Origin of the sequence: Erwinia persicina NBRC 102418 (genome assembly GCF_001571305.1) — a bacterium.
GTDB classification, from domain to species: domain Bacteria; phylum Pseudomonadota; class Gammaproteobacteria; order Enterobacterales; family Enterobacteriaceae; genus Erwinia; species Erwinia persicina.
The window spans coordinates 1-230686 of the sequence record NZ_BCTN01000007.1; the positions used below are offsets into that span (position 1 = coordinate 1).

197 protein-coding genes, 3 tRNA genes, 6 pseudogenes and 1 riboswitch (1 of these 207 cut by a window edge) are annotated in these 230686 nt (G+C 53.8%); of the genes and pseudogenes, 104 read left to right on the forward strand and 102 right to left on the reverse strand.

The window, feature by feature from the left end; translation table 11 throughout:
• Nucleotides 1–141: 141 nt before the first annotated feature.
• The gene (gene ribB / locus EPE01S_RS09230) at nucleotides 142–798 is read right to left on the reverse strand and encodes a 3,4-dihydroxy-2-butanone-4-phosphate synthase (RefSeq protein ID WP_062744351.1); all 657 of its coding nucleotides are present in this window, start codon (nucleotides 796–798) and stop codon (nucleotides 142–144) included.
• Nucleotides 799–906: 108 nt separating this feature from the next.
• A riboswitch (FMN riboswitch) is annotated at nucleotides 907–1056 on the reverse strand.
• A 147-nt stretch (nucleotides 1057–1203) separates the two neighbouring features.
• On the opposite strand from ribB, the gene ubiK reads away from it, so the two are divergent.
• Complete coding sequence (ubiK, locus tag EPE01S_RS09235; protein ID WP_062744352.1) at nucleotides 1204–1491, forward strand: ubiquinone biosynthesis accessory factor UbiK; 288 nt, start codon at nucleotides 1204–1206, stop codon at nucleotides 1489–1491.
• A gap of 46 nt (nucleotides 1492–1537) precedes the next feature.
• Here ubiK and hldE read toward each other — a convergent pair whose 3' ends face one another.
• The 3 genes from hldE to EPE01S_RS09250 form a co-directional block, all read right to left on the reverse strand.
• Complete coding sequence (hldE, locus tag EPE01S_RS09240) at nucleotides 1538–2974, reverse strand: bifunctional D-glycero-beta-D-manno-heptose-7-phosphate kinase/D-glycero-beta-D-manno-heptose 1-phosphate adenylyltransferase HldE (protein ID WP_062744353.1); 1437 nt, start codon at nucleotides 2972–2974, stop codon at nucleotides 1538–1540.
• A gap of 88 nt (nucleotides 2975–3062) precedes the next feature.
• Nucleotides 3063–5897 (reverse strand): bifunctional [glutamate--ammonia ligase]-adenylyl-L-tyrosine phosphorylase/[glutamate--ammonia-ligase] adenylyltransferase, encoded by a 2835-nt coding sequence (gene glnE, locus EPE01S_RS09245; RefSeq protein ID WP_062744354.1) that lies wholly within the window; start codon nucleotides 5895–5897, stop codon nucleotides 3063–3065.
• 42 nt (nucleotides 5898–5939) lie between these two features.
• Complete coding sequence (locus EPE01S_RS09250) at nucleotides 5940–7244, reverse strand: CYTH domain-containing protein (RefSeq protein ID WP_062744355.1); 1305 nt, start codon at nucleotides 7242–7244, stop codon at nucleotides 5940–5942.
• A 255-nt stretch (nucleotides 7245–7499) separates the two neighbouring features.
• Here EPE01S_RS09250 and EPE01S_RS09255 point away from each other — a divergent pair, with 255 nt between their 5' ends.
• Entirely contained in the window at nucleotides 7500–8120 is a 621-nt protein-coding gene (locus EPE01S_RS09255; protein WP_062744356.1) for a TIGR04211 family SH3 domain-containing protein, read from the forward strand.
• 138 nt (nucleotides 8121–8258) lie between these two features.
• Nucleotides 8259–9479, forward strand: a complete 1221-nt coding sequence (locus EPE01S_RS09260; RefSeq protein WP_062744357.1) for a multifunctional CCA addition/repair protein — start codon at nucleotides 8259–8261, stop codon at nucleotides 9477–9479.
• A gap of 78 nt (nucleotides 9480–9557) precedes the next feature.
• Here the strand turns inward: EPE01S_RS09260 and bacA are convergent, their stop codons facing one another.
• A complete protein-coding gene (gene bacA / locus EPE01S_RS09265) occupies nucleotides 9558–10379 on the reverse strand; it encodes an undecaprenyl-diphosphate phosphatase (protein ID WP_062744358.1) in 822 nt (273 codons plus the stop codon).
• 142 nt (nucleotides 10380–10521) lie between these two features.
• Nucleotides 10522–10881, reverse strand: a complete 360-nt coding sequence (gene folB / locus EPE01S_RS09270) for a bifunctional dihydroneopterin aldolase/7,8-dihydroneopterin epimerase (RefSeq protein WP_062744359.1) — start codon at nucleotides 10879–10881, stop codon at nucleotides 10522–10524.
• Nucleotides 10882–10988: 107 nt separating this feature from the next.
• Here folB and plsY point away from each other — a divergent pair, with 107 nt between their 5' ends.
• The gene (gene plsY, locus EPE01S_RS09275; protein ID WP_062744360.1) at nucleotides 10989–11609 is read left to right on the forward strand and encodes a glycerol-3-phosphate 1-O-acyltransferase PlsY; all 621 of its coding nucleotides are present in this window, start codon (nucleotides 10989–10991) and stop codon (nucleotides 11607–11609) included.
• A gap of 12 nt (nucleotides 11610–11621) precedes the next feature.
• On the opposite strand, the gene tsaD is transcribed toward plsY, so the two are convergent.
• Complete coding sequence (gene tsaD, locus EPE01S_RS09280) at nucleotides 11622–12635, reverse strand: tRNA (adenosine(37)-N6)-threonylcarbamoyltransferase complex transferase subunit TsaD (RefSeq protein ID WP_062744361.1); 1014 nt, start codon at nucleotides 12633–12635, stop codon at nucleotides 11622–11624.
• A gap of 304 nt (nucleotides 12636–12939) precedes the next feature.
• On the opposite strand from tsaD, the gene rpsU reads away from it, so the two are divergent.
• From rpsU to rpoD, 3 genes are all read left to right on the forward strand, one after another.
• Entirely contained in the window at nucleotides 12940–13155 is a 216-nt protein-coding gene (rpsU, locus tag EPE01S_RS09285) for a 30S ribosomal protein S21 (protein ID WP_001144069.1), read from the forward strand.
• 313 nt (nucleotides 13156–13468) lie between these two features.
• Nucleotides 13469–15214 (forward strand): DNA primase, encoded by a 1746-nt coding sequence (gene dnaG, locus EPE01S_RS09290; RefSeq protein WP_062744362.1) that lies wholly within the window; start codon nucleotides 13469–13471, stop codon nucleotides 15212–15214.
• A 312-nt stretch (nucleotides 15215–15526) separates the two neighbouring features.
• Nucleotides 15527–17368, forward strand: coding sequence for an RNA polymerase sigma factor RpoD (gene rpoD, locus EPE01S_RS09295; protein ID WP_062744363.1), 1842 nt, complete (start codon nucleotides 15527–15529; stop codon nucleotides 17366–17368).
• A 57-nt stretch (nucleotides 17369–17425) separates the two neighbouring features.
• Here rpoD and mug read toward each other — a convergent pair whose 3' ends face one another.
• From mug to EPE01S_RS09315, 4 genes are all read right to left on the reverse strand, one after another.
• Entirely contained in the window at nucleotides 17426–17944 is a 519-nt protein-coding gene (gene mug / locus EPE01S_RS09300; protein ID WP_062744364.1) for a G/U mismatch-specific DNA glycosylase, read from the reverse strand.
• 52 nt (nucleotides 17945–17996) lie between these two features.
• Nucleotides 17997–19031: a tartrate dehydrogenase gene (locus EPE01S_RS09305; protein ID WP_062744365.1), complete on the reverse strand. Its 1035-nt coding sequence runs from the start codon at nucleotides 19029–19031 to the stop codon at nucleotides 17997–17999.
• A gap of 150 nt (nucleotides 19032–19181) precedes the next feature.
• Nucleotides 19182–20726, reverse strand: a complete 1545-nt coding sequence (locus tag EPE01S_RS09310; protein WP_062744366.1) for a methyl-accepting chemotaxis protein — start codon at nucleotides 20724–20726, stop codon at nucleotides 19182–19184.
• Between the two features lie 123 nt (nucleotides 20727–20849).
• Nucleotides 20850–21770, reverse strand: coding sequence for a LysR substrate-binding domain-containing protein (locus tag EPE01S_RS09315; protein ID WP_062744367.1), 921 nt, complete (start codon nucleotides 21768–21770; stop codon nucleotides 20850–20852).
• Between the two features lie 150 nt (nucleotides 21771–21920).
• Between EPE01S_RS09315 and EPE01S_RS09320 the strand changes: the two genes are divergently transcribed.
• Complete coding sequence (locus EPE01S_RS09320; protein WP_062744368.1) at nucleotides 21921–22310, forward strand: tautomerase family protein; 390 nt, start codon at nucleotides 21921–21923, stop codon at nucleotides 22308–22310.
• 47 nt (nucleotides 22311–22357) lie between these two features.
• Here the strand turns inward: EPE01S_RS09320 and EPE01S_RS09325 are convergent, their stop codons facing one another.
• Nucleotides 22358–23509, reverse strand: coding sequence for a porin (locus EPE01S_RS09325; protein ID WP_062744369.1), 1152 nt, complete (start codon nucleotides 23507–23509; stop codon nucleotides 22358–22360).
• A 129-nt stretch (nucleotides 23510–23638) separates the two neighbouring features.
• Between EPE01S_RS09325 and EPE01S_RS09330 the strand changes: the two genes are divergently transcribed.
• The 3 genes from EPE01S_RS09330 (at nucleotide 23639) to ampH (ending at nucleotide 27964) form a co-directional block, all read left to right on the forward strand.
• Nucleotides 23639–23902: a hypothetical protein gene (locus tag EPE01S_RS09330; protein ID WP_062744370.1), complete on the forward strand. Its 264-nt coding sequence runs from the start codon at nucleotides 23639–23641 to the stop codon at nucleotides 23900–23902.
• Nucleotides 23903–24267: 365 nt separating this feature from the next.
• The gene (gene opgB / locus EPE01S_RS09335; protein WP_062744371.1) at nucleotides 24268–26568 is read left to right on the forward strand and encodes a phosphatidylglycerol--membrane-oligosaccharide glycerophosphotransferase; all 2301 of its coding nucleotides are present in this window, start codon (nucleotides 24268–24270) and stop codon (nucleotides 26566–26568) included.
• A gap of 220 nt (nucleotides 26569–26788) precedes the next feature.
• A complete protein-coding gene (gene ampH, locus EPE01S_RS09340; protein WP_062744372.1) occupies nucleotides 26789–27964 on the forward strand; it encodes a D-alanyl-D-alanine-carboxypeptidase/endopeptidase AmpH in 1176 nt (391 codons plus the stop codon).
• Nucleotides 27965–28100: 136 nt separating this feature from the next.
• Here ampH and EPE01S_RS09345 read toward each other — a convergent pair whose 3' ends face one another.
• Nucleotides 28101–28415, reverse strand: coding sequence for a helix-turn-helix domain-containing protein (locus EPE01S_RS09345; RefSeq protein ID WP_062744373.1), 315 nt, complete (start codon nucleotides 28413–28415; stop codon nucleotides 28101–28103).
• 120 nt (nucleotides 28416–28535) lie between these two features.
• On the opposite strand from EPE01S_RS09345, the gene EPE01S_RS09350 reads away from it, so the two are divergent.
• Together EPE01S_RS09350 and nlpA are read left to right on the forward strand one after the other, a co-directional pair.
• On the forward strand, nucleotides 28536–28793 hold the full coding sequence (locus EPE01S_RS09350; protein WP_062744374.1) for a helix-turn-helix transcriptional regulator: 258 nt from the start codon (nucleotides 28536–28538) through the stop codon (nucleotides 28791–28793).
• A 145-nt stretch (nucleotides 28794–28938) separates the two neighbouring features.
• Complete coding sequence (gene nlpA / locus EPE01S_RS09355) at nucleotides 28939–29742, forward strand: lipoprotein NlpA (RefSeq protein WP_255210141.1); 804 nt, start codon at nucleotides 28939–28941, stop codon at nucleotides 29740–29742.
• 46 nt (nucleotides 29743–29788) lie between these two features.
• Here the strand turns inward: nlpA and EPE01S_RS09360 are convergent, their stop codons facing one another.
• On the reverse strand, nucleotides 29789–30346 hold the full coding sequence (locus tag EPE01S_RS09360; protein WP_062744375.1) for a YecA/YgfB family protein: 558 nt from the start codon (nucleotides 30344–30346) through the stop codon (nucleotides 29789–29791).
• 206 nt (nucleotides 30347–30552) lie between these two features.
• Here EPE01S_RS09360 and EPE01S_RS09365 point away from each other — a divergent pair, with 206 nt between their 5' ends.
• Nucleotides 30553–31365 (forward strand): GNAT family N-acetyltransferase, encoded by an 813-nt coding sequence (locus tag EPE01S_RS09365; protein WP_062744376.1) that lies wholly within the window; start codon nucleotides 30553–30555, stop codon nucleotides 31363–31365.
• Between the two features lie 55 nt (nucleotides 31366–31420).
• Here the strand turns inward: EPE01S_RS09365 and malM are convergent, their stop codons facing one another.
• The 3 genes from malM to malK all read right to left on the reverse strand — a co-directional run bounded on the left by malM (nucleotide 31421) and on the right by malK (nucleotide 34962).
• Nucleotides 31421–32311 (reverse strand): maltose operon protein MalM, encoded by an 891-nt coding sequence (gene malM, locus EPE01S_RS09370; protein WP_062744377.1) that lies wholly within the window; start codon nucleotides 32309–32311, stop codon nucleotides 31421–31423.
• Between the two features lie 216 nt (nucleotides 32312–32527).
• Nucleotides 32528–33826, reverse strand: a complete 1299-nt coding sequence (locus EPE01S_RS09375; protein ID WP_162901007.1) for a maltoporin — start codon at nucleotides 33824–33826, stop codon at nucleotides 32528–32530.
• Between the two features lie 26 nt (nucleotides 33827–33852).
• Nucleotides 33853–34962 carry a maltose/maltodextrin ABC transporter ATP-binding protein MalK gene (gene malK / locus EPE01S_RS09380; RefSeq protein WP_062744379.1) on the reverse strand — a complete coding sequence of 370 codons (1110 nt, stop codon included), beginning with the start codon at nucleotides 34960–34962 and terminating at the stop codon, nucleotides 33853–33855.
• A 376-nt stretch (nucleotides 34963–35338) separates the two neighbouring features.
• On the opposite strand from malK, the gene malE reads away from it, so the two are divergent.
• The 3 genes from malE to malG all read left to right on the forward strand — a co-directional run bounded on the left by malE (nucleotide 35339) and on the right by malG (nucleotide 39110).
• Complete coding sequence (gene malE, locus EPE01S_RS09385; protein WP_062744380.1) at nucleotides 35339–36553, forward strand: maltose/maltodextrin ABC transporter substrate-binding protein MalE; 1215 nt, start codon at nucleotides 35339–35341, stop codon at nucleotides 36551–36553.
• An 88-nt stretch (nucleotides 36554–36641) separates the two neighbouring features.
• Nucleotides 36642–38207: a maltose ABC transporter permease MalF gene (gene malF / locus EPE01S_RS09390; protein ID WP_062744381.1), complete on the forward strand. Its 1566-nt coding sequence runs from the start codon at nucleotides 36642–36644 to the stop codon at nucleotides 38205–38207.
• 12 nt (nucleotides 38208–38219) lie between these two features.
• Entirely contained in the window at nucleotides 38220–39110 is an 891-nt protein-coding gene (gene malG, locus EPE01S_RS09395; protein ID WP_062744382.1) for a maltose ABC transporter permease MalG, read from the forward strand.
• A gap of 802 nt (nucleotides 39111–39912) precedes the next feature.
• Here the strand turns inward: malG and malQ are convergent.
• Both malQ and malP read right to left on the reverse strand, forming a co-directional pair.
• A complete protein-coding gene (gene malQ, locus EPE01S_RS09400; RefSeq protein WP_062744383.1) occupies nucleotides 39913–42000 on the reverse strand; it encodes a 4-alpha-glucanotransferase in 2088 nt (695 codons plus the stop codon).
• Between the two features lie 9 nt (nucleotides 42001–42009).
• Complete coding sequence (gene malP, locus EPE01S_RS09405; protein WP_062744384.1) at nucleotides 42010–44412, reverse strand: maltodextrin phosphorylase; 2403 nt, start codon at nucleotides 44410–44412, stop codon at nucleotides 42010–42012.
• A gap of 323 nt (nucleotides 44413–44735) precedes the next feature.
• Between malP and malT the strand changes: the two genes are divergently transcribed.
• On the forward strand, nucleotides 44736–47462 hold the full coding sequence (gene malT / locus EPE01S_RS09410) for an HTH-type transcriptional regulator MalT (RefSeq protein ID WP_062744385.1): 2727 nt from the start codon (nucleotides 44736–44738) through the stop codon (nucleotides 47460–47462).
• A 335-nt stretch (nucleotides 47463–47797) separates the two neighbouring features.
• Here malT and EPE01S_RS09415 read toward each other — a convergent pair whose 3' ends face one another.
• Genes EPE01S_RS09415 through EPE01S_RS22855 form a run of 4 tightly spaced genes read right to left on the reverse strand, consistent with a single transcriptional unit; the run spans nucleotide 47798 to nucleotide 49725 of the window.
• On the reverse strand, nucleotides 47798–48316 hold the full coding sequence (locus EPE01S_RS09415; protein ID WP_062744386.1) for a hypothetical protein: 519 nt from the start codon (nucleotides 48314–48316) through the stop codon (nucleotides 47798–47800).
• Between the two features lie 36 nt (nucleotides 48317–48352).
• Nucleotides 48353–48844: a type VI secretion system tube protein TssD gene (gene tssD, locus EPE01S_RS09420; RefSeq protein ID WP_062744387.1), complete on the reverse strand. Its 492-nt coding sequence runs from the start codon at nucleotides 48842–48844 to the stop codon at nucleotides 48353–48355.
• On the reverse strand, nucleotides 48845–49345 hold the full coding sequence (locus EPE01S_RS09425) for a hypothetical protein (protein ID WP_157076002.1): 501 nt from the start codon (nucleotides 49343–49345) through the stop codon (nucleotides 48845–48847).
• Nucleotides 49346–49365: 20 nt separating this feature from the next.
• On the reverse strand, nucleotides 49366–49725 hold the full coding sequence (locus EPE01S_RS22855; protein WP_072277435.1) for a tlde1 domain-containing protein: 360 nt from the start codon (nucleotides 49723–49725) through the stop codon (nucleotides 49366–49368).
• 476 nt (nucleotides 49726–50201) lie between these two features.
• Between EPE01S_RS22855 and symE the strand changes: the two genes are divergently transcribed.
• Together symE and EPE01S_RS09435 are read left to right on the forward strand one after the other, a co-directional pair.
• Nucleotides 50202–50543: an endoribonuclease SymE gene (symE, locus tag EPE01S_RS09430; protein ID WP_062744389.1), complete on the forward strand. Its 342-nt coding sequence runs from the start codon at nucleotides 50202–50204 to the stop codon at nucleotides 50541–50543.
• A 296-nt stretch (nucleotides 50544–50839) separates the two neighbouring features.
• Nucleotides 50840–52213, forward strand: a complete 1374-nt coding sequence (locus tag EPE01S_RS09435; protein ID WP_062744390.1) for a DNA cytosine methyltransferase — start codon at nucleotides 50840–50842, stop codon at nucleotides 52211–52213.
• A 36-nt stretch (nucleotides 52214–52249) separates the two neighbouring features.
• On the opposite strand, the gene EPE01S_RS22860 is transcribed toward EPE01S_RS09435, so the two are convergent.
• The 6 genes from EPE01S_RS22860 to EPE01S_RS09465 all read right to left on the reverse strand — a co-directional run bounded on the left by EPE01S_RS22860 (nucleotide 52250) and on the right by EPE01S_RS09465 (nucleotide 62802).
• Nucleotides 52250–52942 (reverse strand): SinI family restriction endonuclease, encoded by a 693-nt coding sequence (locus EPE01S_RS22860; RefSeq protein ID WP_072277436.1) that lies wholly within the window; start codon nucleotides 52940–52942, stop codon nucleotides 52250–52252.
• Between the two features lie 733 nt (nucleotides 52943–53675).
• Nucleotides 53676–54167, reverse strand: a complete 492-nt coding sequence (cueR, locus tag EPE01S_RS22865) for a Cu(I)-responsive transcriptional regulator (RefSeq protein ID WP_072277437.1) — start codon at nucleotides 54165–54167, stop codon at nucleotides 53676–53678.
• Between the two features lie 187 nt (nucleotides 54168–54354).
• Entirely contained in the window at nucleotides 54355–56886 is a 2532-nt protein-coding gene (locus EPE01S_RS09450) for a heavy metal translocating P-type ATPase (protein ID WP_062744393.1), read from the reverse strand.
• Nucleotides 56887–56972: 86 nt separating this feature from the next.
• Entirely contained in the window at nucleotides 56973–58454 is a 1482-nt protein-coding gene (locus tag EPE01S_RS09455) for an efflux transporter outer membrane subunit (RefSeq protein ID WP_062744394.1), read from the reverse strand.
• Entirely contained in the window at nucleotides 58451–61627 is a 3177-nt protein-coding gene (locus tag EPE01S_RS09460; protein WP_062744395.1) for an efflux RND transporter permease subunit, read from the reverse strand. Before EPE01S_RS09460 ends, EPE01S_RS09455 begins: the two co-directional genes overlap by 4 nt.
• Complete coding sequence (locus EPE01S_RS09465; RefSeq protein WP_303621211.1) at nucleotides 61624–62802, reverse strand: efflux RND transporter periplasmic adaptor subunit; 1179 nt, start codon at nucleotides 62800–62802, stop codon at nucleotides 61624–61626. The genes EPE01S_RS09460 and EPE01S_RS09465 overlap by 4 nt, the downstream gene beginning before the upstream one ends.
• 543 nt (nucleotides 62803–63345) lie before the next feature.
• Here EPE01S_RS09465 and EPE01S_RS09470 point away from each other — a divergent pair.
• The 7 genes and pseudogenes from EPE01S_RS09470 to EPE01S_RS09500 all read left to right on the forward strand — a co-directional run bounded on the left by EPE01S_RS09470 (nucleotide 63346) and on the right by EPE01S_RS09500 (nucleotide 70113).
• Complete coding sequence (locus EPE01S_RS09470) at nucleotides 63346–63702, forward strand: DUF1294 domain-containing protein (RefSeq protein ID WP_062744396.1); 357 nt, start codon at nucleotides 63346–63348, stop codon at nucleotides 63700–63702.
• A gap of 364 nt (nucleotides 63703–64066) precedes the next feature.
• On the forward strand, nucleotides 64067–64858 hold the full coding sequence (locus EPE01S_RS09475; RefSeq protein ID WP_062744397.1) for a class I fructose-bisphosphate aldolase: 792 nt from the start codon (nucleotides 64067–64069) through the stop codon (nucleotides 64856–64858).
• 14 nt (nucleotides 64859–64872) lie between these two features.
• A pseudogene (locus tag EPE01S_RS09480) lies at nucleotides 64873–65360 on the forward strand (glycerol-3-phosphate responsive antiterminator); the annotation flags it as partial.
• A gap of 83 nt (nucleotides 65361–65443) precedes the next feature.
• Complete coding sequence (locus tag EPE01S_RS09485) at nucleotides 65444–66982, forward strand: FGGY-family carbohydrate kinase (RefSeq protein WP_062744398.1); 1539 nt, start codon at nucleotides 65444–65446, stop codon at nucleotides 66980–66982.
• 11 nt (nucleotides 66983–66993) lie between these two features.
• Nucleotides 66994–67755, forward strand: coding sequence for an SDR family NAD(P)-dependent oxidoreductase (locus tag EPE01S_RS09490; RefSeq protein ID WP_062744399.1), 762 nt, complete (start codon nucleotides 66994–66996; stop codon nucleotides 67753–67755).
• Between the two features lie 16 nt (nucleotides 67756–67771).
• A complete protein-coding gene (locus EPE01S_RS09495) occupies nucleotides 67772–68767 on the forward strand; it encodes a 2-hydroxyacid dehydrogenase (protein ID WP_062744400.1) in 996 nt (331 codons plus the stop codon).
• An 83-nt stretch (nucleotides 68768–68850) separates the two neighbouring features.
• A complete protein-coding gene (locus tag EPE01S_RS09500; RefSeq protein WP_062744401.1) occupies nucleotides 68851–70113 on the forward strand; it encodes a PTS galactitol transporter subunit IIC in 1263 nt (420 codons plus the stop codon).
• Between the two features lie 138 nt (nucleotides 70114–70251).
• Here EPE01S_RS09500 and EPE01S_RS23405 read toward each other — a convergent pair.
• A pseudogene (locus EPE01S_RS23405) lies at nucleotides 70252–70859 on the reverse strand (transposase); the annotation flags it as partial.
• On the opposite strand from EPE01S_RS23405, the pseudogene EPE01S_RS09510 reads away from it, so the two are divergent.
• Both EPE01S_RS09510 and EPE01S_RS22875 read left to right on the forward strand, forming a co-directional pair.
• Nucleotides 70842–71212 (forward strand): annotated as a pseudogene (locus EPE01S_RS09510) (IncC plasmid conjugative DNA transfer DtrJ family protein); the annotation flags it as partial. The pseudogenes EPE01S_RS23405 and EPE01S_RS09510 overlap by 18 nt on opposite strands.
• A 119-nt stretch (nucleotides 71213–71331) precedes the next feature.
• Nucleotides 71332–71734 (forward strand): annotated as a pseudogene (locus EPE01S_RS22875) (AbiEi antitoxin N-terminal domain-containing protein); the annotation flags it as partial.
• Nucleotides 71735–71805: 71 nt separating this feature from the next.
• Here EPE01S_RS22875 and EPE01S_RS09515 read toward each other — a convergent pair.
• Nucleotides 71806–72468, reverse strand: coding sequence for a hypothetical protein (locus EPE01S_RS09515; protein ID WP_062744404.1), 663 nt, complete (start codon nucleotides 72466–72468; stop codon nucleotides 71806–71808).
• Nucleotides 72469–72665: 197 nt separating this feature from the next.
• Nucleotides 72666–73786, reverse strand: a protein-coding gene (locus EPE01S_RS09520) for an IS3 family transposase (RefSeq protein ID WP_157076003.1) whose coding sequence is annotated in 2 segments (ribosomal slippage) — nucleotides 72666–73528 and nucleotides 73528–73786 — 1122 coding nt in all. Because the reading frame shifts where the segments join, the coding sequence is not laid out codon by codon here.
• A 52-nt stretch (nucleotides 73787–73838) separates the two neighbouring features.
• Between EPE01S_RS09520 and EPE01S_RS09530 the strand changes: the two genes are divergently transcribed.
• From EPE01S_RS09530 to EPE01S_RS09545, 4 genes and pseudogenes are all read left to right on the forward strand, one after another.
• A complete protein-coding gene (locus tag EPE01S_RS09530) occupies nucleotides 73839–74426 on the forward strand; it encodes a YagK/YfjJ domain-containing protein (protein WP_506256250.1) in 588 nt (195 codons plus the stop codon).
• Nucleotides 74427–74528: 102 nt separating this feature from the next.
• Entirely contained in the window at nucleotides 74529–74735 is a 207-nt protein-coding gene (locus tag EPE01S_RS09535; RefSeq protein ID WP_062744407.1) for a helix-turn-helix transcriptional regulator, read from the forward strand.
• A 384-nt stretch (nucleotides 74736–75119) separates the two neighbouring features.
• Complete coding sequence (locus tag EPE01S_RS09540; RefSeq protein ID WP_062744408.1) at nucleotides 75120–78929, forward strand: CHAT domain-containing protein; 3810 nt, start codon at nucleotides 75120–75122, stop codon at nucleotides 78927–78929.
• Nucleotides 78930–79395: 466 nt separating this feature from the next.
• A pseudogene (locus EPE01S_RS09545) lies at nucleotides 79396–79653 on the forward strand (transposase); the annotation flags it as partial.
• Nucleotides 79654–79890: 237 nt separating this feature from the next.
• Here the strand turns inward: EPE01S_RS09545 and EPE01S_RS09550 are convergent.
• Entirely contained in the window at nucleotides 79891–80937 is a 1047-nt protein-coding gene (locus EPE01S_RS09550) for an IS110 family RNA-guided transposase (RefSeq protein WP_062744410.1), read from the reverse strand.
• A gap of 76 nt (nucleotides 80938–81013) precedes the next feature.
• On the opposite strand from EPE01S_RS09550, the pseudogene EPE01S_RS23915 reads away from it, so the two are divergent.
• The 5 genes and pseudogenes from EPE01S_RS23915 to dndE form a co-directional block, all read left to right on the forward strand.
• Nucleotides 81014–81851: pseudogene (locus EPE01S_RS23915) on the forward strand (IS3 family transposase); the annotation flags it as partial.
• A gap of 184 nt (nucleotides 81852–82035) precedes the next feature.
• The gene (gene dndB / locus EPE01S_RS09565) at nucleotides 82036–83121 is read left to right on the forward strand and encodes a DNA sulfur modification protein DndB (protein ID WP_062744413.1); all 1086 of its coding nucleotides are present in this window, start codon (nucleotides 82036–82038) and stop codon (nucleotides 83119–83121) included.
• Entirely contained in the window at nucleotides 83118–84752 is a 1635-nt protein-coding gene (dndC, locus tag EPE01S_RS09570) for a DNA phosphorothioation system sulfurtransferase DndC (RefSeq protein ID WP_062744414.1), read from the forward strand. The genes dndB and dndC overlap by 4 nt, the downstream gene beginning before the upstream one ends.
• A complete protein-coding gene (gene dndD / locus EPE01S_RS09575) occupies nucleotides 84742–86751 on the forward strand; it encodes a DNA sulfur modification protein DndD (protein ID WP_062744531.1) in 2010 nt (669 codons plus the stop codon). Before dndC ends, dndD begins: the two co-directional genes overlap by 11 nt.
• Entirely contained in the window at nucleotides 86751–87119 is a 369-nt protein-coding gene (gene dndE / locus EPE01S_RS09580) for a DNA sulfur modification protein DndE (RefSeq protein WP_062744415.1), read from the forward strand. The genes dndD and dndE overlap by 1 nt, the downstream gene beginning before the upstream one ends.
• Nucleotides 87120–87189: 70 nt before the next feature.
• On the opposite strand, the gene EPE01S_RS09585 is transcribed toward dndE, so the two are convergent.
• The 5 genes from EPE01S_RS09585 to EPE01S_RS09600 all read right to left on the reverse strand — a co-directional run bounded on the left by EPE01S_RS09585 (nucleotide 87190) and on the right by EPE01S_RS09600 (nucleotide 92206).
• The gene (locus EPE01S_RS09585) at nucleotides 87190–88305 is read right to left on the reverse strand and encodes a ParB N-terminal domain-containing protein (protein ID WP_062744416.1); all 1116 of its coding nucleotides are present in this window, start codon (nucleotides 88303–88305) and stop codon (nucleotides 87190–87192) included.
• A 13-nt stretch (nucleotides 88306–88318) separates the two neighbouring features.
• Nucleotides 88319–89566 carry a DGQHR domain-containing protein gene (locus EPE01S_RS09590; RefSeq protein ID WP_072277439.1) on the reverse strand — a complete coding sequence of 416 codons (1248 nt, stop codon included), beginning with the start codon at nucleotides 89564–89566 and terminating at the stop codon, nucleotides 88319–88321.
• Entirely contained in the window at nucleotides 89563–90066 is a 504-nt protein-coding gene (locus EPE01S_RS23410) for a hypothetical protein (RefSeq protein ID WP_157076005.1), read from the reverse strand. The genes EPE01S_RS09590 and EPE01S_RS23410 overlap by 4 nt, the downstream gene beginning before the upstream one ends.
• Nucleotides 90067–90671: 605 nt before the next feature.
• Entirely contained in the window at nucleotides 90672–91922 is a 1251-nt protein-coding gene (locus EPE01S_RS09595) for a tyrosine-type recombinase/integrase (protein WP_062744418.1), read from the reverse strand.
• 199 nt (nucleotides 91923–92121) lie between these two features.
• A tRNA-Leu gene (locus EPE01S_RS09600) sits at nucleotides 92122–92206 on the reverse strand.
• Nucleotides 92207–92562: 356 nt separating this feature from the next.
• On the opposite strand from EPE01S_RS09600, the gene EPE01S_RS09605 reads away from it, so the two are divergent.
• Together EPE01S_RS09605 and EPE01S_RS09610 are read left to right on the forward strand one after the other, a co-directional pair.
• Nucleotides 92563–93078 (forward strand): YjjA family protein, encoded by a 516-nt coding sequence (locus tag EPE01S_RS09605; RefSeq protein ID WP_062744419.1) that lies wholly within the window; start codon nucleotides 92563–92565, stop codon nucleotides 93076–93078.
• Nucleotides 93079–93238: 160 nt separating this feature from the next.
• A complete protein-coding gene (locus EPE01S_RS09610) occupies nucleotides 93239–93655 on the forward strand; it encodes a hypothetical protein (RefSeq protein WP_062744420.1) in 417 nt (138 codons plus the stop codon).
• Nucleotides 93656–93691: 36 nt separating this feature from the next.
• On the opposite strand, the gene EPE01S_RS09615 is transcribed toward EPE01S_RS09610, so the two are convergent.
• Nucleotides 93692–94471 (reverse strand): acetoin reductase, encoded by a 780-nt coding sequence (locus EPE01S_RS09615; RefSeq protein ID WP_062744532.1) that lies wholly within the window; start codon nucleotides 94469–94471, stop codon nucleotides 93692–93694.
• Between the two features lie 200 nt (nucleotides 94472–94671).
• Here EPE01S_RS09615 and EPE01S_RS09620 point away from each other — a divergent pair, with 200 nt between their 5' ends.
• The gene (locus EPE01S_RS09620) at nucleotides 94672–96174 is read left to right on the forward strand and encodes a helicase HerA-like C-terminal domain-containing protein (RefSeq protein WP_062744533.1); all 1503 of its coding nucleotides are present in this window, start codon (nucleotides 94672–94674) and stop codon (nucleotides 96172–96174) included.
• Between the two features lie 7 nt (nucleotides 96175–96181).
• Nucleotides 96182–97459, forward strand: coding sequence for a DUF445 domain-containing protein (locus tag EPE01S_RS09625; RefSeq protein ID WP_062744421.1), 1278 nt, complete (start codon nucleotides 96182–96184; stop codon nucleotides 97457–97459).
• A gap of 87 nt (nucleotides 97460–97546) precedes the next feature.
• On the opposite strand, the gene lptG is transcribed toward EPE01S_RS09625, so the two are convergent.
• Nucleotides 97547–98623 (reverse strand): LPS export ABC transporter permease LptG, encoded by a 1077-nt coding sequence (gene lptG, locus EPE01S_RS09630; protein WP_062744422.1) that lies wholly within the window; start codon nucleotides 98621–98623, stop codon nucleotides 97547–97549.
• On the reverse strand, nucleotides 98623–99723 hold the full coding sequence (gene lptF, locus EPE01S_RS09635) for an LPS export ABC transporter permease LptF (RefSeq protein WP_062744534.1): 1101 nt from the start codon (nucleotides 99721–99723) through the stop codon (nucleotides 98623–98625). The genes lptG and lptF overlap by 1 nt, the downstream gene beginning before the upstream one ends.
• A 277-nt stretch (nucleotides 99724–100000) precedes the next feature.
• Here lptF and pepA point away from each other — a divergent pair, with 277 nt between their 5' ends.
• From pepA to EPE01S_RS09650, 3 genes are all read left to right on the forward strand, one after another.
• Entirely contained in the window at nucleotides 100001–101509 is a 1509-nt protein-coding gene (pepA, locus tag EPE01S_RS09640; RefSeq protein ID WP_062744423.1) for a leucyl aminopeptidase, read from the forward strand.
• Nucleotides 101510–101598: 89 nt separating this feature from the next.
• Entirely contained in the window at nucleotides 101599–102054 is a 456-nt protein-coding gene (locus EPE01S_RS09645) for a DNA polymerase III subunit chi (protein WP_062744424.1), read from the forward strand.
• Nucleotides 102055–102059: 5 nt separating this feature from the next.
• Nucleotides 102060–104915 carry a valine--tRNA ligase gene (locus EPE01S_RS09650; RefSeq protein ID WP_062744425.1) on the forward strand — a complete coding sequence of 952 codons (2856 nt, stop codon included), beginning with the start codon at nucleotides 102060–102062 and terminating at the stop codon, nucleotides 104913–104915.
• An 80-nt stretch (nucleotides 104916–104995) separates the two neighbouring features.
• On the opposite strand, the gene EPE01S_RS09655 is transcribed toward EPE01S_RS09650, so the two are convergent.
• Both EPE01S_RS09655 and EPE01S_RS09660 read right to left on the reverse strand, forming a co-directional pair.
• Entirely contained in the window at nucleotides 104996–106012 is a 1017-nt protein-coding gene (locus tag EPE01S_RS09655; RefSeq protein ID WP_062744535.1) for a M48 family metallopeptidase, read from the reverse strand.
• A 1-nt stretch (nucleotide 106013) separates the two neighbouring features.
• Nucleotides 106014–107201, reverse strand: coding sequence for a YjgN family protein (locus tag EPE01S_RS09660; protein ID WP_062744426.1), 1188 nt, complete (start codon nucleotides 107199–107201; stop codon nucleotides 106014–106016).
• A gap of 220 nt (nucleotides 107202–107421) precedes the next feature.
• Between EPE01S_RS09660 and EPE01S_RS09665 the strand changes: the two genes are divergently transcribed.
• Nucleotides 107422–107925, forward strand: coding sequence for a GNAT family N-acetyltransferase (locus tag EPE01S_RS09665; protein WP_062744427.1), 504 nt, complete (start codon nucleotides 107422–107424; stop codon nucleotides 107923–107925).
• 58 nt (nucleotides 107926–107983) lie between these two features.
• Here the strand turns inward: EPE01S_RS09665 and miaE are convergent, their stop codons facing one another.
• Both miaE and rraB read right to left on the reverse strand, forming a co-directional pair.
• Nucleotides 107984–108748 (reverse strand): tRNA isopentenyl-2-thiomethyl-A-37 hydroxylase MiaE, encoded by a 765-nt coding sequence (gene miaE, locus EPE01S_RS09670; protein WP_062744428.1) that lies wholly within the window; start codon nucleotides 108746–108748, stop codon nucleotides 107984–107986.
• A gap of 54 nt (nucleotides 108749–108802) precedes the next feature.
• Entirely contained in the window at nucleotides 108803–109234 is a 432-nt protein-coding gene (gene rraB / locus EPE01S_RS09675; RefSeq protein WP_062744429.1) for a ribonuclease E inhibitor RraB, read from the reverse strand.
• 280 nt (nucleotides 109235–109514) lie between these two features.
• Here rraB and argF point away from each other — a divergent pair, with 280 nt between their 5' ends.
• The 4 genes from argF (at nucleotide 109515) to ridA (ending at nucleotide 112705) form a co-directional block, all read left to right on the forward strand.
• Nucleotides 109515–110525: an ornithine carbamoyltransferase gene (argF, locus tag EPE01S_RS09680; protein WP_062744430.1), complete on the forward strand. Its 1011-nt coding sequence runs from the start codon at nucleotides 109515–109517 to the stop codon at nucleotides 110523–110525.
• Nucleotides 110526–110832: 307 nt separating this feature from the next.
• Nucleotides 110833–111768 carry an aspartate carbamoyltransferase gene (gene pyrB / locus EPE01S_RS09685; RefSeq protein ID WP_062744431.1) on the forward strand — a complete coding sequence of 312 codons (936 nt, stop codon included), beginning with the start codon at nucleotides 110833–110835 and terminating at the stop codon, nucleotides 111766–111768.
• Between the two features lie 12 nt (nucleotides 111769–111780).
• Nucleotides 111781–112245 carry an aspartate carbamoyltransferase regulatory subunit gene (pyrI, locus tag EPE01S_RS09690; protein ID WP_062744432.1) on the forward strand — a complete coding sequence of 155 codons (465 nt, stop codon included), beginning with the start codon at nucleotides 111781–111783 and terminating at the stop codon, nucleotides 112243–112245.
• A gap of 73 nt (nucleotides 112246–112318) precedes the next feature.
• On the forward strand, nucleotides 112319–112705 hold the full coding sequence (gene ridA / locus EPE01S_RS09695) for a 2-iminobutanoate/2-iminopropanoate deaminase (RefSeq protein ID WP_062744433.1): 387 nt from the start codon (nucleotides 112319–112321) through the stop codon (nucleotides 112703–112705).
• A gap of 45 nt (nucleotides 112706–112750) precedes the next feature.
• On the opposite strand, the gene EPE01S_RS09700 is transcribed toward ridA, so the two are convergent.
• On the reverse strand, nucleotides 112751–115123 hold the full coding sequence (locus EPE01S_RS09700; protein ID WP_062744434.1) for a beta-N-acetylhexosaminidase: 2373 nt from the start codon (nucleotides 115121–115123) through the stop codon (nucleotides 112751–112753).
• 201 nt (nucleotides 115124–115324) lie between these two features.
• On the opposite strand from EPE01S_RS09700, the gene treC reads away from it, so the two are divergent.
• The gene (gene treC / locus EPE01S_RS09705) at nucleotides 115325–116989 is read left to right on the forward strand and encodes an alpha,alpha-phosphotrehalase (protein ID WP_062744435.1); all 1665 of its coding nucleotides are present in this window, start codon (nucleotides 115325–115327) and stop codon (nucleotides 116987–116989) included.
• A 36-nt stretch (nucleotides 116990–117025) separates the two neighbouring features.
• Here the strand turns inward: treC and EPE01S_RS09710 are convergent, their stop codons facing one another.
• Nucleotides 117026–119578, reverse strand: coding sequence for a DEAD/DEAH box helicase (locus EPE01S_RS09710; protein ID WP_062744436.1), 2553 nt, complete (start codon nucleotides 119576–119578; stop codon nucleotides 117026–117028).
• Nucleotides 119579–120094: 516 nt separating this feature from the next.
• Here EPE01S_RS09710 and EPE01S_RS09715 point away from each other — a divergent pair.
• The 3 genes from EPE01S_RS09715 (at nucleotide 120095) to nrdG (ending at nucleotide 124007) form a co-directional block, all read left to right on the forward strand.
• The gene (locus EPE01S_RS09715; protein ID WP_062744437.1) at nucleotides 120095–121261 is read left to right on the forward strand and encodes a YbfB/YjiJ family MFS transporter; all 1167 of its coding nucleotides are present in this window, start codon (nucleotides 120095–120097) and stop codon (nucleotides 121259–121261) included.
• 146 nt (nucleotides 121262–121407) lie between these two features.
• A complete protein-coding gene (gene nrdD / locus EPE01S_RS09720) occupies nucleotides 121408–123546 on the forward strand; it encodes an anaerobic ribonucleoside-triphosphate reductase (RefSeq protein ID WP_062744438.1) in 2139 nt (712 codons plus the stop codon).
• Nucleotides 123543–124007 carry an anaerobic ribonucleoside-triphosphate reductase-activating protein gene (gene nrdG, locus EPE01S_RS09725; RefSeq protein ID WP_062744439.1) on the forward strand — a complete coding sequence of 155 codons (465 nt, stop codon included), beginning with the start codon at nucleotides 123543–123545 and terminating at the stop codon, nucleotides 124005–124007. Before nrdD ends, nrdG begins: the two co-directional genes overlap by 4 nt.
• Nucleotides 124008–124009: 2 nt before the next feature.
• On the opposite strand, the gene EPE01S_RS09730 is transcribed toward nrdG, so the two are convergent.
• Genes EPE01S_RS09730 through EPE01S_RS09740 form a run of 3 tightly spaced genes read right to left on the reverse strand, consistent with a single transcriptional unit; the run spans nucleotide 124010 to nucleotide 126258 of the window.
• Nucleotides 124010–125206 (reverse strand): glutathionylspermidine synthase family protein, encoded by a 1197-nt coding sequence (locus EPE01S_RS09730; protein ID WP_062744440.1) that lies wholly within the window; start codon nucleotides 125204–125206, stop codon nucleotides 124010–124012.
• Between the two features lie 2 nt (nucleotides 125207–125208).
• A complete protein-coding gene (locus tag EPE01S_RS09735) occupies nucleotides 125209–125832 on the reverse strand; it encodes a DUF1190 domain-containing protein (RefSeq protein WP_062744441.1) in 624 nt (207 codons plus the stop codon).
• 27 nt (nucleotides 125833–125859) lie between these two features.
• On the reverse strand, nucleotides 125860–126258 hold the full coding sequence (locus EPE01S_RS09740; protein ID WP_062744536.1) for a DUF350 domain-containing protein: 399 nt from the start codon (nucleotides 126256–126258) through the stop codon (nucleotides 125860–125862).
• Between the two features lie 211 nt (nucleotides 126259–126469).
• Between EPE01S_RS09740 and EPE01S_RS09745 the strand changes: the two genes are divergently transcribed.
• Both EPE01S_RS09745 and EPE01S_RS09750 read left to right on the forward strand, forming a co-directional pair.
• Nucleotides 126470–126991, forward strand: a complete 522-nt coding sequence (locus EPE01S_RS09745; protein ID WP_062744442.1) for a type 1 glutamine amidotransferase domain-containing protein — start codon at nucleotides 126470–126472, stop codon at nucleotides 126989–126991.
• A gap of 100 nt (nucleotides 126992–127091) precedes the next feature.
• Nucleotides 127092–127397, forward strand: a complete 306-nt coding sequence (locus EPE01S_RS09750) for a GIY-YIG nuclease family protein (protein WP_062744443.1) — start codon at nucleotides 127092–127094, stop codon at nucleotides 127395–127397.
• On the opposite strand, the gene EPE01S_RS09755 is transcribed toward EPE01S_RS09750, so the two are convergent.
• Together EPE01S_RS09755 and ubiT are read right to left on the reverse strand one after the other, a co-directional pair.
• Entirely contained in the window at nucleotides 127384–127887 is a 504-nt protein-coding gene (locus tag EPE01S_RS09755) for a GNAT family N-acetyltransferase (protein WP_062744444.1), read from the reverse strand. The two genes, EPE01S_RS09750 and EPE01S_RS09755, sit on opposite strands and share 14 nt — an antisense overlap.
• Nucleotides 127881–128405: a ubiquinone anaerobic biosynthesis accessory factor UbiT gene (ubiT, locus tag EPE01S_RS09760; protein WP_062744537.1), complete on the reverse strand. Its 525-nt coding sequence runs from the start codon at nucleotides 128403–128405 to the stop codon at nucleotides 127881–127883. The genes EPE01S_RS09755 and ubiT overlap by 7 nt, the downstream gene beginning before the upstream one ends.
• A gap of 208 nt (nucleotides 128406–128613) precedes the next feature.
• Here ubiT and ubiU point away from each other — a divergent pair, with 208 nt between their 5' ends.
• The 3 genes from ubiU (at nucleotide 128614) to EPE01S_RS09775 (ending at nucleotide 131747) form a co-directional block, all read left to right on the forward strand.
• Entirely contained in the window at nucleotides 128614–129609 is a 996-nt protein-coding gene (gene ubiU, locus EPE01S_RS09765) for a ubiquinone anaerobic biosynthesis protein UbiU (protein ID WP_062744445.1), read from the forward strand.
• 8 nt (nucleotides 129610–129617) lie between these two features.
• Entirely contained in the window at nucleotides 129618–130496 is an 879-nt protein-coding gene (locus EPE01S_RS09770) for a U32 family peptidase (protein WP_062744446.1), read from the forward strand.
• A gap of 243 nt (nucleotides 130497–130739) precedes the next feature.
• On the forward strand, nucleotides 130740–131747 hold the full coding sequence (locus EPE01S_RS09775) for a luciferase-like monooxygenase (RefSeq protein WP_062744447.1): 1008 nt from the start codon (nucleotides 130740–130742) through the stop codon (nucleotides 131745–131747).
• A 62-nt stretch (nucleotides 131748–131809) separates the two neighbouring features.
• On the opposite strand, the gene EPE01S_RS09780 is transcribed toward EPE01S_RS09775, so the two are convergent.
• From EPE01S_RS09780 to rlmE, 17 genes are all read right to left on the reverse strand, one after another.
• On the reverse strand, nucleotides 131810–133729 hold the full coding sequence (locus EPE01S_RS09780) for a DEAD/DEAH family ATP-dependent RNA helicase (protein ID WP_062744448.1): 1920 nt from the start codon (nucleotides 133727–133729) through the stop codon (nucleotides 131810–131812).
• Nucleotides 133730–133745: 16 nt separating this feature from the next.
• On the reverse strand, nucleotides 133746–133802 hold the full coding sequence (gene yrbN / locus EPE01S_RS24070) for a protein YrbN (protein ID WP_100229640.1): 57 nt from the start codon (nucleotides 133800–133802) through the stop codon (nucleotides 133746–133748).
• 103 nt (nucleotides 133803–133905) lie between these two features.
• Complete coding sequence (gene nlpI / locus EPE01S_RS09785) at nucleotides 133906–134790, reverse strand: lipoprotein NlpI (protein WP_062744449.1); 885 nt, start codon at nucleotides 134788–134790, stop codon at nucleotides 133906–133908.
• A 129-nt stretch (nucleotides 134791–134919) separates the two neighbouring features.
• Nucleotides 134920–137049, reverse strand: a complete 2130-nt coding sequence (pnp, locus tag EPE01S_RS09790) for a polyribonucleotide nucleotidyltransferase (protein ID WP_062744450.1) — start codon at nucleotides 137047–137049, stop codon at nucleotides 134920–134922.
• Between the two features lie 308 nt (nucleotides 137050–137357).
• Complete coding sequence (rpsO, locus tag EPE01S_RS09795) at nucleotides 137358–137627, reverse strand: 30S ribosomal protein S15 (protein ID WP_062744451.1); 270 nt, start codon at nucleotides 137625–137627, stop codon at nucleotides 137358–137360.
• Nucleotides 137628–137734: 107 nt separating this feature from the next.
• Complete coding sequence (gene truB / locus EPE01S_RS09800; protein ID WP_062744452.1) at nucleotides 137735–138679, reverse strand: tRNA pseudouridine(55) synthase TruB; 945 nt, start codon at nucleotides 138677–138679, stop codon at nucleotides 137735–137737.
• A complete protein-coding gene (rbfA, locus tag EPE01S_RS09805; protein ID WP_062744453.1) occupies nucleotides 138679–139104 on the reverse strand; it encodes a 30S ribosome-binding factor RbfA in 426 nt (141 codons plus the stop codon). The genes truB and rbfA overlap by 1 nt, the downstream gene beginning before the upstream one ends.
• 73 nt (nucleotides 139105–139177) lie before the next feature.
• Nucleotides 139178–141871 carry a translation initiation factor IF-2 gene (gene infB, locus EPE01S_RS09810; RefSeq protein ID WP_062744454.1) on the reverse strand — a complete coding sequence of 898 codons (2694 nt, stop codon included), beginning with the start codon at nucleotides 141869–141871 and terminating at the stop codon, nucleotides 139178–139180.
• A gap of 24 nt (nucleotides 141872–141895) precedes the next feature.
• Nucleotides 141896–143401 (reverse strand): transcription termination factor NusA, encoded by a 1506-nt coding sequence (nusA, locus tag EPE01S_RS09815; RefSeq protein WP_062744455.1) that lies wholly within the window; start codon nucleotides 143399–143401, stop codon nucleotides 141896–141898.
• Nucleotides 143402–143425: 24 nt separating this feature from the next.
• Nucleotides 143426–143878 (reverse strand): ribosome maturation factor RimP, encoded by a 453-nt coding sequence (gene rimP, locus EPE01S_RS09820; protein ID WP_048914488.1) that lies wholly within the window; start codon nucleotides 143876–143878, stop codon nucleotides 143426–143428.
• Nucleotides 143879–144087: 209 nt separating this feature from the next.
• Nucleotides 144088–144164 (reverse strand) — tRNA-Met (locus EPE01S_RS09825).
• A gap of 48 nt (nucleotides 144165–144212) precedes the next feature.
• Nucleotides 144213–144299: transfer RNA gene (locus EPE01S_RS09830), tRNA-Leu, on the reverse strand.
• Between the two features lie 73 nt (nucleotides 144300–144372).
• The gene (secG, locus tag EPE01S_RS09835; RefSeq protein WP_062744456.1) at nucleotides 144373–144705 is read right to left on the reverse strand and encodes a preprotein translocase subunit SecG; all 333 of its coding nucleotides are present in this window, start codon (nucleotides 144703–144705) and stop codon (nucleotides 144373–144375) included.
• A 297-nt stretch (nucleotides 144706–145002) separates the two neighbouring features.
• Nucleotides 145003–146337 (reverse strand): phosphoglucosamine mutase, encoded by a 1335-nt coding sequence (gene glmM / locus EPE01S_RS09840; protein ID WP_062744457.1) that lies wholly within the window; start codon nucleotides 146335–146337, stop codon nucleotides 145003–145005.
• Between the two features lies 1 nt (nucleotide 146338).
• Nucleotides 146339–147178: a dihydropteroate synthase gene (gene folP, locus EPE01S_RS09845; protein ID WP_062744458.1), complete on the reverse strand. Its 840-nt coding sequence runs from the start codon at nucleotides 147176–147178 to the stop codon at nucleotides 146339–146341.
• A gap of 83 nt (nucleotides 147179–147261) precedes the next feature.
• Nucleotides 147262–149196 (reverse strand): ATP-dependent zinc metalloprotease FtsH, encoded by a 1935-nt coding sequence (gene ftsH, locus EPE01S_RS09850; RefSeq protein ID WP_062744459.1) that lies wholly within the window; start codon nucleotides 149194–149196, stop codon nucleotides 147262–147264.
• 114 nt (nucleotides 149197–149310) lie between these two features.
• Complete coding sequence (rlmE, locus tag EPE01S_RS09855) at nucleotides 149311–149940, reverse strand: 23S rRNA (uridine(2552)-2'-O)-methyltransferase RlmE (protein WP_062744460.1); 630 nt, start codon at nucleotides 149938–149940, stop codon at nucleotides 149311–149313.
• Nucleotides 149941–150068: 128 nt separating this feature from the next.
• Here rlmE and yhbY point away from each other — a divergent pair, with 128 nt between their 5' ends.
• Entirely contained in the window at nucleotides 150069–150362 is a 294-nt protein-coding gene (gene yhbY / locus EPE01S_RS09860; protein WP_062744461.1) for a ribosome assembly RNA-binding protein YhbY, read from the forward strand.
• A gap of 154 nt (nucleotides 150363–150516) precedes the next feature.
• Here the strand turns inward: yhbY and greA are convergent, their stop codons facing one another.
• A complete protein-coding gene (greA, locus tag EPE01S_RS09865) occupies nucleotides 150517–150999 on the reverse strand; it encodes a transcription elongation factor GreA (RefSeq protein WP_062744462.1) in 483 nt (160 codons plus the stop codon).
• A 248-nt stretch (nucleotides 151000–151247) separates the two neighbouring features.
• Between greA and dacB the strand changes: the two genes are divergently transcribed.
• The 8 genes from dacB (at nucleotide 151248) to EPE01S_RS09905 (ending at nucleotide 159495) form a co-directional block, all read left to right on the forward strand.
• Nucleotides 151248–152681 (forward strand): serine-type D-Ala-D-Ala carboxypeptidase, encoded by a 1434-nt coding sequence (dacB, locus tag EPE01S_RS09870; RefSeq protein ID WP_062744538.1) that lies wholly within the window; start codon nucleotides 151248–151250, stop codon nucleotides 152679–152681.
• A gap of 4 nt (nucleotides 152682–152685) precedes the next feature.
• A complete protein-coding gene (gene pmrA, locus EPE01S_RS09875) occupies nucleotides 152686–153348 on the forward strand; it encodes a two-component system response regulator PmrA (RefSeq protein WP_062744463.1) in 663 nt (220 codons plus the stop codon).
• Nucleotides 153345–154400, forward strand: a complete 1056-nt coding sequence (gene pmrB, locus EPE01S_RS09880; RefSeq protein WP_062744464.1) for a two-component system sensor histidine kinase PmrB — start codon at nucleotides 153345–153347, stop codon at nucleotides 154398–154400. The genes pmrA and pmrB overlap by 4 nt, the downstream gene beginning before the upstream one ends.
• Nucleotides 154401–154651: 251 nt before the next feature.
• Nucleotides 154652–155827 carry an isochorismate synthase gene (locus tag EPE01S_RS09885; RefSeq protein WP_062744465.1) on the forward strand — a complete coding sequence of 392 codons (1176 nt, stop codon included), beginning with the start codon at nucleotides 154652–154654 and terminating at the stop codon, nucleotides 155825–155827.
• Nucleotides 155828–155838: 11 nt separating this feature from the next.
• Nucleotides 155839–157452 carry a (2,3-dihydroxybenzoyl)adenylate synthase gene (locus EPE01S_RS09890; RefSeq protein WP_062744466.1) on the forward strand — a complete coding sequence of 538 codons (1614 nt, stop codon included), beginning with the start codon at nucleotides 155839–155841 and terminating at the stop codon, nucleotides 157450–157452.
• A gap of 18 nt (nucleotides 157453–157470) precedes the next feature.
• Entirely contained in the window at nucleotides 157471–158325 is an 855-nt protein-coding gene (locus tag EPE01S_RS09895; protein WP_062744467.1) for an isochorismatase, read from the forward strand.
• On the forward strand, nucleotides 158325–159083 hold the full coding sequence (gene dhbA, locus EPE01S_RS09900) for a 2,3-dihydro-2,3-dihydroxybenzoate dehydrogenase (protein WP_062744468.1): 759 nt from the start codon (nucleotides 158325–158327) through the stop codon (nucleotides 159081–159083). Before EPE01S_RS09895 ends, dhbA begins: the two co-directional genes overlap by 1 nt.
• 1 nt (nucleotide 159084) lies before the next feature.
• The gene (locus tag EPE01S_RS09905) at nucleotides 159085–159495 is read left to right on the forward strand and encodes a hotdog fold thioesterase (protein WP_062744539.1); all 411 of its coding nucleotides are present in this window, start codon (nucleotides 159085–159087) and stop codon (nucleotides 159493–159495) included.
• 57 nt (nucleotides 159496–159552) lie between these two features.
• Here the strand turns inward: EPE01S_RS09905 and cgtA are convergent, their stop codons facing one another.
• From cgtA to rplU, 4 genes are all read right to left on the reverse strand, one after another.
• Nucleotides 159553–160734, reverse strand: coding sequence for an Obg family GTPase CgtA (gene cgtA, locus EPE01S_RS09910; protein ID WP_062744469.1), 1182 nt, complete (start codon nucleotides 160732–160734; stop codon nucleotides 159553–159555).
• Nucleotides 160731–161717 (reverse strand): DMT family transporter, encoded by a 987-nt coding sequence (locus EPE01S_RS09915; protein WP_062744540.1) that lies wholly within the window; start codon nucleotides 161715–161717, stop codon nucleotides 160731–160733. Before EPE01S_RS09915 ends, cgtA begins: the two co-directional genes overlap by 4 nt.
• Before the next feature lie 113 nt (nucleotides 161718–161830).
• Nucleotides 161831–162088, reverse strand: coding sequence for a 50S ribosomal protein L27 (rpmA, locus tag EPE01S_RS09920; RefSeq protein WP_013204035.1), 258 nt, complete (start codon nucleotides 162086–162088; stop codon nucleotides 161831–161833).
• A 15-nt stretch (nucleotides 162089–162103) separates the two neighbouring features.
• Nucleotides 162104–162415 (reverse strand): 50S ribosomal protein L21, encoded by a 312-nt coding sequence (gene rplU, locus EPE01S_RS09925; RefSeq protein ID WP_062744470.1) that lies wholly within the window; start codon nucleotides 162413–162415, stop codon nucleotides 162104–162106.
• A gap of 255 nt (nucleotides 162416–162670) precedes the next feature.
• Here rplU and ispB point away from each other — a divergent pair, with 255 nt between their 5' ends.
• Both ispB and EPE01S_RS09935 read left to right on the forward strand, forming a co-directional pair.
• Complete coding sequence (gene ispB / locus EPE01S_RS09930; protein WP_062744471.1) at nucleotides 162671–163645, forward strand: octaprenyl diphosphate synthase; 975 nt, start codon at nucleotides 162671–162673, stop codon at nucleotides 163643–163645.
• A gap of 310 nt (nucleotides 163646–163955) precedes the next feature.
• Nucleotides 163956–164216, forward strand: a complete 261-nt coding sequence (locus tag EPE01S_RS09935; RefSeq protein ID WP_062744472.1) for a helix-turn-helix domain-containing protein — start codon at nucleotides 163956–163958, stop codon at nucleotides 164214–164216.
• Between the two features lie 48 nt (nucleotides 164217–164264).
• Here the strand turns inward: EPE01S_RS09935 and murA are convergent, their stop codons facing one another.
• The 7 genes from murA to mlaF form a co-directional block, all read right to left on the reverse strand.
• Nucleotides 164265–165527 (reverse strand): UDP-N-acetylglucosamine 1-carboxyvinyltransferase, encoded by a 1263-nt coding sequence (gene murA / locus EPE01S_RS09940; protein ID WP_062744473.1) that lies wholly within the window; start codon nucleotides 165525–165527, stop codon nucleotides 164265–164267.
• Between the two features lie 79 nt (nucleotides 165528–165606).
• Nucleotides 165607–165861 carry a BolA family iron metabolism protein IbaG gene (gene ibaG / locus EPE01S_RS09945; protein WP_062744541.1) on the reverse strand — a complete coding sequence of 85 codons (255 nt, stop codon included), beginning with the start codon at nucleotides 165859–165861 and terminating at the stop codon, nucleotides 165607–165609.
• A 228-nt stretch (nucleotides 165862–166089) separates the two neighbouring features.
• Nucleotides 166090–166386 carry a lipid asymmetry maintenance protein MlaB gene (mlaB, locus tag EPE01S_RS09950; protein ID WP_062744474.1) on the reverse strand — a complete coding sequence of 99 codons (297 nt, stop codon included), beginning with the start codon at nucleotides 166384–166386 and terminating at the stop codon, nucleotides 166090–166092.
• Nucleotides 166386–167021, reverse strand: coding sequence for a phospholipid-binding protein MlaC (mlaC, locus tag EPE01S_RS09955; protein ID WP_062744475.1), 636 nt, complete (start codon nucleotides 167019–167021; stop codon nucleotides 166386–166388). The genes mlaB and mlaC overlap by 1 nt, the downstream gene beginning before the upstream one ends.
• Entirely contained in the window at nucleotides 167021–167581 is a 561-nt protein-coding gene (gene mlaD, locus EPE01S_RS09960; RefSeq protein ID WP_062744476.1) for an outer membrane lipid asymmetry maintenance protein MlaD, read from the reverse strand. The genes mlaC and mlaD overlap by 1 nt, the downstream gene beginning before the upstream one ends.
• Nucleotides 167582–167585: 4 nt before the next feature.
• Nucleotides 167586–168368: a lipid asymmetry maintenance ABC transporter permease subunit MlaE gene (gene mlaE / locus EPE01S_RS09965; protein ID WP_062744477.1), complete on the reverse strand. Its 783-nt coding sequence runs from the start codon at nucleotides 168366–168368 to the stop codon at nucleotides 167586–167588.
• On the reverse strand, nucleotides 168368–169189 hold the full coding sequence (gene mlaF / locus EPE01S_RS09970) for a phospholipid ABC transporter ATP-binding protein MlaF (RefSeq protein ID WP_062744478.1): 822 nt from the start codon (nucleotides 169187–169189) through the stop codon (nucleotides 168368–168370). The genes mlaE and mlaF overlap by 1 nt, the downstream gene beginning before the upstream one ends.
• A 228-nt stretch (nucleotides 169190–169417) precedes the next feature.
• Here mlaF and EPE01S_RS09975 point away from each other — a divergent pair, with 228 nt between their 5' ends.
• From EPE01S_RS09975 to npr, 11 genes are all read left to right on the forward strand, one after another.
• Nucleotides 169418–170398 carry a calcium/sodium antiporter gene (locus EPE01S_RS09975; protein WP_062744479.1) on the forward strand — a complete coding sequence of 327 codons (981 nt, stop codon included), beginning with the start codon at nucleotides 169418–169420 and terminating at the stop codon, nucleotides 170396–170398.
• A gap of 15 nt (nucleotides 170399–170413) precedes the next feature.
• Nucleotides 170414–171400, forward strand: coding sequence for an arabinose-5-phosphate isomerase KdsD (gene kdsD, locus EPE01S_RS09980; RefSeq protein WP_062744480.1), 987 nt, complete (start codon nucleotides 170414–170416; stop codon nucleotides 171398–171400).
• Nucleotides 171401–171418: 18 nt separating this feature from the next.
• On the forward strand, nucleotides 171419–171985 hold the full coding sequence (gene kdsC, locus EPE01S_RS09985) for a 3-deoxy-manno-octulosonate-8-phosphatase KdsC (protein ID WP_062744481.1): 567 nt from the start codon (nucleotides 171419–171421) through the stop codon (nucleotides 171983–171985).
• Nucleotides 171982–172557, forward strand: a complete 576-nt coding sequence (gene lptC, locus EPE01S_RS09990; RefSeq protein WP_062744482.1) for an LPS export ABC transporter periplasmic protein LptC — start codon at nucleotides 171982–171984, stop codon at nucleotides 172555–172557. Before kdsC ends, lptC begins: the two co-directional genes overlap by 4 nt.
• Nucleotides 172529–173077: a lipopolysaccharide ABC transporter substrate-binding protein LptA gene (gene lptA, locus EPE01S_RS09995; RefSeq protein ID WP_062744483.1), complete on the forward strand. Its 549-nt coding sequence runs from the start codon at nucleotides 172529–172531 to the stop codon at nucleotides 173075–173077. Before lptC ends, lptA begins: the two co-directional genes overlap by 29 nt.
• Nucleotides 173078–173082: 5 nt before the next feature.
• Nucleotides 173083–173808, forward strand: coding sequence for an LPS export ABC transporter ATP-binding protein (gene lptB / locus EPE01S_RS10000; protein ID WP_062744484.1), 726 nt, complete (start codon nucleotides 173083–173085; stop codon nucleotides 173806–173808).
• Nucleotides 173809–173856: 48 nt separating this feature from the next.
• On the forward strand, nucleotides 173857–175290 hold the full coding sequence (gene rpoN / locus EPE01S_RS10005) for an RNA polymerase factor sigma-54 (protein WP_062744485.1): 1434 nt from the start codon (nucleotides 173857–173859) through the stop codon (nucleotides 175288–175290).
• A gap of 22 nt (nucleotides 175291–175312) precedes the next feature.
• A complete protein-coding gene (gene hpf / locus EPE01S_RS10010) occupies nucleotides 175313–175600 on the forward strand; it encodes a ribosome hibernation promoting factor (protein ID WP_062744486.1) in 288 nt (95 codons plus the stop codon).
• A 177-nt stretch (nucleotides 175601–175777) separates the two neighbouring features.
• Complete coding sequence (gene ptsN / locus EPE01S_RS10015) at nucleotides 175778–176260, forward strand: PTS IIA-like nitrogen regulatory protein PtsN (protein WP_062744487.1); 483 nt, start codon at nucleotides 175778–175780, stop codon at nucleotides 176258–176260.
• Nucleotides 176261–176290: 30 nt separating this feature from the next.
• Nucleotides 176291–177145 (forward strand): RNase adapter RapZ, encoded by an 855-nt coding sequence (gene rapZ / locus EPE01S_RS10020; protein WP_062744488.1) that lies wholly within the window; start codon nucleotides 176291–176293, stop codon nucleotides 177143–177145.
• Nucleotides 177142–177414, forward strand: a complete 273-nt coding sequence (gene npr, locus EPE01S_RS10025) for a PTS phosphocarrier protein NPr (protein ID WP_062744489.1) — start codon at nucleotides 177142–177144, stop codon at nucleotides 177412–177414. The genes rapZ and npr overlap by 4 nt, the downstream gene beginning before the upstream one ends.
• Before the next feature lie 103 nt (nucleotides 177415–177517).
• Here the strand turns inward: npr and mtgA are convergent, their stop codons facing one another.
• Both mtgA and arcB read right to left on the reverse strand, forming a co-directional pair.
• Nucleotides 177518–178243: a monofunctional biosynthetic peptidoglycan transglycosylase gene (gene mtgA / locus EPE01S_RS10030; protein ID WP_062744490.1), complete on the reverse strand. Its 726-nt coding sequence runs from the start codon at nucleotides 178241–178243 to the stop codon at nucleotides 177518–177520.
• A 793-nt stretch (nucleotides 178244–179036) separates the two neighbouring features.
• Complete coding sequence (gene arcB, locus EPE01S_RS10035; RefSeq protein ID WP_062744491.1) at nucleotides 179037–181376, reverse strand: aerobic respiration two-component sensor histidine kinase ArcB; 2340 nt, start codon at nucleotides 181374–181376, stop codon at nucleotides 179037–179039.
• 1009 nt (nucleotides 181377–182385) lie between these two features.
• On the opposite strand from arcB, the gene EPE01S_RS10040 reads away from it, so the two are divergent.
• Together EPE01S_RS10040 and EPE01S_RS10045 are read left to right on the forward strand one after the other, a co-directional pair.
• Complete coding sequence (locus EPE01S_RS10040) at nucleotides 182386–187917, forward strand: glutamate synthase-related protein (protein ID WP_062744492.1); 5532 nt, start codon at nucleotides 182386–182388, stop codon at nucleotides 187915–187917.
• 110 nt (nucleotides 187918–188027) lie between these two features.
• Nucleotides 188028–189785, forward strand: a complete 1758-nt coding sequence (locus tag EPE01S_RS10045; protein ID WP_062744493.1) for a sulfite reductase subunit alpha — start codon at nucleotides 188028–188030, stop codon at nucleotides 189783–189785.
• Nucleotides 189786–189848: 63 nt separating this feature from the next.
• On the opposite strand, the gene sspB is transcribed toward EPE01S_RS10045, so the two are convergent.
• The 5 genes from sspB to zapE form a co-directional block, all read right to left on the reverse strand.
• Complete coding sequence (sspB, locus tag EPE01S_RS10050; RefSeq protein WP_062744494.1) at nucleotides 189849–190352, reverse strand: ClpXP protease specificity-enhancing factor; 504 nt, start codon at nucleotides 190350–190352, stop codon at nucleotides 189849–189851.
• A gap of 5 nt (nucleotides 190353–190357) precedes the next feature.
• On the reverse strand, nucleotides 190358–190999 hold the full coding sequence (gene sspA, locus EPE01S_RS10055) for a stringent starvation protein SspA (RefSeq protein WP_048914440.1): 642 nt from the start codon (nucleotides 190997–190999) through the stop codon (nucleotides 190358–190360).
• 307 nt (nucleotides 191000–191306) lie between these two features.
• Nucleotides 191307–191699, reverse strand: a complete 393-nt coding sequence (rpsI, locus tag EPE01S_RS10060) for a 30S ribosomal protein S9 (protein WP_034890399.1) — start codon at nucleotides 191697–191699, stop codon at nucleotides 191307–191309.
• A gap of 15 nt (nucleotides 191700–191714) precedes the next feature.
• The gene (rplM, locus tag EPE01S_RS10065; RefSeq protein ID WP_056231094.1) at nucleotides 191715–192143 is read right to left on the reverse strand and encodes a 50S ribosomal protein L13; all 429 of its coding nucleotides are present in this window, start codon (nucleotides 192141–192143) and stop codon (nucleotides 191715–191717) included.
• Nucleotides 192144–192387: 244 nt separating this feature from the next.
• The gene (zapE, locus tag EPE01S_RS10070) at nucleotides 192388–193515 is read right to left on the reverse strand and encodes a cell division protein ZapE (protein WP_062744542.1); all 1128 of its coding nucleotides are present in this window, start codon (nucleotides 193513–193515) and stop codon (nucleotides 192388–192390) included.
• A 175-nt stretch (nucleotides 193516–193690) separates the two neighbouring features.
• On the opposite strand from zapE, the gene zapG reads away from it, so the two are divergent.
• The 3 genes from zapG to degS all read left to right on the forward strand — a co-directional run bounded on the left by zapG (nucleotide 193691) and on the right by degS (nucleotide 196736).
• Nucleotides 193691–194089, forward strand: coding sequence for a Z-ring associated protein ZapG (zapG, locus tag EPE01S_RS10075; protein ID WP_062744543.1), 399 nt, complete (start codon nucleotides 193691–193693; stop codon nucleotides 194087–194089).
• Nucleotides 194090–194202: 113 nt separating this feature from the next.
• On the forward strand, nucleotides 194203–195588 hold the full coding sequence (gene degQ / locus EPE01S_RS10080; protein ID WP_062744495.1) for a serine endoprotease DegQ: 1386 nt from the start codon (nucleotides 194203–194205) through the stop codon (nucleotides 195586–195588).
• Between the two features lie 80 nt (nucleotides 195589–195668).
• On the forward strand, nucleotides 195669–196736 hold the full coding sequence (gene degS, locus EPE01S_RS10085) for an outer membrane-stress sensor serine endopeptidase DegS (protein ID WP_174522421.1): 1068 nt from the start codon (nucleotides 195669–195671) through the stop codon (nucleotides 196734–196736).
• A 72-nt stretch (nucleotides 196737–196808) separates the two neighbouring features.
• Here the strand turns inward: degS and mdh are convergent, their stop codons facing one another.
• The gene (gene mdh / locus EPE01S_RS10090) at nucleotides 196809–197744 is read right to left on the reverse strand and encodes a malate dehydrogenase (protein ID WP_062744497.1); all 936 of its coding nucleotides are present in this window, start codon (nucleotides 197742–197744) and stop codon (nucleotides 196809–196811) included.
• A 316-nt stretch (nucleotides 197745–198060) separates the two neighbouring features.
• Here mdh and argR point away from each other — a divergent pair, with 316 nt between their 5' ends.
• The 4 genes from argR to yhcN (EPE01S_RS10110) all read left to right on the forward strand — a co-directional run bounded on the left by argR (nucleotide 198061) and on the right by yhcN (EPE01S_RS10110) (nucleotide 199968).
• Nucleotides 198061–198531 carry a transcriptional regulator ArgR gene (gene argR / locus EPE01S_RS10095; protein WP_062744498.1) on the forward strand — a complete coding sequence of 157 codons (471 nt, stop codon included), beginning with the start codon at nucleotides 198061–198063 and terminating at the stop codon, nucleotides 198529–198531.
• A gap of 426 nt (nucleotides 198532–198957) precedes the next feature.
• Nucleotides 198958–199221, forward strand: a complete 264-nt coding sequence (yhcN, locus tag EPE01S_RS10100) for a peroxide/acid stress response protein YhcN (protein ID WP_062744499.1) — start codon at nucleotides 198958–198960, stop codon at nucleotides 199219–199221.
• Nucleotides 199222–199343: 122 nt separating this feature from the next.
• Nucleotides 199344–199613 (forward strand): peroxide/acid stress response protein YhcN, encoded by a 270-nt coding sequence (gene yhcN / locus EPE01S_RS10105; RefSeq protein WP_062744500.1) that lies wholly within the window; start codon nucleotides 199344–199346, stop codon nucleotides 199611–199613.
• Between the two features lie 91 nt (nucleotides 199614–199704).
• On the forward strand, nucleotides 199705–199968 hold the full coding sequence (yhcN, locus tag EPE01S_RS10110; RefSeq protein ID WP_062744501.1) for a peroxide/acid stress response protein YhcN: 264 nt from the start codon (nucleotides 199705–199707) through the stop codon (nucleotides 199966–199968).
• Between the two features lie 82 nt (nucleotides 199969–200050).
• Here yhcN (EPE01S_RS10110) and EPE01S_RS10115 read toward each other — a convergent pair whose 3' ends face one another.
• The 5 genes from EPE01S_RS10115 to aaeX all read right to left on the reverse strand — a co-directional run bounded on the left by EPE01S_RS10115 (nucleotide 200051) and on the right by aaeX (nucleotide 205064).
• Complete coding sequence (locus EPE01S_RS10115; protein WP_062744502.1) at nucleotides 200051–200320, reverse strand: barstar family protein; 270 nt, start codon at nucleotides 200318–200320, stop codon at nucleotides 200051–200053.
• 37 nt (nucleotides 200321–200357) lie between these two features.
• On the reverse strand, nucleotides 200358–201812 hold the full coding sequence (locus tag EPE01S_RS10120; RefSeq protein ID WP_062744503.1) for an NAD-dependent succinate-semialdehyde dehydrogenase: 1455 nt from the start codon (nucleotides 201810–201812) through the stop codon (nucleotides 200358–200360).
• A gap of 136 nt (nucleotides 201813–201948) precedes the next feature.
• Nucleotides 201949–203907 (reverse strand): p-hydroxybenzoic acid efflux pump subunit AaeB, encoded by a 1959-nt coding sequence (aaeB, locus tag EPE01S_RS10125; RefSeq protein ID WP_062744504.1) that lies wholly within the window; start codon nucleotides 203905–203907, stop codon nucleotides 201949–201951.
• 13 nt (nucleotides 203908–203920) lie between these two features.
• Nucleotides 203921–204853 (reverse strand): p-hydroxybenzoic acid efflux pump subunit AaeA, encoded by a 933-nt coding sequence (gene aaeA, locus EPE01S_RS10130; protein ID WP_062744505.1) that lies wholly within the window; start codon nucleotides 204851–204853, stop codon nucleotides 203921–203923.
• Nucleotides 204854–204860: 7 nt separating this feature from the next.
• A complete protein-coding gene (gene aaeX, locus EPE01S_RS10135; RefSeq protein WP_062744506.1) occupies nucleotides 204861–205064 on the reverse strand; it encodes a p-hydroxybenzoic acid efflux pump operon protein AaeX in 204 nt (67 codons plus the stop codon).
• A gap of 280 nt (nucleotides 205065–205344) precedes the next feature.
• On the opposite strand from aaeX, the gene aaeR reads away from it, so the two are divergent.
• Nucleotides 205345–206259 carry an HTH-type transcriptional activator AaeR gene (aaeR, locus tag EPE01S_RS10140; RefSeq protein ID WP_062744507.1) on the forward strand — a complete coding sequence of 305 codons (915 nt, stop codon included), beginning with the start codon at nucleotides 205345–205347 and terminating at the stop codon, nucleotides 206257–206259.
• Nucleotides 206260–206342: 83 nt separating this feature from the next.
• Here aaeR and tldD read toward each other — a convergent pair whose 3' ends face one another.
• The 8 genes from tldD to csrD form a co-directional block, all read right to left on the reverse strand.
• A complete protein-coding gene (gene tldD / locus EPE01S_RS10145) occupies nucleotides 206343–207788 on the reverse strand; it encodes a metalloprotease TldD (RefSeq protein WP_062744508.1) in 1446 nt (481 codons plus the stop codon).
• A 195-nt stretch (nucleotides 207789–207983) separates the two neighbouring features.
• Nucleotides 207984–211787: an AsmA2 domain-containing protein YhdP gene (gene yhdP, locus EPE01S_RS10150; protein ID WP_062744509.1), complete on the reverse strand. Its 3804-nt coding sequence runs from the start codon at nucleotides 211785–211787 to the stop codon at nucleotides 207984–207986.
• Nucleotides 211788–211946: 159 nt separating this feature from the next.
• A complete protein-coding gene (gene rng / locus EPE01S_RS10155; RefSeq protein ID WP_062744510.1) occupies nucleotides 211947–213416 on the reverse strand; it encodes a ribonuclease G in 1470 nt (489 codons plus the stop codon).
• Nucleotides 213406–213999 (reverse strand): Maf family protein, encoded by a 594-nt coding sequence (locus tag EPE01S_RS10160; RefSeq protein ID WP_062744511.1) that lies wholly within the window; start codon nucleotides 213997–213999, stop codon nucleotides 213406–213408. Before EPE01S_RS10160 ends, rng begins: the two co-directional genes overlap by 11 nt.
• Nucleotides 214000–214008: 9 nt before the next feature.
• Complete coding sequence (mreD, locus tag EPE01S_RS10165; protein WP_062744512.1) at nucleotides 214009–214497, reverse strand: rod shape-determining protein MreD; 489 nt, start codon at nucleotides 214495–214497, stop codon at nucleotides 214009–214011.
• Nucleotides 214494–215528 carry a rod shape-determining protein MreC gene (gene mreC, locus EPE01S_RS10170; protein ID WP_062744513.1) on the reverse strand — a complete coding sequence of 345 codons (1035 nt, stop codon included), beginning with the start codon at nucleotides 215526–215528 and terminating at the stop codon, nucleotides 214494–214496. Before mreC ends, mreD begins: the two co-directional genes overlap by 4 nt.
• A 69-nt stretch (nucleotides 215529–215597) precedes the next feature.
• Nucleotides 215598–216641 carry a rod shape-determining protein MreB gene (gene mreB / locus EPE01S_RS10175; RefSeq protein WP_003855260.1) on the reverse strand — a complete coding sequence of 348 codons (1044 nt, stop codon included), beginning with the start codon at nucleotides 216639–216641 and terminating at the stop codon, nucleotides 215598–215600.
• Between the two features lie 312 nt (nucleotides 216642–216953).
• On the reverse strand, nucleotides 216954–218903 hold the full coding sequence (gene csrD, locus EPE01S_RS10180; RefSeq protein ID WP_062744514.1) for an RNase E specificity factor CsrD: 1950 nt from the start codon (nucleotides 218901–218903) through the stop codon (nucleotides 216954–216956).
• Nucleotides 218904–219127: 224 nt separating this feature from the next.
• On the opposite strand from csrD, the gene acuI reads away from it, so the two are divergent.
• The 13 genes from acuI to EPE01S_RS10250 form a co-directional block, all read left to right on the forward strand.
• Nucleotides 219128–220105 carry an acrylyl-CoA reductase (NADPH) gene (acuI, locus tag EPE01S_RS10185; RefSeq protein ID WP_062744515.1) on the forward strand — a complete coding sequence of 326 codons (978 nt, stop codon included), beginning with the start codon at nucleotides 219128–219130 and terminating at the stop codon, nucleotides 220103–220105.
• A 131-nt stretch (nucleotides 220106–220236) separates the two neighbouring features.
• Nucleotides 220237–221241 carry a protein-methionine-sulfoxide reductase catalytic subunit MsrP gene (msrP, locus tag EPE01S_RS10190; RefSeq protein WP_062744516.1) on the forward strand — a complete coding sequence of 335 codons (1005 nt, stop codon included), beginning with the start codon at nucleotides 220237–220239 and terminating at the stop codon, nucleotides 221239–221241.
• A gap of 1 nt (nucleotide 221242) precedes the next feature.
• Nucleotides 221243–221857: a protein-methionine-sulfoxide reductase heme-binding subunit MsrQ gene (msrQ, locus tag EPE01S_RS10195; RefSeq protein WP_062744517.1), complete on the forward strand. Its 615-nt coding sequence runs from the start codon at nucleotides 221243–221245 to the stop codon at nucleotides 221855–221857.
• 226 nt (nucleotides 221858–222083) lie between these two features.
• Nucleotides 222084–222536: a type II 3-dehydroquinate dehydratase gene (gene aroQ / locus EPE01S_RS10200; RefSeq protein ID WP_062744544.1), complete on the forward strand. Its 453-nt coding sequence runs from the start codon at nucleotides 222084–222086 to the stop codon at nucleotides 222534–222536.
• Between the two features lie 21 nt (nucleotides 222537–222557).
• Nucleotides 222558–223031, forward strand: a complete 474-nt coding sequence (gene accB, locus EPE01S_RS10205) for an acetyl-CoA carboxylase biotin carboxyl carrier protein (protein ID WP_062744518.1) — start codon at nucleotides 222558–222560, stop codon at nucleotides 223029–223031.
• 11 nt (nucleotides 223032–223042) lie between these two features.
• Nucleotides 223043–224392 carry an acetyl-CoA carboxylase biotin carboxylase subunit gene (gene accC, locus EPE01S_RS10210; protein WP_062744519.1) on the forward strand — a complete coding sequence of 450 codons (1350 nt, stop codon included), beginning with the start codon at nucleotides 223043–223045 and terminating at the stop codon, nucleotides 224390–224392.
• A 153-nt stretch (nucleotides 224393–224545) separates the two neighbouring features.
• Nucleotides 224546–224788, forward strand: coding sequence for a YhdT family protein (locus EPE01S_RS10215; RefSeq protein WP_062744520.1), 243 nt, complete (start codon nucleotides 224546–224548; stop codon nucleotides 224786–224788).
• The gene (panF, locus tag EPE01S_RS10220) at nucleotides 224778–226241 is read left to right on the forward strand and encodes a sodium/pantothenate symporter (RefSeq protein ID WP_062744521.1); all 1464 of its coding nucleotides are present in this window, start codon (nucleotides 224778–224780) and stop codon (nucleotides 226239–226241) included. Before EPE01S_RS10215 ends, panF begins: the two co-directional genes overlap by 11 nt.
• A 2-nt stretch (nucleotides 226242–226243) precedes the next feature.
• A complete protein-coding gene (prmA, locus tag EPE01S_RS10225; RefSeq protein ID WP_062744522.1) occupies nucleotides 226244–227125 on the forward strand; it encodes a 50S ribosomal protein L11 methyltransferase in 882 nt (293 codons plus the stop codon).
• Between the two features lie 307 nt (nucleotides 227126–227432).
• Complete coding sequence (gene dusB, locus EPE01S_RS10235) at nucleotides 227433–228398, forward strand: tRNA dihydrouridine synthase DusB (protein WP_062744545.1); 966 nt, start codon at nucleotides 227433–227435, stop codon at nucleotides 228396–228398.
• 25 nt (nucleotides 228399–228423) lie between these two features.
• Nucleotides 228424–228720 carry a DNA-binding transcriptional regulator Fis gene (gene fis, locus EPE01S_RS10240; RefSeq protein ID WP_000462905.1) on the forward strand — a complete coding sequence of 99 codons (297 nt, stop codon included), beginning with the start codon at nucleotides 228424–228426 and terminating at the stop codon, nucleotides 228718–228720.
• Between the two features lie 380 nt (nucleotides 228721–229100).
• Nucleotides 229101–230021, forward strand: coding sequence for a kdo(2)-lipid IV(A) palmitoleoyltransferase (gene lpxP, locus EPE01S_RS10245; RefSeq protein ID WP_062744524.1), 921 nt, complete (start codon nucleotides 229101–229103; stop codon nucleotides 230019–230021).
• 362 nt (nucleotides 230022–230383) lie between these two features.
• Nucleotides 230384–230686 carry the beginning of an amino acid ABC transporter substrate-binding protein gene (locus EPE01S_RS10250; protein ID WP_062744525.1) on the forward strand. 723 nt of this gene lie beyond the right edge of the window, so the window shows 303 of its 1026 coding nt (coding positions 1–303); its start codon is at nucleotides 230384–230386; its stop codon lies beyond the right edge, outside the window.

Here is a 230686-nt window from a genome sequence, read left to right on the forward strand (position 1 = left end):
GAAGTATGACGGGGATGCTCCCCTAAATAATTCAGGTTAGGGGCAGGCGGCCACGCAGCACATCCCCGGGAGCGTACATCAGTACGTGACTGGGGTGCGCGGCAAGAGCCAACGCACCCATAGCCTGAAGTATGACGGGGATTAGCTGGCCTGGCGGGTCTCGTGACTACGACGATACGCCACCAGGTCTTCGATGGTCACAACCGGCATGTTGTGCTGTTTGGCAAAGACGATGGCTTCCGGCGCGTGCGCCATGGAACCATCATCATTGGTCAACTCACACAGCACGCCTGCCGGCTTGAAGCCTGCCAGCGTCACCAGGTCGATAGTGGCTTCGGTATGACCACCGCGGGTCAGCACGCCACCGGCACGGCCGCGCAGCGGGAAGACGTGCCCCGGACGATTCAGATCGTCTGGTTTCGTGTCATCTGCGATTGCCGTACGGATGGTGGTCAGACGGTCGGAGGCCGACACGCCGGTGGTGACGCCTTTCGCGGCTTCGATGGTCACGGTAAAGCCGGTGCCGTAGGCGCTGGTGTTATCCTCAACCATCATCGGCAGCTCAAGCTGCTGCAGACGTTCTTCGGTCAGGCACAGGCAGACAATACCGCTGCCGTGACGAATGGTGAGCGCCATCTGCTCAACGGTCATGGTTTCCGCAGCGAAGATCATATCACCTTCGTTTTCACGATCTTCATCGTCTAAGACCATCACACCGCGGCCTTCGCGCAGCGCCTCAATGGCACGGGTTACACGCTGTTCAGGCGTGCCAAATTCAGAAAGTAGCGACTGACTCATGGTAAATAAACCTTAATAAATGTATGGGTTACCAGAACCAGGGCGTGCTTAGGAGTGTCATGCAGTGACAAAAAAATAACGCGAGGCAGGCAAACGCCCGTCAAGATTCGTTACTCTCTCCCATCCGGACTTTAACCGTCGGCCCCGGAATTACACCGGATCTGCTGTCCTTCAGGAGTGATCCTGAAGCGCTCGCGGGCTTTCAGCAAACGCTGATTTACCGCCGGTGGGGAATTTCGCCCCGCCCTGAGAATAAGCAAAATCATCATAACGCCGAAAAAGTGACAGAGCAACGAACAAAACGGGCAAATTGTTATCCATTTTTTCGCTATGGTGTTTTCAGGTTTATCCCTGAGCCATCTGGGATTACACTAAGATCAAATTCGCTGCTATCAGGAAGCCGCTATGCTTGACCCCAAAAAAATCGAACAGCTTGCCCGTCAGGTTCATGAGTCCATGCCAAAAGGTATTCGTGAGTTTGGTGATGATGTAGAGAAGAAAATTCGTCAGACGCTGCAGGCACAGCTGACCCGTCTGGATGTGGTGAACCGTGAAGAGTTTGATGTACAGACTCAGGTGCTGTTGCGCACCCGCGAGAAGCTGGCTGCGCTGGAGCAGCGTCTGGCCGAACTGGAAAGCCGGGTCTCTCCGGCTCCGGTTCCTGCGGTGACCGAGCCAAAAGCAGCCGAATAAGTGACAATGCAGTATACGGCTGCCCTCCACGGGCAGCTGTTAACGATTAGTGGTTCCCGGTTCCCGAGATAATCGTTTTGATGATGTTACTGGTCGAAATACCGTCTTCGAAATTGAGCACCCTAACGTCGCCGCCGTTCGCCCACACTTCTTTGCTTCCGGCAATCTCTTCCGGCTTGTAGTCGCCGCCTTTGACCAGCAGGTCGGGCAGAACCTCCGCAATCAGGCGCTGAGGGGTGTCTTCTTCAAAGCCAATCACCCAGTCGACCGCTTCCAGCGCACCCAACACGATCATACGATTGATCAGCGGATTAACCGGGCGGGTTTCGCCTTTGAGGCGGCGGGTAGACGCATCGCTGTTAACCGCCACAATCAACCGGTCCCCCAGCTTGCGGGCATTAGCCAGGTAGGAGACGTGCCCGGCGTGCAGAATGTCGAAGACGCCGTTGGTCATCACCACTTTTTCACCGCGCTGACGGGCTTTCGCCACCTCGGCAATCAGCTGTGCTTCATCCATCACGCCAAATCCGGATTCCGGACGGGCGCGGATCGCATTTTCCAGCTCGACCGGAGACACGGTAGACGTTCCCAGCTTACCGACAACGACACCCGCCGCCGCATTGGCGAGGAAACAGCTCTCTTCGAGCGTATTACCGGCCGCCAGCGCCGCCGCCAGCACGCCAATCACCGTATCGCCTGCCCCGGTGACGTCAAACACTTCCTGAGCCTGCGTCGGCATATGGAATGGGGCTTTACCCGGCTGCAGCAGGGTCATACCGTGCTCTGAGCGCGTCACCAGCAGCGCGGAAAGCGCGTGCTGTAACATCAGTTTCGTGCCGCGTTCAACAATCTCATCTTCGGTCGTGCACTTGCCGACTACCGCTTCGAATTCGGAAAGATTCGGCGTCAGCAGCGTTGCGCCATGATAGCGCCCAAAGTCGGTGCCTTTCGGGTCCACCAGTACCGGAACACCGGCTTTACGGGCCAGGGCAATCATCGTCTCCACGCTGGCCAGCGCACCTTTGGCATAGTCAGACAGCACCAGCGCACCTATGTTTGGCAGCGACTGTTCGATCCGCTCATGCATCGGTGCCGGATCGACGCCTTCAAATCCCTCTTCGAAATCAAGGCGGATCAACTGCTGATTGCGGGATAACACGCGCAGCTTGGTGATGGTCGGATGGGTCGGCACCGGGACAAAATCACACTGCACATTGACACCGGTGAGGGTCGCACTCAGCGCACGCGCAGCGTCATCAACGCCGGTCAGCCCCACCAGCCGTGACTGCGCGCCCAGTGCGGCAATATTCATGGCCACGTTAGCAGCACCACCCGGGCGTTCCTCCACGTGATCGACTTTTACCACCGGTACCGGTGCTTCAGGTGAAATACGGCTGGTCGGGCCGTGCCAGTAGCGATCCAGCATCACATCGCCAACCACCAACACACCCGCACGCGTAAAATCAGGCAGTGTAATTTTCATTCCAGAGACTCCAGACTGCAGTAAAAATGAGTGCGCGCGATAATAGCACAATATGTCAGTGACTAATCATCGCGTCTGCACGGTAAGATCAGGCACCCAGCCACGTCTGCCAGCTGGCATTCACCACTGCTTTTTCAGGGACATAGGCGTCTTCTTCGACATGCCCCGGCAGTTCCTGTAAGGCCAGATGGTGCAGCGCATCGCGCAGCGTGACATAGGCATGGGTCAGCGCCTCTGATTCTGCGGGCGCCATTTTGCCACTGTTGGCCAGCAGCTCAAGAATGCGCACGTTATCTGACCAGCGGGTAAGCATCGGATCCTGAGCGGCATAGCGCAGTACCAGATACTGGGTAATGAATTCAATGTCGGTGATCCCCCCACGGTCGGCCTTGATATCCCAGCGTCCCTTATGCTTGTTACCGAGGTGCGCGCGCATCTTCTCGCGCATTTCACGCACTTCCGTTTTCAGTGCGTCAGCTTCACGTGGTAGCGACAGAATACCGCGTCGGATCTGGTCGAATCGCTGGCTCAGGGCGGTATCGCCAAAGACGATACGTGCCCGCACCAGAGCCTGATGCTCCCAGGTCCAGGCCTCATGCCGCTGGTATTCATCAAACGCGTCAAAGGTGCTGACCAGCATCCCCGCCGCGCCGGACGGGCGCAGTCGGGCGTCCACCTCGTAAAGAATGCCAGAGGAGGTGCGCGTGCTGAACAGGTGCATGACGCGCTGCGCCAGGCGCAGATAGAACTGGCGGCCGTCAATACTGCGTTCGCCCAATGTCACCGCGTCCAGCGGACAGTCATGCAGGAACACCAGATCAAGGTCAGAACTGTAACCCAGCTCCCAGCCTCCCAGTTTGCCGTAGCCCACCACGGAGAAGCCGCGTTCGCTGTCATGGGTCAGGTGCGAAGGACGTCCGTAACGCAGTACCATCATATTCCATGCCTGCTGTACCACGGATTCAATCATCGCTTCTGCCAGCCACGTAAGGTGATCGCTCACTTTCATTACCGGCAGGGTTTTAGCAATATCCGCCGCCGCAATGCGCAGGTGCTGGGCCTGCTTAAACTGGCGCAGGGCTTCCAGCTGCTGCTCTTCATCTTCTTCCGGAATACGCAGCAGATACTGGCGCAACTCATCGCGGTAGGCATCGGTGGCGGTGGGCTGATAGAGGGTCGCCGGATCGAGCAGTTCATCCAGCAGCAGCGGATGCCGCGCCAGCTGGCTGGCGACCATCGGGGAGGCGGCACAGAGGCGAATTAAGTGCTTCAGCGCGCCCTGGTACTCTGTCAGCAGTTCCAGATAGGTGCTGCGGGTAACGACTCCCAGCAGCAGCGGAGTCAGGCGGCTGAGGGTCACCGGGGCATCATCACGCGGCACCACTTCACTGAGCAGGCGCGGCATCAGTTGCTCCAGCGCCTGGCGGCCGCGCGGGCCGATCGTCCGCTTATCCACATCCTGACGAAAATCGGTGATAGTGCGCAGCAGATGCTGGCGGGCTGCACCATCGAGATGCGGCACCAGCGGCTCCAGCTCGGTTTCTTCCAGCTGATCCTGCCACAGCACACCATACTCACCGGCGTCACGGTGATCGCCATGTTCCGGCGCATCGTCACCGATTAAATCGTCAAAGATGGTACGCACCGCCAGCATATGCCGGTCGAGCGCACCGTGTAAGGCCGTCCAGTCGGCAAAGCCCATGGCCCAGGCCAGACGAGCCCGATCCAGGTCACCGACCGGCAGCGTCTGCGTCTGCTCATCGTTAATGCTTTGCAGCAGATTTTCCAGACGCCGCAGGAAAAGATAGGCATCGTGCAACTGGCCCACCTGCTCTGTTGACAGCAGGTTTAGCTGTCCTATCGCTTCCAGCGTCGGCAGCAGGGAGCGCAGCTGAAGCGAGCGCTCGCGACCGCCGCGGATCAGTTGAAAAACCTGAACAATAAATTCGGTTTCACGAATGCCGCCCGCGCCCAGCTTAATGTTATCCGTCAGCCCGCGTCGCCGCACTTCTCTGGCGATCATACTTTTCATATTTCGCAGGGACTGGATCACGCTAAAGTCGATGTAACGGCGGAAAACAAACGGGCGCAGCATCTGACGTAATTCTTCACTCCAGCGGTCATTATCGCTCCCCATCAGGCGCGCCTTGACCATCGCATAGCGCTCCCAGTCTCGCCCCTGCTCCTGGTAATAATCCTCCAGTGCGGCAAAACTCAGTACCAGCGGACCGCTGTCACCAAAGGGACGCAGACGCATATCGACCCGGTACACGAAGCCATCGGCGGTAGGTTGATCCAGCACTTTAATCAGACGCTGGCCAAGACGGGTAAAGAACTGGGCATTATCCAGCTCACGCCGCCCGCCCTGCGTCGTGCCGTTTTCCGGCCAGGTGAAAATCAGGTCAATGTCGGAAGAGAAGTTAAGCTCCCCGCCACCCAGCTTGCCCATGCCGAGGATCAACAGCGGCTGCGGTTCCCCGGCGGCGTTCATCGGGGTGCCAAAATCCCGGCAGCAGGCATGCCAGAGCCAGTCGCGGGCGGCAACAATCAGGGTTTCCGCCAGCTCACTCAACTGCCGCAAAGACTGCTGCGTATCACTGATCGCCAGGGTCTGCATCCAGGCAATGCGTGTCAGCATGTGGCGACGGAACAGACGCAGCTCGCGCATCAGCGCGTTCTCATCCTGCACGTTCGCCAGCTGTGCCTGAAGCCAGAGGGAATAGTGGTGCCATTCATCCTGCTGCGGTGGCTGCTGCCGGAGCTGCTGCCACCACGCCGGATATTTTGTCAGGTTATCACTGATAAAATCGCTGAACGCCAGCACCGCCTGCTGCTCTGCGGAGGCATCGCTGAATACGGGATCAAGCAACGCTCGCTGCTGCTGCATAACGCCCGGCAGTGGCTGAGTTAATGATGGCACCATACAAAAAACACTCCCTATAGAATCGAATGACCCCGCAACGGGTTAAAGGCTGCCATTTTTCCAGAAAGCCGCCTGTTTCAGGGCCTGCTGCCGATGGCTATCCAGCCAGACTTCCTGTTGCTTCACAATCGCTTCCTGCAGCTGCTTCCAGCTCTGTAGCCAGGCGTTGACGGCAGCCGAGTCGTACGCTCCTGCCAGCAGATGCACGGCCAGTACCTGACGATGCAGGCGCGTCAGCTTGTCCTGATACTCGCCCGAATGGTTAAGGTGGCTGAAAGTCTCTTTAAGATCGGCGGCAATGCGGCCCAGCATGATATCGCTGAAGCGTTTGAATGACCCCTGCAGTTTGGCATCTGCTTTCTGATCAACGAACAGACGCCAGCGTTCAGTGGCTATCCAGTGAGTAAGTGCTAACTGCGTTTGCAACCAGAGCGGGCTGAAGCATAACGTGTGTGCATCAGGATTATCTTCAACCAGCGCCTCTTCCAACTGAGTCAACTTCTGGCGCAGCTCACTGCTGGCCTTGCGCGGCACCAGCGCGCCGTAAAGGGCAAACGTCTGACGCAGCACTTCCAGCGCATCCTTCACTTCATGCAGCGCGGCGGCGTTGCCACGCAGCCACAGCTCTTCATGATACTGCCACTGGCTTAACGCCAGCAGGAAGGCTGCCCGCATCCCCTCTTCGACCGTTGCCTTCGGCCTGACCTTCAGCAGGGGAACCGGGCGTAACGAACGCGGAAGATCGCCCTGGGCCAGCGCATATCCCCGCGCCGCCTTACTCAGGCTGCCCAGCCGCAGCCCCTCAATCGTCGCCAGTTCTGCGGCGAAGGCCAGCAGATCGTCACGCTGGCCACTTTTCAGTTCCAGCTCCACTTCCATGAGTGGTTCGCTACGCTCACCGGCACTCACTTCACCCCGATCGAATGCCACTTCAATCTCACTTTGCAGGTAAGTGACCACCCACTTCTCGCGCGTAAAATGGGTGCTGAACAGCGCACCGAGTTGCTGTTGCAACATCGCTACATCCGTCCCGGCAGGCCAGACATCGGCCGGCAACCGCTGTATATCCAGTTCCGGTTTTTCCAGCGCGACGTTATATTCCGGACGCTGATGCAACCCCCCTATCGTCTGACCGGCGGTTTTCAGTGTCATTTCATAGTGGTCACCAAAGCCACGGATACGCAGCCCCATGTCCCAGCGTCTCAGCTGACTGTCAGCCGTTTCGAAGTAAATATTGGTCAGTGCCTGGCCGGCAGAATGCTGATGTGGCCATGCGGTGAGTTTACTGGCAATTTTTTCGGCCGCTTCTGGAACGGCAATGAACTTTAATTCGATTTCTATGGTCATAATGTCTTATTTACGTCGTTAACGGCTGAGTAAACGGTTAAGGTATCTGATAATGCTCGCAAAGATGGCGGGCAATCGTGCTGCTATAGCCACCAAGAATAATGCACAAGAGACAGCACTGTCTCTGCTTTATTACGCTTTCGCGCACAGCATCTCAAGCCGCCTGAGACCAGGATAGTTCTCATTCAGCTTTCTGTGAGGCAGCTCCAGACTGTGCAATTACATTTTTACAGCCCTTATGCAAAAAGAGTTCGAATGAAAATCACTCACCTCATTGGTCTGACTTTGCTCTCGATGAGCGCTGTGGCAACCGTCCACGCTGAAGAAAAACGCTATATTTCCGACGAGTTGACCACCTGGGTTCGCAGTGGTCCTGGTAACGATTATCGTCTGGTTGGTACCCTAAACGCTGGCGAAGAAGTGTCACTGCTGCAGACGAATGAAAACAGTAAATATGGCCAGATCCGTGACAGCCAGGGCCGCACCACCTGGATCCCCCTGACTCAACTCAGCCAGCAGCCCAGCCTGCGCACCCGCGTGCCTGAACTGGAAGAGCAGGTGAAAGTCCTGACGGCTAAACTGGCCAATATTGACGGTAGCTGGAATGAACGTACCGCCGATATGCAAAAGAAGGTGGCAGGCAGCGATGACGCGATCAACAGCCTGAAAGAAGAAAATCAGCAGTTAAAAAACCAGCTTATCGTGGCGAAGAAAAAAGTCGATGCCGCGAATGTGCAGCTGGATGATAAACAGCGCACCATCATCATGCAGTGGTTTATGTATGGCGGAGGCGTGGCGGGTGTCGGCCTGCTGCTGGGCTTGCTGTTACCGCATATGATCCCCCGCAGGAAGAAAAGCGACCGCTGGATGAACTGACCGAACTGACGCAACACCGGAGGGTATCTGTGGATACCCTTTTTGCGTTGCCCGCGATTTATCATTCATGCAACATGAATGTTATAGTATGACAATTATTGCTCAGTTTATTCTTACTCGCAGCCTTTGGAGATCCCAGTGAAAACATACCTTGTCGGCGGCGCCGTGCGTGACGGACTCCTCAATTTGTCGATCAAAGACAAAGACTGGGTGGTGGTCGGTGCCTCTCCCGGAGAGATGCTGGAACAGGGCTTTGAGCAGGTTGGCCGCGACTTCCCGGTTTTCCTTCACCCGGCCAGCCACGAAGAGTATGCGCTGGCCCGCACCGAGCGTAAATCTGGCAGCGGCTACACCGGTTTTGTCTGCTATTCCGCCCCGGATGTCACGCTGGAGCAGGATCTGGCCCGCCGCGATCTGACGATTAACGCCATCGCTCAGGATGCCGACGGCCACTATTATGATCCTTACGGTGGGCGGGAAGACCTGGAGAATCGGGTACTGCGTCACGTATCAGAAGCCTTCAGTGAAGATCCGCTGCGCGTGCTGCGCGTGGCGCGCTTTGCGGCACGCTATGCTCATCTTAACTTCCGTATCGCCGGTGAAACCCTGGCGCTGATGGCGTCGATGGCGAAAAGCGGCGAACTGGCGCATCTCACGGCAGAACGCGTCTGGAAAGAGACGGAAGGTGCCCTGCGAACAGAAACGCCTCAGGTATTTTTCCAGGTGTTGCGCGACTGCGGTGCGCTGGCGGTACTGTTCCCCGAACTCGATAACCTCTACGGCGTGCCGGCTCCGGCAAAATGGCACCCGGAGATCGACACGGGGGTTCATGCCCTTATGGCGCTGGCGATAGCCGCGCAGCTCAGTCCCGAAGTCGATATCCGTTTTGCCACGCTGTTTCACGACGTGGGCAAGGCGCTGACACCTCCGGAAAAATGGCCAAGCCATCACGGACATGGCCCGGCGGGCGTGCCGCTGGTTGCCGCCCTGTGTGAACGCCTGCGCGTTCCCAATGCAACGCGCGATCTGGCACTGCTGGTGACCGAGTTTCACGATCTGGTGCATACGATACAGAATCATCCGGCGGACACGCTGGTGGCGCTGTTTGATCGTCTGGATGCCTGGCGTAAACCGCATCGCGTAGAGCAGATTGCGCTGACCAGCGAAGCCGATGCCCGCGGACGTACCGGGTTCGAAAATAATCCTTATCCGCAGGGCGATCACCTGCGTGAAGCCTGGAAGGTCGTGCAGGCGGTGTCGACGAAAGGCGTGGTCGAAGCAGGCTTCAAAGGCGCGGAAGTAAGGGAAGAACTTACGCGCCGCCGGGTGGCAGCGCTGGAGAACTGGAAAGCCGTTTAAGGTAACGACGGGCCGATCGAAACAGACGATCGGCCGTTGCGTGCTGGCCGGGGTCAGGCAGGCCTGCCCCCGCTCAGCTTACAGGACAAACACCGCGTAGACCGCAGCGGCCACGATAAACCGGTAGATAGCAAACGGAATAAACGAGATGCGCTTGATGATGTGCAGGAAGCTCTTAATCGCAATCAGCGCCACGATAAACGCGGTGGCAAAGCCGACGGCAAACATCGGGAAGTCGGCCATCGTCAGGAATCCCATACTCTTGTAGAGATCCAGGCCGGTGGCGCCAATCATCATCGGTACGGCAAGGAGGAAGGAGAATTCAGAAGCCGCATAACGGCTGACGCCCATCAGCATTCCGCCTGAAATGGTGGCACCGGAGCGGGAGAAACCCGGCCACAGCGCCAGACACTGGAAGCAGCCAATGATAAACGCCTGACGATAGGTAATATCGTCCACGCCAACCGCCTTTGGCTGCTTAGGCTTCAGCAGCTCTGCCGCAATCAACAGCACGCCGCCCACGACCAGCGCATACATCACGTTGACCGGGTTAAACAGCGTCTTGATCTTATCGTGCAGCAACAGGCCAATCACCACCGCCGGCACCATGCCCAGCAGAATATGGATCAGCGTCAGTTTACCCTGCCCGACCCCTTCATGTTTCACTTCACCAAAATGAATCCCGATCAGGCCAAACAGACGACGCCAGAACATGACCACAACGGCGAGAATCGATCCGAGCTGAATGACAACTTCAAAGGTCTCCGCCTTCTCACCTTCAAATCCCAGCAAATGACCGACAATGATCATGTGTCCGGTAGAAGACACGGGGAGAAACTCCGTCAGCCCCTCAACAATCCCAAGTATTGCTGCCACTAATAGCTGATGAATATCAGTCATCAAATCTGCCCCTAACCCTGTTAAAACCATTAAAAAGGCGGTCGCTTAACGCTCCCGCCCATTGTGCCCTGACATCATCAGGACAACCTTAAGACAGAGCATAATGTGGTTTGGTTTCATTGTGATGGCAATCAAAATGGAATTATTTCGGATTAGTCCCGCGTTCGATGATGACACCGACCTGCCGGGCCTGAGCAATGGCACCCGGTTTACTGACCTTAATTCTGACCCACGGCGAAGCGAAACGGGTCAGCAGCAGCGTGGCAATTTCTTCTGCCACGCGCTCGACCAGGGCAAACTTACCGTGAGCGACATGGTTGATGATTGCTTCTGATACATCGGCATAACTCAGGCAGTCGTTCACATCGTCACTGGCGGCTGCCTTGCGGTTATCCCAGGCCATTTCGACATCGAACACCAGTTTCTGCTGAATCGTTTGTTCCCAGTCGTAAACACCAATGGTGGTGATCACCGACAGTTGATCAATAAATACGATATCCATGATATGTCTCTCTGTTTTTGCGGTTGCCGGATACCATCCCCGGCGGTTTATGCGTATTATCCACAGATGCTGACTTTAAGACGACCCCAACAAGACGGAACGGTGTTATGAGTGTATTCGCGCTTGGCATGATCATTTTCGCTTATCTGTGTGGCTCTGTCTCCAGTGCGATTTTGGTCTGTCGACTGTTCAGATTGCCGGATCCACGCCACAACGGATCGGGTAATCCTGGTGCCACCAACGTGCTACGACTTGGCGGCAAAGGTGCGGCCATTACGGTGCTGGTGTTTGATGTATGTAAAGGGATGCTGCCCGTCTGGCTGGCTTATCACCTTGGCGTCACGCCCCTTTATCTGGGTCTGACCGCCATTGCCGCCTGCCTTGGGCATATTTACCCGGTCTTCTTCCACTTTAAAGGCGGCAAAGGGGTGGCGACCGCTTTTGGGGCAATCGCACCGATCGGCTGGGATCTGACAGGCCTGATGACCGGCACCTGGCTGCTGACCGTGCTGTTGAGTGGCTATTCTTCATTAGGGGCGATCGTCAGTGCGCTAATCGCGCCCTTCTACGTCTGGTGGTTCAAACCGCAGTTTACCTTCCCGGTCGCTATGCTTTCCTGCCTGATCCTGTTACGTCATCACGACAATATTCAGCGCCTGTGGCGTGGGCAGGAAAATAAGATCTGGAAGAAGAGAAAAAAGAAAACGCAGGGGCCGGAAGGATCCTGACCCCAATGGGGATTAAATCGCGGACAGTTCAGACAGCGGCCAGCGCGGGCGAACCGTCACGCTGAGTCCTGCAGGCGTATCGCCTTTCAACCTTACCATGCCGGCATAAGCGATCATCGCTCCGTTATCAGTACAGAACTCCGGGCGGGCATAGAAGACTTCCCCGCCGCGCTTTTGCATCATCTCCGCCAGCTTACTGCGCAGCGTGCGGTTAGCGCTGACGCCACCGGCGATCACCAGACGTTTGAAACCACTCTGATCGAGCGCACGTCGGCACTTAATGGCCAGCGTATCCACGACTGCGTCTTCAAAGGCACGGGCAATGTCAGCACGCGTCTGATCGCTGTCGTCATTATCGCGGATGGTGTTGGCCGCAAAGGTCTTCAGGCCTGAAAAACTGAAATCCAGTCCCGGACGATCCGTCATCGGCCGCGGGAAGACAAAGCGTTTTTCCACTCCCTGCTGCGCCATTTTTGACAGCATTGGCCCCCCCGGGTAGTCCAGCCCCAGAAGCTTGGCGGTTTTGTCGAACGCTTCCCCCGCTGCATCATCCACCGACTCACCCAGCAGGGTATATTCCCCCACACCGGTGACGCTGATGAGCTGCGTGTGCCCACCGGAAACCAACAGCGCAACGAACGGGAATGCCGGTGGGTTATCTTCCAGCATGGGTGCCAGCAGATGACCTTCCATATGATGGACGGCAATGGCCGGTACATCCCAGGCAAACGCCAGCGAGCGGCCAATGGTCGCTCCGACCAGCAGCGCGCCAACCAGGCCAGGGCCGGCAGTATAGGCAACCGCGTCAATATCTTTCGCCTGCAGCCCGGCTTCCTGAAGTGCTGCCTGGATCAACGGCACGGTTTTACGCACGTGATCGCGCGAGGCCAGTTCCGGTACCACGCCACCATAGTCGGCGTGGAGTTTGACCTGACTGTAAAGTTGATTGGCGAGCAAACCGGCAGCATCGTCGTAAATGGCAATACCGGTTTCATCGCAGGATGTTTCAATTCCGAGAACACGCATGGCTTTTTTCACCTCATTCTTGCGGCGCGCAGTGTAGCATGAAGGCGCATTTACAGGCGGCTATTTTACCTGTTGAGCGGTTACGCATTGAGCAATAAGGTGTTTTTTTTCGCACGACGTGAAGAGGATTCGTGTATAATCAGTCCCCTGAAAAAAACCGGCAGCCGCACAGGTGTATCTGTTGGTTACTTAATGCTATGGTGCTTTACAACGAAGCCTGTGTTGGAGTAAAATTCCGCACCATTTTGAAATGAGCTGGCACCGATGTCAGCAGCAAAACCGAATTTATCGAGGTGAGAGTTACATGCCGGTAATTAAAGTACGTGAAAACGAGCCATTCGACGTTGCACTGCGTCGCTTCAAGCGTTCTTGTGAGAAAGCAGGCGTTCTGGCTGAAGTTCGTCGTCGTGAGTTTTATGAAAAACCTACTACCGAACGTAAGCGCGCTAAAGCGTCTGCAGTAAAACGCCACGCGAAGAAACTGGCTCGCGAAAACGCACGCCGCACTCGTCTGTACTAATATCCTGAGGGGTCACCCTCACGCTTCACAGACAAGTTAGTAGTATTCAGGCCGTGCTTCCGAAAGGAATGCGCGGCTTGTTGTCGTTTATGAACCAAAAATAGACCTTACAGAAATTTCACTGTAACCCACTGTTTTGATTCATAAACGTCAATACAGCCAGACGCAGAAAGATGAAGGGAAGTATCCCCAATAGATTTCGGTGTCTGGCAAGGCGGCAATGGCATGAATCCCCGGGAGCTGACATCAAGTCAGTGACCGGGGTGAATGACAGCAGCCAACGCAGCCAGACGCAGAAAGATGAAGGGGATTTATGGCTGGACGCATTCCACGCGTGTTTATCAATGACCTACTTGCGCGCACGGATATCGTGGATCTTATTGATGCCCGGGTAAAGCTGAAAAAGCAGGGCAAGAACTACCACGCATGCTGTCCTTTCCATAATGAAAAAACCCCCTCTTTTACCGTCAACGGTGAAAAACAGTTTTATCACTGTTTTGGTTGCGGTGCGCACGGCAATGCCATCGACTTCCTGATGAACTACGATCGCCTGGAGTTTGTGGAAAGCATTGAAGAGCTGGCCACACTTTATGGACTGGAAGTGCCCTACGAAAGCGGCAGCGGCCCCAGTCAGCTCGAGCGTCATCAGCGTCAGAGCCTGTATCAGTTAATGACGGGACTGAGCGAATTTTATCAGCAGTCGCTGACACAAAGCACGGCATCTGCCGCGCGCGACTATCTGTCTCAGCGTGGGCTGAGCGACGACGTTATAAAACATTTCTCTATCGGTTTCGCCCCGGCAGGCTGGGATAATGCGCTCAAACGTTTTGGCCGTAATCCCGATGACCGCCAGTCACTGATCGATGCCGGCATGCTGGTCACCAACGAGCAGGGCCGCAGTTACGATCGCTTCCGCGAGCGGGTGATGTTTCCTATCCACGATAAGCGTGGGCGGGTAATTGGTTTTGGTGGCCGCGTGCTGGGTGACGCAATGCCAAAATATCTTAACTCACCGGAAACCGATATTTTTCACAAAGGTCGCCAGTTGTACGGCCTGTATGAAGCGCTAAAAAACTATCCGGAACCCACCAAACTGCTGGTGGTCGAAGGCTACATGGATGTGGTGGCGCTGGCCCAGTTTGGCGTGGATTATGCGGTAGCTTCTCTCGGTACCTCCACCACGGCAGAGCATATCCAGCTGCTGTTCCGCTCGACCAATACGGTGATCTGCTGCTATGACGGCGACCGTGCCGGCCGCGAGGCTGCATGGCGGGCGCTGGAAACGGCTTTACCTTACATGAATGACGGTCGTCAGCTACGCTTTATGTTTCTGCCCGACGGCGAAGATCCGGATACGCTGGTGCGTAAAGAGGGGAAAGACGCATTTGAAACGCGGATGGAGCAGGCCATGCCGCTCTCCACGTTTCTGTTCGACACCCTGATGCCCCAGGTGGATTTACGTTCCCCGGATGGACGGGCGCAGCTCAGTACCCTGGCATTGCCGTTAATCAGCCAGGTCCCGGGCGAGACATTACGCATCTACCTGCGTCAGGAACTGGGCAATAAGCTGGGTATTCTTGACGACAGCCAGCTGGAAAAGCTGATGCCTAAGCAAGCGGAAAATGCGAAACCACCCGCACAGCCCCAGCTAAAACGCACAACCATGCGTATACTTATTGGGCTGTTGATTCAAAATCCGCAGCTGGCGATGATGGTGCCTTCTCTGGAGGGGCTGGAGCAGTCAGAACTACCAGGATTTCCGCTGTTCGTCGAGTTAGTGAGCACTTGCGCAGCGCAACCTGGCCTGACGACCGGACAGCTACTAGAGTTATACCGCGGAACAAAATTTAGCCAGAGCCTTGAAACCCTGGCAACATGGAACCACATGATCGTAGATGACGAAGTGGAAACCATGTTTAAGGACGCGCTGGGCAGTATGTATGACAACGCGCTGGAACGCAGGCTTGAAGATTTAATCGCCCGCGACCGCACACACGTACTGACCGCAGAAGAGCGCCGCGAGTTCTGGACGTTGAGCCAGGCACTGAAGAAACAGTAAATGAATAAGGTTTTGGCCTTATTACACAAAATTTAGAAGCGTTATCGGCGCCGTCAGTTTGGACACCGCCTGCGCGCAGCACCCGGAGCGTACTGAAGTACGGGAAGACTGCGACCACCGCCGGGGTTCAAAATGGCAAGCAAGATAGCTTCAGACAGAACATAAGCGGCTTAAGTGCCGAATTCGAGTCAGGCAGCCCCTGACGGCCGCCATGACGGGCAGCGGCAATAATCCAAACGCCCTCACTGTTATTGTTGGCATGTTAGCCGACCCGACACCAATCTAATTTAACAGAAGTGTGGATACCGTCTTATGGAGCAAAACCCGCAGTCACAGCTTAAGCTACTTGTCACCCGTGGTAAGGAGCAAGGCTATCTGACCTATGCCGAGGTCAATGACCATCTGCCGGAAGATATCGTCGACTCCGATCAGATTGAAGACATCATTCAGATGATCAACGACATGGGCATTCAGGTTGTAGAAGAAGCGCCTGATGCCGATGATTTGATGCTGAATGAGAACAACAACGACACGGACGAAGACGCTGCCGAAGCGGCTGCTCAGGTATTATCCAGCGTAGAATCTGAAATCGGACGTACCACCGACCCGGTGCGCATGTACATGCGCGAAATGGGGACGGTTGAACTGCTGACGCGTGAAGGCGAGATCGATATCGCCAAACGCATCGAAGAGGGTATCAACCAGGTACAGTGTTCCGTTGCTGAATATCCTGAAGCGATTACTTACCTGCTTGAGCAATATGACCGTGTTGAAGCGGGCGAAGCGCGCCTGTCGGATCTGATCACCGGTTTTGTCGACCCGAATGCCGAAGCAGAGATCGCCCCTACTGCGACTCACGTGGGTTCAGAACTTTCCGCTGAAGAGCGTGATGACGAAGAAGAAGACGAAGAGTCTGACGACGACAGCTCGGATGATGACAACAGCATCGATCCGGAACTGGCGCGGGAAAAATTCAACGACCTGCGCGTTCAGTACGAAACCACCCGTACCGTTATCAAAGCGAAAAGCCGTAGCCACGCTGATGCCATCGCTGAGATCCAGAATCTGTCCGACGTGTTCAAGCAGTTCCGCCTGGTGCCGAAGCAGTTCGACTTCCTGGTGAACAGCATGCGCACCATGATGGATCGCGTCCGTACTCAGGAACGCCTGATCCTCAAGCTGTGCGTAGAAATCTGTAAGATGCCGAAGAAGAACTTCATTACCCTGTTCACCGGTAATGAAACCAGCGAAACCTGGTTCAAAGCGGCACTGGCAATGAATAAGCCGTGGTCAGAGAAGCTGAACGATGTGTCAGATGACGTACACCGTAGCCTGATGAAGCTGCAGCAGATCGAAACGGAAACTGGCCTGACGATTGAACAGGTAAAAGACATCAACCGTCGTATGTCGATCGGCGAAGCGAAAGCGCGCCGTGCGAAGAAAGAGATGGTTGAGGCTAACCTGCGTCTGGTTATCTCTATCGCCAAGAAGTACACCAACCGTGGCCTGCAGTTCCTGGATCTGATTCAGGAAGGTAACATCGGTCTGATGAAAGCGGTGGATAAGTTTGAATATCGCCGTGGTTATAAGTTCTCGACTTATGCCACCTGGTGGATCCGTCAGGCGATCACCCGTTCAATCGCTGACCAGGCGCGTACCATCCGTATTCCGGTGCACATGATTGAGACGATTAACAAGCTCAACCGTATTTCCCGCCAGATGCTGCAAGAGATGGGCCGTGAGCCGACGCCGGAAGAGCTGGCCGAGCGTATGCTGATGCCGGAAGATAAGATCCGTAAGGTGCTGAAAATTGCCAAAGAGCCGATCTCTATGGAGACGCCGATTGGTGATGATGAAGATTCACATCTGGGTGATTTTATCGAAGACACCACGCTGGAGCTGCCGCTGGACTCCGCGACGTCAGAGAGCCTGCGTTCTGCCACGCACGACGTGCTGGCCGGTCTGACCGCGCGTGAAGCCAAAGTACTGCGTATGCGTTTCGGTATCGATATGAATACCGACCACACGCTGGAAGAAGTGGGCAAACAGTTCGACGTAACGCGTGAGCGTATTCGTCAGATTGAGGCGAAAGCGCTGCGTAAGCTGCGTCACCCAAGCCGCTCTGAAGTGCTGCGCAGCTTCCTCGACGATTAATCGGGTCGGTGCAATAAGATGGCTCCTCACTGAGGGGCCATTTTTTTTAGTGAAAAACTAGATCCCCCGCGCCTTGAGCGCCAGATCCAGCTCCGCATAGGCTGCCGTCAGCGCATCCTGTGAAGCCCGGTTCAATCCGCTCGGGTTCGGTAGCACCCAGATCTCCGTGTTCCCCACCGTCAGCGGCTGCCTGCCCCACTCCACCTTACTGCACCGGAACGCCTGCTGATAAGCCTGCTTGCCCAGCACCGCCAGCGCAGCTGGCTGGTAACGCTCAATCTTTTCCATCAGCGCCTGCCCGCCGCTGCGCAGTTCACTGCCGGCCAGTTCCGTGGCCACCACCGTGGGCCGCTCAACCAGCATGGTAATGCCGCAGCCGGTCTCCAGCAACTGCTGTTCCTGCTCCGGACGGAGCTGCGTCCAGGTGAACCTGGCCTGGAAAAGGGTTTTCCAGAAGCGGTTGCCCGGGTGGGCGAAATGATAGCCGGTATGGGCAGAGGATTTGCCCGGGTTGATGCCGCAGAACAGCACCCGCAGGCCTGGCTGAATAATATCGGTGATACCGTGCGCTTCCACGATCGGAGGTCTCCCTGACAGCAGGCTCCCGGTACGGGAGCCCGTTGATCAATCATAACGCAGCGATGACCGCCGCGGTAATCTCTTCGGTTTTCATCCCGCGGCCCGGCTGATGCTGCGCCGTCACTGTTTCCACCGCGCGAAGAATGGCGCCCGCCGCATCCGTCTCGCCCAGATGCTGCAGCATCATCGCCGCCGACCAGATGGCGGCAACCGGATTGGCAATGCCCTGTCCGGCAATATCTGGCGCTGAACCGTGCACCGGCTCGAACATGGAAGGGACTGACGGATCGGGATTGAGGTTAGCGGACGCGGCATAGCCCAGCCCGCCCTGAATCGCCGCACCGAGATCGGTGAGGATATCGCCAAACAGGTTGGAGGCCACGATCACATCCAGGGTTTCCGGGTGCATCACCATCCGCGCCGCAATGGCATCAATATGGTAGCGATTGACCTTCACCTCCGGGTAGTCACGGGCAACCTCTTCGGTGACCTCGTCCCACATCACCATGGTGTACTTCTGCGCGTTCGATTTGGTCACCGACGCCAGCCGTTTGCTGCGCTGCTGCGCCATCTCAAAGCCGTACCGCAGAATGCGCTCCACGCCGCGCCGGGTGAAAATCGAGGTTTCGACCGCCACCTCATCCGGAGTGCCCTGATGAATACGCCCGCCGGCACCGCTGTATTCCCCTTCGGTGTTTTCACGAATACAGAGAATATCAAACTCACTTTTACGCAGCGGCCCCTCCACCCCGGCCAGCAGGCGGTGGGGACGCACGTTGGCATACAGGTCAAACTGCTTGCGGATCGGCAGCAGCAGGCCGTGCAGCGACACGTTATCCGCTACCTTTTCCGGCCAGCCGACGGCCCCCAGCAGCACGGCATCAAACTGACTCAGCGTGCGGATACCGTCTTTGGGCATCATTTCACCGTGCTGAAGATAATACTCACAGGACCACGGGAACGTCTCACCGCTCAGGGCAAAGCCAAAGCGGCCGGCACTGTGCTCCAGCACTTGCCATGCGGCTTTCGTCACGTCTACGCCGATGCCGTCACCGGGGATCAGTGCTATTTGATAGCTTTTCATGACTCTCCTTCGATTAATAAGATAACCATCAGAAAGACATCTTCGCCCAGGTGACGCATTTGTGCTGCTTTTTTCCTGTCACGCGGCGGCATATGCTGCCGAATACACCGGCGGAGCAGCGGCAGAGGGCCGCGCCTGCGCAGGTTGCGATCAGCGGAAGACGCTGACCGCTTCGACCAGGCGCTCTGCCTGGTGCTTCATCCGCTGCGCCGCCAGCGCACCCTCGCTGACCAGCGCACTGTTATCATGCGTCAGACGATCCAGCGCTTCCACCGCCTGACCCACTTCGCCCAGACCGGCCCCCTGCTCGGCGGTGGCCACGCTGATTTGCTGCAGCAGATCGGTCACGTTCTGCACTTTTTCCACAATATCCCCGATGGCTTTGCCTGCCTCATGCACCTGTCCGGCCCCGGACTCAACCTTGAGATTACTGGCAGCAATCAGCTGGCGGATCTCACTGGCTGCACCCGCACTGCGCTGCGCGAGGCTACGTACTTCACCCGCCACCACGGCAAACCCTTTACCCTGTTCGCCAGCGCGTGCCGCTTCCACCGCCGCATTCAGCGCCAGGATATTCGTCTGGAAGGCAATACTGTCGATCAGGCCGGTAATGGTGGCGATTTTGCGGGAACTGTCGGCAATTTCATCCATTGTCACCACCACGTTTTGCATGACCTCACCGCCTTTCACGGCGGCGTTACTGGCGGTACGGGAGAACTGGTTCGCCTGCTCGGTGCTTTCACCGTTGCGCTGCACCGTGCTGGTCATCTGGTTCATGGTGCTGGCGGTCTGCTGCACGCTGGCGGCGGTCTGTTCGGTATGACTGCTGATCTTATCGTTGCCGCGCGCCAGTTCGTCACTGGCCCGGTGGACGTCCACCACCTGGTCGCTGACGTCATTCAGCAGCCAGCGGAACATCAGGCCAAGCTGGCCCACCGCGCGCAGCGTCGTGCCGATCTCATCGACCCTGTCCATGTGGTCGACATGCGGATTCGCTCCGGTAGCGACATTCAGCGCCTGGCGGCACACGGCCGCCATCGGCCGGGCAATCTGACGTTGCAGCCAGAGATCCACCAGCAGCGCCATCAGCGCGGAGAATAGCGTAAAGCCTCCCAGCGCAGTCCCTGCCAGGCCTGCCGCTGCAGCAGCGGCCACCAGCGGCAGCCACAGGGCCAGCACCGCGCTGTGCAGACGCCAGCGCAGCGGCATGGTTTTCAGCAGGCTTAATCCCCTCAGCCAGCCGCTGCGCAGCAGCAGGCCCCGGTGCAGACGCCAGCCCTTCATCTTGCCCTGATTCATCTTCTGATAGAGCGCTTCTGCCCCCTGCACCTCCTCCGCCGTAGGCTTGATGCGCACTGACATATGCCCCTGGATTTCACCATTACGGATCACCGGCACGACATTGGCGCGAACCCAGTAGTGGTCACCGTTTTTACGGCGATTTTTCACCAGCCCGGTCCACGGCAGCCCCTGGTTCAGCGTAGCCCACATATCGGCAAACGCGGCAGCGGGCATATCAGGGTGGCGGACAAGGTTGTGGGGTTGTCCATCGATTTCACTGCGATCATAGCCGCTTACCTCAATAAACGCGCTGTTGGCGTAGGTAATGTAGCTGCGGGCATCGGTGGTGGTCATCAGGGTGGTATCATCATCGAGCGGATACTCCTGCTGAGTGACAGGCGGGTGGGTATGCATATAACGACCTTGTTATGAATGTAGGGAAATTGCAGGAATTAAGCAGGGGTTGTCGGCAGGGTGTGACTAAAACTTTAACAACTTTCATCTAATCTGTGCGGCAGCGCACAGCGACCGCACCGATCAGGCGCTGGCGAAGGCTTCACGCAGCCAGTGGATAAACCCGCTGACGGCACGCGGCACCTGCGCTGACCACGGGCGCACGACATATAACATATCGGCAAAAGCACCGACCGCTTGCCACTGCGGGAGCAGTTGTACTAAAGCCCCATCCTTTAGCGCGGCTTGAGCACTGAAGTCCGGCAGCAGTGCAATACCCAGTCCCTCCAGCGCGGCATCGCGGATAGATTCACTGTTGTTGGTGGCAAAGGGCCCGCTAACGTTAACGACAACGCGTTCTCCCCCCGTTAACGGCTGGAAGTTCCAGCGCGGGAGTTCCACCCCACGCGGATAATAGAGGCACAGGTGCTCACTCAGCGCCTGCGGGCAGGACGGGTGACCATAGCGTGACAGATACGCCGGGGACGCGACGACAACCGCATGAGTCCGGCACAGCGGCAGGGCAACGTGGGTCTCCGGCAGGCTGTTGCTGTGGCGAATGGCCAGATCAAAGCCCTCGCTGGCCAGCGACACCAGCCGGTCAGACACCTCGAGCTGGACGCGCACCTGAGGATGCTCCCGCAGGAAAGCGGTGATATGCGGCACCAGCTGCTGGCGGGCAAAGGCCACCGGCGCGGTCACACGAACCAGCCCACGTAACGGACCGGCAGAATCCCGCACGCCAAAAAAGCTCTGTTCAATCTGCGCAAATGGCGCGCGCAGGTCATCCACCAGCTTTTCACCCGCGCTGGTCAGGCGCACGCTGCGCGTGGTACGCGTCACCAGCGGTACGCCGGCCAGCTGTTCCAGCTCTTTGATCTTCACTGACATCGCGGCCTTACTCACCTCCAGCCGTTCTGCGGCAGCGGTAAAGGTGCCCTGCTCGGCCAGCACCGTCAGCCAGTGCAGATGGGTCCACAGCGCGTCCGTTTTCAGTTCTTTCATGGCATTGTTCACTATAGTAAATAATCAATTCAAGTATAGCGCTTTTTCCCGACGGTAATTATGGGTAAATTGGCCTCCTGAGACAGCGGCAGACCTCACGCCGCCACGTCCGGTTAAATCCTGTTATTTACTTACCACGCCGAGGTTTCCATGCCACTACTTCAGTTTGATGTCATTCAGGGCCGTTCCGAGTCAGAGCTGAAAACACTGCTGGATGCGGCGCACCGTGCAGTGCTGGCGGCGTTTAACGTCCCCGAGCGCGATCGCTATCAGATTGTTCACGAAAACAAAGGTTATCAGATGGTATTTGAGGATACCGGCCTGGGGCTGCAGCGTAGCGATAATATGGTGATGGTGCGGGTGTTTACCAGTCCGCGCAGCAGCGAGCAGAAGCAGTTCTTTATGGCCGAACTGTGTCGGGAACTGAAGGAGAGCTGCGGCATTCTGCCGTCAGACGTGATGATAACCTTTATCACCAACGATAAGGGCGACTGGAGCTTTGGCAACGGCGTGGCGCAGTATCTGACTGGCGAACTGTAAAACCGGACGGCTCCCCGGCAGGATACCGGGGAGCCGTCCGTCGTTCATCAGAAGTCGTAACGCAGACGCACCAGGTTCATGTCGCCCAGGTCGTCGGTGCTGGAAGTAAACACGTGTTCGTAATCCACACGGAATCCGTAATCCAGCTTCAGGGTGACACCCACACCGTTATCGATGCGCTGGTAATCACGCCCGGTCACATACTGCATACGATCGCCCATCACATAAGGCATAACGGACGTCAGACCATAGGCCCCGACCGGCACGGTATAGCCCGCCAGATACTCAACCCCCCAGGCATTCCCGGAGAAGTAGTTATCCACATCCACTTTTTTGGTGGTGAGGAAATTATCGTACCAGCCGCCACCGACAGTGAAGGTCCAGTTATCCGGTTTCCAGCTTAACGCCGTACCGATAATATTCTGATCGTAGGTTTTGTCATCGCCGTTACCCGGGTTACGCATCTCTGCACGGGTATAGTTCCACGCGGTGCCCCACGTCAGGTCTTTGGTGATGTGATAATCCACACCCAGCGACCCGCCGCCCTGACGCTTGTAGCGCAGACCGTTGCCCGGTAAATACTCACCGTCGGAGAACAGGTAAGAGGCGTAAACATCCGCATCGCCGAAGGTATTTTTATATTTCAGCATTTTGCGGCCACGGTAGGAACCGTCGTAATCGCCATTAATGCCGTTACCCGGCGCCTGGCCGAGCATATCGTAATCCCAGATATCGGTTTTCACTCCGACCACATCATAATAGACGCTGTTCTGCTGGCCGAAGGTCAGCTGGCCCCAGGTATTACTTTTCAGACCGGTATATAACATACGGCGGGAGGTGTTATTTGCCCCATCCGCATGATGATTATCCCAGCTAAATACAGCCGGAATATTCACCCCCAGTTCGTAATAACTAATCCAGCTAATATCATCAAACAGATAATAATCGGCGGCAAAGCGGAAGCGCGTCCCACCATCGAAACCATTACGTTTGTAGGAACCTTTATCGCCGTCACCGGTCATATTATTGAACTGAGGGCGAATACTGCCGCCGACGGTAAAGTTCAGCCGGCTTAACGGATCGCCAGCCTGAGGGTCCTGTTTCAACACGGTAATTTCCGCCTGGGCAGCAAACGACGTGCTGCCAATAATCAGCCCCAGACCAATGGCCTGAGTTAAAACGCGCATTTTTGTTAACATTTAGAATCCCTGCGTAATATAGTCAAATAAATAGCAGGAAAAAGAATATCCTGAACGACGATAAAAAAGACGCTGTCCCGATAAGGTTTTGTGCTTTTTAATGAAGAAAGAGATTAACTAAATATTTCAATGAATGTTTTTATTCACACTATTAATCATATTGTGCTTTATTTCACTGCTGAGATGAAAAACAGCCAGACACCTCTGATTGACAGTCAACAAAGCATGACCCGGGTTACGCTCTTTTTTGGCAGCGTTAAAAAGTCAATATTGCGCATTTTTCACTCTCTTTCTGCAGGCACTGACCGCCTGACCGATCGCAGCGATACCTCATCCTCAGGACAGGTGCGGACGGAGAATATCAGGAAGGTCATTTGTGTGAGCCAAATCTGAATTTCAGCATTATTTTGACGCCGCAAAACACATTAGCGCGGTTTATTTTACGCGGCCGATTTTCATTCCCTTCCGGTCAGTATTGCCGGCTGAGGCTTAACAGCCAGGGGCTGATGCCCTCTGCTCTGCGGGTTCACGGCGATCGGCCCGCGCCCCCGGACGCGCCGTAAGGCAGGTTTCTGCCGCCCAACCTAAACAAATGTTAAACGGCTGAGAACCAAATCGCTGTGTCACGCGTTTTCCCTGTCCCCTCTGAATGTTGCCAGGGATAATTTGCTGCGTTAAGTTACTTCGTTACACTCCTCATTTTTCACCTCGCAGACACCTGACAGGGATTGCGTCACAGACAGGGTAAGATCGATCTAATGGTTTCAGAATGGGTATCGTTATTGTTTTTTATCGCTTCAGCGTCACTGTACACATGGAAGGCAGGACGTCATAAGCTGTGGTTTATTGCCGTGCTGGTGCTGCTTGGCATCTATATCATTCTCAATGCTTCGCTGCTGGCCAGTAACTATTTTACCGGCGAAGGAATTAATGATGCGGTGATTTATACCATTACCAGCAGTCTGAGCGGCGCCGGAATGCAGAAGTATATTCTGCCAGCTGCTGCGCTGATAACCGGTTTATTCCTGCTGTTTCTTTTATTATCCTGGGTATTACGCCTGCGGAAAAGCCACGACTACAGTCAGTTATACAGCGCCCTGGCACTGATACTGGCGCTGGCTTCGATCAAAACCACTCCTGCCTATCAGCAGGTGGCGGCGCTGATTAAATCGCAGATCGCTAAAGGGGATTCGGACTTTGACGCCCACTACAAGGTGCCAGGGAAAACCCTGCGGGGCGATCGGCCAAACCTGGTCTATATCTATGCGGAAAGCCTGGAACGTACCTATTTTGACGATAAGGCCTTCCCGAAGCTGGCTCCGGAACTGAGCGCGATCAAAAATAATGCGGTGGACTTCAGTAACACCGAGCAGCTTCCCGGCACCGAATACACCATTGCCGGGATGGTGGCGTCGCAGTGCGGCATTCCGCTGTTTGCGCCGTTTGACGGCAACGCTTCCAGCTCGCTCTCCTCCTTCTACCCACAGAATATCTGCCTGGGGGATATTCTGAAGTCTTCCGGTTACCAGAACTACTTCTATCAGGGGGCCAGCCTGAGCTTTGCCGGCAAGGATCTGTTCCTCTCTTCCCACGGCTTTGACCATGCCTACGGCTTTAACGAGCTGAAAAGTCTGGTGAAAGATCCTAAGTATCGTAACGACTGGGGCTGGTACGACGATACGGTGCTGGATCTGGTCTTCGAAAAATATCTGGAGCTGGCAAAGAAGAACCAGCCCTTTTCACTGTTCGCGCTGACGGTCGACACGCATCATCCGGACGGGTTTATCTCACGCAGCTGCCAGCGAAAATCGTATCCTTTTGAAGGAAAAGAGAATAAATCTTTTGCCGCCGTGGCCTGCGGTCAGGAGCATATTGCGGCACTTATCGAAAAAATTCGCGCCACGCCGTATTTTAAGAACACCATTATTGTCGTCAGCTCCGATCATCTGGCGATGAACAATACCGCGTTTAAATACCTCAATCAGCACGACCGACGCGACCTGTTCTTTATGCTGCGTGGCGATGATGTCAGCAGCCGGGTGGTCAACGTCAAGCGCAGCACGCTGGATAACGGTGCCACCGTACTGGATGCGATGGGCGGCGATAACTTTATTGGCCTGGGCCGCAGCAGCCTCTCTTCCACCTCGCTCTCTGCGACCTATCTCAACATTAAAGAGAAGATCACCGAGTGGAAGCCCGACGTTATCCAGCTGTGGAAGTTTCCGAAGAGCATCTCTGACTATAAAATTGATACGGAGAAAAACCTGTTCAGCTTCTCCGGCTCCCACTTTAAGCTGCCGCTGCTGCTGTCCGTGACGCCGGGTAAGATTGAACCGAAGCTGGACGCCTGGCTCGCCACGCCGCTGAAGCAGCAGCTGGCGAAGTTTGCGCCCGACGAGAAGTTTGTCTGGATTGACCGCTGCTACAAAATAGGCAGCGTGTGGGATGACAAACTGACGATGGATAACGGGCTGTGCGTGGCCAACGGCACGCTGAACGCGGCTCCGGTCATCTCCCGGGTACAGCCCGGGAATACGCCGGGTAAGATCGTCTTCCCGGCGAAGGCTGGCACCGCGCAGAGCGATGAGCAGTATCAGCGTAGCATCACGCGCCTGAAGATAGCTGATACTGACCTGAAATACCGCTCTGACACGGTGCTGTTTAATCTGCCAGGCCTGCCGCAGCAGGTACAAAAGGTGTCCGGCCTCTCCTATGTTGAACAGTGGGGACGCTGGTCAGATGCCAATCTGCTGCCGCAGGTGACCGTTCAGTACCTGGAACCGCTGCCTGCCGACTTTACGCTGACGCTGACCGGCCGGGCCTATGGCCCTAATGCGCTGCGCCCGGTGACCATCAGGGTCGGCGGCTGGCAGCAGCAGGTGACGTTTGGCGAGCAGGACAGCACGCTGACGTTACAGGTAAGCAATCCCGGCCATGCGCGTTCGATTATCATCGTGCCGCCGGAGCCTGAGGAATCCAGCCTGGGACTGACGGACGGTTTTGCCGCCCGCAAACTGGGCATTGGCCTTGTCAGCCTGCGGGTCGCCCCGCAGCCCTGACGGGGCACATTTTCTCCACCGGAAAGACTTGCAGTTAAAATCAGAAAATCTACTATGTACTCTGAATAATTCGGGTTGCAGTGAGGCGCTAACGTCCGGCGCTCCCGGCAGTGTGGCCCCCCGGTGACGGAGGGTCAGCAAGCGCAGTTAACGCCCATGCCACCCGAAATATGACGAGTATAAAGTGGTTATCTATTTACTTTACAGGGATGCCTGCCCGTTGAAATCTCCGCTCTATGCTTTACTGCTGCTCCCTGCACTGGCGCTGCCACTGCAAAGCCAGGCACAGCCAAAGCCTGACCCGCTGATGGCGTCACAGACCGTTGAACGGTACGCCGACAATATCTTCTATAACACCAAGGCCAGCGGCATGGCGATGGTTGCGATTGATGCCAATCAGCGCATTTTCGTCAGCCGGGGCACCGTACGCCCCGGCAGCCAGCAGCGTCCGCAGAAAGACTCCCTGGTGCGCATCGCCTCCCTCAGCAAGCTGATGACCAGCGAAGTGATGGTGAAACTGTCTGAACAGGGCCGTCTGAAGCTGAACGACCCCCTGAGCAAATATGCCCCGCCGGGCAGCCGCGTGCCCGAGTATAACGGCCAGCCGATCCGCCTGATCAACCTGGCGACCCATACCAGCGCCCTGCCGCGCGAGCAGCCGGGAGGCAAAGCCAATCGGGCGGTGTTTACCTGGCCGACCAACAGCCAGCGCTGGAACTGGCTGCGCAGCGCCCAGCTGAAATGGGCACCGGGACAGCGCGCAGGCTACTCCAATCTGGCGTTTGACCTGCTGGGTGATGCGCTGGCCCGCGCCGGAGGCAAACCCTATCCTGCGCTGTTACAGGAGCTGGTCACCAGGCCGCTGGGCATGAAGGACACCACCTTTACGCCCTCCCCGGACCAGTGTCGTCGCCTGATGATCCCGGCCAAAAGCCCGAGTCCGTGCAATAACTCACTGGCCGCCATCGGCAGCGGCGGCGTCTACTCCACCCCGGATGATATGGGCCGCTGGATGCAGCAGTTCCTTGCTTCGGACGTCAACAGCCGCAGCGCACAGGCCGACCGTCTGCAGACGATGATTTATCAGCGCAGTCAGCTCACGAAAGTGGACGGGATGGACGTACCGGGGCGTGCTGATGCCCTGGGCATGGGCTGGGTCTATATGGCCCCGCGCGACGGTCGCCCGGGGATTATTGAAAAAACCGGCGGTGGCGGCGGCTTTATCACCTACATGGCGATGGTACCGCAGTACAGCGTCGGGGTGTTTATCGTGGTCGCCCGTTCGCCGGAGACGCGCTTTACTCCGATGAGCGATGGCGTCAACAATCTGCTGACCGAACTGATCGGCAATACCTCCGGTAGTGCTCAGCTGGCCGCCAGCATTATGGCCAACTGATCTCTCTCCTGGCTTGCGTCAGCGGGCCAGGAGCAGAGCGCACTTTCTGCCCCTGGCGACGCCGTCAGGTGGCGGGACGCCTGCCGTTCGCCGGCTGATAAACCGTCCCATACGATCTGCCCCTGACAGGCGAATATCACTCAGGCCGTGCGCTCCCACCTTCTGATGTCGGCGGTTCAGCCGTGTCACGCTGCCGCGAGCGCCGCAGCAGTTGCTCGCGAGCCAGCAGCCTGCCACGTTTATCGAAATAGCGGCTGGGCCAGATCTCCGAAGGGTGCATCCCCAGCGCAGCGGCAATAATAAACTCCCCTTTAGGCCAGGGCCTTTTCAGGGCGTTTGCCAGCGTGCCGGAACTTAACCCCACTTTGCGTGACAGCTCCGCCAGAGAGGTTTGTCGCTTTTTCATCGCCGCGACAATGTCGGCGGGGTGCATATCAGTTTTTTTCTTCATGCCTTCCTCTGCTTGTTTTCCAGGTCTGATATCGTCCAAAGCCAATACTAAGTAATACTTAGTACATTTTACACGGGCAGCTTAGAGAATCCTGTTAATTGCTCACAAATCAGGATCGACATGCTGCCACATCGTTTGAAAGAAGCCCGGGTAAAGAAAGGAATATCACAACAAAAACTGGGGGTCTTGGCGGGGATTGACGAAGCGACTGCCAGCGCACGGATGAATCAATACGAGCGCGGTATCCATGTCCCGGACTTTGAACTGGTGTGCCGCATTGCTGAAGTACTGGACGTTCCTGCCTGCTTTTTCTATACCCTGGAAGATGAGCTGGCCGTTCAGATCTGCCTGTGGCATGCTGAGAGTAAAAAAGCGTAATTCCCGCCCCCGCCCTGCCTTACAACCTCTGATTATAACGCCACCCTTTTTATCATAAGCCGTCATGTTGACTCCGTGCGCGATTTGCGGTTGTTTGATATGCCTCCAGCTTATTGAAATTAAGGAAAATAATGTGAAATATCCCCTGGGCCATACCGTAAAATCCGCCGCGCTGATGATGGCGATCCTGCTTGGCGGCTGCGACCAGAAACATGACGATGCCCACCATATTAAGGTCGGGGTAATCAACGGTGCCGAGCAGGATGTGGCGGAAGTGGCCAAAAAGGTGGCGAAGGAGAAGTACGGCCTGGAGGTGGAACTGGTCGGGTTCAGCGGCTCGCTGCTGCCGAACGATCCGACAGCGCACGGCGACCTGGATGCCAACGTCTTCCAGCATCGTCCTTTCCTGGAACAGGACAACAAAGCCAAAGGCACCACGCTGGTGGCCGTCGCCAATACCTTTGTGTTCCCGATGGCGGGCTATTCCAGAAAGATTAAACAGGTCAGCGAATTAAAAGACGGGGATACCATTGCCATCCCTAACGACCCGACCAACCTGGGCCGCGCCCTGCTGCTGCTGCAGAAAGAGAAGCTGATTACGCTCAGGGCCAATACCGGCCTGCTGCCGACGGCGGTCGATATTATCGCCAACCCGAAGCGGCTGAAGATCATGGAAATGGAAGGGGCGCAGCTGCCGCGCGTGCTGGATGATGCGCAGGTGACGGTGGCGATTATCAGCACCACCTATCTGCAACAGACGGGGCTGAATCCGGTACGCGACAGCGTGTTTATTGAAGATAAACAGTCGCCGTACGTCAATATCATCGTCACCCGGGAGGAGAATAAAGACGCCGCCAACGTGCGCGACTTTATTAAATCCTACCAGTCACCTGAAGTGGCAACCGCAGCAGAGACTATCTTTAACGGTGGGGCTGTACCGGGCTGGTAACCGGTAAAGGGTCAGCCCCGCGCATCAGCGCGCGGCTGGCCGGGGCTTAGTGCAGCAGCCACTTAGCATGCAGGCTGATGGCCGCTGAACGGATCGCCTCAACGCTCTGTCCGTACTCTTCCGGCGTCAGCTTCTCCAGACGGGCGAGGTTTTCCTCGTTGCCATGCAGCGCGATCGTCGCCAGCTCAGGTTGCAGGGCCACCGGCAGGGATGACCAGTCTCCCAGCGCCACGCCTTTCATATAGCCAAAGCACCAGTCTTCTACCACGATGAACTCCTGATCCTCCACGGTATTGAGGCCGAACAGCGGTTCGAACTGATCCGGGTAATCACTGAGGCGATCGGCAATATCATTCATATGCTGGGCGAGCAGATCCATAAACTGCTCAAACTCTTCGTCCGATTCCCACTCAGGATCGTTCTCTTCCCCACCCCAGATCACCGGCAGCCACTGCTGAGGCTCCACCAGCACCGGGCCGGAGAGGATAGCCGTGAACAGGCCATCCAGCTCAGAAGCATCCACCACCGACGCCTCACTGCCGTACTTCATTAAAATATCGTCCAGCCATTCCAGTTCTGCTTCGGTCAGAGGGCCTTGTTGCATGGTGTTACCTCGCTGCTTATATCCGTTTTCACCCGGCGTTTACCGGTTTATGAGGCTATTCTGGTAGTCTGACGGGGAAAAAGCCACCGTCGTGACATACTATTTCATTCAGCGGTAAGCTTACCGGGCTTCAGCCGCCGCCCGCGCTGAATACTGAGCACGGAGAGGGCTTCTGCCAGCAGCCATCACGACAACGGAGTCTGACTATGTCATCTGTCTTTGTTCCTGCGCTTCACTTCAGCATCGTGCAGCTCAGTGACATCATGAATACCTGCTTTCAGCAGTATGTGGTGCCACTGTCGGTCACGCCGGACTATTTTGCTACGCGCTTTGGCGCTGAAGGGCTGAATTTTCAGCACTCCGGCGTGTGGATGCAGGGGGAGACGCCCATGGCCATCGTCCTGATTGCCACGCGCGGTCGTGAGGCGAGGATCGCGGCCTTTGCGCTGAACCCGGACTTTCGCGGTCAGGGGCGGGCGAAGCCGATGATGACGGCAGTGCTGTCCCGCCTGGCGGCGGAGCATATCGGGCCGATCTGGCTGGAGGTCATCGGGGATAATACGGCGGCGATCGCGCTTTATGAGACGCTGGGCTTTCGCATTACACAGACGCTGCTGGGGTTTAGCGGGCCGGGCCCCTCACCGGGATCTGCGCCCCCTCTTGAGCACACGCCCACCGACGTGCTGTTGCACGCCATCTGGCGCGCCTCTCAGGAGGAGACGCCGTGGCTGCTTGATCCGCTCGCGTTCCCGGCGCTGCCCTGTGAGGTCGTGGGCAACGGTGAGCCTGCATGGGGGGTGATCGACCGGCTGACGGGGACGCCACAGCTGCGTTATCTTTTTGTTGATCCGGCCTGCCGCCGTCAGGGGCTGGGCAGCGATTTGCTGGCCAGCATCGGTGCGCACTATCCGGGGATCCGCACGCCCGTGGCGGTACCGCAAAGGCTGGCTCCCCTGTTCCACAAGGCTGGCTTTGAACCGATGGCGCTGACGCAGTATGAGATGTGTTTAAGCCGGTAAATCCGCCCAGGCCCGCGCCCCTCCCTCACCGCGAGGGGCGGCGGTTAAACCGCTATCAGCGTTTCACGCTGTCAATAAAGGTTTGCCGTGCCGTTTTCGACCCGAGGCGTTCCGCTTCGTCCAGCAGCTTCAGCGCCTTATCCACGTTGCCCGCTTTCACCGCTTTCTTAATTGCGTCGTTAAAATAGCTTTCAGAATCGTCGAGCATCGGCTCCGCCGCTTTCGCCGGCGCTGGCGGAGTTGCCGGCGCGTTATTGCCCACCACCACCGGTGCAGCTGCCGGTGCCGCTGCCGGGAAGATCTGGCCAATCATCACGTTGCCGGTTTTCTGCTCGGCGGTGACTTTCAGGCTTAACGTGCCGGCCGGCGTATGGCGCGCCACCGGATCCGGGATATCCGGCACGGCGTTACCCACGCCCGCCGCATAGGCTTTCGCCGGGTTCACCATCTGCGTACTGCCCGCCAGATCCTGGCGCGTGGTATACACCAGCAGGAAGATCTGTTTCTGGCCCAGTGCAGGCGTCAGTTTCAGGGTGCCCTCCAGACGGTCGCTGGAAACGATGCCCGGCGGCTGATACGGGAAATAGCTGGAAGGGTAAAAGGCTGCCGGACGCATCTGCTCATCCAGCACTAACACGTTCGGGGCATACACCGTTTTACCGGTGGCAATACTGGTCAGCGTGATCTCAAGCGATCCCCGGTCGGCAGGCAGGGCAAAAGCCGCCACGGCCCCCTGAATATCACCCTGATTAATCTTTGCGCTGGCGGTTCCCAGCGTCACATCCTGCGTCACCGGCGGTACCAGCGGCGTCCATGAAAGGTGGCGCAGGGTCTCACTCGCGATCGCCGGGGCGGTATTGGCATCATGCTGCGCGGCAAACACCCCGGCAGGCGACGCCGCCAGCAGGCTCAGCGACAGACACAGTGACAGCAGATTTTTTCTCATCGTTGTTTCCTTTTGATCACGCTAAAGGCTGGCGGCTATCCACTGATATACCGCCAGCCAGCACTTCTTAGCTCATGTTAAACACAGCTTTTTCCAAACTGTTTCGTGTTGCTGGAAGGCGGCAAGTGGCCAAGTCCCCGGGAACGTAGACCACTACGTGACCGGGGCGAGGCCGCGCAGCCAACGCATCAGCAGCGCGAAACAGGAAGGAAAAAGTTACCACCAGACTTCCATCTGCGCGCCAAACGTCACTTCATCGTCATTGCCACGGCTGAACGTACGGGCGCTGGTGTCATTCATGGCTAAGCCGTTGCTGGTGCCGGTATCCGTGTCATAGCCCCACTTCTCATCCCAGTTCGCATAGGTGGCGAACACGCGGATGGCCGGACGCGACCAGATACTGCTGCCTGCCTGCCACTGCTGGGCCAGGGTCACTTTGTACTGACCGTTGCGGTCGCCGGTACGCTGGGACTTGACGTTGTCATAGCCCACTTCCAGCAGGGTGCTCATGATCGGCGTCCACTTGTACATCGGGCGCATACCCACGGTGTACCAGGTGGTGCCGTTGTTGTTGTCACGGTCAACGTCCTGGTACATGCCGACATACATCAGGCTCCAGGTGTCGTTGAAATCAATGGCACCGTGGTCGAGCACGCGCACCATGCTGCCGTTGTTGTTGATCGCCGAACCGTTGGAATGGCCGTTGGCCGCGCCCTGCCCCGGATCGGTCATGGCGTCAGCGGCATACTGCACCACAAACTTGTTGAAGCCGTTATAAATGCTCTGCGTGTGCTCCGCCGTCAGCAGCCAGCCGTCTTTGGTGGCATCGTCAGCCAGCGAGTAGCCATCACGCGCATTGGCACGGCCGTAGTCCACACCCAGCTCCAGCACGCCGCCCGGGTTGGTGTTCAGCCCGGCCAGACGCACGTCGAACACATCGTTGGAGGTGGCGACTTCATTACGCTGGTCGGCGATATAGCCGAACGATCCGCCGCTTTCGGTATTACGTGTGGCAGCCAGTGACAGCTTACCGAAGCCCAGGTCGATATCCTCCAGACCGGCACCCGGGCCCGAGATATCCCAGTAGTAGAAGTCAATCATGTGCACGTCATGACGCTGATAGAAGCGCTTACCGGCCCACATTGTCGCCCCCGGCAGCCATTCGATCAGGTTTTTCCCCTTCACGTTGGCCTCACGGAAAGCCGGATCGGTTGACTCCCAGTCGTTCTGCTGCGACACGGAATAGGCGACGTTAGTATCAAAGTAGAAACTCTTATCGCCTTCCTTCCACACTTCCTGACCCAGCTTTAACTCGGCATAGGTTTCACACTCGTTACCCAGACGGTATTTGCTGTCGGCACCGGTGGCTTTGAAGCACTGCTGCTCGCCGCCGCTGCCTGACCAGCCAATCCCGGAACGGGCATAACCGGTAAAATCAACCGCCATCGCTTGTGCAGAAAGGATACCGGCAGCCACTGCCAGCGACAGGGAAGCACTACGCATTGTTATCATCATTTTCTCCTGTAGGGGATCGCGTGCTTTCAAACGCCGGGTTCGGGGTGTAACCGGCGACATGCTGTTCCATCTTCGCGGAACAGATGGCAGCGGTGTGGCGGCAAACCGATGGCGAATGTTGCACCTTCTTCTACCAGCACCACGTCATTCTGGCGGTACACCAGGTTCTGACGGATAGCCGGAATTTGGATATGAATCTGGGTTTCGTTACCCAGCTGCTCTACCACCTGAACCTCACCGGACAGCGTCACTTCGGCGATGTCGCCCGGCAGCAGATGTTCGGGGCGCACCCCCAGCGACAGATTGCTGCCGACGATCACGTCGGTGCCTTCCACCGGCAGCCAGACCTGCTGACGGTTGGGCAGCTCAACCTGCACGCGCTGTGGTTCCACACCGGTGACTTTGACCGGCAGGAAATTCATTTTTGGCGAGCCGATAAACCCGGCGACAAAGCGGTTGGCGGGGTAGTGATACAGTTCAAGCGGTTTGCCGACCTGGGCGATGTGCCCGGCGTCGAGCACCACGATTTTGTCGGCCAGCGTCATTGCTTCAACCTGGTCGTGGGTGACGTAAATCATGGTGCGCTTCAGGCGCTTATGCAGACGGGATATCTCAATGCGCATCTGTACGCGCAGCGCGGCATCAAGGTTAGACAGCGGTTCATCCAGCAGGAAGACCGTCGGTTCCGCCACCAGCGTACGGCCAATCGCCACGCGCTGACGCTGCCCGCCCGACAGGGCTTTCGGACGGCGTTCCAGCAGATGCGCCAGCTGCAGCACCTCGGAGACCTGGTTCACCCGCTGACTGATTTCAGCCTTCTTCGTCCCGGCCAGCTTCAGCCCGAACGACATGTTCTCAGCCACCGACAGGTGGGGATACAGCGCATAGGACTGGAACACCATGCCGATCCCACGCTCTGCGGGCGGCACCTCGTTCATGCGTTTATCGCCAATTTTCAACTCACCGGAGGTGATGTCTTCCAGACCGGCAATCATCCGCAGCAGCGTTGACTTACCGCAGCCGGAAGGGCCGACAAACACCACGAATTCGCCTTCCTGGATGTCCAGATTGATGTCGCTGGAAATCACCGTCTTACCAAAGGCCTTGTACACGCTGTTAAGGGAAACGCTCGCCATCCTGAACTCCTGTACCTGAATCCTGCGAGAAAACTCGATGCAACGAAGAGTGAAGGAATAGCGGTTAAGCGTAATCATCCGTAACAAAGTTTTTCACGGGGGAGACGCAGGGAGTACGCGGGCACCCTGCCTGCGGCTGAAAGTTCACATCAACCTGCAAATTCGTGATCGGGGTTGCAAAAAATGAAGGGGATTGTTGAGCGGTAAAGCACATAACGCCTGAGAGTGTCGGTGGGATCACACTCTGAGAGCCGGGGGCGTAGAGGGGGGGATGATGAAGCCAGGCCGGGTTGAATCCACACTGACGCGGTACCCTGTCATCCCGTCTGTGACATCAGCCTTACCGGCTCCTAACAGAGAATAAAAGGATTGGATTATGACTCTCAGCATTAAGGCTCCTTCCATTAAAAAAGTCGTTCAACATGCCCTGGCCCTCTCCGCGCTTGCGTCCATGGTGCTGTCCTCTTCTGCCTTTGCCAAAATAGAAGAAGGGAAGCTGGTCATCTGGATCAACGGGGATAAAGGCTATAACGGCCTGGCGGAAGTCGGTAAGAAATTCGAAAAAGACACCGGCATTAAAGTCACGGTAGAACACCCGGACAAGCTGGAAGAAAAATACCCGCAGGTGGCGGCCACCGGCGGCGGCCCTGACATTATTTTCTGGGCGCACGACCGCTTTGGCGGTTATGCCCAGTCCGGCCTGCTGGCGGAAGTCAGCCCGGACCAGGCGTTTAAAGACAAACTGTTCCCGTTCACCTGGGACGCGGTCACCTTCAACGGCAAGCTGATCGGCTATCCGGTCGCGGTGGAAGCGCTGTCGCTGATTTACAACAAAGACCTGATTAAAGACGCGCCGAAAACCTGGGAAGAGATCCCGGCGCTGGACACCGCGCTGCGTGCCAAAGGCAAAAGCGCCATCATGTGGAACCTACAGGAACCCTACTTTACCTGGCCGATCATCGCCGCTGACGGTGGTTATGCGTACAAGTATGAAAACGGCAAATACAACATCAAAGACACCGGGGTGAATAACGACGGCTCCCGCGCCGGCTTACAGTTCATTATCGACCTGGTGAAAAACAAACACATTAACGCCGACACCGACTACTCCATCGCTGAAGCCGCCTTTAACAAGGGCCAGACCGCGATGACCATCGACGGGCCGTGGGCGTGGTCAAACCTCGACAAGAGCAAAATCAACTACGGCGTGGCGCTGCTGCCCACCTTCCACGGCAAACCGTCTAAGCCGTTCGTCGGCGTGCTGACTGCCGGGATTAACGCCGCCAGCCCGAACAAAGAGCTGGCAAAAGAGTTCCTGGAAAACTACCTGATCACCGACGCGGGCCTGAGCGACGTCAACAAAGACAAACCGCTGGGCGCGGTTGCGCTGAAATCGTACCAGGAAAAACTGGAGAAAGATCCGCGCATCGCCGCCACCATGGCGAACTCGAAAAACGGTGAAATCATGCCGAACATCCCGCAGATGAGCGCGTTCTGGTATGCCGAGCGCAGTGCGATTATCAACGCGGTGAATGGCCGTCAGACCGTGCCGCAGGCGCTGAAAGACGTTGAGTCGCGCATTACCAAATAAATACGTTAACTGACTGATGCCGTTGAGGTAATGAAATAAACGGTGCGGAGCCTGCGGGCTCCCCATCGTTCCTACAAGGATAGCCCCTATGCCAGTAGCCCAAACCGGTCTGACCGCTGAAAAAAAACGGCCGTTGAGTCATGCGCTGAAATGGCTGGCCATCGGCCTGCTCGCCTGCTTAACCGGTTATCTGATCGTGCTGATGTATGCGCAGGGTGAATATCTGTTTGCCGTGCTGGCCCTGATCCTCGCCAGTACCGGCCTGTATATCTACGGAAACCGCCGTGCCTACTCATGGCGCTATGTTTACCCCGGCCTGGCCGGCATGGCGTTATTCGTCCTGTTCCCGCTGGTCTGCACCATCGCCATTGCCTTTACCAACTACAGCAGCACCAACCAGCTGACGTTTGAACGTGCGCAGTCGGTGCTGATGGGCCGTGAATTCCAGGGCGGCAAGGCGCTGAATTTTGCCCTCTACCCGTCCGGCGACCGCTGGCAGCTGGCGCTGACCTCTCCGGACAGCAGCGAGGTGCTGGTTTCCCCACCTTTCGCCTTTGATGCCTCTGACGCGAAAACGCTGACCCTGACGCCGCAGGCGGCCCCCACCGGGGAAAAAGCCGGGCTGCGCGTGGTGACGCAGAACCGTCAGGCGCTGGGCAAACTGCAGGCCGCCCTGCCGGACGGCAGCATCCTGCGCATGAGTTCCCTGCGCCAGTTTTCCGGCACGCAGCCGCTCTACCAGTTGAATAAAGAGAACCAGCAGCTGACCGATGCCCAATCCGGCGTGGTCTACCGGCCGAATATGGCGAGCGGTTTTTACCAGGCGGTGAACGCCGGGGGAGAATGGCAGGCAGAAAAACTCAGCCCCGGCTTTACCGTCGGCATCGGCTGGGACAACTTCCTGCGCGTGCTGCACGATGACGGCATTCAGAAACCCTTCCTGTCTATCTTTGTCTGGACGGTGATTTTTGCGCTGCTCACCGTGGTGCTGACCGTTGCCGTCGGCATGGTGCTGGCCTGCGTGGTGCAGTGGGAAGAACTGAAAGGCAAAGCGGCGTACCGTATCCTGCTGATCCTGCCCTACGCCGTCCCGGCGTTTATTTCCATCCTGATCTTCAAAGGGCTGTTTAACCAGAGCTTCGGGGAGATCAACCTGATGCTCAACGCGCTGTTTGGGATTAAACCGGCGTGGTTCAGCGATCCCTGGACGGCGAAGAGCATGATCATCATCGTCAATACCTGGCTGGGGTATCCCTACATGATGATCCTGTGCATGGGCCTGCTGAAGGCGATCCCGGACGATCTCTACGAGGCGTCGGCAATGGACGGTGCAACCCCGATGCAGAACTTCTTCCGCATCACGCTGCCGCTGCTGATCAAACCGCTGACGCCACTGATGATCGCCAGCTTTGCCTTTAACTTTAACAACTTCGTGCTGATCCAGCTGCTGACCAACGGCGGGCCGGACATGCTGGGCACCACCACGCCTGCCGGGCATACCGACCTGCTGGTGAGCTACACCTATCGCATCGCCTTTGAGGGCGGTGGCGGGCAGGACTTCGGACTGGCGGCGGCGATTGCCACGCTGATCTTCCTGCTGGTCGGCGCGCTGGCTGTCGTCAACCTGAAAGCCTCACGTATGAAATTCGACTAGGGAGTAACAACAATGCCGATGGTAAAACCGAGGTCGCAAAAAGTCAGACTGCTGGTGACGCACCTGTTACTGCTGAGTTTTCTGGCGCTGATCCTGTTCCCGCTGCTGATGGTGTTCACCATCTCGCTGCGGCCGGGTAACTTTGCCACGGGGAGCCTGATCCCGGATCAGGTGTCGTGGGATCACTGGAAGCTGGCGCTGGGGATCAGCGTAACCAACAGCGACGGCAGCCTGACGCCACCACCGTTCCCGGTGCTGCTGTGGCTGTGGAACTCGATCAAGATCGCCGGGATCACTGCCGTGGGCATCGTGGCGCTGTCCACCACCTGCGCCTATGCTTTTGCCCGCATGAAGTTTCGTGGCAAAAGTTCGCTGCTGAAAGGGATGCTGATCTTCCAGATGTTCCCGGCGGTGCTGTCGCTGGTGGCGCTCTACGCCCTGTTTGACCGCCTGGGTATTTACATCCCGTTCCTCGGGCTGAACACCCACGGCGGGGTGATCTTCGCCTATATGGGCGGTATCGCCCTGCACGTATGGACGATAAAGGGCTATTTCGAAACCATCGACAGCTCGCTGGAAGAAGCCGCCGCGCTGGACGGTGCGTCGCCGTGGCAGGCGTTCCGCCTGGTGCTGCTGCCGCTGTCAGTGCCGATTCTGGCGGTGGTGTTTATCCTCTCCTTTATCGCCGCGATCACCGAGGTGCCGGTGGCCTCTCTGCTGTTGCGCGATGTGAACAGCTATACGCTGGCGGTGGGAATGCAGCAGTATCTGAACCCGCAGAACTACCTGTGGGGTGACTTCGCCGCCGCCGCGATCCTCTCTGCCATTCCGATTACGGCGGTGTTCCTCATCGCCCAGCGCTGGCTGGTCGGTGGCCTGACGGCCGGCGGGGTAAAGGGTTAGTTTATTGCGATATTTTTGCGCGTTATCCCGGTAACGGGTGTAGTACTTTTCCCTGTGTCCTGGGCGGCTGAATAAGCCGCCCTTTTTTATCTACTGAAGCCAGTAAGGGATAGCTACCTGAGCAACCATGAAAAACCTGTCAGCGCTTTTCCACTGGCTGACATGTCTGTGACAGGTCTGAGGCCAGTCTGAGCACGCCGGAACGGCAAAAGACGCATCCCTGCGGGCCTCGACACGCCCCCTCCCTGGTGCGTGACGTCCGGCTTACCTCAGACTGGCCCCATCCCCGCAGAACGGTTGTTCGCTGTAAGTTTTAAAACAGCAATAACATGATGCTCTCTGCGAATTGGTTTGGATGTTGACCTGGGTTTTGACGTTGAGGCGGCATTCAGCAGCGCTGAGGAAGCACAGTGAACCAGGACGAACCGCCAGGACGGCGGTGAGAGGGAGAGCCGGCACAGGGATGTGCCGTCACGACCGGTGCGTCGGTGAACGACGCTTGCGAAGGCACCCGCTGAAAGCGGGCGATGCGCCTGCCGCAAGCCCGGGTCCCCAGGGCGGCGGCGACTGGCCGCCCTGGGTCGCTCAGCCCGCGCAGCGGGAAAGCGAAACGTCCTTGACGTTGACCTGGACCATCGTGCAGACCTGCGTCACTGGTCGATCGGAACAGAAGACCGGACACGGATAATGCCGGTATAGTTTTACAGGGATACCTCAGTGGCCGCCCCCTGATTCTGATGATTTTACCCAACAAAAAAGGGTTTCCCCCACCGGCAGAAACCCTTTTTTCACTGCTTTGACCTCAGCTCACCGACACCCTGCGCCGCCGTTTATCCAGATCCTTGATCAGCTTATTGACCCGATCGTCAGCGAACATCTCCTCCAGCGTGTGCGAGAGCTTACGCCGCCAGTTGGGATACTCATCGCTGGTGCCCGGCACATTCACCGGCGTGGCCATATCCAGCCAGTCCTCCGGCTGAAGGCCCAGCAGCGCGCAGGCGCTGTCGGCCACATAGCGTTGCAGGCCGCGGTTAATCACCGGCGTCATCGCCATCAGTTCAGCATGGCGGCCGGTTTTCTGTGGAATACAGCCGTAGTGATGCAGCCCGTCCAGCAGCCCCTGACGCGCGCGAGCGCGGTCAAGGTACAGCTCCTGCAACACGCTGTCATCACGATACAGGCCAAGCGTTTTCCCCAGCGCCAGATCGTCCGCCTGCCAGTAGCCGCGCAGCGTGGGCAGATCGTGCGTGGTGATGGTCGCCATCGCCTGCACCGGATAGGACTGCGGCGCACGGAAGTTATTCTCCTCATCGCGCTCAAAATAGAGCACCTTGTAAGAGTAAACCCCGCCTTCGCGCAGCTTGCTGACGATCTCCACCGGCACCGTCCCCAGATCTTCACCGATCACCATACAGCGATGGCGCTGGCTCTCCAGCGCGAGGATCGCCAGCAGATCGTCCACCGGATAGTGCACGTAGGCCCCTTTATCCGCCGTCTCTCCCGCCGGGATCCACCACAGGCGCAGCAGCGCCATCACATGATCGATACGCAGCGCCCCGCAGCTGGTCATATTGGCCCGCAGCAGATCGATAAACGGCTGATAGCCGCGCTTCACCATCACATGCGGATCCATCGGCCGCAGATCCCAGTTCTGGCCCTGCGGGCCGAGAATATCCGGCGGCGCGCCCACCGAGGCTTTCAGGCAGTACAGGTCGCCATCGCTCCAGGTTTCCGCGCCGCCGCCGACCACACCGACCGCCAGATCGCGGTACAGCCCCATCGGCATCGCCTGCTGCTGGCTGGTGTGATAGCACCTGGCGAACTGGGTTTCCGCCAGCCACTGCAGCCAGAGATAAAACGCCACCTCCTGCGCGTGCTGCTTGCAGAACGCCCGTACCGCCGGGCCGCGGGCGTCGTGATACTGTTCGGGCCACTGGTTCCAGCCCACCCCTTTACCGCTCTCCTGCGCCAGGTGGGCGTACAGCGCGTCAAACGCGGCCTGCAGCCAGAGGCTCTCCCCGCCTTCGCGGGTAAAGCTGGCCAGCGCTCTGACCTGCGCATCCTGCGGCTTACGCCCGAGAAAATGCGCATAGGCCAGCCGCAGCCCTTCCAGCTTGAGCGGCACCACGCTGGCATAATCCACCTCGTCGCTGGCACGGGCGGCTTTTAATCGCTGCTGGGTATCAGGCTGCTGCCACCAGCGCTGCGCCGCGTCGCTCTGCCGGAAATCGTCCACCGCGCCAACGTCGATATACACGACGTTCAGCCAGCGGCGCGATGACGGGCTGTAAGGACTGGCCGCCGCCGGGTTGGCCGGATAGAGCGCATGGATCGGGTTCAGCCCGACGAAGGCCCCGCCGCGTTCGGCAATGTTCTTCAGCAGCAGATTCAGATCGCCAAAATCCCCGATGCCCCAGTTACTGTCCGACCGCAGCGTATACAGCTGCACGCAGGCTCCCCACAGCTTTTTCCCGGCCAGCAGGGCATCCGGTTCATAGCAGCGTTTCGGGGCGACAATCACCCGGCACTGCCACTCTTCACTCTCCTGCGTCAGCGTCAGCTGGTGGTAGCCAGGCGGGATCTTCCCCGCCAGCGCCAGCGTCATTTTACCGCTGATGCGCCCGCGCTGCGTGGCACCGCCCTCCAGCTGCAGTGTCCACAGGTATTCCCCGTCCCCCTCCACCGGCAGCGCCAGGCGCTGCCCGGCAACAAACACTTTCACCCCCGGCACCGGGGTGGCGGGCCTGTGCCCTGCCACCGTCCAGCCCATCGCCATTAACAGCTCCCGCCTGGTTTCCGCCGCAATTGCCTGCTGCTGGCCGTGCGCATTGATAAAACCGGCGGCGATCCCCGCCTCCCTGGCCGCCTGCTCCAGTGTGTTGTTCTCCATGCGGACTCCTTAGCGTTTCGCCTGCCAGATACGCTGCTGATAGTCGCGAATGGCGCGATCAGAGCTGAACATGCCGACGCGGGCGGTGTTGAGGATGGTTTTACGCGTCCACGCCTCGCGATCGCGGAACAGCAGATCGACCTTGCGCTGTGCGGCGCAGTAATCCGCAAAGTCTGCCAGCACCAGGTACGGGTCGCCGCCACCGAGCAGGCTGTCGAGCATCAGGCTGAAGGCCGTTTTATCCCCGTTGCTGAAGAAGCCGTTTTCCAGCTCTGTCAGAATGCTGTCCAGATGCTTATCTTTTTTGCGCAGGGCCCGCGGATCGTAGCCTTTCGCCTGCAGCGCTTTGACCTGATCGACGGTGTTGCCGAAGATAAAGATATTGTCTTCGCCTACCTGCTCGGCGATTTCGACGTTGGCCCCGTCGAGCGTGCCGACGGTCATCGCGCCGTTGAGCGCCAGCTTCATGTTGCCGGTGCCGGAGGCTTCTTTACCGGCCGTGGAGATCTGCTCGGAGACGTCCGCCGCCGGGATCATCAGCTCGGCCACCGACACGCGGTAATCCGGGATAAACACCACTTTCAGGCGGTCACGCACCAGCGGGTCGTTATTGACCTTTTCCGCTACCTGGTTGATGGCATAAATGATGTTTTTCGCCAGGTAATAGCCCGGTGCCGCTTTGGCACCGAACAGGAACACGCGCGGCACGATGTCCATTTCCGGGTTATCACGCAGCTGGCGGTAGAGCGACAGAATATGCAGCAGGTTGAGATGCTGACGTTTGTATTCGTGCAGGCGTTTGATCTGCACGTCGAAGATCGCCTCCGGGTTCAGCGTCAGCCCGGTGACCTGCTTCACGTACGCCGCCAGCCGGATTTTATTGTCACGCTTAATCTGCTGATAGCGCTGGCAGAACGCCGTATCATCCAGCGATGCTTCCAGCCCCTGCAGCGCATCGAGATCCGTCACCCATTCGGTTTTCAGCGTGTCATCGATCAGCGCTGAGAGCGCCGGGTTGCACTGCTTTAACCAGCGGCGCGGGGTGATACCGTTGGTGACGTTGTGGAATTTGGTCGGCCACAGCTGGTGATATTCCGGGAACAGATCCTTCACCACCAGCCCGGAGTGCAGTGCCGCGACGCCGTTCACCGCAAAGCCGCTGACCACGCACAGATTGGCCATGCGCACCTGGCGGTTCTGATGCACCGAGAGCTTTTCCCACACCGCTTTGTCGCCCGGCCACTGTTTTTCGACGACCTTACGGAAACGGGCGTTAATGGCTTTGATCAGCGAGAAGTGGCGCGGCAGCAGGCTGCGTACCAGCTTCTCATCCCAGCACTCCAGCGCTTCCGGCATCAGCGTGTGGTTGGTGTAGGCAAAAGTTCTCTGCACGATACCCCAGGCCGCGTCCCATTCCAGCTGATGCTCGTCAAGCAGGATGCGCAGCAGCTCCGGGATGGCGATGGTCGGATGGGTGTCGTTCAGCTGGATCACCTCATAGTCGGGCAGATCCTGAATTTTGCGGCCGAGGAAGTGATGGCGGCGCAGAATGTCCGCCACCGAGCACGCGCACTGGAAATACTGCTGCATCAGGCGCAGGCGCTTGCCGGCACCGTGGTTGTCGTTCGGGTAGAGCACTTTGGTCAGCTTCGCGGCGTCGATGCCCTTCTGCTCTGCCCTGAGGAACGCGCCGTCGTTAAACAGCGCCAGGTCGAACGGATGCACGTCGGTGGCCTGCCACAGGCGCAGCGGCTGGGTGACGCCATTCTGGTAGCCGACGACCGGCAGGTCCCAGGCTTCGCCGCGCAGCGTGAACGCCGGCTGCCACTGCTCTGCGCCCTGCGCATCCTTCACCAGCTTACCGCCAAAGGCGACGTCCACCGACAGCGCACTGTTGTGACTGAACCACGGATAGCTTTCGCGCTGCCAGTTGTCCGGGGCCTCCTGCTGCTGCCCAGCCTGAAAGGACTGGCGGAACAGGCCGTACTGGTAGTTTAAACCGTAACCGGTGGCGGGCTGCCCGACGGTGGCCATCGAATCGAGGAAACAGGCCGCCAGACGGCCCAGGCCGCCGTTGCCCAGCGCCGGGTCGGTCTCCTGCTCCAGCACGTCGGCCAGCTCAACGCCCTGCTCCTGCAGCGCCTGGCTGACCGTGTCATACCAGCCGAGGTTGATCAGATTATTGGCGGTCAGGCGGCCAATCAGAAACTCCATCGAAATATAGTTCACATGACGCTGCGGGTGCGGCGTCGCTGCGGGTGCGGGCTGCGCGTTCAGCTGCTCTGACAGCGCTGCGCTGGTTGCCTGCCACCACTGGTGCGGCGTCATGTCCTGTGCCTGCTGTAAGCCGAACCCCTGCCACTGGCGTTTTAGCGCGGCGATAAACTGCTTTTTATCTAAAGTCACCTGCATCACATGCCTCTTTATTCGGGAATCTGTAGGAAAAGTGGAGTGTTATTAAGCGCTATGCTGCAACCTTCAGCGCGGGGCGGCATCCTCCCGCCAGCGATTAGGCAGGGAGGAGAAACGGGGCGTAGCCGGAGGAGACGGGCGGTCAGGGGGAAGGGGTCAAAAATTTGTCTTTAGAAATGTGATGCAGAGCAAGTTAACGGCATGTAAATACGTAACATTGTTGCATTCGATGTTTCAAAGGAGGACTTTAGAAAAAGTGATTAATTACGCGCTGCGAAATAAAGATTACGTCCCCCTGACTACCGTCAAAAGAATCGATAAAAATGCTGATCCCATCAAAACTGAGCCGCCCGGTGCGGCAGCAAAATACCGTGGTTCGCGACCGACTGCTGACAAAGCTTTCGGCGGCCCCTCACTATCGTCTGACGCTGGTTGCCAGCCCGGCGGGCTACGGTAAGACGACGCTGGTGGCCCACTGGGCGGCGGGTAAGAGCGATCTGGGCTGGTATTCTCTTGATGAAAGCGACAACCTGCCGGAGCGTTTTGCCAGCTATCTGATCGCCGCGATTCAGCAGGCCTGCGGCGGCCACTGCGGCAAAAGCGAGGCCCTCAGCCAGAAGCATCAGTACGCCAGCCTGCCCGCGCTGTTTGCACAGCTGTTTGTCGAGCTGTCCGACTGGCACCGTCCGCTGCTGCTGGTGATTGATGATTATCATCTGATTTCTAACGAAGCGATCCACGATGGGATGCGCTTCTTCCTGCGGCATCAGCCGGAGAACCTCTCGCTGGTGGTGCTGTCCCGCACCCTGCCGCCGCTCGGCATCGCCAACCTGCGCGTGCGCGAGCAGCTGCTGGAGCTGAACGCCGCGCATCTGGCGTTTACCCACCCGGAGACACAGCAGTTTTTCGACAACCGTCTGAAGGATCCGATTGACCAGGCCGACAGCAGCCGCCTGTGCGACGACGTGGCCGGCTGGGCCACCGCCCTGCAGCTGATCGCCCTGTCCGCCCGCCAGTCCAGCACGCCGTCGCGCCAGTACACCCAGCAGTCTGCACGTAAGCTGGCGGGTCTGAACGCCAGCCATCTGTCCGACTATCTGGTGGATGAGGTTCTGGATCGCGTGGATGCCCCGACGCGGGATTTTCTGCTGCGCTGCTCGCTGCTGCGCTCGATGAATGATGCGCTGATTGTGCGCCTGACCGGCGACGGCAACGGCCAGCAGCGGCTGGAGGAGCTGGAGCGCCAGGGCCTGTTTATCCACCGCATGGATGACACCGGAGAGTGGTTTAACTTCCATCCGCTGTTTGCCAGCTTCCTGCGCCAGCGCTGTCAGTGGGAGCTGGCGGCGGAGCTGCCCGCCATCCACCGCGCCGCCGCCGAAGGCTGGCTGGCGCAGGGGTTCCCGGCGGAGGCGATCCACCACGCCCTGGGGGCGGATGATATTGATATGCTGCGCGATATTATGCTGCAGCACGCCTGGTCGCTGTTCAACCAGAGCGAGCTGGCCCTGCTGGAAGAGTGCCTGGCCGCCCTGCCCTACGACCGCCTGATCCAGAGCCCCAGGCTGGTGCTGCTGCAGGCGTGGCTGGCCCAGAGCCAGCACCGCTATGCCGAGGTGGACACGCTGCTGGCGCAGGCAGAAAGCGAGATGCAGAAGCGGGATATCGTGATGGATCAGGATCTGAACGCCGAGTTTAACGCGCTGCGCGCGCAGGTCGCCATTAACGACGGCCGCCAGGACGAGGCCGAACAGCTGGCCGCCGAGGCGCTGCGTTTTCTGCCCTACGAGAGTTTTTACAGCCGCATTGTGGCCACCTCCGTTACCGGAGAGATCCAGCACTGCAAGGGTGACCTGGCCCGCGCCCTGCCGCTGATGCAGCAGACGGAGCAGATTGCCCGCCGCCACGAAGCCTATCACTACGCGCTGTGGGCGCTGCTGCAGCAGAGCGAGATCCTGATTGCCCAGGGCTTTTTGCAGGCCGCGTTTGAGATGCAGGAGCGCGCGTTTGAGCTGGTGCGTGAGCAGCATCTGGAACAGCTGCCGATGCACGAGTTTTTGCTGCGCCTGCGCTCGCAGCTGCTGTGGTCATGGTCACGGCTGGACGATGCCGAAGACGCCGCACGCCAGGGGCTGGAGATCCTCACCAACTTTCAACCGCAGCAGCAGCTGCAGTGCCTGGCAATGCTGGCCAAGTGTTCGCTGGCACGCGGCCAGCTGGACAATGCTCACCACCATTTACAGCGCTGCGAGGCGCTGCTGAAAACCGGGCAGTATCATATCGACTGGCTGACCAACACCGATAAGCCGCGCGTCACCTACTGGCAGATGACCGGCGATAAAGCGGCGGCGCGCCAGTGGTTACAGCAGGCGCGTAAGCCGGATATGGCCGACAACCACTTCCAGCAGGGCCAGTGGCGCAATATTGCCCGCGTGCAGATCCTGCTGGAGAAGTTTGATGAAGCCGAAGTGGTGCTGGATGAGCTGAATCAGAACGCGCGCCAGCTGCGCCTGACCAGCGACCTGAACCGCAACCTGCTGCTGAGTAATCTGCTGTACTGGCACACCGGCCGCAAAGCGGAAGCGCAGCGGGCGCTGATTGAAGCGCTGGGGCTGGCGAACCGCACCGGGTTTATCAGTCACTTTGTGATTGAAGGGGAGATGATGGCGCAGCAGCTGCGTCAGCTGATCCAGCTTAACCTGCTGCCCGACCTGGAGCAGCGCCGGGCGCAGCAGATTTTGCGCGAGATTAACCAGCATCACCGCCATAAGTTTGCGCATTTCGACGAAGGTTTTGTCAATAAGCTGCTGACCCATCCGCAGGTGCCGGAGCTGATCCGCACCAGCCCGCTGACCCAGCGTGAATGGCAGGTGCTGGGGCTGATTTACTCCGGCTACAGCAACGACCAGATCGCCGGGGAGCTGGACGTCGCCTCCACCACCATTAAAACCCATATCCGTAATCTGTATCAGAAGCTGGGCGTGGCGCACCGTCAGGAAGCGGTGCAGCAGGCACAGCATCTGTTGCAGGTGATGGGGTACGGGGCGTAAGGGCCCCGGAAATGCTTTTACTGGCTGCCTGTTCAGCGACCGGTCTGAGGCCAGTTTGAGCACGCCGGATCGGCAAAAGACGCATCCCTGCGCGCCTCGGCACGCGACGTCCTGTCGCGTGACGTCCGGCTTACCTCAAACTGGCCCCCTCCCCGCAAGATAGTGCTCGCGGTGGGTTTTAAAAGCACCAGAACGTGACGATCTCTGCGGATTGACTGGAATCAGAATTCTGGGTTTTGGGATGGGTTCGGATTTTGACGTTGAGGCGGCATTCAGCAGCGCTGAGGAAGTACAGTGAACCAGGACGGCGGTGAGAGCCGGTTACTCGTGTCCCGTTAGCGTAACGCATCGCGGATTGTGCTGGCAGATTTCACTTCCTCAGCCAGCGCCTCCATCGTCCACAAACAGTCCGCACCCTGCGGCCCGGCATCCAGCAGCGCCAGCCGGGTCTGCTCATAGACAGAATGATTCTCGACGGCATCACCGGCCTTATTCAGCGGTGGAAGGCAGCTAGTCCCCGTGCCCTGCTGAAAAGGATAGGCGTGCTGGTGTTGATCCAGAATAGCCAGTACAGCCAGCGTTTCTTTCGCATTCGGTAACAGTGCGTTGTAAAGCGCTTTCCCCAGTTGAATCGCGTGTTGCCTGTCCATTACCGGAGCGAGTTCGGGTGCCAGCGCGATCCATTCACCTTTACCCGCAGAGATATTGTTGAGTATTTCACGCCAGTCGCCGTCGGGAGTATTCCGGGCGAACGCGTGGTTGCCATCTTTTTGAATACCGTGCTGTATCTCTGCGGGGGTTATTGCGGCCCAAGTGAAGGCCGGGAGAAAGAGGAGATATAGCAAGGCTTTCACGGGAGTATCCCGGGTAAGTTATCATTAGCTGTACCGTCACGCTGTCTTTCTTTGATTCCAGCTATCAGAATGGATGATATTACCATCAACATATTTCCAGCTGATTTTTTCATATATAAACTCCACAATTTCCATGTGATTGAAATTCTCCTTAGCAGTGTCTTTAATATCATGCATGAGTGGTAAAATACACTTCACACGCACATTTTCCAGCAGAGTGTTGAAGTACTCAATCTCATAACCGGCATCATTAATCTTAAAAAATTTAAGCTCCACTTGCTTTAGCCTGCGCCCGCTAGTGACGGCTTTATAAAGATAGGAAGAAGATGAATCAATCTCCTTCTCGACAAGATAGGCCAAATGTTTTCTGGTGTTGACTATTTCACCCGTAAGATCATCAGTGGGAAGATAGACTTCATGATGGAGCCCCAGAACTTCAACACTGTTTCCCCTGCCGTGAATATCAACACTGCCTTTAATCAAGTTGCCTGCATCGTCGTGTATGTACATATAAACGGGAATTGCCATCTAATCCACCCTGCGAAATGGGCCAGCCTTACCGACCGTTTTGATAAGTTGCCGCAGGCATTCTTTAGCCTGCGGAGTATCATTCTTGTAAAGAGCCTGGATGGCTTTCACGACATATTCGTTTTGTTCTAGAACCGTTTCGTTATAAAGCGGCATCGAACACACATTACCGATACTGACAGGGGGTAGTTGCTCATCAAGAACATTCATCACGCCCGCCACATTTTTAGGAAGGGCCTGTGCCAGCGCCGTAGCGAGATCTTCAGCGAATCCTGCATCGGTGTAGCGGGCAATCAGCGGAACAATCTGTAGCCATTCAGCCTCCCCAGTGGAAAGACCTTTTACGATTGCCTCCCACTGACTGGTTGATGTTGCCATTGCATTTTCTTTCGCTAAATCATGAATGTATTTTTTCGCACCACTGTCATGAATATTCTCAAGCACAATTTTCGGCGTCATCACATTTATATCGGCTATAGAACTGTATGACAGCATGATCATAGCGAATAAATATATCCTTTTCATCTGACCACCAGAATATCGTCACCGGAATTGAAAATATTTGCTCTAACATTAGCGCCATTGATAATTATACACCCTTCAGAACTACTACCGAGAGTTTTAGGGTTATCACCATGTATTCTGAAAGCATTACGACCAAATGTATTTGTTCCCGCAATAGGTACCAGTTCTATCGTCCAGTTACCTTTACTTCTGGTATGACGAGTAATCCGCCAGTAGCCACGCGGGATCGGCCCGACAAAGCCGACATTCTCTTTAGAAGGGTTATTTTTTCCTTCAGGGCTACCACTATACCCATTTGCGTAATGTGCTCCATTGTGAGTCATTTCACCGGTTCTCTGATTGTACTCCCACGTCATAACACCTCCTTTTGTTATTACAATTAACACTAAAAAAGTAAAGACGAAACCCCAATATAAATCACATGCAGATGATATCATTTCATGCCAATCAAGGAATCATTATCGTCAGAAAAAATAACATTTAAACATATTACGATGTCAAATCAAGAATGTATTATTAAGCGTTCAATTAATACATTTTACACTTAAACACCATTGATTTTAATCCATCCCACACGTAAAAAACAGCTTAAGCATTAGTTTTAGGGGAATTAAAAAAAACTAACAAGCAGAAAAATTATTTAAAAAACCTGTCAGGAGATTACATCCTTTTCATAATTTTCTGAGCCATGCTGCATTTTTTAACTTTGGTTATTTTTCCAAAGTGATTACTTTTTACTGCTGGTTATAATAACAGGGTTATTAATCGCGGCATGAAGGTGCTAGGAACACCGTCATACCGCTAACCGCAACAACTATACGGAGTAGTTATTATGGCTGAGCAGGATTGTAATACAGACGTTGTTAAATCAGAAGTCACCGCGCCCACGCGGCGCCATTTAACCGTGGCTTATGCGAGCACCTATCCAGATTACCAGCGCATCCCGGCGCTGAACATTAAAGGGAAGTGGCTGGAAGCGGCGGGATTTGCCACCGGCACCAGAGTCGATATTCGCGTGATGAACGGCTGCCTGGTCATCACCGCCCGCGATCCCGAACCGCAGGAGTCCGCGTTGATGACGTCACTGAGGAAGGTCTGCACGCTGTCAGTACGTAAGCAGCGCCAGGTGGAGGAGTTTATCGGGGTGATTGCGACGAAACGGGTGAGAAGGTAAGGGATTAAGGAGCAAGTCCCGCCTGGGAACGGGCGGGATAATGAATTTATTAGACTCTATTAGTTAGTTTTTTACTCTCTCAGCTTAAAATTCTCTTCATCTGTCATTTTCTTATTTGATAAAACAGGAGGTACGTATTACCAAAATTAACCCAAACAGCTAATACTCATCTAAAATGGTAGGTATCATGAAATAAAACATCTAATTATCAATAATAAAATCAAATCTTGTCATTGACTAAATTTCTTTTTGGGTATATATTTTTGTTTCCATTTGGAAACAAAAGAGCATGGGAAATGAACGATATCATTACTGTAACTGAAGCATCGCATCTGCTTAAACTAACTCCTCAGCGAGTGAGAATAATGTGTAAACAGGGCAGTATTGATGCATATCAATCAGGAAAAACTTGGTTAATCAAAAGTTCAAGTGTTAAAAAAATGATGCTTATAAATAACAAAAACGATGTTAAAAATAGTAATACTATAATTTCAAAAAGTAAAAAACCTAAAGCACTGAGCTTTTTTAGTGGAGCTATGGGTCTTGATCTTGGTGTTGAAAAAGCTGGTTTTGAAACTTTACTTGCTTGTGAAATAGATAAAGCAGCAAGGCAAACAATCTTACATAATAAACCAGACATGGCCCTCATAGGTGACATTCGAGATTATAGCTCTGATGATATTTTAAAGTTAGCGGGAGTTAATTCCGGCTCAGAAATAGATTTAATAATGGGTGGGCCGCCATGCCAAGCTTTCTCTACTGCCGGGAAACGGTTAGGACTTGAAGACGAACGTGGTAACGTTTTTATAAAATTTCTAGATATATCTCTGGAAATTAGGCCTAAATATATTGTAATTGAGAATGTCAGAGGCCTACTATCAGCGCCAATGAAACACAGGCCTCATAATGAACGTGGTCAAGACCTTCCCCCTTTAGAATCTGATGAACAACCAGGGGGAGTGTTAAACTATATCATAAGAATTATAAAAAGTGCTGGCTACTCCGTATCTTTTAATTTATATAACTCTGCTAACTTTGGTGTTCCGCAGATTAGAGAAAGGGTAATTATAATATGCTCAAGGGATGGTGAAAGAGTTCCTTTTTTACAACCTACACATAGTGAAAACGGAGAATTTAATCTTCCAAAGTGGATAACATTACGTGAGACAATTAAAGACTTAAATGGCGTCACTCATGAGCATGTACTTTTCCCTGAGAAAAGACTGAAATATTTTAAACTTCTTAAACAAGGCCAACACTGGAAAAATTTACCAGAAGACTTACAACGAGAAGCTCTAGGTAAATCCTTTTTCCTTGGTGGTGGTAAAACAGGTTTTTTAAGGCGTGTCGCGTGGGATCGCCCCTCACCAACATTAGTTACACATCCAGCAATGCCAGCAACGGATCTTGCGCATCCTGAAGAATTGCGCCCATTATCAGTCCAAGAGTATAAAATAATTCAACAATTCCCGACAGAATGGTTAATAAAAGGAAAATTACTTGACCAATATAGACAGCTGGGAAATGCTGTTCCAATCGGTCTCGGCTTGGCTGTAGGAAAAAACATCCTAAATCATATGAATGGTAAAAAAATAGAAACATTCCCTAACTTTAGGTACTCAAGGTACAAGAAGACATCTGATATTGAAATTTTTGGAGAATTAATTTAATTAAAAGGAAGGGATGGATACCCTTCCCTTTTTTATTTAATTTAAATTAATTAAATAGTTTTTTACGAAATCACGAAAATCATTTTCATTGAGATTTTTTGAGGATACCTCATCTGGAAAATTCTCCCAGTTAGTTGAATCTCTCTGAGAATAAGTTCTAAACCACTTTTTAATAGGCGTATTGTTACGTATTTTATTACTTGAGGAATTCTCTGTATTATCTCTATTTTTTACTTGTAAAAGACCCCATTCATTTTTTGTACTATCATAATGTATAAAATCAACGTATTTTACACTTGTTCCGGAACACCAAATCCAACCTGACGGCTCCAACTTTTCAGCTAAATACCTCTCCAGTAAGTCACCAACAATGTTTTCAGATGCCATTGAAAGCCGGTGTTCCTCTTTAATTCTTTCTAATGATTCTTGAGGTATTCCAAAGCTTACATTAAGAACCAGACTAACTACTTCATCAGACACAGTCGTAGGAGGGGTCGGTTTTTTTGGAAGTCTACTTTCATTAAATTTTTTTGCTAAATAATCAATATGCTCTTCTTTACCAAAATTTTGTCTTAATCTTTTTGATCTTGGAGTAGAACAACTCTCAGGATGCTGAGAAAGAAAATTAATTAAAATTTGAAACTTTTCTGAAAGATCAGGATTTATTAAATCCATTTTTTCTTTAGCTAAAAGGACAGAATTTTTAGCGAAAAATAGTGTGTCAGTCATTATACCCCTCCCTATGGTTTCGGGAAGTATAAATTTTTTAACTAAAAAACTACAGAAAAAACTGTGCTACCTAATTATTTTTTTGTTTGGTAATCTCTGGCTACTGAACTAGTAATGTGTAGAAAAACTGTATGAATCGAGCAACCAACGGACACAAAAAAAATTTAAGTTGTTGATTTTTAATGTAATAAATACAACTTAACTCTTGGTAATAAATTCCTTTAAACTGCAAGTCTTTCAGCAACTACCATTTGAATTACTTCCCTAACACATCTCAACATGATCCTCAACAGCATCAATACCGCAATTTAACTTAAAGCAGTAGGATCGTCTTATAAATCAGAAGATTTTATTGCCTTAATCAATCTTAACCATAGTGCTCCAATTATCGTTATTTTAGACTTTAAAAGGGATTTTGAGTTGCTGAAGAGGATGGATTGTTACGTTGGTTGCATTGAGTTCAGGCTGTTCCCCCCTCCTGAATCGGATGAATATCGGGTATAGTTGCCCTTCTTTTCTGACTGTACGCTATCGTGCTAATCCAATGACACTGAATCTGTTCTGTTACTTGCTGGCCAGCACACTGACGCTTCTGATCTACGGCGGAGATAAACTGGCTGCCCGAAAAAGTTGGCGGCGGGTACCGGAGTAAACCTTACTGGTATTTGGCTTGCTGGGAGGATGGCCAGTGATCTCCACCCTGAAAAAGTGCCTGGAACCAAAGCTGGGATCGTTACAATGACCTTCGATTGCGCAATGGAGCAAGCGAACTGCTCCCAAACCGAGGTGTTCTTTGAACTCTTTGACGTTTTTGCGATTGTTGTTCCGTTAGCGTTTTGGGTTCAATTAATCCCGCGATGATTGGGCAGCCAGGCTGATTATTACCCTGGCAGTCACGGGCTAATTGCTCAAGCGTTTCCGCCATTGCCTGTAATTCAGCTATCCTGGTTCTTAGCTCTGAAATATGGGTAAGCGCCATTGTTTTCACGTCAGAGCTGGTTCGTTCGCCATCGAGCCATAAGTTCATTAATCCCGAAATTTGTTCAACAGAAAAACCAAGGTCACGTGAACGTCGAATAAAATGAAGACTATCAATATCCGATGAACTGTAATGACGGTAACCGGCATCAGAACGAATTGCTTTTGGTATCAACCCAATTTGTTCGTAATAACGGATCATCTTCGCCGAGATACCTGAGAGTTTAGCTGCCTGACCGATATTCATTTTTTTTCCTCTCTATAAACCCGACAAGCCGAGAGCCTTAATCAGGTTTGGCTTTTGTGATGAAACTGTACCGTAAACTATTTGCTCACCGATCGCGCCGATCGGTGCAACCCGGACGCCGGTACGCGCTTTGGCTTCTGCCATGATGTCAGCATCGGTTATATTCACATCTGGCCGCCCTTTTGATTTATTCAGCTGCATGAATCTGATGACGGTCGTCATCTTGCATAACGGTTTGCTTTATGGGTGGCTGAAAACGTTTTAATCGCAGAGCATTGCCCAGAACAAAGACACTGGAAAGTGCCATTGCCGCAGCGGCAAACATCGGTGAAAGTAACATACCGTTCAGAGGATAAAGCAAACCGGCAGCCACGGGGATCAGTAAGGCATTATAAGCAAAGGCCCAGAACAGATTCTGTTTGATGTTACGAATTGTCGCCTGGCTAAGTGCAATAGCATCAGCAACACCACGTAGATCCCCCGACATTAACACGACATCAGCAGCCTCGATGGCTACATCTGTACCTGTACCAATGGCCAAACCCACATCAGATTCAGCAAGTGCTGGCGCATCGTTAATACCATCGCCAACAAATGCAACTCGAGCGCCATTAGCACGAAATTTTTTCAGGGCTGCAACTTTACCATCGGGTAACACTTCTGCTGCCACTTCATCAATACCGAGTTGTCTGGCAATTGCGGCAGCGGTAGCTTTATTATCACCCGTAATCATTGCAACTTTCAGGCCCAGAGCATGCAGCGCCCTAATCGCTTCAGGCGTCGTTTCTTTGATGGGATCCGCGACCGCGATTATTGCTGCCAGACGGCCATCAATGGCAGCATAGAGTGGACTCTTACCTTGTTCACCCAGACGCCGCGCCGTCGGTTGCAAGCTGTTAACATCAAGGCCAAGCTGAGTCATGTAGCGATCTGCACCAACAGCAACAGTCCGGCCTGCAACCTGAGCAGATACACCAAACCCAGGAACGGCTTCGAAGCTTTCAACAGAAGCCAGAGTGATATCTTGTTGCTTAGCGGCGGCCACAATGGCCTCAGCAATTGGATGCTCAGAACGTGTTTCAATTGCAGCAACTAAAGCTAATACTTCCTTGTATTCAAAACCTTCAGCCGGAACCAAATCGGTTAGCTCAGGACGTCCTTTGGTCAGTGTCCCTGTTTTGTCGAGTGCAACAACACTAACATCACGCAATGCTTGTAACGCTTCACCTTTGCGGAAGAGAACACCCAGTTCGGCTGCACGCCCAGTACCAACCATGATGGATGTTGGTGTAGCTAAACCCATAGCACATGGACAGGCAATAATAAGAACAGCAACTGCATTAATTAACGCAAAAGTTAGCGCGGGATCTGGACCCAGGAATAACCAAATAATGAACGTTAAGCCTGCCCCTACCATTACTGCTGGCACGAACCACATGGTTACTTTATCGACTAAGGCCTGGATGGGTAATTTGGAACCTTGTGCTTGTTCAACTAAACGAATAATTTGTGCAAGAACAGTGTTTGCCCCAATCTTTGTCACACGGAAGCTGAAAGCGCCTGTTTTGTTGATGGTGCCTCCGACAACTTCAGCGCCAATACCTTTCGATACGGGTACAGGCTCACCAGTGATCATGCTTTCATCAACATAAGATGAACCGTCAACAACTTCACCATCAACAGGAATTTTTTCACCAGGACGAACAAGAATGACATCATCTGTTGCTACTTGATCGAGTGGAATCTCAACTATTTTGCCATTGCGATCAACGCGAGCTGTTTTTGCCTGAAGTCCGACTAACCGTTTGATTGCCTGTGAAGTACGGCCTTTTGCACGCGCTTCTAAAGTACGTCCAAGCAGGATCAGGGTGACTATCACAACCGCCGCTTCAAAATAGACGTTTGCTGTTCCTTTCGGCAGTACCCCGGGGATAAAAGTGGCGACAACTGAATATCCATAGGCTGCAATTGTGCCAACAGAAACCAGTGAGTTCATATCAGGAGCACCACGTAACAGTGCCGGTATTCCCTTGCGGAAGAAGCGCATTCCCGGGCCAAACAGAACGATAGTTGCAAGCACAAATTGAATGTACCAGTTCATCTGTTGGCCCAATGTTCTCATTACCAGGTCGTGCATACCGGGGATAACGTGCGATCCCATTTCGAGTATGAAAACGGGTAACGTGAAGATAGCCGCAGTGTACAGCGCCCGGCGTAATGAACGCGCTTCACCTTCACGACGTTCATTGTCTTGATCTTCTGTATTTGCCGATTCGGCAGATAATCGACGAGATGTATAACCAGCCTTAACGACAGCCGCTTCAAGGTCGGCTACAGAAACAACGCCAGCAAAATGGATAATTCGGGCACGTTCTGTCGCTAAATTCACGCAAGCTTCGATAACGCCGGGAGTCTGTGCCAGTGCTTTTTCAACACGTCCGACACAAGATGCACAGGTCATATCTTCAATGGCGAGTTCTGTTATTTCATGACGGACGCTATAACCCGCGCTCTCAATGGCACGAACAGCAGACAGTGCATCGCCTGAATCAGTCAATGTGATATCAGCACGTTCTGTCGCCAGGTTGACTGATGCTGTGCTTATGCCAGGCACGGCTTTTAATGCCTTCTCAACACGACCGACACAAGATGCACAAGTCATACCTTCAACGGGTAAACTGAGCCGGGTGGCTGAGGATATTGTTAGGTTAGTATTCATTGAGATTCCCCTTAAATATGGTTGTTGGGTAGCAACATAAGGTTGCCCCTAAGGGCAAGGTCAAGGATTTTTTATTCATTTTGAATTTAATTTTTAACATAGGAATGTTGCCTGCCCTCAGCCCCTGAACAATCACTATTTTTCGCCGTACAAATTTCCCAACCCCCCCCCAATGCTTTGTAAATACTCACAATGGCGAGTTGCTGATTGGTATAGGCTATCGCCAGGGCACGGCGGCTAATAAAATCAGATTTTTGTGCCTCAAGTACATCTGAGTAAATCCCCTCACCGAGGGAAAACCGTAATTGAGCAAGACGTGCGGCATCAGAATGTGCGACTGATTCAAGTTGATGTAACTCGAAGGTCTTATTTGCCGCATCATAAGCTTTGAAGGCATCATCCGTTTCTTGTAATGCACGCAGTACAGTCTGATCGTAAACGATTAATGCCGCTTTAGTTCGTGCTTCGCTGGCTGCAATTTGAGCGCGCACTCGCGCTGTATCGAGAAAAGACCAGCGTATAATCGGGCCAATAAAGCCCGATAAAATACGGGTATCATTCATTGCATTAAGGCTTCCAGCAACAAGCCCAATAGAACCTTGTATCTGAATGTCAGGATACAGACTTGCTGTGTCAATCCCCACCCGAGCCGTTGCGGCCGCCAGAGAACGCTCAGCAGCAGCAATATCCGCGCGTCGCGAGAGAAGCGAGGCTGGATCACCCACGTTCAGGGTTCGCAGAACCAGGGTTTTGTGTGTTTGTGTTATTGAAGGTACAGCCGCCGGTAATTTAAAATCCTGAGGGACTGCACCAAGCAAGATCGCCAATGCATTAACAGAAGCGGTTCGGCGGCGTTCCAGTTCAGGCACAGCCGCTTCGATATTGCGCAGCAAAGCTTCTGCTCGTAATTGATCAAATTGGCTGGCAGAACCTGCCTTTACAGAACGTTCGGTCTGCCTGAAACTTTCGCGCTGACTTTGGCTGATATCAGTAACAACAGCAAGTTCGGCTTCAACACCTCGAAGTTCGAACCATGTAGCAGCGACAGAAGCAGCGACACCTGCTTGTACATGTCGTAATAATGCTTCACGTGAGCCAGCTTGTGCCTGGGCCATTTCCACTGAACGACGTATACGGCCAAAGAGATCTATTTCCCAGGATGAATCAACCGCAATTCGATAAGTATCAAACTGCGATGTCTGGCCGGATGAAGTTTCCGTCCGGCTTTGCCGACGATGCTCATAACCACTCTCTATACCACCCAGTGGTAAGAAATTTTGTCTGTTTTCACGCAGAATCGCGTTTGCTTCTTCAAGCCGGGCGACGGCGATACCGATGTCATGGTTGGCAGCAAGTGAGCGTTGGATCAAGATAACGAGTGCAGGATCATCAAATGTTTTCCACCACTCAATTTCAACAGCGCCGGAACCCATACCCGCAATCGATCCACCAAAATTTGCAGGTGAGGGTGATAAAGGTGGCGAGTAATCAGGACCTACAGCTGTACATCCGGACAGTAAAATAAGAGCACTCAAAGGGAACAATACTTTTTGAGAAAGTTTACTCATGATATACGCCCCTCTTTGTGCCATTTAACTTTGGCTCGGTACTTTTCGTAGTGCACAGACAACCTGCGCATAACAACATAAAACACAGGGGTTAAGAATAAACCGAATAGCGTCACACCGAGCATCCCCGCAAACACTGCAATTCCCATGGATTGACGCATTTCAGCCCCCGCGCCACTGGCCAAAACTAATGGAATAACACCGGCAATAAATGCAAGTGATGTCATCAGAATAGGTCGTAAACGTAATCGACACGCTTTGATAACCGCATCCAGAGTACTGACGCCTTCGCTTTCCAGACTTCGGGCGAATTCGACAATCAAAATTGCATTCTTGGCGGCTAAGCCAACCAGTACAATAAGGCCTATTTGGACAAAGATATTATTGTCACCCCCCATCAACCAAACACCCGTAATGGCGCTTAATAAACACATTGGTACGATAAGGAGAACGGCTAAAGGAAGCAGCCAGCTGTTATATTGTGCAGCAAGGATAAGATACGCAAGCAATAGACACATCGGAAAAATAAACAGTGCAGAATTGCCCGCCCCTTTTTGTTGGTAAGTTAATTCAGTCCATTCAAAACTCATCCCTTCTGGTAATATTTCTTTTGCCAGTCGCTCCATGGTTTCAACTGCCTGCCCTGAACTAACGTCCAACATGGCACCGCCTGATATATCAGCAGAAGGATAGCCGTTATAATGGATGACACGATCGGGGCCAGAGCCTGGTGTAACGGTTACAAATGATGACAGGGGTAACATTTCTCCTGCCAGATTACGAACTTGCAAACGTCCTATCGCTTCTACCTGCATGCGATGAGCGGCATCGGCTTGCGCCATGACTTTGTAAGTGCGGCCAAAGCGATTGAAATCATTAACATAGATAGAGCCCAGATAAACTTGCAGTGTTTCGAATACCTCAGCTAAATTAACGCCCTTGCTCTTAGCTTGAATTCGATCAATCGTGACATCAAATTGAGGAGCATTAATATCCAAGCTGGTCATCAGCCCTGTCACCATCCCGGATTCAGTGGCTTTAGTCATCAAAATTTGGGTATTTTTCACTAATGCATCAAGCCCGGCACCGCTGCGATCCTCAATTTGCATTTTAAAACCGCCAGTTGCACCTAAACCCGGTACCGGTGGCGGTGGAAATACCCCCAGGAAACCATCAGGAATGGTTGAAAATTTAGCCTGTAATCGCCCTGTAATAGCCATGGCCGAAAGCTCATCAGTCGTACGAGCTTCAAATGGATCAAGAATAATGAACATAACGGCAGCATTAGGAACATTAACAAATCCATTGATTGAAAGCCCAGGAAATGCAACGACACTTTCAACGCCCGGTTCTTCGAGTGCTATTTCAGACATTTTTTTAACAACATCATCGGTACGATCTAACGATGATCCATTGGGCAGCTGTGCAATTCCTACAAGATAATATTTATCCTGCATTGGCACAAAACCTGGGGGAACAGCCTTGAAGCCAAAATAAGTTAGTGCAAGTAATCCACCATAAACGAAAAGTGCCAGACCGCTGACGCTAACCACTTTTCGTACCGTGTTACTATAAGCACTGGGTGCTCGCTTAAACGGCTTGCCGATCATCTGTAAAAATTGATTAACGCGTCCGGACAAAGTATGTGGGTCACTCGCAACCTGCGCTTTACGTGGACGTAATAACATGCCTGCAAGTGCAGGGCTGAGTGTGAGTGAATTAATGGCTGACAAGATAGTCGATATGGCAATAGTTAGCGCAAATTGCTGATAAAATTCACCCTGCAGACCACTCAGGAATGCAGTTGGGATGAAAATTGCCGAAAGTACAGAGGTAATGGCAATAATCGGCGACGTAACTTCATCCATTGCCAGCCTTGCGGCTTGTACAGGCGTTTCTCCATTTTCGATATGGCGCTCAACGTTTTCAACCACCACGATCGCATCATCGACGACGATCCCTATCGAAAGGACAAGGCCAAATAATGACAAGGTATTAAGCGAAAACCCCATTATGTACATGATGGCAAAGGTACCAATTAATGAGACAGGCACTGCCAGCAATGGAATAAGTGATGCTCTCCAGCTCCGTAAAAAAAGTACAACGACAATAACAACAAGAACAATTGCCTCAAGTAAAGTTGTTGCCACTGATTGAAGAGAGGCGCGAACAAATACAGTCGGATCATAAGCAATACGTGAGCTTAATCCAGCAGGAAAATCACCTTCAAGCCGTTGCATCGTTGTTCTCACTGCTTGTGCAACATCAAGCGCATTAGCGCCAGGGCTCTGAATAATTTGAAGCGCAACAGCCGGTTCGCCATCAAGCAGACTACGTAGTGCATACGCATCAGCACCCATTTCGATGCGAGCCACATCCCGTAAACGGGTAACCTGTCCATTATCGCCAGTACGAATAATAATATTACCGAACTGCTCTTCGTCAGTTAATCGTCCAAGTGTGTTTACTGTTACCTGGAAAGCCGCATTTGAATTGGGCATTTGACCGACAGAACCTGCCGCAACCTGCACGTTTTGTTCACGAATTGCGGCAACGACATCCCCCGCCGTCAGCATTCTGGCAGCAATAAGATCAGGATCAAGCCAAAGCCGCATACTGTATTCGCCAGCGCCCCAAACGAGGACATCGCTGATACCGGGTATCCGTGATAATTCATCCCGAACCTGGAGATAAGCATAATTGGAAATATAAAGGGGATCGTAACGCTTATCCGCAGATAATAAGTGAACCACCATCAGAATATCTGGTGAGGTTTTTTGAGTGATAACGCCTTGACGTTGTACTTCTTCAGGCAAACGAGGCAGTGCACGCGAAACTCTGTTTTGCACTTGAATTTGTGCCATATCGGCATTCGTTCCTTGTGCAAATGTGACGGTAAGCGTCATACGACCATCGGTTGCCGACTGTGAGGACATATATAACATGCCCTCAACACCTGTAATGGCTTGTTCAAGTGGTGCAGCAACGGTTTCAGCAATCACCTTTGGATTAGCGCCAGGGTAAGATGCTGTCACTTGAACTGTCGGGGGCGTTACCGCTGGATATTCACTGAGGGGTAACTGGAAAAAAGCAACAATCCCCCCGAGAACCATCAGAATAGAAAGAACAATAGCGAAGATTGGCCGTTCAATGAAGAAACGAGGAAATTTCATGGCTTATCTCCTGCAGTTTGCTTCTCTGTAACTTCGACAGGTTTGCCATCAATTCCGACTGACTGTGGCTTAACGTGCATACCTGGACGAATAAACCCTTTGACGACGATACGTTCACCTGGCTGCAAGCCTTGCTCTATGACACGTAAACCGTCCACGGTAGTGCCTAATTCTACCGGTCGATACTCTGTCTTATTTTCTTTATCAACCACTAATACATAGCGACCACCTTGATCGGCACCAATCGATAGATCGGATATCAAAACTTTAGGCTGTGATGGCCCCGTCTCTAATTTGATTTTGGCAAATAAGCCTGGCGTTAATTTTCCATCAGGGTTATCGATAACAGCACGGATACGCACGGTTCCCGTTTGACGTTCAGCACCATTGGAAAGAAAATCAACACGACCCTGTCGCGAATAGCTTTTGTCAGTAAGTAATGCGATTTCTACTTTTGCGGCTGGAGAACTGTTGAGTTTAGCATTGGCTCGATTTGCAGCGAAAAACTGCAAATAAGTACGTTCGTCAATATCAAAATAGACATACAGAGGGTCAATTGAAACGATTGTCGTCAGTGGTGTAACGCCGCTGGCAACATAATTCCCCTCAGTCACCAAAGTTTGACCTACACGCCCACTAATTGGCGCGGTGACATGGGTAAAACTTAACTCAAGCTGTGCTGATTCAAGCTTTGCTTTGGCTGCATCCACCTGTGCTTTTCTGGCATTCAGTGTGGCAATGGCAGTATCGAGATTAGCGCGCGAAACAATTTTTTGAGCAAACAATTTTTCAGTACGAGAATATTCAGCTTTAGCCAGCATCAATGCGGCTTCTGTTTCTCGCAAACCTGCTTTTGCATTATTAAACGCAGCTTGTAACACCCGTGGATCAATAAGAAATAGTTCGCTGCCCTTTTCGACAAAATGTCCTTCAGGCATATTTACTTTCTGTATATAGCCGGCAACTCTTGGACGTAATTCAACGTGATTAACCGCTGTGAGAGACCCCGTGAGTTCTGCAAAGGGGGTTATTGGCCTGACAATCACTTCGGCCACTGGAGCAGAAGCCGGTGCTGTTGGCGCCGCCGGTGTGGAGTCGACTTCTTTGCAGCCAGCAATAGCTAGCGCAAGGCTTATTGCCGCTGTGAGCAGTGTTATTTTTCTGACGTTCATCATGTTACCTTCCGCAACTGGAGACGAATGGGTTTTGCTGAGCCTTGGCAGCTCCTGCTGTATTTATCCGACTTGCCACGCCTGGAAGGTCAAGTATTTTTTTGCGAAAAAAAATATAAATTTCCAGAAAATACACTGATTATCAGGTAAAGACAGTATAAATAGTTAAAGTAAGGATGACTTAAAACCCATTAAAAATTATCAGACCGCTTAGAAGACATTAAAAAATTCAGGAAATTATTTGTGCTAAAATAATATTAACCGCACTTATTAAAACTTATTATGGCAGCGGATTTTTCGTGTTACTTCATCTGTGAAAAGCTTTTTGATATCGACGGATTTCGGGACGGCGATGATCGGGTGCCCGATGAATCGTATCTTACGCATAGCGATCTTCTCAGGTGACATAATCAGTATGCAGGAAGCTCTCTGAACGTGAATGGGCCATTTTGATGGGATACTTACACCACATGCTGTTATTCATTATGATATCCACTTCCGAAAAGAGTCCAGCGGGCTGAACGGTTCTACTTACAGGCTTATTGAATGACACTGAATCTGTTCTGTTACCTGCTGCTGGCCCTGGCGGCCACCGGCAGCGCATTTCTGCCTCACCCTGTGGTGATGTGGTTCCTGCTGGCCAGCACACTGACATTTCTGATCTACGGCGGAGATAAACTGGCTGCCCGCAAAAGCTGGCGGCGGGTACCGGAGTTCACCTTGCTGGTCTTTGGCTTGCTGGGAGGATGGCCTGGCGCGATTGCCGGTCAGCAACGCTTTCGCCATAAAACGCAGAAGCAGCCCTTTAAAACGTACTTCATCATCAGTGCGGTGCTGAATGTGGTGGGGATGATCGCGATATATCATTTCTCTCCGGCCTTATTTACGCTCGTTTCGGGCTGATTAATCCCTGAATGCACAGCGCGTCTGCAAGCCATCAGCGCCCTGCCCCCCCCTTTTTTGCGGCGTTTAACCGGGCCGTTTTGTTACCAGGGAAGCGGGTTATTCATCCTGACACGGGCGTGATGAACATCTCATTTTATGTATTACGACTGGACAGAGTGTTTAGGGAGATGCTAGTTATTAACGACGCGTGAGAATGAGTTTAGATTTAAAATAAATATAAACGCTTCTCATCAGCCGGAAAACCATACAGTAATGTTTTGGGTCACCGAATCATTATTATCAGGGTAAGTGAATTGACAGCCCTCAGAGACATTTTTGTCTCTGAGGGCTTTTTTTATTTTTATTACCGAGGAGTCATTAAATGTCTAAACAGCGTCGTCTCTCAAGAATTTTTGCAAAAGATGGTAAATCCGTCACGTTAGCACTGGATGGTTACCATTTCTCAATTAAAACAGAAGGAATAGATAATACGATAAACCAGCTTCCTGCTCTGGTTGAAAAGGGTCTGGACTGCGCGCTGGTGTCTTATGGCATGCTGAAAAATTTTCCAGCTGCACTGAATAACGTTCCGGTGATATTACGCGTCGATAGTACGGTAAGTATTTTTGATAATAGCGTACCGGATACCACCCCCGTCTTCTCCGTTGAAGACGCACTGAAAGTCGCGGCTGAAGGCGTGGTTTGCATGACCTTCCCGGGCGCGTTTAACGAAGAGAAAACCCACGTTATGGCAATGCAACTCGCCCGGGCGGCAGATCGCTGGAATATGCCCCTGATTGTGGAGTCACTTCCCTACGGATATGCCGTAACCAATGATGATTCTAACAACCCGACCGTCATTGCCGCATCGGCCAGAGCGGCGGTAGAACTGGGTGCTGACGTCATCAAAACACGCTTCACAGGGACTGCCGATGACCACCTGATTGTCGAAGCAGCAGGCGTCCCTGTCCTGGCGCTCGGCGGCCCTAAAACAGATATCAGCGGTTACTTTACGTTCGTTCAACACTGTATGCAGGCAGGGGCAAAAGGCGTGGCCGTGGGGCGCAATATCACTCAGGATCCACAGCCTGAAAAAGTGGTGGCCGGCCTCAATGCCATTATCCATGAAAACGCGACGGCGGAAGACGCATACAGCCTTTATATGGCCAGATAACATCGGATATCACTATGTTCTTAAATAACACCATCATTCCCTCCATCAGGAAATATAAAAACTTTGATAAAGCACTGTCCAGCGCATCGGAATATGTGCTTCTGTCAGAAGCCAATATCGGCAACCTGCAATCCCTGATTGGCAAATGTCATCAGGGGGGTAAAAAAGTATTAATCCACCTGGATTTGCTCGGTGGATTTAAACCTGACCCTGCGGGGATCAACCTGCTAAAAAACTACTATAAGGTCGATGGTGTTATTTCCTCTAACCTTTCAGCATTGCGCCATGCCAAAAAAGAGGGATTACTGACTATTTCCGGGTTTTACTCATCGATTCGCGATCGCTGGATCAGTCAATCGAGATTGTTAAACATAACCCTCCCGATGCAATAGAAATTTTACCTGCTGAATATGCCTGCCAGTGCCTGGCGTTGATTAGCCGGAATTTAAAAGGCTTTGACGTGGTATTCATCGCGGGGGGATTTGTTAAGCGGCAATATCTTGTCGAAAAGATATTCCATGCCGGTTTTAAAGGAATAACCACCAGCGAACCTGGCTTATGGTAACCAATACGGAGTGCACGCTAATGAATGATGAATACGTCATGGGCATTGATAATGGCGGTACCTTTACCAAGGCCGCTATCTACGATCGCACAGGCAAGGCCGTGGCCAGTGCGGCAAAATCAACGCAAATGTTAACCCCCAGACCACACCATACTGAACGTGATATCGACGAACTATGGGCAGCCAACCTTGAGGTGATCAAACAGGCCCTTCAGCAGTCAGGTATCGATGCCAGACAGATCAAAGGTATTGCTATCACCGGCCATGGCAACGGGCTCTATCTGGTTGATGAAAGGGGGCGCCCGGTTCGTCATGGCATTATCTCCACCGACAGCCGGGCAAAGCAGCTCGTGGAGAAATGGCAGAACTCGCCTGAGTTTATGTCTCATATTCTGCCTAAGACCATGCAGTCCATCTGGGCCGGACAACCCGTTGCGCTGCTGGCCTGGCTGAAACAGCACGAACCTGAATCACTGCATAAAACGCACACGATTTTTATGGTGAAAGATCTGATCCGCTTTTACCTGACCGGAGAAGCCTTCCTCGAACTCACCGATCTTTCGGGTACCAGCCTGATCAATGTACGTGAGCGTGATTATGATGATGAGTTGCTCGCCTGGTGGGGCCTGGCCGATGTGCGCAATAAATTGCCGCCGATTAAACGCTCCACAGACTGCTGCGGCACCATCTCCGCGGAAGTGGCCCGTCTGACTGGCCTGCAGGCGGGAACGCCGGTGTCCGGTGGCGTATTCGATATTTCTGCCTCCTCTGTTGCCTGCGGGATCAACAGCCTCGATAAGCTGGCTATCATCACCGGGACGTGGAGTATCAACGAGTACGTCACCGATCGTCCGGTTATCGATAAAGCGCTGTTTATGACGTCGATTTACCCGATTGAGGGAAAATGGCTGATAACCGAAGCCAGCCCAACCTCTGCCAGCAATCTGGAGTGGTTCATTAATAATTTTATGGAGAGCGAGCGCGAAAAAGCGGCCGCAGAGGGCATCTCCGTATACGACCTGTGCAACACGCTTTTCTCCTCAACCACCCCCGAAGAAAGTCACCTGCTGTTCTTCCCGTTCGTATTTGGTTCTAACACCATTGCCGATGCCTCAGCCGGATTTATCGGTGTGAACAGCTTCCATAAAAAAGCGCACTTCCTGCGGGCGATTTATGAGGGCGTGGCGTTTAGTCACCTCTATCACACTGAGCGTCTCCGCCACCTCAACCCGGCGTTAAGCCGAACCATCCGTATTGCCGGTGGGGTTACCCACTCCCCGGTGTGGCTCCAGCTGTTCGCGGATATCTTCCAGTCCACGCTCGAGATTGTCGACGTCAAAGAACACGGCACATTAGGCACCGCCATGACGGCCGCCGTCATGGTCGGCTGGTTCGACGACGTTTTTGCGGCGTCCAGTGAGATGGTCCATGTCGCGCGAACCGTGATCCCCAACCCTGCCAGACAACAGATCTACCACGACAAATACCAGCTTTATAAAAACCTGTTATCGGAGATGCAGTCTCCCTGGAAAAGCTGCAGCAATTACGTTTCACATTAAGCGAGGAAAGCATGGATCTGAACTTAAAAAATCGTACGGCTATCGTCACCGGAGGCGCATCCGGGCTGGGCAAAGCGCTGGTTTTGTCACTGGCGAAGGAAGGGGTCAACATCTGTTTTACCTGGCAGCGCAACGAATCCCGTGCGCGGCAGCTGATTGAACAGGTGAAAGCAACAACCCCGGTGGAGATCATGGCTGTGAAAACCGATCTCTCCGACGAACAGAGCCGTCATCAGCTGTTCACCACCTGCATTGAGAAACTGGGTAAGGCCGACATTCTGGTGAATAACGCCGGGATCTGGTTAAGCGGCTATGTCAGCGAATTAACCCATTACGACTGGGACCGGGTCATGAACGTCAACCTGAAAGCCGTCTTCCATCTCAGCCAGCTGTTTGTGAACCACTGCCGTGAACGGGATCAGGCGGGCAGCATTCTGAACATTACTTCTCAGGCCGCGTTCCATGGTTCCACAACGGGCCATGCACACTATGCGGCCAGTAAAGCCGGCCTGGTGGCCTTTTCAATCTCACTGGCGCGCGAAGTCGCCAGGCAAAACATCAATGTGAACAACATTGCCGTCGGGCTTATGGATACCGAAATGATCCAGAGCCACATTGAACAGAATCCTGACTATTACCTCAGCCGTATTCCCGTGGGCCGGGTGGCACGACCCGATGAGATTGCCGACATCGGTGTCTTTATGGTTTCGCCTAAAACCAGCTACATGACGGGAGCAACTGTGGATGTCACTGGCGGTATGTTGATGCGCTAAATTTTGGAGAATGACTATGAAATGTCTGGCGATAGCCGATCTTTTTATTAATACCACGATGATGGAAAACGGGCTGAAGGCGCTCCGCGATAGCGGCATTGAGGTAGACGTGCGCGAATGGTCGCACCCGTCGGTAGAAAAGTTGCAGCAGGATAATCTGCAGGTTGAACAGCACGGTTCAGAAGCCGTGATGTTACCTGATTCACTGCTGCAGGATGCAGAAGATGTCGACATCCTCATCGTTCAGTTTGCGCCGGTCAACACGGCAGTGCTGAATAAACTCCCAAAGCTGAAAATCATCGGCGTACTGCGTGGCGGCGTGGAAAACGTCAATCAGGAGGCTGCCAGTGCACGCGGCATTGAAGTGATGAATACACCGGGGCGTAATGCACGCAGCGTGGCTGAATTTACCGTCGGGATGATACTGGCGGAAATGCGCAACATAGCACGCTCCTGTGACGCGCTGCGCGATAAAAGCTGGCGGGCAAAAATGCCTAATCAGCAGGCCATTCCCGAGCTGGGCGGCAAGGTGATAGGCCTGGTGGGGCTGGGCCACATTGCCCGCCTGGTTGCAGGCTTTCTCAGGGGCTTTGGTACGCAGATTATTTTCTATGACAAATACGTAGCCGGTGATGAATGTTATGAAAAAGTCGACTCGCTGGATGAGCTGGTAAAACGCGCCGATGTGGTGTCGCTACACGCGCGCCTGACGCCGGAAACCACGCATCTTATCAACGCTCAGCACTTCAGATTAATGAAACGGAGCGCAATTATAGTCAATACAGCGCGATCGGGTTTAATTAATGAACAGGATCTTATTGCGGCGTTAAAGGCAGGCGAGATCATGGGTGCCGCACTGGATACCTTTGATCATGAACCGCTGCCTGATGACAGCGATTTCTATTCCCTGAAAAATGTCACCATTACGCCACATATCGCAGGCAGTACCATTGATGCGTTCAGCCACTCACCGAAGTTATTTTCTGAGAGGTTACTCAGAAAAATAAATTAACGCCGATAACTCGTCGATCTTTATCTTCCCGGTCAGGCACGGAGACACGCGCGCCCGGCCGGGCCTCTGATTAAGGAATTATCATGGATATTATTAACAGCATTATTAATCTGGGGGCATCAGTCATGATGCCCATCATATTTTTTATTATTGCCCTGTGTTTTGGGGTCAAGCCCGGTACCGCATTTAAAGCCGGCATGCTGGTCGGGATCGGTTTTGAAGGCGTTGGGCTGGTCATCGGCCTGCTACTGACCAGTATTGGCCCGGCTTCACAGGCGATGGTAGAGCGTATTGGCCTGACACTGACGGTGGTGGATACCGGATGGCCGACCGCATCGACTATCGGCTGGGGATCCCCGTTAATGTTACCCGTGGTGATCGGCTTTATCATAATCAATCTGGTCATGTTGCTGCTGAAAATAACCCGAACCGTCAATATTGATATTTTTAACTACTGGATATTTTTGATTATGGGTTCAGTGGTTTATGCAGGCACCGGCAACTACTGGCTTTCAGTGGGGATCACCTTCGGGATATTTATTCTGACGCTGGTAGCGGCAGACATGACCGCCCCTTACTTACAGAAAAACTATAACCTCAAGGGTATTTCATTTCCCCACCTGACCTGCATTGCTTACGTTCCTTTTGGTATTGCCTGTAATTATATTATCGATAAAATTCCCTTTATTAATAAAATCAACTTCAACCCGGAAAGCATCAATAAAAAATTTGGTGTATTTGGAGAACCACTGACGCTGGGTTTTGTTCTGGGCCTGATGCTGGCGTTTCTTGCCGGATATCCTATCTCCGCCGCCGTTTCCCTGGCGATTAAGGTATCGGCCGCTATGCTGTTACTGCCGAAGATGATCGACATCCTGGTGCAGGGGCTGTTGATCGTTCGCGATGCTGCAGAAGCCAAACTGAAAGCAAAATTCCCCGGCCGTGACTTCTATATCGGTATGGATACCGCCCTGCTGATTGGTGAACCGTCAGTGCTGGCTACCGGCCTGCTGTTAATCCCGATGGCGGTCGTACTGTCCATCATTCTGCCGGGTAACCGCGTGCTGCCGTTTGTCGATCTCGCTTCACTGATGTTCCTGCTGGCAATGGTGACGCCATTCTGCCGGCGCAACATGTTCCGCATGTTTATTACCGGCACGCTGATCATCACCTGTACGCTGTACGTCGGGACGGACATTTCGAAAGAGTACACTCAGGCGGCAGTGAACTCCCATATTCCGGTTCCCGAGGGTATGTCCGAAATTACCAATATTGTCGGCGGTGCGACCACCCCAGTCGGCTGGCTGGCGGTGAAATTCGGAGAGCTGTTTAGCTCTGCGCCCTGACGATAGCGCTCTGCCTGGAAACAGGCAGAGGGTAATAAATGGGTGATGTGAGAGATTGCTCATCGCGTTACTGAGTGTTGATGGGTAAAAAACCACATTCTGGTGGCTTCAATACTTATATCATTTTGGTGCGGAGGGCAGTGCATAGATGACGAAATCCATCGACAAGGTCAGGTTGGGCGCCGCCGGGAGGAGCAGCGGCAGACGTTCCATTGCCAGCCCTTTATGACGTCGTCTGCGTTTTACACTTAGCACGTTCAGATGATAAAAGCGGTACACACGCTTGTGATTAACATGAAGGCTTTCACGGCGCAGTAACTGCCAGATGCGGCGGTAACCTAAATGCCTGCGCTCCAGTGCCAGCTCAGTGATGCGCGCTGAGGAATGAGCATCAGCCGTTGGACGCTGAGCCTCATAGCGGCAGGTCGATAGGGACAAGCATGTAAGCCTGAAGGCACGACGTAGCGACAGACCGGTCGCATCACACATCAAATCCACGGCTTCCCGCTTCTGGTCTGTCGTCAGTACTTTCGCCCAGGAGCCAGCTGAAGCGCCTCCTTATTGAGTATGGTTTTGGCGAGCAGCTTCTTGAGTCGGGCATTCTCCTCTTCAAGTAACTTAAGCCGCTTAACTTCCGGCACTTCCATGTAGCCAAACTTCTTACGCCAGGTGTAAAAGATGGCGTCTGAAATAGCATGTTTGCGGCAGAACTCTCGGGCTGAAACCCCGGCTTCGGCCTCGTGGAGACGGTCACTAAGGGGAGCCGTTACACGTTACTGTCTGCAGGCAATGTCACCCTTACCTTTCTACTACGCCTGACGATTCTGTTGCAGGCGATGCCACTGTTTGCGCTGATTATCGTTGTCGGGCTTCTTGACGGGCTGGTACGTAGTGACTTACGGCGATTCGATGCAGGCCATGAGTCCGGGTTTGTTTATCACCATGCCAGGCGCATGATTTCATTCAGCTTGATAGCGGTGGGAGTGATTTGGCTGGCGGTGTCGATTTTTCTTGTACCTGAATATGTGTGTATACCAGCGGCGGTAAGGAATGGCTGGCAGTATCCATTACGGGCGGATCTTTCAAAAAACACGTCTGATGCAATCATTCCCAGCCCACTATCGTTGGCAATATTTATGCTGTGACAGACACCGTACATTGGCTTTTCACTCGCCAAATAGTTTACTTTTTTATTATAGTTACACCCTGTGTGAATCTATGCCATCAAAAATAAACTGGCTGTTGCAAAACACCTCTCCGGGAAGCCTGGTTTTACAATCCTGGCTACCCCGGAACAGCATATCGCCTTCTCTGGCCTTTAAATATGAGCAAAGTGGCTGGCTGAAAAAACTGCGGGCTGGCGTTTATGCGCGCGCAGGACGAGAACCGGGCTGGAGTGATGCGCTATGGTATCTGCAAAGCCAGCTTGAAGCGCCGGTGCATCTGGCCGGGCTGAATAGTCTCTCTTGGCAGGGCCGTTCCCATTACATACAACTAAAGCAGAGCCAATGCTGGCTTACCGTTGAAAAAAACGATATTACCCAAATGATTTAAAGAATTGCCAGGCGGTGAGTGGCTGATAGTATCAGCTCTGAAGCTTCCTCAACTAGATGAGAAGTACGGGAGTTAGGCTGACTGTATCTAGGCGTGTGGGCGTTCGAAAAGTATAAGTGCTCGCCCATCATCAATAAATCATTCAGATGAATTATTATATTGAGTCTGTAGTATCTTACTTAGTAATTTACATTCCTCAGGCCGAGGTATCATTTTTCCAAAACCAATAAAGAAAAGGAACATGACTACAGCGACTGTATATAATATCAAACACCCCCAAAATGGAATATACTCATGCCTATAACTAGGTAATATTAAAGAAAAAATGGCGAGAAATAAAAACTGAAGCGAAAACAAAGCATACATGCCGTTCCCAAACCAGAAAGAAAACCCTTTCTTGAAAACAAGAGTTTTATCTTTAATTAGCAAAAATGCTCTGAACTTCTTGAAGAAACCGACAGATATTAAATCACTGTGATCTACGAATAGTCGCAAAATAATTTTTTGACTGGCTACATCAGAAATTCCAGTCATGCGATAGCTGGTTATTCTCTTAATATCCTCTTTGATACAGGCATTTACTTCATCCGATAACTCGTGGCTATCCAGAAGGCGCTGCAACTCATTTAATTTAGAGTTCCTGACTTCATTAAAAAATCCGAGAACCCCTCGTATTCTCCAGATAACAAGAGCCAATGGTCCTGCAATAAAAATAAAGAGAAGAATCTGTTTTATCTGCAATGCACCGCTAGACACAGCAGAAATGAGCCATCCGTTCACTATATCCAATATTTTATCCATAGCCTATCCCTCACGAAATTAAACCGTATATCAGGATAAAGCAGAACAACATAAACCTGTTAATCGTATTTTCAATTTCTGGCTGAAATCTTCACGCAGATCGTTGCATGGTACTCAATGCACCAGAACGGAAGAAAAAGCGCTTATGCAAGCCATCACAACATTTATTGACCTGCCCCCGGGATTAGATACAACGCTCAGTTAGTAATGTCGGATCCTTCACTCTCAGAATTACCCTTTCGCCAGGCCGCCGCAAATTCAGACGGCGTCCGATAATTCAGCGTGGAGTGCGGGCGACACTCGTTATAATCCTGACGCCATTCACTGATGGTTTTCCTGGCATGGCTGATATCGTTAAACAAGTGTTCCTTCAGGCATTCATCGCGAAAGCGTCCGTTAAAACTCTCAATAAATCCGTTCTGCGTTGGCTTACCTGGCTGGATAAGCCGTAGTTCCACACCATGCTCAAAGGCCCATTGATCGAGCGCGCGGCAGGTAAATTCCGGGCCCTGATCTGTTCTTATTGTCGCCGGATAGCCCCGAAACAACGCGATGCTGTCCAGAATACGCGTGACCTGAACGCCTGAAATACCGAAAGCAGCGGTGACCGTCAGACACTCCTTCGTGAAATCATCCACACAGGTCAGACACTTGATCCTGCGACCGTTGGCCAGTGCGTCCATAACGAAATCCATCGACCATGTAAGGTTCGGCGCATCCGGGCGAAGAAGCGGAAACCGTTCGGTCGCCAGCCCTTTACGGCGTCGTCTGCGTTTTACGCTCAGTCCATTAAGGTGGTAAATACGGTATACCCGCTTGTGATTGACGTGAAGGCCCTCCCTACGCAGCAACTGCCAGATACGCCGATAACCAAAACGTCTGCGTTCAAGCGCCAGCTCAGTAATACGCCCTGATAAATGTGCATCAGCAGCCGGACGCTGATCATCATAACGGCAGGTCGACAGGGATAAACCTGTAAGCCTGCAGGCACGACGTTGCGACAGACCGGTCACATCACACATCAACATCACGGCTTCCCGCTTCTGGTCTGTCGTCAGTACTTTCGCCCCAGAGCCACCTGAAGCGCCTCCTTATCCAGCATGGCTTCGGCAAGCAGCTTCTTGAGCCTGGCGTTCTCTTCCTCAAGCGACTTCAGGCGCTTAACCTCGGGCACCTCCATACCGCCATACTTCTTACGCCAGGTGTAAAAGGTGGCGTCGGAAATGGCGTGCTTGCGGCAGAGTTCACGGGCAGAAACCCCGGCTTCGGCCTCGCGGAGGATACTGATGATCTGTTCGTCGGAAAAACGCTTCTTCATGGGGATGTCCTCATGTGGCTTATGAAGACATTACTAATATCGGGGTGTATTAATCAACGGGGAGAAGGTCACAGGGGCCACAGCTTACATGAATCATCTCTATTCCCGTTATGCGAGATTATTAGTCGTTCGCTTAGATGTGTCCTGGGCTAAGCAATACGCGAAAGATATCACGGCTGAAATGGCAAAGGGAAACCGGCAGCAGCTATTTCGTAACATGAAAAGAAACGCGTTATTTCGTCATGTACTGGGGGTTATGTGGAAGCTGGAGTATGGCGTAGAGAAAGGCTTTCACTACCACATGATTTTTTTCCTTGATGGAAATAAAGCTCGCAGTGGGGTCACCATAGGCAGGCAGTTTGGTGAGTACTGGAAAAATATCATTACCGAAAATAAGGGCGTCTTCTTTAATTGCAATGCTGACGTTACTCGTTATGAGCAACCAGGAGTAGGCATGGTGAAGCACAATGACGAAAACATGCGTGAAGGCCTGGTGAAAGCCGTTACGTATCTGACCAAAGTCGATGCCTATGCTCGCCTGTCCCTGCCCGGGAACGTCAGGACCTTCGGAAGAGGTGAAATCAAGTCTTTCAAGATTAGGGGGCGTAAACGTACGAACAATCAGGACCAAGAAGGTTAGGCGCATAGCGTTTGTTAAAAGTGACATAACTGACACATCGTTTGAAGGAACACACGATTTTCACTTTCGAGTTCTTTCTCCCTTAACTAACGGAGAAAAACGATGACAACGAATAACAGCATTTTGAACGACCAGTTTGTAACGATGGCTTTCATCACACAGCTTACTGGTTTAACCGACAAATGGTTCTACAAGCTCATCCAGGATGGCGTGTTTCCTAAGCCCATTAAGCTGGGCCGCAGTTCACGCTGGTTGCAAAGCGAAGTAGAAGCCTGGTTACAGCAACGCATTCAGCAATCCCGCCCGTAATCCTCCCCCACTACGACATGTCTCTCAATGACATCAGGCCAGTATGGCCTGGAGATGCATCTATCAAAAGGCTATCACCGAGGACGGTACGTCAGTTACCGCTGAAACACAGCCATTGAGAGCAACGTATCATTGTTACTGCCCGTTCTATCTCAATCCTCTCTTACGAGCGGTCTGGGAAAACGAAAGAAACGAGAATTGTTATACCTCATCCTAAATTCTGCACCGCAGACATATTCAACATCCGATTTGCTGTATGCATACTGGAGTATCTTGATTTTAATCATAAACTTCTTGTCAAATGATTGCATCAGTTGAATGGTGCCTATAAGTTGTCACTTTGAAGATTTTTAAATCAATAATCGACAATTAAAATGGGGTTCTATGGAAGAGATTAATAAGGATTTGGATGATACGTTGACTGAGTTTGACCCTCATTCTTTATTTTCACATGGATTTGATGTTGGTAGCATGGATATTATCCAAGGTGGATGTTTTGATGATGTGATTGGGAGAACTCCAATTGCACTCTGGTGTGGTTTACAGCAAAGAGTTTTTGATGGCATTTTGGTTATTTTACCACCGCCATCTGCAACTGCACTGACGGATGAAGCAGTGATGGCCGCGCTACATTATGGCGTAGAAATGCTGACAAAAGCTAAGCCAACTGAGAAAGCAATCGCTTTTCTTGAAAGGGTTGTCAATGTAGTTGCTTGCCCTTCTTTGGATGCTGCGGATCTGGTTAATCTGATTGCAGCACAAGGTAGTAAGCAACTTATCGCGATTCCAGAAATCCAGAACTACCGTGATAATAATCTTCCACCACGGCCGATAATTGGTCTCTCTGCCGTGCTTACCTCACAAGATGTCTGGACACAACACGTCATATCTATTTGCCGGCAGGTGATGACGGAATTAAAAAATCATGATGCCTATGCGGTTGTGCATGTAGACGATAGTTGTATATTGACCGATAAAAACAATGAAATGCTGACTAGCATTGATGACTGCTATGTGGCATGCCTGTCATTCAAAAATGATAAAAAAGAGCTAGTTGATCAGCATGCACAGCGGTGGGTCACGCAAATCATGGGCGGGCTTACTGGGGAGGTTATGTCTGAGGTTGAAAACTTAAATTTACCTGAAATAAATCGGTTACATTTGCTCGCCCAACTCTATTCACGGGCAGGCAAGGATACTGAAACTATTAATATTCTGACACTTTGTGTTGGACACCACTCCTCTTGGAGTAAAGAAAATCTAGTCCAACTTGCTTCAATAGCCTATAAAGCAGGCAGTAAACCGTTAACAGAGACTTTCTTGCCAAAAGACATTAATGGACTTGCCTCACATAATTGGTTGGAAAAGGCGTTAGACATTGCAACAGATCTTCATAACAACGCTTTGATTGAACGTTATGATCAAGCCATGGAAGCACTCTTTACTCGCTCTGAATCACTCAGGGAGAATCGTGATCGTCGTTTACTAATGAACTGTCGCTTAACCCGCATGTCAAGAGAGCAGCTTTTTACTACCGCGGGGTTTTCGCAGCACCATCTCTCACTACAAAGCGAGATTTTCTCTGACCATCCTGTATATACTTCGATTGTCGAAGCCGCAAGTAGTTGGGGAAATGAATGGAGTGAACTTGCCGCGATCTGTTGTTGCACTCATGCTAACTCGGTTGAGAAGCCACGAGATGCTGCCGATGTTGCAAGCCTCATCACTACCTCACCACTCTATGGTCGCCAGGCCACACAGATAGTACTAACGTCATTGCGCAAAATGATGCTCACTGAAGATATTCGTCCAGAAGATCATGATTACTATCGCATTCCTATCCAGGCAGTGATTCGTTATCTCGCTCATTTCCCTAATGATAGTGATACACGGGTGCGTATTACCGAATTGCTATCAGTGGAGTCTTGCGGCGAGATAGGCATCCCCGCAATCACACTCACCATGTTGGACATTGCCAAAGAACAAATTCAAGGTATTTCTTCATCGCAGAATGATGTATCAGGTAAGGTTGGCGAAAATGAAGAGACGGAAGTGCCTGTTGATGAAGTACTAATGGAAAATCTTAAGCGTGCATTATCGTGGTTGGACACGCAGCGTGTAGTGGAATATGGAGTTACTGTTTTGCCAAGCGGTATGGTTGAGCACCCAGATAATTTAATCCGCCTTATCGCCCGATTGATTAATTACAGTGCGCCAGAAAGAGAAGACATTGACCTTAAATTCATGGAAAACATGGTGTCCGTGGTTTGTGCATTAACCCCGCATGCTGAATATGAAGTAAATACGGATTTAAAAGTTCTGCGTCTGCTAGGCGGACAGTATGCGGCAGCGTCTCAATTCCAACACGCTAGAAATTTTGCAGAGCAAGCTTTGCTCCTGGGTCTGGCGAACACTGAGCGTAAGCGCTTAGCCTGGCTAGCCTACGCTGATATTTATCAACGCTGCAAGGATCCTCTTCAAGCTCTGTATGGTCTTGCATGTGCTTTTGCCACCAACGGAGAAACAACTTCAGCAGATATGTGGCAAGAGATTTTTACTGCTACCCGTATTCTTCGCGATCTCGGTCTACTTGATCAGGCACGTGATTTACTTCCTTCATTGCGTATCTTGCTGGCAAATTTAGGCTTCGACCCTGACTGCGATCTAAGAATGCTTTCAATCGAAGAGAGTATTAATCTCAGTGCATCTACAAGCACTGACCCTATAACACTTACCAAAATGATGGCACGTTTAACAGAGGGATGCGAAAACGCTTGCAACGATAGAAGCGCATTAATGCCGTTAATTGTATTATTAAGCCAGGTTGTTCAGCAAGCTGACAATTTCTATGTCGACGTACCGAGCGAGACACGCTGTACATTGGCTCGTGGTCTTGAATTTTTAGGTGAACAGGCAGCTGAATTCATCTCAACGGTAGCCAAGACTGTACCAACCGCAGAGGCCATAATCCGACAATTCAATCTTATAGAAAGAGCGTCTTACGCAGGGGATGTGGCTAGAGATTACAGCATGATTGCAGTGGCTGCGCGCCGGTTACTAAATGCGCAGGCTGATGCCCCACGTCCAGCCTCTGAAAATGCACTGGCCATTGAGATTCTCGCGGATCATGCGGTCTCAACTACTTCCAAGCCAGACCCACTCGAGATCAACTGGCCGGTAGAGTACGCCCGAACGCTGAATACTAAGGGCGCTGAAGTGGTATTTTTGGGGCTAGATACAGCTGGTGAATTGGTTGTAGTGCATGTTTCACAGCAGAGTATTGTGCGTATTGAACAACCAATATACGCCCGCAGTTTTAGAAACCGTATGCTTACGTGGCTGGAAGCCTATCCGTACCAGTATGGATTGATTGATGCAGCCAACGGCAACAATGAGTTTTTTGCTGCCATGGAATCGCTAGATATACAGTTACCACTGGCTACTAATTTGCTGGTTATTGCCGAGCCTGAATTGCAACAACTCACACTCAACCTTGCGCTAATAAAGACGCACGATGACGACATGGGAGACTTTATCGGTCATCGCTCTGCAATTGGTATGGTTCCATCTTTAACTTGGCTCTCGAAGATCCGCCAGAGCCAGCGTAGCAATAATCATACACGAAAAGCTTGGATCTCCCATCAAGAAGGCCCTGATGGCGGCGGAACTCTAGGCGTTGCCTTGCAAAGATTAGAAGGAACGTTTGATGAGTTTGGTTTTTCTCTGGATACAGAGCAACGATTACCTGACCTGAGCAGTGCAGCGATTTCGGTAATCGTTGCTCACGGTGGATTGACGAAGTCGGGTCGCTATATTCATCGTATCAGCGATGAGGAGACATTGGTGGAGACGCCTGAAGCGTTGGCAAATTCCGTGAGATACTCTGACGTAGTTATTCTTTTTGTCTGCAGCGGTGGACGAATTGATAAAAATCCATGGAGTAACACAACTGTGGGATTACCCAAATTACTGCTAAATAAAGGTGCCAGAGCAGTTATTGCATCGCCATGGCCGCTGGATGTGAAGGTGACCTATCGTTGGCTTCAACCATTCTTAACCAAGTGGGATGAGGGTGCATCGTTGTTTGAGGCAACAAAAGCCGCGAATGATGATATTGCCCGTAATTTGGGAAACAGCCCTCAATATGCGCTAGCGATGACTGTGTATGGTGATGGATTTTTAACTAAGTCTTAGTTCATCTAAAAGTTGTGTTGATTTTAATAGCGGCCTTACTCATTAGTGAGGCCATTTTAAAATAGGAAAAGTACAAATGTTGATTTACACATTTAAAAATTAAATTTAAGGATATTTGATGGCTCGTTTTTTCCAGAAGATTTTAGTCCGGAATCATTGAACATAAACATTGAAGAGGTTTTTCCCGGTTGCACAGAGGTTTTTTATTATCCCTCACTCGAAAATCTGGAATTTGCAGGAATCGTGGCTAAAAATACAGAACTTTATCGAAAGCGTATCGTAAAATTCAATGCACAAGATGACTATATTTCTTTATTCCCCATTATAACTTTACCTTCCCATCCAGACTTTCTTAAACCTAAATATACTCAGATTGAAGAGCTAATATTGTAAGTATCCCACCAAAACGGCCCATTCACTTTTAGAGATCTTCCGACATACTAATTATGTCCCCGAGGAGATCGCTATGCGTAAAATCCGTTTCACCGAGCACCAGATCATCGCCGTACTGAAATCAGTCGAAGCTGGCAGGACCGTCAAAGATGTGTGCCGCGAGGCCGCTATTTCCGAAGCCAGCTACTACAACTGGAAGGCGAAATGTGGCGGGATGGAAGCCGCTGATATCAAAAAAATCAAAGATCTTGAAGACGAGAATCGTCGTCTGAAGCAGATGTTTGCCGATCTGAGTCTGGAATGCCGGGCGCTGAAAGACGTCATCGAGAAAAATGTATGGTTCGCCCCCGTTTTGCAAGCACACGATGATAAAAGCTGTTTGCGTTAATGTATCCGGCCTCTTGCAAGTCAGCTGCTTTTGGCAGCAAGGCCATGATGGAATAAGCGCGTCAGGTTCCCAATAAGCTTCTTAGGCTGTTAAAGCCGTTTTTTTGTCCCGGGTTTACAAGACGCCATTGCACAGTTTTGTCATCACATACCCTGCAAACTGGTAAGATTTTAAGCGAGTTCAGATTTCTCGTTGCTGTAAATAAAAAGCGCCCGGCCGTGTCATGACAGCCCAGATAATTCGGGCAATTTTGTTCGCCAGTGCGACAACAACCTTATTGCGGTGTACACCGCGCTCTTCCATAAGTTGTACCCACTGTCCCAGAAAATTTGTTGTCCTGTTCAAATGCAGAACACAGGTTCGGGCTCCATGGATAAGCAGTTTTCTCAGGTAAGCATTGCCACGTTTACTCATATCTAATAAACGTTGCTTGCCTCCTGTTGAGTATTCTCGTGGTACAAGCCCCAGCCAGGCAGCTAAATTGCGCCCTGATTTAAATTGTTGGCCATTACCTACAAACGCCGTCATTGCCGTCGCTGTCAATTTCCCTACACCGGGAATAGACGTCAGCCTTTTAGCTATTCCATCTGCATCAGCGATAGACTCAATCTGGCGACGTAAGTGCAACAGTTTTTCCTCAAGAGACCGATATTCCTGCCAGAGATCAATGAGTATATCCCTCATTGATGGACTCAGTTCGTTTTGCTCGTCAGATAACAGAGAAGGCATATCATGTGTAAATTTGGCAATTCCACTGTGGATAGTTAATCCGTATTCCAGGAGAAATGCCCTGGCCTGATTCACCACCGCTGTTTTATGAGAGACCACGCGTTCTCTGATCCGATGTAATGCCTGTAGATCGAGCTGTGCCGTTGTTTTTGGTATCACTGTCCGCATAGTAGGACGAGAAATGGCTTCGGCTATTGCTTCAGCATCAATCAGGTCATTCTTGTTTGATTTAACGAAAGGTTTTACAAATTGTGCCGGGACGATGCAGGGCGTATGTCCAAATGATTTAGCCTTTCTGGCCAGCCAATGGCAACCCGGACAGGCTTCCATTCCAATCGTTGTTTGGGGTAAGCGGGCTAGATATTCAATCAATTTAACGCGGGTAAAACATCGCCTAATCAGGATATTTCCTTTATCGTCCATCCCTACTACATGGAACGTATTTTTACCGATATCAATACCCATTCGGCTAAGGGACTGTGCTTTTGTTCGTGACATAACACACCTCCAATATAAGGGCTGACAGCAAGTGCAATTTTAGCAAGTTGAGTGGGGGCGAAACATTCCATTAGCTTTAAAACCAGCGATAAAGCGTGAGCTCGTTAGTTATCTGACCACGCAGTTTACGATGAGCATACGCCAGGCATGCAGGACGTTATCGCTGAGCAGGACGGTGTTTCGTTATCAACCGAATACACGGCGTGATGAAGCGGTGATCCAGAGGCTGACCGAGGCGGCTGAACGCTATCCCCGCTACGGATTTAAGAAGCTTTTTCAGGTGCTTCGCAGGCAGGGGCACGTCTGGAACCACAAGCGCGTACACCGGATTTACTGTCTGTTGAAACTGAATTTTCATCGGAAGGGTAAGCAACGCTTGCCGGTGCGTAATCCGGCTCCGCTGGCAACGCCGGAAGCACTCAACCAAAGTTGGTCGATTGATTTTATGCACGACGCGCTGGACATGTGGCCGACGTTTTCGGACTTTCAATGTCGTCGATAATTTTAGTCGTGAATGCGTGGCGATCGAGGTAGGCCAGGGACTTCGCGGTGACGATGTGGTCGCCGTGATGGAACGGATCAGGCAGACACAGCAACGTGCACCACAGCGGCTACAGACGGACAACGGCAGCGAATTTATCTCGAAAACGCTGGATCGCTGGGCGTATGAAAACCGGGTAACGATGGACTTCTCACGCCCCGGGAAGCCCACAGATAACGCCCTGGTTGAGTCATTTAACGGCAGCCTGCGTGATGAATGTCTGAACGTGTACTGGTTCCTGTCACTGGAAGATGCTCAGGAGAAGATCGAGCACTGGCGGCAGGAATATAACCAGTACCGACCACATTCCTCGTTAAATAACCAGACTCCGGCAGAATTTATCCGAAGCCTGCAAACAGGCCCGGATCTCTGATTTATGCTGGCACCGATATTGGGAAGGGATCATGGTAACTTACTGTATTTCAAAACATCTAATATCAAAAAACAAGCATAGAAGTAACATTAAAAAACAAAACAACTACGTAATAACAGATGACATCACCATAGGAAACGTTTATTTTTACGTAAAAACCACTTGGTAGTTAGGTAACGTTATTATGGCAGCCTTTGATACTGATTATTGCTACTCCTTTCCAGCGGTGAGAGGGATCCAGGCAGGTCGCCCCTTCTACATCGCCACTTGCCCGATGAGAATTATTCCCAAAATCTTCAGTTTCGACGAGAATGAAGTACCGCCTGAATTGCGCGCGCAAAGAACGCTTAACAAAGCTCGCATTCCAGAGATGGTTCGCTACTTACTTGAAAATCCAAGTGATTATGTTTTCTCAGCTCTAACTGCCTCCATTGCAGTTGATGTGCAATTTGATGAGTATTCTGGGTCCAATAATCTAGGGACTTTACGAGTGCCGATGGAAGCACAAATTTTGATCAATGATGGTCAACATCGTAGGAAAGCGATAGAGGACGCTCTAGAAGAACGGCCCGAGCTGGGACAAGACAACATCCCCGTTTTATTTTTTGTAGATGAAGGACTTAAACGCAGCCAGCAAATGTTTGCTGATTTAAATAAATACGCAATTAGGCCAAGCCCATCTCTCGCGACACTCTATGACCATCGAGATATTAGTTCGAATTTATCACGATACCTCGCAATGAATATCGAGCCTTTCATCGGGTTGACTGAAATGGAAAAATCCAGCATCAGCAAGTTTTCCAATAAGCTATTCACTCTCAGTAGCATCAAGCAAGCTACGCGTTCCCTACTAGGGAAAGATCCCAAGGCCAACGATGTAGAGCAGTGTTCTGACCTTGCAGCCCAATATTGGCAAGCGATATTTCACGTCATGCCAGACTGGCAACTAGCTGCAAAAAAAGAGGTATCTCCTGCACAGCTTCGCCAAGAGTATGTCCATGCGCACGGTATAGGGCTACAGGCCCTAGGGTTGCTAGGAAATTGCTTGCTTTCTGAACACCCTGATTTATGGCAAAAAAAAATAGCGACACTAAGAGAATTTGACTGGCGAAAAAGTAGCCCAGATCTAACCAAACGCGCCATGCAACATGGTAAACTTAGCAAAACTACAGCTTCTATTCAGCTTACCTGTAATGCTCTAAAAATCGCATTAGCGCTCCCCCTTTCAAATGAAGAACAAGAGCTAGAAGCTCAAATGGCTATCTCATGAGTAAACTAATTCAGGCCCACGATCTGGCCGATTATGAAGACTTCATCAATGAAGAAAACTTTGCTGGGAGACCCCTGGCAGAGTATGTATCAGAAGTGCAACGTATCTATTGTGCCGATAAGCGCCCGTGGGTAATTGGATATAGCGGAGGTAAAGATTCCAGTGCTGTCATTACCCTAGTATATCTCGCGCTGTTAGGATTACCGCCTGCCATGCGGCAGAAAGACGTGTTTCTTGTTTCATCGGACACTCTGGTAGAAACCCCTGTCGTCGTCGATTTGATCAAGAAAACTATGTTGCGAATTGAAGCTGGTGCAAAACGTGCTGGGCTACCAATAACACAGCATTCAGTCATGCCGAAAACTCATGAAACCTTCTGGGTTAATCTACTGGGTAAAGGTTATCCGGCTCCAACTCGTAGTTTTCGCTGGTGTACTGAGCGAATGAAAATCAACCCGGTCAGTGATTTTATCAAAGATAAAGTCAGCCAGTTTGATGAAGTCATCGTGGTACTCGGTTCACGCAGTAGCGAAAGCGCATCCCGCGCGCAGGTTATAGCCAAACATAAAATTGATGGCACACGGCTGGCGAGGCACACCACTCTCGCTAATGCCTTTATATATACCCCTATTGATACCTGGGACACTGAAGACGTATGGAAATTACTTCGAGGTGCATTCCGTTATTGCCCAGATGATATCGATGAGTGGGAAAATCCATGGGGGGGTAACAACCGCCCATTGTGGACGCTGTATATGGACTCTTCCGCGCAAGGGGAATGCCCACTTGTTATCGATGACAGTACTCCATCTTGCGGAAGTTCTCGCTTTGGTTGCTGGACCTGTACTGTTGTTACAAAAGATAAGGCGATGGAAAGCCTGATCCAAAATGGTGAAGTATGGATGTCGCCGTTGCTGAAATACCGGGATCTTCTGGCATTCACCACCGATCCTGTAAATAAGGACACTTACCGAAACTATAAGCGTCGTAGCGGCAAGGTTAGCTATCAATACGCTAAAGACGGTGAGGAAATAAGTGCTGAACGCAAGCACGTTCCTGGTCCTTACTGGATGAAATACCGTCAACAATGGTTGAAAGATCTACTTGAAATTGAACGAGATATGAATGCTCAGGGTCATACCATCACGTTAATTACTCAACCTGAACTACATGCAATTCGTCAGGAATGGTTGAAAGATCCTAATGAACCCGACTGGTATGACACTTTGCCTGGTATTTATCGCGAAGTGTACGAGAAGGATTTAGATTGGGTGGTAGATGACCAGTCGCGATTTGATGCCAGTGATGCTGACTTACTTATGCAAATAGGCCAAGGATTTGATGTCGTACCTGAGATGGTTATGAAACTGATCGAGCTTGAAGTATCGATGGAGGGTCTTAGTCGCCGTCAGGGTATATTTGATAAACTCGGCACAATCCTTAAGCAGGATTGGGGTAGCCTGGAAGAAATCAAACAGCAGCAGTTAGCGTTGCAAACTCGCAATGACCGTGATGTTCATCAGGAAGAAGTTATGAAACTGGAGAAGGAACTTCAGGAACTACAACGCCGAATTGTTGATGCTGGTGAATTCCCTGTTCTTGGTGGTGAGGAAAAAGAAAGTGTTAATTAAGCAACTCGTGCTGAATAATTTCCGGGTATTCAGCGGTTCCCATACCATCGACCTAGCGCCAAGAACTCGTTCCCATGAGGCACATTCTCGCCCAATTATTTTATTTGGTGGTTTGAATGGTGCGGGGAAAACCTCGATTTTATCTGCCATCAGATTGGCTCTTTATGGTCGATTAGCTTTTGGTTCTTCCACACAGCAACAGGACTACATTGAGCAACTGAGCGAGTTGATTCATCACGGTGCTGAAACTACTCAGCGCCCAGAAGACGCAATGATCGAACTGACATTTACCTATAACAAAGGCGGTCAGGAGTCAGAATTCACTGTTACCCGTAGTTGGATCAAAGGAAAAAAAGATAAACTTTCATTGCAAGAGAATGGGCAACCTCGTAGTGAACTGGACTATGACCAATGCCAGGGATTTCTAAACGAGTTAATCCCTCATGGTATTGCTGATCTCTTCTTTTTTGATGGTGAGAAAATTGCAGAGTTGGCGGAAGATGAATCCGGAAATATTCTGAGAACTGCTGTACGTCGTCTGCTGGGATTAGATCTAATCGATAAACTGCGCAATGACTTAGTGATATTTGTTAAGCGTCAGCAATCGAGCCAGTTAGAAGGCTCTCAACAACAGCAACTGGCTGAGCTTGAGGATCAAAGCAAAATGCTGTCTCATCAGACAGAAGCATTGCTAGAAAAAGCAGACTTCGCGAAAATACGAACTGATTTTCTTTCCAAAGATATTAGTCGATATGAAGGCATGTTAAATGCACAAGGCGGTGCATTTGCGCGGACGAAGACACAAGAAAAACAGAAAGTTGAGACGCTGTTAAAAGATAAAGAACGTTTGGGGAAGGAATTACGACATGAATGTGATGGTTCTTTACCCTATGCTCTCGCCCCAAACATTTTATCACGCCTATTAAACCGACTTGCTGAAGAAACAGAGATTAAGCAGACGAAAAATTTCGAGAAAGAGCTTAGTCTTTTTTTATCTCAGCTTAAAAATGATATTTCCTTACGTTCCAGCAGCGAGAGCAGCACAAAAAAAATTGCCACTGAAGCGATTGAAGACAATTTGAAAGAGTATATGTCTGCTAAACCTACAGGGGATTTACTATTTGATATCTCTGAGCGTGAAGTAGGTGTATTACAGCAATCTATCAAACAAGACAGTAAGAAAGCCTGGAAACGGTTTGAGCTTAATCGCAACCAACTAGCAGAGATAGAACAACAGCTGGAGCAGGCAGCTGCAAATATTGCACGAGCACCGGAAGATGATCAGTTGATCGACATTTTCGAGAAGCTGCGGGACCTTGATCGCCAACGGGAAGCTGAGCGACAAAAATATCGCGCCCTTCTCGAAGAGGCAAAACTGACTAAACAACAACAGCTGGATTGTGTCCGTCAGATACAAAAAGCACATGACTCAACCAGAAATCAACATAGCTTTAGCAGCGCATTTAAGAATGCTCAAGAGACGATCAATTTACTGGACCGCTATAGTGAAGTATTGACGCAGGCCAGAGTCAGAACTCTGTCAACGAACTTTGAAGTGGCCTACCGAAAGCTGGCACGTAAGGAGGACCTGAAACTTTATTCACATATCAACCCGGAAACATTCGATATTGAGCTAGTTGATGAAAAAGGCACTGTCATTAACCGCAAGCTTCTTTCCGCTGGTGAGAAACAGATATACGCCATCGCCATACTCGAGGCGCTTGCTAAAACCTCTGGTCGTGACTTACCAGTGATTATTGATACACCGCTAGGCCGCCTGGACTCTCAACATAGGGATAAATTGATTAACCATTACTTCCCTTATGCCAGCCATCAGGTTGTTCTGCTATCTACCGATACAGAAGTCGATGAACGTTATTTTGTCGATCAGTTGCGTGATGATATTTCTCATGCGTATGAAATCGCATTTAACACTCATACAAAATCATCCTCTCTTAAACCAGGCTATTTCTGGGAATTAACCAAGGAGGCTATTTAATGCTCCCAAATAGAATGCAACTCAGCCGTCAGACTGAAGACCAGCTTAAAAAGCTAAAAGGATATACTGGGATTACGCCCAATGTCGCAGCTCGACTGGCATTTTTCCGCTCGGTGGAGAGTGAGTTTCGTTATTCTTCTGAACGGGATAGTAAGAAGCTGGATGGCTCGCTGGTGCTGGATAAAATAACGTGGTTGGGAGAAACACTACAAACTACGGAATTAGTACTAAAGATGTTATATCCAAAGCTAGAGCAGAAAATGCTTATTAAAGCATGGGCGGCACATGTAGAGGATGGCATTGCTGCATTAAGGAACTATAGATCTCTGAAAGATTTATCATGTGCGATAAGTACGAATGGTTCGTGATAAATAAATACCACATAATTTCTTTCATAAAAACCACCTCAGAAGAGGTGGTTTAAGGCTTTAAATATATTTAGTTAGTTGTTGTTACAATTTTTGCCATTTTTTTTCTTTTATCGATTATATCTGACAATTTATCTAACTCAGAAATAAACTCAATCCCATCGTCAATTAAAACAGATTGTGGTAAGTTTCCAAGTAACTCTCTAGTTGTTAAAATTATCCTTCTCCAATCTTTCGGTTTAGGATCATTTTCTGTCGCTTTTACTCTAGCTTCCTCAATTGACAATGTATGGGTCTCAAAATCATCAATTAAAGAACTGTGATGATTTTCAATCAAATAAGAAATGCTTTTAATTTGTTTAGGATCATTAATTCGACGAGCATTTTTATTTTCTTCATCGGGAGTAATCCACGAATAAAATCTATTTAGGTTATTCAAGTCCTTAAAACACTTGTCATTCTCACTCCAAGAAAGCCACTCCTTCATTGCACCACTTCTAAGCACTTCCTCAAATAAAGAAAAATAATCATTACGCGCTTTTGTTGAGTATTCTTCATGGCATCGCATCTGCAAGAGAGCTTTATACGTTCTATACAGTCGCCCAGTAGCTTGGGCTGATAATCCAAATTGTTGCCCTACAACACCTAATTTTTTATTCTCTTTATCGACTTGCTCTGCAACTAATTTAGCTCTCTGAGCCGGCTCCCAAGATCGAATACCGCTAATATGCCTAATTCCTTGTAGCATCCATGATATATCATCCTTACCATCACCATTATATATAAGAACCTCAATTTTATTTGTTTGTTCAAATAGTCTACTTAACAATTTATCATCTATATCCTCTCCTGATACTTCATCATTAGAAATGTCGTTTCTAAGTTTTATTAATGACCTGAATCTTCGATTCCCTTCCACAACAACATATTTACCCTCCACCCCAGAAATTGGACGCACCACAATTCTGTCAAGCAAGAGAAACCCATTCCTTAGAATACTATTATAGAGATCATCTATCCCATGCAGATCTATTTCTTGTTTCGCCTTTGATTGTTTTTGATCATCAACAATATTTTTTTCTTTTACTGTCGTTCGATTTGAATGAGTCCAAAACCTCGGATTATTAGGGTCTAAAAAGATATTATCAACTGGAATTTCATTACAAACTATTTGATCCATATACATAACAATACCATCCTCACTCAATTATTTTAGTCGGTAATATCACTGGGCCATCCTCACCTAATGCTTTTGCATATGAGGCGCTCAATTTATCTATATTAACCGGAAGACCCACTAAATAAGTCAATAAATCCGTCATTGTCTTTTTACCAGTTGATATCATTTTTTTCCTATCTGAGTCCCAAATAACACCTCGGTATGGATTTGAATTAAGTTGAGTAGGTAAACATGATAATTTTAATATCGCTTCACTTAGAGAAATATCATGATGTTTTGCATACAAAATAACTACGTTTGTAAATATCAATAATCCCATAGGCCTATATAGAAGATGCCCTCCGTGTTCTCCTCTATATTTTTGAGTTACTATGGCTGGCTCCTTTGATATGAACAACTCTTTAACTTCATGGAAAACATTAGAAATAGATTCAAAATATTTCTCAGCATAGCTATAAAAGTTATCTAACTCATTATCTGATGGGCGATAAAATCGAAGCCTTACATCATTTTTATCGCCTATTTTATATTTGAATATGATTTTTAATATATCATACAAATTTGAAATGGTTGTGAGACAAACTCTATTTGTTGACGGGATATTTTCACTTGCATTGATTAGAATCTTAGGTGATGAGAACCAATTATTTGTTTCTATCAATCTACGTGAAATTATAGCCATTGTATCATCTTCATCCAATGCGATAATATCACTTTTCTTTACTGGCTTTGCTGTTTTATTTAGTGTGGTAAATAATCTCCTTGTACGTTCTCTTTTTTTCTCACTATGAGCGATGAATATAACCGGAAGTCTTTCTTCGCCAAACTTAGATTTATTAGATATAGCTTTCTTAATGCCAGCCAACCTATGTTGCCCATCAACAGCAAAAATACGTTCTTGCCCAGACAAACTTAAAAAACCTATAGTATCATTAATATCTTCATTCAGAAGCTCATTAAGATTTTCATTATTTGTGGCTTTAAAATTATTGATCTCTAACCATTCAGGGCAACCATCATAAGTAGCTAAAACAAGAGAATTAAAAAATCTTTCTTTCGTTTTTTCAAGATACAATGCTATATGTTCAGCCCTTTGACCTTCAAGACTACGTTGAATCATCTTTGATAAAGCATTATCATTATGTATATCTTGAGCATATTCGACTCGCGCTGCCAATTCAGGAATAGGCATTAAACAAGAATAGTATACCCAATCCCCTATAAAGCCTCTCAGTGCTGGCAGTAATAGTTTTTTTGTATTATTCAAAATGCGGCTCTCCTTGCATGAGATACACTAGCTTCAAAATCTCTGTCATTAACGGGAGGTCTAATTGCAGATAAGAAAGCTGTTTCAATTTTGCTAAGACTCATCCTTTTATCCGGAATGGGTACGAAACTAAAAAAAAGATCACCTTTCCATCGTTCTAACATATTGTAAACTCTTGGCCTTTTTTGTAGCCCCAAGTATTGCCCATATCTTTTGTAAAGATTACTGCCAGAATCATCACCAGTAATTCCCATATAGAGAATATATCCATGTTCAGGAAGTGGGGCAGGATCTAATGCTACAGTGAAAACATAGATCCCTCTTTCTTTTGGTATTAAAGGACGATTTCCGCTTGTAAATCTAAAGCGGGTCCATGTCATAGGACAAGTTGCTTGAAATTCTCGCCATTTCATTAAATCTAAATATACCGACCAAAGATTAGCTTTGTGATGGTCTGTATTGGCAAGAAGATCATTATAACTATGTTTATTTATACTCACCATTTTTCCTTCCGAAATATGCCATCAAGACTTTAATATAAAGAATTAATAATTAAACGAAACTGGCCTCCCACATAAACTCAAAACCATTTCGGAGCGGGATAGTTCGAAAGCTAATTATATGCTTTTCACTAAAAATACCTTGGTGCCTGAAGATCGACCTTCATCCTTGTATTGGTACGCTACCGCCCTCAGGTATAGTACCTGCCTTACATATTGCTCATTATGTACAACACACTGAAAATGTTCAAGGATAGGTATTCATTTCAACTTTGCCAAACTAACTGAAGCCAACACCATTATCTTTAAAGAGGAAATATCCAGTACTTTAGTAGGGGAGAGCTAACTGGCGAACCATTGCAGTTAGCTTTTCTTTGACATCTTGTAGGTAGAAAGCTTAAAGGAATTGCTAAATCACGATCACATATTTAGCTGACCTGTTCCCCATTCACACACATTGCATTTATGTAATGCTTAACCCATCTAGGTTATCGCACCGGCCTTATAGTTAGCCTATTACTGAAGGTACTCTTAGGCCTAGAGCAGGATCTTTGCTCAACTTTATTCATAAGATGCAGCTCGTAGCATCATTTCGTTGAAGACATCTAATTCTTCCCAAAATCAAACGGACTAACCCCCTTCTCCCGATTCGCATCCAGAAAATCAGCCCACCATTGCAACATCAGCCTACGCTCATCCAGATGCTCCGCCTTATGAATGTAAGACGCACGCACAGAGTTCCGCTCTTGATGACTCATCTGCCGCTCAACCGCATCCTTCGACCATATCCCCGACTCAATCAACGAACTACATGCCATGGTTCTAAAACCATGTCCGCAAACTTCTACTTTCGTATCATAGCCCATCACCCGGAGTGCATTGTTGACCGTGTTTTCACTCATCGGTTTACGCGGGTCATGATCGCCAACGAAAATTAAATCGCGATTACCATTTAGGCGTTTTATTTTCTCAAGGACTGCAAGGGCCTGACGAGATAACGGTACCAGATGCGGCCTTCGCATCTTAGATCCACGGTGAGAATGCTTAACACCTTCCAATGGTTCGCGATCTGCCGGTATCGTCCACATGGCTGTCTCGAAGTCGATTTCTGACCAACGGGCGAAACGCAGTTCACTTGAACGGATAAAGACCAGCAGCGTCATTTCTATAGCAAAACGAGTGAGCGGTCGGCCGGTGTAGGTGTCGATACGGTGAAGTAGTTCAGGAGTACGGCTAAGTTCTAAGGCGGGGCGATGTTGCCGTTTTGCTGTAGCGACGGCTCCAGCCATTTCCTGCGCTGGGTTGTAGTCGGTCAAACCACTTTGTACGGCATAGCGCATGATTGCGGTGGTGCGCTGCTGAAGACGTGAAGCAACTTCAAGACGACCTGACTTCTCTACTGCTTTGATAGGTGCCAGCAAATCGCGAGTTTTAAGTTCGGTGATATTGTGTTTGCCAATGGCCGGGAAAAGAAAGTCTTCCAAGGTTTTCAAAACTCGGGAGCTATGATCTTTTGACCACTTTTTATTAGTCGCATGCCATTCTCTGGCAACCACTTCAAAGGTGAAGACTTCTTTAGCCAACTCTTCTTTTACTGCTCGCTTTTGTTCACGAGGATCGATGCCTGCCGCAACCAGTTTTCTGGCAGCTTCTCGTTTATGCCTGGCATCAGCCAAAGATGTCTCTGGGTAAACACCAAAGGCCATCAGGTGCTGCTTACCGCCGAAGCGAAAGCGAAAACGCCAGTATTTGGAACCGTTAGGGTGTATCAACAAAAACATGCCATCGCCGTCTACTAGCGAGTATTCCTTTGCTTCAGGTTTTGCCGAGCGCACCTTGGTATCAGTCAGGGCCATGATGGTATTCCTTCCATATGCTGCCGTGAGTATATAAGCGTTATCGAACCAGCATATATACTCAGTTCTATACTCACAAGCATGTTGATGTGGGGTAACTCAGATTGACGTCGGTTGACTGAAAAGCGGGGCAAAGCCTTGCGGGGACTGGATTTTAGACATAAAAAAAGACCTCCGTTGAGGTCTATTTACATACTGTTGGTGCCGAAGGCCGGAATCGAACCGGCACATCTTTCGATGGTTGATTTTGAATCAACTGCGTCTACCGATTTCGCCACTTCGGCACTGAAGGGTATGCGGAAAACGTTGTGGATTATACCGTTACCCTCTGCATACGCAACCCCCTTGCGCATGTGGTGTGTCTGAATGCTGAAAAAACACCCGCGTGGCGTGTCGGGTGCCCGCAAAGAGTGTCGCTCCTGCGGGTCGTGCTGGCGCCATGCCGGGGTGGGAGGGGTGCTTCACCTGTTCCCCGTTCGGCAAATTTTCTGCCTGGGCAGATAATTCTCAATCCTTGCACCATAATGGCTATGTGACGCCGCGTGGGGGAACTCCCCCGCTATCTGGCAGTCGGAACGTACAGATCCGTCGCGCTGCCGGGCAGGCGGCGTGCGTCACGTCACACTGAATGGGTATATCAATGAAAGCAGCAATGAAATGGGTTCTGGCTTGTTCTGTTACTACCGCGCTGTTCAGCGCCACAGCAGGTGCGGCCAGCTGGCAGGATCAGCTTAACTCTGCCGCCAGCGCGCTGGGTCAGAACGGCAGCAGCACCACCAATACCTCCGGCGCTAACGCCGCGCCAGCCGGGAACTCGCTGGGTGCACTTACCGGCCTGCTGAACGGCGGCAGCCAGTCCCTCAGCGCCGGTACCATGACCAATGCGGCGGGCGTGCTGCAGTACTGCGTGCAGAACAATATTGTCGATAATAATGTCTCTTCAGTGAAGGAGCAGCTGCTCGGCAAGCTGGGGCTGCAAGATACGCAGAAACAGCAGGAAACCACCGATTATAAGCAGGGCCTGATGGGTCTGCTGAATACCGGCAACAATCAGCAGGTGAACCTGAAAGCGCTGGGTGATACCCCGATGGGCAAAAAGGTGAAAACCAAAGCCTGCGACCTGGTGCTGAAGCAGGGTAAACAGTTTATCTCGTAACGTCTCTCTAAAGGCGGTCAGGCTGTCCCCTTACCGCCTTCTTCCCCTGGCCACCGCTGTGTGGCCTTTTTTTATTGCCGCCCCCCGTTCTTCATTCTTTCTGCACAGTGTTTGCTTATGGTGAGGTTCTGCCGCTCCGGCTTGCCTACGGGAAAATACGATGAAATTCCGGGTACTCACCGCGTTATCCGCTATCCTGCTGACCGGCGTCTCTGCCAGCGCCCAGGCGGACAGCTGCCGTAAAAATATATTTGATGGCTATGACTGCACCTATGATAACGGCACCACCTCCACCAGCCGCGCCAACATCTTTAACGGGCAGGATGTGACCTACAGCGACGGGCGCACCTCGTCCAGCCGGGCCAATATTTTTGGCGGCCAGGACACGCGCAACAGTGATGGTTCAACCTCGACCAGTCGTGAAAACATCTTTAAGGGCCAGGACACAAGCTACAGCGACGGACGTTCGTCAAGCAGCCGGGAGAACATCTTCAAAGGCCAGGATACGCACTACAGTGACGGCACGACCTCAACCAGCCGTGCCAATATTTTTGAGGGTCAGGACACCCAACACTAAGCGTCGGGCAGCCTGTTTATGGATGCTGACCGGAACTCAACGGTAGACCAGCCCACCGTCAATCAGCGGTGCCTGGCCCGTCATATAGTCGGCGTCCGGTCCGGCAAGGAAGGAGACGAACGCCGCCACGTCATCCGGGGTCTCGGCGCGCCCCAGGGCAATGCCGGAGACGTACTTCTCATAGGTTGCGCCCGGCGCTGCGCCCGTCTCTTCCGCCATACGTTTATCAATCTCCAGCCACATATCGGTACCCACCACGCCGGGGCAGTAAGCATTCACCGTGATGCCGAACGCGGCCAGCTCTTTTGCTGCCGCCTGGGTCAGCGCACGCACGCTGAATTTGGTGGCGGAATAGATCCCCAGCAGCGCAAAGCCTTCGTGCCCGGCAATCGACGAGGCATTGATAATTTTGCCCTTCTGCTGACGCGCCTTAAATTTACTGGCCGCCGCCTGAATGCCCCACAGCACGCCCTGCACGTTGATCTGGAAAATTTTTTCCACTTCCTCGCGGGTGACCGACAGCAGGTTTTTGGTCTGGCTGATACCGGCGTTGTTGACCATCACGTCAAAACCGCCAAGCTGCTTTTCTGCCTGCTCAACGGCAGCAAATACCTGCTCACGCTGGCTGACATCAGCGTTGATAAATATGGCGCGGCGGCCAAGGGCGATAATCTCTTCCGCTACCTGCCGGATTTTATCGTCATTAACATCCACCAGCGCAATATTGGCACCATCGCGCGCCAGTCTTAATGCAATACCGCGTCCAATTCCCTGGCCCGCCCCGGTGACCAGCGCCACTTTTCCATGAATCGACATCGTGTTACCTCGCTGAAATGAGAAATCCGCTTTCAGCATGCGTCCGTTTTTTGCAGGAAAACTGACTCTTTCGTGCCTTTCAATGTATTACTATTGATTGCAATGACTTCAGGCATGATTGTCGCTGATCCGCGTGCACAGGCTGCCTGCTATGCTTACTAACCTATTTTCCCGCTTCACAACCAAAGGGATACTGGATGATGACCGAGCCGCTGCTGATCGCTCAGACCACTGAACACCAACTGCACCTGCTGCCCGCCATGGCCAACCGTCACGGGCTGATCACCGGGGCCACCGGCACCGGCAAGACCGTTACGCTGCAAAAGCTGGCGGAAAGCTTCTCCAATATCGGCGTGCCGGTGTTTATGGCCGATGTGAAAGGCGATCTGACCGGGATCGCCAAAGCCGGGGCGGAGTCAGAGAAGTTACTCGCGCGGCTGGCGAAAATTGGCGTGACGGACTGGTCACCGCAGGGCAATCCGGTGGCGCTGTGGGATATCTTCGGCGAACGCGGCCACCCGGTGCGCGCCACGGTGTCCGACCTCGGGCCCCTGCTGCTGGCCCGCCTGCTGAATCTGAACGACGTACAGAGCGGCGTGTTGCAGATTATCTTCCGCGTAGCGGACGACCAGGGCCTGCTGCTGCTCGACTTTAAGGATCTGCGCGCCGCCACGCAGTATATCGGCGAGAATGCCAAAGCGTTCCAGACCCAGTACGGCAACATCAACAGCGCCTCGGTGGGTGCCATCCAGCGCGGGCTGCTGTCGCTGGAACAGCAGGGAGCGGAGTACTTCTTCGGTGAGCCGATGCTGGATATCCAGGACTGGATGCGCACCGATGAAAACGGCAAAGGGGTGATCAATATCCTGGCCTCGGAGAAGCTGTACCAGATGCCGAAGCTGTACGCCACCAGCCTGCTGTGGCTGCTGTCCGAACTGTACGAGCAGCTGCCGGAGGCGGGCGACCTGGATAAGCCTAAGCTGGTGTTCTTCTTTGATGAGGCGCATCTGCTGTTTGACGATGCCCCGGCGGTGCTGCTGGATAAGATCGAGCAGGTGATCCGCCTGATCCGCTCCAAAGGTGTCGGCGTGTGGTTTGTCTCACAGAACCCGTCGGACGTACCGGATGCGGTGCTGGGCCAGCTGGGCAACCGCGTGCAGCACGCCCTGCGCGCCTTTACCCCGAAAGACCAGAAGGCCGTCAAAGTGGCGGCGCAGACCATGCGTGCCAATCCGGCGTTCGACACGGTGGCGGCCATTCAGGAGCTGGGCACCGGCGAAGCGCTGATCTCCTTCCTCGATGCTAAAGGCAGCCCGTCAGTGGTACAGCGTGCGATGGTGATTGCACCCGGCTCACGCATGGGCCCGGTGACTGACGATGAGCGTAACGGCCTGATCAACCACTCCGCGCTTTCCGGTAAGTATGAAGAAACCATTGACCGCGAATCCGCTTACGAACGGCTGCAGAAAGGCATGCAGGAAGCCACCGACAACAGCAGCGCGCCACCGGCCAGAGGCGAAAGCGTGGCGGTGGATAACGGCATTCTTGGCGGGCTGAAGGATATTCTGTTCGGCAGCACCGGGCCACGCGGCGGTAAGCACGACGGCATGGTCCAGAGCGTGGCCAAAAGCGCCGCACGGCAGATCACCAATCAAATCATTCGCGGCGTGTTAGGCAGCATTATGGGCGGAAGGAAAAAATAGGACGCTTATGGATAAGGAACGTGAGTTAATCCGGGCGAAGCGCCTGCCGTTACTGTTACTGGCGGCGGCGGCACTGCTGTTTGTCGCCACTATTCTCTGGCCGCTGTACTGGCCACCTAATCCGTGGATCGCCGGACTGAAGGCGGTGGCGGAAGCCTCCATGGTCGGGGCGCTGGCCGACTGGTTTGCCGTCAGCGCGCTGTTCCGTCGCGTCCCCATTCCGCTGGCGGGGCGTCATACGGCGATTATCCCGCGCAACAAGGACCGCATCGCCGACAACCTGGCCCTGTTCGTGCAGGACAAGTTCCTCAATACGGACTCCCTGCTGGCGCTGATCCGCCGCCATAATCCGGCGCAGATTATCGCCAACTGGCTCAGTCACCCTGATAATGCCGCCCGCCTCAGCGGGATGGTGCTGAAAACGGTGCGTGGCTTCCTCGACCTGGCCGACGACCAGCGCATTCAGGGGTTTATGCGCCGTGCCATTCACAAGGCCATCGATAAGGTCGATCTCAGCCAGTCGACGGCGATGATCCTGGAAAGCCTGACTAAAAATAACCGTCATCAGCAGCTGCTGGACGACGCGCTGGCGCAGATCCTGCAGCTGGTGAATAAACCCACCACTCACGAGTTTATCGCCCATCAGGTGGTGAGCTGGCTGAAGCGCGAGCATCCGATGAAAGAGAAGATGCTGCCCAGCGAGTGGCTGGGGGAAAAGAGCGCCGACCTGGCGGCCAGCGCGGTGCAGTCGATCCTCACCGAGATAGAGCATGATGGATCCCACCAGCTGCGCCAGGGCTTTAACCGCGCCGTGCAGCGGCTGATCGCCCGTCTGCGTACTGACCCGGAGATGGCGGTGAAAGCGGAGGAGATCAAGGCGTACCTTAAGCAGGACGAGGCGCTGAACCGTTATATCGGCCAGCTGTGGCACGACCTCAGAACCTGGCTGAAGGAGGATCTGGAACGCCCCGACTCGGTGCTGCACGCCCGGGTCAGCGCCGCCGGGCAGTGGTTTGGCGAAACCCTGATGCAGGACGAACCGCTGCGCAACTCACTCAATCAGCATATGGAAGAGGCCGCCAGCAGTGTTGCTCCGGAGTTCTCGGCGTTTCTCAGCCGTCATATCAGCGATACGGTAAAAAGCTGGGATGCGAAAGATATGTCGCATCAGGTGGAGCTGAATATCGGCAAGGATTTACAGCGCATCCGTATTAACGGCACGCTGGTCGGTGGGGTGATTGGGTTGATTCTGTATCTGCTGTCGCTGGTGCCGCAGCTGCTGTAGAGGGAGCCCTGACGGCCAGAGCCAGAGGAACGCTACGGGCGGACCGAAACAAAAGGCCCGCCCGTGCGATAAAGCGTCGCGTCCTGATTACCGCCGCTTCAGCAGCATAAACACGCTGATGGCAAAGAACGCCGCACTCGGCAGCAGCGCACCCAGAACCGGTGGAATGTTATACACCAGGCTCAGCGGACCGAAGATCTGATCCAGCACGTAGAACAGGAAGCCGAAGCTGATGCCGGTCACCACGCGCATCCCCATCGACACGCTGCGCAGCGGGCCAAAGATAAACGACAGCGCCATCAGCATCATTACCGCCACCGACAGCGGCTGGAAGATCTTGCTCCACATGTTCAGCTCATAGCGGCCGGAAACCTGCCCGCTCTGCTTCAGGTACTTCGCGTAGTTATACAGCCCGGTAATCGACAGCGCCGTCGGATCCAGCGCCACCACGCCCAGTTTGTCCGGCGTCAGGGTGGTGTTCCATTCGCCGGTCAGCGTCTGGCTGCCTTTAATCTGCTGCGGATCTGTCAGGTCAGACTGATCCACCTGCGCCAGTTCCCACAGTTTTTTATCCGCGTTGTACTCCGCAGAGGCCGCATAGCGTACCGTCTGCAGCCGGCGCTCTTTGTTAAAGCTGTAAATACTGATGCCCGCCAGCTGGTTGTCGCCGCGAATGCGCTCAATAAAGATAAAGTTATCGCCGTCTTTCGCCCACAGCCCGCTCTGCGTGGAGAGCAGTGAACCGCCCACCAGCTGCTGCGCACGGTAGTTACGCGCCATCTGCTCCCCCTGCGGAGCGACGAACTCGCCAATCGCCATGGTCAGCAGCACCAGCGGAATGGCGGTTTTCATCACCGAGGCGGCAATCTGCATACGCGTAAAGCCGGAAGCCTGCATGACCACCAGCTCACTGCGCTGGGCCAGCATCCCCAGGCCCAGCAGCGCCCCGAGCAGGGCCGCCATCGGGAAGAAGATCTCAATATCTTTCGGCACGCTGAGCACGGTATACAAACCGGCACCCAGCACGGTGTACTCGCCCTGCCCGGTTTTACGCAGCTGGTCGACAAACTTGATGATGCCGGAGAGCGACACGAGCATAAACAGCGTCGCCATAATGGTGTTAAAAATCGTTTTACCGATATATCTGTCAAGAACGCCAAACATCAGACCGATCCTCCGCGAGTGAAGCGCGCGCGCAGCCGGCGCATTGGCACCGTATCCCACGCATTCAGCAGTACGGCCAGGGCCAGATAGGCGAGGTTAACGCCCCACATCCACACAGCTGGGTCGAGTCGGCCTTTGTTGCCGCTGGAGCGCAGCGAACTCTGCAACAGGAAAAATATCAGGTAGAGCAGCATCGCCGGCAGCATCGACAGCACGCGGCCCTGACGCGGGTTAACCACACTGAGCGGCACCACCATCAGCGCCATAATCAGCACCGAGAAGATCAGCGTCAGTCGCCAGTGCAGCTCGCTGCGGAAATCAGGTTTATCCGACGACCACAGCTCGCCGAAGCTCATCTGTTCAGAGTCGTTCGGATCCAGCGTCGCTTCCTGATGACCCACAATCGCCTGATAGTTTTTGAAATCGGTAATGCGGAAGTCACGCAGCAGCGCGGTACCTTCGAAGCGCGTGCCGTTGTCCAGGGTTACCACCTGTGAACCGTCGCGACGCTGCTCCATATTGCCGTGGTCAGCCACGACCACGGACGGGCGGGCATTGCCTTTCGGCTGCAGCTGCGCGAGGAAAACGTTGCCGAAGGTGTTGCCCTTCACGTTTTCAATAAACAGCACAGATTTACCGTCGCCGGACTGCTGGAACTGACCGGCTGCCAGCGCAGCTGCCCCCGGGTTCGCCTTGGCGTTCTGCATCACTTCGCTTTGATAACGCGATGACCAGGGCCCCAGCAGGCCGACGTTGACCGCCGCCACCAGCGCGGTGAACAGCATCAGGATCATCGCCGCCTTCACCAGCACGCTTTTGCCCAGACCGCAGGCATGCATGACGGTGATCTCACTCTCGGTGTATAACCGGCCAAGCGTCATCAGAATGGCTAAAAAGAGGCTTAACGGCAGGATCAGCTGCGCCATCTCGGACACGCCAAGACCCAGTAATGTCAGGACTAAATTTGTTGGAATTTCGCCATCCACCGCGGCTCCCAGTATCCTGACTAACTTCTGGCAAAAGAAGATCAGCAGCAGGATGAACAGGATAGCCAGCTGGCTTTTGAGCATTTCCCGAACCAGATATCTAATAATGATCACGCTGAATACGCCTGTGAAAACTTGTCTTTTTGCAGGAAAATCGCTAGTTTCATCGCTTATACGCCATTTATTCTCATCAATGGCCCTGGTCATCGTTATACTCGTCAGACTTCAAGTATAAATTTTATGACAACAATCGCGTTCTGGTGATGAAAAAAATAACAATCTTCACCAAAACCCAATCTGACAACGACGTAATGCGCCAGCGCTATACGTTACGGAAGCGGTACATTCTAGCCGCAGCAAGCGCCGTTGTCTTTAAGATTCAGGAGAGTGCATGGAGTTCAGTGTAAAAAGCGGTAGCCCGGAAAAACAACGCAGTGCCTGTATCGTGGTGGGCGTGTTTGAACCGCGCCGGTTGTCACCGATTGCTGAACAGCTGGATAAAATCAGCGATGGATACATCAGCGCCCTGCTGCGCCGTGGTGAACTGGAAGGAAAAGTCGGCCAGACCCTGCTGCTGCATCATGTGCCGAACATTCTCTCTGAGCGTATCCTGCTGATAGGCTGTGGCAAGGAACGTGAGCTGGATGAGCGTCAGTACAAGCAGGTTATTCAGAAGACCATTAACACGCTTAATGACACCGGATCGATGGAAGCCGTGTGCTTCCTGACCGAGCTGCACGTTAAAGGCCGCAACACTTACTGGAAAGTACGCCAGGCGGTGGAAACGTCGAAAGAGACGCTGTACAGCTTCGACCAGTTGAAAAGCAACAAAGTCGAACCGCGCCGTCCGCTGCGTAAACTGGTGTTTAATGTGCCGACGCGCCGTGAGCTGACCAGCGGCGAACGTGCCATTCAGCACGGGCTGGCGGTTGCCGCCGGCGTGAAGGCGGCGAAAGACCTCGGCAATATGCCGCCGAACATCTGTAATGCTGCGTACCTGGCCTCCCAGGCGCGTCAGCTGGCGGATACCTGGGCGAATATCACCACCCGCGTCATCGGCGAACAGCAGATGAAAGAGCTGGGAATGAACGCCTATCTCGCCGTCGGGGCCGGTTCGCAGAATGAATCGCTGATGTCGGTGATTGAGTACAAAGGTAATCCGGATAAAGAAGCGCGTCCTATCGTGCTGGTCGGCAAAGGCGTGACCTTTGATACCGGCGGCATCTCGCTCAAGCCGGGCGAAGCGATGGACGAAATGAAGTACGATATGTGCGGCGCCGCCTCGGTGTATGGCGTGATGCGCATGGTCGCGGAACTGGGGCTGCCGCTGAACGTGGTGGGCATCCTGGCCGGCTGTGAAAACATGCCGGGCGGTCGCGCTTACCGTCCGGGCGACGTGCTGACCACCATGTCCGGCCAGACCGTTGAGGTGCTCAACACCGATGCGGAAGGTCGCCTGGTGCTGTGCGATGCCCTGACCTACGTTGAGCGCTTCGATCCGGATGTGGTGATCGACGTGGCCACGCTGACCGGAGCCTGCGTGATTGCGCTGGGCCACCATATCAGCGGCCTGCTGTCGAACCACAATCCGCTGGCGCATGAGCTGATTGGCGCTTCCGAGCAGGCGGGCGATCGCGCCTGGCGTCTGCCGATGGCCGATGAGTATCAGGAGCAGCTGGACTCCAATTTTGCCGATATGGCAAACATTGGTGGTCGTCCCGGTGGGGCCATCACTGCCGCCTGCTTCCTGGCGCGCTTTACGCGTAAGTACAACTGGGCCCACCTCGATGTGGCAGGCACTGCCTGGCGCTCAGGTAAAGCGAAAGGAGCAACCGGTCGTCCCGTTGCCCTGCTGTCGCAGTTCCTGCTCAACCGTGCGGGCCTGAACGGCGACGATTAAACCGGCGGGCGGCCGCAGGTCGCCCCCAGGTTCCTCAGGGGCGGATCACCGATCCGCCCCTGCCGTTTATTTTAATCAGGCCAGAATGCATGAAAAACGCCACTTTCTATCTGCTGGAAACCGACACCCCGGTTGACGGGCTGAGCGCGCTGGAAGCGCTGGTGTGCGATCTGGCCGAGGCCCGCTGGCGTGACGGAAAACGCGTGCTGATAGCCTGTGAAGACGAAGCGCAGGCTATCCGGCTGGATGAAGCGCTGTGGCAACGACCGGCGAACGCCTTCGTGCCGCATAACCTCGCCGGTGAGGGCCCGAAATACGGTGCGCCGGTTGAACTGGCCTGGCCTCAGCGCCGCGGCAACGCGCCGCGCGACCTGCTGATCAGCCTGCTGCCGCAGTTTGCAGATTTTGCCACCGCTTTCTATGAAGTGGTAGACTTCGTCCCCTATGAACCATCTTTGAAACAGCTGGCGCGCGACCGCTATAAAGCCTATCGCAGCGTTGGATTCCACTTGAATACGGCAACGCCACCTTTGCCTAAGACATAGCAGACATGGAAAAGACATATAACCCGCAAGATATCGAGCAGCCGCTTTACGAGCACTGGGAACAACAGGGCTACTTTAAACCCCATGGCGACACAAGCCAGGAAAGCTTCTGCATCATGATCCCGCCGCCGAACGTCACCGGTAGCTTGCACATGGGTCACGCCTTCCAGCAGACCATCATGGACACCATGATCCGCTACCAACGTATGCAGGGGAAAAATACCCTGTGGCAGGCGGGTACAGACCATGCAGGCATCGCCACGCAGATGGTGGTCGAGCGCAAAATCGCCGCCGAAGAGGGTAAAACCCGTAAAGATTACGGCCGTGATGCCTTTATCGAAAAAATCTGGCAGTGGAAAGCAGAATCCGGCGGCACCATTACCCGCCAGATGCGCCGTCTGGGTAACTCCGTGGACTGGGAGCGCGAGCGCTTCACCATGGATGAAGGCCTGTCTAACGCAGTGAAAGAGGTGTTCGTTCGCCTGCACAAAGAGAACCTGATTTACCGTGGCAAACGCCTGGTGAACTGGGATCCGAAACTGCGTACCGCCATCTCTGACCTGGAAGTGGAAAACCGCGAGTCGAAAGGCTCCATGTGGCATATCCGCTATCCGCTGGCCGACGGCGTGAAAACCGCCGACGGGAAAGCGTATCTGGTGGTCGCCACCACCCGTCCGGAAACCGTGCTCGGGGATACCGGCGTGGCGGTGAACCCGGAAGATCCGCGTTACAAAGATCTGATTGGTAAGTTCCTCGTGCTGCCGCTGGTCGGTCGCCGTATTCCGATTGTCGGGGACGAACATGCCGACATGGAGAAAGGCACCGGCTGCGTGAAAATCACCCCGGCGCACGACTTCAACGACTACGAAGTGGGCCGTCGCCACAAGCTGCCGATGATCAACATTCTGACTTTCGACGGTGATATCCGTGAAACCGCACAGGTTTACGATACCAACGGCGAAGAGTCTGACGCCTGTGACCCGACCATCCCGGCTGAATTCCAGAAGCTTGAGCGCTTTGCCGCGCGTAAAGCCATTGTCGCTGCGATTGATGCCCTCGGCCTGCTGGATGAGATCAAACCTCACGACCTGACCGTGCCGTACGGCGATCGCGGTGGCGTGGTGATCGAACCGATGCTGACCGACCAGTGGTACGTGCGTACCGCCCCGCTGGCGAAAGTGGCAGTGGAAGCGGTGGAACAGGGTGAGATCCAGTTCGTGCCGAAGCAGTATGAAAACATGTACTTCTCCTGGATGCGTGATATTCAGGACTGGTGCATCTCCCGCCAGCTGTGGTGGGGCCACCGTATTCCGGCCTGGTATGATGCCGAAGGCAACGTCTACGTGGCGCGTAACGAAGCCGAAGCGCGTGCGGAAAACAACATCGCGGCCGACGTGGTGCTGACCCAGGACGAAGACGTGCTGGATACCTGGTTCTCTTCCGGGCTGTGGACCTTCTCCACCCTTGGCTGGCCAGAGAATACCGAGGCGCTGCGCACCTTCCACCCGACCAGCGTGCTGGTCAGCGGCTTCGACATCATCTTCTTCTGGATTGCCCGCATGATCATGCTGACCATGCACTTCATCAAAGACGAAGACGGCAAGCCGCAGGTTCCGTTTAAAACCGTTTATATGACCGGCCTGATCCGCGACGATGAAGGGCAGAAAATGTCCAAGTCGAAGGGTAACGTCATCGATCCACTGGATATGGTCGACGGGATCTCGCTGGAAGATCTGCTGGAAAAACGTACCGGTAACATGATGCAGCCGCAGCTGGCGGAGAAAATCCGCAAGCGCACCGAGAAGCAGTTCCCGAACGGGATTGAACCCCACGGCACCGATGCCCTGCGTTTCACCCTGGCGGCGCTGGCCTCTACCGGCCGCGACATCAACTGGGATATGAAGCGCCTGGAAGGGTACCGCAATTTCTGTAATAAGCTGTGGAACGCCAGTCGCTTTGTGCTGATGAACACCGCTGAGCACGACTGCGGCTTCAACGGTGGCGAGCTGGAACTGTCGCTGGCGGACCGCTGGATCCTCGCGGAATTCAACGAAACGGTGAAATCCTACCGGGCTGCGCTGGACAGCTACCGCTTCGATATCGCCGCGAACATCCTGTATGAGTTCACCTGGAACCAGTTCTGCGACTGGTATCTGGAGCTGGCCAAGCCGGTGATGAACGGCGGTTCCGAAGCCCAGCTGCGCGGCACGCGTAATACGCTGGTGACGGTACTGGAAGCGTTGCTGCGCCTGGCGCACCCGATTATTCCGTTTATTACCGAAACCATCTGGCAGCAGGTGAAAGCGCTGAAAAACATCAGCGACGACACCATCATGCTGCAGCCGATGCCAGAGTTCAGCGAAAGCCGCGTCGATGCGGCGGCGATGACCGATACCGAATGGATGAAGCAGGCTATCGTCGCGGTGCGTAATATCCGCAACGAGATGAATATCTCTCCGGCTAAACCGCTGGACGTGATGCTGCGCGGGGCCAGCGCCGATGTGGTTCGTCGTGTGAACGACAACCATAACTTCCTGAAAACCCTGGCGCGCCTGGAAACGCTGGAACTGCTGCCCGCGGGTGAGAAAGGCCCGGTATCCGTCACCAAACTGGTAGACGGTGCCGAGCTGCTGATCCCGATGGCTGACCTGGTGGATAAAGCTGCTGAGCTGGAGCGTCTGGCGAAGGAAGTACTGAAGCTGGACGTGGAGATGGAAAAAATCACCACCAAGCTGGGCAACGAAGGCTTTGTGGCGCGCGCACCGGAAGCCGTCGTGGCTAAAGAGCGTGAGCGTCTGGCTGACTTTGAACAGGCGAAGATCAAGCTGATTGAGCAGCAGGCGGTGATCGCCGCGCTGTAAGGGTAACGGGATGGGCTTGCCCATCCCTGCAGCACCCTTCCCCGCAGGGGCCAGGCATGCCTGGCCCCTTTTTTATGGCATTATTCTGCCGCCTGAACGGCTTTGATCCTGGCCGGCATATCCGGGTGGGTACTCATCCATTCCGGCAGGTCGCTATTCCCGCCCTGCTTTTTCGCTGACTGCTCAAGCTGACCGTAAATCTCTGCCATCGCCGCCAGCGACCGTCCCTGAGCTTTCATCTGCGCAATGGCGAAGTCATCCGCTTCACGCTCCATGCTGCGGGAATACTGCATCTGGTCGATAAAGGCCGCCGACTGCAGCAGCGTATCCCCGATGCCGCTGACGTCCCCGGTCAGCCAGAGGTAACTCAGCGATACCAGCGACGAGCGCACCAGCATCCGCATCACGTGACGATGCTGGTGGTGGCCCATCTCGTGCAGCATCACCGCCGCGATCGCGTCATCACTTCGGGCCATGCGCACCAGGTCGTCACTGACGATCAGCGTACCGTCCGCCAGCATAAAGGCATTCGCCCCGCCGTCGAAATGCATGATCTTCAGCCGCAGCGGCGTCGGGTCCTCTTTCATCTCCGCAGGAACCGTGTCGCGGAACAGCCGGTTGATGCGCTGCTGCTGTGCAGGCGTCAGCCGTCCGGCGGTGAACCCGGTGTTCTGCAGCAGGGTAAAGGTTTGCTGGCCAATCTGCCGCTCAACGTAGGAAGGAATATGCTGCGCCAGTACCTGACTGGTCACTGGCAGGATCACCCAGATCCAGCAGGCAATCGCCGCCAGCGTGCCCAGCAGGGTCAGCAGCACGCCGCGGCGATGCTGCTCCAGCCGGTGCACGAGGCCCGGACGATGACGCTGCTGCCACCACTGGCGAAACGCCCTGTCATCCTCCGGCACAAAGCGACCGCCGTCCGGGAAGGTCAGGGTCAGCGGGATGGTGCCCAGCGCATCAGACACCGCCACATCCTTCATCATCACCAGCTGCCGGTGGCTGCCCTGCTCCAGCGTCAGATGCTGTTCCGACAATGTGAGACGGGCAGCCTCGCGAGCTGCCCGTCCGGGGTACTGATAATAACCGTTCAGCTGCAAGTCAGATGCCAACGTTCAGATCGAAAGCGGCAGCCACTTCCTCAGCCACGGCCGTACCGGCACTATCGTTATGCGCCTGCACGTCCAGCAGAGAAATATCCCCTTCCAGCGCCGTACTGTTGGCCATATAGCGTGCCAGACGGACTTCGGCAATCGGCGTGCCCAGACCCAGTGTGAAAATCACAATCAGGGTATTGGTCAGCGTCAGGCCAAGGAACGAACCGGTAGACATAGTTGACTTAAGGCGGAGTTTTTCACCAAGTTTAGTCTGACCAAACACGTAATTACGCTGGGCAACCACTAAATAAGCAGAGGAAACTAAAGCACCAAACAGTAATACCAGGAAGGTCAGGAAGATATTTAACATATTCCCCGCCATCAATGAGTTCAGCATCTCAGGATCGGTCATGCCCATGGCAATGGAATAAAAGATCGAAACAAATAATGTCCCAATCAACATTCCTGCGACAATCAGGAAAGGCAGCATAATCAGGAAGCTGATCAGCACCATTTTGATGAAGGCTTTTTTACTCAGTTCAGCTTTAAAAGGCAGCGAACCGTAGGACATGTTGTTGATATAGAGATCGTGGTTCAGTGCAGCCACGATGCCCTGCACCGCTGCCAGACCGGCCAGGAACGCCACAAAACCCACAATGCCGAGGATCAACGAGACGCTCATACTGCCGGTGTTGATAGCCACCATACCAATCAACGCCATGACCGCATAGAGAGCGACAATCAGCAGCACCGGACACAGATACATTGTCCAGTAAGCACGGCCCACGCGGCACAGGTAGTTAAACCGCACGCCACGGAAGCTGCTCATCAGCGCGTTATAGCGCCAGCTGCGGATGATAATCCACGGGATCAGAGCACAGAACGCCAGCAGGAAAACCAGAGAAATAGCCGGCATTGCGGAGGAGAGGATAAAGAACAGCACCATCCCCACAAAGACGATAATACGGCCTTTGAGAATATCGACAGGACGGGCATGATAATCAAAACGGTCACCCGCAATTTCAGTGTTACCAAAGAAATAGCGACGGCGACGGACGGTTGCCCAGGCAGAATAAATACCTAACGTAACCAGGGTCAGCAGTACATTGACCAGCCAGATAGAAAAATATTCACCAGAACGCCCGTGGAACAGCACCGCATGGCGTTGCTGATTCGAGGTATTGTTTTCCATTTGTTTTTCTTCCTGAAAATAGAAATAGTCTTCTGCATTGCAGAAAATAAAAAGCGTAATAAATAGCTGGGCTATTTAAGCATGGCGCCAGAAACCCGACAATAAATAATTATCATTTAGAAAGATGATAAGACCAGTGCGGGTCCGCGTGTCGCCATTGCATCTGTTCGCCGGCAGTGTTATTACACTACCTGCAACCGACCGACCATGAGCGAAATGTATGACAACCGCATTACAGACCTCCCTGCGCGTGCGCCCGATCGTTCCCGCTGACAATCCGCATATCGCTGCGGTGATCCGCGTGGTATCGGCAGAATTTGGCCTGACGGCAGACAAAGGCTATACCGTCTCTGACCCGAACCTTGACCATCTCTACGAGGTCTACAGCGCAGAGCGCTGTGCGTTCTGGGTGGTCGAAGTGGAAGGGAAAGTGGTGGGCGGCGGCGGTATCGCTCCGCTGGCGTGCAGTGAAGCCGACGTCTGTGAACTGCAGAAAATGTATTTTATGCCGTCGGTGCGCGGTCTGGGCCTGGCGCGCCGCCTGGCCATTCAGGCGATGGACTTCGCCCGCGAGCAGGGATTTAAACGCTGCTATCTGGAAACTACCGCTTCGCTGACGCGCGCTATCCGTCTGTATGAGCACCTGGGCTTCGTGCATATCAACGGGCCAATGGGGTCAACCGGCCACGTAGACTGCGAAGTCACCATGCTGAAGACGCTGTAATCACCGCGGGCTGAAAGGCCGGGGTGACTTTTTCCGGCCCCTTTTCTGGGGCCAGCCGTCAGGCTAAAACCGGCACGCCGCTGTGGAACCGCAGCTGGCTGTCCGGTTCATTAATCAGCCGCGCCTCCGTTTCTCCGATTTTACGCACCCGCGCGCTGATATCGGTCGGTGAAATCCTTGCCGCCAGCGCCAGATAATCCTGATAGTGACGCGCTTCAGAGCGCAGCAGCGAAACATAAAACGCCGCCAGTTCGTCGTCCAGATACGGTGCCAGGCTGGCAAAGCGCTCGCAGGATCGCGCCTCGATATAGGCGCCGCAGATCAGCTTATCCACCAGCGTTTGCGGTTCGTAGGTCGCAATCTCACGCAGCAGCCCTTTTGCATAACGGCTGGCGGTAATACGCATATAGGGAATACCGCGCGCCTGCATAATCTCCAGCACCTGGTAAAAGTGGTGCAGCTCCTCTTTAATCAGCAGCACCATCTTATCCACCAGCTCATCGCCATACGGCACTTCTTCACGGCTGATAATGGTTTTCGACAGGCCCTTATGCTGCTCAAGAAATGCCAGATCGGCCCGATCGTTATGGACAAAGTTTTCCCAGGGCTTGAGCCAGGCCAGTAAGGCATCGCCGCTGGCTTTATCCGCGACATATTTACGGATCAGCCACATGGCGGTCTGCGCGGCTTTCAGTTCGCACACCAGATGGTCGGTCAGGAGGAGAGGCAGATGCTGCGGCTGACGGGCTTCGTCAATCCAGGCCTGTGGCGTACGGCAGTGAAGGAATTCCAGGACAGGGGCAAGCAGGTGTTCGGTGTTCATCAGTCAGACCAGAGGTAAGGGGATCGTGGCCGGGTCTCCCCGGCCAGTGCGCGATTAGTGACGGATGCCGTTATCTTCGCCGTCGATGGCTTCGCCATCTTCACCGTCTTCGTCGTCTTCATCCTGCGCGTCCGGATCTTCGAAGTAGGTGCCCCAGCCGTCGTAGTCGACGTTGAATTTGGCGGCCACGTCGATCAGCTGCTCAACCTGCGCGTCGATCAGCTCGGCGTTCAGGGCGCCTTCACTGAGGATATCGCAGCACATCACTTTGGTGCCGTCTTCCAGATCCAGCTCTTCCGGCTCGGTCACTTCATAGCCCAGCTTGAAGGCTTCCACGGCCGCTTTTTCCAGCGCATCGAAGCTGTCACAGGAAAAATGATGCTCGATGGTGTACAGCGCGTCCGGATCGCTGCCATCATCCAGCAGTTCTTCAATAATCAGCCGCGTTTCTTCACGCTGCTCTTCCAGTAATGCTTCGTTAGCCATGATTTCTTCCTCATTAGGGCGTTATTTCGCGTATTTTCCCACAGTGCCCTCTGCGCCACTACCTTTAAAAGCAAGTTTCTGCGCTGCGGGGTTGAAAGTGAATATTAATACGGTTAAATTGAATTTTAATTCATTCTATAACCACGATTATTCGAGTTGCATGACGGCAGCAAACGCGTGAATCACGATGAACTTACTCCGGTAAGCGATGCGGATGAACGAGAGCCGCTAACGCACAGGCAGCTTGAAATATGACGGTATCCGTTACCTGGAGTGCTTTATGAGTCAGTTATATCAACGTCACTTCCTCAGGCTGCTCGATTTCACCCCTGCTGAAATCAACGGCTTGCTGGCGCTGGCGTCCACGTTGAAGACCGATAAGAAAAATGGCGAAGAGACTCCGCACCTGAAAGGGAAGAATATTGCGCTCATCTTCGAAAAAGACTCGACCCGTACCCGATGCTCTTTCGAAGTTGCCGCTTACGATCAGGGAGCAAACGTCACCTATCTGGGCCCGAGCGGCAGCCAGATCGGCCATAAAGAGTCGATGAAGGATACCGCCCGCGTGCTGGGCCGCATGTATCACGCCATTCAGTATCGCGGTCACGGCCAGGCGCTGGTTGAGTCGCTGGCCGAACATGCTGGTGTGCCGGTGTGGAACGGGCTGACCAATGAGTTTCACCCGACCCAGCTGCTGGCTGACCTGCTCACCATGCAGGAGCACCTGCCGGAAAAAGCCTTCAGCCAGATGACGCTGGCCTACGTGGGCGATACCCATAACAATATGGGGAATACCCTGCTGGAGGCCGCCGCGCTGACCGGTCTGGATCTGCGTCTGGTCGCGCCGAAAAGCTGCTGGCCGGATGCCGCGCTGGTGGCCGAATGCCGCCAGGTGGCTGAAAAAACCGGGGCGACGATCACCCTGACCGAAGACATTGCGCAGGGCGTGAAAGGCGCGGACTTTATCTATACCGACGTCTGGGTGTCGATGGGTGAACCGAAAGAAGTCTGGCAGGAACGTATCGCGTTGCTGCGCCCTTACCAGGTCAATATGGCCATGCTGCAGGCCACCGGCAACCCGCAGGTGAAGTTCCTGCACTGCCTGCCCGCCTTCCACGACGACCAGACCACGCTGGGCCAGCAAATGGCGCAGCAGTACGATCTCCACGGCGGGATGGAAGTGACCGATGAGGTGTTTGAATCGCCGCACAGCGTGGTGTTCGATCAGGCAGAAAACCGCCTGCACACCATTAAAGCCGTGATGGTGGCCACGCTGGCGCAGCAGGGATAAATCAGGCCGGGCAAACGATTACGTCGCTGCGTTTTTCACTTGCCGCCGCCGGGTGAATGCGTATAATGCACCCCGTTTGCCGGGAGGATGCATGAAACTGAGCCGCATTAATCAAGCCGTACTGACGCGCCGTACTACAGGCGGGCAGCACCGTTTTTCCTTCCGTGGCATGACCGATCGTTAAGAAAGCCCCTCAATGAGGGGCTTTTTTTTGCCCGCATTTCAATGCTGAAACGTTGCTCTGTCGCCGTCCTGAGGCCGCCCCACCGCGCTGCACCGGGATTGATGACCAGCACAAGGAGTGGAAATGGCTAACCCCCTGTATCAAAAACACATCATCTCAATTAATGATCTCAACCGCGATGAGCTGGAACTGGTATTGCGTACCGCAGCCAGCCTGAAAGCTAACCCGCAGCCCGAGCTGCTGAAACATAACGTGATTGCCAGCTGCTTCTTTGAAGCGTCCACCCGTACCCGCCTCTCTTTTGAAACGGCGATGCACCGTCTGGGCGCGTCGGTGGTCGGCTTTGCCGATGGCGGTAACACGTCGCTGGGCAAGAAAGGCGAAACCCTGGCCGATACCATCTCGGTGATCGGCACCTATGTGGACGCGATTGTGATGCGTCATCCGCAGGAGGGCGCTGCCCGCCTGGCCACGGAGTTTTCCAACGGCGTACCGGTGCTGAACGCGGGCGACGGCGCTAACCAGCACCCGACCCAGACGCTGCTTGATCTGTTTACCCTGCAGGAAACCCAGGGCCGCCTGAATAACCTCAGCGTGGCGATGGTCGGTGACCTGAAATATGGCCGTACCGTCCATTCACTGACTCAGGCGCTGGCGAAGTTTGAAGGCAACCGCTTCTACTTTATCGCCCCCGATGCGCTGGCGATGCCGGCCTACATTACCGACATGCTCGACGAAAAAGGCATTGTCTGGACGCGCCACGACAGCATTGAAGAAGTGGTGCCGCAGGTGGACATTCTGTATATGACCCGCGTGCAGAAAGAGCGCCTCGACCCGTCGGAATACGCCAACGTCAAAGCCCAGTTTATTCTGCGCGCTGCCGACCTCGCGGGCGCACGTGAGAACATGAAAGTGCTGCATCCGCTGCCGCGCATTGACGAAATCGACACTGACGTTGACCGCACGCCGCACGCCTGGTATTTCCAGCAGGCAGGTAACGGCATCTACGCACGCCAGGCGCTTCTGGCGCTGGTACTGAACAGCGAACCGGTTCTGTAAGGGGATAAGCACATGACGCAAGATAATAAATTACAGGTTGAAGCGATCAAACGCGGCACGGTGATTGACCATATCCCGGCGCAGGTGGGTTTTAAGCTGCTGTCCCTGTTCCGCCTGACGGAAACCGACCAGCGCATCACCATTGGTCTGAACCTGCCCTCCGGTGAGCTGGGGCGTAAGGATCTGATCAAGATTGAAAACACCTTCCTGACCGATGACCAGATCAACCAGCTGGCGGTCTATGCCCCGCACGCCACCGTCAACCGTATTGATGATTACAACGTGGTGGCGAAGATTGCCCCGACGCTGCCGGACCGTATTGACCGCGTGCTTACCTGCCCGAACAGCAACTGCATCAGCCGGACGGAACCTGTGTTTTCCAGCTTTGCGGTGAAGCAGCGGCAGGATGAGCTGCACCTGAAATGCAAATACTGCGAGAAAGAGTTCGCGCACTCTGTGGTGATGGCAAACGATTAAAGCCGTTTGCATTTCGCCGCCCCGGTGGGCAGGATGGGCTGTCCCCTCTTATCAGACACATTCAGGAGAAACTATGTCTCGCGAAATCAGTACGGAAAACGCGCCAGCGGCTATCGGCCCTTATGTTCAGGGTGTCGATCTTGGCAGCATGATCATCACTTCAGGCCAGATCCCGGTTGATCCGAAAACTGGCACGGTGGCAGAAGATATCGCCGCTCAGGCACGCCAGTCGCTGGAGAACGTGCAGGCCATTGTGGAAGCCGCAGGGCTGAAGGTGGGTGACATCGTTAAGACCACGGTTTTTGTGAAGGATCTGAACGACTTCGCCACGGTAAACGCCACCTATGAAGCGTTTTTCACTGAACACCAGGCCGCCTTCCCGGCGCGTTCGTGCGTGGAAGTGGCGCGTCTGCCAAAAGATGTGAAGATTGAAATCGAGGCCATTGCCCTTCGTCGTTAACCGGCGCGCGGCCGTCAGGGGCGACAGCCGATCGCCCCTGACGGGTTATTTCCCGTAACGTAACAGCTTCTCGATCGGATAGACCAGCGCGATCACCACTTCATCCTGCGTCAGCGCCGCCTGATCCAGGCGCTGATGCATCCTGGCCACTTCGCGTGCACCGAACGTTCGCTCCTTTTCTATCGCTTCCAGCAGCGAAAGCCCCATCTGACTGATCTCCTCAACCTGTTCGGCAACCGGCATCAGCGCCCGCAGCTGCGGACTTTGTGCCAGCACCGGAGCGACCTGGGGAATATTCTGCCGCCACTGTTCCAGCTGACGACGGATGGCCAGCGCCGCCTGGCGGTTACCCCGGTTGGCTATCAGCGCGTCCACCTGACGATCCAGTTCACGAACGTTATTGCTCTCGCTGGGCAGCACATCCGCCAGACGGTTGAGCGGTTCTGCCTGAGTGTAATGTCCGGCCTGATATTTCAGATGCTGGCGGGTGTAAAACTGCGCCGGCTCCAGTGCCTGTGCAAAGATTTGCAGCGCAACCGTGTCGCTGCTGTTGGCCAGGCGCATCATCTGCAGCTGGGTTTCCGCGTGCTGCTGCAGCCCCACCGAGACCGCCGACCAGCTGTCTACCGACGCCAGGCGCTGATACATGTTCTGCTCGTCATTGATGCCGGAAGCTGACCACAGCCGTTCAGCCACCACAAATGCCCGGGGCCACAGCCGCACGTCAATGACGTTCTCATCCACGATTTCACTCCACAGCGCCGCCTCGCCGCCCAGCAGGTTAGCCCGCAGCTGCGCGTCATCCGGCAGTGCGGGCCGTATTCCCGCCGGGATCTGCGCCAGCCGGCTGCCTACCGTTGGATAACGCACGTTACCAATGCGCCAGTAGCCGCTCATCGTGTCGCCGGCCAGAGTCAGCACCGGACGCAGCTCTCCCATCCAGCTGTCAACGCGGAAGGTAAACTGGGTGGGAGAGAGCCAGCGGATCTCACGTACCATGCGGCGGGAGCGTCCGTCGAAGTCGATAAAACCACGCCATCCCCCCCGCCCGTCAATCAGCGTCACGCTGCCTTTCAGCGGGTTGCCCTTCAGTCGGGGCAGCGTAAATGCCCAGCTCTGTGCCACCTCTCCTTCGACGACGCGGTCGGCATCGTTCAGCCCCTGCGGCCAGACTTCGTTACGGTAGTGGAAAGCCGCAGGCTGCGCCTGATCAAGATAGAAACCGGTGGAGAGGATGCTGCGGTAGTTATTCTTTGCCGCTTCGCCCAGCGCATCCTGGCCGCGCCAGGACTGGATCAGGATGCTGCGCGGCAGATCGGGGTGAGCAATCTCGTCCCAGCCAACCATGCGCCGCTGGTGTGTTTCCAGGATCTTCTCCACACGCTGATTAAAATACGCCTGCAGCGCGTGGCTGTCCTTCAACCCTTTCTGCTGCATAAACTGCCGGATCGACGCCGAGGCATTCCACTGGCTGGCATCCACCTCATCCCCACCAATATGCAGGTACGGATCCGGGAAAATGGCCGCCACTTCACCCACCAGCGTATCAATAAACTGATAAACCTGTTCACTGGACGGATCGAGCAGCGGTTTGAACACTCCCCAGCCGCGCTCCATCTGGTACGGCCCCGGTGCCGATATCAGCTCGGGCATCGCCACCGCCAGCGCGGAGGCGTGGCCGGGAAAGTCAATCTCCGGCACAACGCGCACCCCCCGGCTGGCCGCATAACTGACGATCTCGCGCATCTGCTGCTGGCTGTACCACAGGCCGTCGCTGGCTTTTTCCTGTAACTGGGGATAGTGGTCAGACGCAAAGCGCCAGCCCTGGTCATCGGTCAGATGCCAGTGAAAGACGTTCATTTTCGCCGCCGCGATACCGTCAATCTGACGTTTCAGGGTCTCAATGGGGAGAAAGTGGCGGGCGGAATCAATCAGGATGCCGCGCCAGGGAAAGCGCGGATAGTCATTAATAGTGATCAGCGGCACGGTACCGTTGTGCACCAGCTGCAGCAGCGTTTCCATGCCGCGCATCGCGCCAAAACGGGTTTTTGCCTCAAGCACGATCCCGTCGGTACTGACCTTCAGCTGATAGCTTTCATCGCTGTCCGGCTGGGGGATCGCCGCCACCGGATGCGCAATACGGATCTGTAATGAGGTCGCACTGGCTGAGGTCGGCAACGACGGGTTACCCGTCTGTCGTGCCAGCCGTTTCTGCCAGCGCGGCAGCGCCTCGCGCAGGCTGTCGCCCTGTACCTGGATCGCCAGCGGCGTGGTCAGCGTCACTCGCCCTTCACCTTGCGGCTGCTCCACCTGCTGCGGCCACGGCATCAGCGGCAGCGTGCGGGCCGGGCTGGCAGCTACCGAAAACGACAGGATCAGGGAACAGGTAAGCAGCAGGCAGCGCAGTGACCATGGCATATAAGGGCATCCTTTTTTTGTGATGCACTCTTAAAACATAATTCGCTTGTCACATCAAGTTACACATCAGGAAAGCGACCTTTGCGCGACATTTCGTCCCGATGATGTCATAAATCGGTACACACTATGCGGAATTGTCTCTCTGTGGCTAATCTTAGGGAATAACGCTCTCAGCAACCCACTGGATATCAGGATTCAGCAATGACAAATACTCCACCCTGGTGGCAGAACGGCGTAATTTATCAGATCTATCCCAAGAGTTTTCAGGACACCACCGGCAGCGGTACTGGCGATCTGCCCGGCGTAATCCAGCGGCTGGACTATCTGCAAACGCTGGGCGTTGATGCCATCTGGCTGACGCCATTTTATCTCTCTCCGCAGGTGGATAATGGCTATGACGTGGCGAACTATACCGCCATCGATCCGCAGTTTGGCACCCTCAATGATTTCGATAATCTGGTGGAGGAAACCCACCGGCGCGGGATGCGCATTATTCTGGATATGGTGTTTAATCATACGTCCACTCAGCATCACTGGTTCCATGAGGCGCTGGATCGCGACAGTCCCTATCGTTCTTACTATATCTGGCGCGACGGGGCTCCCGGACAACTGCCGAATAACTGGATGTCCAAGTTTGGCGGCAGCGCCTGGCGCTGGCATCCGGAAAGCAGCCAGTACTATATGCATCTGTGGGCACCGGAACAGGCCGAACTGAACTGGGAAAATGACAGCGTCCGCGCCGAGCTGAAGCAGGTGGTCAATTTCTGGGCCGACCGGGGCATTGACGGCCTGCGCCTGGATGTAATCAACCTGGTGTCCAAGCAGCAGGATTTTGCCGATGATCCGGGGGGCGACGGCCTGCGGCTGTACACCGATGGTCCGCGTATTCACGAGTTTATGCAGGAGATGAGCCGCGAGGTGTTTATTCCGCGTCAGCTGGTGACCGTAGGCGAAATGTCCTCCGCCACCCTGGAGCACTGCCAGCGCTACGGGGCGCTGAGTGGCGAAGAGCTGTCGATGGTGTTCAGCTTCGATCATGTGGAGGTCGATTTTTATCAGGGCCAGAAGTGGACGCTGACGCCGCTCAATCTGGTTGCACTGAAAGAGATATTTACCCACTGGCAGCAGGGTATGCACAACCAGGCGTGGAATGCGCTGTTCTGGTGTAATCATGACCAGCCACGGGTTGTCTCACGCTGGGGGGATGAGTTTAACTACCGGGTTGAATCTGCCAAGATGCTGGCCCTGGCCCTGCACGGCATGCAGGGCACCCCCTATATTTTCCAGGGGGAAGAGCTGGGAATGACCAACCCGCACTTCACCCGCATTATCGATTATCGCGACATTGAAAGTCACAATATGTACGCGGAGCTGCGTTCCCAGGGCCGCGACAGCGATAACCTGCTGGCGATCCTCGCCAGTAAATCCCGTGATAACGGCCGCACGCCGATGCAGTGGGACGACAGTGAGAACGGCGGATTTACCCAGGGCACACCGTGGATTGGCATGGGCGACAATGTGAGCACCGTGAATGCGGCCGCCGCGCTGGCAGACCCGGACTCCGTTTTTTACTGCTATCAAAAGCTGATCGCGCTGCGTAAACACTACGCCATCCTGACCCACGGGGACTACCTTGACCTGCTGCCTGACCATCCGCGCCTGTGGTGTTACTGCCGCCGGATAGCGGGGGAAACGCTGGTGGTGGCAACCAACTTCAGTGGTGAAACGCAGGTCTGGCATCCACCGGCTTACAGCGGCCACTGGGAAGTGTTAATCAGCAACTATGCCGATACGCACGTCACGCCGGGTGAAGTGATGCTGCGTCCCTGGGAGGCAGTGTGGTGGTATCAGAAAACCCTGCGGTAGGGGCCGCGCGTTTGTTCCGGCTGGCCCATATCCCCGTTACGAAAACAGCGCAGTAAGATCGTCCGGGCTGAACTGGCCCGGTTCGCTCAGTTCATCATCCAGGATCTCACCGGCCAGATCGGCTTTTTGCTGCTGCATGGCGACGATCTTCTCTTCAATGGTGTTGGCGGCGATCAGCTTGTAGACAAACACCGGTTTATCCTGCCCGAGCCGGTAAGCACGATCGGTAGCCTGATTTTCTGCCGCCGGGTTCCACCAGGGATCGTAGTGGATCACGGTATCCGCCGCCGTCAGGTTCAGCCCGACGCCGCCCGCTTTCAGGCTGATCAGAAACACCGGCACTTCCCCCTCCTGAAAACGGCGCACGGGCTCATTGCGATCGCGCGTACTGCCGGTCAGCATCACGAAGGGAATACGTGCTTTCTGTAACTCTTCCGCAATAATGCCGAGCATGGTGGTGAACTGGGAGAAGATCAGAATGCGCCGATCCTCTGCCAGCAGGTCATGCAGCATCTCGCGCAGCAGCGCCAGCTTGGCGGACTGTTTGACCCGTTCGGCACGCGGATCAGACATCAGGCGCGGATCGCAGCAGATCTGCCGTAATTTCAGCAACGCGTCCAGCACCAGCAGATGGCTGCGCCCCGGCCCCTGCTGCTGCACTGCCAACTGCACCCGATCCTGCATGGCTTCCCGCACCTGGTCGTACAGGTCCCGCTGCGCGCCCTCCAGCGGTACGCTGCGGACGATGGTGTTTTTCGGCGGCAGCTCTTTGGCAACTTCCTGCTTGCGGCGGCGCAGCATAAACGGCCGCACGCGTTTTGCCAGCAGCTCGCGCCGCACTTTGTCACCGTTGCGCTCGACCGGAATACGCCAGTTCTGGGTGAAGTCGCGCTCGCTGCCCAGGAAGCCAGGCAGAAGAAAATCAAACTGTGACCACAGCTCGCCAAGATGGTTTTCCAGTGGCGTTCCGGTCAGGCACAGGCGATGACGCGTCTTCAGGGTGCGGATCACCGAGGCGGCACGCGAGGCGCTGTTCTTCACGTACTGCGCTTCATCAAGGATCAGCAGATGGTAGAAGTGTGCCACCAGTTGAGGCTGATCGCGCCACAGCAGCGAATAGGTGGTGATCACCACATCGTACTGCTCCAGCTGGTCGTAAAAATCTTTGCGCTGCGGCCCGGTCAGGGCCAGCACGCGCAGATCGGGCGCAAAGCGCCGGGCCTCACAGCACCAGTTGTGCACCAGGGTGGTCGGCACCACGATCAACGCCGGGCGATCCAGCCGCCCGGCCTCTTTTTCCAGCAGCAGATGCGCCAGCGTCTGGATGGTTTTTCCCAGCCCCATATCATCGGCCAGTACGCCCGCCAGCTGATGCTGACGCAGGAACTGCATCCAGTTCACCCCCTGCTGCTGATAATCACGCAGGGTCGCCTGCAATCCGGCAGGGGGAGCAATGGCCTGAATACCGCTGTTGCCACTCAGCCGTTCGGCCAGCTGGTGAACGGCATTATCACCGTCAAAAATCCAGCGGCTGCGATCGTCCGACTGACTGAGCCGCCCGATGTCCCACGCCGCCAGCCTGAGCGGCTGCGCGGTGTCAAACAGATCGATCAGATTGCCCACCAGCGGCTTAAGCTGGGCGGCGCGGAACAGCAGGCGCTGATTTTTATCATCACGCAGTTCAATCTGTTCATCGTCTGCGATCAGGCTGAGATTGCCGGACGTCCAGCGACGGTCACGCTCGAAAAGCTTTGCCAGCAGCGGCTCCAGCCGCACGCGACGGCGGCCAATCTTCATCGCCAGTTCCAGATCGAACCAGCCATCCTCGCCCTGGATCGCACGCCCTTCTATCGCATCCACCTCGGAGACATTCCAGGTAAAATCATCATCCATGCTGATGCGCCAGCCGCGTTTGCGCAGCGCCGGCAGGCCTTTTTTAATAAAGTCGCGCCACTGCGGCGGCGTTGCCGGGGCAAAAATGGCCGGGGGCAACGGTGCGGGGGTGTAGATATGGCCGGCAGGAATGGCGTTCAGCCCGGCCGAGTCAATCTGAGCCAGCCAGGACTGCTCCTCTTCGGTATGACGCTGAACGTGATAGCGCAGTCCCGAACGGTCGCTGAAGCTCTCCGAACGACTACCGGCATCCACGCTAACCCCGGCGTAATCAAAGCTGACGGAGGCAAAGTCGAGACGCTTTTGCCGGTGGCCGTAATGCCCGTAGCCGCTGATAAATTTGGCCCGGGACTGCAGCTGCAGCACCGGCACCGGCGTCGCCCGGATCGTGTCCAGCACCACCGTGACGTCCTGCTGGCGCGGCTGAAGATTAGCCAGCATCAGTGCCGCAACGTGCTTACAGTTATTCTTCACTGCGCAGCTGCACTCACCGCTGGCGAGCAGCCTGCCCTGCGGGCGGCTGAAATGCACCATCACGCTGAACGGTTCCGCTTTACGGCCCGGAACCTCCCCGGTTAACAGGTTATTCTGCCACTGAACATTCTGTACGCTGGCGACCAGATCGCGCGCACGGGCAACGGTTCGCGAGCCGAGCCAGCGAATGACCTGTTTTTCGTTATAAGCGACGGACGACATCGGGCAGTATCCCTGAGTAACCAGAGCGAAATGGGGTTCGCTCCACAGCAACCGACAATAGTAGTAACTCCTCAGGGTTGAATGCAACCACCACCGCACGTATGAGCGGCAAAAAATAGCGCTGCGTTCAGAAAGGCAGCAGGGCGAGTTACGCCCTGTTATCCCCTGTGATGTTTTTCTCCGCAGCCATTCATTAATATCGCCAGGTAGATACGAGGTAGATCCTGACCGCAGATCCCTGTTGAATCCTGTCGCGACGCACGGCAGGTCACACCTGCCGTGAACAGGTATCAGTATCGGCGACATTGCCAGACGGGAAAAAGACCAGACGGCCTTCACCGTTATTTCACTGTCCTGATAGTCACGTGTCAGGCGGAAGATAAACAAGGAATGCTGAAATTAACAAATAAAGTGTATTAATTAAGCCTAACCCTAATCACACTTATCGTTACCTCGCTATCGTTTATCTGCGTGCTAATTTATTCGCCATCAATGATGGGTCAGGGAATTGCAGGTATGTTGCATAACACCAAAAAAGCCCTTGTGCGCAAAGATATCCGGATAGCTTTCTATGGCGTATTACTACTTGCGCTGGGGGTCGGACTCAGTCGTTTCCTTTACACGCCGATGTTACCCGCCATGTTGGGAGAGCATATTTTCACGTTCCCACAACTGGCATGGCTGGCGAGTGCCAACTATGCCGGATATCTGGTGGGGAGCCTGGTATTTTCTTGGAGCGGTTTTCACCGCCCCCATTCGCAACATATGGTGTTTATTTTTGCGACGCTCTCCGTTGTTCTGCTCTTCGCGATGTGGGGGGTCACTCAGATTAGCCTTGCCCTGGCCGTGCGCTTTCTGGCTGGGGTGGCCAGTGCGGCATTAATGATCTTTGGTTCAGTGACGGTCCTGCACCACACCAATAATCACCGGGTGACAGCGTCCTTGTTTTCAGGGGTTGGCGTCGGGATTTTACTCGGCAATGAATGTGTGAATGTGGGCCTCAGCCACCACTTAACCTCTTATGATCTCTGGTTCGGTGCGGGCCTGGTGGGCCTGGTCCTGCTGATTCTGCTGGTTATCCTTTCCCCCAAAGCCATTGCGTTCACGCCGGAGTCACAACAGACACAGGTGCGAAAAAGCGCCGTGGTGAGCTGGTGGCAACTGATCATTATTTATGGCCTGGCCGGCTTCGGCTATATTATTGTCGCCACCTTTCTGCCGCTCATCTCCCATCAGCTCTCAGACAGCACGATCTCTCAGCACCTCTGGTCGCTGGTCGGGCTGGCCATTATTCCCGGCTGTTTTTTCTGGCTGCTGATGGAATATCGATTTGGCATCACGCTTTCCCTGATGTTTAATCTGATCCTGCAGGCGATCTGCGTACTGCTCTCACTGAATGGCCATTCACCTTTACTCCTGATCCTCTGCTGCCTCGGATTTGGCTTCACTTTTATGGGTACCACCGCGCTGGTGATGCCGCTGGCGAAGAAACTGCCGGTTCCTTCCGGTATCAATTTGATGGCGCTGGTAACCTTCACCTATGGTGTCGGCCAGGTTTGCGGGCCACTGATGACAGGATGGCTCCACGGCCACGCGGATCCGTTGAGGATGTCGATCATTATCGGCGCCCTGGCGCTGTTTATCGCCGCGTTGCTCTGCTTGAAACGTTCAACCGTTATCTGAGGGGGGCTGCGGGAAAGATTTTCCACTCTTAAGTTCCATGCGGTAAATCAATAAAATCACCATTATTCTCCGCACAAACACTACATATAGCGTTTACTATAGCCACCGAAACCTACATATAGTTTTCTTCCTTCAGGAGAGCAGCGGTGGCAACTCAGGTAATCAAGCGGGACGGCTGTCAGGTCGCCTTCGATCCAGCACGTATTGAGGCAGCGATTCGTGCTGCCGCACAGGCAGCCAGCATTGACGATAATGACTACTGCGCCACCGCCGCCAGCCAGATCAGCGCCCTGCTGACCGCCCGTCCCCGGGTGGATATTGCCGAGGTGCAGCTCGCGGTGGAAAACCAGCTGATGGCGGGATGTTACCCCCAGCTGGCACGCAGCTATATTGAGTATCGTCACGATCGCGACGTCGCCCGCGAGCTGCGCGGTCGTCTGAATCATGAGATCCGTGGTCTGGTTGAGCAGAGCAATCCCGCGCTGCTGAATGAAAATGCCAATAAAGACAGTAAAGTGATCCCGACACAGCGCGACCTGCTGGCCGGTATTGTGGCTAAACATTACGCCCGTCAGCATATGCTGCCGCGTGATGTGGTCAGCGCCCATGAACGCGGTGAGATCCACTATCACGATCTCGACTACTCTCCGTTCTTTCCGATGTTCAACTGCATGCTGATCGACCTGCGCGGCATGCTGACTCACGGCTTCAAGATGGGCAATGCGGAGATCGAACCGCCGAAATCGATCTCTACCGCCACCGCCGTCACCGCCCAGATCATCGCGCAGGTGGCCAGCCATATTTACGGCGGAACCACAATTAACCGTATTGATGAGGTGCTGGCACCGTTTGTTGAAGCCAGCCTGGAGAAGCACCGCGCGACCGCACAGCAGTGGCAGATTGCGGATGCTGAAGCCTATGCGCATTCGCGCACTGAAAAAGAGTGTTATGACGCTTTCCAGTCACTGGAATACGAGGTCAACACCCTGCACACCGCCAACGGTCAGACGCCCTTTGTCACCTTCGGTTTTGGCCTGGGTACCCGTTGGTCGGCGCGTCTGGTTCAGCAGTCGATCCTGCGCAACCGTATTGCCGGCCTGGGGAAAAACCATAAAACGGCAGTGTTCCCGAAGCTGGTGTTTGCCATTAAAGCCGGGCTGAACCAGGCGGTGGGTGAGCCTAACTACGACATCAAACAGCTGGCGCTGGAGTGCGCCAGTAAACGCATGTATCCGGATATCCTCAATTACGACCAGGTGGTGAAAGTCACCGGTTCGTTTAAAACGCCAATGGGCTGCCGCAGTTTCCTCGGGGTCTATGAGGAGAACGGCGAGCAGATCCACGATGGCCGGAACAATATCGGCGTGATCAGCCTGAACCTGCCGCGTATTGCGCTGGAGTCGGAGGGGGACGAGGGGCGCTTCTGGGTTCTGCTGGAGCAGCGCCTGCTGCTGGCGAAAAAAGCGCTGATGACACGTATCGCCAGGCTGGAAAATGTCAAAGCCCGCGTTGCGCCGATCCTCTATATGGAAGGTGCCTGCGGGGTACGCCTGAAGGCCGATGAGCCGGTAGCCTCGATCTTCCGCAACGGCAGAGCCTCCATTTCTCTGGGCTATATCGGCATTCACGAAACGCTGAACGCCCTGAGTGGCGGCAGCGTGCATCCTTATGACGATGAACAACTGCGGGCGAAAGGGCTGCAGATTGTCGCCCGGCTGCGTGAGGCCGTGGAAGCCTGGAAAGAGGAGACCGGCTACGGCTTCAGCCTGTACAGCACCCCCAGCGAAAATCTGTGCGATCGCTTCTGCCGCCTTGATGCCGCGGAGTTTGGTGTGGTGCCGGGTGTGACGGATAAGGGCTATTACACCAACAGCTTCCACCTTGACGTGGAGAAGAAGGTGAACCCATACGATAAAATCGACTTTGAGGCGGGCTACCCGCCGTTAGCCAGCGGCGGTTTTATCTGTTACGGCGAATATCCCAATATTCAGCACAACCTGAAGGCGCTGGAAGATGTCTGGGATTACAGCTACAGCCGGGTGCCTTATTACGGTACCAATACGCCGATCGACGAATGCTATGAGTGCGGCTTTACCGGCGAATTCGACTGCACCAGCAAAGGCTTCACCTGCCCGAAATGCGGTAACCACGACAGCACCCGCGTTTCCGTCACCCGTCGGGTATGCGGCTACCTTGGCAGCCCGGATGCCCGCCCCTTTAACGCCGGCAAGCAGGAAGAGGTAAAACGTCGGGTTAAGCATCTGCAAAACGGCCAGCTTGGATGAACATCCATCAGTATTACCCGGTGGATATCGTTAACGGCCCCGGCACGCGCTGCACGCTGTTTGTTTCCGGCTGCGTGCACGAATGCCCGGGCTGCTATAACAAAAGTACCTGGCGGGTAAACTCCGGGGTGCCGTTTACGCTGGATATGGAAGAACGGCTGATTGCCGATCTCAACGACACGCGCATTCCGCGCCAGGGATTGTCGCTGTCCGGCGGCGATCCTCTGCATCCGGCTAATCTCGCCGATGTCGGACGGCTGTTACGGCGGGTGCGCCGTGACTGTGCGGGAAAGGATATCTGGATGTGGACCGGCTACCGACGGGAGGAGCTGGACGCGCAGCAGCAGCGGGTGGTCGCCGAGGTTAACGTACTGATTGACGGGAAATATATCCAGGCGCTCAGAGACCCGGCGCTGCGCTGGCGCGGCAGCAGCAACCAGGTCATTCATCAGCTGCGCTGAGATCAGTCAGCGATAAAGTGCGGGATAAACCTTGAACTGTCTTTGGTGATCGGCCCGTTATCCTCACGAATACCGATACCCGCGGCGCTGTCGCCCACAATCCAGCTGCCGATCAGCGTATGGTCATGCCCGAACCGGGGTAACGGCGCACTGGCCTGCCAGATACGGGGTTCATCCGCGTATTCGCCGGGCTCACTGGCCAGCCGTTGCCGGCCATCGCGATCGGCATACATGGTGATATTCGCCCCTTCGCGCGAGAACAACGGTTTACTGACGAAACCGCGCCACTGAGCGCCCATTTCCTCCGCTAACCGCCAGCCCGGTTTATCCACTTCCCCGGTAAACCAGGCCGGCAGCAGGTTAGGATGCCCGCGATGCCAGCGCCACAGCAGCGGTAAGATGCCCTTGTTACTGAGCACGGTTTTCCACAGGGGTTCAATCCAGCGTTCACGGCCCTTGCGCAGTAGCGGTCCGTAATCATCACGCAGCATCCACTCCAGCGGGTAAAGCTTGAAGGCCTGTTCTATCACCCGATCCTGCATATCCGTGAGCACGCCCCCCACGCCCATGCCCACCTCTTCCAGATAGAGAAAACGTGTTTCAAGGCCTGCCTGTCGGGCGCAATCTTCAAGATACTGCACCGTGCCGCGATCTTCCGCCGATCCCTGACAGCAGCAAAAATAGAGCGGGTGCTGATTGCGCCATAGCGCCAGCCGCGCGATCAGCTTCTCCTGCAGGGAATTAAACTGATCGGCATGATGGGGGACCTGCCCCCTGCCCGCGACATCGGTCAGCCACTGCCACTGAAAAAACGCGGCTTCATACAGAGACGTGGGGGTATCAGCATTGTATTCCAGCAGCTTAACCGGCCCCTGGCCTCCCCAGCTGAAGTCCATCCGGCCGTAGAGTGAGGGTTCACGACGCTGCCAGCTGCGGGCAATGGCCTCCCAGTAGAGGGGCGGGATCGCCAGGGCTGTCAGCAGCTCTTCATCGCCGGTGACGCGATCGACCAAATCAAGGCACATCTGATGCAGCTCTTCCGTTGGCCCCTCAATATCCTGCTCTATCTGACGCAGGGTAAAGCGATAGGCCCGGGTTTCATCCCAGTACACTTCATCATCGATAATATGGAAGTTAAAACCGTAGCGGGCAGCGATGGCAGCAAGGTCGCGCCGTGGCGTGCAGGCGATACGTATCATCTTCAGCCCCCTGAACGATGATATGAACTGCCGCCAAACCCGCCGCGTGAGACCGTGCGCCCACTGAACTTATGGGCGTCAGCATCAGCAGAGGAACGCGTCCAGCGTGCTTCACTGCCCGGCGTCCTCAGCGTCTCACGATCGTTCGGATCACGATAGAAGGCGCGCCCGCCGCCGTAGTAACCGCCCCCTGAAGAGGACGCCCCCTGACTGTCTTCCTGCGGGCGCTTACCCATAGTAAAGCCCGCCAGTCGCGGCAGAAAATGGTGTGTTACCAGGCTGTAATGGCAGTTCCCGAGGCCATAATAGTTCTGACAGGCATAACTGTTATCAAATCCCTGTGAACTGGCATCCAGCTGTTGTTGGGCGGCCTGCTCCTGCGCCTCACAGGCCCGGAGGGAATAGCCTGCCTGCGTGCACTCATTGCTGCTGGCAAAGATGGTCTGCTCTTCCCCCTGGTCCCGGCAGCTGTGGAGCAGTGCCATACCGGTGCCGCCCATAATAACCAGCGTCAGCCATGTCGTGGATTTACGCGGCGCGTCATTCAGGGCTGCACCTTGCGAGAAGGACTTAAATTCCACCGGCTTTTGACCGCCCGAACGTGAGCGGCGACGTTTCTTTTTCAAGTTTACTGCTTCCCTGCCTGAAAAGTTTTAGTAGGTCATACAGGCTGCATTGATGATCCCTCCGCCAAGGGAGACCCCGCCGAGAAATAAGCCGACAGCCAGATGGTTATCTTCAATATGCTGGCTGATTTTCGGCAGATAAATGCGCGCCAGTCCAAACACCAGCAGTTGAACGACAAGCGCGACGGCACCCCATATAACATAATCGAGTAAATTGACGGAGTTAATCGCCACGCTGGCCAGCGGGATAATATAACCTAATAGTGCACCAATGAAACCCAGTGCCGCCGCCAGATTATTCTCTTTAATCAGGCGCCACTCGTTATGCGGGGTAATGCGTGTGTAGATAAACAGGAATATCAGCACCATTGCACAGCTGGTGAAAAAATAGGAGCCGAAAGCGAGTAACAGATGCAGCGTAGCCATGAATTCGTCCTGAAGGTGATAGGCAGAGTGAGAATTCATCATAAGGGGCGCTACCGGTAAACGCCAGCAGGCTGCATTTTCTTTACCTTTGTGTGCGCCTTCTTTTCCCGAAAAATCAGGAGCCTGTGAATTCAAAAGCCGCCCCGGGTTGATTTTCAGCGTCAGTGAACCACACTTATTCCGTTCTCAACGAAAGCTCACAGGAGGAAATATGAGCAAGAAGATTGCGGTGCTGATAACCGATGAATTTGAAGACTCAGAATTTACTTCCCCCGCCGAGGCGTACAGAAATGCCGGCCACGAGGTGATTACCATTGAGACTGAGGCCGGTAAAACGATTACCGGGAAACAGGGTAAAGCCAGCGTGAAGGTCGATAAAAGTATCGATGATGTGCATCCGGCTGAATTTGATGCCCTGCTGCTGCCGGGCGGTCACTCCCCTGATACACTGCGCGGTGACGACCGGTTTGTAGAATTCACCAAAGCCTTTGTTGCGCTGGGTAAACCCGTTTTTGCCATCTGCCACGGCCAGCAGTTGCTGATCAGCGCCAATGCGGTACGCGGGCGTAAAATGACCACGGTGAAACCGGTGGTGATTGACCTGAAAAACGCTGGCGCGGATTTTTACGATGAAGAGGTCGTGATCGACAACGATCGCCTGGTCACCAGCCGTACCCCGGACGACCTGCCCGCCTTTAACCGTGAATCCCTGCGTATTCTGAACGCCGCCTGATAGTGGCCCCTGGCCAGCTGCGGCTGGCCTTGCCCCCCTTAAGATCCCGTCGAAGATGCGCTAAAGTACCCTCCTCCTTCTTTGTGTGGATTGGGAAGCTATGCATTCTGCTGCACCTACCGGCTGGCAACTTTATATTGTGCGTACCGCCAGCGGGATGCTGTACACCGGCATCACAAATGACGTGGCACGACGCTTTGCGCAGCACCAGAGCGGTAAAGGCGCGAAGGCATTACGGGGTAAGGGGCCGCTTGAGCTGTTGTTTCACTGTGAGGCGGGGGATCGTTCGCTGGCGTCAAAGCTGGAATATCAGGTTAAACAGCTTAAAAAGTTGCAAAAAATCAGGCTGATAGAGCACCAGCCTGTGTCGCTTGTTCAGTGGCTTGCCGCGCTCAGAAACGCGTAAACGGCGCCGAGTATTCGATACGACCTTCCACGCCGTTAAAGGCGTCATCTGCCAGCTTGTAAACCTGGAAAGTCGCTGCAGTGCCTTCCCAGCGACAGTCCAGCTGGTGGCGCGCAGCCGGCTCAAACCCGTAAGGCCCGAAGTAAGCGGGGTCGCCCAGCACCACCACGGCGGCATAGCCGAACTCATTGAGCGTATCCAGCCCTTCATAGACAAGCTGCTTACCAATGCCCTGCCGGCGGACACGTTCATCAACCGCCAGCGGCGCTAATCCCACCCACTGACGATCTTCATCGTTCAGCGTGACCGGGCTGAACGCCGCATAGCCCAGCACCTGGCCATCATCATCTGTGGCCACCACGCCGAGCGTTAATAATCCGTCTTCACGGAGTTGCTGCACCAGTTCCGCCTCCGCAGAGGTGGGGAAGCTGCGGCGCAGCAGGCTGTCGATGCTGGCAGCATCAATACCTATTTCTGAACGAATTAACATGAGACACCTGCGCGATCCGCAGGGGAAATCGCGTCCTTTTTCAGTCCGGCCTCAATAAAGTCAGCCAGTTGCATTAGTCCGATGCGTAACGGCTTCGGCATGGATTCCAGGTCGATCGCATCCATCAGGTTTTTCACTTCCAGACCCAGCTCGGTATCACCTTCAATCAGCAGACGACGCTGAAAAAACAGGGTGTCCGGGTCCTGTCTGCGGGCGGCGATCAGCACCAAATCGTTGGCATTGCCACGGAACCAGACATCGGCTTCCGCGCGTTCGGCTACATGAAGTTCGCCCTGCTGCAGCGTCACTGACCAGCACAGTTCGAGATCGCTAACCTCGATTCCCAGCCAGCGCCCTTCCAGGAAATCCAGCTCACCTTCCGCCAGCGCCTGCTGAAACTGCCAGCGTAGCAATGCCTGCAGTAGCGGCTTCTTCACGGCAAACGGGGTAAACCGCAGTGGAAAACGCAGTAATTGCGGTCCGTGACGGACACAGCGGCTGCGTAGCGGGTTCAACACCATTATCACTCCTTACGAATAAATTTCAGCTATTTTGCCACAACAGCAAAATGCGTCTGACGGCTGGATCAACAAAGTGTGCGAACTATACGAGTTTTATCAGGGATCACGAACCCCATCAATACGCCATTAGCTGCCTTAAATCAAAATTTGTCACCGCTTTCCTCACTAAACTCATCAACTCTTCTGATTAGTTGGATCGATCCCTATGGAACTTCTCTGCCCGGCCGGAAACCTTCCGGCGCTGAAGGCGGCCATCGATAACGGTGCCGATGCGGTGTATATCGGCCTGAAAGATGAAACCAATGCCCGCCACTTTGCGGGTCTGAATTTCACCGACAAACGCCTGCAGGAAGCAGCACGCTACGTTCATCAGCGTAAACGCAAACTGCATGTGGCGATCAACACCTTTGCCCATCCTGATGGCTATGTGCGTTGGCAGCGCGCCGTCGATATGGCCGCTCATGCCGGTGCCGATGCTTTAATCCTGGCAGATATTGCCATGCTGGCGTACGCCGCAGAAAAATATCCCCATATTGAACGTCATGTTTCGGTACAGGCCTCCGCGACAAATGCGGCTGCCGTTCGCTTTTATCAGCGTAACTTCGATGTATCACGCGTGGTATTGCCGCGAGTGCTATCGATGCATCAGGTGCGCCAGCTGGCCCGCGATACCACCGTCCCCCTGGAGGTCTTTGCCTTCGGCAGTCTGTGCATTATGGCAGAGGGCCGTTGTTACCTTTCTTCTTACCTGACGGGCGAGTCACCCAATACGGTCGGCGCCTGCTCGCCTGCCCGTTTTGTTCGCTGGCAGCAGACCCCCGCCGGGCTGGAATCCCGGCTGAATGAAGTGCTGATTGATCGCTATGACGCGGGAGAAAATGCCGGATACCCGACGCTGTGCAAAGGCCGTTATAAGGTCGACAAGGCTCATTATCATGTCCTCGAAGAACCCACCAGCCTCAATACGCTGGCGCTGCTGCCCGAGCTGATGGCAGCGAATATCGTCTCGGTGAAAATTGAAGGGCGCCAGCGCAGCCCCGCTTATGTTGAACAGGTGGCACGGATCTGGCGTCAGGCCATTGACCGCTGTCACGCTGACCCGCAGAACTTTACCGCACAGCCGCAGTGGATGACGGCGCTCAGTGCGCTGAGTGAAGGTACACAAACCACGCTCGGTGCCTATCACCGGCAGTGGCAGTAGGAGACAGGATGAAATATTCACTGGGACCGGTACTGTGGTACTGGTCAAAAGAGACGCTGAACGCATTTTATCAGTCGGCCGCCGACAGTGACGCTGACATTGTCTACCTGGGAGAATCGGTGTGCAGTAAACGCCGCGCCACGAAAACCGGCGACTGGCTGAGTATGGCCAGGCAACTGGCTGATGCCGGCAAGCAGGTGGTGCTCAGTACGCTGGCACTGGTGCAGTCTCCTTCGGAACTGACCGAGCTGAAGCGCTACATTGATAACGGCGAATTCTTGATCGAAGCCAATGATGTCGGCGCAGTGACGCTGGCCAGCGAAGCCGGGATCCCCTTCGTCGCCGGCCCTGCGCTTAATGTCTATAATGCCGTCGCACTGAAACTGTTGCTGGACATGGGAATGACGCGCTGGTGCATGCCGGTGGAACTGTCGCGGGACTGGCTGATGCAGTTGATCAATCAGTGTGAAGAACTGGGCATCCGCCAGCGGTTTGAGGTTGAAGTGTTGAGCTATGGTCATCTGCCGCTGGCCCTGTCAGCCCGCTGCTTTACCGCCCGTTCAGAAAATCGCAGCAAGGATGAATGTCAGACCTGCTGTATTGACTATCCCCAGGGACGCCGTGTGCATACCCAGGAGGATCAGCAGGTGTTTGTTCTGAACGGCATTCAGACCATGAGCGGCAGCTGCTACAACCTGGGTAACGATCTGACCTCCATGCAGGGGCTGGTCGATATTGTGCGTCTTTCACCGCAGGATGCAGGAACGCTGTCGGTGATCCCCCAGTTCCGCGCTAACGAAGCGGGCCAGCGGCCACTGAAGATGGATCACCACGCAGACTGTAACGGCTACTGGCGACGGGTCGCAGGGCTGGAGCTGGTGAATTAAGACACGCTCGCGCCGATCCTGCGTTATCCTGGCGGCCGGTATCTCTCGTCAGGATAAATCCCGCTATTATAATAGTGGTGCATCAGTTACCTGATAACGGGGCAGAGGCTGATCAAAGCGTTCGCGCCGCTGTACCGTTAATTCCAGGAGTGCTGCGAACGGACAATAATACAGACAACAAATCCCTTAATCTGTCTCTTTTGTACCTGGCGCAGCGTCGGCCGTTAGACAAAGTGAGCAACTATGCCTGATAAAAAAAATGTACCGCTTTCGGTACTGGATCTCGCCCCCATTCCTCAGGGTGCCTCCGCGCGCGATGCGTTTCATGCATCACTCTCTCTGGCTAAGCAGTCTGAATCGCTTGGCTTTCACCGCTACTGGCTGGCAGAGCACCACAACATGTCCGGGATTGCCAGTGCGGCAACCTCCGTACTGATTGGTTATCTGGCGGCGAATACGCAAACCCTGCGTCTGGGGTCGGGCGGGGTGATGTTACCCAACCATTCACCGCTGGTGATTGCCGAGCAGTTCGGCACCCTGGAGTCGCTTTACCCTGGCCGTATCGATCTGGGTCTGGGCCGCGCACCGGGTTCCGATCAGCGCACCATGCTGGCGCTGCGCCGCCATATGGCCGGGCATGTCGATAATTTCCCATCCGATGTGAGTGAACTCATCCGCTGGTTCGATCACTCGGGGGAAGAGATGCCGGTGGTACAGCCGGTTCCCGGAACAGGGCTGAAAATACCGGTCTGGCTGCTTGGCTCCAGCCTGTACAGCGCGCAGCTGGCGGCGCAGATGGGCCTGCCTTTCGCTTTCGCTTCGCACTTTGCTCCCGATATGTTGTTACAGGCGCTGCATTTATACCGCGAGAACTTCAAACCCTCTGCGCGGCTGGATAAACCCTATGCAATGGTGTGTGTCAACGTGGTGGCTGCAGACAGCGATCGCGATGCGCGCTTCCTGTTCACCTCCATGCAGCAGCAGTTTATCAATCTTCGCCGCGGCAAACCGGGCCCGCTGCCCGCGCCGGTGGATAACATGGACAACCTGTGGTCACCGTCAGAACAGTACGGCGTGCAGCAGGCGCTGAGTATGTCGGTGGTGGGTGATAAAGATAAAGTCCGTCAGGGGCTGGCGGCGCTGATGCGTGAAACCCAGGCAGACGAAGTGATGGTCAACGGGCAGATTTTCGATACTCAGGCACGGCTTTACTCCTTTGAGCTGGCCATGCAGGCCCGCAACGCTCTGTAACCCTGATCGCAGGGCAAAAAAAAACCAGCCCGAAGGCTGGTTTTTTTATTTGGCATCAGTGATTACGCATCACGACGACGGGTAGGTGCTGCGCCGCCTTCAGTGCGTGGACCACGTGAAGGGCCACCCGGACGACGTTCACCGCCACGGTCATTGCTGAAGCGACGACCGCCTTCAGCACCACCGCGTGGGGCTCCGCCTTCACGGCCAGCGCCAGCGCCAAAGCCACCGCGTGCAGGACCGCCCGGACGACGTTCGCCGCCACGGTCATTGCTGCGTGGCTGTGCATCACCAATCAGCTGCATATTCATCGGTTTGTTCAGAATACGCGTGCGGGTGAAGTGTGACAGAACTTCGCCCGGCATGCCTTTTGGCAGTTCGATAGTGGAGTGCGTACCGAACAGCTTGATGTTACCGATGTAGCGGCTGCTGATGTCGCCTTCGTTAGCGATAGCGCCAACGATGTGACGCACTTCAACACCGTCATCACGGCCTACTTCAATGCGGTACACTTCCATATCACCGACGTCACGACGTTCACGACGTGGACGATCGCCTTCTGCGCGGGGTTCACGTGGTTCACGTGGGCCACGATCCGGACGATCGCTGCGGCCGGCCTGGCGGTCATCGCGATCGCGGAACTGGCTGCGCGGACGCTGTGGCGCATCAGCAGGAACGATCAGTGGACGTTCGCCCTGAGCCATTTTCAGCAGTGCTGCGGCCAGCGTTTCGATATCCAGCTCTTCTTCTGGCTGCATTTTAGCCAGCAGAGCACGGTACTGCTCCAAATCGCTGCTTTCCAGCTGCTGCTGAACTTTAGCAGCAAACTTCGCCAGACGGCGCTCACCCAGCAGTTCTGCGTTTGGCAGCTCGACTTCAGGAATGGTCAGCTTCATGGTGCGTTCGATGTTGCGCAGCAGACGACGCTCGCGGTTTTCAACGAACAGCAGAGCACGGCCGGCACGACCTGCACGACCGGTACGGCCGATACGGTGAACGTAAGATTCTGCGTCCATCGGGATGTCATAGTTAACCACCAGGCTGATACGCTCAACGTCCAGGCCACGGGCCGCAACGTCGGTGGCGATCAGGATGTCCAGACGACCATCTTTCAGGCGCTCCAGCGTCTGCTCACGCAGTGCCTGGTTCATATCACCGTTCAGGGCAGCACTGTTGTAACCGCTGCGCTCCAGCGCTTCAGCCACTTCCAGCGTCGCGTTTTTAGTGCGCACGAAGATGATTGCAGCATCGAAGTCTTCTGATTCCAGGAAGCGGGTCAGTGCATCCGTTTTACGGCCGTAAGCAGTCCAGTAGCTCTGGCTGATGTCCGGACGCGTGGTCATGCTTGACTGGATACGCACTTCCTGCGGATCTTTCATAAAGCGCTTGGTAATGCGACGAATGGCTTCTGGCATGGTGGCAGAGAACAGAGCAGTCTGATGATTGTCTGGGATCTGCGCCATGATAGTTTCAACGTCTTCGATGAAGCCCATACGCAGCATTTCATCGGCTTCGTCCAGCACCAGGCCGCGCAGGTTAGACAGATCTAACGTGCCGCGTTTCAGGTGGTCAAGCAGACGACCAGGCGTGCCCACAACAACCTGTGGTCCCTGGCGCAGCGCGCGCAGCTGCACGTCGTAACGCTGGCCGCCGTAAAGGGCAACCACGTTCAGGCCGCGCATATGTTTAGCGAATTCTGTCATCGCTTCAGCAACCTGCACCGCCAGTTCGCGGGTCGGTGCAAGCACCAGGATCTGAGGTGCTTTTACGGTTGGGTCAATGTTATGTAATAACGGCAGCGAGAAGGCTGCAGTTTTGCCACTCCCGGTCTGCGCCATACCCAGCACATCACGGCCCGCCAGCAGATGAGGAATACACTCAAGCTGGATTGGGGAAGGCTTCACGTAGCCCATGCCGGTCAGTGATTCGAGGAGGTCGGCGTTCAGGCCAAGGTCAGCAAAAGTAGTTTGGATATCAGTCATGTAGTACACGTGCCTCTTAGATTGCGGCGGCCAGTCTACATAACTCGTCGTGAAAATTTTCAGTCATTTTCATCAAAAAGTGTGAACCGGCTCAAATTAGTGGTTTTGACGAACAAAAAGGCCCTCATCCGCTAAGATGATGACTTTTCGAAAAAACGGGCAATGAAGTTCGTCAGCTATTGCTGGTCAGATTCTGATAAATCGTCTTGTGTCTGGCCGAGTAGCGCCAGCTCCAACAATGCATATCGATGCTCAACAAAGTTGTGAACGTTGTTGGCGACCGTCAGCTTGAACAACGCTTCTGCGTTGTCCTTCTCCCCCAGACTTAGGTAGTACTTACCTAAATAGAAGTTGGTTTCACTGAGATGTTCAGCGAGCGAGGTGTTATCCGTTGCGTCCGCCTGGAGCCGTTCCATCAGCGTTTTTTCGCTGATATCGCCCAGGTAGAACTCGACAATATTCCATCCCCATTGTTCCTTCACCGCTTTGTCGTAACGCTGCTTGAGCGAAACTTTTGCCTGGTCTGCGTTAATCTCACGTTCGGTGAGATACAGCCACAGGCTGCGGAAGGGATCGTTAGGATCGTCTTGATAAAACGCCAGCAGATCATCTTGCGCCAGTTTAAATCTTCCGCCGTAATACAAAGCGATACCACGATTTAAACGCGCATAATTGTAAGTTGGATCAAGCTCAAGTACAGAATCAAACGCTTCATAGGCAGCATCAAAGTTGCCTGCCTGCGTTAAATATATGCCTAAGTAATTGAATACTTCAGGCATATCCGGTCTGATAGACAGCGCTTGTGAAAAATCATTTCGCGCCAGTGCTCTCAAACCGAGACTATCATACAACACTCCGCGCTCATATAACAGCTGTGCGCGTTCATCATCGGTCAATGACCGACTGGCAAGTATTTGTTCCATGCGCGCGAGAATGACTTCCTGCTGCAGCGTAGGCTGCAAGGGGACCGCCAAAACTTCGTTCTTACGCCATTCGGTGTTGCTGCATCCTGCCAGCGTCAAAGCTGTCGCAACTATACACCAGCGCAAAAATGGCTTCATTTACCACTCCCGAAAACAAACATTGGGATGGACATCCTGTCATCCGCCTGCCGTTCACAAGGCCATCCAGCCCTCGCGATGAAACAATCCTCCGCACCCGAAGATGCGGAGAACTCAATGGTAATGCCGTTACTCTGCTTCAGGTGCTGCAGGAACTTCAGCTTCAGGCTGAGCCTGTTCGCTGGCTTCTTTGATGCTCAGGCGTACGCGACCCTGACGGTCAACTTCCAGTACTTTCACTGGTACTTCCTGGCCCATCTGCAGGTAGTCTGTCACTTTCTCAACGCGCTTGTCAGCGATTTGAGAGATGTGAACCAGACCTTCTTTTCCACCGCCGATAGCAACGAAGGCACCGAAGTCAACGATGCGGGTCACTTTACCGTTATAGATACGGCCCACTTCGATTTCTGCAGTAATCTCTTCGATACGACGGATAGCGAATTTCGCTTTCTCACCGTCAGTCGCTGCGATTTTAACCGTACCGTCATCTTCAATTTCGATGGTGGTGCCGGTTTCTTCGGTCAGCGCACGGATCACCGAACCCCCTTTACCGATCACGTCTTTAATCTTATCAACGCTGATCTTGATGGTATGGATGCGTGGTGCAAACTGAGAGATATCGCCGCGCGGAGTGCTGATTGCCTGTTCCATAACGCTCAGAATGTGCAGACGCGCACCCTTAGCCTGGTTCAGCGCTTCATGCATGATTTCGCGAGTGATGCCTTCAATTTTGATGTCCATCTGCAGCGCAGTGATACCTTCACGGCTACCGGCTACTTTGAAGTCCATGTCGCCCAGGTGATCTTCGTCACCCAGAATGTCTGACAGAACAACGAAGTTATCGTTGTCTTTCACCAGACCCATCGCAATACCGGCTACGGCTGCTTTGATAGGGACACCGGCATCCATCAGTGCCAGAGAAGCACCACATACGGACGCCATCGATGATGAACCGTTAGATTCGGTGATTTCAGACACCACACGCACGGTGTACGGGAACGCATCGCCTTTTGGCATCACGGCCAGAACACCACGTTTCGCCAGACGACCGTGACCGATTTCACGACGCTTAGGCGAACCGACCATGCCGGTTTCACCGACAGAGTACGGAGGGAAGTTGTAGTGGAACAGGAAGTTATCAGTACGCTCACCCATCAGTTCATCCAGGTTCTGCGCATCACGGGCAGTACCCAGTGTTGCGGTAACCAGTGCCTGAGTCTCACCACGGGTGAACAGTGCTGAACCGTGGGTACGTGGCAGAACGCCGGTACGCACATCCAGACCACGGATCATGTCTTTTTCACGGCCATCGATACGTGGCTCACCGCGCAGAATGCGGCTACGTACCACGTCTTTTTCCAGCGCGTGCAGAATGTCGCTGATCTCACCGGCATCCAGTGACTCATCTTCAGCCAGCAGGGCCGCAGTGGTTTCTGATTTGATCACGTCAACCTGAGCATAACGCTCCTGTTTTTCGGTGATACGGTAAGCGTCGCTCAGACGGGATTCCGCCAGCGCAGCGATACGGGCGTTCAACGCGTCGTTCGGTGCTTCTGGTGTCCAGTCCCAGCGAGGTTTGCCTGCTTCAGCCACCAGTTCGTTAATGGTGTCGATAACGATCTGCTGCTGCTCATGGCCATACACCACGGCACCCAGCATCTGGTCTTCGCTTAACAGTTCAGCTTCTGACTCAACCATCAGCACAGCGCCTTTGGTACCGGCAACGACCAGATCCAGTTTGCTCTCTTTCAGCTCATCGGTCGTTGGGTTCAGTACGTACTGGTCGTTCAGGTAACCGACGCGCGCAGCACCGATTGGACCGTTAAACGGCAGACCAGACAGTGACAGTGCCGCAGAAGCACCGATCAGCGCAACGATGTCCGGGTTAACCTGTGGGTTAACGGAAACAACGGTAGCGATAACCTGCACTTCGTTGACGAAGCCTTCCGGGAACAGTGGGCGCAGCGGACGGTCAATCAGACGTGAAGTCAGTGTTTCGCCTTCGCTTGGACGGCCTTCACGACGGAAGAAGCTGCCCGGGATACGACCAGCAGCGTAGGTACGCTCCTGATAGTTAACGGTCAGTGGGAAGAAATCCTGACCTGGTTTTGCATTTTTACGGCCAACAACGGTCACGAACACCGCGGTGTCGTCCATGCTTACCATTACGGCAGCCGTTGCCTGGCGGGCCATCATACCGGTCTCAAGAGTGACGGTATGCTGACCATACTGGAATTTTTTTACGATCGGGTTCAGCAAAATTAGTTCCTTAACTTCAGGGTCAGTAGTTTTTTATACCGACCGTGGATATTTAATCTTCATTTTGCATCCTCGCGACTAATGACAACCCTAATCCCAGATGGGATAAAGCCTCTCATTAGCCGCGCGAACGTCTGCAACTGAAGATCACACTCAGCAACAATACAATAGTTTGCGTGTAATTGCTGCCGCTTGCTTGAAAAAAGGGGCCTTAAAGGCCCCTTTCCAGCGAAACTCGCACCAGGTTGTCCGATGACCCACTTACACCTTCAGAAGATCTGAAACCGTGGCGGGACAACCTGTAAGACTTAGCGACGCAGACCCAGACGTTCGATCAGGCTGGTGTAGCGTGCAACGTCTTTACGCTTCAGGTAATCCAGCAGCTTACGACGCTGAGATACCATGCGCAGCAGGCCACGACGGCTGTGGTGGTCTTTCTTGTGCTCAGAGAAGTGACCCTGCAGATGAGTAATCTGCGCGGTCAGCAGTGCAACCTGAACTTCAGTAGAACCACTGTCGTTTGCGCCACGACCGAAATCAGCAACGATCTGTGCTTTAGTTTCAACACTTAGAGACATGAGACAACTCCAAAAATTAAGATAAATGTACAGGCGCCGATCTCTAATTCAGCAACCCAGTGTAAAGCCGCGCCATTCTACTCTTAGCGCTACTTAAGCGCAAATAGCTAGTCGAAATATTCTACAACCAGCCGGCGCGGGGCTACCCGTCCATCGTCGGCGATTTCCGCCATACCAATAAACTTATGCTCCTCGCCTTCCGTCACCCGCACCAGCCCGCTGGCAGGGGCGCCTGCGGCCTGAACCGGCATCCCCTGCTTAAAGTAAGCCGCGACCGAACTGAGCAGATTCACCACGGGATATTCCGCTGCCGGGCTGTCCATTGGCATCAGCAGTGCGTCCAGCAAATCAGCAGGAGACTGTTCGCTGCGGTGAGCTTCTTCCGTCAGGGCATTGAGCTGTTCCAGCGTCACCATTTTTTCGATGGGGTACGTGGCCACCTGCAACCGACGCAGGTAGGTAACATGCGCACCGCAGCCCAGCTTTTCGCCAAGATCGTCAATGATAGTGCGAATGTAAGTGCCTTTTGAGACATGGATTTCCAGCTCAAGCTCATGACCTTCGTGACGAATAAACAGCAGCTCATAGACCGTAATACTGCGCGACTCGCGCGGCACTTCAATGCCTTCACGGGCATATTCATACAGCTTGCGGCCCTGGTATTTCAGCGCTGAATACATGGACGGGATCTGCTGCGTTTCACCGCGGAAACTGTCCAGCGCCTGCGCCAGCGTGTCGGCACTGAACGCGACCGGGCGCTCGCTGACAATCACTCCATCGGCATCGGAGGTATCGGTGCGCTGCCCGAGACGGGCAATGACCCGATAACGCTTATCCGATTCCAGCAGATACTGGGAAAACTTGGTCGCTTCCCCCAGACAGATCGGCAGCATGCCAGTTGCCAGAGGATCGAGCGCGCCGGTATGGCCCGCACGATTGGCGTTATACAGGCGTTTGACTTTCTGCAGCGCGTCGTTGGAGGACAAACCGCCAGGCTTGTCCAGCAACAGAACGCCGTGGATATCGCGACCGCGACGACGAGGACGACTCATTACTCTGCTTTGCCTTCTTCCTGGTTCTCTTCCTGGCCATCTTCAACCGGGCCACGACGCTCTTCGTCATTTCTGACCACGTTCGTTACCAGATTAGACATGCGCATCCCTTCAACCAGCGAGTTGTCGTAGAAAAACGTCAGCTCAGGCACGATACGCAAACGCATCGCTTTACCGAGAAGGGAGCGGATATAGCCGGCAGCGTCACCCAGGGCACGCAGGCCGCCTTTGATAGCTTCTTCGTCTTTATCGTTCAGGAAGGTCACGAACACCTTGGCGTAGGCCAGGTCACGTGACACATCCACGCCGGAAACCGTTACCATCATGCCCAGGCGCGGGTCTTTAATCTCACGCTGCAGGATCATGGCGATCTCTTTTTGCAGTTCCTGAGAAACACGCTGCGGGCGACCGAATTCTTTCGCCATAATTTTATCTCTCTTATAAAAGATTGGGAGGCCAGAAGCCTCCCAATTAGTGTTGCTGATTGCGGACGTCGACTTAGTCGATGGTGCGCTGGATTTCGATAATTTCGAAGACTTCGATCATATCGCCAACACGCACATCGTTGTAGTTCTTCACGCCGATACCACATTCCATGCCGTTACGGACTTCGTTAACGTCATCTTTGAAGCGGCGCAGAGATTCCAGCTCGCCTTCGTAGATCACCACGTTGTCACGCAGAACACGGATTGGGTTGTGACGTTTAATATTACCTTCCGTCACCATACAACCGGCGATGGCACCGAATTTCGGTGATTTGAACACGTCACGTACCGCTGCCAGACCGATGATCTGCTGTTTGTACTCTGGTGCCAGCATCCCGCTCATCGCGGCTTTCACTTCGTCAATCAGATTATAGATGACGGAGTAGTAACGCAGATCCAGGCTTTCTGAGTCGATCACGCGGCGCGCTGAAGCATCAGCACGTACGTTGAAGCCTACCAGGATGGCGTTAGAAGCTGCAGCCAGCGTCGCGTCGGTTTCAGTGATACCACCTACGCCGGAACCGATGATTTTCACTTTCACTTCATCAGTAGAAAGCTTCAGCAGTGACTCGGAGATAGCTTCGACAGAACCCTGTACGTCAGCTTTCAGCACGATGTTCAGCTCAGAAACTTCGCCTTCAGTCATGTTCGCAAACATGTTCTCCAGCTTAGATTTCTGCTGACGTGCCAGCTTAACTTCACGGAATTTGCCCTGACGATACAGTGCCACTTCACGCGCTTTCTTCTCGTCACGTACAACGGTCGCTTCATCACCCGCTGCCGGCACACCGGACAGGCCGAGGATCTCAACCGGAATAGAAGGACCGGCAGTCATCACTTCACGGCCCATCTCGTCACGCATCGCACGCACACGGCCGTATTCGAAGCCACACAGAACGATGTCGCCTTTGTTCAGCGTACCTTCACGAACCAGAACCGTTGCGACCGGACCACGACCTTTATCCAGGAAGGATTCGATAACCACACCGCTTGCCATACCCTGACGAACAGCGCTCAGTTCCAGCACTTCCGCCTGCAGCAGGATAGCGTTCAGCAGGTCATCAATACCGGTACCGACTTTCGCTGAAACGCTGACGAACATGTTTTCGCCGCCCCACTCTTCCGGGATAATCCCATACTGAGTCAGTTCAGTTTTAACACGGTCTGGATCGGCATCAGGCTTATCGCATTTGTTCACCGCAACGACAACCGGCACTTTGGCCGCTTTCGCATGCTGGATAGCTTCGATAGTCTGTGGCATCACGCCATCATCTGCAGCAACGACCAGGATAACGATATCCGTTGCCTGAGCACCACGAGCACGCATTGAGGTAAACGCGGCGTGGCCTGGGGTATCCAGGAAGGTTACCATACCGTTGTCAGTTTCAACGTGGTAGGCACCGATGTGCTGAGTAATCCCGCCCGCTTCGCCAGAGGCGACTTTCGTGGAGCGAATGTAGTCCAGCAGAGAGGTTTTACCGTGGTCAACGTGACCCATGATGGTCACGACCGGTGCACGAGACTCATGCACCGCATCGGTATCACGGTCGCTCATGACCGCTTCTTCCAACTCGTTTTCGCGGCGCAGTGTCACTTTGTGACCCATTTCTTCCGCGACCATCTGAGCAGTTTCCTGATCGATGACCTGGTTGATGGTGGCCATGGCGCCCATTTTCATCATCGCTTTGATGACCTGGGAACCTTTCACCGCCATCTTGTTAGCCAGTTCCGCTACGGTGACAGTCTCACCGATAATCACGTCACGGTTAACCGCCTGTGCTGGCTTATTGAAGCCCTGCTGCAGGGTGCTTGGCTTGCGCTTGCCGCCTTTACCGCCGCGAACCTGCGCACGCGCTTCTTCACGGTCAGTTTTCGCTTCAGAATGCTTGTTGCCTTTCTTGCGAACCGGGGCTTTAGCCGGACGAACAGCAGTACGTGTACGGCGGTCACCTTCGACCTGCGCGTCATTTTCGTCTTCTGCTGCACGAGCATGAGTTGAAGTGGTCACGTGATAATCAGAAGTGTCTTCGACTTCTTTAACCTGTGTCCACTCTTCGCCTTTCTCTTCCGCCATTTTACGTGCCTCTTCGGCTACGCGCTTCGCTTCTTCTTCGATCTTGCGAAGCGCTTCTTCTTCCGCTTTACGCTTCAGTTCTGCCGATTCCGCTTCGCGGCGGGCTTTATCGGACTGAGAGGCCCGGGTCATTTCGTCGGTATGTTGATTGCTCACTTTATCTTTTTCCGCTGCTTCACGTTTGGCTTTATCAGCTGCCTCACGCTTGGCCTGCTCCTCGGCTTCACGCTTTGCTTTGTCTTGAGCTGCGCGCAGGGCCTGTTCTTCAGCCTCGCGACGAGCCAGTTCTTCCGCTTCACGCTCTGCCTGGGCTTCCGCTTCTGCCTGTTCAGCATCGGCCGGATCGCCTTTTACATAAGTGCGTTTTTTGCGGACTTCGATTTGCACCGACTTACTTTTGCCCCCGGTGCCTGGAACATTCAAGGTGCTGCGCGTTTTGCGCTGCAGAGTAAGCTTACCAGATCCGCCGCCATGTTCGCGGTTCAGATGGGTCAGCAATGTCTCTTTTTCGTGCTGGGTAACAGAGTCAGTTTCAGACTTTTGGATCCCTGCGTCAGCAAATTGCTGTACCAGGCGTTCTACCGGTGTCTGAATCTCTGCGGCCAGCGATTTTACGGTTACATCTGTCGTCATGCTGTTCCTTCCTGCTACAGTTTATTACGCGTCGTCGCCGAACCAACAAATATTTCGTGCAGCCATAATCAGCTCACCAGCCCGTTCATCGTTCAGGCCCTCAATATCTGACAGGTCGTCCACACCCTGCTCGGCAAGATCTTCCAGCGTACGTACGCCTTTAGCTGCCAGCTTGTAGGCCATCTCGCGCTCCAGACCTTCCAGGTTCAGTAAATCTTCCGCTGGTTGACTGTCGCCGAGGCTCTCTTCCTTGGCCAGTGCCAGGGTGGTTAACGCGTTTTTAGCTCGGTCGCGCAACGCTTCTACTGTCTCTTCATCAAGACCGTCGATTTCCAGCAGCTCGTTAATCGGCACATAAGCCAGCTCTTCCAGAGAAGAGAAGCCTTCTTCGACCAGAACGGTAGCGAAGTCTTCGTCGATATCGAGATGTTTGGTAAAGACGTCGATGGCAGCATGAGCTTCAGCCTGATGCTTGGCCTGCAGGTCGTCGACCGTCATCACGTTTAGCTCCCAGCCACTTAACTGTGAAGCCAGACGCACGTTTTGGCCATTACGGCCGATCGCCTGAGCCAGATTACCGGCTTCTACTGCGATATCCATGGTGTGATTATCTTCATCCACCACGATAGAGGCGACATCCGCCGGGGCCATTGCGTTGATCACGAACTGCGCAGGATTATCATCCCACAGCACGATATCAATACGCTCGCCACCCAGCTCACTGGATACCGCCTGAACACGCGCACCACGCATACCTACGCAAGCACCGACCGGGTCGATACGCTTGTCGTTGGTTTTCACCGCGATTTTGGCTCGTGAGCCTGGATCGCGCGCAGCGGCTTTAATTTCAAGAACTTCTTCAGCAATTTCCGGCACTTCAATGCGGAACAGTTCGATCAGCATTTCCGGTTTGGAACGGCTGACGAACAGCTGAGCACCGCGCGCTTCAGGGCGCACAGCGTACAACACACCACGGATACGGTCACCCGGGCGGAAGTTTTCACGTGGCAACATATCTTCACGAATGATCACGGCTTCTGCGTTGGTATTAGAACCATCGTTTGGTCGCACTTCGAGCGAGATATTATCGCGGTTTACTTTCTTCACCACGCCGGTGATGATTTCGCCTTCCTGCTCGCGGAACTGATCGACGACCATCGCGCGCTCAGCTTCACGAACTTTCTGTACGATAACCTGCTTGGCAGTCTGGGTCGTAATACGGTCAAAGGTGACAGATTCGATCTGGTCTTCAACAAAGCCACCCAGGCCCAGTGATTCATCTTCGTAGACGGCGGCTTCCAGCGTGATTTCACGCGTCGGCATCGTCACTTCGTCCACAATCAGCCAACGACGGAAGGTATCGAAATCGCCACTTTTGCGATCGATACTGACGCGAACGTCAATTTCCTGCTCGTATTTTTTCTTGGTGGCTGTGGCCAGCGCGCTCTCCAGCGCTTCGAAAATCTTCTCGCGTGGGAGGGACTTCTCATTAGAGACCGCTTCTACAACAGCTAAGATTTCTTTGTTCATCCTGGTATGCCTCAATCCGGACTTTTAAAAGTGGGGAACCAGGTTCGCCTTCTGGATGTTACTCAGCGCGAACACTTCGTCGTTACCCTCAACGGCAACAGTAATCATCTCGCCTTCAACAGACTTAATGATACCCTGCCATTTGCGACGGTTCTGGACCGCCATACGCAGCACCAGGCTCACTTCTTCGCCAGTAAAACGTACATAATGTTCTGCGGTAAACATCGGGCGGTCAAGACCAGGCGAGGAAACTTCGAGGTTATAAGCCACGGTAATCGGGTCTTCGACGTCGAATACCGCACTGACCTGGTGACTCACATCAGCGCAATCATCAACATTGATGCCATCTTCACTATCAATATAGATGCGCAAGGTGGATGTGCGACCGCGTACAAACTCAATACCAACCAGTTCGTAGCCTAGCGCTTCTACCGGTGCTGAGATCAGCTCTGTTAATTTTTGCTCTAATGTGGACAATCCCACCCCCAAGACGTAAAAAAAGGGCCTATAGCCCAGTGATGCTGCTTCCTGATAACAAAAAACCCCGAAATATCGGGGCTTAATGCGACTGGACCCTGTACACCGCCATTGGCGGCTCGGCACAATCCAAGAGAATTTTTTTCAAAATCAACTGAGATACCCATGTGATGTATACAGTTTATTTGAAAAAGAACTCTAAGGGAAAGTGGTTGCGGGGGCCGGATTTGAACCGACGACCTTCGGGTTATGAGCCCGACGAGCTACCAGGCTGCTCCACCCCGCGCCCGAATACTACGCAAAACTTGCAGAATTTGCAAGCACAACTGAGATTTGGTACCGAGGACGGGACTTGAACCCGTAAGCCCATGCGGGCACTACCACCTCAAGGTAGCGTGTCTACCAATTCCACCACCACGGCACTAAAGAGGCGACTATTTTATTTCTGTCGCATCGAAATCGTTACTGCTTGTACTGCTGAGGTACTGTACTGCTTACTGCGGGATATCGCTGCCCGGCGCTGCCGGTTTAGCAGGCGTAGTCTGTTGGGACTGTGCCGGCTGAGTCAGGTTTTCCCACTCACTTCCTTTCTGGGTTTTGTTGCTGTTGATGTTACCCAGAACCAGACTGATAATGAAGAACAGGGTCGCCAGCACTGCAGTCATACGGGTCATAAAGTTACCAGAACCGTTAGAACCGAACAGCGTACCAGAAGCGCCTGCACCAAATGATGCTCCCATATCAGCGCCTTTACCTTGCTGAAGCATGATCAGACCCACAAGGCCGATTGCCACAATAAGGAAAACTACTAAAAGAGCTTCGTACATAATCAACCTTGTTCCTGGTGCGTTACACGCACATCAAAAGCTTCAAGCCAGTTAGTCTTAATAAGCAGTTCACAACCTGCCTATGAAGCGGGTGTGAATACTAACCAAAGGTAGCCGCACGTGCAAGGGCAATTTTATTCGCCCTGTCCGAGTGCGGAAAAAACCAGCGAAATGGTGAGTTTACTACCGGATCGCGCCGGTTTCCAGACCGTTTAGGGTAAGAGACAACCGCAAAAATGGGCCGTCCCCTACGTCTATCGCTGGGTCAGATCTTTTATGTCGATCTACCGCGATCGCTTATACCGCTTTTACCGCGTCGGCGATGCGGTGCGCCAGTGCAGTGACCTGCGCTTCGTCTTCTCCTTCGACCATCACGCGGATCAATGGCTCCGTACCGGATTTACGCAGCAGTACACGGCCGCGGCCTTTCAGTTCGGTTTCAACTTCTGCCGTAACGGCCTTCACGGTGGCATCTTCCAGCGGATCGTGGGTGCCGCTGAAGCGCACATTGACCAGAATCTGCGGCAGCAGTTTCATCCCGCTGCACAGGTCATGCAGGCTCATATGGTTGCGTACCATCGCTGTCAGTACCTGCAGCCCCGCCACGATGCCGTCACCGGTAGTGGTTTTGTCCAGCAGGATCACATGGCCGGAATTTTCAGCGCCCAGGCGCCAGCCCTTCTCTTTCAATTTTTCCAGCACATAGCGGTCGCCCACTTTCGCACGGGCAAACGGAATGCCCAGCTGTTTCAGCGCCAGTTCCAGGCCCATATTACTCATCAGTGTCCCCACCACACCGCCGCGCAGCTGGCCCTGACGCAGACCTTCGCGGGCAATCAGATAGAGGATCTGGTCGCCGTCGACTTTATGGCCAAGGTGATCCACCATCATGATGCGGTCACCGTCACCGTCGTAGGCCAGGCCCACATCGGCTTTTTCTGCCAGGACGCGTTCCTGCAGCAGGCGCAGGTCGGTGGCCCCGCACGCTTCATTGATGTTCATGCCGTCTGGCTGCACGCCAATAGCAATCACCGTCGCGCCCAGCTCGCGCAGCACGTTTGGCGCGATGTGATAGGTGGCACCGTTGGCGCAGTCGACCACGATTTTCATGCCATTCAGGCTCAGTTCACTGGGGAAGGTGCCTTTGCAGAACTCAATATAACGCCCGGCAGCATCAACGATGCGGCTGGCCCTGCCCAGTTCAGCAGACTCCACGCAGGTAATCGGTTTTTCCATTTCTGCTTCAATCGCCTCCTCCACTTCATCCGGCAGCTTGGTACCTTCGGTAGAGAAGAATTTGATGCCATTATCATCAAACGGATTGTGCGAAGCGGAAATAACAATGCCAGCTTCCGCACGGAAGGTGCGGGTCAGGTAGGCAATCGCGGGGGTCGGCATCGGACCGGTGAACGCGGCTGACAAACCGGCTGCTGCCAGACCGGCTTCCAGCGCCGACTCCAGCATATAACCAGAGATACGCGTGTCCTTACCGATGATAATCTTTTTGGAACCATGGCGCGCCAGCACTTTACCGGCGGCAAAGCCCAGCTTCAGCACGAAATCAGGCGTGATCGGAGATTCACCCACTTTGCCGCGGATGCCGTCTGTACCGAAATATTTACGTTCACTCATTCTATTTTTCTTCCCTTGCAGACTGTGTGGCTTCGACGACACGCATCGCCTCTACGGTTTCTTTCACATCGTGCACGCGCAGAATATGGGCCCCCTGCATCGCAGCAATGACTGCACAGGCAAGACTGCCCGTCAGACGCTGCGATGGCCCCACGTTCAGGAGCTGACCGACCATACTTTTACGTGACATACCGACCAGCAGCGGCAGACCAAAGTGGTGATAATCAGCCAGGTGCGCCAGCAGTTGATAATTGTGGGACAGATTCTTACCGAAACCGAAACCCGGGTCGAGCAGCAGTTGCGATTTTTTTATCCCGGCGGCTTCGCAGCGGGCGATTTGCGTGACAAAAAAATCATCCACAGCGCGCAAAACGTTGGGGTAGTGAGGTGCCTGCTGCATGGTCTTTGGCTCGCCCTGCATGTGCATCAGGCAGACCGGCAGACCGGTTTCGGCAGCAGCGGCAAGCGCGCCAGGCTCCTGCAGGGAACGGATATCGTTGATGATATGCGCGCCTACGCGGGCGGATTCGCGAATCACTTCCGGTTTTGACGTATCGACTGAAATCCACACTTCAAAACGCTGCGCAATGGCCTCTACCACCGGGATAACCCTCTCCAGCTCCTGCTCAACGCTCACTTCCTCTGCTCCGGGGCGCGTCGACTCGCCACCCACATCAATAATCGTCGCCCCGGCGTTAATCATCTCATTAGCATGGGTCAGTGCCTGGATTAATTCATTATGCTTGCCGCCGTCAGAGAAAGAGTCAGGGGTGACGTTCAGGATCCCCATAACGTGAGGATGCGAAAGGTCGAGCACAGAATCTCTGGCATACAGCTTCATAACAAATGGCTCCGGTAAATATGTATAAAAAAACCCCGGACATTGCCGGGGTTCATCGTTACTGCAGTTTACAGCGCAACCAATTACTTGTCGCCTAACTGCTCTGACATGGTATTGCCTGGGTTTGGCGTGTTCGGTTCATCGACCGGACGCGGCGCCTGCGGCGTGCCATTGCTGTCAGAATTATTGCTGCTACCCGGATCTGTCCAGCCTGCTGGCGGACGGACTTCACGACGCGCCATCAGGTCGTCGATCTGTGGTGCATCAATCGTTTCATACTTCATCAGGGCATCTTTCATCGAGTGAAGGATATCCAGATTTTCTCCGAGGATCACGCGGGCACGTTTATAGTTCACTTCAACCAGAGACTTCACTTCCTGGTCAATGATGCGCGCGGTTTCATCAGACATGTGCTTAGCTTTTGCGACAGAACGACCAAGGAAAACTTCACCCTCTTCTTCTGCATACAGCAATGGACCCAATTTCTCAGAGAAGCCCCACTGTGTGACCATGTTACGGGCAATTGATGTCGCGACTTTGATGTCGTTAGACGCGCCGGTAGAAACATGTTCCACACCGTAGATAATCTCTTCTGCCAGACGGCCACCGTACAGCGTGGAAATCTGACTTTCCAGTTTCTGACGGCTGGCGCTGATTGCATCACCTTCAGGCAGGAAGAAGGTCACACCCAGTGCGCGTCCACGCGGGATAATCGTCACTTTGTGAACCGGGTCGTGCTCTGGCACCAGGCGACCAATAATCGCATGGCCTGCTTCGTGATAGGCAGTCGATTCTTTCTGCGCTTCGGTCATCACCATGGAGCGACGTTCTGCGCCCATCATGATTTTATCTTTGGCTTTTTCAAACTCAACCATCGAAACCACACGTTTGTTGCCACGGGCAGCAAACAGGGCAGCTTCGTTGACCAGGTTAGCCAGGTCAGCACCGGAGAAGCCAGGCGTACCACGAGCAATGATGGCGGCTTCAATATCGGTAGACAATGGCACACGACGCATATGGACTTTCAGAATCTGTTCACGTCCACGCACATCTGGCAGGCCAACCACCACCTGACGGTCAAAGCGACCTGGACGCAGCAGCGCCGGGTCAAGAACGTCAGGACGGTTCGTCGCAGCAATGACGATGATACCTTCATTACCTTCGAAGCCATCCATTTCAACCAGCATCTGGTTCAGGGTCTGCTCACGTTCATCGTGACCACCGCCTAAACCGGCACCGCGCTGACGGCCTACTGCATCGATTTCATCGATGAAGATAATGCATGGCGCTGCTTTTTTAGCCTGTTCAAACATGTCACGGACACGGGATGCACCCACACCAACAAACATTTCGACGAAGTCAGAACCGGAAATGGTAAAGAAAGGCACTTTTGCTTCGCCAGCAATCGCTTTCGCCAGCAAGGTCTTACCGGTACCCGGAGGACCGACCATCAGTACGCCTTTCGGAATTTTACCGCCGAGTTTCTGGAAGCGGCTTGGCTCACGCAGGTATTCCACCAGCTCGCTGACTTCTTCTTTTGCTTCGTCACAACCGGCAACGTCAGCAAAAGTGGTTTTGATTTGATCTTCGGTCAACATGCGGGCCTTGCTCTTGCCAAAGGACATCGCGCCCTTTCCGCCGCCGCCCTGCATCTGACGCATAAAGAAGATCCAGACACCAATCAGTAGGAGCATTGGGAACCAGGAGATGAAGATCGACGCCAGCAGGCTCGGCTCTTCCGGTGGTTCGCCCACTACTTTCACATTTTTAGTCAACAGGTTATCGAGCAACTTGGGATCGTTGACGGGAATGTAGGTCGTGTATCGATTACTGTCTTTTTTGGTTACGTTAATCTCACGCCCGTTAATACGTGCCTCGCGGACCTGATCCTGGTTCACTTCTGACAGGAAGGTTGAATAATCAACCCGACGGCCATTCGACTCGCTGGGCCCAAAGCTCTGGAATACAGACATCAGCACGACTGCGATGACTAACCAGAGAATCAGGTTTTTCGCCATGTCACTCAAGGGATTAACCTCATATTACAACTGTGTTAACAGACAGCGTAGGGTACTCCATATCCTTCACACTTGAAACCGCTGAGGTGCTGACAGCCGTTCCAGTTATTCGGGTTAAGGTTTGCGCCCTGTCGCTACAATGTACACTTCACGCGATCGAGAGCGCGAAGCGTCCGGCTTACGAATTTTTACTTTCGTAAACAGGGAGCGAATTTCCCGGAGGTATTCTTCAAAGCCATCTCCCTGAAACACTTTCACTAAAAAGCTGCCGCCAGGTGCCAGAACGTCACGGCACATTTCTAACGCGAGCTCACATAAATACATTGAACGGGGAATATCCACCGCAGGCGTACCGGTCATATTGGGAGCCATATCTGACATCACAACCTGAACTTTGGTATCCCCTACGCGTTCCAGCAGGGCTTTCAGCACCAGTTCATCACGAAAGTCGCCCTGAAGGAAATCGACACCGACAATAGGATCCATCGGCAGGATATCACAGGCGATGACGCGACCTTTTGACCCAATCTGCGTTACAACATATTGCGACCAGCCGCCGGGAGCCGCGCCGAGGTCAACCACAGTCATCCCCTGCTTGAACAGCTTGTCGCCTTGCTGTATTTCGTCAAGTTTAAACCAGGCGCGCGAACGCAGCCCTTTTTTCTGTGCCTGAAGCACATATTTATCGCTAAAGTGTTCCTGTAGCCAGCGGCTGGAACTGGCCGAACGCTTTTTACCAGTCATACAATTTCCAACTATGATTCAACGTAAGCGATAAATAAACCGCGCAAATCAGCGTTGCCGATTTGGTGATACACCAGAGATGGCGGTAGAATGACCCGTTTTCAATCCCAATGTAAGTAAAAAATACGATGAATCTGAGTACCAAACAAAAACAGCACCTGAAAGGCCTGGCCCATCCTCTGAAGCCCGTCGTTATGCTGGGCAACAATGGTTTGACCGAAGGGGTGCTGGCCGAGATCGAACAAGCCCTTGAGCACCATGAACTTATCAAGGTAAAAATCGCCACAGAAGATCGTGAGACGAAAGCCCTGGTGGTCGAGGCCATCGTGCGCGAAACACGTGCAGTTAACGTGCAGGTTATCGGCAAGACGCTGGTGCTGTACCGCCCAACGAAGGAACGCAAGATCGCCATTCCGCGTTGATTAGCCGAACGGTTTGACTACCGATCTGCTTATCTTAAGCTCAGGACGGGAGAAAGTGCCATGCTCCTGACTCTGATAAAAGGCCGCACAGCGGCCTTTTTCTTATCTTTACAAAACATTCAGCAATACACCGGATATTTTGTGAGGGAAGAAATCAGAGATATTCCACTTTTATGATTTCATATTCCACGTCGCCACCGGGGGTTTTAATAATGGCCACGTCATCCGCCACTTTACCCACCAGGCCACGCGCCATCGGCGAATTTACAGAAATCAGATTCTGTTTAAAGTTGGCTTCGTCATCCCCCACGATACGGTAGGTTGACTCTTCATCTGTATCGACATTCAGCACGGTCACGGTGGCACCGAAAATAACGCGGCCATTAGCATTGCCTGCCATCTTGGTGACATCGATCACCTGGGCATTAGACAGCTTAGCCTCGATTTCCTGAATACGGCCTTCACAGAACCCCTGCTCTTCGCGTGCTGCGTGATATTCGGCATTTTCTTTCAAATCACCGTGTTCACGTGCATCAGCAATTGAGGCAATAATTCTGGGGCGTTTAACGGTTTTCAGCTCTTCGAGCTCTTCGCGCAGTTTTTCCGCGCCCCTTAACGTCATCGGAATCTGGTTCATCTCAATACCTCTTAAAATCTTTCCTGTTCAAAGTGTCGTCATCCTGACGGGTGGCGTGCAGAAAGGCGTCCTGCGGCGCTTACTACTGATTTGAAACGAAAGAAGCCTGACCCGGAGCGAGCTCCAGGCCAGGATCGATTTTGCAATTTGATACGTATTTTACCCCAGAGTTCACTGGGGGTCATCGTTTACTTTCCACCACAATGCACCGTAGTATGACAGCATCACCTGTCAGTTACCGCGAGATTATGCGATTTTCACGAATTGTCACCGGCTTTACCTGCGCATTTATGCTGCAAGCGCAGGCTGCGCCTGTGGAAGACTATACTCAATATCTTCCCGATGGCGCGAACCTTGCACTGGTTGTGCAGAAAATTGGCGCTACCACGCCATCGATCGACTATCACAGCCAACAGATGGCCTTACCGGCCAGTACCATGAAGGTGATCACCGCGCTCGCAGCCCTGTTACAGCTTGGGCCGGATTACCGTTTCCATACGCAGCTGGAAACCAAAGGCAGCCTCAGCGGCAATACGCTGCGCGGTGACCTGGTCGCACGATTTGGCGGCGATCCCACGTTGACCAGGCAGGATCTGCGAAATATGGTCAACGCGTTGAAAAAACAGGGCGTTGAGCATATTGATGGCAATCTGGTGATTGATACGTCGGTCTTTGCCAGCCACGATAAAGCGCCGGGCTGGCCGTGGAATGACATGACACAATGCTTCAGCGCCCCACCGGGGGCCGCTATTGTTGATCGTAACTGTTTTTCCGTTTCCCTGTACAGCGCACCGAATCCAGGCGATAAAGCCTTTATTCGTGTAGCGTCCTGGTATCCGGTCAATATGTTCAGCGAAGTTCGCACGCTGGCTAAGGGTTCTCCGGATGCACAGTACTGTGAGCTTGATGTGGTGCCGGGTGAGTTGAATCGCTTTACGCTTACCGGCTGCCTGACCCAGCGTGCCGAACCGTTACCGCTGGCCTTTGCCATTCAGGATGGGGCCAGCTATGCCGGTGCGATCCTGAAAGCGGAGCTGCAAACGGCCGGGATTGATTACACAGGTCATCTGGTTCGACAGACCCTGGCCACGCAACCCGGAACCGTACTGGCAGAAGCACAGTCCGCGCCGCTGCACGATCTGCTGAAGATCATGCTGAAGAAGTCCGACAACATGATCGCAGATACCGTTTTCCGCACCATTGGCCATGAACGCTTCGGCGTGCCGGGAACGTGGCGTGCCGGATCGGATGCCGTGCGTCAGATCCTGCGGCAGAAGGCGAATATCGATCTGGGTAACAGTATCCAGGTTGATGGGTCGGGCCTGTCACGCCACGATTTGATCTCACCTGCAACCATGATGCAGGTGCTGCAATATATCGCACAGAATGATGCACAGCTGAATTACATTTCCATGCTGCCGCTGGCGGGTTATGACGGGACATTACGCTATCGCGGCGGCCTGCACGAAGCAGGCGTTGATGGCAAAGTGTCGGCAAAAACAGGCTCTCTGCAGGGGGTTTATAACCTCGCCGGCTTTATGACGACAGCCAGCGGTCAGCGCGTGGCGTTTGTGCAGTTCCTTTCCGGTTATGCTGTGCCACCGGAGGATCAGCGCCAGCGCCGTATTCCGCTTGTCCGCTTCGAAAGCCGTCTGTACAAAGACGTTTATCAGAATAACTGAGCCGATGAAAATACTGATCGTTGAAGACGATATGCTGCTGCAACAGGGATTAACCCTTGCTCTAACGGGTGAGGGTTACGCCGTGGATTGCGCTGTTAACGCCGCTCAGGCCGTGGCGTATATACAGAGCGGTCAGTACAGTCTGATCGTGCTGGATCTCGGTCTGCCGGACCGCGATGGTACCGACCTGCTGCGCCAGTGGCGCAAAGAGCATGTTGACCTGCCCGTTCTGATCCTGACGGCGCGTGATGCCCTGTCCGACCGCGTGGACGGCCTCGATGCGGGGGCTGATGACTACCTGATAAAACCTTTTGCCCTTGTGGAGTTGAAGGCCCGTGCCCGCGCGCTGATCCGACGCTATCAGGGAAGAAGCGATAATCTGTTACAGCATGGTGATATTGCCCTCAACCTCTCTTCTCAACAGGTGATGGTTGACGGCCACCCTGTTGAGGTCACACCGAAAGAGTTTTCCCTGCTGACACGTCTGCTGATGCGCATCGGGCAAACTGTGCACCGGGAAACGCTTCAGCAGGATCTTTACAGCTGGCAGGATGACAACGGTTCCAATACGCTTGAAGTGCATATTCACAACCTGCGTCGTAAATTAGGGAAAGATCGTATCAAAACAGTGCGCGGCGTCGGTTACCGGCTGGAAGAGCGCGAATGAACAGTATGCGTCGGCGTTTACTGATGATGCTGGCGCTGATCCTTCTCAGCTGTCAACTGATGAGTGCGTTCTGGCTCTGGCACGAAAGCCGCGAACAGATCAGCTTCCTGGTCAATGAGACGCTTTCTGCCCACGCGCGTAATGATCATGTTGAAAATGAGATCCGTGAAGCCATTGCCTCGCTGCTGCTGCCATCACTGGTGATGGTCTGCTTTACGCTGTTACTCTCTTTCTGGGCCATCAGCTGGATAATCCGTCCGCTGCGTTCGCTGCAAAAAAGTCTGGTCGCGCGGTCTGCTGACAATCTTTCTCCCCTGCCATTACATTCTGAGATGGATGAAATCGTCGCCGTCACCGGGGCTCTTAATCAGCTTCTGGGCCGTCTTGATCATACCTTACAGCAGGAGCGCCTGTTTACCGCCGATGCGGCTCACGAACTGAGAACGCCGCTGGCAGGATTACGCCTGCACTTGGAACTGTTGGAGCAGGAGGGGGTTAAACAGGGACCGATGCTGGTTGAACGCATCGATCAGCTGATGCACGTGATTGAACAACTGCTGATGCTGTCCCGTGCGGGCCAGGCGCTGGCCAGTGGTCACTATCTGACGCTGAACTGGCACCAGATCGTCGATCCCCTGCGCCAGGAAATGGATGAACTGCTGGCTCTGCGACAGCAGACACTCAGAGTCATCACAACCACCACGCGCACGGTACAGGGCGATGCGGTACTCCTCAGGCTGATGCTGCGTAATCTGCTGGAGAATGCCTCACGCTACAGCCCTGAGGGCAGCACGGTGACGCTACTGCTTGAAGATCATGATACCGGCAGCCGGGCCACCGTCCGTGATGAGGGCACAGGGATTGATGCCGGTGCCGTAAATGAGGCGATCAAGGCTTTTCGCCGGATGGACCAGCGCTATGGTGGCAGTGGGCTGGGGCTGAATATCGTCCAGCGTATTGTTCAAATTCATCATGGCCACCTCAGCCTGACTAACCGCAGCGATCGCAGTGGCCTTGATGCTGGCTGCTGGCTGCCCGCTCACCTCGATTAACCCTCCCCCCTGCGAACACCGCCGCTAATTTAATCAGTAATGCTTACCTTTCATAGGGGATCGTGACGGCGGCTATTTCACTGCCAATTTCACGCATAGCGGTACTTAACGCTGTGTGTGTAAAAAATTCCTTACGCTAACTAAATTAATTTACCTTTATTGACACTCTCAGATAATCGACGTAGCTTACTGCAGCTGAAAGCAAATGATAATGGTTCTTACTACGTTTATCATTTAAATGAGGATGCACGATGGAATCGTTAACGTCACACAGTACGCTACAGTTTGCCTCGCAGGCCGCCGCCAGTAGCTTTTTCTTTATGTCTCCCTGGCGCAGTCTGGTCGCGCAGGGCTGCTTTACGACCGTCACTGCCCCCGCCCTGGGAGGAGAATCGCTGGAAGGTGAATTCCAGCAGGAAATCCGCCAGCGATTACGTGATGCGAAGCACCAGGGGATTGAAAAACCGATCGTCGTCGGAGCTATCCCTTTTGATCCCAGCCAACCTTCTTCACTGTTTATCCCGGAATCCAGCCTGTACTTCGATGGCAAAGCATTCCTGCAGCAAATGGGGGCGCCAAAAAGCCAGTTACCTGAAGTGGTTCGCCGCACTGCCCTGCCAGAGCAGCAGGCATTTATGCAGATGGTGAGCCAGGCCGTCGCTGCCACCGGCGCACGGAAGCTGGATAAGGTCGTGCTGTCACGACTGATGGACATCGTTACCGCTGAGAAAGTGGACATTGCCAACCTGATGACCCGGCTGATGACGCAGAACCCGGGTAGCTATAACTTTCATGTTCCTCTGCCAGAAGGCGGCTCTCTGCTTGGTGCCAGCCCGGAACTGCTGTTGCGTAAGCACGACAAACGCTATTACACCCATCCTCTGGCCGGTTCTGCTCGTCGCGACAGCGATCCGCAGAAAGATCGCCTTGCCGGCGAGCAGCTGATGGCCTCGGTTAAGGATCGTTACGAGCATAAGCTGGTGACAGACGCGATGCGTGATGTCTTACAGCCGCGCAGCGCACGCCTCACCGTGCCCTCAACTCCTGAGCTAATGACAACCTCAACGCTCTGGCATCTGGGCACGCCGATTGAAGGCGAAGCGGGCAATCAAACCGATACCGCCCTTTCGCTGGCCTGCCTGCTGCATCCGACGCCGGCCCTGAGCGGCTTCCCTCATGCCACTGCACAGCAGCTGATTTCCGAACTGGAACCGTTCAATCGCGGCCTGTTTGGCGGCATTGTCGGCTGGTGCGATGAACAGGGTAACGGCGAATGGGTCGTCACCATCCGCTGCGGGAAGGTCAACGGCAATCGCGTTCGCCTGTTTGCCGGTGCCGGCATTGTGCCCGCCTCCTGCCCGGAATCAGAATGGCGGGAAACCGGCGTCAAACTGAACACCATGCTACGGGCATTTGGCCTTAACTAAAGAGTGCTGCCATGACAATCCCTTATACCCGCTGGCCGGACGATCTGGCCGCCCGATATCGTGCTAAAGGCTACTGGCTGGATCTGCCGCTCACGGACATCCTGCAACGCCATGCCGGCAGCAGCGCCATTGCTGTTATTGATGGCGCACGCCGCTTGCGTTATCAGGATCTGGCGCAGCAGTCAGATCGTCTGGCCGCCTCGTTATCACGCCGGGGTTTGAAGTGCGGTGACACGGCCCTGGTACAACTGGGTAATGTTGCCGAGTTTTACATAACGTTTTTCGCTCTGTTGAAAATAGGTGTCGCCCCGGTGAATGCGCTGTTCAGCCATCAGCGCAATGAACTGAGCGCCTATGCGCTGCAGATCCAGCCCGCGCTGTTGATTGCCGACCGGCAGCACAGCCTGTTTGCCAGCGATGAGTATCTCACTCAGCTTCAGCAGGACATTCCGGCACTGAAGGTGGTGGCGATGCACAATGACAACAGTGCTGCGCTGTCACTGTCAGCCATGATGGACGAGGATAACGGCGACGTTGTTGCCCGCCCGTCTGCCGCCGATGAGGTTGCCTTCTTCCAGCTGTCTGGTGGCAGCACCGGCACACCGAAGCTGATCCCGCGGACCCACAATGATTATTACTACAGCATCCGGGGCAGCGTCGAAATTTGTCAGTTCAGCGAACAGACGCGTTATCTGAATGCCCTGCCCGCTGCGCACAACTATGCCCTGAGTTCACCAGGCTCCCTCGGCGTGTTTTACGCTGGCGGCTGCGTGGTGATGGCGAACGATCCCAGCGCCAGCCTCTGCTTTCCGCTGATTGAACAGCATCAGGTCAACGTCGCCGCGCTGGTGCCACCGGCCGTCAGCCTGTGGTTACAGGCGATTCAGGAGTGGGGCAGTAACCAGGCGCTGGCCTCACTCACCCTGCTACAGGTAGGCGGGGCAAGACTCAGCGAATCGCTGGCGGCACGCATTCAGACGGACATCGGCTGCCAGCTGCAGCAGGTCTTTGGTATGGCGGAAGGTCTGGTCAACTACACCCGCCTTGATGATGACATGTCGCATATTCTCACCACACAGGGCCGCCCCATTTCTGACGATGACGAAGTCTGGGTTGCCGATGAACAGGGGCACCCGCTGCCCCCAGGGGTAACCGGCCGTCTGATGACGCGCGGTCCCTATACCTTCCGGGGTTACTACAACAGCCCGGAACATAATGCCGCCAGTTTTGATTCGCAGGGCTTCTACTGCTCCGGCGATCTGATTGCTATCGCCGAAGATGGCTACATAACCGTGCAGGGCCGTGAGAAAGATCAGATCAACCGGGGGGGCGAGAAGATCGCCGCGGAGGAGGTCGAAAACCTGCTGCTGCGCCACGAAGATGTGATCCATGCGGCCCTGGTGTCAATGGAGGACAGTCTGATGGGCGAAAAAAGCTGTGCCTTCATTGTCGCACGTCGTGTGCTCAAGCCGGTGGTACTCCGGCGTCACCTGCGCGAGCTGGGCGTGGCCGAATTTAAACTGCCGGATCGTATTGAATGCGTAGAGGCATTGCCACTGACCCCGGTGGGGAAAGTCGACAAAAAACGCCTGCGCCAGCAGCTGGCCACTCAGCAAAACGGATAACTTTTCAGGAGAGACATCATGGCGATCCCAACGCTACATTCTTACGCGCTGCCAACCGCAGCCGAACTGCCGACTAACAAGGTTAACTGGGCATTTGAGCCAGCGCGCGCCGCACTGTTGATCCACGATATGCAGGAATATTTCCTCAATTTCTGGGGCGAAGGCAGCCCTCTGATCGAGCAGGTGGTGGCCAACATCGCCCGTCTGCGTGAATACTGCAAATCTCAGGGGATCCCGGTTTTCTACACCGCACAGCCGAACGAACAAAGTGCCGAAGATCGCGCTCTGCTGAATGATATGTGGGGACCGGGACTGAACAGACATCCTGAACAGCAGAAAGTGGTAGCAGCCCTGGCACCGGACAACGATGACCAGGTGCTGGTCAAATGGCGCTACAGCGCGTTCCATCGCTCCCCCCTGGAGTCGATCCTCCATGAAAGCGGACGCGATCAGCTGATTATTTGCGGTGTGTATGCACATATCGGCTGTCTCACTACCGCTACGGATGCGTTTATGCGCAACATCAAGCCATTTATGGTGGCCGATGCCCTGGCTGACTTTAGCCGCGAAGAGCACATGATGTCGCTGACCTACACCGCTGGCCGCAGCGGCCGCGTCGTCATGACAGAAACCCTGCTGCCACTGCCACAAAGCAAAGCACAGTTACGCGCTGTGGTGATACCGCTGCTGGATGATGACAGTGAAGACATCGAAGACAGTGAGAACCTGGTGGACTACGGACTGGACTCCGTACGCATGATGGCTTTGGCCGCCCGCTGGCGCCAGGCGCACAGCGATATCGACTTTATCGCGCTGGCAAAGAACCCCAGTATTGACGGCTGGTGGGCACTGCTTTCACGGGAGAGCGCGTAATGTCATGTGGCTTTGATTTCAGCGGAAGACAGGTGTGGGTGACCGGTGCAGGTCAGGGTATTGGCTATCATACTGCGCTGGCGTTTGTTGCTGCGGGTGCCTCCGTAGTGGGTTTGGATCGGCAGTTTACGCAGGGCGATTACCCGTTCCGCTGCGCCATTGTCGACGTTGCCGATGCCGGCAAGGTAAAAGAGGTCTGTCAGCGTCTGCTGGTTGAAACGCCGCACCTGGATGTGCTGGTGAATGCCGCCGGAATTTTACGCACCGGCGCGACCGATGAACTGACGGTGGAAGACTGGCAGGCGTGCCTGGCAGTCAACGCTGGCGGTGCGTTTAACCTGTTCCAGCAAACGCTGCCGCTGTTCCGTCAGCAGCGTGCCGGGGCGATTGTTACCATCGCTTCAAATGCTGCCCATGCCCCGCGTATTGGAATGTCAGCCTATGGTGCGTCGAAGGCCGCTCTGCGCAGCCTTTGCCTCACCGTCGGGCTGGAAATGGCCCCGTTTGGCGTACGTTGTAATATCGTATCACCGGGTTCAACAGACACCGCGATGCAGCGAAGCCTGTGGCATAAGCCGGAAGACGAACAGCAGATGATTGCAGGCTACCCCGATCAGTACAAACTGGGCATTCCGTTGCAGAAAATCGCTCAGCCACAGGAGATTGCCAGTACGGTGCTGTTCCTCGCATCGGACAGCGCCAGCCATATCGTGATGCAGGATATTGTCGTCGATGGCGGAGCGACCCTCGGTGCCTGATATGTGGAAACGGCAAAGCAGCCTGGCAGAACTGAATAAGATGGCTGAAGGTACTCTTATTGCTGGTCTGGGAATGGTCTTTACCCGCCTGGAAGCGGACTGGCTTGAAGCCACCATGCCGATGGATGCCCGGACACAGCAGCCTTTTGGACTGCTGCACGGTGGTGCTTCTGTCGCGCTGGCAGAATCGCTGGGATCCATGGCGGGATGGCTCTGTTCGCAACCGGGACAGAACGTAGTCGGGATTGAAGTCAGTGCCAGCCATCTGCGCGCGGTTTACAGCGGAACGGTTCGCGGTATCTGTCGCGCGCTGCATCGCGGCAGCCTGAATCAGGTGTGGCAAATTGAGATCGTTAACGGTCAGGATCAGCTATGCTGTATGGCCCGGCTCACCACCGCCATCATTGGCTGATTCTGTACGCCGAAAAGTAAAACGGGACGCCAGAGGCGTCCCGTTTTTTCGCGTCGATTAACGCTGATAGACCGTTTCGACACCTTCTTCGTCGTCTTCGTCCCAGTCGTCATCCCAGTCATCATCTTCGTCTTCAACTTCAGGCTGTGTCTCTTCCAGTTGCTGACGGTGATAGTCATCCCACATGAATTCCACTTTCTCTGGCTGTTTCGCTTCCAGTTCGGCTTCTTTCGGGTTGGCATTGATAAAGGACATCAGATCCCAGCACAGCGCGTTAACGCCAGAGCGGTTAGCCGCCGAGATCAGATAATATTTCTCCGTCCAGCCTAAAGCATCAGCAATCGCTTTAGCCCGCGCTTCCGCTTCTTCCTGATCCAGCAGATCAACCTTGTTAAATACCAGCCAGCGTGGCTTCTGGAACAGCTTATCGCTGTATTTTTCCAGTTCACCCAGGATAATGCGCGCGTTCTCAATCGGATCGCTTTCATCAATCGGAGCAAGGTCAATGGTGTGCAGCAGCACGCGGCAACGCTCAAGGTGCTTCAGGAAACGGATCCCCAGACCGGCACCGTCCGAAGCGCCTTCAATCAACCCTGGAATATCGGCCACGACGAAGCTCTGCTCGCTGTCCATACGCACTACGCCAAGGCTTGGCACCAGGGTAGTAAACGGATAGTCAGCCACTTTTGGCTTGGCCGCGGAAACCGCACGGATAAAGGTCGATTTACCCGCGTTGGGAAGACCGAGCATACCGACATCGGCCAGCAGCATCAGCTCCAGCTGCAGATCGCGCTTTTCGCCCGGCGTACCCATGGTTTTCTGGCGAGGGGTACGGTTTACGGATGACTTGAAACGGGTGTTACCCAGACCGTGCCAGCCGCCTTTTGCGACCATCATCTTTTGCTGATGGTGCGTCATATCGCCAAGGGTTTCACCGGTGCCCTGGTCAATAATACGGGTTCCGACAGGCACCTTGACCACGATATCGACACCACGCTTACCGGTACAGTCACGGCTCTGACCGTTCTGCCCGCGTTCCGCACGGAAGGATTTTTCAAAGCGGTAATCGATCAGGGTATTGAGGTTTTCATCGGCCTGCATATAGACATCGCCGCCATCACCACCATCACCGCCGTCCGGGCCACCGCGCGGAATATATTTCTCACGACGGAAGCTCACGCAGCCATTGCCGCCATCGCCAGCCACTACCAGAATCGTCGCTTCATCAACAAACTTCATTTTACTTCTCCGTCACTCATACGCCCGTGGCCCGATGCAGATGGCACCGGTACGGGATTGCTCCGCCGTGGCCATAAGCGATGACCAATTGCGGAAAACATGGCGCCTGACACCACAACAATTGCGCCGACAAACCCTAAGGTATTGAGCTGCGGAATCGCAAAAAAGTCGGGCCAGCCAAGCGATAAAAATTCTGAAAACAGCAGAGTAAACAGTGGCGTCAGCGTCACAATTGCGCTGACCTGCGCCGCCTGCCAGCGTGCGTAGGCTTCCGCCAGTGCGCCATATCCCACGAGGGTATTGAGCACACAAAAAATCAGACAGCCCAGTTGCCAGCTATCTAATTGCCCTATCAGTTCAAGATGAGCCAAAGGCAATAACGTCACTGCACATAAAGTGTACAGCAAAAACAGGATCTGCTGCGAGCCCAGTCGACGCAGTAATATTTTTTGCGTCACACCATAGATGACCCAGACCAGCGCCGCACTGATGCCGAGGATCACACCCCAGGTGTAATCGGTCAGGCGGGTAAAGATTTCTACCAGGCTGGTATTAAAAAACATTACCAGTCCGCAGAGTAGCATGGCTACGCCAATCACCTGGCTGCCCCGCATCTTCTCTTTCAGGATAAAGACGCTGGCCAGCATCATGCCTGGCGGAGCCAGTTGGGCGATCACCTGTGAGGCTGTAGGGCTGAGATACTGCAACGAAGAGCCAAACAACACGAAGTTACCCACCAGTCCGGCGGTGGCAACGACAATCCACACCAGCCAGCGCGGATGTCGAAAAAAATCACGCGGCGGCAGCTGTCGCTTCAGCGCCAGGATCGTGCCCAGGCCTAAAGCAGCAAAGGAAAAGCGGTAGAACACGACGGTGAACGGATCCATTACCTGCAGCACCACTTTCATGGCAATCGGTAATGAACCCCAGCTCATAGCGGTCACCAGCGCAAGCGCAATGCCCATTCCTGCCTGCTGTTTGATCGCTGACATCGGTGTTCCCTGACAGAATGTAAAAAGCCCCGCAGTCTAGTGCGGGGCTTCTCTTTTCGCAGCAGTGAACGACGTGAAAGCCGTTCCGCGGCACGAAAACCTAATTACTCAGCAACGATGCTGATGTACTTACGGTTGTTCGGGCCTTTAACTTCGAATTGGACCTTGCCGTTTGCAGTAGCAAACAGGGTGTGGTCACGACCGCAGCCTACGTTGGTGCCCGCGTGGAATTTAGTGCCACGCTGACGAACGATGATGCTACCAGCCAGTACAGATTCGCCGCCGAAACGTTTTACGCCCAGACGTTTTGCATTGGAGTCGCGACCGTTACGGGTCGAGCCACCAGCTTTCTTATGTGCCATTTTTCAGATCTCCTGTTATGCGCTGATGCCAGTGATCTTCACATCAGTGAACCACTGACGGTGACCCTGCTGCTTACGGTAATGCTTACGGCGACGGAACTTAACAATCTTGATTTTGTCGCCACGACCGTGAGCTACGATTTCCGCTTTGATCACGCCGCCTGAAACTAAAGGCGCGCCGATTTGAACGTCTTCGCCATTGGCAATCATCAGAACCTGGTCGAATTCAACGACTTCGCCGGTTGCGATGTCCAGCTTTTCCAGGCGAATGGTCTGGCCTTCGCTTACTCGGTGTTGTTTACCACCACTTTGGAAAACAGCGTACATATAAACTCCGCTCTCGCGCTTGCCTTCTTTGATTTCAGGCTGCGCTATAAATATTCACAATAGGGCGCGAATTCTACGCAACTTCCTCGGTAAAGACAAGTGTCTGTTGCGCTGTATTGCAGAAAAAAAACGCAACATGAATGGGGGCGTTTCACCGCCGCGTTTTTGCAGTACAATCTGTCATACATTTCATGCCAACGGCACGGGTAAAGGCGCTTATCATAGCAGCGAACTGAGCGATAGCTGAACAGACTGATGAACTTAGAACAGATAAACGAACTCACCGCGCAAGATATGGCGGACGTCAATGCGACAATACTCGACCAGCTGAACTCGGATGTATCCCTCATCAATCAGCTGGGCTATTACATTATCAGCGGCGGAGGTAAGCGCATTCGTCCGATGATCGCGGTGCTTGCAGCCCGCGCCATCAATAATTATGACGGTAAACAGCACATCACGGTCGCGGCACTGATTGAATTTATTCACACCGCGACGCTCCTGCACGATGACGTCGTGGACGAGTCAGATATGCGTCGCGGTAAAGCCACCGCTAACGCGGCTTTTGGCAACGCTGCCAGCGTGCTGGTTGGTGACTTTATCTACACGCGCGCCTTCCAGATGATGACCAGCCTCGGCTCGCTGAGAGTGCTGGCACTGATGTCGGAAGCGGTCAACGTGATTGCAGAAGGCGAAGTTCTGCAGTTGATGAACTGCAACGACCCGGATATCACGGAAGAGAGCTACATGCGGGTCATTTACAGCAAAACCGCACGTCTGTTCGAAGCGGCAGCGCAGTCATCTGCCATTCTGGCGGGTGCCAGCGAAGCTCAGGAGCAGGCATTGCAGGATTACGGCCGTTTCATTGGCACAGCATTCCAGCTTATTGACGATCTGCTGGATTACAGCGCCGATGGCAAAACGCTGGGTAAAAATGTCGGTGATGACCTGAGTGAAGGGAAACCGACCCTGCCTCTGCTTCACGCCATGCGTAACGGAACGCCGGAACAGGCCAGCCTGATCCGTTCTGCTATCGAAGACGGTAACGGTCGTCATTTACTGGAACCCGTTCTGGAAGCGATGCGCCAGTGTGGCTCACTGGAATGGACGCGGAGTGCGGCAGAGCAGGAGGCGGATAAAGCCATTGCCGCGCTAAAAATCCTGCCTGAATCACCGTGGCGCAGTGCGCTCGAAGCGATTGCACATATGTCCGTTCAGCGCGAGTTTTAACCACTGATACAATGAGGAAAGTGCGGCAGGCCGCGCTTTCCTTTTTTTATCTGTCCTGGCCTGTCCAGAAATCGTCTCTCTCCCCCGTCTGGCTGAAATCATCTTGTTAAAGAGCTCCCTGTTTTGCGTAGCGTTACGCAAAAAAGCATCTTACATTCAAAATTAACTGGAACTTAATGGAAAGCACTTGCTAAAAAAATCCTGTTATAGCAAATTATAACCCGTCGGTTTACCAGGAAATACCGACAACAGGCTGGCACTGGCAACATGCTGCCACCGTCTGAGAAAAGTGCACATGGAGGATAAGCACATGAAACAAACCCCACAAGACTGGCATCCTGCCGATATCATCGCCGCGCTACGCAAAAAAGGCACCACCCTGGCGGCTCAGTCGCGACTGGCGGGCTTAAGCTCTTCAACGCTCGCGAATACGCTGTGTCGTCCGTGGCCGAAAGGGGAATGGATAATCGCTGATGCGCTGAACGTACACCCCGCAGAGATCTGGCCCAGCCGCTATTACGACCCGGTAACGCACCAACTTATCGATCGTAAAAAACTGATGCGGGGATAAAAAAAGGGCCGGTATTCGCTACCGGCCCTCGTTTCATGGCAGAAAAAGTTACTCTTCGCCGCTGACGCGCTGAATATTAGCCCCGAGAGCAATCAGCTTGTCTTCGATATGCTCATATCCCCGGTCAATATGGTAAATACGGTCGACCACGGTCGTGCCTTCCGCAATACAACCTGCCAGCACCAGACTGGCTGAGGCACGGAGATCGGTCGCCATCACCTGGGCACCGGACAGTTTCTCTACGCCATGGCAAATCAGCGTGTTGCTTTCAATCTCACCGTGAGCGCCCATGCGAACCAGTTCAGGTACATGCATGAATCGGTTTTCGAAGATGGTTTCCGTGATCACTCCCGTCCCTTCCGCCACCAGATTCAACAGGCTGAACTGCGCCTGCATATCGGTGGGGAAGCCAGGATGAGGTGCCGTGCGCAGGTTAACCGCTTTAGGCCGTTTACCGTGCATGTCCAGACTGATCCAGTCGCTGCCCACTTCGATTTCGGCGCCCGCTTCGCGCAGTTTGGCCAGTACCGCATCCAGTGTATCTGGCTGGGCCGCACGGCAGACAACCTTGCCGCCGGAAATGGCAGCGGCCACCAGGAACGTACCGGTTTCAATGCGGTCAGGCAACACGCGATAGACACCACCGCCCAGGCGCTCTACGCCCTCAATGGTAATGCGATCGCTGCCTGCGCCAGTGATTTTGGCTCCCAGGGTGTTGAGGAAGTTGGCGGTATCGACGATTTCCGGCTCACGCGCGGCGTTCTCAATAATCGTGGTACCGGTTGCCAGCGTCGCGGCACTCATGATGGTCACCGTCGCGCCAACGCTGACCTTATCCATCACGATATGTGCCCCTTTCAGGCGGCCATCGACGGAGGCCTTCACATAGCCCTCTTCCAGCTTAATCTCTGCGCCAAGCTGTTCCAGACCGGTAATATGCAGATCGACCGGACGGGCACCGATCGCACAACCACCAGGCAGTGATACCTGTCCCTGACCAAAACGTGCCACCAGCGGCCCCAGAGCCCAGATAGAAGCCCGCATGGTTTTCACCAGGTCATAAGGCGCACAGAAAATATTGACGTCACTGGCATCCAGATGCACGGAACCATTGCGTTCCGCTTTCACACCCAACTGACTGAGCAGTTTCATGGTGGTATCGATGTCTTTCAGTTTCGGGACATTCTGAATCTCTACCGGCTCTTCAGCCAGCAAAGCAGCGAACAGGATCGGCAATGCGGCATTTTTAGCGCCGGAGATTGTGACTTCACCACTCAGTCGGGTCGGACCCTGTACACGAAATTTATCCATTGCAACTGCTCTCTGTTGTCAGTCAAAAAATCTGCTGCACAGACGCTCACCCCGCGAGGCGAGACATACTCTGCACAGCTTAGAAACCGTTTAGCTTACGGTCGCGCGCCCACTCTTCAGGGGTGTAAGTCTTGATGGATACCGCATGAATGCGATTATCCGCAATATATGCCATCAGGGGGGCGTAAACCGTCTGCTGTTTCTTAACGCGGCTCAACTCACCAAACAGCTCACCCACGGCGATAACCTGGAAATGGCTGCCATCACCCGTTACGTGGACTTCCTGCAGCGGTAACGCGCCCATCAGCACGGACTGAATTTCACTATTTTCCATGATGTTTTCAAATTCACTTGATATTAAACAGGCACACATCTTAGTGGAATCCGCCCCACTCTTAAACAAGCAAAAAATGCCTGCGGTAAGAGAAAAAGTGTAAACGGGATGGGATAACCACTCAGACAGTACAGGGAGGAAGGAACCGGGGAGCCGGTTCCTGAAGGAAAAATGAGCAAACTCATGAAGTTCCGCTGAGGTCTGGCGGGAAATACCTGCGGCAGTGATTTACTCACTGCCCGGGATAATTTTCTGCAAGTTGTACAGCGTGATCAACGAACGGAGCTTGTCGGTAATGCCGGTAAACCGGGGAACCCGTCCCCGCTGTATGGCAATCTGCCGCAGGTGGACCAGCAAAGCCAGCCCACCAGAGTCAACGCGCTCCAGTCCGGAGACATCAATCGTCTCAACCCACTGCATCACCGCATCACGCTGTTGCCAGAGGGGTAACAGCGTTTCGCGCTCCAGTTCTCCCGAGAGGCGCAGAATATCCGACTCCACCTCCCAACGCAGTTGATCGCTCATTACGACTGCTTATTAAGAGTAATCGGCTGGTTAGCATAGGATTTCAGCTGTTCTGTTAATCCATCAATGCCTTTCTTGCGCAGGATATCACTCCACTCATTCTGTTTCGTGGTGATCATGCTGACGCCTTCAGCGATCATGTCGTACGCCTGCCAGTGGTTGCTCACACTGTTTTTACGCCACTGGAAGTCCAGACGGACCGGTGGACGCCCGTTCGGGTCGATGATGGTGACACGAATGGCAATAATATTGGCATCGCCCAGGGGCTGCGCGGGGGCGATCTGGTAAGTCTGTCCGTTATACATGGCCAGTGCCTGACCGTATGCCTGGGCCAGGTAATCACCGAAGGCTTTGAAATAAGCCTCACGCTGTGCAGGCGTAGCCTCTTTGTAGTAGCGGCCCAGCACCAGCGCACCGGCATATTTAATCTGCACATACGGCAACAGTTCTTCACGAACGATCTGACGCAGATAGTTCGGATCCTGCTTGATTTTAGGTTGTTCCGTTTTAAGGCGCGTAAAGGTTTTTTCCGCAGCCTCACCCATTAATTTATAGGGGTCGGTTTGATCCGCCGCTGCATTTGCCGCCAGTGGCGCGACGATCAGCATCGCAACCATCAGTAAACGTTTAAACATTATTTGACCTCTCCTGAATTGTTCGCTGCCGGTGCAGGCTCTGAAGCTGGCTGTTCGTCAGATGCAGCTGCATTTTTGTCTTTATCATCACCACTGCCACTTTTGTACAGGAACTGACCTATCAGATCTTCCAGTACCATGGCGGATTTCGTGTCCTGAATGGTACCGCCATCTTTCAGTGTAGCAGTGCCCATTTCCGGGTCGTCAAAACCAATATTCATGGCAAGATATTGCTCACCCAAAAGACCGGACGTTCGCACCGCGAGTGAACTGGTATCAGGAATATTGTTGTACTTATCTTCAATATCCATGGTGACTTTGGGTGAGTAATTTTTCGGATCGAGACTGATATCCACCACACGACCGATCACCACCCCCCCCACTTTCACCGGTGAACCGGCTTTCAGCCCACCGATATTATCGAAAGTCGCATAGAGCTTCCAGGTGGGCTCATTACCAAGTGATTTAAGGTCAGCCACGCGCAGACAGAGAAAAATAATCGCGCACAGCGCCAGCATTAAAAAGGCACCTACCCAAATTTCGCTTTTTTTCGTTTGCATCGAATCAGTTCCCAAACATCAGTGCCGTAAGCACAAAATCCAGACCGAGCACAGCCAGTGAAGCATGTACTACGGTACGCGTCGTTGCCCGACTGATCCCTTCAGAGGTCGGAATGGCGTCATAGCCGTTAAACAGCGCAATCCAGGTCACGGTCACCGCGAACACGGCACTTTTGATCACGCAGTTAATAATATCGGTACGCAGATCGACCGCATTCTGCATCGCTGACCAGAAGAACCCGGGATCGATCCCCTTCCAGCTCACCCCCACCAGCCCACCGCCCAGAATGCCTACCGCGACAAAAATCAGGGTCAGCAGCGGCATACTGATCACCCCGGCCCAGAAACGCGGCGAGATGATGCGACGCAAGGGGTCAACGGCCATCATTTCCATACTGGAAAGCTGTTCGGTGGCCTTCATCAAACCAATTTCAGCGGTCAACGCCGATCCGGCGCGTCCGGCAAACAGCAGCGCGGTGACCACGGGCCCCAGTTCGCGTAGCAGGGATATCGCCACCATCATTCCCAGGCTGGTTTCGGCGCTGTAGGTTTTCAACACCAGATAGCCTTGCAGCCCCAGCACCATCCCGATGAACAATCCTGACACCACGACAATCAGTAACGACAGCACACCAACGCTGTATAACTGTTTTATCAGCAACGGCGTATGTTTACGAAAGCGGGGAATGCCAAATAACGCATGGAATAACATTAAACCTGCGCGGCCGAAGGAGGCACAGGTGTTAATCCCTTGTCGCCCCAGTGATGCCAGTGCGCGTATAAACATCACTCTTTCCCCCTCCCTGAGCCGACCAAGTCTTGCAGATAATCCCCTGCCGGGAAGCGGAACGGCACTGGCCCATCGGCAATGCCATCAATAAACTGTCGAACACGGGCATCGTTATTTTCACGTAATTCAGGCGCGGTGCCCTGCGCAATCACTTTTTGATCGGCAATGATATACGCGTAGTCAGCAATACTGAGCACTTCAGGTACGTCGTGAGACACCACAATACAGGTGACGCCTAAAGCGTGATTCAGCTCATCGATTAATTTGACCAGCACGCCCATAGTAATGGGATCCTGCCCCACAAACGGTTCATCGAACATGATGAGATCGGGTTCCAGCGCGATAGCCCGCGCCAGCGCAGCACGCCGCGCCATACCGCCTGAAAGTTCAGAGGGCTTGAGGTTCGCCGCCCCCCGTAACCCAACGGCCTCCAGTTTCATCATCACCGTGCTGTTCAATAACGGCAGCGGTAACCTGGAGTGTTCCCGTAACGGCCATGCCACGTTGTCAAACACCGTTAAATCGGTAAATAAGGCCCCAGACTGGAACAGCATACTCATTTTTTTTCGCGCCTCATAAAGCCGCGAACGGGAAAGCGTCGGGATATTCTCACCGTTAAACCAGATCTGGCCACTATCGGGCGGGATTTGCCCCCCAATAAGCCGCAGTAACGTGGTTTTACCAATGCCGGATGGCCCCATGATAGCGGTAACTTTTCCTTTGGGCACCGTAAGCGAGATGTTATCGAAAATCAGCCGGTTGCCACGGGAAAAACTCACCCCCTGGACATCCACCAGATTCATCTCCGTCTGGCTCATAGTTACCTCGACCTCTATTCTAAGACGATTAATTTACTCCCGATGGTAACGTATTAACCCTCGGACCGGGCATTTTTACAGAAACTTACCTCTGTTGCGTAGCTAAAGCTGCCATAAGTTTTACTTTTTGTCCTGAGATCGTCAAAATCATGGCCACTAAAATAACCTTGCCTGATTTCATTGCCGCTACCCGTCTTTGACGATATTACCTCACTAAAAGGACACTTCATGCTCGTCGCTACAGCACTACTGATTATCGGTTTAGTCTTACTGGTTTATGGAGCCGATCGTCTGGTGTTTAGCGCCGCCATCTTATGTCGTTCTGTCGGCATCCCGCCGCTGATCATCGGGATGACGGTCGTGGGGATCGGAACTTCACTGCCTGAATTGATCGTCTCTTTCTCTGCCGCCTCGCACGGACAGATGGATATCGCAGTGGGGACCGCGATGGGGTCGAATATTACCAATATTTTGTTGATATTGGGAGGCGCGGCACTCCTCCATCCCTTAAGCGTGCATTCGAACCTGGTGCGCCGTGAACTGCCGCTGATGCTGCTGGTCACCCTGCTGTGCGGCGTGACGCTGTTCGATAATGAACTGAGCCGTAACGATGGCCTGGCCCTGATCGCTATCGCGGCACTCTATCTCTGGTTCATCATCAAAATTGCCCGCCGGGCTGAACGCGACAACAACGATTCGCTGACGCGTGAGCAACTGGCTGAACTGCCCCGCGACGAAGTCGGTAATACCGTCGCCTTCCTGTGGCTGGCGGTCGCGCTGATTGTGCTGCCAATGTCCACGCGGATGGTGATCGACAACGCCACGGTCATCGCTGACTATTTTGGCGTCAGTGAACTGGTCATTGGTCTGACGATCATTTCGGTAGGCACCAGCCTGCCTGAACTGGCCACCGTCATCGCCGGCGCATTAAAAGGCGAAGATGATATCGCCATCGGTAATCTGATTGGTTCTAACATCTATAATACCGCGATTGTGCTGGGTCTCCCGGCGCTGATCCACCCCGGTACACTCGACCCCGCTATCTTTGCCCGTGACTATTGGGTAATGCTCGGTGTCAGTGCCATCTTTACTCTGATCTGTTTGCAGCGCAGTCGCCGCATTGGTCGGCTGGCTGGCGCGTTGTTGCTGTGCGGATTTATCGTCTGGGTAGGGATGCTTTACGGCTTCCCCTCAGTGACCTTCTGGTAAAAGGACTGGAAAATTATGGTGCATATCACTGCCCATCCCGACTTTGACTTTCAACAGGCCGGGAAAGAAGTACTGCGAATTGAACGTGAAGGGCTGGAGCAGCTCGACCAGTACATCAATGACGACTTCACCCGCGCCTGCGAACTGATCTATCACTGTTCAGGTAAAGTGGTAGTGATGGGGATGGGTAAATCCGGGCATGTAGGGAAAAAGATCGCTGCCACCTTTGCCAGCACCGGCAGCCCGGCTTTCTTTGTTCATCCTGCGGAAGCCAGCCATGGCGATCTCGGCATGGTGAGCGCCAGTGACGTGGTGATCGCGATATCCAACTCCGGTGAATCCTCTGAAGTCCTGGCACTGATTCCGGTGCTGAAACGCCTGCGGGTTACGCTGATCTGCATGACAGGGCGGCCGGAAAGTGCAATGGGCCGCGCAGCGGATGTGCATCTCTGTGTTAAAGTGCCGCAGGAAGCCTGTCCGCTGGGGCTGGCTCCGACCACCAGCACGACGGCAACCCTGGTGATGGGCGATGCCCTGGCCGTCGCACTGTTGAAAGCACGGGGCTTTACGCCGGAAGATTTCGCACTCTCCCACCCTGGCGGTGCGCTGGGGCGTAAACTGCTGCTGCGCGTTGATGATATTATGCACTCCGGTAGCGAAATGCCGCACGTAAGCCGCGATGCCTCACTGCGGGATGCATTGCTGGAAATAACGCGTAAAAATATGGGAATGACGGTCATCTGCAACGATTTAATGAAAATCGAAGGCATTTTTACCGACGGGGATTTACGCCGCGTATTTGATATGGGCATCGATATCCAGCACGCTGGCATTGAAAGTGTCATGACGCCGGGCGGTATCCGCGTCCGGCCCAATACGCTGGCTGTCGATGCATTGAATCTGATGCAGAGTAAGAATATTACCTGTGTCATGGTCGCCGATGGCGACACACTGCTGGGCGTGGTGCATATGCATGACATGCTGCGGGCTGGCGTCGTTTAACAAAGGAAGTCGAGAGCAATGCGTGATTCATCAGCCACCGTAGAGACCTGCTACGGCCCGGTTAGCCAGCAGGTCATTTCCCGCGCGCAGAAGATTAAATTGCTGATCTGCGATGTGGACGGTGTAATGTCGGACGGCATCATTTACCAGGGCAACAGTGGTGAAGAGCTGAAGGCCTTCAATGTTCGCGATGGCTATGGCATTCGCTGCCTGCTAACCAGCGATATTGAGGTTGCGATTATTACCGGCCGTAAAGCCAAACTGCTGGAAGATCGCTGTGCCACACTGGGGATTACTCATCTTTACCAGGGACAGACGGATAAGCTTTTGGCCTTCCGTGAACTTCTGGATACACTGTCACTCAATGCAGAGCAGGTTGCCTATATTGGCGATGACCTGATTGACTGGCCGGTTATGGCCGAGGTCGGCCTGAGCGTAACCGTTGCTGACGCCCATCCCGTTTTACTTCCACGCGCCGATTATGTGACGCGGATTGCGGGTGGCCGTGGCGCAGTACGGGAAATTTGCGATCTCCTGTTGATTGCACAGGGTAAGTTTGATGAGGCCAAAGGGCAGTCGGTATGAGTAAAACGAGACGCTGGATAACGATGATTCTGGCGCTGATCGCCATTGTGCTGATTGGCTGGAATCTGACCGCGACGGATGACAATGACGACGCGGTAAAGAATGACAACAATGAACCGACCTATATGAGCGATAATTCACATACGGTCGTTTATAACCCTGCGGGGGCACTGAGCTATAAGCTGGTCTCTGACAAAGTTACCTATTTTTCAGCCGACGCAGTGAGCTGGTTCGATAACCCGGTAATGACGACCTACGACGAAAATAAGGTTCCCACCTGGTCGGTACGGGGGGATAAGGCCAAACTGACGAACGATCGCATGTTGTATCTTTATGGTCATGTGGAAGTAAACAGCCTGACAAAAGACGCACAGCTTGAGCGTATCAAAACCGATAACGCTCAGATCAACCTGACGACGCAGGATGTTACCTCTGACGATCAGGTCACGCTTTATGGCCGCAGCTTTAACTCTACAGGTATGAAGATGCGTGGAAATTTACGGAAGAAAACTGCCGAGTTGATTGAAAAGGTCAAAACATCTTATGAAATTCAAAATGAACAAAAGCCTTAAATTACTGACTGCTACCCTCCTGTTCGCGGCGAGCGTTCCGGCTTTTGCCCTGACCGGTGACTCAGAGAAACCGGTCAACGTTGACTCGGAAAATCAGGCGCTGGATATGCAGGGCAATGTGGCCACCTTTACCGGTAAAGTCATTGTGACCCAGGGAACCATCAAAATTACGGCGGATAAAGTCGTGGTGACCCGTCCGGGCGGCGACAGCAATAAAACCATCGTGGATGCCTACGGCAACCCGGCGACCTTTTACCAGATGCAGGACAGCGGAAAACCCGTACAGGGCCATGCGCAAAAAATGCATTACGAACTGGCAAAAGACCTGGTGGAATTAACAGGCAATGCTTACCTGGAACAGTTGGACAGCAACGTCAAAGGCGACCGCATCACCTATCTGGTGAAAGAGCAAAAAATGCAGGCCTTCGGCAGCTCCGGCAAACGTGTCACTACCGTACTGGTACCGTCACAGCTGCAGGACAAAGGCACACCGTCAAACGGTCAGAAAAAGAGTAACTAACGAACATGGCAACCTTAATTGCGGAAAACCTGGCGAAGGCATACAAAGGCCGTCGCGTGGTTGAAGATGTCAGCCTGCAGGTCAAGTCTGGCGAAATCGTGGGTCTGCTTGGCCCGAACGGCGCGGGTAAAACCACGACGTTTTATATGGTCGTAGGCATTGTCCCTCGTGATGCCGGCCGCATTATCATTGATGATGAAGATATCAGCATTCTGCCGCTGCACGCGCGCGCGCGTCGGGGTATTGGCTATTTGCCACAGGAAGCGTCTATTTTCCGTCGTCTGAGCGTGTTTGATAACCTGATGGCAGTACTGCAGATCCGTGAAGATCTTACCAGCGAACAGCGCGAAGATCGCGCGAATGAACTGCTGGAAGAGTTTCATATCGCGCATCTGCGTGACAGCCTGGGCCAGGCACTTTCCGGCGGTGAACGTCGCCGCGTAGAGATTGCCCGCGCACTGGCCGCCAATCCGAAGTTCATCCTGCTGGATGAGCCTTTTGCGGGTGTTGATCCGATTTCCGTCATTGATATCAAGAAGATCATTGAACATCTGCGCGACAGTGGCCTGGGGGTTCTGATCACCGACCACAACGTCCGTGAGACGCTTGCCGTCTGTGAGCGTGCCTATATCGTCAGCCAGGGGCATCTTATCGCCCACGGCACCCCGGAAGCGATCCTGGCCGATGAACAAGTTAAGCGTGTCTATTTGGGCGAAGAGTTCAGACTCTGATAAGGTGTTTGCATTCGGTAGGTTTTCTGGGGAATTAAGACTCTGAACATGAAGCAAGGTTTACAACTCAGGCTGAGTCAACAGCTTGCCATGACGCCACAGTTGCAGCAGGCCATTCGCCTGCTGCAACTCTCTACGCTTGAACTACAGCAGGAAATTCAGCTGGCGCTGGAAAGTAACCCGTTGCTTGAACAAACCGACATTCATGAAGAAGTCGATACCCGCGAATATCAGGAAACTGAAGCGCTGGATACCCGGGAAGCGCTGGAACAGAAGGACATGCCTGAAGAACTGCCGCTGGACGCCACCTGGGACGAAATTTATACCGCAGGGACCCCCTCCGGTACCGGGACGGATTATCACGATGATGAACTGCCCGTCTATCAGGGTGAAACTACCCAGACGCTGCAGGATTATCTGATGTGGCAGGTGGAACTGACGCCGTTCACCGACACCGACCGGGCGATCGCCACCTCGATTGTGGATGCGGTGGACGATACGGGGTATCTGACGGCCTCGCTGGAAGAAATTCTGGAAAGCATGGGCAGCGACGACCTGACTATCGACGAAGTGGAAGCGGTGCTGAAACGTGTACAGCGCTTTGATCCGATTGGCGTTTGTGCGCGTGATTTACGCGACTGTCTGCTGGTTCAACTTTCACAGTTTTCTGCCGACTTCCCCCTGCTGAAAGAAGCGCGTCTGATTGTCAGCGAGCATCTTGATCTGCTGGCGAATCATGATTTTCGGAGTCTGATGCGTGTCACCCGCCTTAAGGAAGAGGTGCTCAAAGGTGCGATGCAGGTGATTCAGGCGCTTGACCCGCGCCCGGGACAGTCAATCAATACGCAAGAACCTGAGTATGTCATCCCTGATGTGCTGGTCCGTAAAGTCAGTAACCGCTGGACCGTTGAGCTTAATGCCGACAGCGTGCCGCGCCTGAAAATCAACCAGCACTATGCATCGTTAGGTTCCAGCTCACGCAGCGACAGTGATTCGCAGTTTATCCGCAGTAATCTGCAGGAAGCGAAATGGCTGATAAAAAGTCTGGAAAGTCGTAACGATACGCTGCTGAAAGTCACGCGCTGCATCGTTGAACAGCAGCAGGCTTTTTTTGAGCAAGGTGAAGAGCATATGCGTCCCATGGTGCTTGCGGATATCGCCAGTGCCGTTGAAATGCATGAATCGACGATTTCCCGTGTGACCACCCAGAAGTATCTGCACAGCCCACGGGGCATCTTTGAACTGAAGTATTTTTTTTCCAGTCACGTCAACACCGAGGGCGGAGGCGAAGCCTCATCCACGGCTATCCGTGCGCTGGTGAAAAAGTTAATCTCGGCGGAGAATCCCGTCAAACCACTCAGCGACAGCAAGCTGACCTCCATGCTTTCCGAACAGGGAATTATGGTCGCAAGGCGCACTGTGGCAAAATACCGAGAGTCTTTATCCATCCCGCCATCAAATCAGCGCAAACAGCTGGTCTGAACGAACTGAGAAGGAAGACACTATGCAGCTCAATATCACTGGACAACACGTTGAAATCACCGAACCACTGCGCGAATTTTTGACTGAAAAGTTTGCCAAACTGGAACATTATTTTGATCGCATTAATCAGGTCTATATTGTGTTGAAAGTGGAGAAAGTGACACAGATTGCAGATGCTACGCTGCATGTGAACGGCGGGGAGCTGCACGCCACCTCGGAAGATAAAGATATGTACGCGGCGATTGATGGGCTGATCGACAAGCTGACTCGCCAGTTAAATAAACATAAAGACAAGCTCAAACAACACTAAATTCACCATGCATTGATGGTTTTTCAGCAGTGACCCCTTTTAAGGTTAAGCTGAAAGCAGTATCGGCTCGTATTCTTCCGGGGATATGAGCCGTTAATCAATACGTCATGTTAATCTCTTACTTCGAACCAGGGAGAAGAGTGACTTGCCTGCGGCAGTGAAAAGTTAAGTGAAACTATGATGAACAATGATTTGAAACTGGAACTGGGCTCCGTGCTGAGCGTCTCATGTACCCGTAATGGTGTACATTGCCAAAGCAAAAAACGGGCGCTGGAAATTATCAGCGAACTGGCAGCTAAACAGCTTAACCTTCCGCATCAGACAATTTTTGAAGCTATTCTGACGCGTGAGAGGATGGGGAGTACCGGTATCGGTAATGGCATTGCCATCCCGCATGGCAAGCTGGAGGAAGATACTCTGCGTGCTGTGGGCGTTTTTATTCGCCTTGATCAGCCCATCGCGTTCGATGCCATTGATAATCAGCCTGTGGATCTGCTGTTTGCCCTGCTGGTGCCAGCCGATCAATGTAAAACACATCTGCATACGTTGTCTCTGGTGGCCAAGCGCCTCGCAGACAAAACCGTACTGCGGCGTCTGCGATCCGCCCAGAGCGATGAAGATCTCTACGCGATCATCACGGAAGATCACGAACAGAGCTAGTCAGGCAGGTTAAATGAGGGGAATTGTGAAATGGTGCTGATGATCGTCAGCGGTCGTTCAGGCTCAGGAAAGTCAGTGGCATTACGCGCACTGGAAGACATGGGGTTTTACTGCGTGGACAACCTGCCCGTCGTCCTGCTGCCTGACCTGGCGAACTCGCTGGCCGAACGCAACATATCTGCTGCGGTAAGTATTGATGTCCGCAACATGCCGGAATCACCGGAAGTGTTTGAAACCGCACTCAACAGTTTGCCGGACTGTTTTTCGCCACAACTTCTGTTCCTGGATGCTGACCGTAATACCTTAATTCGTCGTTACAGCGATACGCGTCGTCTGCATCCCCTCTCCAGCAAAAACCTGTCGCTGGAAAGCGCCATTGATGAAGAGAGCGATCTGCTGGAGCCTCTGCGTTCCCGCGCCGATCTGATTATTGATACCTCAGAAATGTCAGTCCATGAACTGGCAGAGATGCTTCGTACACGCCTGTTAGGTAAACGTGAACGCGAGCTGACGATGGTGTTTGAATCATTCGGCTTCAAGCACGGTATTCCAATTGATGCTGATTACGTGTTTGATGTGCGCTTTTTGCCCAACCCCCACTGGGATCCCAAACTGCGTCCGATGACCGGACTCGATCGTCCCGTGGCGGCTTTCCTCGATCGCCACACGGAAGTGCATAATTTTATCTACCAGACCCGCAGCTATCTGGAACTGTGGTTACCGATGCTGGAAACCAATAACCGCAGCTATCTGACTGTTGCCATTGGATGCACAGGCGGCAAACACCGTTCGGTGTATATTGCCGAGCAGCTGGCGGACTATTTCCGCTCGCGGGGTAAAAACGTTCAGTCCCGTCATCGCACGCTGGAAAAACGCAAATCATGACTGTGAAGCAAACCGTTGAGATAAAAAATAAACTGGGAATGCACGCCCGACCAGCGATGAAGCTGTTCGAGCTGGTGCAGAGCTTTGACGCTGAAGTGCTGCTGCGTAATGAGAGCGGTACAGAAGCTGAAGCCAGTAGCGTGATTGCGCTGCTGATGCTCGACTCCGCCAAAGGCGGACATATCGAAGTTGAAGCCAGCGGACCGGAAGAAACTAAAGCACTGGCGGCAGTCATCGACCTGTTTAACGCCGGGTTTGACGAAGAGTAGTCTCCTCATCTCCATCCTCAACAGGCCGACCCTGACGGTCGGTCTCCGTTTAACTCTCTTTATCCGTTCCGCCACGCCACCGGCCTGAGCCCGGCCTGCGGTTTTAACGCAGCTGATGTTCCCTGAGGAACCCTTCTCCGCCCAGCTGACGCATCTGACGCATGATCCACTGCTGGCGCTGGCGTACATAGCCTGAAGGTGCATCTGCGCGGTAACGTATCGGATTAGGCAGAACCGCGGCCAGCAGCGCTGCTTCGGACAGGCTCAAGCGGCTGGCCGGCTTGTGGAAATAGCGCTGAGAGGCCTCCTCCACACCAAATACCCCCTGCCCCATTTCTGCCACATTCAAATAGACGGTCAGAATGCGACGCTTCGTCCAGACGGTTTCGATGCCCACGGTCAGGCCGGCTTCCAGGCCTTTACGCACCCAGCTACGTCCATCCCAGAGAAACATATTTTTGGCGGTCTGCTGTGAAAGTGTGGAAGCACCGCGCATGCCGGCCTTTTCACCGCTGCTGTCCAGCACTGACTGGATAGCGGCCACGTCAAAGCCCCAGTGGGTCGGGAATTTTTGATCTTCAGAGGCAATGACGGCCAGCGCCATCCACGGCGAAATCTCATCCATCCCCACCCAGTCAGAGTGCGCCACATAGTCAAAATCACCGTTGAGCCAGGCACTGACCTGCCTCTCAACCATCACCGCAGAGAACGGCACTGGCACAAAGGCAAAGAGGATAATGCCGCTCAGCCATAGACCCGCAACGCCCAGGACCAGGCGAAGTAATAGTGCTTTAATCCGTGTAAAAACCCGTGATTTATTGCGTCTCATTACTGAGGATCCCGCCCATATTTATCAGTATGAAAATTCACCAGCAATACTCCACCATTGTTAATTAACCCTACATAACCGGAATCGGTTCCATTAAATCACGCCGTTTATATATACTCCACGACGATTCTGTCAGCTGCTGAAAATGCATTAAATCAATTGGTTCACTCTGCTTATAAATTTCAGCAGGTCGCTTTCCGAAATCATGGCACTGCAAATGAAATAAACACTCCATTCCGGCAATAATTGACGTTTTTTACTCATAAATTGCGGCTGGTACGAGCAGTTAATCTTGCTGAACGGAGTCAGCTTTTATCTGATACGGGACAGTAATGTGAGAATTTTTGCTAGCAGAAACCAAAACGTTTCGGAAACAAGTATCAAATAAACAATAAAGCACTTATAAAACAATGCATTAAAATACCACTAACGCCTTTCCGGCTTCCTTCCCGATGACAACGAAAATCCTGTCAGCCAGAGGAGACGTTTCCGCTCCTCTGCTTACCTCAACAAAAGCCTGACTGTACAATATTTATGCAGATCATCGTAAATATTCATTACTTGCTTGACTACATATCTAAAATCGGGTCTTCTATTTAGGAACACTGCTCAACATCACACATTTTAATGAATCCAGTAACAAGTGGTGAGAGATTTGCTAAAGTAGTGACTGAGCTTTTTAATGTTCACCCAATACCAAACCTGTGCTCCAGACGATTCTAATCAGAACAGCACAGGTTACCAATTTCCCTGGTGTTGGCGCAGTATTCGCGCACCCCGGCTTCGGTCGGGGTCATTTTTTTTCAGCATCCGTCACCCACTGCCGTAATACCTCCACATCCTTGCGCCACTCCAGTTTCAGTTCATCAATCCATTCCTGAACATTATCCCACCAGGCGGGTAATTCCGGGCTCTGAATCTGTTTTGCAATCTGCTGCAAATGCGTCAAGCCCACAGATCCTGCTGCGCCCTTAATTTTGTGCCCTTCCTCTGCAATCCCTTTCTGGTCACGAGCCATCATGTTGGAGTCCAGCACGGCCAGATAGCCGGGCATCATCTGCTCGAACATCGCCAGACTTTGGTGGATAAGGGTCGGCCCGACCAGTTCGATATATTGCTCCAGCATCGGAACATCCAGCAGTGCCAGTTTTTTATCATCCATCATGCCATCCTGTTCAGTAGATAAATCATCAGTCTGAAAATCCCAGTATTTTTTAATCATGGCGGTGAGAGCAGGAACCGCCAGGGGTTTGCTCAGTACATCGTCCATACCGGCATCAAAATATTCGCGTTTATCTTTAAGCACGTTCGCCGTCAGGGCCACCAGTGGCGGAAGCTGCTCGCCTGCGTGACGCTGATGAATAATACGTGCCACGTCCAGACCGGTCATATCGGGCAGTTGGATATCCAGCAGCACCAGATCAAACTCATCCGGGTCAAACATCTCCAGCGCGGCCTGCCCGGTCATCGCCACTTCTACGCTGCTGCCCAGTTTTTCCAGAACTGAGCGGGCAACCACCACATTCAGCTCAATATCCTCAACCAGTAGGATATGCAACGCAGGCAGTGGCAGATCGTCTTCCGTCTCTTCATCTTGCCGCTCTTCTTCCACACGGGGCGCATTGAGCGTCAGGGTGAAGCAGGAACCCTGCCCCGGTGAACTTTGTACGCGGATATCACCGCCCATACTTTGTGCCAGACGGCGGGAAACGGCCAGACCGATACCTGTGCCGGTCGCGGGTTTGCCGCCACGTTGATCTTTTACCTGGTAATACATGGCGAAAATTTTATCCTGCTCATCCTGCGGGATACCCATGCCAGAGTCCTGCACTTCAAAGCACAGACAGTCATCCTGTTGATAGCCGACACGCACCACGATTTCCCCCTGCTGAGTAAACTTCACCGCGTTACCGATCAGGTTCCACAGGATCTGGCGCAGACGGGTCCCATCGGCGATAATTTTTTGCGGCAGCGGCAGGTCAGGTGCCAGAACAAATTTCAGCCCTTTTGGTTCAGCCAGCAGGCCGGAGATATTTTCCAGGTCGGCCAGGAAGCCAGTGAAATCGATGGGCTGATTGTCCAGCTGCACTTTTCGCCGCTCGATTTTGTCCATTTCAATCACATCATTAAAAATATTGCCCAACGTAATGGCAGAGACATGAATCGTTTTCAGGTATTTCAGCTGCTCGTGATTGAGATCCGTATCCAGCAGAATGCGGCTCAGGCCAACAATGCCATTAAGCGGCGTACGAAGCTCATGGCTGATCGTAGAGATAAAGGTGGTCTTCTCCCTGCTTGCGTTCTCTAACGCGTCCTGGTAACGCTTACGCTCGGTTATATCGCGTCCAAAGCCCATTAACCCGCTCCGTTTGCCCACGCGGTCATAATAAGGGACTTTGCGTATCTCAAAGCAGGCTTTGCGACCGTCGGGATAATCCAGCCACTGTTCGTAGGTCAGAGAGACATTATGGCGGAACACTTTCTCATCGGTTTCCAGCACCTTAGTCGCTGCATCGTCGTCATAGACCTCTTTCGGCGTTAACCCGATAAGCTGTTTTTCGCTTTTTCCCGTCAGCAGCTCCATGGCACGGTTACAACCAGAAAACTGCTGGTCACTGTTGCGGTAGAACACCAGGTCGGGGGAAGCGTCAAGGAAGGAGCGCAGGAAGGAGGATTGTTGTTCAAGTTCGATTTGTGCCTCTTCACGCCGCGCCATCTCCTCTTTGAGCTTTGCCATCACCTGCAGACGTGCCTCTTCGGCCTTGATGCGGTCGGCAATCTCCTGGTTGAGCTGGGTAATATTGCCCTGCATTTGCTGGTTCAGCTCAAGGTCACGATTGCGCATCTCCTCCAGCTTATCCACCAGCCTGGCCAGACGCTGACGCGATTCCTCTAACTGTTCCACGACCACTGACAGGAAATAGACGGCCCACGGGGTGATCAGCAGACCGAAAAAAACCGACCGCACCATATCAATGCTTTCGACATGGCCGCGAAGCACCATCGTCACCGCCATCTGCACTATCATGGCCAGCACGACCAGTGCGGATGCCAGCAGCAAAGAGAAGCGTACCAGCCCAAGTTTGACCATCAAATCAACATAGTACTGCGCTAATAAACGAATTTGTTTCATAAAGGATCCCTTCCAGCGTGATAACGGCAATCATACCGGAATTGACCAAAAGACCAACGCGCTATCTCGCCGTCAGGCCCTCGGGAGAGTGCACGATAACCGTGCAGCAGCACCGACATCCCTTCAGCCGTTACCACAGGATTATCGCCCCCCATGCCGCTGAAGGGACGGGAAAGGAAGCAACCCCTCTCCTGCCTGGGTTAACGCTGGAAATGTCCGGCGTTCCCCTTTCGCGTAAAAAGTTGCCAACGGGGATATTGACTAAATTTTATAACTGCATAATCTGTAAGGCCGCTCTGGATTCGGCGCGCCTTTCTCATGTTGATAGTTTTCATAGCGATGCCTTGTATCCTTCGCACTCCCTTGTCACACCTAACGAATAACCATTCATAATAAATGAAATATTAATCACGTAACTTCTGATTAATTTTACTAATGATGCCCCCCTGTTTAATTCAAATAATCGCAACAGTTAAAAACAGTGCGTTCCTGCGGCCATAACCATCACAGCAGCATATTATGCTGGCATTACCCCCAGCACCAGCATGGTGCAGAGATTTGCGTACTGCCCTATAGTGAGTCAGCTCACACTTCTCTCCCCTTCGCCCTCCCTTCAATAGGGTTAAAATATCGCATTAAAACATTTAAAATCAATTAGTTAATACCAAAAAGGCATGAAAAGGTATCAGTAAGATCGCTATTTGACCTGAGTTCGCTTTCCCGATAAGTTGGAAATCCGCTGGAAGCTTTCCTGACGGGCCAGTGTCTCGGCATATCTATGCAGCAAGTAGACTCCCTCGTGATGTAAGTTATCTCCAATTTGAGACCCGGAATTTCGTGAGCAACTCATTCAAGGACGTGTCAGGTCAATGTCCCTTGATGAAATGTTCGGAGTCACGGTGTCTGCGTTTTAGCGGCAAGAAAATGATACAGAACCAGAGAAGACACTCCGTGGCGCTCTGAGCCTGAAGAACAGTGGTAATGTCAAAAGCAGTTAAGGAGGCCCTCAATGTCCAACTCAAAACCTTATCCCTATGGCTTGTATGATCCATCAAAAGACAGTGACAGCTGCGGTGTGGGTTTCATTACTCGTAAGGACGGCGAGCAAACTCATGAGGTTCTGCAGATGGCACACAGTGCCCTGTGTACTGTTCCTCATCGCGGGGGCATGTCTGCCGAAGGCGTAGGTGACGGCGCCGGGGTTAACGTCGACCTCTCTCTGCATTTCTTCCGCAAAATTACCGGACAGCCACTGGAAGCCGGCCGTTATGGCGTCGGCAACTTCTTTGTGCCGAAGGACAGTACGCTGCGTGCCAACGCCGAGCGCCTGGTGGAAGAAACCCTGGCCGCTTATAAACTGCCAATCCTCCTCAAACGTGATATGCCCCTGGATACCAGCGTACTGCGTCCGGCGGCGATTCAGTTCCAGCTGCCTATCGTGCAATGGGTGTTTACTGCCCCGGCCGATATCAGCAATCAGATTGACTTTGAAAAACGTATCTACCGTGCCCTGCTGGATATCGAAGCCCGCGCCTTTACCGAAAGTGAGTTTGGCGGCCTCTATCCACTGTCGCTCTCTTCCCGCACGCAGGTCTTTAAAGCCCGCCTGAATTCGAACGAGGTGATCCCCTATTTCCAGGATCTGACCGACACAGACCACCAGGTCCGCGGTCTGTTCTTCCATACCCGCTTTTCGACTAACACCGATCCGCATACCACCATGGCGCAGCCGTTCCGGCTGATGGCGCACAACGGCGAGCTGAACACCGACCGTAAAAACCGTATTGCGGAAGCAGCGCTGGCGCTGGCGCGCGGTAAGAAAATCGTGCGCCCTAAAGGCCAGTCAGACAGCTCGCGCCTGGATCAAAGTATCCACAGCCGTCTGATGGAAGATAACCTGGACCTGATTACTGCGGTGGTTTCTATGATGCCGCCAGCGTGGGAAAACGATCCCTCTCTCTCCGCTGAAGTCCGCGCAATGCTGGAATACTTCTCCCTGTATGAAGAGAAGAATGACGGCCCGGCCGCGCTGATTTTCGGCAACGGTGAAGTGATCGGGGCCCGTCTTGACCGTCTCGGCCTGCGCCCGCTGCGCTCTGTGGAAACGGCGGAGTATATTGGTGCGATGTCGGAAGCGGGTCAGATTGCCTTCCCACCCGAGAGCGTCCTGCGCCGTGGCCGTATCGAAGCGGGTGGCATGCTGTATTACGATCACCGTGAAAAACGCAGCTATACCACCGTAGAAGCCCTGGAAAAACTGGCGGCGGTGGCCGATTATCCGGCGCTGCTGGCTGAGTCACGGGTGACATTACAGGAACTGCCGGTGATCCCGGCGGAGCAACAGGGTTCACCTCTGCGTTATAGCGGCGACCTCAAAACCTATCAGCGTTTTGTGGCTTACTACTACAACCAGGAAAGCTTCAAATTTATGATGGACCCGATGCTGACCACCGGCGCAGAGAAAATCTCTGCCATGGGTTACGGCAACGCGATTAACGCCCTGTCGGACCACGAAGGCGGAATGGCGCACTACTTCTCCCAGCGATTTGCTCAGGTTACCAACCCACCGCTGGATTCCATCCGTGAAGTGGATGGCATGACCCTGCGCGTTGCACTGGGTGCGAAACCGCATCTTGGGCGCAGTAAAGGTCACCAGATTGTGGTGCCAACACCGATCCTGACGCATCTGGATATGCTGCAGCTGCGCGAGCAGACCGTGGCCCCGTATGCCCGTTTTGAAATGCTCTATGAGCCCGTTATCGGCACCGACCCGATCAGCCGTGCCGCCAATGCGAATGCGCTGGAGCAGGCCATTGATGCGCTGGCACAGGAGGTGGTGGATTTCGCCCGTGAGCAGGGCGGTATCGCCGTCATCACGGACCGCCATATCTCCTCAACCCGTGCTGCTATCCCGATGCTGTTGATGGTATCAGCCATCAACCAGCGCCTGGTGCAGGAAGGCCTGCGCCTGGATGTGTCACTGGTGGTGGAAAGCGGCCAGAGCATCTCTTCGCACCACATTGCTGCCACCCTCGGCTTCGGTGCGTCAGCGGTGTATCCGCTGGGCGTGCAGATGCGTGCTGAAGAAAAATACGGTGAAGGTGAAGAAGGTAACAAGGCATTCAAACGCTACGCCAAAGCGGCTGAAAAAGCGCTGATGAAGACCATGGGCAAAGTCGGCCTGTGTACCGTTGAAAGCTACAGCTGCGGTGAGTTCTTTGAGCCGAATTTCCTCGATACCGAAGATCGCGTGCTGAAGAAGTATTTTCCGAATATTAAAACCCCGGTAGGGGGTGCAGGCTTCGCCACCATCGCGCAAATGGCCGTTGACTGGCACCAGAGTGCATTGCGTATTCAGGGAGAGTCAGAAGTGCCGTTGCTGGGCCTGTTTAAGGAACGTGCAGAGGGGGCCGGTCACTCCTACGGCACTATCGCCGTACGTACCTTTATCGATATGACTGAGCAGCCGATTCGCTTCTCGGATAAAGCGCGCGAGGAGGATAACTTTATCCGCCTGATGACGCTGGCCAAGCTGGACAACGCGTTTAATATCAAAGCGAAATCCTTTACGGACAGCAGCTTCGAACGTATCCCGGACGAGGTGATAGACAACTTCACTATCACCCCCGATTACCGTCAGTTCTCCAGCCTGATGCTGGAAGAGCGTAAGCGCCGCCCGGCGGCACTGCGTGATATTCTCGCCCTGCCGGCTGACCTGACCCACGTCGACAGCGAAGCCGAGTTCACGCGTAAGCTGGGGCGTTACTCGCTGGTAAATAACGGCTTTGCGGTGCGCGGACTGGAATGCGAAGCAGACGAGTCACAAGAAGGTCTGTTCACACTGCGCCTCACCGATGCCATTGTCGGCCTGAAAAGTGAGCACGACCGCCTCACCACGCTCTCCGTGGTGCTGAAAAAACGCTTCGGGGACGCCATTGAACATGCGGAAGTCACCGCAGAAGCCCTGCTTCTGAAGGCGAACGGCAAAGCAGCTGACTATCTGTCACGCATCTTTACCCTTTCTCCCGCGCTGCCGTTAAGCGAAGTGCAGCCAGCCCATGAGATTACCCGCACCTTTGCCTCCGGGGCGATGAGCCACGGTGCACTGGTAGCGCCGGCACATGAGGCCGTCGCTCATGGCACCAACATGGTGGGCGGAATGAGTAACTGTGGGGAAGGGGGCGAGCACTATTCCCGTCACGGCACCATCCGGGCATCACGCATTAAACAGCTGGCGTCCGGCCGTTTTGGCGTCTGGGCCGCCTATCTGGCCGATCCGATGCTGGAAGAACTGGAGATTAAAATCGGCCAGGGGGCAAAACCGGGTGAAGGCGGTCAGTTACCGGCGGCCAAGGTGACGGTAGAAATCGCCGCGGCCCGTGGCGGTACGCCAGGCGTGGAGCTGGTCTCCCCTCCTCCGCACCATGACACTTACTCTATTGAGGATCTGGCCCAGCTGATCCACGACTGTAAAGCTGCCCGTGTACGCGTGATCGTTAAACTGGTTTCCTCTGAAGGGATCGGTACTATCGCGGTTGGTGTGGCGAAAGCCGGCGCTGATGTCATCAACGTGGCCGGTAACACTGGCGGTACCGGGGCCGCTTCAGTCACCAGTCTGAAATATACCGGACGTGTGGCAGAGATCGGTATCGCAGAAGTCCATCAGGCGCTGTGTGCCAACGGCCTGCGTGAGAAAGTGCTACTGCGCTGCTCAGGCGCACAGCAGACGGGCAGTGACGTGGTGAAATCCGCACTGCTGGGCGGCGACAGCTTTGAATTCGGCACCACGGCACTCATGATGCTGAAGTGCGTGATGGCGAAAAACTGCAACGTGAAGTGCCCGGCCGGACTGACCACCAATGCCGAAGCCTTCGATGGTGACCCTCGCCAGCTGGCGCAGTATTTCATCAACGTGGCGCACGAGGTGCGTGAGATGCTGGCACGTCTTGGCCTGCGTTCACTGCGTGAGGCACGCGGCCGGTCTGATCTGCTCCACCTGATGGACCACCCGCTGGAAGTCGGTAAGCTGGATCTGCGCGCCATGTTAACCGTGGTGCCTGAGGTGAAAATTGCCCATCCGGTTTATCTGGAAAAAGATTTCGAACTGGACAATGGCTGGATCGATCTGGTTAACGATCGCCTGGTCAGCCAGGGATCGACCGGGATCACACTGGGTGACGGGATCACCCTGAACAACCGTAACAAGAGCGTGGGGGGCCAGTTGGCTATTGATATTGAACGCCTGCTGAACCACACGCTGAATGCCGAACACCTGAGCCGTATCCCGGCTGCACTGCTGGACGATCGCGGCCGTCGCTATCTGGCTCCGTCGACTGTGACGATTTTCACCTCCGGATCTGCCGGTCAGTCTTATGGCGTGTTCTGTAACGATGGCATGCGCCTTGAGCATTACGGCACCTGTAACGACGGTGTCGGTAAAGGGCAGTGTGGCGGAGAAATCGTGGTGATGTCTCCGGGCGGCGGATCGGAAGATGCGGAAGGTAACGTGCTGATCGGTAACTTCGCTCTGTTCGGTGCCACCGGGGGACGTCTGTTCGCGCAGGGCCAGGCCGGTGACCGCTTCGCCGTACGTAACTCGGGTGCTACTGCTGTGGTCGAAGGCGTCGGTGATTTCTGCTGCGAATATATGACTAACGGTGCAGTGCTGAACCTCGGTACTTACGGTACTGGCTTTGGTAACGGTATGAGCGGCGGTTTCGCTTATCAGTATGACCCGTACGGCACGCTGGCGGGTTCTGCTGCGGCGGACTCCGTGATGCTGGGTTCCATCGCGGATGACAGTGAAATGGCGCGCGTGCACAAAGATGCGGTACTGACGATGCTGAACTGGCATCTGGAAGCCACCTCTTCCCCACGTGCGCAGTGGCTGCTCGATCACTGGGAAAGCGAGTGTCAGCACTTCGTTTATGTCATGCCGCGCTCTCTGCTGCTTTACCAGGATGCCGCTGAGATCCTGAAAGCGAAAAGCCGTAAGGATCTGCTGGAAGAGCTCTCCACAGCGCTGGCCGGGCATCAGGTGGCGAAGTTTAAAGCCGCATGGCGCGAAGGGAAGCCTATTGCTAACGGTGCAGTCCCGGGCTACGGTGCGACAGATACCCCTGAAATGCTGGTGCTGTTGAATAACTACACCGTCCTCAATTCTGCACAGCAGCTGGCGCTTTCACGCCTGCCGAAAGGCACCGCTGTGGAGGATCCGGCCGTTGAGAAAGCGGTACGTAACCTGCTGATGACTGAAGATTTCAGCCTGATCAGCAAACTGCAACGCCACGGCCGGGCGGCCATCGAGAGCTACAGTGATGAAGAGCTGGCCTGCCTGATTGGTGCAAAGCGTATGACAGATTATAAAGCAGCGCTCACGCAGCGTAATATCCGCTCCATGGACAGCCTGGCGACTTACGGCTGGATCATGTATCAGGATGCGTGTAACCGGGACGTGCTGGGCCGACTGCCTGACTTTGAGGAGCTGTTCGCGCGTGCTGCACTGCCTGAACTGGCAGCCGCCGTCGGCAAGTTAGCTTAACTATTTGACTATGAACAGTGACTCATACTTTCCCTGTTTCGGGCTGGCAGCCAACGCCTCTGCGGCCCGAAGTTTGGCGAGTATTTAACGGGATTGAGTAGATAAAACTGATGAAGATTCCTTATATTCCTGAAGACGCGCCGTTTAACGGCGAGCAGAAATTTTGGCTGGCAGGCTTCCTTGCCGGATTACACTCACGTCTGCTGGTGCTGGAAAACCAGCCGCAGGCCGCAGGCTCTGCGGCCTCTTCTGCCACCACTCAGTTGCATATCCTGTTTGGTTCCCAGACAGGTAATGCGGAAGCCTTAGCGCAAAACGCGGCGAAAGCCGCGCGGGCGAAGGGCCTGGTACCGGTTGTCCAGGGGCTGGGTGAAGTGGATATCGACGTGTTTGTCACCATGCGTCATGTGCTGGTGATCACCTCGACTTACGGCGAAGGCGAGATGCCGGATAACGCCCAGCTGTTCTGGCAGGCCATCTCTGCCAGTACCGCACCGCGTCTGGAGCAGATGCACTTTGCCGTTCTGGCCATTGGCGATACCGGCTACGATGGTTTCTGCCAGGCGGGTAAATTTATTGATATGCGCCTTGAGCAACTGGGTGCAAAACGCGTCTGTGATCGTATCGACTGCGATATCGACTATGAAGAACCCTCCAACGCGTGGATCGCCAGCTCGATGCCGCAGTTTGCCGCCAGTGCAGGCAGCAGCGGTACGGCGCTGGAGAGCGCGCCGGAAGCACCGGTCATCCCGGGCAGCAATAAAAATAATCCGTATGCCGCCGCTCTGGCGACCAACAAGCGTCTGTCCGGTGAGAAGTCTGGCAAGGATATCCGCCACTTCGAGTTCGATCTGACCGACAGCGGGCTGAAGTACGAAGCGGGTGATGCGCTGGGCGTGATCCCGGTCAACGACCCGGCGCTAGTGAAGCTGTTGCTGACACAGCTGAAGTCTGACTACGATAACCCGGTTCCCGGCTTTGACCGTAGCCTGGGCGATCTGCTGACCTACCAGTTCGAGATTTCTGAGCCATCGCGTAAGCTGATTGAATGGGTGGGCCAGAACACCACCAACCAGGAACTGCGTCATGTCTTACAGCACGACGATAAGGATGCGCTGGGTGTGTGGCTGTGGGGGAAAGATACTCTCGACCTGCTGCAGCTGGATGTGACCCGTTCACTGAGTATTCCTGAGTTTGTTGGCCTGCTGCGTCCGCTACAGCATCGCGCTTACTCTATTTCATCCAGTCAGAAAGCCCATCCGAACCAGGTACACCTGACGATCGCTTCCGTCCGTTATCACAGCGCTGGCCGTGCCCGCAGCGGCGTCTGTTCAACCTATCTGGCCGAGCGTGTCAAACGGGGTGAAAAACCGGCCATCTTTATTTCACCGAATAAAGCCTTCCGCGTGCCAGCGAACGGTGATGCCCCCCTGATCATGATCGGTCCGGGGACCGGTATTGCCCCCTTCCGTGCCTTCCTGGAAGAGCGCGAGGCCGTCGGTGCCAAAGGGAAAAACTGGCTGTTCTTTGGCGATCAGCATCAGGAGCATGACTTCATCTATCAGGATGAGCTGAAAGCCTGGCAGGAAAGTGGACTGCTGACCCGTCTGGATCTGGCATTTTCACGCGATCAGGCGGAAAAAATCTACGTTCAGACGCGGATGCTGGAACAGGGTGCCGAACTGTATGCCTGGCTGCAGGAAGGGGCTTACTTCTATGTCTGTGGTGATGCCTCACGCATGGCAAAAGACGTTGATAAGGCGTTGTATGAGGTGATTACTCAGTTTGGCGGATTATCTGCAGAGCGTGCTGCCGATTACGTTGACCAGCTGAAAAAAGAGAAGCGCTACCTGCGCGACGTCTACTGATGACACCGGGAGCCAGGCGCTCCCGGATCGACAGTGTAAAAAAACGGGCCCGAAGGCCCGTTTTTATTTTACGACGCGAAGCGCCGGACGACCGCCGCGCGGGGGCGGTTCATCGTCGGGATCGTTGTCGTCATCAGCACCTGCATCATCGGGACGATCACCATCGATCACTGACATGACCGTTTCTGGCGCCCCATCATCCTGCGCATGTGAAGCATCAAACTCACTGGCTTCTTCATACGCCGGCTCTGGTTCGAACATCGTACCGGCACCGTTTTCACGCGCATAAACCGCCAGGACCGCAGCCATAGGCACGGAAACCTGACGGGGAACGCCGCCAAAACGGGCGCTGAAGCTAACGCCATCATTGCCCAACTCGAGATTGCCCACCGCACGCGGGGCAATGTTCAGAACGATCTGACCATCGCGGGCATATTCCAGGGGCACCATCACGCCGGGCAAGTTGATGTCGACAACCAGATGTGGCGTGAGATTGTTGTCCAGCAACCACTCATAGAAGGCGCGCAGCAGATAGGGACGACGTGCAGTCAGTTGGGACATTTCCATCGTAATCAGCCCCGCGTTTGCAGGCGCATTTCACGTTCCGCTTCTGTCAGAGAAGCGAGGAAGGAATCACGCTCAAAAACGCGGGTCATATAGCCTTTCAGCTCTTTAGACCCGGCACCAATCAGCTCAATACCCATCTGCGGTAAACGCCATAACAGCGGAGCCAGATAGCAATCGACCAGGCTGAACTCTTCGCTCATAAAGAACGGCGTACGGGCGAACAGTGGCGCGATAGCCAGCAACTCTTCCCGCAGCTGCTTACGTGCAGCTTCAGCTTCCTGTGCGGTGCCGTTTTCGACTTTACGCATCAGGCTGTACCAGTCCTGCTCAACACGGTGCATCATCAGGCGGCTTTCACCACGTGCCACCGGGTAAACCGGCATCAGCGGAGGATGCGGGAAACGTTCGTCCAGGTATTCCATGATGATGCGCGATTCATACAGCGTCAGCTCGCGATCAACGAGGGTGGGCACGGTACGGTATGGGTTGAGGTCGATCAGATCCTGCGGCAGGTTATCCGTTTCAACCTGCTCGATCTCGACACTAACACCCTTCTCAGCCAGTACAATGCGTACCTGGTGGCTGAAAATGTCAGTCGGACCAGAAAACAGCGTCATTACCGAACGTTTGTTGGCAGCGACAGCCATGTAAACCTCCAAGTTTATCGAGAAAATTACTGCGAATAGCCATCCACGTGGCGACTCATTATTGCCACCGGCCCGAAAATTAACCCTTTCCTGATGTACAGGATACAGACATTTTTACCCGGCCAATGGGCACAAAGTGACACACAGTTTACCAGATTTTAGCCAGCTTGTGGGGGACCACACACGGAATTGAGGGGGAAAATAGTAAAGCGGTGTGTGTTTCGCGCTTTTTGCACCGGAAGAAAATAAAAAACCCGGCGCCAGGCACCGGGTTTTCCGATAATTGATTCTGCCTGAGCAGGAAAAATTAACGTTTGGAGAACTGAGGACGACGACGTGCTTTACGCAGACCGACTTTCTTACGTTCAACCTTACGAGCATCACGAGTAACGAAGCCTGCTTTACGCAGTTCGCCACGCAGTGACTCGTCGTACTCCATCAGAGCGCGTGTGATACCGTGACGGATCGCACCAGCCTGACCAGAGATACCACCACCTTTAACAGTGATGTACAGATCAAATTTACCGACCATGTCCAGAAGTTCCAGCGGCTGACGAACTACCATGCGGGCAGTTTCGCGACCGAAGTACTGTTCTAAAGAACGCTGGTTGATAACGATGTTACCGCTACCCGGCTTAATAAAGACGCGTGCGGAAGAGCTTTTGCGGCGACCAGTGCCGTAGTTTTGATTCTCAGCCATTGCCTGTAATCCCGATTAAATGTCAAGAACTTGCGGTTGCTGTGCCGCATGGTTGTGCTCGTTGCCCGCGTAAACTTTCAGTTTACGGTACATAGCACGGCCCAGCGGGCCCTTTGGCAGCATGCCTTTAACCGCGATTTCAATCACACGCTCAGGACGGCGAGCAATCATCTCTTCGAAGGTCGCTTGCTTGATACCACCGACGAAGCCGGTGTGATGGTAATAAATCTTGTCAGTACGCTTGTTACCCGTTACGGCAACTTTCTCAGCGTTCAGAACGATGATGTAATCACCTGTATCGACGTGCGGAGTGTATTCCGCTTTGTGCTTACCGCGCAGACGACGAGCCAGTTCAGTCGCTAAACGACCTAAGGTTTTGCCTGTTGCGTCAACAACATACCAGTCACGTTGGACGGTTTCTGGCTTAGCTGTAAAAGTTTTCATCTAAAAGCTTACCCAAATTAAGTTACACGTTGGTGAAATCCCAAACGCTTGAATAAACGGTTGGAGCTCACACGACCATCTTGACCAGTAAGCCCACCCCTTCGGATAGAGTTACCGGAACACAAAGAGTTTTGGGAAAAAAACCTTTGTTGTAACGTGGGGTCGCAAGATTATAGAGAAGTCGCCCATAAAGATCGAACGTTTTCTGCGATAAAATTACTATCACGTCACAGTAATGCGAACATCAGGGTAAATGCGGCAACCGCAGGTACTCTTCGCTCTGCATCTCCTGCAGGCGGGAGACGCAGCGCTGATACTCAAACTTCAGCCGCGTACCCTGATAAATCTCATAAAGTGATGTTTCTGCCGAGACCACCAGCTTGACATGACGCTCGTAAAATTCATCCACCAGCGCCAGGAATCGCCGTGCCTGGTCTTCCGTCTTGTAAATCATCACCGGAACATCATACAGCAATACGCTGTGGAAACGGCGTGACAGTTCAATATAGTCGTGCTGACTGCGTCCTTCGCCACACAGCGCGAGGAAATTCATCGCCAGCACGCCTTCGGCCATGCCCAGCGTCGGCAGTTGCCGATGATTAATCTCCAGCGGTTCGTGGTCTTCACGCGGTTTCCCGGCGAGGGCAATAAACATCCGCTCCATCTCTTTTGTGGTCTCATCCCCCAGCGGGGTCATCCACAGGTGGGCAGACGTCAGCGTACGCAGACGATAGTCGATCCCCGCGTCCACATTCATAACGTCGCAGTGCTGCTTGATCATCTCAATGGCCGGGACAAAGCGCGCCCGCTGCAGCCCGTTACGATAAAGGTCGTCCGGAGGAATATTGGAGGTGGCCACCAGCGTAATTCCACGGCTGAACAGGGCTTCCATTAGCGTCCCCAGCAGCATGGCATCCGTGATGTCCGAGACAAAAAACTCGTCGAAGCAGAGCAGATCGGTTTCTGCTTTGAAACGGTCGGCAACGATCTGCAGTGGATCGCTCTGCCCCTGCAGTTCGGTCAGTTCCTGATGGACACGCAGCATAAACCGGTGGAAATGCAGACGTTGCTTGCGCTCACCAGGAATTGCCCGAAAAAACATATCCATCAACCATGTCTTGCCACGCCCGACGCCGCCCCACATATACAGACCCTGAGCCGGTGTCTGGACGTCGTTTTTACTTTTACCCAGCAGTTTATTGAGCCGGTTCAACAGCCCTCCGCCGGCAGGTGCCGCTGAGGCGCTATTCCGGGTTAACACCTGATATATCCCGTCTAAACGTGTGATGGCGGCACGCTGTACTTCATCGGCCTGATACTCGCCGTTTTCCAGCGCTTGCTGATAAAGCGCCAGAGGAGACATCGTTTGCATCATTTCGTCACATTCCCTGAAAAATGGCCTGACTCGCGGTCGATCGTCGAAAAAAAAGTCGTTCTACACTAAGCGAAGCTGCCGCAGGATTCCACTTCCGTGAGATTAGCGGTTATAGTGGCGGGTATGAGTTGGAAAGGTCCTACGGAACAACGAAGACAATATGGGAGTGATTATGACCTGGGAATATGCGCTTATTGGGTTAGTAGTAGGAATTATTATCGGCGCGGTCGCCATGCGTTTCGGTAACAGGAAACTGCGTGAGCAACGCAGCCTGCAGTATGAACTGGAGAAGAGCAAAGCCGAACTGGCAGATTACCGTGAAGAGCTGACCAACCATTTTGCCCACAGCGCTGAGCTGCTGGACAATATGGCACGCGACTATCGTCAGCTGTATCAGCATATGGCTAAAGGATCGAATGACCTGCTGCCAAACCTGCCGGGTGAGAAAAATCCCTTTGCTTATCAGCTGACCGAATCCGAAGCGGATAACGATCAGGTGCCCGTACAGATGCCGCGCGACTATCCGGACAGTGCCTCTGGCCTGTTGCGTGGTGAACGCGCGACGAAGTAAATTATTCCGGGGTGCAGTGCACCCCCTTTTTTCAACTGCCATACCTGATCGACTCAACATATTGCCTGCGATGTCGGTTCCCCCCTTCCCCTGATAGCGAGAGCTGAGCCCCGATGAAGAAGACATCATTTCTGTTAAGTGCATTAGCATTGAGTATTGGCGTCAATATGATGGTGGTACCGGCAACCCATGCCGCACTCCCCTCGCAGATTCAGGGGGAGCCTTTGCCCAGCCTTGCTCCCATGCTGGAGGCTGTATTGCCTGCCGTCGTCAGTGTGCATGTTGAGGGAACGGACAGCGACAGTCAGCCGCAGCCGATCCCGGATCCATTAAAGCGCTTCTTTGACCAGAATGGTCAGGACGGTGCACAGGGCGATGATAAATCCGAAGAGTTTGAAGGCCTGGCCTCTGGCGTCATCATTGATGCCGCTAAAGGCTATGTATTAACCAACAATCATGTCGTCAGCGGTGCGAACAAAATCAGTGTTCAGTTGAGCGATGGCCGCGAGTTCGATGCCAAACTGGTCGGCCGTGACGAGCAGACCGATATTGCCCTGATCCAGCTGAAGGGTGCCACTCGCCTCACCCAGGTTAAAATCGCTGATTCTGACAAACTGAAAGTCGGGGATTTCGCCGTGGCTATCGGTAATCCGTTTGGTCTGGGTCAGACGGCGACGTCCGGTATCGTGTCAGCCCTGGGCCGCAGCGGTCTGAACCTTGAAGGGCTGGAGAACTTTATTCAGACCGATGCCGCGATTAACCGTGGAAACTCCGGTGGCGCGCTGGTGAACCTGAACGGCGAACTGATTGGCCTGAATACCGCTATTCTGGCGTCAAGCGGTGGCAATATTGGTATCGGCTTCGCTATCCCGAGCAATATGGCCATGGGTCTGGCGCAGCAACTGATCCAGTTTGGCGAAGTGAAACGCGGTCAGTTAGGCATTAAAGGCACCGAGATGACGGCTGATATGGCGAAAGCCTTTAATATCGACGTGCAGCGCGGCGCTTTCGTCAATGAGGTATTGCCACAGTCGGCGGCGGCAAAAGCGGGGATCAAGGCGGGTGATATTATCACCAGCGTTAATGACAAAGCGGTCACCAACTTTGCTGAACTGCGGGTGAAAATCGGCACCACGCCACCGGGTCAGGAAGTCAAAATCGGCCTGGTCCGTGACGGCAAGCCGCAGACTGTCACCGTCAAACTGGATAACAGTACCCAGAGCAGCGCCAGCGCCGCCCTGCTTACGCCCGCCCTGCAGGGTGCCACGCTCAGTGATGGCGCAGCGAAAGATGGCACAAAAGGGGTGAAGGTGGATGAAGTGGCAAAATCCACGCCTGCCGCTCAGTTTGGCCTGCAAAAAGAGGATGTGATCGTCGGCGTCAACCGCACGCCGGTGCAGAATCTGGCAGAATTGCGAAAATTGCTGGAGGCAAAACCACCGCTGCTGGCACTGAGCGTGATGCGTGGCAACGAGAATATCTATCTCCTGTTGCCTTAATACCTGCGCAGACACAGGCTACTGTGTCTGCGTAACTCATGCTATCCTGCCCTTCGTCCATTCATTCACCGCCTAAGACCATGTTTCTTAAAATTTTGCGTTCAGTGATCCTTGGCCTGATTGTGGCTGCGCTGCTTCTCGTTGCCGTACCTGGCCTCCGGCTGGGTAGCGACCTGCTGTCACATTCAAATGACAGTACCAGCGAAGAGCCCGTCAGCTACAACACAGGCGTGCGACGCGCAGCGCCTGCCGTGGTCTATGTCTACAACCGCAGCGCCAGCGGAGCGAGTGATGTGCTGGGTTCCGGCGTCATCATGGATCCCCGCGGCTATATCCTGACCAATAAACATGTGATTAACGATGCCAGCCAGATTATTGTCAACCTGCAGGATGGCCGCTACTTCGAAGCTATGCTGGTCGGATCGGACTCCCTGACCGATTTAGCGGTGTTGAAAATCAATGCCACTAATCTTCCCGTGATCCCCATCAACCCGCAGCGCATCGCGCATGTTGGCGATTTGGTGATGGCAATTGGTAACCCGTATAACATCGGCCAGACAGTGACGCAGGGTATCATTGGTGCCACGGGTCGCGTCGGCCTGAGCCCTTCCCGACATCAGGATTTCCTGCAGACAGATGCTTCGATTAACCGGGGTAACTCAGGCGGGGCGCTGATCAACTCGCTGGGTGAGCTGATGGGTATCAACACCCTGTCCTTTGATAAAAGTAGCAACGGTGAAACACCGGAAGGGCTGGGCTTTGCCATACCGACCAAACTGGCCACCAAGGTGATGGAAAAACTGATCCGCGACGGGCGTGTGATCCGAGGTTACATTGGCATTACCGGCCAGGAGTTCCGACGGTTTAGCGGTCAAAATTCCAGTATGGAGCACCCACAGGGCCAGGGAATTGTGGTGACGATAGTGAAAGCGGGCGGACCTGCCGATGCAGCCGGTATCCGCGTGAACGATGTGATTACGCGAGTGAATAACGTCCCGGCTATTTCTCCGATGGAAACCATGGACCAGGTAGCGGAAATTCGTCCGGGGACCGTGATTAACGTGGAAATCAGCCGTGAGGATAAAAAACTGACCTTACCTGTTACGGTGCAGGAATATCCTGATGAGAATCCGGGTCAGAGCCAGTAACGATCCTTCCTCTTAAACCCTGATATCAGGGGCGGCAGCCCAGCGTCAGCCTGCTGCCCCGGTATAAGACGATTACTTAACGAAGTCTTCGCCGAGCGTAATATCACTCTTCAGCGTATTGAGCATACCGTCCAGAGACTGTTTTTCAAACGCACTTAACTGGCCAATTGGCCGGCGTTCTTCAATGCCATTTTTACCCAACAGCACCGGCTGTGAGAAGAAACGCGCGTATTCGCCATCCCCTTCAACATAAGCATAGACCACAACATTGCTTTCACCCTTCAGGGCACGGACCAGGGACAAACCAAACACCGCAGCAGCCTGCCCCATGGAAAGCGTTGCAGAACCGCCACCCGCTTTCGCTTCCACGACTTCGGTACCCGCGTTCTGAATACGTTTAGTCAGATCTGCCGCTTCCTGTTCGCTAAATGTTACGCCGGGGATCTGTGACAGCAGTGGCAGGATAGTGACGCCAGAGTGCCCACCGACGACCGGAACATTCAGATCCTGAGGTTGCTTGCCTTTGAGCGCGGCAACAAAAGTATTAGCGCGGATAATGTCCAGCGTGGTCACGCCAAACAGTTTATTTTTATCGTAAACGCCCGCTTTTTTCAGCACTTCAGCAGCGATAGCAACGGTCGTGTTTACCGGATTGGTAATGATGCCGATCAGCGCTTTCGGGCTGGTCGAAGCCACCTGCTCAATCAGATTACGCACGATACCGGCATTAACGTTGAAAAGATCTGAACGATCCATACCGGGTTTACGGGCCACACCGGCAGAAATCAGTACCACGTCAGCACCTTTTAGCGCGGGGGTTGCATCTTCACCGCTGAAGCCTTCAATACTGACGGAGGTAGGGATATGGCTTAAATCAACCGCTACACCTGGGGTCACTGGGGCGATGTCGTACAGAGAGAGTTCTGAGCCAGCCGGAAGCTGAGTTTTAAGCAGGAGGGCCAGAGCCTGACCAATACCACCTGCTGCACCGAGGACTGCAACTTTCATCCTAAACTCCTTATTATATTTTGAACATTACATTTGCCGGGAAATCCATCTACATTTGCATTGTGATGCGGCGTTACATTACACCTTTAGCGCTGATGCGGACAACCTCATCATTATAACAAACTGTTCACATCGTGCGTATTTCAGCACGGCTTCAGCAAATTCTTTTCAACGCCAAAGTTTGTTAAACTACCTTCCCGTCGGCAGAGATGGCCTACTGAATCATTTCTTATTTGCATAAAAATTCATTTAAATGCATAATAATGTCATATCCCGCTGCGGGGATCCTTTAATCACTCCCTTTTATCGGTAACCTATGCGTAACCCATCTAAGCAAGAAGAACTGATTAAGGCTTTCAAGGCCTTACTCAAGGAAGAAAAATTCAGCTCACAGGGCGAGATTGTCAGCGCACTTCAGGAAGACGGCTTCGAGAATATTAATCAGTCGAAGGTCTCCCGAATGCTGACCAAGTTCGGTGCGGTTCGCACCCGCAATGCCAAAATGGAGATGGTTTATTGCCTGCCGGCGGAAATGGGCGTTCCGACCACGACCAGCCCTCTCAAAAATCTGGTACTGGATATCGACCATAATGAGGCGGTGGTGGTTATCCACACCAGCCCGGGAGCCGCTCAGCTGATTGCCCGTCTGCTCGACTCCCTGGGTAAAGCGGAAGGCATCCTTGGCACCATTGCCGGAGATGACACCATCTTTATTACGCCCGCACGCGCCTTTACGGTGAAGCAGCTGCACGATGCGGTGCTGGTTCTGTTTGAACAAGAGTTATAAGCCGCACCAGACGTTAACCTGCTGGCTACACTTGCTACCCCCTCTTCCAGCCAAAGGCCGTGTCTCACCGGCCTTTTTTGATCCCCTGCTAAATCCCTGCATAACGACACATTCCACTGCCTTTTCTGCCTACAGCCTGCTACTAAGACCTTCAGGATTTATTTCATCGCTATGATCGGCCCCTAATAAAAGCACAGATCGCTAACTTCACGCAGGTTAATGTTTTCACAGCAATTTAACAGCTAATGGTTAAAGTATAAGCGTTTTTTATAACGCGTGGTTATTAAAAACTGAAAGTGGTAGGAAGAATCCCATCAAAACATTATTAGCGTGCTATTAATTTTTTACGTTATTAGATCTATACTTGTTTTCGTGATGCAAATCACAGTATTCAAAAAGATAAAAACAGCTGACGAGGAAAATACTATGAACATTAAAACGACTATTGCCGCTTTTAGCGTGTTGTCTGCACTGTCATTTGGGGCTTTTGCCGCTGAATCGGTTAGCGCCGATCAGGCAAAAAACCTGCAATCAATGGGTGTGGTCAGCGTCAGTGGCATTGCTGGTTCACCGATGGACGTGCGTGAAGCACTGAATACTAAAGCAGAAGAGAAAGGGGCAAGCGCTTACCGCGTTATCGAAAACTACGAGAACGGTAACTGGCACGCCACTGCTTTGCTTTACAAATAAGCACGACAGTTTCCCTGCCTGCATATTAGTTAATTAATTATTTAAATACGGTAACCCCAAGTATAACAAACGCTTTTTAGCCCTTTCGGTTGCCGCGAAACCTTCATTCTGGAGTTTTAATCATGAAAACCACTTTTACTATTGCCGCGTTAGGTCTTGCTTCTGTTCTTTCATTTGGTGCAGCTGCCGCAAATCTGGTGACTGACCAGGAGGTTGCCAGCCAGAACCTGCAGGCTGCAGGTACCGTGAGCGTCAGCGGTATTGCCGGAACGCCAATGGATATCCGCCATCAGCTTTCTGAAAAAGCCGATCGTCAGGGTGCAACCTCTTATCGCATCATCGAAGCGCGTAACGGCGATAACTATCACGCCACTGCACAACTGTATAAATAACACCGTATCGGGTGCCCGGTGCGCCCGGCGTGACATGACTGCGGTCATGATATTGCATCCGCAGGTTGTAGGTCACAATGAGGAGATTAATATGAAAATGAAAACAACCATCGCTGCATTGGGTCTGCTTTCCGTCATCAGTGCTGGCGCATCTGCTGCACAGCTGGTGAACAGCCAGCAGGCTGAAAATTTGCAATCTGCGGGGACAATTACGTTAAGCGGCGTGGCGGGGACGCCATCGGATATCCGTCAACAGCTGTCAGCGAAGGCTGATAGCGAAGGCGCTCGCGCTTATCGCATTATTGAAGCGCGTAATCAGGACAGCTGGCACGCCACCGCCGAGCTTTATAAGTAATTCCTCGTCGACAGCCTGCCCCTTAAAGGACAGGCCGGACGAACCTTTTGGCCCCGTTCGCCGGGGCCCTTTTTATTTCCGGTTATCTGACATTAAAGTGCAGCTGACCATCAAGCTCCTCCTCAGCTTCATCAAACAACAGAATCAATGCACCGTAACGCCGCTTCTGACCGCTTCCGAGATGGATAAACTCTATTTCCAGCGGCAAAGGTATCCGTGGCTGAATAATGGCATCCCAGAGGCTGTCCAGGTCGGCTATCTCCCCTACTGCCAGCCCGAATCGTTCGCTGAACTGACGGTAGAAATGGGCCTGATCGACGATTTCGTTAAAATCAAAACGCTCTTTTCTCATACTGGCTGCTCCGCAGAACACCTTGCCATTCCCAGGGCTAAAGCCCGCCAAGATGCAGGGCTTTGACTTCCATAAATTCGTCCAGTCCCAGCACCGATCCTTCACGTCCCAGACCCGACTCTTTGACGCCGCCAAACGGGGCCAGCTCAGTAGAGACTGCGCACTCATTGATCCCTACCATACCGCTTTCCAGCGCGGCAGACACGCGGAATACCCGCTGCAAATCCTGGGTGTAAAAGTAGGCCGCCAGACCGAACTCGGTGTCATTAGCCCGGCGGATCACCTCATCTTCTTCATCGAAACGGAAACAGGCGGCCACCGGTCCGAAAGTCTCTTCCTGCGCCAGCTTCATGCTTTCACTGGCTTCGGCTATCACGGTAGGCTGCCAGAAATTCCCACCCAGCGCATGTCGCGCACCGCCCGTCACCACCCTGCCGCCTTTTGCTACAGCATCATTGACGTGCTCTTCGACTTTTTCCAGCGCAGAAGCCTCAATCAGTGGCCCGACGATCACCCCTTCTTCCATGCCGTTGCCCACTTTCAGCTTATCCACTTCAGCGGCGAGCTGGCTGACAAAACGGTCATATACGCTGTTGTGAATAAAGAAGCGATTGACGCTGACGCACACCTGCCCGGCATTGCGGAACTTGTTAGCAATTGCCCCTTTAACGGCCGCATCAATATCCGCATCATCAAAAACGATATAAGGGGCATTACCGCCCAACTCCATGGACACTTTCTTCAGCGTGTCTGCCGCCTTTCTCATCAGGAGCTTGCCGACTTCCGTCGATCCGGTGAAGGAGATCTTGCGAACGACCGGGCTGGCCATAATCGCATCGCTGATCGCCTGCGTATCCCCCGCCACCGCGTTCAGCACGCCGTCAGGAACTCCCGCTTTTTTCGCCAGAGCGAGCAGGGCAAAGGCAGACAGTGGCGTGTTATTTGCGGGCTTGATAATACCGGTACAGCCCGCCGCCAGTGCCGGACCAAGCTTACGGGTCAGCATAGCCATCGGGAAATTCCACGGGGTAATCGCTGCAACGACGCCGACGGGTTCACGGGTGGCAAAAATCCGGCTACCGGCCTTAGCCGGGGGGATAATTTCACCATTGGCACGCTTCGCCTGTTCAGCAAACCACTGAATAAAGCTGGCGGCGTACTCCACCTCACCTTCCGCCTCTTTAAGGGGCTTACCCTGTTCGGCGGTCATCAGTTGTCCCAGCCAGGCTTTATGCTCAATCATCAGTTGATACCAGCGCTGCAAAATCTCTGCACGCTCTTTGGCCGTTTTTGCACGCCAGGCGGGGAAAGCCGCCGCCGCCGCCGCGATGGCCTGCTCAGTTTCTGTTTTACCCGCTTTTGCCACCCGGGCAATCACGTCACCCGTCGCCGGGTTAAAGACATCAAAGGTGCTGGCCGCCTGCTGCCAGACGCCGCCGACCAGAAAGCCTGTCTGAAACAGTTCGTTATCCTTAAGCGTTGAGAGGGCCATGACTCATCTCCTGATAGGGGTTATTTGCCTGAAAATAAGTATAGATGGCAAACGGCGGTCGTTTTATGACGTAATGGCATGAGCGGCAGGAATGTCACGGCAAAAATGCTGGCAGCAGGCGCTGCCAGCGGCTTCATCAGATCCGGATCAGCGTATTCTGATATTTTTTTAGCACCGCAGCCAGACGGGCCACCGGCTCGGTGACACCGACAGGTGCCTCATACTGCACCAGCTTTTGCTGGTAAATCTCAAACTCGGCCAGCAAACGATCGAAGTAATGGCGTTTTTTCCCCTCACTCGTCGACGAAATAACCCGGTCAGCAGTATGGCGCATCTGTTTATGAAAGGCAGACAAATCGGCATTGACCGGTACATCGGCATCGCGCATGCGCTGATGGGCGATAATCAGCGTCAGGGCCAGCCGGTACTTATCAATATCGCTGGGAAAAATATTGAGCAACATAAAGAGCTGCTGATAGAGCGCGGGCAGATGGTTTTCTTTACGTCGTGCCGTGTTGGTCGTTAGCGCAGACACCGCCGCATACATCAGACGATTCAGCAGCGTCCTGCCGACGCGGGCTTTTGACGTATCGCGTATCAGCAGGATCACCAGCAGCGCCACAAAGCAGCCAATGGCCTGTCCGAGTGCGCTGTCAAGAAACAGGCTGACTTCGAATTTCATCGGATTGTCCAGGGTCAGAATATTAATGGTTCCGACCAGCGCACCCAGCGTCCCAATCTGACGTCGCTGAATGAGAATACCGCAAATGAACGCCATCACCCCCAGCGCAATGCAGAGCAGCAGCATACTTTGCTGCGTGCCTGGCATCACCACCATGTAATAGAGAGACCCCAGCGGGATGGCGACAATCATGCCGTACAGGAAATCCTTCGCCACCATCAGCGGATTCGGTGTACGCATCGCCAGAGAGGTGATAACCGCCAGCATCACCATCGCCCCGCTGCCAGAGGTCCAGCCCGTCCAAAGCCAGAACAGAGAGCCCACCGCGATGGCCACGAAGGTGCGCAGCCCGTTCACCAGAGCATGACGGCTTTCCGCCGAGCGCATTTTTACCACCGGCTCTGCGTTCAGTATCTCTTCTTCCATACGGCTGATGCTGCTGTTGGTATGCACACCTTTGAGCAGAAGCAGATAGCGGCTGGCCGCACCTACCCAGGAGCGGATCGTCGCCGGCGTATTCTTGCTGCCGCTGGCGGCGATCACCCGACGCATCACCTTCATCCGCTGATGAATATCAGCAATAGTTTCTACCGGTTTTTCGAAAAACAGATGGAACTGGCTGGGAACATACTCCTGGCGGGTGTTCTGGATCAGAAAGGTCTCGCACGCCTGGGTAATCAGCGTCAGCGACAGAGTGTTCATCACCCGCAGACGCCGGTCAGTTTTCTGCCAGCGTCCGGCCTCCATCATCAGGTGATTACGCATGCCGTTCAGGGCGGTGGTACGACGCACCAGCCCTGCCCAGCATTTATCGACCTCGTCCTTATCGGCATGAGCCACACAGAGCTGCATCAGACGGTACTGTTCCACCAGCAGGGCGTCAATTTCCCGGTCAATATCCTGCTTAATGGATCGCGGTGAAAACAGCATATCGGCCAGAATGGCGCAAACGATGCCGATGATAATTTCACTGCAGCGCTCAACGGCAAACTGTGGGGCCAGCAGCAGCGAGCCATTAGCGTCGACGCTGACCACGATAATCAGGGCCGTATAACCTGCCAGCCCAAGGGCATAGGAGTTCTCCACTTTCATCAGAGAGGAGATCCATACGCAAACGCCCGCCCAGATGCAGCAGAGCAGCAGCATCACTACCGGCGCGCGAATGGTAGCCACCATGATCGTCACAGCAGCAATACAGCCTATAAAGGTACCGATGATACGGAGCATGCCGCGGTGACGCAGCGCACCGGAGAAGGGATCGCCCCCGGCCGCAAAAGCAGTCCCCCCGGCCACGATGGCGGCGGTCATCACCGCCCAGCGGGGGGTTTCCAGATTGAATTCAAACCCGACGATCAGCGCCAGCAGAATGGCAAAGGTCAGTTTGATGGGAAAGCGCAGACGATACCACTGCATATCCAGCCCCGCCTCAGCCAAACTCACGCAGACGATGCATCAGCTGCATCAGCGGTGAACGGTCTTTATCCTGGCGATCCTGAGCACCGGTGACCACAACGGTAGCGGTGGTGCCCGACGGATAAAGGTTGCCCGGCTGCTGGTCAAGATGAATACGCACCGGCACGCGCTGCGCCAGACGCACCCACTCCAAATTAGAGTCGATAGTGGCCATCCCTTTACTGTCAACGGTGCTGCTGCTGTTGGTCACACCCGCGGCCACACTGTCGACCGATCCGTGCAGCACGTGATTGCTGCCCAGTGGGGTAATCTCGACCCGGTAGCCCGGACGAATGCCATCCAGTTTCGTCTCTTCAAGATAGGCCAGGACATAAAATGAATGTTGTTTAACCAGCGCCACGGAAGTCGACCCACGGGTAATAAACTCACCGGTGTAGACATTCAGGTTGGTTATCCAACCGGCTGAGGGGGCTTTGACCACCGTACGTTCCAAATCCAGTTTCGCCAGGTCACGTGTGGCCACCGATTTCGCCAGCTGATGTTCCGTGGTCTGATAATCATTATTGGCCTGGTCAATCGCCTCACGCGACATGGCAGAGACGCCCAGCTTATTTCGGCGCGAGGCTTCACGGCGCTTTTCACCCAGTACAGCCTGATAATAGGCCACGTCGGCTTCTGCTTCTTCCAGTGCTTTCTGATAGCGCGGCTGGTCGATGGTGAACAGCACCTGGTCTTTCTGCACCAGCTGATTGTCATGGACGCGGACATCGGTAATCAGGCCGCTGACATCAGGGGCAATCGCCACCACATCCGCCGTAAATTTGGCATCACGAGTCCAGGGGGATTCGGTGTAAAACACCCACACGCGGAAAATCAGGACAATGGCGATGATTACCAGCAGCAGGGTTATGGCGAAACGGGAAATTTTTCTTGTTAGAGCTTTCACTATGACCTCAGACGAACAATCGGGATACCAGATAAAACAGGCAGCAGTACAATGCGGTATTAAACAGTGCCGGGTGCCAGACCAGATCGTAGATTCCGGTTGGGGTAATAAGACGTCGCACCAGCCAGAACACCATCAGTGACACAATAATTTCAAAAAAAATGGGGGGAAATGACATCCCGAACACCACAACAACGGGTAGCACACTCATCTCTTATCCTTATGAATACTTGACCAGGCTATCCGCTTCTACCGCTCACACCTCTCCCGTTAACCTCGCGGGCAGGTATGCAGGTGTATGATGTTTCATCGACATGTCGACTGAAGAGACGCATCAGTACCGAAGCTCAGTGAATAATAGCCTGTTCAGTGAGCCAGCATCTAAAGGGAATGGGGTGTGAGATCGATAACCCGACGATGCTATAGTAACGTGCCTGACTATAAGTTTTCTACCAAATGTGATCTAAATCACTTTTAAGCCAGGGTTAATAATGGAAAGACTGAAAGGCATGACCGTTTTCGCCAAAGTCGTTGAACTGGGTTCCTTTACCGCGGCGGCACAGCATATGCAGTTAAGCGTATCGGCAGTGAGCCAGATTGTGGCCCGGCTGGAAAATGAGCTGCAGGTGAAACTCCTTAACCGCAGTACGCGCAGCCTGGGGTTGACCGAGGCGGGTAAGATCTACTTTCAGGGCTGCCGGCGCATGATGTCCGAAGCGCAGCAGGTGCATGAGCAGCTGTGGGCCTTTAACAATACGCCCATCGGTACGCTACGCATCGGCAGCTCGTCGACGATGTCACAAAACCTGCTGGCTCCGATGACCGAAGAGATGCTGAAAGAGTACCCCGGACTGACAGTCAATCTGGTGACCGGCATACCGGCCCCCGACCTGATTGCAGACGGACTCGATTTGGTGATCCGCGTCGGTGCGCTACAGGACTCCAGCCTGTTTTCAAAACGCTTAGGCTCCATGCCCATGGTGGTCTGTGCCGCAAAAAATTATCTGGCACAGTTTGGCACCCCGGAAAAGCCCTCGGATATCAGTAACTATTCATGGCTGCAGTACAGCGTGCGCCCTGATAATGATTTTGAATTGACCTCGCCGGAAGGCACCTCAATCCGTCTTTCCCCACAGGGGCGTTTTGCCACTAATGATTCGCAGACGCTGATCCGCTGGCTGAAATCCGGCACTGGTATCGCCTATGTGCCGCTGATGTGGATTATTGATGAGATTAACGCAGGCCAGGTGGAGATCCTGTTTGCGCATTATCAGTCGGTGCCGCGCCCGGTCTATGCGGTTTACACGCAAAAAGATAAGTTACCGCTGAAAGTTCAGGTCTGTATTAACTATCTGACCGACTATTTCGATAAGGTGGCGGAAATTTACCAGGAGTTCCGGAAATAACCTGCCGGGGTGACCGAAAAGAAGGGCGCCCGCTGCACTGAATTCAGTGGCTGGGGCGGGCCTTTTTTCCGGTCGACCGGCTTTTAAGCGGTGCCGCCTACGGTCAGTTTATCCAGCTTCAGGGTTGGCTGACCGACGCCAACAGGCAGGCTCTGCCCCTCTTTGCCGCAGACCCCGACGCCTTTATCCAGCGCCAGATCGTTACCCACCATCGATATCTGCTGCATCGCCTCGATGCCGGATCCGATCAGCGTTGCCCCTTTCACCGGCTTCGTCACCTTGCCGTTTTCAATCAGGTACGCCTCTGAGGTGGAGAAAACAAACTTACCGGAGGTGATATCCACCTGTCCGCCGCCGAAGTTTGGCGCATACAGACCGTACTCGACGCTTGCAATAATATCCTGCGGGGTGGACTTCCCTGCCAGCATATAGGTGTTGGTCATGCGTGGCATCGGCAGATGCGCGTAAGACTCACGGCGACCGTTACCGGTCGGGGCCACTCCCATCAGGCGGGCATTGAGCTTATCCTGCATATAACCTTTCAGGATCCCGTTCTCAATCAGCACATTGTACTGACCCGGTACGCCTTCATCATCCACGGCCAGCGAGCCGCGCAGGCCATCAAGGGTGCCATCATCCACCACGGTACACAGCTCGGAAGCCACCAGCTGGCCCATCTGACCGCTAAAGACCGACGTTCCCCGGCGATTAAAATCGCCTTCCAGCCCGTGGCCGACCGCTTCGTGTAACAGTACACCCGGCCAGCCTGCACCCAGCACGACCGGAATCGTCCCCGCTGGCGCGGCGACCGCATTCAGATTGACCAGCGCCATGCGCACGGCTTCACGCGCCCAGGCATCGGCACGGACTTCTCCGTCTTCGTTGGCCAGGAAGAATTCGTAGCCAAAGCGTCCGCCGCCGCCGCTGGATCCCCGCTCACGCTTACCGTTATCTTCCACCTGGACACTGACCGAAAGACGCACCAGCGGACGCACATCGGTGGCCAGGGTGCCATCGGTTGCGGCCACGAGGATCAGCTCATACACGCCCGTCAGACTGGCAGACACTTCCTGCACGCGTTTGTCGGCGGCACGAGCCGCACTGTCTACGCGGTGCAGCAGCGCGATTTTTTCTTCCCGTGTCAGACTCTGTAGTGGATCGAGAGCCGGATACAATGCCCGGTTCATGACCGCTCCCAGCGTCCGCGACTGGCCGTTGCCCTGCTCACGCACGATGCTGCGCGCGGCCGTCGCGCTCTGATGCAGTGCATTAAGCGTGATCTGGTCAGCATAGGCAAAGCCGGTCTTTTCGCCGCTGACGGCACGTACGCCTACGCCCTGATCGATATTGTAGGAGCCATCTTTAATAATGCGGTCTTCCAGCACCCAGGATTCATGGTAGCTGGACTGAAAATAGAGATCGGCATAGTCCAGCTTGCGCTCGGAAAGCTGGCCGAGGATAGAAAAAAGGTCGCTTTGACTAATGTTGTTAGCAGTTAGTAACTGCTCACTTACCAGATTCAGACTCATGAATTCTCGCTCTGTGTGGGTACTTTCACAATCAATCATACCCGATAGATTTCAGGGTGCAGGGCGGTAGCAGCCAGCGCTTTTCCCGGCGCTTACAGAGGTAAGTGACCGGGGGATAAAGAGCAGCCAACACACCCGCAGCGTGAAAAGTGAAGGATAGTGACAGCCTGAGGCAATATAGCGGCTACGTCAAACTCACTTGCCGCCAACATCGCGTGGTTTGCGCAGCACTTCATCAATTTTCGGTTTATCTATTGGGCCGCTGATATGGTATCGCAACACAGAGATTTTACTCCACAGCGGCCCGAGTACCTTGCTGGCGGCAAACACTGCGGCACCAATCACCGGATTCACCGCAAAGGCCGTAGCCACGCCGACAGTGGCCGAAATTTCCGGGGCCACCACGGCTTCCATATCAATCTGCCGCTGCACCAGATCCACCTTACCTTTCATGGCAATATCAGCTTCGAGCCCGTCCACCAGCAGGTTATCGGTGTGCATCACACCGTTTTCAATCCACGCCGTACCGTTAACAGAATCGAAGTAGAAGCCCTGACTGAAGGTGTCGCTGAAATCAAGGCGCAGCTTACGCAACAGCGAGTCGAAGCTGACCAGGCGCAGCAGCTGTCCGGCCCGCCCGGTTGAAACATCGGCTATCTGCCCGGCACCCAGATGTGATTTTAATACGCCGCTCAGCGAGGCTTCCGAGGGCTGCCAGGGGGCAGACTGCCAGTGCAGGTCATACTCAAATTTAAACGGCGAATCACGCAGCGGTGAGCTGACGCCGAACCAGTTTGTTGCATCATTGATTTTTTTGCCGCTCAATACGCCTTTCAGTGACGTGCGCTGCTCGCCAGGTTTATTTACCCATTCGCCATTAACGGTCAGCTGTGCATTACCGCTGTCAATCAGCCCGTTCTCCAGCTTGAGCGTATCACCGGACGGCGTCAGCGCTCCCTTGATACGGCCAAATTTCTGCCCACGCAACCAGCACTCCTCACAGTTCAGCCGTAGCGCAGGCCAGTGGCTGAAGTTTACTGCCGTGGCATCGGTCGGCAGCGGTGAAGATGTCCCCTGACTCTCCCACTGCGGGTTGTAGTAAAGGTATTTCAGATTAGCCAGCCACGGGCCTTTCTGTGTCGTCACCAGAGAGCCGCGAATGGACTTGCCCTCTGCATTGACGGTCATCTCGCCGGCGACGCTCTGAGTCAGTGTGGCGGTCAGATCATCCCACTGCTGGCCGGCCAGCGTCAGTGCCGGAGTATGCACGCGGATGTTGCCCGGTAGCATCGTGGTACCGGTTTTTCCACCGCCCCCGATGCCGCTTCCCGCCCCCATCAGGCCAAGCCAGGCCTCACCGTCGAGCGCAGGCAGATTCAGAACCATCCCGCGGCTGTCTGGCAGCGCCGGGGTCTGTTTCGCATCATTTTCCCAGATACCCCGGTCAACCTTAAGCTGTTTGTCCAGTAGCCAGCGGCTGTTAAACCGGTGACGATCGCCAACTGAACCACTCACCTCAACGCTGTCCAGATTACCTTTCGCTACCACCTTAACCGGAAGCGCATTACCGCCCTTTTTATCGAGCGGTGAGGGTAAGTGACTGCTCACATTTTTCAGATCGCCATCGATATTAATCTGGTAACGGGCTCCCCCCGTATGCGGTAATGTCACCAGCACATTGCTCTGCCACGGCAGATGGCCGCCCAGCTTTTTACGCACCGCCTCCGGGACAGCGGTCATGGTGCCAGGCTGCCAGTCGGCTTTGAGATCCACACCGATTTGGTACTCTTTTTCACCTTCACGGGTGTTAAAACTGACGCCGACAGGCTGGCCAAACCAGCGCGCGGTCATGGCATCGCTTTTCAGGTCGCCGTTATCGTAGGTAAAGTGCCCGGTCAGCGCGTCAAATTGGGTATCCAGCGGCTTAATCAGCAGCGAGTTATGTGCGAAATTGACATCGCCCGTCGCCCGGACATCCTTGCCATCCAGCGGTATATCAAGATGTAAGCGCCCACTAACATCGCCGCCGATTTGCAGTTCATCAAGCGCCGAACCTAACGAAGCTTTCAGCGGAGACTGATTAAAATAGTCGCGTATCTGCGGCCCACCGCCGCTGATCTCGCCGTCAATAATCAGTTTCTCCTTCAGATAGTCAGGGATCACGGCCGAAATGTTGTGACCGTTAACCTCGCCCAGCTTGATGTCCGCGGCGCGCATCCACAGGCCGTTATTCGCGAAGTCGAGGTCAATGTCCAGGTTTTCCAGCGCAGGCCAGCCGGGTTCGAACTCATAGGTTGCCTGACGCAGCGGCACGGCGACTTCAAACATGCCGTCATTATGTTTAAACGGGAACTGCTGCGGATTACCGGCAAAAAGCAGCGTCGCATTCTGTACCTGTCCGCCTTTCAGCGCCCCGCTGAGGTAGTCCGTTAGCGACGTCCCCATCAGGGGTTCCGGGAAATAGCGCCAGGCATCACCGGCATGAGTCAGGTTAATGCCGGCGAGAATATCAAGCTGGGGCGGCTGATCTTTCGCCTGCTGGTAACGGAAATCGCCCCGCGCCCACAGTGAACGAGCCTGAACGTCAAGCTGCTGGCCGGACAGGGTCAGCCCCTGTTCTCCGTACTGCCAGCTGAGTGCGCCCGAAGCCTGGGCTATCTCCAGCGGTGCACGGAACATATCGCCATAGGGTAGCGTCGCCTGATGCAATGTGAACGACATTCGTCCGTCAGCCACTCCCCCCGCCAGTGTCCCGTTGAAGTGCTCCATGCCGGGAACAATCTTCCACTGCTGCCAGCTCATATCCCGCCATTGTGCCTGAAAACGCGTCCGTTCCGGCTGCTGAAGCGGCACGTCCAGCGCCAGCGCGTCGAGTCGTCCGCGCGGCTGGAGAGAGCGCCAGTTTTCCAGCAGTTGAGGGGAGAGTTTGGCAAACAGTGGGATCAGAGGTTCAAGGCGCTCAAGATCAAGATCGGTCGCCCTGACGCGTACTTCCTGACGATGGTCAGGGCCAGGCAGTTGCGGATTTTCCGGCAGCCACAGCAGAGAGAACTGACCGTGTGGCCAGGGTTTGCCGTCGGTAATAAACCGCGTTTGCGGGACGGTAATATTCCAGCCGCCGTTATAACGGCTGACGTGTGCGGTGAGGTTATCCACGCTGAGGTGGTGTGGCTGCCTGTCACCCAGCCAGTTAGCTCCCCCCTTCTTCAGCCAGATATCCCCGCCGTGTACATCGCCGTTTTCAACACTCATCCAGGCCGCAAGGCTGAAGCGCGCGCTTTCCAGACTGGTATTATCCCGCATCCACTGCCCCAGCCAGGGCTTTACATCGACATCATCGGCCTGCATCCAGACCCGTCCCGTGCTGAGGTAACCGTTTTTATCGCTGAGATCCAGCCGCAGTTGCACCACGCCATGCTGGCCGGTAAAACTGGACAGGCTGACCAGCCCTTCCGCACGGTGCCGGGTCTCTTCGTTCAGCCAGGAGAGCTGGGGAATGGCCAGCGTGGCACGCTGACCGGAAAGAGTGACAAAACTGATCTGGCTGTCGCGGAGGTCAAAATGGTCAAACTGACGCAGGAAGAGGTCGTTCAGCCGTTCAGTTTGAAAATCTGACTGCTGCTGATTGCCGCCCGTTAACGGTGTATTGGTGACCAGGTTAAGCTGCCAGAAGGTCAGGTCGCGGAACTGCCAGCGCAAATGCAGCAGAGACTGCCAGACATCCAGTGCCAGTGTCACGCGCTGTATTTTCAGCCCACCGCCGTCGGGGAAGTCAGCCTGGATGTTTTTTATTTCCAGGCGCGGACCGAAGTTCTCCCACTGACCTTCCAGGGAACTGGCCTGTATCTTCAGGCCAGCAGCCGCTGAAACCTGCTCAAGAATGGGCGTACGCCAGCTATTCATGTGCGGCATCAGCAGACGTAAGCCACTAACCAATAGCGCAGTCACTACAACCAGTGTTGCGCCTGTTAGTAGCAAAATTCTGGGCAATTGCCTCACACACCTCTCCTTGTCTTCCGTCACAACGGATGCTCAGTCACTAAAAATCGGTTGGTTGTCCCGCAAGCAACTCCCGACAAGGCAGTTCAAGCCATACGATGCAGTTTACCCCAGCTTATGGCGTTTTATTAGCGTATAACCGGGATAGGCACGCTGAATTTACATCATGACCACGTCAAATTGCTCCTGGGTATAAAGCGGCTCAATTTGTACCTTAACCTGTTTACCGACAAAGAGTTCCACTTCAGCCAGCGCATGAGACTCATCGCTTTTAAGCGCTTCCCCCACGGACGGAGAGGCATAAACCAGGAAACGATCGGAATCATAGGCATGATGGACGCGAACAATTTCACGCATAATTTCAAAGCACACCGTTTCCACCGTCTTCAGAGTGCCACGCCCCTTGCAGACCGGGCAGTCCTGGCAGAGAACGTGCTCAATACTTTCACGTGTCCGTTTACGCGTCATCTCGACCAGCCCCAGCTGCGAGAAGCCGTTAACCCCGGTTTTTACCCGATCCTTGCTTAACGCCTGATCCAGGGAATGCAGCACGCGCCTGCGGTGCTCATCGTTATTCATATCAATGAAATCAATGATAATGATACCGCCGAGATTGCGCAGTCGCAGCTGGCGGGCAATCGCCTGTGTCGCTTCAATATTAGTATTGAAGATAGTTTCTTCAAGATTACGGTGGCCGACGAAAGCACCGGTATTGATATCAATGGTCGTCATGGCCTCGGTCTGATCGATAATCAGATACCCACCAGATTTCAGTTCAACTTTTCGGTCAAGGGAACGCTGGATCTCATTTTCCACATCAAACAGGTCGAAAATAGGCTGCTTTCCGGTGTAAAGCTCCAGCTTCGCGGTCATCTCTGGAATATATTCACCGGTGAACTCCACCAGATGCTCAAAGGTCTGACGTGAGTCAATGCGAATCCGGTCCAGTGCGGCACCGGCAAAGTCGCGCAGGATGCGTTGCGACAGGGCGACTTCACCATACAGGCGACAGCGGGTCTGATTGCGTTTCTTGCGCTCAATGACTTTCGTCCACAGGCGCTTCAGGAAAGCGGCATCAGATGCCAGTTCTTCTTCACCCACACCTTCTGCTGCCGTGCGGATAATATAGCCGCCCAGCTCATCGCAGTAGCCCGCCACCACCGCTTTCAGGCGATCGCGCTCGGCTTCGCTCTCAATGCGCTGTGATACGCCCACGTGTGACGCACCCGGCATAAAGACCAGATAGCGCGACGGTAAGGTAATATCCGTCGTCAGCCGCGCACCTTTGGTGCCAAGTGGATCTTTCACAACCTGTACCATCAGATCCTGACCCTGACGCACCAGTTCGGAGATATCACGCACAATAAAGTTTTTCTTTTCGTCACGCGCGACACATTCGGTATGCGGCATGATGTCAGAAGCGTGCAGAAACGCCGCTTTTTCCAGACCAATGTCCACAAACGCAGCCTGCATTCCGGGCAGCACACGGCTGACGCGGCCTTTGTAGATATTACCGACGATGCCGCGGCGCGCCTCACGCTCGATATGAATTTCCTGCAGAATGCCACCGTCGATGTAAGCCACTCGGGTTTCTGACGGCGTAATATTTACCAGTAGTTCAGCTGTCATCTTGACCTCTCACTTCACGCAGCGACTGGAAGTGGCTAAACAGTTCGGCTGTTTCCACCAGAGGCAGTCCTACAACCGCGTGATAGCTTCCGTTAATTTTTCTGACAAAGTTGCCGCCCAGCCCCTGAATACCATAAGCGCCGGCTTTATCCATCGGTTCACCGCTGGCGATATAATCCGCAATGTCTTTCGGGGTTAATGTGCGGAAGGTCACCTCAGTGATGACAAGACATTCAAGCGTCTGCTGACGGTCAGCAAGGGCAACGGCCGTCATCACCTCATGGGTCTGGCCGGAGAGCATAGTCAGCATGGCGGACGCCGACTCAACATCAGTGGGTTTTTCCAGCACACGATTATTGAGCACCACAATCGTATCTGCCCCCAGTACCGGGAGATCGATTTCCGCCACAGCGACACCAGCCTGGGCCTTATCCCGCGCCAGACGGCGAACATACTGCTCTGCCGTTTCGCCAGGCAGACGCTCTTCTTCGACCTCGTTAGCGAGGCGCTCGAAAGACAGACCCAGTTGCGTCAGCAGTTCGCGACGTCGTGGAGACCCGGAAGCCAGATACAGGGATAGCATAATTGTCCTTTATTGTACGGCGAACTGGCGGCGAATTTTTCTCATCAGTAAGAACAGCCAGGGCCAGAGAATACCGTCGACGACGCTACTCCAGAATATTTCCGGGCGGAAGGAGACGTTAATCACCAGGAACTCAGACCAGAACACAATGACATCCATTGCCAGGGACAGCACCATCACCATCAGAGCCTGCTGCCACAACGCCAGATTACGAAAGAGCTGGAATTTGAATGCCACCAGATAGGCAACAATGCTGAAAGCCAGGGCACGAACGCCAAGCGTCGAACCCGAAATAAGATCCATTATAGATCCCATCACAAATCCGCTCCCGACGTTTACCCGGTGCGGTAGCGCCAGCACCCAGTAAATCAGAATCAGCAGCAGCCATGACGGACGGTACATCAATAACTCTTCCGGCCAGGGCATAATTTGCAGTACGAGTGCGACCAGGAAAGAAAGCCAAATCACCCACCGCCCGTGGCTGCGGTAACTACTCAAGGCTGGCCTCCATGCGTGGTGCGCTGCCGGACAGGTGCAACGCCCGTTTCCGGAGCCGTTGCCCCGGCAGCCGGAGAGGAGGATGTCGCAGGAGGTGCAGGAGGCCCCACAACTTCACTGGCACGCGGTAACACCTGCGGCATCATCTGCATCAGGCGTTCGTTAGCGACACGATGGACTTCGTTCGGGGCCATCGGCATGGAGCCATTGCGATCCGCCCCCCACAGCAGCAGCAGATAGCGCAGGCGCTGAAGACCGGCAGTAGGACGGGCCTGAATCACGGTGTAAGCACGCTGGGTATCCACCTTCACAGAGGAGACAACCGCAACAGGATATCCTTCCGGGAAACGTCCCCCCAGGCCGGAGGTCACCAGCACATCGCCAACGCGAATATCAGTATTGCCCGGCAGATGTTCAAGCTGCAGATCTTCGGTACATCCGTTGCCGGCAGCAATCACGCGGATATCATTACGCAATACCTGGATCGGCAGGGCATGGGAGGCATCGCAGATCAGCAGCACACGGCTGGTGATTTTCCCCACCGCCACGACCTGACCCACCACGCCTTTATCACTGATTACCGGCTGGCCTTCGTAAACACCGTTTACGCTGCCTTTATCGATTACCACCTGGTCGGTATAGGGATCGGTGCCCGTAGAGATCACCTGAGTCACCATTTTTTGCTCGTCCTGACGCAGAGGTGAACCCAGCAGCTCGCGCAGGCGGGCATTCTCTTGCTTGAACTGACCCAGCATCAGCAGCTCGCTGTTTTTCAGCATCAGCTCACGGTGTAAGGCTTTGTTTTCCAGTTCAATCTGCTGGCGGGAGGCCAATGTTTCAGAAACATTGTCCAGAATTTTACGCGGCCCGTTGGCCAAAAAATAGAATGGACTGACTGCGGTGTCCATATAGGTGCGGATCTGGGAGAAAGCCCCCATTCGACTGTCGGCAACAATTACGCCTATTGCCACTATAACCGCTAAAAATAAGCGTAACTGCAGGGAAGGCCCCCTGCTGAACATCGGCTTCATAAACTCGGCGTTTTCCTCGACAACATGAAAAAGGAGTGCGGACAGCGCCCCGGCACTCCTTCGGGCAAATTATTCTTCGCTGAACAAATCGCCGCCGTGCATGTCAATCATTTCCAACGCTTTACCACCGCCACGCGCAACACAGGTCAGTGGATCTTCTGCAACGACGACAGGAATACCGGTCTCTTCCATTAGCAGACGATCAAGGTTACGCAGCAATGCGCCCCCGCCCGTCAACACCATGCCGCGCTCTGAGATATCAGACGCCAGCTCTGGCGGGCACTGCTCCAGTGCGACCATAACCGCGCTCACGATGCCGGTTAACGGCTCCTGCAGCGCTTCCAGTATTTCGTTGGAATTCAGTGTAAAGCCACGGGGAACCCCTTCAGCCAGGTTACGACCACGCACTTCGATCTCGCGGACTTCATCACCCGGATAAGCGGAACCAATTTCGTGCTTAATACGCTCTGCGGTGGCTTCACCAATCAGAGAGCCGTAGTTACGGCGCACATAATTAATGATGGCTTCATCGAAGCGGTCACCGCCGATACGGACAGAAGAGGAATACACCACGCCATTCAGCGAGATCACCGCCACTTCCGTGGTACCGCCACCGATATCCACGACCATGGAACCCGTCGCTTCAGAAACAGGCAGACCAGCGCCGATTGCAGCAGCCATTGGCTCTTCAATCAGAAACACTTCGCGCGCACCGGCACCCTGTGCGGATTCACGGATGGCACGACGTTCAACCTGGGTCGCCCCCACGGGCACACACACCAGCACGCGCGGACTTGGGCGCATAAAGCTGTTGCTGTGAACCTGCTTGATAAAGTGCTGCAGCATTTTTTCGGTAACAAAGAAGTCGGCGATAACACCGTCTTTCATTGGGCGAATAGCTGCGATATTGCCGGGTGTACGACCCAGCATCTGTTTTGCGTCATGACCGACTGCCGCTACGCTCTTTGGGGAGCCGGCACGATCCTGACGGATAGCAACGACGGAAGGCTCGTTCAGCACAATGCCCTGCCCTTTCACGTAAATCAGGGTATTGGCTGTACCCAGGTCGATGGACAAGTCGTTGGAAAACATGCCACGGAATTTTTTAAACATACTAAAGGATAATCCTGCAAGCTGGGGGCGGAAAATAAAATCCGCTTACTTTACCAACCACACGAAGCAGCGACAAGGCGCAAAAACGTTCTGCTCCGGTGAAAAATCATGCTATCTCGCGCCAGCGTCACAACCCTGTCGACACATTACGCTACAGAGGCCGTTAATCAGGCATTCTCTGCGGGATTTGGACAATCTGGCGGACATAACATACATAAACATTAACAGTTCAGTTTCGCCTCGGCCGGCGAGAAAGCCGTTTCGAACCACTATCGCCCGGCTATTCTACGTGAAAACCTGGCTGACGTGAGACTAAACTCGATATCTTTGCGAATATTTTTTCACGCTGCTGTCAACAGGCTGAGAGGAAGCAAAAAAGTCGCCCTGCCCCCCCGTCACCCCCAGCTCCACCAGCGTTTGCCACTCTTCGCGCGAGCGAACCCCGGCGGCAAAAATCTGTGCCGACGTCTGCTTACTACTTTCCAGCAAACTCTGCACAAACAGCTGATTCTCAGTACGCCGGTGAATATTCCGCACCAGACCCGGATGCAGCTTAATCTGCCGCACCTGGAACTGTTTGATATACGCCGTACTGACCACTGTCAGCCCCGCCTGATTGACCACTACGCTACAGCCAAAACCATAGAGTAATCGGAACACAGGCTCTAAACGACTGATGTGTTGACACACATCCGCTTCTGCAAGTTCAAATAAAATACGTTTTCTTTGTGATTTAGTGCATTGCAGCAAATTATCGCGCAGCCAGTTCAGGAATGAACGCTGCAAGAGTGAGTCGAGCGTAAGAGGGATGGCAAGGGTTTCTTCGGGCCACAGCGTGATCAACGTCAGGATACGTTTCACCATCTGTCGGTCATAACGTTCGGCCAGCCCCAACTGCAATATCATAGGCAGGTACTCCGCTGAAAGCAGTTCTTTCTCCCCATCGAAGATGCGTGGCATCATTTCGCGGTGACAGACCTCTCCCTGAGCGTTTACCGCCGGCTTTTGATACAGCCTTGGCCCACCACGATTCAGGGTATTTTCCAGTAAGGTGCGCCATTTAACGCTGCCGCGCGCAAAGTCCTGTTGCGCGCCCTCTCCCACCGACCAGTTATTCCCCCCCTGCAATGAAGCCTGACGCGTTGCAAGTTCGGCATTTTCCATCACCTGCTGGGTGGTCTGGCCGCTGTGCCAGCCGCTGATGCCGATATGGATCATATCGTCGCGATCGACCATGCGCGTGGAGGGCAGCGTATCGACTGCTTTGATCAACTGTGAAGCGATGCTGTCGGCATCTTTGACACTACGATGTGGCAACAATACCGCGAAGTCACTGCGAAAATAGCGCGCGAGCAGTGCGCCGGGATAGCGCAGTACAAACGTCGATAACAAATTGACCAGCGCAAACAGGTATTCCTGTACCTGAGCATGCCCCCAGCGCTCACGGAGGGTATCGAAGTCCGGCAGCCGGATAATCATCACCATACCGTGAGTCCCCACTGCTTCAGGATCCTCCAGCAATGTCGTGAGCTGGTTGTCAAAGAATAATCGATTATTCAACCCGGTTCGGGCGTCCTGTGCTGCAAAGGAACGAATCAACGTATCAATGCGATTGTGCTGTTCCCCGGCCTCTTTTAAATCAGCCAGCAACAAATCGATCGCGCTGCTGGCTTTCGATGGCCACTCATGTACCGACCCCGGCCTGACGCTATGGCGTTCCCCCTTAATGATGGCCCCCGCACGTTCCTCCAGACGTTCCATGCCCTCCAGCTGTCGTTTAAGCCAGCGGCGGGCCTGAAAGAGCAGCATCGTCATAATCACGACTACACCCAGCATCAATGAAAGACTGGTCGTTCCAATTAAGGAAAAAAACCAGGTGCGGGTTGAATCGACCCACTCAATACGAAGTGACATCTCCGGATGCCGCGAGAGGGGGATATGCATTTCGCGGTAGCGATTAGGTTCATCGTCCAGCAGCGGCTGCTGCTGGCGGGTGACCTGAATAAGACGTTTACCGCCCTGCTCCATCACAATATTTTCGATTTGCAGGGGATTCATCACATGGCTGAGCCACTGCTCAATCTGTTGGGGTGACTGAGTCTGTAACATGCTGTCAACATCGTCAGCCATCCGCTGGATCCGATATTCTGCCCTCTGATTGCTGAGGTAAAAGAAACTGAGTACGCTGCCCACCAGCATCAGTAACATCGCCAGCGAACACAGCAGGGTAATAATCGCAGAAAGCTTAGTGGTTAATCGCATCCTTGTGCCCATTTAGCTACGGTTGTCGGGACATCATTAACAGCGAACCGCAACCGTATTGTTAATGACCAGATAACAGCCTGTGCAGATAAGCACCGGCGGAGAAAAATACCACACCCCACCTTACGATTGCTTGCCCGGTGTCAGATAAAAGCAGATTTTGAGGAGTATAGTCCCGTTAAGTCCTATTTTAATTAATGACACCACTATTTCAGGAGATTCTCATGCAGGCACTGGTTCTGGAACAGTCAGAAGGTAAAACCATCGCAGCCGTAAAGATGTTAAGTGCTGACAGCCTCCCCCCAGGCGAGGTGACCGTCGATATAGACTGGTCGGGCATCAACTATAAAGATGCGCTGGCGATCACAGGTAAAGGAAAAATTATCCGCCAGTTCCCGATGGTGCCAGGCATCGACTTCGCCGGTAACGTTCATACCAGTAGCGATCCCCGTTTCCACAGTGGTCAGCAGGTGCTGTTAACCGGTTGGGGCGTAGGTGAAAATCATTGGGGTGGGCTGGCCGAACAGGCGCGGGTTAATGCTGACTGGCTGGTCCCCATGCCGGAAGGCATGGACGGGCGCAAGGCGATGATTATCGGCACGGCCGGTTTTACCGCCATGCTGTGTGTCATGGCGCTGGAAGAAGGCGGTATTACACCCGATAGCGGTGAGGTGCTGGTGACCGGTGCCAGCGGTGGCGTGGGGAGCACCGCCGTGGCGCTGCTCAGTACGTTGGGTTATCACGTGGTCGCCGTCAGCGGGCGTGAGTCAACCCATGATTATCTGTATCAGCTCGGCGCGCAGGCGGTGCTGCCGCGCAGTACGTTTACTGCGGAATCCCGGCCGCTGGAAAAGCAACGCTGGGCCGGAGCCGTGGATACCGTGGGCGATCGGGTACTGGCGAGCGTGCTGGCACAGATGAATTACGGCGGGGTGGTGGCGGCGTGCGGTCTGGCAGGGGGCTTTGCTCTGCCCACCAGCGTTATGCCGTTTATCCTGCGCAACGTACGTCTGCAGGGCGTGGATTCGGTGATGACACCGGCACCGCGCCGTCGTGACGCCTGGAAGCGGCTGGTAAAAGTCCTGCCCCCCTCTTTTTATCAACAGGCAACGACAGAGGTTCCCCTGACAGAGGCCGTCACTGCCGCCGAAAAACTGCTGAATAACCAGAGCACCGGGCGCACGCTAGTGCGTATCCGCTGATTCTGGCGTTCCCCTGCCTGACGGCAGGGGAACGCGTCCAGGAAATTTCACATTTTCCAGCCGGGATTAGCGTAATGTCCGGCTCTGCGCCATGCTCAACATTATTACCCCACCATGTGCAAGGGTCGCCGATGAAAACCGTTAATAAACTGACTGAAAATGATGTCACGCCGGAAAGCATTTTTAATACCCGCCGCAGGACGCTGCTTAAGACCCTTGGCCTGAGCGCTGCGGCCCTTTCATTACCCACCGCTGCCCGCGCGGATGTGCTGTCATGGTTTAAAGGGAACGATCGTCCGCCGGCCCCGGCGGGCAAGCCACTCGACTTCAGTAAGCCGCCGCAATATCAGTCCGACCTTGCCCTGACACCGGAAGATAAAGTGAGCGGCTATAACAATTTCTACGAATTCGGACTGGATAAAGCCGATCCGGCCGCCAATGCCGGCACGCTGAAAACGACCGACTGGAAAATAGAGATTGGCGGTGAAGTGGGAAAACCCATGACACTGGATATGGACGATATTTTTAAGCGTTTCCCTCAGGAACAGCGCATCTATCGTATGCGCTGCGTAGAAGCGTGGTCGATGGTCGTCCCGTGGATTGGCTTTGAGCTGGGCAAGTTACTTAAGGCGGCTGAACCCACCAGCAATGCTCGCTACGTGGCCTTCCAGACCCTGTATGCCCCGGACCAGATGCCCGGCCAGCAGGATCGCTTTATCGGCGGTGGCCTGGATTACCCTTATGTTGAAGGACTGCGACTGGATGAAGCAATGCACCCGTTGACGCTCCTAACCACCGGCGTTTACGGTAAAGCGCTGCCTCCGCAAAACGGCGCGCCGATCCGCCTGACCGTTCCCTGGAAATACGGTTTTAAAGGCATCAAATCGATTGTCAAAATCACTCTCGTTAAAGATATGCCGCCCACGACCTGGAATCAGCTCGCCGGTAATGAATACGGTTTCTTTGCCAATGTAAATCCTCATGTTGACCATCCGCGCTGGTCGCAGGCAACGGAACGTTTTATCGGCTCAGGCGGTATTCTGGATGTCAAACGCCAGCCTACCCTGCTGTTTAATGGCTATGCTGACCAGGTTGCTTCTCTCTACCGTGGGCTCGATCTGCGGGAGAACTTCTGAGATGGTACGTCTGTCGCTGAAACAGATAACGGGCTTAAAAGTGCTGCTGCATCTGGCGGGTTTTTTGCCGCTGCTGTGGCTACTGTTGTCGATCGATCAGGGCTGGTTCAGCACTGACCCGGCAAAAGATATCCAGCATTTTACCGGCAGAATGGCGCTGAAATTTTTACTGGCCTCGCTGGCGGTCACGCCGCTGGCGCGCTACGGAAAACAACCGCTTTTGATCCGCGTACGTCGTCTGCTGGGCTTATGGTGTTTCGCCTGGGCCACACTGCACCTGGTGAGTTACTCCCTGCTGGAACTGGGGATCAGCAACCTTGGCCTGCTGGGATCTGAGCTGATTTCACGTCCTTACCTGACGCTGGGCATTATTTGCTGGGTGATCCTGCTCCTGCTGGCCGCCACCTCCTTCCAGCGCGCACAGCGTAAACTGGGAAAAAAATGGCAGACATTGCACAATGCCGTCTATCTGGTGGCCATACTGGCACCGGTTCATTATCTCTGGTCAGTCAAAACCCTCTCGCCCCAGCCGTGGATTTATGCGTTAATTGCTGCGATCCTGCTGGCATGGCGTTACAAAAAACTGCGCAAATGGCTGCCTGGCCGCAGCGGATAACTGTGTCCTGCCCCGCATCTTCAGCAATCAACCGCGCCTTTTTTTACCGGCGTGGTTGATCATCTTCGCTGATACGACCAGTATTTAGCTGCTAATTGCGTTGATATCATTATAATGCCCGACTTCATACGGTTGCTTTCGTCAAATTTCATCTGAAAAGGTGACAAATCGGCGATTGCGATGTATTTTGTGCGATGCCTTTATTATCGCGGGAGATAGCAGCAAGATGACTGATAAGTTGCACGTACTGCTTTTGAACGGCCCCAATCTCAATATGCTGGGAACCCGTGAGCCTGAAAAGTACGGTCACACCACGCTGGCAGATCTCGTCAGCGATTTGACCGCGCAGGCGAATGCGCTGAACGTCACTTTGAGCCATCTCCAGTCAAATGCGGAATATGCGCTCATCGATCGCATACATGAGGCAAAAGGCAATGTCGATTATATCGTCATTAACCCGGCGGCATTTACCCATACCAGCGTGGCACTGCGTGACGCGCTGCTGGCAGTGAACATCCCGTTTATCGAGGTTCACCTGTCAAACGTTCATGCCCGTGAGCCCTTTCGCCATCATTCGTATCTTTCTGATATTTCTTCCGGCGTGATCTGTGGACTTGGCGTCGACGGTTATTCCTGGGCTTTACAGACGGCAGTTAAACGCCTGTCACCATCTAATTAAACAGAGTACGGAACCACACTCATGGATATTCGTAAGATTAAAAAACTGATCGAACTGGTTGAAGAATCAGGCATCGCTGAACTGGAAATCTCTGAAGGCGAAGAGTCTGTGCGCATCAGCCGTGCACCGGTTAACGTCGGTTACCCGATGATGCAGCAGGCCTATGCGGCACCAATGATGCAGCAGCAGCCAGCACTGGCTAACGCTGTCGCTCCGGCGACCGCTCCGGCAATGGAAGCGCCTGCCGCTGCTGAGATCAGTGGCCATATCGTACGTTCCCCAATGGTTGGTACTTTCTACCGTACCCCAAGCCCGGATGCGAAAGCCTTCGTGGAAGTGGGTCAGAAAGTTAACGCCGGTGATACCCTGTGCATCGTTGAAGCGATGAAAATGATGAACCAGATCGAAGCCGATAAATCCGGCATTGTGAAAGCGATTCTGGTCGAAAGCGGTCAACCTGTTGAGTTTGACGAGCCGCTGGTAGTCATCGAATAACGAGGCGAGCCATGCTTGATAAAATTGTAATTGCTAACCGTGGTGAAATCGCGCTGCGTATTCTCCGCGCCTGTAAAGAACTGGGCATCAAAACGGTTGCCGTGCACTCCACGGCTGACCGTGACCTGAAACACGTGTTGCTGGCAGATGAAACTGTGTGTATTGGTCCGCCACCCTCAGTGAAAAGCTACCTGAATATCCCGGCGCTAATTTCAGCCGCTGAGATCACCGGGTCCGTTGCGATTCACCCTGGCTACGGTTTCCTGTCTGAAAATGCTGACTTTGCCGAGCAGGTAGAACGCTCTGGCTTTATCTTTATCGGACCGAAAGCCGACACCATTCGCCTGATGGGCGATAAAGTGTCCGCGATTACCGCCATGAAGAAAGCCGGTGTTCCGACCGTACCGGGCTCTGACGGTCCGTTAACCGAAGATATGGATAAAAACCGTGCCTTCGCAAAACGTATCGGCTACCCGGTGATCATCAAAGCCTCCGGCGGCGGCGGTGGTCGTGGTATGCGTGTCGTACGCGGCGACAAAGATCTGGAACAGTCCATCAACATGACGAAAGCGGAAGCCAAAGCGGCTTTCAACAACGACATGGTGTACATGGAAAAATACCTGGAAAACCCACGCCATATCGAAATTCAGATTTTGGCTGACGGTCAGGGCAACGCTATCTATCTGGCAGAACGTGACTGCTCAATGCAGCGCCGCCACCAGAAAGTGGTGGAAGAAGCACCTGCACCGGGTATTACCGAAGAGATGCGTCGCTACATTGGCGAACGCTGCTCGAAAGCCTGTATTGATATTGGCTATCGTGGCGCTGGTACCTTCGAGTTCCTGTATGAGAACGGTGAGTTCTATTTCATTGAAATGAACACCCGTATCCAGGTTGAACATCCGGTGACCGAGATGATTACCGGCGTTGACCTGATCAAAGAGCAGCTGCGCATTGCAGCTGGCCAGCCATTGTCAATCAAGCAGGAAGAAGTGATCATTCGCGGTCATGCGGTGGAATGCCGAATCAACGCTGAAGATGCTAACACCTTCCTGCCAAGCCCTGGCAAAATCACCCGATTCCATGCACCGGGTGGATTTGGCGTGCGCTGGGAGTCTCATATCTACGCCGGCTATAGCGTACCGCCGTACTATGACTCAATGATTGGCAAGCTGATTACCTTTGGTGAAAACCGCGATGTGGCAATTTCACGCATGAAAAATGCGCTGGCGGAGCTGATCATCGACGGGATTAAAACCAATATCGAACTGCAGATGAAAATCATGTCAGACGAGAACTTCCAGCACGGTGGCACCAATATCCACTATCTGGAGAAAAAACTCGGCCTGCAAGAGAAGTAATTACGCCGCTGTTCAGTGGGCCTGTACCACGGGGCCCACTCTTCTTCGCCCCCTTTCTGCAACTTTTGCAAGATATCGCTGGGCAAATGCGCATCCTGTCGTAAAATTCCCTTCTTTTTATCTGTCCTTGCCGTAACCCTGAGGGAGAAACGGATGGAAAAACGCTTTCTGCAAGCGCACCGTGAAGCACGCTGGGCCTTCTGGCTGGCGGTGGCTTATCTTGCCTGCTGGGCACTGGCGGGCGGGTTGCCTGATGACAAACCCGGTATTACCGGCCTCCCACACTGGTTCGAAATGGCCTGTCTGCTGATACCTGGGGTGTTTATTTTTCTTTGCTGGCTGATGGTTCGCTTCATCTTCCGCGATATCTCTCTGGAGGACGACGGTGAAGCTTGACATTATTTTGCCTCTGATTGGCTACCTGCTGCTGGTTGCCGGACTCTCCGTTTATGCCATGCGTCAGCGCCGTGAGGGCAGCTTTTTGAGCGAGTACTTCCTCGGCAGCCGGTCAATGGGCGGCTTTGTGCTGGCGATGACGCTGACCACCACTTACATCAGCGCCAGCTCGTTTATAGGCGGCCCCGGGGCAGCCTATAAATACGGGCTGGGCTGGGTGCTGCTGTCGATGGTGCAGGTGCCTGCCGTCTGGTTGTCACTGGGCATCCTCGGCAAGAAGTTCGCTATCCTGGCCAGACGCTATAACGCCGTCACCCTTAACGATATGTTGTATGCGCGCTATCGCAGCCCCCTGCTTGTGTGGCTGGCCAGCATCAGTCTGCTGGTGGCCTTTATCGGGGCCATGACCGTGCAGTTTATCGGTGGTGCTCGTCTGCTGGAAACGGCTGCCGGCATTCCTTACGACACCGGGCTGCTGATCTTTGGTATCTCTATTGCGCTGTATACGGCATTTGGCGGCTTCCGTGCCAGCGTGCTGAACGATGCCATGCAGGGGATGGTGATGCTGGCCGGCACGTTCCTGCTGCTGTTCGCCGTCATCCATGCGGCGGGCGGAATGCATAAAGCGGTTGAAACCCTGCAACACATCGATCCTCAGCTGGTCTCTGCCTCCGGCGTGGATGATATTCTCACCCCCACCTTCCTGGCCTCGTTCTCCGTGCTGGTGTGCTTTGGCGTCATCGGTCTGCCGCACACGGCGGTCCGCTGCATTTCCTATAAAGACAGCAAGGCCGTACATCGGGCGATCCTGCTGGGGACGGTGGTGGTGGCGGTTCTGATGTTTGGTATGCACCTTGCGGGTGCTCTTGGGCGGGCGGTGATCCCGGACTTAGCGATCCCGGACCAGGTGATCCCGAGGCTGATGATCCATGTTCTGCCACCCCTGGCCGCAGGGATCTTTCTTGCGGCACCGATGGCGGCCATCATGTCCACCATTAACGCCCAACTGCTACAATCGTCGGCAACGATCGTTAAAGATCTCTATCTGCGTATACGCCCGCATCAGCTGGATAATGAACCGCTGCTCAAGCGCCTCTCCTCACTGGTCACGCTGATTCTGGGCCTGCTGCTGCTACTGGCTGCCTGGAATCCGCCGGAGATGATTATCTGGCTGAATCTGCTGGCCTTTGGTGGTCTGGAAGCCGTGTTCCTCTGGCCGCTGGTACTGGGGCTTTACTGGGAGAAAGCCAATGCGGCGGGCGCACTGAGCAGCATGATCATGGGCGCAGCCTGTTATACCCTGCTGGCCAGTCTGTCCTTGCAGCTCTGGGGTTTCCACCCGATCGTACCGGCGCTGCTCCTCAGCCTGCTGGCCTTTATTATTGGCAATCGTTTTGGCCATTCTGACCCTGAAACAATGACTGCCTCCACCCTGATTGATGGAAGAGATTGAAAATGCCCTGGATACAAATGAAGTTAAATACCACCGGTGCACAGGCTGAAGAGCTGGGCGACGCACTGATTGAAAACGGCGCGGTGTCGGTGACCTTCCAGGATACCCACGACAACCCGGTATTTGAACCACTGCCGGGCGAAACCCGTCTGTGGGGAGACACTGACGTGATTGGGCTGTTTGATGCCGAAACCGAGATGCCGGAGGTGATTGCCGGCCTGGAGCAGCATCCACTGTTAGGCGTCGGTTTCCATCATAAAATCGAGCAGATTGAAGATAAAGACTGGGAGCGCGAATGGATGGATAACTTCCATCCGATGCGCTTTGGCCAGCGCCTGTGGATCTGCCCAAGCTGGCGTGACGTTCCCGACCCTGCCGCTGTCAACGTGATGCTGGATCCCGGCCTGGCGTTTGGTACCGGCACTCACCCGACGACCTCGCTGTGTCTGACCTGGCTGGATGGACTCGATCTGACGGGTAAAACCGTAATCGACTTCGGCTGTGGTTCCGGTATCCTCGCGATTGCCGCGCTGAAGCTCGGTGCGGCTGCCGCTATCGGTATTGATATCGATCCGCAGGCGATTCAGGCAAGTCGTGACAATGCACAGCGCAACGGCGTGTCCGAGCGTTTGTCGCTCTATCTGCCACACGAACAGCCCGAAAATCTCAGTGCCGACGTTGTGGTGGCCAATATCCTTGCCGGCCCGCTGCGTGAACTGGCGCCGCTGATTAGCGTCTTGCCTAAACATGGCGGCCATCTCGGCCTGTCCGGGGTGCTTGCCAGCCAGGCAGAGAGTGTGTGTGAAGCGTATGCTGACACCTTCACGCTGGATCCGGTGGCGGAAAAAGAAGAGTGGTGCCGCATCACCGGAGTTCGTCGTTAAAATAAACCGCTGATGCAGCCCAGATGAGCTGCATCAGCCCGTTCATTACGTCATATGTCCCGAATTACTGGCAAACTGACGTGATTTATGTTGCCAACTGGGTCACAAAAAAAGAAAAATCTTTGTACAGAAATTCGTCATATTTTTTTAATCCATTGTTTTATATCACTATAAAATTAATGCCTGTGACGCGCACGGTGATTCCTTGATCGGCATCAGCGGATTGTTCAAAGTTTGGCCTTTCATCTTCCTGAAAAAATGCGTAATATACGCCGCCTTGCGGACACACTATGGTCACTTTTTTTTCATGCGCATAGGAAATCACCAGCTTCGTAATCGTTTGATTGCAGCCCCGATGGCCGGGATAACAGACAGGCCATTCAGGACCCTTTGCTATGCAATGGGCGCTGGTATGACTGTTTCCGAGATGATGTCGTCAAACCCTGAAGTCTGGGGCAGCGACAAGTCGCGGTTGCGTATGGTACACAGTGACGAACCTGGTATTCGTACCGTGCAAATTGCGGGTTGTGACCCGGAAGAGATGGCGGCAGCCGCACGCATCAATGCAGTATCGGGTGCGCAGGTAATCGACATCAATATGGGTTGTCCCGCTAAAAAAGTGAATCGCAAGATGGCAGGCTCCGCGCTGCTGCAACATCCTGAACTGGTGAGGTCTATCCTCCTGGCGGTGGTGAATGCAGTCGACGTACCGGTCACCTTAAAGATTCGCACTGGCTGGGACAGCAACAACCGCAACTGTGTAGAGATTGCCCAATTGGCTGAGCGTTGTGGTATTCAGGCCCTGACAATTCACGGACGCACTCGCGCGTGTTTGTTCAACGGCGAAGCTGAGTACGACAGCATTCGGACAGTTAAGCAGAACGTATCCATTCCGGTTATCGCGAATGGAGACATTACTGACCCGCACAAAGCCAGAGCCGTGCTTGACTATACGGGGGCTGATGCCCTGATGATAGGACGGGCGGCTCAGGGAAGACCGTGGATCTTCCGGGAAATCCAGCACTATCTGGACACTGGGGAGCTGCTTGCGCCGATGCCACTGGCTGAAGTAAAGCGCTTGCTCATCGGGCACTTACGGGAACTGCACGACTTTTATGGTCACCGCAAAGGATATCGTATTGCCCGAAAGCACGTCTCCTGGTATCTGCAGGAGCACGCCCCAAACGACCAGTTTCGGCGCACATTCAACGCCATAGAGGATGCCAGCGAACAGCTGGAGGCGTTGGAGGCATACTTCGAAAATCTTGCGTAATTAGAAATAAAGAGCTGACAGAACTATGTTCGAACAACGCGTAAATTCTGACGTACTGACCGTATCTACCGTAAACTCACAGGATCAAGTGACCCAAAAGCCACTTCGTGATTCGGTCAAACAGGCACTGAAGAACTATTTTGCTCAACTGAATGGTCAGGATGTAAATGATCTGTATGAGCTGGTACTGGCTGAAGTAGAACAGCCTCTGTTGGACATGGTGATGCAATACACCCGTGGCAACCAGACCCGTGCAGCCCTGATGATGGGCATCAACCGCGGTACACTGCGTAAGAAACTGAAAAAATACGGCATGAACTAATAGCCTCTGGCTATCATGTTGTATCTAAAGCGCTTATCCCTATGGTTTAAGCGCTTTTTTATTGATAACGTATCGCAACGGCGATGCGATGAGTCCCATAGCCAGATAGCAGGAGGCGCAGGCACCGCCTGATAGGAAACTTCCCATCTATCTTTCGCTGTGTAACGGGTAATCTGTGTACCTTTACATAAGATGAAGGTCCTCAGTTGACACTCCTCACCAATTTGACCAACGTGCGCAATCCACTGGAATGTAAATTCTGGTCAAGAGAGGAATGTGAGTAAACCTTAGTCCTGAACGGGTGTCTGATTGAGTGTATCGCAGCTGACTGTCCTCACTCTGCGTTACAGGTCCCGCCCTTAATGTCTGAATGAGTAATTATGAAGCAGCCACAAAAATTCCAGAGGAGCTTTTTACGTCCGCGCTACTGGCTTACCTGGTTTGGTGTCAGCGTGCTATTTCTGCTGGTGCAACTCCCTTATCCCGTATTAAACAAACTGGGCACCTGGATGGGCCGTACGTCCATGCGCTTTATGAAGCGTCGTGTCTCCATTGCCCGCCGTAACCTTGAACTCTGTTTTCCCGATATGGATGAACAACAGCTTGAACGTTGTATTGTCGGCAATTTTGAATCTCTTGGCATGGGCTTGCTGGAAACCGGTATGGCATGGTTCTGGTCCGATCGCCGGGTGAAACGCTGGTTTACCGTTAACGGTCTGAATAACTTGAAAGCCGCCCAGGCGGATGGCCGGGGAGCACTGATTATCGGCGTACACTTTATGTCGCTGGAGTTAGGTGGACGTGCGATGGGCCTTTGCCAGCCAATGATGGCAATGTACCGCCCGCATAATAATAAATTGATGGAGTGGGTGCAGACCAAAGGCCGTATGCGTTCGAACAAAGCGATGATCAATCGCCGCGATCTGCGTGGTATGGTACAGGCGCTGAAGCAGGGTGAAGCAGTATGGTTTGCACCGGACCAGGACTACGGTCCGAAAGGCAGCGTATTTGCACCGCTGTTTGCCGTACCCGACGCCGCTACTACCAGCGGCACCTGGATGCTGGCACGTATGGCCAAGCCTGCGCTGATCACCGTCGTGCTGATCCGCAAGGAAGATGGCAGCGGTTATGAACTGGTGATCCAGCCCGAGCTAAAGGACTATCCAATCGAAAGTGAGCAGGAAGCGGCCGAGTATATGAACCGGGTTATTGAACGCGAGATTATGCGCGCTCCCTCTCAGTATATGTGGCTACACCGACGCTTCAAAACCCGTCCTGTCGGCGCCAGCTCCCTGTACTAATACTGCCTTAAGAAACCACTTAGTCTGATCCTTCCCCGCCCAGCGCCTGATGGCGCTGGCCTTCGCAACAAAATTTACACTTAAACAACAAATCTGCAACCATCATCACATTGTTTTCATATAGTGAAACTAAATGCACTATTTGTGACCATCCTGGCTATTTTCGCCCCATCCTGGTGCGCGATATTAATACCACTTGTAATAAACCTCCCATTATCAGTAACGCTTTTCAACATATTCAGCGCTCTGCAACTCTGGCATTACCTTTGCAAAGCAGTGAATGGCCTCCGGCCGCAGACAGGAAAAGTGCACCAGAGCGTGCGCTACACATAACAATATAAATCCGCCACACAGGATGCTTTATGAAAAAGATGATGCTCTCTACGATGATTGCCGCCGCTACGCTGTTTAGCATTGCGAATCAGGCTCATGCAGGTACGACGCTGGATGCCATTAAAAAGAAAGGGTTTGTGCAGTGTGGTATCAGTGACGGTTTGCCGGGTTTCTCGTATGCAGACTCTAACGGCAAGTTTACCGGCATCGATGTGGACGTCTGCCGTGCAGCGGCAGCGGCGGTATTTGGTGATGCTACGAAAGTGAAATATACCCCTCTGACCGCGAAAGAGCGTTTCACTGCGCTGCAGTCCGGTGAAGTCGATATTCTT

Excerpts from the sequence above, each read along its gene's own strand:
- ribB (WP_062744351.1), bottom strand. The coding sequence starts at position 798 with ATGAGTCAGTCGCTACTTTCTGAATTTGGCACGCCTGAACAGCGTGTA.
- ubiK (WP_062744352.1), top strand. The coding sequence starts at position 1,204 with ATGCTTGACCCCAAAAAAATCGAACAGCTTGCCCGTCAGGTTCATGAG.
- hldE (WP_062744353.1), bottom strand. The coding sequence starts at position 2,974 with ATGAAAATTACACTGCCTGATTTTACGCGTGCGGGTGTGTTGGTGGTT.
- glnE (WP_062744354.1), bottom strand. The coding sequence starts at position 5,897 with ATGGTGCCATCATTAACTCAGCCACTGCCGGGCGTTATGCAGCAGCAG.
- EPE01S_RS09250 (WP_062744355.1), bottom strand. The coding sequence starts at position 7,244 with ATGACCATAGAAATCGAATTAAAGTTCATTGCCGTTCCAGAAGCGGCC.
- EPE01S_RS09255 (WP_062744356.1), top strand. The coding sequence starts at position 7,500 with ATGAAAATCACTCACCTCATTGGTCTGACTTTGCTCTCGATGAGCGCT.
- bacA (WP_062744358.1), bottom strand. The coding sequence starts at position 10,379 with ATGACTGATATTCATCAGCTATTAGTGGCAGCAATACTTGGGATTGTT.
- folB (WP_062744359.1), bottom strand. The coding sequence starts at position 10,881 with ATGGATATCGTATTTATTGATCAACTGTCGGTGATCACCACCATTGGT.
- plsY (WP_062744360.1), top strand. The coding sequence starts at position 10,989 with ATGAGTGTATTCGCGCTTGGCATGATCATTTTCGCTTATCTGTGTGGC.
- tsaD (WP_062744361.1), bottom strand. The coding sequence starts at position 12,635 with ATGCGTGTTCTCGGAATTGAAACATCCTGCGATGAAACCGGTATTGCC.
- rpsU (WP_001144069.1), top strand. The coding sequence starts at position 12,940 with ATGCCGGTAATTAAAGTACGTGAAAACGAGCCATTCGACGTTGCACTG.
- dnaG (WP_062744362.1), top strand. The coding sequence starts at position 13,469 with ATGGCTGGACGCATTCCACGCGTGTTTATCAATGACCTACTTGCGCGC.
- rpoD (WP_062744363.1), top strand. The coding sequence starts at position 15,527 with ATGGAGCAAAACCCGCAGTCACAGCTTAAGCTACTTGTCACCCGTGGT.
- EPE01S_RS09305 (WP_062744365.1), bottom strand. The coding sequence starts at position 19,031 with ATGAAAAGCTATCAAATAGCACTGATCCCCGGTGACGGCATCGGCGTA.
- EPE01S_RS09310 (WP_062744366.1), bottom strand. The coding sequence starts at position 20,726 with ATGCATACCCACCCGCCTGTCACTCAGCAGGAGTATCCGCTCGATGAT.
- EPE01S_RS09315 (WP_062744367.1), bottom strand. The coding sequence starts at position 21,770 with ATGAAAGAACTGAAAACGGACGCGCTGTGGACCCATCTGCACTGGCTG.
- EPE01S_RS09320 (WP_062744368.1), top strand. The coding sequence starts at position 21,921 with ATGCCACTACTTCAGTTTGATGTCATTCAGGGCCGTTCCGAGTCAGAG.
- EPE01S_RS09325 (WP_062744369.1), bottom strand. The coding sequence starts at position 23,509 with ATGTTAACAAAAATGCGCGTTTTAACTCAGGCCATTGGTCTGGGGCTG.
- EPE01S_RS09330 (WP_062744370.1), top strand. The coding sequence starts at position 23,639 with ATGAATGTTTTTATTCACACTATTAATCATATTGTGCTTTATTTCACT.
- opgB (WP_062744371.1), top strand. The coding sequence starts at position 24,268 with ATGGTTTCAGAATGGGTATCGTTATTGTTTTTTATCGCTTCAGCGTCA.
- EPE01S_RS09345 (WP_062744373.1), bottom strand. The coding sequence starts at position 28,415 with ATGAAGAAAAAAACTGATATGCACCCCGCCGACATTGTCGCGGCGATG.
- EPE01S_RS09350 (WP_062744374.1), top strand. The coding sequence starts at position 28,536 with ATGCTGCCACATCGTTTGAAAGAAGCCCGGGTAAAGAAAGGAATATCA.
- EPE01S_RS09360 (WP_062744375.1), bottom strand. The coding sequence starts at position 30,346 with ATGCAACAAGGCCCTCTGACCGAAGCAGAACTGGAATGGCTGGACGAT.
- EPE01S_RS09365 (WP_062744376.1), top strand. The coding sequence starts at position 30,553 with ATGTCATCTGTCTTTGTTCCTGCGCTTCACTTCAGCATCGTGCAGCTC.
- malM (WP_062744377.1), bottom strand. The coding sequence starts at position 32,311 with ATGAGAAAAAATCTGCTGTCACTGTGTCTGTCGCTGAGCCTGCTGGCG.
- EPE01S_RS09375 (WP_162901007.1), bottom strand. The coding sequence starts at position 33,826 with ATGATGATAACAATGCGTAGTGCTTCCCTGTCGCTGGCAGTGGCTGCC.
- malK (WP_062744379.1), bottom strand. The coding sequence starts at position 34,962 with ATGGCGAGCGTTTCCCTTAACAGCGTGTACAAGGCCTTTGGTAAGACG.
- malE (WP_062744380.1), top strand. The coding sequence starts at position 35,339 with ATGACTCTCAGCATTAAGGCTCCTTCCATTAAAAAAGTCGTTCAACAT.
- malF (WP_062744381.1), top strand. The coding sequence starts at position 36,642 with ATGCCAGTAGCCCAAACCGGTCTGACCGCTGAAAAAAAACGGCCGTTG.
- malG (WP_062744382.1), top strand. The coding sequence starts at position 38,220 with ATGCCGATGGTAAAACCGAGGTCGCAAAAAGTCAGACTGCTGGTGACG.
- malQ (WP_062744383.1), bottom strand. The coding sequence starts at position 42,000 with ATGGAGAACAACACACTGGAGCAGGCGGCCAGGGAGGCGGGGATCGCC.
- malP (WP_062744384.1), bottom strand. The coding sequence starts at position 44,412 with ATGCAGGTGACTTTAGATAAAAAGCAGTTTATCGCCGCGCTAAAACGC.
- malT (WP_062744385.1), top strand. The coding sequence starts at position 44,736 with ATGCTGATCCCATCAAAACTGAGCCGCCCGGTGCGGCAGCAAAATACC.
- tssD (WP_062744387.1), bottom strand. The coding sequence starts at position 48,844 with ATGGCAATTCCCGTTTATATGTACATACACGACGATGCAGGCAACTTG.
- EPE01S_RS09425 (WP_157076002.1), bottom strand. The coding sequence starts at position 49,345 with ATGATCATGCTGTCATACAGTTCTATAGCCGATATAAATGTGATGACG.
- EPE01S_RS22855 (WP_072277435.1), bottom strand. The coding sequence starts at position 49,725 with ATGACGTGGGAGTACAATCAGAGAACCGGTGAAATGACTCACAATGGA.
- symE (WP_062744389.1), top strand. The coding sequence starts at position 50,202 with ATGGCTGAGCAGGATTGTAATACAGACGTTGTTAAATCAGAAGTCACC.
- EPE01S_RS09435 (WP_062744390.1), top strand. The coding sequence starts at position 50,840 with ATGAACGATATCATTACTGTAACTGAAGCATCGCATCTGCTTAAACTA.
- EPE01S_RS22860 (WP_072277436.1), bottom strand. The coding sequence starts at position 52,942 with ATGACTGACACACTATTTTTCGCTAAAAATTCTGTCCTTTTAGCTAAA.
- cueR (WP_072277437.1), bottom strand. The coding sequence starts at position 54,167 with ATGAATATCGGTCAGGCAGCTAAACTCTCAGGTATCTCGGCGAAGATG.
- EPE01S_RS09450 (WP_062744393.1), bottom strand. The coding sequence starts at position 56,886 with ATGAATACTAACCTAACAATATCCTCAGCCACCCGGCTCAGTTTACCC.
- EPE01S_RS09455 (WP_062744394.1), bottom strand. The coding sequence starts at position 58,454 with ATGAGTAAACTTTCTCAAAAAGTATTGTTCCCTTTGAGTGCTCTTATT.
- EPE01S_RS09460 (WP_062744395.1), bottom strand. The coding sequence starts at position 61,627 with ATGAAATTTCCTCGTTTCTTCATTGAACGGCCAATCTTCGCTATTGTT.
- EPE01S_RS09465 (WP_303621211.1), bottom strand. The coding sequence starts at position 62,802 with ATGATGAACGTCAGAAAAATAACACTGCTCACAGCGGCAATAAGCCTT.
- EPE01S_RS09470 (WP_062744396.1), top strand. The coding sequence starts at position 63,346 with ATGACACTGAATCTGTTCTGTTACCTGCTGCTGGCCCTGGCGGCCACC.
- EPE01S_RS09475 (WP_062744397.1), top strand. The coding sequence starts at position 64,067 with ATGTCTAAACAGCGTCGTCTCTCAAGAATTTTTGCAAAAGATGGTAAA.
- EPE01S_RS09485 (WP_062744398.1), top strand. The coding sequence starts at position 65,444 with ATGAATGATGAATACGTCATGGGCATTGATAATGGCGGTACCTTTACC.
- EPE01S_RS09490 (WP_062744399.1), top strand. The coding sequence starts at position 66,994 with ATGGATCTGAACTTAAAAAATCGTACGGCTATCGTCACCGGAGGCGCA.
- EPE01S_RS09495 (WP_062744400.1), top strand. The coding sequence starts at position 67,772 with ATGAAATGTCTGGCGATAGCCGATCTTTTTATTAATACCACGATGATG.
- EPE01S_RS09500 (WP_062744401.1), top strand. The coding sequence starts at position 68,851 with ATGGATATTATTAACAGCATTATTAATCTGGGGGCATCAGTCATGATG.
- EPE01S_RS09515 (WP_062744404.1), bottom strand. The coding sequence starts at position 72,468 with ATGGATAAAATATTGGATATAGTGAACGGATGGCTCATTTCTGCTGTG.
- EPE01S_RS09535 (WP_062744407.1), top strand. The coding sequence starts at position 74,529 with ATGACAACGAATAACAGCATTTTGAACGACCAGTTTGTAACGATGGCT.
- EPE01S_RS09540 (WP_062744408.1), top strand. The coding sequence starts at position 75,120 with ATGGAAGAGATTAATAAGGATTTGGATGATACGTTGACTGAGTTTGAC.
- EPE01S_RS09550 (WP_062744410.1), bottom strand. The coding sequence starts at position 80,937 with ATGTCACGAACAAAAGCACAGTCCCTTAGCCGAATGGGTATTGATATC.
- dndB (WP_062744413.1), top strand. The coding sequence starts at position 82,036 with ATGGCAGCCTTTGATACTGATTATTGCTACTCCTTTCCAGCGGTGAGA.
- dndC (WP_062744414.1), top strand. The coding sequence starts at position 83,118 with ATGAGTAAACTAATTCAGGCCCACGATCTGGCCGATTATGAAGACTTC.
- dndE (WP_062744415.1), top strand. The coding sequence starts at position 86,751 with ATGCTCCCAAATAGAATGCAACTCAGCCGTCAGACTGAAGACCAGCTT.
- EPE01S_RS09585 (WP_062744416.1), bottom strand. The coding sequence starts at position 88,305 with ATGTATATGGATCAAATAGTTTGTAATGAAATTCCAGTTGATAATATC.
- EPE01S_RS09595 (WP_062744418.1), bottom strand. The coding sequence starts at position 91,922 with ATGGCCCTGACTGATACCAAGGTGCGCTCGGCAAAACCTGAAGCAAAG.
- EPE01S_RS09605 (WP_062744419.1), top strand. The coding sequence starts at position 92,563 with ATGAAAGCAGCAATGAAATGGGTTCTGGCTTGTTCTGTTACTACCGCG.
- EPE01S_RS09610 (WP_062744420.1), top strand. The coding sequence starts at position 93,239 with ATGAAATTCCGGGTACTCACCGCGTTATCCGCTATCCTGCTGACCGGC.
- EPE01S_RS09615 (WP_062744532.1), bottom strand. The coding sequence starts at position 94,471 with ATGTCGATTCATGGAAAAGTGGCGCTGGTCACCGGGGCGGGCCAGGGA.
- EPE01S_RS09620 (WP_062744533.1), top strand. The coding sequence starts at position 94,672 with ATGACCGAGCCGCTGCTGATCGCTCAGACCACTGAACACCAACTGCAC.
- EPE01S_RS09625 (WP_062744421.1), top strand. The coding sequence starts at position 96,182 with ATGGATAAGGAACGTGAGTTAATCCGGGCGAAGCGCCTGCCGTTACTG.
- lptG (WP_062744422.1), bottom strand. The coding sequence starts at position 98,623 with ATGTTTGGCGTTCTTGACAGATATATCGGTAAAACGATTTTTAACACC.
- pepA (WP_062744423.1), top strand. The coding sequence starts at position 100,001 with ATGGAGTTCAGTGTAAAAAGCGGTAGCCCGGAAAAACAACGCAGTGCC.
- EPE01S_RS09645 (WP_062744424.1), top strand. The coding sequence starts at position 101,599 with ATGAAAAACGCCACTTTCTATCTGCTGGAAACCGACACCCCGGTTGAC.
- EPE01S_RS09650 (WP_062744425.1), top strand. The coding sequence starts at position 102,060 with ATGGAAAAGACATATAACCCGCAAGATATCGAGCAGCCGCTTTACGAG.
- EPE01S_RS09660 (WP_062744426.1), bottom strand. The coding sequence starts at position 107,201 with ATGGAAAACAATACCTCGAATCAGCAACGCCATGCGGTGCTGTTCCAC.
- EPE01S_RS09665 (WP_062744427.1), top strand. The coding sequence starts at position 107,422 with ATGACAACCGCATTACAGACCTCCCTGCGCGTGCGCCCGATCGTTCCC.
- miaE (WP_062744428.1), bottom strand. The coding sequence starts at position 108,748 with ATGAACACCGAACACCTGCTTGCCCCTGTCCTGGAATTCCTTCACTGC.
- rraB (WP_062744429.1), bottom strand. The coding sequence starts at position 109,234 with ATGGCTAACGAAGCATTACTGGAAGAGCAGCGTGAAGAAACGCGGCTG.
- argF (WP_062744430.1), top strand. The coding sequence starts at position 109,515 with ATGAGTCAGTTATATCAACGTCACTTCCTCAGGCTGCTCGATTTCACC.
- pyrB (WP_062744431.1), top strand. The coding sequence starts at position 110,833 with ATGGCTAACCCCCTGTATCAAAAACACATCATCTCAATTAATGATCTC.
- pyrI (WP_062744432.1), top strand. The coding sequence starts at position 111,781 with ATGACGCAAGATAATAAATTACAGGTTGAAGCGATCAAACGCGGCACG.
- ridA (WP_062744433.1), top strand. The coding sequence starts at position 112,319 with ATGTCTCGCGAAATCAGTACGGAAAACGCGCCAGCGGCTATCGGCCCT.
- EPE01S_RS09700 (WP_062744434.1), bottom strand. The coding sequence starts at position 115,123 with ATGCCATGGTCACTGCGCTGCCTGCTGCTTACCTGTTCCCTGATCCTG.
- treC (WP_062744435.1), top strand. The coding sequence starts at position 115,325 with ATGACAAATACTCCACCCTGGTGGCAGAACGGCGTAATTTATCAGATC.
- EPE01S_RS09710 (WP_062744436.1), bottom strand. The coding sequence starts at position 119,578 with ATGTCGTCCGTCGCTTATAACGAAAAACAGGTCATTCGCTGGCTCGGC.
- EPE01S_RS09715 (WP_062744437.1), top strand. The coding sequence starts at position 120,095 with ATGTTGCATAACACCAAAAAAGCCCTTGTGCGCAAAGATATCCGGATA.
- nrdG (WP_062744439.1), top strand. The coding sequence starts at position 123,543 with ATGAACATCCATCAGTATTACCCGGTGGATATCGTTAACGGCCCCGGC.
- EPE01S_RS09730 (WP_062744440.1), bottom strand. The coding sequence starts at position 125,206 with ATGATACGTATCGCCTGCACGCCACGGCGCGACCTTGCTGCCATCGCT.
- EPE01S_RS09740 (WP_062744536.1), bottom strand. The coding sequence starts at position 126,258 with ATGGCTACGCTGCATCTGTTACTCGCTTTCGGCTCCTATTTTTTCACC.
- EPE01S_RS09745 (WP_062744442.1), top strand. The coding sequence starts at position 126,470 with ATGAGCAAGAAGATTGCGGTGCTGATAACCGATGAATTTGAAGACTCA.
- EPE01S_RS09750 (WP_062744443.1), top strand. The coding sequence starts at position 127,092 with ATGCATTCTGCTGCACCTACCGGCTGGCAACTTTATATTGTGCGTACC.
- EPE01S_RS09755 (WP_062744444.1), bottom strand. The coding sequence starts at position 127,887 with ATGTTAATTCGTTCAGAAATAGGTATTGATGCTGCCAGCATCGACAGC.
- ubiU (WP_062744445.1), top strand. The coding sequence starts at position 128,614 with ATGGAACTTCTCTGCCCGGCCGGAAACCTTCCGGCGCTGAAGGCGGCC.
- EPE01S_RS09770 (WP_062744446.1), top strand. The coding sequence starts at position 129,618 with ATGAAATATTCACTGGGACCGGTACTGTGGTACTGGTCAAAAGAGACG.
- EPE01S_RS09775 (WP_062744447.1), top strand. The coding sequence starts at position 130,740 with ATGCCTGATAAAAAAAATGTACCGCTTTCGGTACTGGATCTCGCCCCC.
- EPE01S_RS09780 (WP_062744448.1), bottom strand. The coding sequence starts at position 133,729 with ATGACTGATATCCAAACTACTTTTGCTGACCTTGGCCTGAACGCCGAC.
- nlpI (WP_062744449.1), bottom strand. The coding sequence starts at position 134,790 with ATGAAGCCATTTTTGCGCTGGTGTATAGTTGCGACAGCTTTGACGCTG.
- rpsO (WP_062744451.1), bottom strand. The coding sequence starts at position 137,627 with ATGTCTCTAAGTGTTGAAACTAAAGCACAGATCGTTGCTGATTTCGGT.
- truB (WP_062744452.1), bottom strand. The coding sequence starts at position 138,679 with ATGAGTCGTCCTCGTCGTCGCGGTCGCGATATCCACGGCGTTCTGTTG.
- rbfA (WP_062744453.1), bottom strand. The coding sequence starts at position 139,104 with ATGGCGAAAGAATTCGGTCGCCCGCAGCGTGTTTCTCAGGAACTGCAA.
- infB (WP_062744454.1), bottom strand. The coding sequence starts at position 141,871 with ATGACGACAGATGTAACCGTAAAATCGCTGGCCGCAGAGATTCAGACA.
- nusA (WP_062744455.1), bottom strand. The coding sequence starts at position 143,401 with ATGAACAAAGAAATCTTAGCTGTTGTAGAAGCGGTCTCTAATGAGAAG.
- secG (WP_062744456.1), bottom strand. The coding sequence starts at position 144,705 with ATGTACGAAGCTCTTTTAGTAGTTTTCCTTATTGTGGCAATCGGCCTT.
- glmM (WP_062744457.1), bottom strand. The coding sequence starts at position 146,337 with ATGAGTGAACGTAAATATTTCGGTACAGACGGCATCCGCGGCAAAGTG.
- folP (WP_062744458.1), bottom strand. The coding sequence starts at position 147,178 with ATGAAGCTGTATGCCAGAGATTCTGTGCTCGACCTTTCGCATCCTCAC.
- ftsH (WP_062744459.1), bottom strand. The coding sequence starts at position 149,196 with ATGGCGAAAAACCTGATTCTCTGGTTAGTCATCGCAGTCGTGCTGATG.
- rlmE (WP_062744460.1), bottom strand. The coding sequence starts at position 149,940 with ATGACTGGTAAAAAGCGTTCGGCCAGTTCCAGCCGCTGGCTACAGGAA.
- yhbY (WP_062744461.1), top strand. The coding sequence starts at position 150,069 with ATGAATCTGAGTACCAAACAAAAACAGCACCTGAAAGGCCTGGCCCAT.
- greA (WP_062744462.1), bottom strand. The coding sequence starts at position 150,999 with ATGAACCAGATTCCGATGACGTTAAGGGGCGCGGAAAAACTGCGCGAA.
- dacB (WP_062744538.1), top strand. The coding sequence starts at position 151,248 with ATGCGATTTTCACGAATTGTCACCGGCTTTACCTGCGCATTTATGCTG.
- pmrA (WP_062744463.1), top strand. The coding sequence starts at position 152,686 with ATGAAAATACTGATCGTTGAAGACGATATGCTGCTGCAACAGGGATTA.
- pmrB (WP_062744464.1), top strand. The coding sequence starts at position 153,345 with ATGAACAGTATGCGTCGGCGTTTACTGATGATGCTGGCGCTGATCCTT.
- EPE01S_RS09885 (WP_062744465.1), top strand. The coding sequence starts at position 154,652 with ATGGAATCGTTAACGTCACACAGTACGCTACAGTTTGCCTCGCAGGCC.
- EPE01S_RS09890 (WP_062744466.1), top strand. The coding sequence starts at position 155,839 with ATGACAATCCCTTATACCCGCTGGCCGGACGATCTGGCCGCCCGATAT.
- EPE01S_RS09895 (WP_062744467.1), top strand. The coding sequence starts at position 157,471 with ATGGCGATCCCAACGCTACATTCTTACGCGCTGCCAACCGCAGCCGAA.
- dhbA (WP_062744468.1), top strand. The coding sequence starts at position 158,325 with ATGTCATGTGGCTTTGATTTCAGCGGAAGACAGGTGTGGGTGACCGGT.
- EPE01S_RS09905 (WP_062744539.1), top strand. The coding sequence starts at position 159,085 with ATGTGGAAACGGCAAAGCAGCCTGGCAGAACTGAATAAGATGGCTGAA.
- cgtA (WP_062744469.1), bottom strand. The coding sequence starts at position 160,734 with ATGAAGTTTGTTGATGAAGCGACGATTCTGGTAGTGGCTGGCGATGGC.
- rpmA (WP_013204035.1), bottom strand. The coding sequence starts at position 162,088 with ATGGCACATAAGAAAGCTGGTGGCTCGACCCGTAACGGTCGCGACTCC.
- rplU (WP_062744470.1), bottom strand. The coding sequence starts at position 162,415 with ATGTACGCTGTTTTCCAAAGTGGTGGTAAACAACACCGAGTAAGCGAA.
- ispB (WP_062744471.1), top strand. The coding sequence starts at position 162,671 with ATGAACTTAGAACAGATAAACGAACTCACCGCGCAAGATATGGCGGAC.
- EPE01S_RS09935 (WP_062744472.1), top strand. The coding sequence starts at position 163,956 with ATGAAACAAACCCCACAAGACTGGCATCCTGCCGATATCATCGCCGCG.
- murA (WP_062744473.1), bottom strand. The coding sequence starts at position 165,527 with ATGGATAAATTTCGTGTACAGGGTCCGACCCGACTGAGTGGTGAAGTC.
- ibaG (WP_062744541.1), bottom strand. The coding sequence starts at position 165,861 with ATGGAAAATAGTGAAATTCAGTCCGTGCTGATGGGCGCGTTACCGCTG.
- mlaB (WP_062744474.1), bottom strand. The coding sequence starts at position 166,386 with ATGAGCGATCAACTGCGTTGGGAGGTGGAGTCGGATATTCTGCGCCTC.
- mlaC (WP_062744475.1), bottom strand. The coding sequence starts at position 167,021 with ATGTTTAAACGTTTACTGATGGTTGCGATGCTGATCGTCGCGCCACTG.
- mlaD (WP_062744476.1), bottom strand. The coding sequence starts at position 167,581 with ATGCAAACGAAAAAAAGCGAAATTTGGGTAGGTGCCTTTTTAATGCTG.
- mlaE (WP_062744477.1), bottom strand. The coding sequence starts at position 168,368 with ATGTTTATACGCGCACTGGCATCACTGGGGCGACAAGGGATTAACACC.
- mlaF (WP_062744478.1), bottom strand. The coding sequence starts at position 169,189 with ATGAGCCAGACGGAGATGAATCTGGTGGATGTCCAGGGGGTGAGTTTT.
- EPE01S_RS09975 (WP_062744479.1), top strand. The coding sequence starts at position 169,418 with ATGCTCGTCGCTACAGCACTACTGATTATCGGTTTAGTCTTACTGGTT.
- kdsD (WP_062744480.1), top strand. The coding sequence starts at position 170,414 with ATGGTGCATATCACTGCCCATCCCGACTTTGACTTTCAACAGGCCGGG.
- kdsC (WP_062744481.1), top strand. The coding sequence starts at position 171,419 with ATGCGTGATTCATCAGCCACCGTAGAGACCTGCTACGGCCCGGTTAGC.
- lptC (WP_062744482.1), top strand. The coding sequence starts at position 171,982 with ATGAGTAAAACGAGACGCTGGATAACGATGATTCTGGCGCTGATCGCC.
- lptA (WP_062744483.1), top strand. The coding sequence starts at position 172,529 with ATGAAATTCAAAATGAACAAAAGCCTTAAATTACTGACTGCTACCCTC.
- lptB (WP_062744484.1), top strand. The coding sequence starts at position 173,083 with ATGGCAACCTTAATTGCGGAAAACCTGGCGAAGGCATACAAAGGCCGT.
- rpoN (WP_062744485.1), top strand. The coding sequence starts at position 173,857 with ATGAAGCAAGGTTTACAACTCAGGCTGAGTCAACAGCTTGCCATGACG.
- hpf (WP_062744486.1), top strand. The coding sequence starts at position 175,313 with ATGCAGCTCAATATCACTGGACAACACGTTGAAATCACCGAACCACTG.
- ptsN (WP_062744487.1), top strand. The coding sequence starts at position 175,778 with ATGATGAACAATGATTTGAAACTGGAACTGGGCTCCGTGCTGAGCGTC.
- rapZ (WP_062744488.1), top strand. The coding sequence starts at position 176,291 with ATGGTGCTGATGATCGTCAGCGGTCGTTCAGGCTCAGGAAAGTCAGTG.
- npr (WP_062744489.1), top strand. The coding sequence starts at position 177,142 with ATGACTGTGAAGCAAACCGTTGAGATAAAAAATAAACTGGGAATGCAC.
- mtgA (WP_062744490.1), bottom strand. The coding sequence starts at position 178,243 with ATGAGACGCAATAAATCACGGGTTTTTACACGGATTAAAGCACTATTA.
- arcB (WP_062744491.1), bottom strand. The coding sequence starts at position 181,376 with ATGAAACAAATTCGTTTATTAGCGCAGTACTATGTTGATTTGATGGTC.
- EPE01S_RS10040 (WP_062744492.1), top strand. The coding sequence starts at position 182,386 with ATGTCCAACTCAAAACCTTATCCCTATGGCTTGTATGATCCATCAAAA.
- EPE01S_RS10045 (WP_062744493.1), top strand. The coding sequence starts at position 188,028 with ATGAAGATTCCTTATATTCCTGAAGACGCGCCGTTTAACGGCGAGCAG.
- sspB (WP_062744494.1), bottom strand. The coding sequence starts at position 190,352 with ATGGAAATGTCCCAACTGACTGCACGTCGTCCCTATCTGCTGCGCGCC.
- sspA (WP_048914440.1), bottom strand. The coding sequence starts at position 190,999 with ATGGCTGTCGCTGCCAACAAACGTTCGGTAATGACGCTGTTTTCTGGT.
- rpsI (WP_034890399.1), bottom strand. The coding sequence starts at position 191,699 with ATGGCTGAGAATCAAAACTACGGCACTGGTCGCCGCAAAAGCTCTTCC.
- rplM (WP_056231094.1), bottom strand. The coding sequence starts at position 192,143 with ATGAAAACTTTTACAGCTAAGCCAGAAACCGTCCAACGTGACTGGTAT.
- zapE (WP_062744542.1), bottom strand. The coding sequence starts at position 193,515 with ATGCAAACGATGTCTCCTCTGGCGCTTTATCAGCAAGCGCTGGAAAAC.
- zapG (WP_062744543.1), top strand. The coding sequence starts at position 193,691 with ATGACCTGGGAATATGCGCTTATTGGGTTAGTAGTAGGAATTATTATC.
- degQ (WP_062744495.1), top strand. The coding sequence starts at position 194,203 with ATGAAGAAGACATCATTTCTGTTAAGTGCATTAGCATTGAGTATTGGC.
- degS (WP_174522421.1), top strand. The coding sequence starts at position 195,669 with ATGTTTCTTAAAATTTTGCGTTCAGTGATCCTTGGCCTGATTGTGGCT.
- mdh (WP_062744497.1), bottom strand. The coding sequence starts at position 197,744 with ATGAAAGTTGCAGTCCTCGGTGCAGCAGGTGGTATTGGTCAGGCTCTG.
- argR (WP_062744498.1), top strand. The coding sequence starts at position 198,061 with ATGCGTAACCCATCTAAGCAAGAAGAACTGATTAAGGCTTTCAAGGCC.
- yhcN (WP_062744499.1), top strand. The coding sequence starts at position 198,958 with ATGAACATTAAAACGACTATTGCCGCTTTTAGCGTGTTGTCTGCACTG.
- yhcN (WP_062744500.1), top strand. The coding sequence starts at position 199,344 with ATGAAAACCACTTTTACTATTGCCGCGTTAGGTCTTGCTTCTGTTCTT.
- yhcN (WP_062744501.1), top strand. The coding sequence starts at position 199,705 with ATGAAAATGAAAACAACCATCGCTGCATTGGGTCTGCTTTCCGTCATC.
- EPE01S_RS10115 (WP_062744502.1), bottom strand. The coding sequence starts at position 200,320 with ATGAGAAAAGAGCGTTTTGATTTTAACGAAATCGTCGATCAGGCCCAT.
- EPE01S_RS10120 (WP_062744503.1), bottom strand. The coding sequence starts at position 201,812 with ATGGCCCTCTCAACGCTTAAGGATAACGAACTGTTTCAGACAGGCTTT.
- aaeB (WP_062744504.1), bottom strand. The coding sequence starts at position 203,907 with ATGCAGTGGTATCGTCTGCGCTTTCCCATCAAACTGACCTTTGCCATT.
- aaeX (WP_062744506.1), bottom strand. The coding sequence starts at position 205,064 with ATGAGTGTGCTACCCGTTGTTGTGGTGTTCGGGATGTCATTTCCCCCC.
- aaeR (WP_062744507.1), top strand. The coding sequence starts at position 205,345 with ATGGAAAGACTGAAAGGCATGACCGTTTTCGCCAAAGTCGTTGAACTG.
- tldD (WP_062744508.1), bottom strand. The coding sequence starts at position 207,788 with ATGAGTCTGAATCTGGTAAGTGAGCAGTTACTAACTGCTAACAACATT.
- rng (WP_062744510.1), bottom strand. The coding sequence starts at position 213,416 with ATGACAGCTGAACTACTGGTAAATATTACGCCGTCAGAAACCCGAGTG.
- EPE01S_RS10160 (WP_062744511.1), bottom strand. The coding sequence starts at position 213,999 with ATGCTATCCCTGTATCTGGCTTCCGGGTCTCCACGACGTCGCGAACTG.
- mreC (WP_062744513.1), bottom strand. The coding sequence starts at position 215,528 with ATGAAGCCGATGTTCAGCAGGGGGCCTTCCCTGCAGTTACGCTTATTT.
- mreB (WP_003855260.1), bottom strand. The coding sequence starts at position 216,641 with ATGTTTAAAAAATTCCGTGGCATGTTTTCCAACGACTTGTCCATCGAC.
- csrD (WP_062744514.1), bottom strand. The coding sequence starts at position 218,903 with ATGCGATTAACCACTAAGCTTTCTGCGATTATTACCCTGCTGTGTTCG.
- acuI (WP_062744515.1), top strand. The coding sequence starts at position 219,128 with ATGCAGGCACTGGTTCTGGAACAGTCAGAAGGTAAAACCATCGCAGCC.
- msrP (WP_062744516.1), top strand. The coding sequence starts at position 220,237 with ATGAAAACCGTTAATAAACTGACTGAAAATGATGTCACGCCGGAAAGC.
- msrQ (WP_062744517.1), top strand. The coding sequence starts at position 221,243 with ATGGTACGTCTGTCGCTGAAACAGATAACGGGCTTAAAAGTGCTGCTG.
- aroQ (WP_062744544.1), top strand. The coding sequence starts at position 222,084 with ATGACTGATAAGTTGCACGTACTGCTTTTGAACGGCCCCAATCTCAAT.
- accB (WP_062744518.1), top strand. The coding sequence starts at position 222,558 with ATGGATATTCGTAAGATTAAAAAACTGATCGAACTGGTTGAAGAATCA.
- accC (WP_062744519.1), top strand. The coding sequence starts at position 223,043 with ATGCTTGATAAAATTGTAATTGCTAACCGTGGTGAAATCGCGCTGCGT.
- EPE01S_RS10215 (WP_062744520.1), top strand. The coding sequence starts at position 224,546 with ATGGAAAAACGCTTTCTGCAAGCGCACCGTGAAGCACGCTGGGCCTTC.
- prmA (WP_062744522.1), top strand. The coding sequence starts at position 226,244 with ATGCCCTGGATACAAATGAAGTTAAATACCACCGGTGCACAGGCTGAA.
- dusB (WP_062744545.1), top strand. The coding sequence starts at position 227,433 with ATGCGCATAGGAAATCACCAGCTTCGTAATCGTTTGATTGCAGCCCCG.
- fis (WP_000462905.1), top strand. The coding sequence starts at position 228,424 with ATGTTCGAACAACGCGTAAATTCTGACGTACTGACCGTATCTACCGTA.
- lpxP (WP_062744524.1), top strand. The coding sequence starts at position 229,101 with ATGAAGCAGCCACAAAAATTCCAGAGGAGCTTTTTACGTCCGCGCTAC.